This window comes from Rhodanobacter ginsenosidimutans (genome assembly GCF_042655685.1).
In the GTDB taxonomy this organism is placed as follows: domain Bacteria; phylum Pseudomonadota; class Gammaproteobacteria; order Xanthomonadales; family Rhodanobacteraceae; genus Rhodanobacter; species Rhodanobacter ginsenosidimutans.
On sequence record NZ_JBHSMM010000003.1, the window covers coordinates 57,436 to 232,020 of the forward strand.

Consider the following 174,585-nt stretch of genomic DNA (forward strand, 5'->3'; position numbering starts at 1 on the left):
CCAGGATCGGCATCGCGTAGGGCGAGCCGTTGCGGTCGCGCGTTTCCCAGCCGTCGAACGCGTAGTAGGTGCGCTCGTCCAGCAGGCCGCCGGCCTGCTTGATGTTGATCACGTTGGCTACCGGCAGGTAGTAGCGACCCAGGTTGCCGAACAGCTTGGTGGTGCCGTCGCCGTGCATGTCCCACGAAAAGCCCAGCCGCGGCGCGATCATGTTTTCCATCTTGATGTAGCTGTCGCCATCGCCGGTCTTGTTGTCGAAGCCGTCGCGGCGCAGGCCCAGGTTCAACAGCACGTTGGGCGTGACCTGCCAGTTGTCCTCGATGTAGTAGGCGGAGTTTGTGGTTTCGAACGTGCCGGAGATTTCGTAGCGCCGGGCGCGCACGTAGCCGGCGTAGCCGGCCGGCACCACGCCGCCGCTGGGGTTGGGGATCGAGGAGCCGGGCGCGGCCTGGTAGACGTTGTAGTAGAGCGCGCCGGGGCCCGGGTAATAGCGATCGTAATCGGAGGTGTTCTTTTCGCTGTCGTAGCCGAAGCGCAGCAGGTGTTCGCCCAACGTCCATTCGAAGTCGGCGCGCGCCTGCTTGCGCACGTCGTTGCGCTTGCTCACCGCGGTGTTGGTGGTGCAGCCCAGGCCGATGCCCGGCAACGGGATGTCACCGTCGGTGGCGACCGGGTTGCACTCCAGATCGCTGAGGCCGCGGTTGAACGATTCGCGGTTGTTGCGGCCGTACATCAGCTTCATCGACAAGTCGTTGGTGAGGTAGCTGGTCCAGGTGAGGGCCCAGTTCTTGCCGCCGGTGTCGGTATAGATCTCGTTGGTCTTGCTGCCGATCGTGTCAGTGGCGTAGTCGTAGTCGTAGACATCACCGACGTTCTTGTCCTTGTCGGAGAACGCCATGGCGCTCAGCAGGTTGCTGTCGTTGACGTGCCAGTCGATGGTGGCGCCCCAGAAGCCGGTGTCCGAGCCGTTGCTGGTGAGCACGGTACCGTCGTCGTTGGTGTTGCGCGGGGTGGCGCCGCGCGCCTCGTACATCGCGAAGAAGAACAGCTTGTCCTTGACGATCGGGCCGGACACGTAGCCGTTGAGCTTGACCAGCGAGTCGCGGTCCTTGCCGGCGGTGATGTAGCGGGTGCCGTCGGCGCGGTAGTGGTCGTCGGCGCGCGAGTGCCAGTTGCCCGGCTCCAGCGTCATCTCGGTACCGAAGTGGAAGTCGTTGGTACCCGAGCGCGTCACCGCGTTGATCACGCCGCCGGTGGTGCGGCCGAACTCCACCGAGTAGCCGCCGGTCTTGACCTGGAACTCCTGGTAGAACGCGAACGGCGCCGAGGAGAAGCCGTTGCGGTTGTAGAAGTCGGTGACATTGAGGCCGTTGACGTAGAACGAGTTCTCCGCCACCGACGAGCCGCCGAACGAGATGCCGCCGAAACCGGCCACGCCCCGATTCACGCCCGGCGCCAGGATCGCCACCGAGGTGATGTTCTGGTCCACCGGGATGCGGCTCAACTGCTCGCGGGTGACATTGGTGGCCGATTCGGTGGAACTCACGTCCACGCCGGGCAGGATGGTGCCGCTGACGCTGATCGCTTCCAGCGCCGTCGCGTTGTCCGCGGCGCCCACGTTGACGGTGGTGGCATTGCCCAGGCTGACGGTGACATTCACCGGGTGCCCCACCGGTGCGCCGTCCTTGCTGCTCTCCAGCGTATAGGTGCCCACCGGCAGGAACGGGAAGCGGTAGTTGCCCTTGGCGTCGGCGGTGACCGAGCGGGTGAAGCCGGTGGCGGTGTTGTTCACCGTGATCACGGCACCGGCGGCGGTATGGCCCACCACGGAACCGTCGTTGCTGCCGGCAACGGCGGCCGGCACGGCCAGCGACGCCAGGCCAAGGCCCAGCGCCATGCACAGCACGGTCCTGCGTAGCTTGCGGTTGTTGCTGTTCATACCCCTTCTCCCCATCGACGCCGTCGATGCCTCTTTATGAAAGCTGCTGGTTAGTTGCTTTTGCGTCCCTGCGTCGCTGCCTGGATCTGCCAATCGAAGCCGTAATCCCACTGGTCGAAGTAGAGGTTGCCCCCGCGCCACTCCACTTCGCCGCGCTGCGAGTCCACGTTGTCGGACCGGAAATGCTGCTTCGGCGGCACGAACGCGCGGCCGTAGTCGTTGTTGAATGCGATGCGGTAGTTGTCGAGGCCGCCAAGGTAGAACCACGCCAGCGCCTGGTCGTCGCCGGCGCCGGGCTGCAGCCGGCCGGTGGTCACGTCCATCGGCACCCAGCCGTACGGCGCCAGGTACAGATAGCCCCAGTCGTGGATGTTGCTGTAATCGGTGCCGTCGTCCGAAAACACCATCCCGGACTGCCAGCGCGTGGGGATGCCGTTGAGCCGCAGCAGGGTCATCAGCAGCAGGGTCTGCTGGCCGCAATCGGCGTGGCCGGCGTGCAGCGCGTAGTCGCTGATGTTGCTGATGGTGGAGTACTCGCGCGCGCCGGCCCAGGGAATCCTGTCGACCGCCGCGAACAGCTTCTGCGCGATGCGGTACGGGTTCTTCTCGTCCCCAACGACCTTGCGCGAGAACGCGCGCATCGCATCGGTGAACACGATGTGCGGCGGACGCTCGGCCAGGTACGGCGCCAGTTCGGCCTCCGCGTGGGCCGTGCCGTGGACGGGGAAGATGGAGCAGGGCGCTGCATCGTCGTGGCCATCCCTGCACTGCACGGCTTCCGCGCTGGCGGCGGAGAGCGGTGTCACCCTGGCCGGGTCGATGGCGTGGTACTGGGCAAACAGGGTCAGCTCGTAGGTCACCGAGAATTCGGTCTTCTTTCCCGCCACCGCGGGCTGCTCCAGGTACACCGTGCGCTGCAGGGCGGACGCGGGCGCGATGCGATGCTGCGCCGGCACGCTGGCGATGTAGCGAATGTCCTGCTGCTGGCCCGGCACCGCCTGCGGGTAGGGAATCCACGCGCGCACGGTTTCACCGGCGGGCACGGCGTCGGCATCCACGGTAAGCGTTTGCGTCATGCGCACGCGGCGCGGCAGCACGCTGCTGCGGTGTTCGGCCAGCGCGGCGTGGTAGATCGCGCGCTGCGCGTCGTTCAACGATTCCATCGGGCCGTCGGTGATCGGCGTCTGCACCGCGCGCCGCGCCACCGCCTCGGGGCTGAGCCGGAACAGGTTGCCCGGCGAGCGCTTGAAGTACAGCGTGCGGCCGTCGATGACCTGGTGCTCGAACAGCCCGGCCGCGTTCCACTTGGCGAACTCGGCGTCGGTGAGGTCGGGGATCTGCTTGCGCACGCGCGCCTCGACGTCGTCGGCATCGAGGGTGAAGTCGAGCAGGATGCGGCGCATGCGTTCGCGCTGGAACGCCAGCGCGCGCCGCTCCTTGGCGGAAAGCTGCGGCTGGGCCAGCGCGCGGTCGATCGCCGCCTGCGCCTCGTGGAAATGCCCGGCGTCGATCTGCGCGATGATGGGCGCCATTGCGCGGTTGTCATCCTGCGAGCTGGCCAGCAGCGGGCTGGCGAACAGCAGCGCGAGCAGCGCCAGCGCCAGACGCCGCCCACGTGGTTTCACTGCGACAGGTAACCGTGAGTGCATCGCGCCATGCCCGCCTTGAAGACCCCAGATGCGGCTGTGTAACACGCTTGCAAATGCTGGTCAATAATTTATGCTTCGATTGAACTTGAAAAGAATCACCTATTCCTTGGCGGCGCAAACCGGCCCGTTGGCGCGCATCGGCGAACGGCCCACAAGGGGACGCATGTGATCCAAACGGTCTGGCCCTACCTGGCGGTGATGCTGTTGGCCGCCGGGCTGTTTCCGGCGGTCGAGCGGCGTACCGGCTGGAAGCTGTTTTCGGTGTTGCCGCCGATCGTGCTGACCTACCTGCTGGTGACCGCGTTGGCGGTGTCGGGGCTGTGGCAGGTCAACGCGGAAATCCATGCGGCGCAATCGATGCTGGTGTCGCATCTGGTGCCGGCGCTGCTGTTCCTGTTGATGATCAATTGCGACCTGCGCGCGATCTGGGCGCTGGGCCCGCGCGTGCTGGCCGTGTTTGCCTGCACGTCGGTGAGCCTGTTCGTGGCGTTCATCAGCACTTTCCTGATCTACCGTGGCTGGCTGCCGGGCGATACCTGGCAGCCGCTGGCGGCGCTCAGCGGCAGCTGGGTGGGCGGCACCGCCAACATGATCGCGGTGAAGCAGTCGATCGGCATGTCGGACGCGCTGCTGGCGATGTCGCTGCTGACCGATGCGCTGTGCTACTCGATGTGGGTGGTGGTGCTGTTTTCGGTGGCACGGCTGGCGCCGGCGTTCAACCGCTGGACTGGCGCGAAATCCAGTGGCGATCTGGAGGTGGCGGCGGCGAAACCGACCGGGCCCACCACGCCGGAAAGCGTGCTGCTGTGGCTGGGCATGGCCTTGCTGGCGGCCGCGCTGGCCGGCTGGCTGGCCACGAAACTGCCCACTTCCAGCATGCTCAGCGCCACCACCTGGACCATCCTGCTGGCCACCGGCGCGGGCCTGGTGGTGGCGCATACGCCATTGGCGCGCTATCCCGGCGCCGGCACGATTTCCGGTGCGCTGTTGATCAGCGTGGTGGCGGTGCTGGCCTCGCAAAGCAACTTCCATGGCATCGCCGCCGCGCCGCTGTACCTGCTGTGCGGTGTCACCGTCATCGCCATCCACGCGGTGCTGCTGGTGGGTTTCGCCAAATTGTTCCGCTTCGACCTGTTCCTGTGCGGCATCGCGTCGCTGGCGCATATCGGCGGCGTGGCGGCCACCCCGATCCTGGCCGCCAGCTATGCCAAATCGCTGGTGCCGGTGGGGATTCTGCTGGCGCTGCTGGGCTATATCCTCGGTACCGGCTTCGGCATCGTGGTGGCGCATCTGATGTCGATGATGACGCTCGGTTGAACTTCTACAGGCCCCGGATGATGCGACTACCTCTGCTTGCCTTCTCCCTGCTGACGTTCGCCTTCGCCGCCGCGCCCGCGCCGGCACGTCAGGCGTCGTCCACCTTGAGCGTGCCGCCCTCGGGCGTGCTGGGCGTGGGCGAGGCGCAATTGACGCCCGCGTTCTGGATCGGTCTGCAGGCGCAGCCGGACCGGGTGATCCTGGATAGCGCGGCGATCGCGGCGCAGAACGCGAAGCTGCTGCAGCGCGATCCGTCGATGCACGACCTGAGCGCCCTGCCGACCACGCTGGATCGCGCGCAGGTGATGGGCTGGATCAAACCGCTGTCCACGCTGCCCACGCATCCGCTGTACGACGTCAACGGCAAACCGGTATCCGCTGCCACGCTGCAGGCGATAGCCGCCAACGCGGCGCTGGAGGCGATCCCCGCGCAACAGGAAACCCGCTACGGTCTGGTGGTGCGCCGCGCCGCGCTGCGCGGCTTTCCCACCACGCTGCGGGTGTTCAGTTCCGACGACGACACCGACATCGACCGCTTCCAGGAGACTGCGGAATTCCCCGGCACCCCGGTGGTGATCGCGCACACCAGCGCCGACGGCAAGTGGCTGTTCGTGGTCAGCCCGCGCTACGCGGCGTGGACCGGGAAAGAGAACGTGGCCGAAGGCAGCGCGGCGCAAGTGTTCGGTTATGCCGACAAGAAACCGTATCGCGTGGTGACGGGCGCCAGCGTGCACACCGTATTCACCCGCGAGCAGCCGGCGCTGTCGCAACTGCAACTGGACATGGGCACGCGCGTGCCGCTGCTGACCGACCTGCCGCCGGACCAGCCGGTGAACGGGCAGACGCCGTACACCTCGCACGTGCTGCAACTGCCGCTGCGCGACGCCGACGGCAAACTGCAATTCGCGCCCGCGCTGCTGCAGAAAAACACCGACACCGCCGCCGACTACCTGCCGCTGACCCGCGCCAACCTGATCCGCCAGGCGTTCAAGTTCCTGGGTGAACGCTACGGCTGGGGCCATGCCTACGACGGCCGCGACTGCAGCGGTTTCGTGTCGGACGTCTATCGCAGCATGGGCGTGCAGATGCCGCGCAACACCAGCAAGCAGGCGATCAGCCCAGCGCTGGCGCATCGCGTGTTCACGGACAAGGATAGCCGCCAGGATCGCATCGCGGCGGCGTACGCGCTGCAGACGGGCGACCTCGTCTACATCCCCGGCCACGTGATGATGGTGCTGGGTCAGTTCAACGGCCAGCCGTACGTGATCCACGACGTGGGCGGCATGAGTTACCGCAAGGCCGACGGCAGCCGGGCGCGGGTCAAGCTCAACGCGGTCTCGGTGACGCCGCTGCTGCCACTGCTGTTCAACGACAAGCAGACGTTTGTCGATCGCATGACCAGCATCGTGCGCACCCGCCCCTAGCCGCATCACGAAGAAAAGTTCGAAGACACGGATTCCATGAAGGCTTACGAATGAAGATCACCGACATCAAGTTCGGCATGTTGCGGGTGCCGCTGAAAACGCCGTTCAAGACCGCGTTGCGCACCGTCAACATGGTCGAGGACATCGTGGTGATGGTGCACACCGACAGCGGCAACGTCGGTTACGGCGAGGCGCCGGCCACGGCCGTGATCACCGGCGACACGCACGGCTCGATCATCGACGCGATCCGCCACTACATCTCGCCGCGGCTGATCGGCCAGGACATCGCCGACCTCAACCACCTCACCCAGCTGATCCAGGGCGCGATGGAGAAGAACACCAGCGCCAAGGCGGCGGTGGAAATCGCCATCTACGACCTGTGGGGCCAGCTCTACGGCGCGCCGCTGTACAAGTTGCTGGGCGGCGGCGACCCGGTGATCACCACCGACATCACCATCAGTGTCGACTACATCGACAAGATGGTGGCCGACTCCGTGGAGGCGGTGGAGCGCGGCTTCGAGTCGCTGAAAATCAAGGTGGGCAAGGACATCGGCGTGGACATCGACCGGGTCAAGGCGATCTACGCGGCGGTGGAAGGGCGCGCGTTGCTGCGGCTGGATGCGAACCAGGGATGGACGGCCAAACAGGCGGTGTACGCGCTGCAGACGCTGGAGGATGCGGGCATCAAGCTGGAGCTGATCGAGCAGCCGGTGAAGGCGCGCGACCTGGCTGGCATGCGCTACGTCACCGAGCGCGTGCACACGCCGGTGATGGCCGACGAAAGCGTGTTCGGCCCGATGGAGGTGATCGAGCTGATCCGCCTGCGCGCGGCCGACATCATCAACATCAAGCTGATGAAAACCGGCGGCATCTCCAACGCGGTGAAGATCGCCGACATCGCCGCGATGTACGGCGTGGAATGCATGATCGGCTGCATGCTGGAAAGCAGTATCAGTGTGGCCGCCGCCGTGCACGTGGCGGTGGCCAAGTCCAGCGTGATCACCAAGATCGACCTGGACGGGCCGTCGCTGTCCCAGTTCAACCCGGTCGACGGTGGGGTAATCTTCAACGAATCGGAGATCTCGGTGACAGACGCGCCCGGCCTGGGCATTCGCGAGATCAGGGGATTGGAGGAGATCGAAGCCTGATGTCGCCGCTGGTCAAAATCCGCTCCGAGCGCGACCGGATGTCGGCGGTGGAGCGGCGTATCGCCGACTTCATCCTGGAAAACGCGCAACTGCTGCGCGACTACTCCTCGCAGCAACTGGCCAATGCCCTGGGCATCAGCCAGTCCAGCGTGGTGAAGTTCACCCAGAAGCTGGGCTACAAGGGCTATCCCGACCTGAAGTATTCCGTGGGCGAGGCCAATGCCCGCGCCGACAATGGCGATGCGCCCGAACATGCCGCGTCGGCCGATGGCGAATCGGCCGGCGTCTTTGCCGGCAACCTGTGGCGGCGCAAGTCGGAGGCGGAGGAGGCCACCCGCCTGATCAATCCGGCCCAGACCATCGAAGCCGTCGCCGCCGCCATCGGCCAGGCCGGCCAGAACGGCAAGGTGTTCATCATCGGCCTGGGCGAGGACGACATCTACGCCCGCGGCTTTGCGCTGAAACTGTCGCTGCTGGGCATCCTCACCGTGCACAACTTCGACACCGCGCGGATGACCGCCAACGTTTCCGCCGCCAGCGCGGGCGACGTGCTGCTGGTGTTTTCCGAGCACGGCAACCATCAGGCCTTGTGCAAGATCGCCCGCTATTTCCGCGAACGCCGTGGCCAGGTGATCACCGTGACGCGGCACACCGCCAACCCGCTGCGCACGCTGGCCGACATCGCGCTGGTGGTGTCGGCGCATGACGAGCTGCCGTATATCCAGCCGCTGCTGTACCAGTCGGCGCTGCAGCATCTGCTCGATGGCCTGTTCGTCCTGCTGTGCGAAGGCCATGACGACCGCCATGCCCAGTTGCTGGCCAACCTCGACCGCATCCAGCTGATGCTGGAGCCTTGATTTGGCCGTCCACGCCTCCCTGCCGGCCGTTCTTGCGTTCGCCCTCATCGGCGCGGGTCATGCCGGCACGTCGAGCGTTCCCTGGCACGACGCTCGCCAGATGATCGTGGTGACCACCGCCGACTGGAACGCCGACCACGGCATCCTGCGTACGTTCGAACGAAAGCACGGCCGTTGGCAGATGGCGAAAAGCGCCACGCCGGTGACGATCGGCAAGAACGGCGCGGGCTGGGGCCTGGGGTTGAACGCGCCGCAAAGTGGCGGGCCGGTGAAGCGCGAGGGCGACAACCGCAGTCCGGCCGGTGTGTTCCGCATCGGCGAGGCCTTCGGCTACGCGGCCCATGCCGACACGGCCATGCCGTATCGCGCGCTGAGCGCCAGCGACTGGTGCGTCGATGTCAGCACCTCGCCGCAATACAACCGCATCGTCGACGCCAAGGTGGTGGGCGCCGCGGCGGTGAAAGGCGCCAGCGAGCCGATGCGGCGCGACCTGCATTTCGATGGCGACCAGCGTTATCGCCAGGGCTTCGTGATCGAACACAACCCCGACGCGAAACCACAGGCGGGCAGCTGCATTTTTGCCCACCTGTGGAAATCACCCACCGCGGCCACCGCCGGTTGCACCGCGATGACGCCCGCGGCGATGCAGTCGCTGCTGGCCTGGCTGAAGCCGCAGGATCATCCGGTGTTCGTGTTGTTGCCGCAGGCCGAGTACCAGCGTCTGCGTTCCAGCTGGCAATTGCCGGCGCTTGCCGCCGGGGAGGCGCGGTGAATGCCACCGCCCGCGTCCTGATCGGCCTCGCCGCCGGCGCGGTGATCGGCCTGGTGTTCGCCGGCTGGCATCCGGCCGTGGCCATCCAGGTGGCCAGCGTGGTGCAGCCGATCGGCAAGCTGTGGTTGAACGCATTGCAGATGACGGTGGTGCCGCTGGTGCTGGCGCTGGTGGTGCTGGGCGTGAACACGGCCAGCGACGCGGCCGCTTCGGGCCGCATCGCGCGGCGCGCCATCGTGGTGTTCATCGTGGTGCTGACTGGCGGCGCGCTGTTTGCCGCGTTCGCCGCGCCTTTCGTGTTTTCGCTGTTTGCGCACGACCCGGCGCTGACCGCCGCGCTGGGCCACGCGGCCTTGCCCACGGCGGCGCAGGCCGCGCCGGTCGACTGGGTGGATGCGCTCACCGCCATGGTGCCGCACAACGCGATCATGGCCGCGGCGCAAAGTGCGATGTTGCCGCTGGTGGTGTTTGCGCTGTTCCTGGGTTTTGCCTTGACCCACGTGTCGGTGGAGCGCCGCGCGTTGCTGCTGGATTTCTTCCAGGCGATTGCCGACGCGATGATCGTGATCGTGCGCTGGGTGTTGTGGGCGGCGCCGCTTGGCGTGTTCGCGCTGATCCTGTCGGTGTGCGCGCGTTCGGGCCTGGGCATGCTCAGCGCGCTGGGCGTGTACGTGCTGGTCGAGTGCCTGCTGTACCTGTCGGTCACCGTGATGATGCTGCCGCTGGCGGTGGGTTTCGGTGGCGAGCGCTGGCGCCGCTTCGCGCTGGCGCTGGTGCCGCCGCAGGTGGTGGCGATCAGCACGCAGTCGTCGCTGGCCTCGCTGCCGGCGATGCTGGAAAGCGCCGATCGCCGGTTGGGCTATCCCAAGGCCGTGGCCGGCCTGGTGCTGCCGATGGCGGTTACCCTGTTTCGCCTCACCAGCCCGGTGCAGTACATGACCTCGGCTGCGTTCATCGCCTGGGCCTACGGCGTGGACCTGTCCACCGCGCAACTCATCGCCGGTGCGCTGCTGGCGGTGGTGGTGAGCCTGGGTTCGGTGGGCCTGCCCGGCCAGGTCACCTTCATCGCCACCAACCTGCCCGTGGCGCAGGCAATGGGCCTGCCACTGAGCCCGCTGGGCCTGATGCTGGCAGTGGACACCATCCCTGATGCGCTGGCCACGCTGGGCAATGTCACCGGCGACCTGACCGCCACCAGCGTGGTGGCGCGGCAGTCGCGCAACGACACGGCGCCGGCGCCCGATCTGCTGTAAGGCGCTGGATCGCGATCGCATCGTCAACTGTTGCGTGGAGTACGCACCCGACGGCGCGAAGGCGGGAGTTCACCCCTTCGAAACGCGGGCCGGGCGCATCATCCTTATGACGTCAACTTCAGTTTTGGGCCGCCACCTAATCAACAGATCGCCGCCATCCGTGGGCTCAGCGCCGTCGGCCGCCCATGATGCTTCCTCACGTTTCGCGCCAGGAGTGCCAACGCCATGACCGACCACCCCGTCCCCTCCGACGAAACGCTGCAGGACCATCTCCGCGCGCTGCTGCCACGATTGGAGGCGCTGTACACCGACATCCACGCGCATCCCGAACTCTCCATGCAGGAAACCCGCACCGCGGGCCTGGCCGCCGAGCACCTGCGCGCGGCCGGCTATGAAGTCAGCACCGGCGTCGGCAAGACCGGCGTGGTCGGCCTGTTGCGCAATGGCGACGGGCCGGTGGTGATGCTGCGCGCGGACATGGATGCGCTGCCGGTGCAGGAAGCCACCGACGCACCGTACGCCAGCAAGGTCACGGCGGTCGATCACGAAGGCAACACCGTGCCGGTGATGCATGCCTGCGGCCACGATATGCACGTCGCCTGGCTGGTCGGCGCCACCACCTTGATGGCGCAGCATCGCGACAGTTGGCAGGGCACGCTGATGGCGGTGTTCCAGCCGGCGGAGGAAACCGCGCAAGGGGCGCAGGCGATGATCGACGACGGCCTGTTCCAGCGTTTCCCGAAACCCGACGTGGTGCTGGGCCAGCATGTGATGGTGGGCCCGGCGGGTGCCATCGGCGGGCGCAAGGGCGTGATCACCTCGGCCGCCGACAGCCTGCAGATCCGCCTGTTCGGGCGCGGTGCGCACGGGTCGATGCCGCAGGCCAGCATCGATCCGGTGGTGATGGCGGCATCGACGGTGCTGCGGCTACAGACCATCGTGGCGCGCGAGCTGGCGCCGACCGAGGCGGCCGTGCTCACGATCGGCTCGCTGCAGGCCGGCACCAAGGAAAACGTGATCCCCGACGAGGCCGTCATCAAGCTCAACGTGCGCACCTTCGACGAAGGCGTGCGCAAGCGCGTACTGGCCGCGATCACCCGCATCGTCAACGCCGAGGCGGCGGCCTCGGGCGCGCCGAAGCCGCCGGAAATCACGCCGCTGGACAATTACTCGTTGGTGACCAACGACGACGACGCCACCACCAGGGTGGTCGGTGCGTTCCGCAAGCACTTCCCTGCCGGGCGCATCCGCGAGACCGGGCCCACCTCGGCCAGCGAGGATTTCGGCTCGTTCGGCGCCGCGTGGAAGGTGCCCTCGGTGTTCTGGTTCGTCGGCGGCACCGACCCGGACGTCTACGCGAAGGCGAAGGTCGAGAACCGGCTCAACGAAATTCCGACCAACCACAACCCGCGCTTCCTGCCGGTACTCCACCCGACCCTGGAGGTCGGCGTGGAAACGCTGATGGTGGCCGCGCGGGCGTGGTTGTCGACAGCACGCTGAGCATGGAACACGCGACGCTCGCCACCCAGGCCGTGCTGCCCATCCTGCTGCAGGTGCTGGATTTGGGCGGCACCTTCGTCTTCGCCATCAGCGGCGCGATGGTCGCGGTCAGGCATCGGCTCGACATCTTCGGCGTGCTGGTGCTGGCATTCGCGGCGGGCAACGCGGGAGGCATCACGCGCGACCTGATGATCGGCGCGGTGCCACCGGCGGCGATTGCCGACCTGAAGTATGCCGGCGTGTCCGCGCTGGCCGGGTTGATCACCTTCTTCTGGTACCCGATGACCAACCGCCTGCGCAATGACGTGTTGTGGCTGGATGCGGTCGGGCTGGCGTTCTTCGCCGTAGCCGGCGCGCAGAAGGCGCTGGCCCACGGCATCGACCCCGTGATGGCGGCGCTGCTGGGCATGGTGACCGGCATCGGCGGCGGCATGCTGCGCGACGTGCTGGTGTCCGGCATTCCCACGGTGCTGCGCGCCGACCTGTACGCGCTGGCGGCGCTGGCCGGTGCCGGCGTGGTGGTGAGCGCGCACCTGCTGCACCTCTCGCCGATGCTGGCCGCCGTGGCCGGCGGCGGCGTCTGCTTCGCGCTGCGTTTCATGGCGATCCGGCATGGCTGGCACCTGCCGACCTCACGGCCGGCGCCTGCATCGGGTGCGCCGCACCACCGGCACCACGATCAGGATCGCTGAAGGCGAAGCCCGAACTGGCTTGTGCCGATGCGCTGAAACATGAAATGAAACCGCGCTCCCCGCGGCGCGCCATGAGGCATGAGCAAGCCGGCGGTGAGGGCCGGGGGAGTCCCGTGACTACGTTCAAGGCCGGATGCATGCGAAAATGGCCGTCTTGCACGGACTTTGCGATCAGCAGGCGCGCTGGTCCTGGCGGGATCGGCGGCTGCGGCGAGACCGTGGTAAAGATAGACAGGCAATCACTGGGACGCGCTCGAAATGCTTCTGATGATCGACAACTACGACAGCTTTACCTACAACCTCGTGCAGTACCTGGGCGAGCTGGGGCAGGAGGTGAAGGTGGTGCGCAATGATGCGCTGGACGTGGCCGGCATCCGTGCGTTGCGGCCCGAGCACATCATGATCTCGCCGGGGCCGGGCACGCCGGACGACGCCGGGGTGACGCTGGATCTGCTGCGCGGCCTGGCCGGCGAGATTCCGGTGTTCGGCGTGTGCCTGGGGCATCAGGCGATCGGGCAGGCGTTCGGCGGCAAGGTGATTCGCGCCAAACAGATCATGCACGGCAAGATTTCGCCGGTGCGCCATCGCGGGCAGGGCGTGTTCGCGGGTCTTCCCGATCCGTTCGAGGCCACGCGTTACCACTCGCTGGTGGTGGAGCAGTCGTCGCTGCCCGATTGCCTGGACGTTACCGCGTGGACAGAAAATGCGGATGGCTCGATCGACGAGATCATGGGCCTGCGCCACAAGGCGCTGCCGATCGAAGGCGTGCAGTTCCATCCCGAGTCGATCCTGACCCAGCACGGCCACGACCTGCTGCGCAATTTCCTCGGCCTGCCGCTGAAGCTGGCGGCATGAGCATGCCGGCCGAGGACATGGCGATCACGCCACGCGAAGCGCTGCAACGCACGATCGAACACCGCGAGATTTTCCACGACGAGATGATCTCGCTGATGCGCCAGATCATGCGCGGCGAGGTGAGCGCGCTGATGACGGCGGCGATCGTCACCGGCCTGCGGGTGAAGAAGGAAACCATCGGCGAGATCACCGGCGCGGCGCGGGTGATGCGCGAGCTGTCGCTGAAAGTGCCGCTGGCGGGTACCGACGATCGCCACCTGCTGGACATCGTGGGCACCGGCGGCGACGGCGCGTCCAGCTTCAACATCTCCACCGCCTCGATGTTCGTGGCGGCGGCGGCCGGCGCGCGGGTGGCCAAGCACGGTGGGCGCAGCGTGTCGTCGAAATCCGGCAGCGCCGACGTGCTGGAGGCGCTGGGTGCGGTGATCGACCTGAATCCCGCGCAGGTTGCCCAGTGCATGGCCGAGACCGACATCGGCTTCATGTTCGCGCCCAACCATCATCCGGCCATGAAGGTCGTGGCACCGGTGCGCAAGGAAATGGGCGTGCGCACGCTGTTCAACATCCTGGGCCCGCTGACCAATCCCGCCGGCGCACCGAACATCCTGATGGGCGTGTTCCACCCCGATCTGGTCGGTATCCAGATCCGCGTGCTGCAGGCGCTGGGCGCGCAGCAGGCGCTGGTGGTGTGGGGCCGCGACGGCATGGACGAGATCTCGCTGGGCGCCTGCACGCTGGTGGGCGAACTGCGCGATGGCGTGGTGCGCGAGTATGAGGTGGAGCCGGAGGATTTCGGCCTGGCCATGGCCTCCAGCCGCAACCTCAAGGTGGAGGACGCGCAGGAATCGAAGGCGATGCTGCTGCAGGCGCTCGCCGGCGAGCCGGGCGTACCGCATGACATTGTCTGCCTCAATGCTGGTGCGGCGCTGTACGCCGCCGGCGTGGCCGACAGTATTGGCGCCGGCATCGAACAGGCCCGGGCCACGATTGCCAGCGGCGCCGCCCGTGCGAAAATGGACGCGTTCATCGCCACGACGCGCCGCCTTGCCGGTTTGTCCTAGCGCCTTACCCGAATAGCGAGCACGCCATGACCGACATCCTCAACCGGATTCTCGCCCGCAAGCAGGAAGAGATAGCCGAGCGCAGCGCCCAGCTGTCGGTGGCGGAGCTGACCGCGCGCATCGCGGATCTGCCTGCCACGCGCGGCTTTGCCGCGGCGATGGAGGCGAAGATCGATGCGGGCCTGCCGGCGGTGATCGCCGAGGTGAAAAAGGCCAGCCCCAGCAAGGGCGTGATCCGCGCCAATTTCGATCCGGCCGCCATCGCACGCAGCTACGAGGCCGCCGGGGCCGCCTGCCTGTCCGTGCTGACCGACAAGGATTTCTTCCAGGGTAGCGAGGCGTTCCTGCAGCAGGCGCGGGCCAACTGCTCGCTGCCGCTGCTGCGCAAGGATTTCATCATCGACCCCTACCAGGTGCATGAGGCCCGCGCGATCGGCGCCGACTGCATCCTGCTGATCGTTTCCGCGCTGGACGACGACGTGCTGCTGGAGCTTTCCCTGCTGGCGTCCGAGCTGGATCTGGACGTGTTGTGCGAAGTGCACGACGAGGACGAGCTGGAGCGCGCGCTGGCCTTGCCGGTGCCGCTGATCGGCGTCAACAACCGCAACCTGCGTACGTTCGAGACCTCGCTGGAAACCACGCTGTCATTGCAGGCGCTGATGGAATACGACCGCATCATGGTGGCCGAGTCCGGCATCCACACGCCGGATGACGTGGCGCGTTTGCGCGAGGGTGGCGTGCAGGCGTTCCTGGTCGGCGAAGCGTTCATGCGGGCGGAAAACCCCGGCAGCGAATTGCAGCGGCTGTTCGCCACCGCCTGATCGCCATGTCCCCCGATGAAACCCAACCCCCGGCGGCATCGCCGGATACTGCCGCTGCGCGCGTGGTGCTGTTCGATTTCGACGGCGTGCTGATGCATGGCGATGCGTTCGCGCTGTTCGCGCGCGAACGCTATGCGCGCTCGCTGGGCTGCAAGCTGATGGCCTTGCTGTGCTCGCCGGTGCTGATCCTGCTGCTGCCGTTTTCCCGCAACTGGCCGTTGCGCCTGCTGGCGCGGATTGCCCTGCTGGGCATGAGCGAGCGCACCTACCAGCGCAAGGCGGAAGCGTTCGCCGGCGTGCTGGTACGTCGCCCGCGCCAGTTCTGCCGCGACGGCGTGCGCGCGTTGCGGCAGCACCAGGCGGCCGGCGATCGGGTCATCGTGGTCACCGGCTGCGAGCACCATCTGGTCAGCAGCATGCTGAGCGAACTGGGACTGACCGACATCGAGATCGTGGCCTCGCAGCTGCGTCCCAGCGCGATCGGCATGCGCCTGCTGCGCCACAACGTGGGCGCACGCAAGGTGAAGTCGCTGGCGGAATACGGCGTCAGCGCGTGGCAGCTGGCATACAGCGATTCGCTGCAGGATGCGCCGATGCTGAAGCCGGCGGACGAAGCCGTGCTGGTCAACGGCACGCCGCGGCTGTGCAAGAAAGTGGAGAGGGCGCTGGGCCGCGCCGTGACCCGGGTGGCCTGGTACTAAGTCCGAAGCTGTGGGAGCGACTTCAGTCGCGATGCTCTTGTTTCGGGGTCCGTGTCGAATCGCGCTTACTTGAGCGTAAAAGTTCCACTACCGTCATTCCTGCGAAGGCAGGAATCCAGTGACTTCATGCAGCCAAAGGCGCTGGATCCGGCTTTCGCGGGGATGACGGGCTTGAGTAAGCGATTCGGGCCAGTGACAGAGCATCGCGACTGAAGTCGCTCCCACAGGAAGCCGCTCCTGCCGCTCAGCGCGTGCCGCGCACCACGATGGTCTTGCCGGACACGTCGATCATCCGCTGCTCTTCCAATTGCTTCAGTACGCGCCCCACCATCTCGCGCGAGCAACCCACGATGCGGCTCACTTCCTGGCGCGAGATGCGGATCTGGGTGCCGTCGGGGTGGGTCATGGCATCGGGCTCCTGGCACAGGTCCAGCAGCGTGCGCGAGATGCGGTTGTTGACGTCCATGAATGCCATGCGGCTGACCTGGCGCGAGGTGCGCAGCAGCCGGTGGGTGAGTTGCGAGCCGATCGCGCAGAGGATCTTGGGGCATTCCTCGCGCAGCGGGCCTTCCATCAACTGGAACAGCCGCTCGTAGCTGACCTCGGCCATCTCGCAGGGCGTGCGCGTGCGCACCACCGATTCGCGCGCCGCCTGTGCCACGAACAGCCCCATCTCGCCGATGAACTGGCCGCGGTTGATGTAGGCCAGGATCAGTTCACGACCTTGCTCATCCTCGGTGCAGACGGCCAGCGATCCCTCGACGACGTAGTACAGCGTATTGGCCGGATCGCCGGGACGGATGATCGCCGTCTTGCCCGGGTAGCGGCGGCGATGGCACAGCGCCAGGAAGCGCTCCATCGAGGCCGGATCGGGTGCGAAACCTAGTGGCGCCTGCGAGCTTTCGAAAGCTTGCTGAAGTTGATATTTGAGCTGGGCCAATTCAGTTTTCCCCTACTGGTAAATTCACGCATCTGTCGCGGTGCCGTTTCCGTCCCCTGCCGCCAGCTGAACATTATGGCAAACAAGAACGTCTTGCGGAGGTTCTGTTTTACTGCCGTTTGCCCCATACTTCGCGGTCTTTCGGCGGCGCTGAGCCTGTGCCTGCCGATTGCGAGGGTCGCGTCAGGTTTCAGCCTGCGCTTCAATACGATTCAGCGGGGACCCTTGTCGCTAACCCGCCTCTACAGCTGACCGAGCCTTTCGGTCATGGAGAGCCGCCCGTGGTCAAACCACTTCCCCGTCTGCGCCTGCAGGGTTTCAACAACCTGACCAAGGCGTTGAGCTTCAACATCTACGACATCTGCTACGCGGTGTCGGAGGAGCAGCGCGGCCGCTACATCGAGTATATCGATGAGCAGTACGATGCCGACCGCCTGACCCAGATCCTCACCGACGTGGCCGAGATCATCGGCGCCAACATCCTCAATATCGCACGCCAGGATTACGATCCGCAGGGCGCTTCGGTGACGATGCTGATTTCCGAAGAGCCGGTGGTGGAGAAGCTGGGCCGCGACTCGATCGCGGGCGCCGTCGTGGCGCACATGGACAAGAGCCACATCACTGTCCACACCTATCCGGAAACGCACCCGCACAACGGCATCGCCACCTTCCGCGCCGATATCGACGTGGCCACCTGCGGCGTGATTTCGCCGCTGAAGGCGCTGAACTACCTGATCGACAGCTTCGAGTCGGACATCGTGGTGTGCGACTACCGCGTGCGCGGCTTCACCCGCGACGTGAAGGGCAAGAAGCACTTCATCGACCACAAGATCAACTCGGTGCAGGACTACCTGGCCAAGCACATCCGCCAGAAATACGAGATGTTCGACGTCAACGTGTACCAGGAAAACATGTTCCACACGAAGATGCACATCAAGGACTTCGACCTGGACACCTACCTGTTCGAGTCGCACGCCGACGACCTGTCGTTCAAGGAGCGCCAGCGGATCGAGTCGCTGGTCAGCCGCGAGATCGAGGAACTGTTCCACGGCCGCAACCTGATGTGACGAAAAAACCCGCCGAAAGGCGGGTTTTTTCTGCGACGTGGCGCGCTCGGCGCCAGGCCGGCTCAGTGCGAATCGCGCGGCACCTCGCTGCCGCTGCCGCCGACCAGGATGTCCAGGTCGGCACCGAGGTTGGCCTGCTGCACGTGGTCCACGTAGAGCTTGTACCAGCCGCGTTTCGGCACCTCGGGTGCTTTCCACAGCGCGCGCCGCCGTGCCAGTTCCTCGTCGGTCACATCCAGGTGGATGCGCCGCGCGGCCACGTCGAGCTCGATCATGTCGCCGTTCTGCACCAGCGCCAGCGGACCGCCGGCGGCGGCCTCGGGCGAGGTGTGCAGCACCACGGTGCCGTAGGCGGTGCCGCTCATGCGGCCGTCGGAAATGCGCACCATGTCGGTGATGCCACGCTTGAGCAGCTTGGGCGGCAGCGGCATGTTGCCCACTTCGGCCATGCCGGGGTAGCCGCGCGGGCCGCAGTTCTTCAGCACCATCACGCAGTGCTCGTCGATGTCCAGTGCGTCATCGTCGATGCGTGCATTCAGGTCCTCGATGTTCTCGAACACCACGGCGCGGCCGCGATGCTGCAGCAGGTGCGTGGACGCCGCCGAGGGTTTGATCACCGCGCCATCCGGCGCCAGGTTGCCGCGCAGCACGGCGATGCCGGCATCGGGCTTGAATGGTTCGCTGGCGGTCGTGATGACGTCGCGATTCCAGCACGGCGCCGACGCCACGTTTTCGCCCAATGTCTTGCCGTTTACGGTCAGCGCATCCAGGTGCAGGTGAGGAGCCATTTCGCGCAGTACGGCAGGCAGGCCGCCGGCGTAGTAGTAGTCCTCCATCAGGTGTTCGCCGGAGGGCTGCAGGTTGACCAGGCACGGGAGCTTCGAGCCGAGGTCATCCCAGTCCTTTAGATTGAGTTCCACGCCGATGCGTCCGGCCATGGCCAGCAGGTGGATGACCGCATTGGTCGATCCACCGATGGCCGCGTTGGCGACAATGGCATTCTCGAAGGCGTTGCGCGTCATGATCTTCGACATGCGCATGTCCTCGTGCACCATCTGCACGATGCGCCGCCCGCTGAGTTGCGCCAGCCGGTAGCGGCGCGAATCCACGGCGGGAATGGCGGCATTCTCGGGCAGCGACATGCCCAGCGCCTCGACCATGTTGGCCATGGTGGAGGCGGTGCCCATGGTCATGCAGGTGCCGCCCTTGGAGCGGTGCATGCAGGACTCGGCCTCGACGAAATCCTCCTGCTCCATTTCGCCGGCGCGGACCATTTCCGACATTTTCCACACGCCGGTACCCGAGCCGATCTTCTGTCCGCGCCAGCGGCCGGTGAGCATGGGGCCGCCGGACACGCCGATGGTCGGCAGGTCGCAGCTGGCCGCGCCCATCATCAGCGACGGCGTGGTCTTGTCGCAGCCCATCAACAGCACCACGCCATCGATCGGATTGGCGCGGATGGATTCCTCGACATCCATGCTGGCCAGGTTGCGGAACAGCATCGCGGTGGGGCGCATCTGGGTCTCGCCCAGCGACATCACCGGGAATTCGAGTGGGAAGCCGCCCGCCTCGTAGACACCGCGCTTGACGTACTCGGCCAGCTCGCGGAAATGCCCGTTGCACGGCGTCAGTTCCGACCAGGTGTTGCAGATGCCGATCACCGGCCGGCCATCGAAAAGATCGCTGGGATAGCCCTGGTTTTTCAGCCAGCTTCGGTAGAGGAAGCCGCTTTTGCCTTCGTGGCCGAACCAGGATTGGCTGCGTCTTTTCGTGTCTTTGGGAGAAGTCATGGGTTAGCGATGTCCTTTGCTGGGGGATCCGTGGATCCGCTGGCGCGCCTGTGAAAACTGGCTTTACAGGCGGCAGACTACAGGGCATATTGATACAAATAAAATAATATTTATAGCGTTATTGATACGCATAAACGTATCGAAAGAACGGTGGAGATCGTTACCCATGCAGGCATCATCCGCTCGGCAGCAGGGCAGTGGCGCGGCCCTTGGCGACACGCTTTATCCGGACCTGCGCTCGCGGCGGGTGTTCATCACCGGCGGTGGCAGCGGTATCGGTGAAGCGCTGGTGGAAGCGTTCGTGCGCCAGGGTGCGCAGGTGGCGTTCGTCGACATCAATGCCGCGGTGAGCGAGGCCCTGGTCGAGCGGTTGCGCGCGCAGGGTCTCGGCCCCGCGCCGTGGTGGCGCCGTTGCGATGTCACCGATGTGCCGTCGCTGCAGCAGGCGATCGCCGACGCGGCGCAGGCGCTGGGCACGTTCGATGTGCTGGTGAACAACGTGGGCAGCGACGATCGCCACGCGCTTGAGGATGTCACGCCCGACTATTGGGACCAGCGCATCGGCGTCAACCAGCGCGCGGCGTTTTTTGCGATCCAGTCGGTGGTGCCGGGCATGCGTGAGCAGGGTCGCGGCTCCATCATCAACCTGGGTTCGACCGGCTGGCAGACCAAGAACGCGGGCTACCCCTGCTATGCCACCGCCAAGTCGTCGATGAACGGCATGATGCGCGGCATGGCCAAGGCGCTGGGCGAGCATCGCATCCGCATCAACGTGCTCAGCCCCGGCTGGGTGATGACGGAGCGCCAGATCACGCAGTGGCTGGATGCCGAGAGCGAGAAGGAGCTGATGAAAAACCAGTGCCTTCCCGACAAGGTGATGCCCGAGGACATCGCGGCGATGGCGCTGTTTCTCGCCTCGGACGCGTCGCGCGCCTGCACCGCGCAGGAGTTCGTGGTCGACGCCGGCTGGACCTGACGGGCCACCTCCGTCAGTCGAGCCGCGGCAACCCGTAGACGTCGCTGGCGGCCTGCTTCAGCGCCGTCAGCATGCATCGGGCCGCCGGTGACAGCAGCCAGTCCTTGCGCGTGATGATGCCGAAGTCGTCCATCTTGCAGGCCAGCTCCACCGGCACCTGCGCTATGACGCCGTGCGCCACGTAGTACTCGGCCGCATCGGTGGGGATCACGCTGATGTAATCCGTGCGCCGCAACATGTTGAGCACGAACACCAGTGCCGTCGATTCGATCAGCCGCTCGGGCAGGGCCAGCCCGGTATTGTGGAACAGCAGCTCGAACCGGTGCCGCAGCACGCTGCCCGGAGGCGGCACGATCCAGCCGTATCGCGCCATGTCGGCCAGGGAGGGTTTTTTCAGGGCCAGGATCGGGTGGTCGGGGCTGACGATGGCGCAGATCTGTTCCTCGGCCAGCGCCTGGTAATGCAGCTGGCTCTTGTCGTGCCGGGCAAAGAGCCGGGCCACGAGGATGTCCAGCTTGCGTTGCGCCAGGCGCTCCATCAGCACGTCGCTGCTCTCCACCAGCATCGAGACGCGCAGCAGGGGGCGCTCCTGCAAGGCGCGCTTGATGGCTTCGGGAATCAGCGTGACCGCCGGCCCCTGGATGGCGCCCACGCGCACGGTGCCGGCGTAGCCTTCCTTCAGCGATTCGATCTCGTCGCCGGCTTCGCCGAGGCTGGCCAGCGCGATGCGCGCATGGCGGATCATCACCTCGCCGTACAAGGTGGCGCGCATGCCGCGCGGCATGCGTTCGAACAGCGGCACCTCCATCAGGTCTTCGAGGTCCTTGAGCAGTTTCGAAGCCGCCGGTTGCGACACGTCCAGCGACTCCGCCGCGCGGTGGATATTGCCCTGCTCATCGATGGCGACCAGCAGCAGCAACTGCCGCGTCTTCAGTCGCGCGCGCAGAAACCACGGTTTTTCCTGGGACACAACGGGTACTCCTGCGCGAAAAACAACATACGCGTTTAGGTATCACTTGACCTAAAAGCCATATTTGTTGTGTATACATGGCCCCGGCAGAATGGGCAATGATCCGGGACAGCCAGGCTTGGCTTGCTCCCGCTGCCCGACCTTGGCCGGGCGCATTCCCCAGCTGTCAGGATGTTTGTATGCGATTGATCCAGTTCGTCGACGATGCCCGGACGCCCCGGGTGGGCGAGGTCGATGCCAGTGGCGCCACCGTGAAGGCATTGGCCGGTGCGCAGAACCTGTACGCCCTGGCGCAGGAGGCGCTGGCTTCGGGCCAGTCACTGGCCGCGCTGATCGGCGCGCGGCCGCGCGACGAGTCGTTCGACTACCCCACCTTGCTCGCCAATGGCCGCGTGCTGCCGCCGCTGCAGCACCCGGACCCGGCGCATTGCCTGGTGACCGGCACCGGTCTGACCCATACCGGCAGCGCCGCCACCCGCGACGCGATGCATCAGCAGGAAGCCAAGCCGAAGGTCGAAGAGGAAACGCTGACCGATTCGATGCGCATCTTCCGCTGGGGCCTGGAAGGCGGCCGCCCGACCGACGGTCGCCCCGGCGTGCAGCCGGAGTGGTTCTACAAGGGCAATGGCCACATCGTGGTGGGCACGGGCGCGGCGCTGTCGTCGCCCGGCTTCGCGCTGGATGGGGGCGAGGAGCCGGAGTTGGTCGGCATCTACCTCATCGACGACGCGGGTACGCCGCGACGCCTGGGCTTCGCGCTGGGCAACGAATTTTCCGACCACGTGACCGAGCGTCAGAATTATCTCTATCTGGCCCACTCGAAATTGCGCCAGTGCGCCGTGGGGCCTGAATTGTGGACCGGCGAACTGCCGGACGACCTGCGCGGGCAGAGCCGCATCCGCCGCCAGGGCAAGGTGATCTGGGAAAAGCCCTTCGTCACCGGCGAGTCGAACATGTGCCACACGCTCGACAACCTTGAATACCATCACTTCAAGTACGCCGCCCACCGCCGCCCGGGCGACGTCCATCTGCACTTCATGGGCACGGCGACGCTGAGCTTCGCCGACGGCATCCGGGTGGAGCCGGGCGACGAGTTCGAGATCGACCTGCCGGCGATGGGCGCGCCACTGCGCAATACGTTGCAGGTCGTCGAGGACGACTTTTCGATCGGTGGCGTGCAGCCACTGTAGGCTGTGACGACAGCCACGATGAAGACATGCCGGCGCCTCATGGCCGGCAAGGGATCGAGAGACGGCGCAAGGGACACGGACGGTACGCGGCGGAGTTCTACACGGCGGTGAAGGCGGCCTGCATGGCGGCCTGATACCGCAGATCGGAGTTGCGTGTGCATCCCGCGGGGAGCGGGGCGGCACCTGTATCGACAGCACCACATAACCGGTTTCGAAGGGGAAGAGCATGTATCAGTCCGACAGTGAGGCAACCGCCGTGACGCCTCTCGATGTACCCAAGGGGCAGCACAGGAAGCCCCTGCCCATCATCTACATCGTGGGGCCCATCGCCGCCCTTGCCGGCTTGCTGTTCGGCATGGACATCGGCGTGATCTCGGGCGCGTTGCCGCTGATCGCCGAAGCGTTCCACGCCTCCGACCTGGTCCAGGAAATGATCGTCGCCGCGATGATGGCCGGCGCGGCGGTGGGCGCGATCGGCGGCGGCTGGCTGTCGCACCGTTTCGGTCGCCGGGTGACCTTGCTGATCAGCGGCGTGATCTTCGTGGTGGGCGCGGTCGGTTGCGCCGTGGCGATGTCGTCGACCACGCTGATCGTCATGCGCGGCCTGCTGGGTATCGCGGTGGGCATCTCGTCCTACATCGCGCCGATCTACCTGTCGGAGATGTCGCCTGAACGCAATCGCGGCGCGCTGATCGCCGGTTACCAGTTGTCGATCATGATCGGCATCCTGCTCGCCTACCTGATCGGTGCGGGGCTCAGCTATTCCGGCAACTGGCGCCTGATGCTGGGGTCGATGGCACCGTTTGCGGCCATCCTTGTGATCACGATGTTCTTCCTGCCGACCAGCCCGCGCTGGTTGATGTCCAAGAAGCGGGATGACGAGGCGCGCGCCGTCTTGCTGAAACTGAGGGAAAACGACCTCAGCGTCGCCGAGGCGGAAATGGCGGCCATCAGCGTGAGCCTGCAGGTGGAGGGCAACGGCTTCAAGTTGTTCCGCACGAATCCGAATTTCCGCCGCTCCACCTTCCTGGGCATGCTGCTGCAGTTCATGCAGCAATTCACCGGCGCCAACGTGATCCTGTATTACGCGCCGAAGATCCTGGGCCTGGCCGGTATCGCCACCGGGGCCAATCGCATGTGGGGCACGGTCGCCATCGGCGCGCTGATGGTGCTGGCCACCTTCATCGCCATCAACCAGGTCGATCGCCTGGGCCGCAAGCCGCTGCTGTACATCGGCTACTCCGTCATGGGGCTGTGCATGCTGGGCATGGCGGCACTGTTCCATGTGGGGCTGGGGTCCGGATATTCCGCCGGTATCGCCATCGCGCTGCTGGTCGCGTTCGTGATCGCCTACGCGATGTCCGCCGCGCCGGTGGTGTGGATCCTGTGCTCGGAGATCCAGCCGCTGAACGGTCGCGACTTCGGCGTGTCCTGCTCGACGGTGACCAACTGGGTGAGCAACTTCGTCGTCGGCGCCACCTTCCTGTCGCTGCTGACGGCGCTGGGTACCGGGCCCACGTTCGCCCTCTATGCGGTGCTCAACTTCCTGTTCATCGGCCTGGTCTGGCGACTGTTGCCGGAGACCAAGGGCGTGACCCTGGAGAACATCGAACGCAAGCTGATGTCCGGTGTACGCCTGCGCGATATCGGCATCTGACGGCGTGCGCCTCGCGGCCGGCTGGTTCGCGAGGCGCGCACGATGCCGTTCCATTCCACTGCGAGGAGCCTGTCCGTGAAGAATCCCCATCGCCACCTGATGTTGAGCCTCGCCTGTGCGCTGTTGCTGCCGAGCGCCGCGCTGGCCACGACCGCCACGCGTTCCAGTTTTGGCTCGATGCCCGACGGCAGCAAGGTCGAGGCGGTCAAATTGCAGAACGGGCACGGCACCAGCGTCACGGTGATCGCGTACGGCGCGCGGGTGCAGTCGCTCATCACGCCCGACCGCAACGGGAAGCTGGCGGATGTGGCGCTGGGCTACAACACGATGGACGGCTATCTGTCCAAACGCCAGTTCTTCGGCGCCACCGTCGGCCGCTTCGCCAACCGCATCGACAAGGGCCAGTTCACGCTTGACGGCGTGCACCACCAGCTCACCCTCAACGACGGCCCCAACTCCCTGCATGGGGGAATCGGCGGTCTCGACACGCGGTTGTGGAAAGTCACGTCCGTGAAGCAGGGCCCCACGGCCAGCGTCACGCTGAGCGACGTCAGCCCCGACGGCGACCAGGGTTATCCCGGCCGCCTGTCGCTCACGGTCACGTACTCGCTGGATGAAGACAATCAGCTGACTATCGATCACCGCGCCACCACGGACAAGACGACCATCGTCAACCTGTCCAACCACACCTACTGGAACCTCAACGGCGAGGGCTCGGGCACGGCGATGGATCAACGGCTGATGATCCCGGCCGACGAAATCACGCCGGTGGACGACACCCTGATCCCGACCGGCGCTTTCCTTGCGGTGGCCGGTACGCCCTACGATTTCCGCCAGGCCAAGGCGATCGGCAAGGACGTCCGCGATGGCCATTCACACCAGTTGATGACCGGCAAGGGTTACGACATGAACTGGGTGATCAGCCACGCGAAGAGCGCCAAGCCGCGACTGGTGGCGCAGGTGGAATCGCCCGACAGCGGTCGCGTGCTGCGTCTGTATTCGGATCAGCCTGGCCTGCAGTTCTATTCCGGCAATTTCCTCGACGGCACCACGGTGGGCAAATCCGGGCACGCGTATCGCCAGGGCGACGCGTTCGTGCTGGAGCCGCAGCTGTTCCCGGACACGCCCAACCATCCGGAGTTCGGCTCGGCCGTGTTGAAGCCGGGGCAGGTGTATGAAAACCGCATGGTTTATCGCTTCTCGACCGACAAGGGCGGCAAGTGATCCGCACTGTCCGCACGTTGTGATCAAAAACCCCGCGAAAGCGGGGTTTTTTTTGTGTCAGCCGTTCGCCTTGATGAAATCGATGAAGGCGCGCAGCGGTGCCGGCACCAGCCGTCGTCCGGGGTAATAAAGAAAGGGGCCGGGGAAGGACAGCCACCACGGCTCCAGCACCGCTTCCAGCGCGCCGCTGTCCAGCTGCGGGCGGATCCAGTCCTCGAACATCGCCACGATGCCGCAGCCGGCGACCGCCGCGTCGACGGCCAGGTCGGAGGCGCCGCCCATGCGCACCACCAGCGGCCCGGTCGGTTCCACCAGCACGGTTTCGCCGTCCCTCTCGAACTCCCAGGCGGGCATGTTGCCGCTGGCGAAGCGGCCACGCAGGCAGGCGTGGGCGAGCAGGTCGCGCGGATGCTGCGGGCGGCCGTGAAGGTCCAGGTAGGCCGGCGACGCGGCCGTGGCGAAGCGCTGCACGCGGGGCCCGATCGGCACCGCGATCATGTCCTGCTCCAGCCGTTCGTCGTAGCGGATGCCCGCATCGCAGCCGGCGGCCAGCACGTCGACGAAGCTTTCGTCGGTGAGCACTTCCAGACGGATCTCGGGATAGGCCGCCAGGAACGGCGGCACGATGGCGGGCAACACCAGCCGCGAGGCGCTCATCGGTACGTTGAGCCGCAAGGTGCCTGCGGGGCGTTCGCGAAAACGGTTGACCACGTCCAGCGCGCCCTCCACCTCGGCCAGGGCCGGGCGCAGCCGTTCCAGCAAGCCCTTGCCGGCTTCGGTTGGCGCCACGCTGCGTGTGGTGCGATGGAGCAGGCGTACGCCCAGCTGCGTTTCGAGCCGGCGCACCGCCTCGCTGAGCATGGACGCGCTGCCGCCGCTGAGGCGCGCGCCTTCACGGAAACCGCCGGCGGTCGCCACGGTCACGAATGCGTTCAGGTCGGCCAGGTTGGGTTTCATCGTTTTCTCCACTGGATCTCCATTGTGCGGAAAACGGTACAAGTCGTGCGGATTGTTACCGCTTATCGCGCTATCCGGCAGGTTTTACGCTTGGATTCCCCCGACAGGAGATTGACCATGTCCCACATCACGAAGTCCGGCACCTTCCAGCTCGGCGACCGTCGCGTCCATCGGCTGGGTTACGGCGCGATGCAGTTGGCCGGCCCCGGTGTGTTCGGCCCGCCACGGGACCGCAACGCCGCGCTGGCGGTGCTGCGTGCCGCGGTCGAAAGCGGTGTCGACCATATCGACACCAGCGATTTCTACGGCCCGCACGTCACCAACCGGCTGATCCGCGACGCCCTGCATCCGTATCGGGACGATCTGGTCATCGTTACCAAGATCGGCGCGCGGCGCGATGACAAGGGCGGCTGGTTGCCCGCGTTCTCACGCGAGGAGCTGACGGCTGCCGTGCACGACAACCTGCGCAACCTGGGCCTGGAGGCGCTCGACGTGGTCAACCTGCGCATCATGTTCGACACGCATGGGCCGGCCGAAGGCTCGATCGCGGAGCCGCTCTCGGTGCTCGCCGACCTGCAACGGCAGGGCCTGGTACGCCATGTCGGCCTGAGCAACGTCACCCCCACGCAGGTGGCGGAGGGCCGCCGCATCTGCAAGATCGTCTGCGTGCAGAACCAGTACAACCTCGCGCATCGTGACGACGATGGTTTGATCGATGAGTTGGCCCGCGACGACATCGCCTATGTGCCATTTTTCCCGTTGGGCGGTTTCAGTCCGCTGCAATCGTCGACCCTGTCCGACGTGGCCGCGCGCCTCGGTGCCACACCGATGCAGGTGGCGCTGGCCTGGTTGCTGCAGCGCTCGCCCAACATCTTGCTGATCCCCGGTACGTCGTCGGTCGATCATTTGCACGAGAACCTGGCGGCGGCCGATCTGGTGTTGTCGGACGAGGTGCGGCGTGAACTGGACCGCGTGGCGAGCGCTGGCTGACGCGGGTATACGGACAGGCGGCGGATGCCTTCACGCCTGTCGCCCTAGGCTTTGGCCATGCGCGCGTGGCTGCTCCTGCTGCTTCTCGGTTCCCTCGTCGCCCTGGTCTGGGTTCGCGGCTGGCGTCCGCCGGATCGCTACAACCCCTGGGCGCCGCTGGATCTGCGCGCTGAACCGGACCGCTTCCTGCGTTACAAGATGCGCCGCCTCGCGGCCGATCCAACGCGTTGCCTGGCCGCGTTGCGCCAGGCGGACGTGCGGTTCGCGCCGGTGCCTGATCGCACGGGTCCAGGCGGTTGCGGCTGGCATGACGCGGTGCGCTTGCGCGGTACCGGCGTGGCCACGCTGTCCAGCCCGGCGGTGATGTCGTGCCCGTTGGCCGCCACGCTGGTGCTGTTCGACCGCGATGCGTTGCAGCCGGCGGGGCACGCGTCGTTTCATCAGCCGGTGGTGCGCATCGACCACGTGGGCAGCTATGCCTGCCGCAATGTCTATCACCGCAACGATGCGCCGCTGAGCCGGCATGCCCGCGCGCAGGCCATCGATATCACCGGGTTTCGGCTGGCCGATGGCCGGCGTGTCGAGATCGGCAAAGGTTGGGACGATGTCGGGCCCATGGGCCGGTTTCTGCACCGGGTGCATGATCGCGGCTGCGCGGTCGCCGGCATGCTGCTGGGGCCGGATTACAACGCCGCCCACCGCACGCATTTCCACATCGAGGCCTCGGGCTGGGGCTATTGCCCCGGAGGCAGCTTCGGTCAGATGCGGTAAGCCACGGTTTTCATCACCATCGAGCTGGCGTGCATCAGTTGCGGCAGCGGAAATGGGAGGGCGATGCCGCCGCGTTGCTGCGCGGCATCGGCATGACGGATTTCGTCGGCCTGCATCCGGGTCAGCACGGCGCGCGAACGTTCGTCTGCCGCGGGCAGTTTTTCCAGGTGCTCGGCCAGGTGCGCTTCCACCTGATGCTCGGTTTCCACCACGAAGCCCAGGCTGACCGGATCGCCCACCAGGGCCGCCGCCGCGCCGATCGCGTAGCTGCCCGCATACCACAGCGGATTGAGCAGGCTGGGGCGGCTGTCCAGTTGCTGCAGCCGCTGCGCGCACCAGGCCAGGTGATCGGTTTCCTCCGCCGCCGCGTGCAGCAGGTGGGCGCGGTTGGCAGCGTCGCGGGCCAGCGCGGCCTGGCCGAAATACAGCGCCTGCGCGCAGACCTCGCCCGTGTGATTGACGCGCATCAGCCCCGCGGCGTGGCGGCGCTCGGCATCATCGAGATCGGCTTCGGCGATGCCATTGGCCGGTGACGGGCGCTTGGCCATGGGCATGCCGGCAATCGCTTCCAGCGCGCGCTCGCAACGGTCAAGCAGGCGATCGAAGGGGCTCAGGGTGCGCACGTTCATGGGATGGATTATCCGGGGTATCGGTAGCGGGGTGGTCGGTGTCGAGCTGCTGCGCCAACAGGGCCAGCGGATGTTGCGTCGGCCACTGGCCGTCGGCTCCGACGGCCAGATGCAGGCGGCAACCGATATTGGATGACAGCAAGCCCTGCGGCTCCAGCAAGGCGACTTGCCGCAGCGTGCCGTCGCGCAATTCGGCGGCCCGGGCGGGGAATTCCAGCATGTGGCTACCGGCCGCGCCGCAGCAATACGGCGGGCGCGGCAGCGGCTGCACGTCGAGCTGCGGAACCTGTCGCAGCAGGGTCAGCATCGCCGACTCGCTGCGCGCCACATTGACCTGCGTACAGGGCAGATGCAGCGCGATCCGCCGTGCCAGCGGGCGAAACCGCAGCGTGTCGGCGCGCGCAGCCAGCAGCTCGAACGGATCGGCCACGGGCACGCCGGGCAAGGCGCGACGCAAGCTGCCGAGGCAGCCGGGTGTCACCGAAACCAGCCCGCTGGCGCCGCTGGATTGCCATGCCTCGCGCACGCGCTGCGCCGCTCTTTCCGCGGCTTGCGCCTCACCGCCATGCAGATCCATCGCGCCACAGCAGAACGCCGGCAGCACGCGCACCTGAAAGCCGGCAGCACGCAACAGGACTACGGCGGCGGCCTGCGCCTCGGCGTCCTCGACACTGGCCACGCAACCGGGGAACAACGCCAGCATTGGCGTTTCCGCACGGATTTCGCCGGTTTCCGCAGCCATCGGCGCGGTGACCGCGCCGGTCGGCAAGACGATCAAGGCGGCGCGCGTGGTCGAATCGCGCGGCAGGCATCGCACCAGCCAGCCTTTCCAGCGATCCATCGCCAGTACGTGGCCGAGGCGGCGCAGCGCGTGCATCCAGGCAGGGCGCTGGAGCAGTTTCAGCAGCCATCGTGGTCGTCGTGCGGAAGGGCCCAGCAGGGCGCGGGTCTCGATCAGCAACTCGTCGTATTGCACGTGGGCCGGACAGACCTTTTCGCAATCGAGGCAGCCCAGGCAATGATCCAGGTGCAGGCGCAACGCCGCGGTGGGCTCGACCTCGCCACGCGCCAGCGCGGCGGCGATGGCGATGCGGCCGCGCGGGGATTCGGCCTCGTTGCGGTCCATCTGGTAGGTGGGGCAAACCGGCAGGCAAAGGCCGCACTGCACGCATTGGTCGGCCAGCTCGACGATGCGCCCGGCCGAAGCGAGAGTGGGGGACTTTTCAAGCGGCATGCCCGTCATGCTATCATTGCCAGCTCACAGCCCGCCGGTCGGTGGGCTTGCGCCACGAGTGATGGCTCCGCTATCATCTCGCGCCTTTGATCCACCGATGACGCGTACCGCCTACAACGGCGGCATACCAGGTATTTGAAATGAAAACGTTTAGCGCCAATGCAGACAACGTCAAGCGCGACTGGTTCGTGGTTGATGCCGCGGGCAAGACGCTCGGTCGCCTGTCGACTGAAATCGCTCGTCGTCTGCGCGGCAAGCACAAGCCGGAATACACCCCGCATTGCGACACCGGCGATTATATCGTGGTGATCAACGCGCAGCAGGTGCACGTTACCGGTGCCAAGCTGGACGACAAGAAGTACCACCGCTTCACCGGTTACGTCGGCAACCTGAAGACCACCAGCCTGAAAGACCTGCTGGCGACCTACCCGGAGCGCGTGATCGAGATCGCCGTCAAGGGCATGCTGCCGAAGAACCCGCTGGGCCGCGAGATGTACCGCAAGCTCAAGGTCTATGGCGGCGCCGAGCATCCGCATACCGCACAGCAGCCGCAGGCGCTGGAAATTTAAGGAACCGATATGGCAATCCAGCAGAATTACGGCACCGGCCGCCGCAAGACCTCCGCCGCCCGCGTGTTCCTGCGCAAGGGCAAGGGCGACATCGTCGTCAACGGCAAGGCGCTTGAGCAGTTCTTCGGTCGCGAAACCTCGTGCATGATCGTGCGCCAGCCGCTCGAACTGACCGAGAACACCGGCAAGTTCGACATCACGGTCACCGTTGCTGGTGGCGGCATCACCGGCCAGGCCGGCGCGATCCGCCTGGGCATCGCCCGCGCCCTGATCGAGTACGATGAAACGCTGAAGTCGCCGCTGCGCAAAGCCGGTTTCGTGACCCGCGATGCCCGCGAAGTGGAACGCAAGAAGGTCGGCCTGCACAAAGCCCGCCGCGCCACCCAGTTCTCGAAGCGCTAAGCCGAAAGGCCCACGCTTCACGGTCCGGTGCCACCAGTCAGAGCCCACCGAACCGCGTGTTATTGGGAGATCGTCTAACGGTAGGACAACAGCCTCTGACGCTGTCTATCTAGGTTCGAATCCTAGTCTCCCAGCCAAAACAAAAAGCCCCGCCCATGGCGGGGCTTTTTGTTTTGACTGGGACACAGGAGGCAAACCACGTTCGACAATTTTGTCTGGAACTTGTTGGACAGCCGCAGGCTGGCCCCGCGAAGCGGGGTTTGGCCCATGGATGGGCCAAACAATCCTAGTCTCCCAGCCAAACCGGGACTCCGTTCGTGGCGGTCTTTTTGCTTTGACTGGGACACAGAGACGAACCACCTCCTTCGGCACGTCTCGTACCTCGCCCTTCAGCCCATCGGCTGCGCCGATGTTCGCTTCGGCATCCTGCCTTCGCTGTAGACAATTTTGTCTGAACTTGTTGGACAGCCGCAGGCCGCGCAGCGCGGCCTGGCCCATGGATGGGCCAAACAATCCCAGGCCTCGCCACGCAAACCAGCGTCCCGTTCCATGGCGGCTTTTGATCCAGCGGGAAACGAACCGCGTAACTCGACATTTCCCGCACTGCGCCCCTCATGGACTCGCAATCCGCGTCCACATCCAAGCCATTTTTCCCCACGAAACCCAGCCCAAGACCCCACTCCACCTTTGCTCCCCTTCCGTAACAAAGTAACATTCACTCCTTTGCCTCGCCGAAAACCATGACCAACCCAGATACAAGCAAGCCACCGGGTCAAGCCGATGTACGTACTGTTGGCAGCACCGACGCACTGCCGGTGGCGCCGGCGCTGGGTTTGTCGCTGGATGCGGCGCAGATGCCGCGCAAGTCCACCCTGGTCACGCACCGCATCCTGTTGATCAGCGTGCTCGCCATTGCACTCGGTGCCCTGGCGGCCTGGGCGGCGCAGCTGCTGATGTTCATGATCAACGTGATCACCGATGTGGCGTTTTACGGACGCGTGTCCGACGTGATCGGCCCCACGGCGCGCGAGGGCTCGTTTGTGCTGTCGCCGGCAGGCAACCAGTTGGGCGCCTGGGTGATCCTGATTCCGGCGATCGGCGGCTTGCTGGCGGGCATCATGGCGCGCTGGGGTTCGCGCGCGATCCAGGGCCATGGCATTCCCGAGGCGATGGAGCAGATCCTCACCAATGAGTCGAACATTCCCGCGCGGATGACCTGGTTGAAGCCGGTGTCGTCGGCGTTCGCGATCGGCACGGGTGGCCCGTTCGGCGCGGAGGGCCCGATCATTTCCACCGGCGGCGCGCTGGGTTCGCTGCTGGGTCAGCTGCTGCATGTGACCGCCAACGAGCGCAAGGTGCTACTGGCCGCGGGTGCGGCCGCAGGTATGGCGGCGGTGTTCGGCGCGCCGGTGGCGTCGCTGGTGCTCGCGGTCGAACTGCTGTTGTTCGAGCTGCGTCCGCGTTCGCTGATCCCGGTTGCGCTGGCCACGGTCACCGCGGTCGGCATCCGCTACGCCACCTACGGTGCCGCTCCGGTGTTCCCGATGCCGAACGTGGCCGAGCCAGGCGGCATGGCGCTGATCAGCTTCGTGCTGATCGGTGCCGTGGTGGGTTTTGCCTCCGTATGGGTTACCAAAGCCGTCTACGGAGTCGAGGATCTGTTCGCCAAGTTGCCCATCCACTGGATGTGGTGGCCGGCGATCGGCGCGCTGATCGCCGGTTTCATCGGCTGGATCGAGCCGCGCACGCTCGGCGTGGGTTACGACAACATCGATGCGCTGGTGCAGGGGCATTTCGGCCTCACCGTGCTGCTCAGCTTCGGCGCGTTGAAATTCATCTCGTGGGTGATCGCGCTGGGCAGTGGCACGTCGGGCGGCACGCTGGCGCCGTTGTTCATGATCGGCGGCTCGCTCGGCGCCGTGGTCGGCATCGGCATCAATCACTGGTTGCCGGGGATCCACGTGAACATGGGCATCGCCGCGCTGGTGGGCATGGCGGCGATCTTCGCCGGCTCGTCGCGGGCGCTGCTGACCGCCGTGGTGTTCGCGTTCGAAACCACGCGCCAGCCCGCGGCGCTGCTGCCGCTGCTGGGCGGCTGCACGGCGGCGTACCTGATTTCGGCGGTGATGATGCGCAACACCATCATGACCGAGAAGATCGCCCGTCGCGGCGTGCGCGTGCCGTCGGAATACGCGGCCGATTACCTGGACCAGGTGACGGTCGGCACGGCCTGCGCCCGCGACGTGTTCTCCCTGCGCGCAGACCAGACCCTGGCCGAAGTGCGGCGCTGGCTGAGCGAGGGTGCGCCCGAGGCGCAGCACCAGGGTTTCCCGGTGGTGGATGCCAGCGGCAAGGTGTGTGGCGTGCTCACGCGCCGGTCGCTGCTCGACCCGCAATGGCACTACACGTTGACCGTGGGCGAGCTGGTCACGCGCCCGCCGGTGATGGTGAAAGAGAGCCATTCCCTGCGCGAAGCCGCCGACCACATGGTGGCCGAGCAGGTGGGTCGTCTGATCGTGGTGAGCCAGACGGCACCGCATCGGTTGGTGGGCATCCTCACCCGCGGCGACATCCTGTCCGCGCACGCGCGGCGGCTGCGCGAGGCGCGCCTGAAGGATCGCCACATCAAGCTCGGCAAACATCGCCACCCGGCGTCGCCGGCCTGAGCGCGGCCACCGGCGTGCCAACGCGCGCCGGTGGTGACGGGTTGGCGTCGCCTCAGATTTCCCGGTCGCCCACCAGCACCACGTCCGCCGGACGTCGGGCGAACAGCCCCACGGTAACCACGCCGGCCAGCTGGTTGAGCTTGCCCTCCAGCTCGACCGGGTCGGTGATGCGCCAGCCGTGCACGTCGATGATCCAGTTGCCGTTGTCCGTGACCACGCCGTCGCGCCACACCGGCTGGCCGTCCAGCTTCACGATCTCGCGGCCGACCAGGCTGCGTGCCATCGGGATCACCTCGATCGGCAGCGGGAACCGGCCGAGCAGGTCCACCTGCTTGCTGGAATCGATGATGCAGACGAACTTCTGCGCCGCCGCCGCGACGATCTTCTCGCGCGTCAACGCGGCCCCGCCACCCTTGATCAACCGCTTGTGCGGGTCGCATTCGTCGGCACCGTCGACGTACAGCGACAACGGCCCGGCGGCGTTGAGGTCGAGCACGGGGATGCCCAGCTTCTTCAGGTGCGCCGTGGATTGTTCCGAGCTGGAGACGGCGCCCTGGATGCGGTCGCGCAGATCGGCCAGCGCCTCGATGAAAAACGCCACGGTGGAACCGGTACCCACGCCCACGATGGCGCCATCCTCCACGTAGCGAATGGCGGCCTCACCGGCCTGGCGCTTCTCGTTGGCGTTGCTCATGGGCATGTCGTCTCGGCGAAAACCCCATTATGACGACGGGCCGGCGGCGCGGCGAGCCTCGCCGCACCCGCGGGCCTTTCATTCCATCGCGAGGATGTATTTCCAGTCGGCGGCATCGACCGGCATCACCGACAACCGGTTGCCCTTGCGCACCAGCGCCATCCCGGCCAGTGCGGGATCGCCTTTCAGTTCGTCCAGACTGATCGTGCGCTTCAACTTCTTCACGAACTTCACCTCGACCAGCATCCAGCGCGGTTTGTCGCGGGTGCTGGCGGGGTCGAAATAGTGGCTTTTCGGGTCGAACTGGCTGGGGTCGGGGTAGGCGTCGGTGGCTACCTCGGCGATGCCCACGATGCCGGGTACGGCGCAGTTGGAGTGGTAGAAGAACACGCGGTCGCCCGGGCGCATGCCGTCGCGCATGAAGTTGCGCGCCTGGTAGTTGCGCACGCCGTCCCAGGCTTCCTGTTTCTTGCGTTTCAGATCGTCGATGGAGAACGCATCGGGCTCGGATTTCATCAACCAGTAATTCATGCGCTCACCTTGCTGTCGGGTTCGCCATTGCAGTCGATCAATTCGCGCTCGGTGGCGATGAAATCCAGCGCCACGTCCCATGGCTCGGCGTCGATCGCGTCCAGCTCCTGGAACGCGTAGCCGATGCCGACCAGCAACGGCTCGGTGGGCCGGACCTGATCCTTGAGGAAGGCAAAGCTGCGATCGTAGTAACCACCGCCATAGCCGAGCCGGTGGCCGCGGCGGTCGAAGCCCAGCAGCGGTACCAGCACCAGGTCGAGCTGGAACGGCGCGAACCAGGTCGCCGGCGCCACCGGTTCGGGGATGCCGTGGCGGTTCGGTTGCACCGCGTCGCCCGCCTGCCACGGTGCGAACCGCAGCTGCCGGTCGGTGCCGATCACCGGCAGCAGGAATTGCTGCTCGCGCGCGGCCAGCGGCGGGATCACCACGTTCAGCGGCAGCTCGCCATTGCTGGCCCAGTAGCCGGCCACGCGGGCGTCGGTGAAGTATTCGGGCAGCTGTTCGAGCGTGCGCCGCAGGCCCTGCGCGGCGGTGATGCGCTCCAGCGGCGTGAGTGCGCGGCGGCGCTCGGCCAGTTGCTGGCGAAGTTCGCGGCGTTGGGCGGGGGCGTCCACGGGGCGCGTGTCTCCGATCGAAATGCGCCCCGTTCGTCGGTTGACGAACGGGGCGCGAAAGGGTGGCGTCAACCGCAATGCCGCTGCCCACCAAACGACCTTGATCCACGAGGATCAGGTGGGAGGGCTACATGGTCTCGAGGCTTTCCGCACGTGGCGGACATGCACAACAACCGATGTGAAGCCGACCCGGGGCCGTATTTAGGAACAAGGCAAATGTAAGAGTGTGCTGGCGCACATCACAGAAAACGCCGGGGTTGATTCTAGAAGGCTGGTCGCCGGAAAGCGAGTGCGGCGCACGGCCGCGGTTCAGCGCTTGACCAGGTTTTCCTCGAACGCCGCATCCAGCTTGTGCCGCAGCGTGGCCAGGCCTTCGCTGAGGCGCTGTTCCTGCGTCTCATGCTGTTTGCGCAGGGCCATCAGCTCGTGGGTGACGCTGATGGCGGCCAGCACGGCCAGGCGCTCGAAGCTCGGCGCGCGCGCGTTGGCGCGCAGTTCGCGCATCTTGCGGTCCAGGAAAACCGCCGCGTCCAGCAGCCCCTCGCGCTCCTCTGGCGAGCAGGCGATCAGGAACTCACGATCGATCAGACGCAGTGCGACCGGATCACTGACAGGGGTGTTCATCAACCGTTGCTCTCGAGGGATTTCAGTCGCTGGATCATCGCCTCGACCCGGCTGCGGGCCAGTTCGTTGCGTGCCATCAGGCCCGCGCGCTCGCCGGTCAGCTGTTCCTGGCTGTGGCGCAGGCTGCGGTTTTCCTCGGTCAGGCGCCGCACGGTTTCCAGCAGGCGATCGAGCTGCTCGGCCAGGGCGGCTATCTCATGCTGAACGGCATCAGGCGTATTCATGCGTGAAACTATAGCAGTACGCCCAGCGAAGTCAGCGGGGTCGCCGACACGAATGAAGCGGTCGCGGTGGGCTGCACTAAACTGGCCGCCAAATCTTCAGAGGAGTACGCCATGACAGACACCGAACTGGTCAGTCATGACCAACTGGACGCGGTGATCATGCGCCTGCAACTGGGCACCGATGCCAGCGAATTGCACGGCTCGTTGTGCGGCTACCTGGCCGGCGGCGGCTCGCTGCGCGGTACCTCGGTGCTGGCCGCGCTGCACCTGGATGCCGAGGTGGAGACGCCCGAAGCGACCGACGTGGCGGTGCTGCGGCAACTGGCGCGGCAGAGCGAAACCGAGCTGGCCGATCCCGAGCTGGGCTTCGAGCCGCTGCTGCCCGAAGACGACCGCCCGCTGGTCGAGCGCGCCGAGGCGCTGGTGGAATGGTGCCGTGGCTTCCTGGGCGGCTTCGGCCTGGCCGGCGCGCCGGCCCACGCCAAGCTGTCGGACGAGGCGCAGGAGATCCTGCGCGATCTGGGCACGATTGCCGGTTCCGCGTTCGACTTCCAGAACGAGGAGGAAGACGAGGATGCGCTGATCGAAGTGCAGGAATTCGTGCGTGTGGGCGCCTTGCTGCTGCACACCGAATGCACCGCCGGCAGCGATCCGGCCAGCGGCACGCTGCATTGAACCTTGCGCCCACGACGGGTATCGCCGCGAGCGGGAGCGACGCGTCGCTGGCGCTGAGCCCTGCCGAATTCGCCGGCCGCCGCCGCCAGCTGATGGACATGGCAGGCGACGATGCGGTGCTGCTGCTGGCGGCCGCGCCCGAGCGCATGCGCAACGCCGACGCCGCCTGGCCGTACCGGCAGGATTCCGATTTCCATTATCTGAGCGGCTGGCCCGAACCCGCCGCGGTGCTGGCCTTGCTGCCGGGTCGCCAGCATGGCGAAGCGGTGATGTTCTGCCGTGAACGCGATCCCGAGCACGAGCGCTGGCACGGCGAGTCGGTGGGCACCGAACGCGCCGTCGCCGATTACGGCATGGACGACGCGTTTCCGATCGAGGACATCGACGACATCCTGCCCGGCATGATCGAAGGCCGCGCCCGCGTGTACTGCCACTTCGGCCGCGAGCCGGAATTCGACGCCCAATTGATGGGCTGGATGCGCCGGCTGCGCCAGTTGCGCGGCGGCGGTGTGGTGCCCAAGGAATTCGCGGCATTGGGTCATCTGCTGCACGACCTGCGCCTGTACAAATCGCGCGGCGAACTGAAATTGATGCGCGCCGCCGCCGCCATCGCGGTCGAGGCGCACCGCGCGGCCTGGCAGGTGGCGCGCGGCGGCGCGCACGAATACGAGGTGGAGGCCGAGCTGCTGCGGACGATTCGCCGCCACGGCGCGGTCGCCTCGTTCGCTCCCACCGTGGCCGCCGGCGTCAACGCCTGCGTGATGCACTACCGCGCCAATCGCGCGCCGCTGCGCGATGGCGATTTGTTGCTGATCGATGCGGGCGCCGAAATGGACGGCTATGCGTCCGATATCAGCCGCACGTTTCCGTTGAATGGCCGCTACAGCACCGCGCAACGCGCGCTCTACGACGTGGTGCTGGCGGCGCAGCAGGCGGCCATCGCCACCGTGCGGCCAGGTCAGCCGTTCAATGCGGCGCATGCGGCGGCGGTGCAGGTGTTGACCGAAGGCCTGTGCCGGCTGGGCCTGCTGAAAGGCGACGCCGACGCGGCGGTGGCCAGCGGCAGCTACCGGCGCTTTTTCCCGGCAAAAACCGGCCATTGGCTGGGGCTGGACGTGCACGACGTGGGCGATTACCGCGTGGGCGGCGACTCGCGCCTGCTGGAGCCGGGCATGGTGCTGACGGTGGAGCCGGGCCTGTACGTGGCGCCGGACGATCTCTCGGTGGCGGAGCGCTGGCGCGGCATCGGCATCCGCATCGAGGACGACGTGGCGGTAACGCGCGAGGGCAACGAGGTGCTCAGCGCCGCGCTGCCGCGCGAGGCGGATGAGATCGAAGCCTTGTTGGCGATGCGTTGATATGAAGCCCCTCTCCCTTCGGGAGAGGGGTTGGGGAGAGGGTTCGGCCGGAGTGGGGAATCCGTCTTCGGCCGTACCCTCATCCGGCCCAGCGGACCACCTTCTCCCGAAGGGAGAAGGGAGCGACCCTGCCGACCAACGGCGTGGCGAATCGTCGCGATGGTGAGGCTTTCACATGGCGAAGCCTATAGTCCGCGGATTCGTCCCGCGGGAGATGACTGTGCCGACCGCCGAATTCCTGTCGCGAATCCAGTTCGGTTTCGTGATGTCGTTCCACATCCTGTTTCCCGCATTCACCATCGGCCTGGCGAGCTGGCTGGTGTTTCTGGAGGCGCTCTGGCTGCGCAAGCGCAGCGCGATGTTGCGCGACCTGTATTTCTTCTGGATGAAGGTGTTCGCCGGCTCGTTCGGGCTGGGCGTGGTCTCCGGCATCGTGATGAGTTTCCAGTTCGGTACCAACTGGGCCGGTCTGTCGACGGTGGCCGGCAACGTGCTGGGGCCGCTGCTCAACTACGAGGTGATGACCGCGTTTTTCCTCGAGGCCACCTTCCTCGGGGTGATGCTGTTCGGCTGGAACCGGGTCAGCCACCGCACCCATTTCATCGCCACCTGCATGGTGGCGCTGGGCACGCTGATCTCCAGCTTCTGGATCCTTGCGGCGAACAGCTGGATGCAGACACCGCAGGGCTACACGATGGTCGATGGGGTGATCCAGGCCACCGACTGGTGGGCGGCGATCTTTAATCCCTCCTTCCCGACGCGGCTGGTGCACATGGTGCTGGCCTGCTTCCTGAGTACCGGCCTGGTGGTTGGCGGCGTGTCGGCCTGGTACCTGCTGCGCGGGGTGTGGCAGGACAAGGCGCAGCTGATGCTGCGTTGTGCGCTGGCCTTCGTGGCGATCGTGATCCCGCTGCAGATCCTTGTCGGTGACATGTCGGGGCTGGTGGTGCGCGAGTATCAGCCGGCTAAACTGGCGGCGATCGAGGCGCGTTGGACTACCGAAAAAAGCGTGCCGCTGACCTTGTTTGCGTGGCCGGACGAAAAGGCCGAGCGCAACGATTACGCCGTCTACGTGCCGCATCTTGGCAGCCTGATCCTCACCCACAGCTGGAACGGTGAGGTGCAGGGGCTGAAGGACTTCGCGCCGCAAGACCGGCCACCGGTGGCGGCACCCTTTTTCAGCTTTCGCATCATGGTGGGCCTCGGCCTGCTGATGCTGGCGCTGGCGGTGGTCGGCCTGCTGCTGTGGTGGCGACGACGGTTGTTCGACAGCCGCTGGTACCTGCGTTGCTGGATGGCGATGATGCCGGCCGGTTTCATCGCCCTGCTTACCGGCTGGTACACCGCGGAGATCGGGCGCCAGCCATGGGTGGTCTACGGCGTGCTGCGCACCGTCGACGCGGCCAGCCCAGTGCACGCGTCCAGCGTGCTGACTTCGCTGATCGTCTACTTCGTGACCTACATGATCCTGTTCGGCTTCGGCAGCTGGTACCTGTTCAAGGTACTGCGCACCGGGCCGGACACTGCGCCGCCGCGGTTCGGCTTCGAGGCCACCGCGTCGCGGCCGCTGGCCGTGGTCGACGACCGCAGGGAGGATTGAGCATGGAACTTTCCACGACATTGCCGGTGGTCTGGTTCCTCATCATCGGCTTCGCGATCATGATGTACGTGCTGCTGGACGGCTTCGTGCTCGGCATCGGCATCCTTGCGCCGTTTGCCGACGACGAGGCGCAGCAGGAGCTGATGATGAACACCGCCGCGCCGATCTGGGACGGCAACGAAACCTGGCTGGTGATGGGCGGCGCCGGGTTGATGGCCGCGTTTCCGCGCGCCTATGCGGTCATCCTGTCCAGCCTGTACCTGCCGGTGCTGGCCATGCTGATCGCGCTGATCTTCCGCGGCGTGGCGTTCGAATTCCGCTTCCGCGCGCACCGTTCGCGGCGCATCTGGGGCGTGGGGTTCCACCTGGGTTCGGTGGTCGCCGCGTTCGCGCAGGGCCTGATGCTGGGCGCCATCGTCGAGGGCATGCCGCTGGAAGGCGGCAAGTACCTGCACGGCGCGTTTGCCTGGTTCAGCCCGTTCTCGGTGCTCACGGGCATGGCGTTGGTGTTCGGCTACGGCCTGCTCGGCGCGACCTGGCTGGTATTGAAGACCGAGGGTCGCCCGCAACGCATCGCGCGCGATCTGACCCGGCCGCTGATGCTGGCGGTGATCGCGTTCATGGTCATGGTCAGCGCGTGGCTGCCGTTCCTGGATTCACGGCTGATGGATCGCTGGTTCGCCTGGCCCAACTTCCTTTACCTGTCGCCGCTGCCGATCCTCACCGTGGTGGTGGCCGCATGGCTGTGGCGTGCCGTGCTGGCCAATCGCGAGGTGGCGCCGTTCGTGCTGGCGCTATGTTTCTTCGCGCTGGGTTTCCTGGGCCTGGTGGTCGGCATGTGGCCGAACATCGTGCCACCCACGATGAGCATCTGGGACGCCGCCTCGCCGCCGTCCAGCCAGGGCTTCGTGCTGGTTGGCGCGGCGATCATGATCCCGGTGGTGCTGTTCTACACCGCGTACTCGTACCGCGTGTTTCGCGGCAAGGTGCGCGCGGGGGAGGGGTATCACTAGGACGGGGATTCGGGTTCGGGATTTGGGATTTGCAAAAGCCGAAGCCGCTCCCGGCGGGCGGTCGGGCGCGGGCACCGAAGTGCCCACGCCCTTGCCGTATGCCTCAGAACCGCCAGGTCAGGCTCATCCGCGCCGACTGGTCGGTGGCGTGGTTGCCGAATTGCCCGCTGTAGGTGGCGTCTACGGACACATTGCTTGCCAGCATGAAGTTGACGCCGCCGGAGAGTGCCGCCGCGTTGCGCGCCACCGGCACGCCGGTGATGTCGAAGCTGCTGCCGCCGTCGGCGAAATGCATCGTGCTGGTTGGCCGCACATCACCCCATGCGTGCTGCCAGCCGAGGCTGATATGGGCATGCGTGCCGTCGTCGGGCGCGCCCAGCGCAAACATCCCGCGTAGCCCCAGCGTGCCGACCGTCAGCGTATCGCGTTGACTGTGGGTGCTCAGGGCGGCACGACCATTCTCGTGGATGGCGGGCGTATCCAGTCGCGCCCAAGCCACGTTCACGAACGGTGCGAGGGTGCTGCTGCCCAGCGCGAACGCGTGGCTGCCATCGACATGGACTTGGGTGGTGTGGGCGTCGTAGCGGCTGCTCGCGGTATCGGCGAAATCGCCGAAGGCCATGAAGCGGCTCGTGTCCACCCGTTGCCAGCTGTAGATCGCGCCGCCCTTCAATTGCACCACGCCGAGGTCGGTGCTGCCGTACACACCGATGTGCCGGTTTCGCACATGCGCGGACGAACCCTGGCTGGCGATTCGTGCGGTGGCCTGGCCCGATCCGAGCACCGCACCGGCCACCGACGATGCACCCACGGCGAGGTCGGCACCCACCAACAGGCCGCTACCGGTCGTGTCCAATCTCGATGCTTGGCCATCGTTGTCGTGATGACCACCGTGGCCCCAGGCGCTGACCCAGGCCGCGACGCCGCCGGCGCTGGCTTCGTTGCCCGGGCCCAGCAGATGCTGATTGACGGCATCGCGTACATACCGATCGTTGTCGGCAATGGCGGTCCGCGTACTGGCGTGGATTTCGCCGGAAAGTTGCCCGAACGCCATGCGTGCCGTGGGTGCATCCAGCTTGACCAGCGCGTCGTAGAGCGGGTTGCCTATGCCCAGGCTTTCGGCCGCGTCGGCGGTGGCTTTCTGGTTGCCCGTTTGCGCGGCTTGACTGAAGCTGACGTCGTTGCGCTCCAATACCAGCTCCAGGCTGGTGGCGTTGTAGCTGAACAGTGGGGCCAGGAAGGCCAGGTTGCTGCCGATGCTGTCGAACTGGCCGTCAATGCCATCGCCCGCGCTGAAAATGGTGTAGCTCGTCTTGGGGGTCCAATCGCCATCCGGTGCCAGCACCATGACAGTGCCACCCAGAATGCTGATCTTGCCCGCCACGGCCAGCTGGTCGCTTTGGCCATCCGGCGTGATTTCCACCTGGTAGATGGAGCCGCTGCGGAAAGTGGCGTCACCGGCTACGTGCAGCGTGCCAATGCTGTGGCCCGGTGCCAACGTGCCGTAGAGATCCAGCCTACCGACCGTACCGAAGCCGCCCAGCGTGGCGCCGCTGGCGACGTTGACCATGCCGCCCAGGCTCGCGCCGTCGTAGCCATCGTCGCCGACAATCAAGGTGCCGGCCTGGACGTGGGTTGCGCCGCTGAATGAATTGATGGCGTTGAGAATCAACTCCCCGTCACCGGCCTTGGTCAGCGTGCCATTGCCGGAGAGGGTGCCGGCAAACGTGCCGTTGCCGTGCTGGTTGAACACCAGTGCGGCGTTGTCGGCGATGTTACCGTGCAAGCTGATGGTGTCGCCTTGCAGGGTGCCGGCCGTGATCGTGGTGCCACCGGCATAGCTGTTGGTACCGGAGAGGGTGACTACACCGCTGCCGATCTTGGTCAGCGAGCCACTGCCGGAAATCGCTCCGGCAAAAGTGCCGGCCGTGTTCTGGTTGAACACCAGTGCGGCGTTGTCGACGATGTTGCCTTGCAAGCTGGTGGTATCGCCTTGCAGGGTACCGGCCGTGATCGTGGTGCCGCCGGTATAGGTGTTGTCGCCGGTAAGCGTCAGCGTGCCGCTGCCGTTCTGCGCCAGCGAACCCGTGCCGGTGATGGCCCCGGCAAAGCTCAGGTCATCACTTCGGTCGAAGGCGAGGGTACTGTTGTCGAGGACATCGCCGGTGATCGAACCGGTCGCGCCGCCATTGCCGATCTGCAAGGTGCCGGCGCCGATCGTAGTGCCGCCGGTGTAGGTGTTGGCGCCGGCAAGCACCAGGGTGCCGAGGTCGGCCTTGGTCAAACCGTCGTTGCCGGCTAGCACGTTGTTGATCGTGGCGGTATAGGCTGCACCCGCTGCGCTGCCATCACCCACGCGGATGATCGGTGCCGCGCCGGCATCGCCAACCAAAGTCAGCGCGTCGCCGGTCAACGTGTAGCCGTCGCTGGCAAACTGCATGCCCAGTGCGCTGACCGGGTCGGCGCCGCTGTTGCCGTCTACCGTCACGGTCCCGGCGGTGCCACCAAAAATGGCGAAGCCCGGCTGGGGGGTCATTGGAGCGGTGGTGTTGCCATTGGCATCCGTCCAGTTCGCTGCCGTGGTTGACCAGGTGCCGTCGCCACCACCCATTTGTGTGGCGTCAGCCAGACCGTTGCCGTTCCACAGGTTCAGTGTCAGGCCGGTCGCGTTGAACAGGTTGATCTGCTTGTTTCCGGTGAGGTTCCGGATCTGCAGTATCGCGCCTGTCGGCGTGCTGCCAAGGCTGATGCCGCCGTTGGTTTCGGTCAGGCTGCCGCCATAGCTGAACAGGCGGTACAGACCGGGGCCGAAGTCGCTGGCATCGCTGACATTGAGCGTGGCGCCATCGAGTTTGAGGTTGCCGCCCACTGTCACGCTGTCGCCGCTGCCAAACGATGCAAGGGTCGCGCCGGGCGTACCCAACTCGAAGTCCAGCACGCTGCCTTGCGCGGCGGTGAGATCGCCGTCGATGGTCAACGTGCCGATGCTGTTGCCCGGTGCCAGGTGGGCACCGGCATCAAGCGCGACGCCGCCGCCGATGCGGCCATGGCCACCCAGCGTGGCACCACTGTCCACCGTGACACTGCCGCCCAGTGCGGCGCTGTTGCCGGCGACGCTGCCAATGACCAGCGTGCCATCCTGCACTGTGCTGGCGCCGGTGAATGCGCTGCTGTTGCCATCCAGCACCAAGGTGGTGCCGCTGTCGATACGTAGCGCCCCGTTACCGGACATCGCGCCGGCAAAGGTGCCCGCCGTGCTCTGCTTGAACACCAGGGCCGCGTTGTTGACGATGTCACCTTGCAGGCTGGCGGTATCGCCTTGCAGGGTACCGGCCGTGATCGTGGTGCCGCCGGTATAGGTGTTGGCGCCGGTAAGCGTCAGCGTGCCATCGCCGCTCTTGGACAACGTGCCGCTGCCCGACAGTGCTTGCGATACGGTGAAGTTGTTGCTGGCATCAGCGATGTCGAACCCGCCGCCGGCACTGCCCAGGGTGATCGCTCGCGGCGTGGTGGTGAACGCCGTGCCGGTTACCTCCAGCGTGCCGCCGTTCAGCAACAACCCGCCACTGGTATCGCCGAGGTTGCCGTCGCTCGATACCGATAACGCGCCGGCGCTGATCGTCCACGGCGTAACCACCGCCGTGGTGCCGGTCAGAGTCCAGGTGCTGGTGCCGGTCTTGGTGAATTCGGTGAAGCCGTAGTACCTGACCGTACCGCTCCACGACGTGGGTGACGTGGTGACAAGGTTTGAAGCGGCAAAGGTGGCATTCGTGTTGCCGCCCAATACCAATATGTCGCTGTTGGCGCTGCCGATCACGTTGCCGACGAAGCTGTAGCCTTTCAGCAGCGTCAACTGGTTGCCGCCGCCGCTGAAGTTAACCGCGTCGGCCCGGCTGCCGTTAGCGTTCTTCCCGCCCCGGATCGTGCCGGCGTTGGTCATCTTGGTGTTGCCGGTGGACGTTACGCCATTGCCACCCTTGCTGCCGACGCCGTTGCCGTCGCCGCCGGTGATGGTGCTGCCGCTGTTGTTGGTCAAGCTGAGCTCGGAGCTGCTGACGCCGTTACCGCCGTTGCCGCCGACACCGCCAGTACCACCTCGGATGCCGCCTTTGCCGCCGCTGATGGTGCCGCCGCTGTTGTTGGTCAAGATGAGCTTGGGGCCACTGATGCCGTCGCCGCCGCTGCCGCCGCTGCTGTTGCTTCTGTGGCCGCTGCCGCCTGCGCCGCCGCTGATGATGTTGCGGTTGGTTACGACGAGAGCGTCGCCGCTGATGCCATTACCGCCGTGGCCACCGACGTCACCGGCGCCACCGAAGCCGCCGCTTTCGCCGCCTGCGCCGCCGGTGATGCTGCCGCTGTTGCTGGTCAGGCTGAGATTGTCGCCGCTGATGCCGGCGCCGCCGGTGCCGCCTCTGCCGCTGCCGCTGCCGCTGCTGGAGCTTTCGCCGCCGACGCCGCCGGTGATGGCGCCGGCGTTGGTCATGCGCAGATTGTTGCCACTGGCGCCGTTGCCGCCCATGCCACTGCTGTTGCCGACGCCGCCAGCGCCGCCGGTGATGCTGCCGCCGCTGTTGTTGGTCAGGCCGAGATTGTCGCCGCTGACGCCGCCACCGCCGTTGCCGCCGTTGCTGTAGCCGTCGCCGCCAGCGCCGCCGTTGATGACGCTGTTGTTGGTCACGCTGGTTCCGGAGCCGCCGACGCCGTAACCACCGTTGCCGCCGGTGGTGCTGGCGCTGTAGCCACCATCGCCAGCGGTGATGGCGCCGCTATTGCTTACGGTGGAGTCGGAGCCGCTGACGCCATTACCGCCGTTGCCGCCGGTGCTGTTTGAGCTGTAGCCACCATCGCCAGCGGTGATGACGCCGCTATTGCTTACGGTGACGCTGGCGCCGTTGACTCCCGCGCCACCGCTGCCGCCATAGCCGCTGCCGCTTTCGCCGCCGTTGCCGCCTTGGGCTGTGCCGCTGAGCATGACGGTCAGGGTGGTGCCGCTGCTGGCGGCCACTGAATTACCGCCAACCGTGCCGTTGGTAGCCCCCGCGCCGTCGATTCCGGTCGCCCCGGTGACGGAGCTGGTGGTGGTGCCGTCGCCGATCTGCAAGGTGCCGGCGAGCAGTTGCCATGCCGGGCCAGCGCCTGCGCCGGTCAGGGTCCAGGTGCTGGTGCCGGTTTTCTTGTAGGCGGTGAAGCCGTAGTACTGCGGGGTGCCGGTGTAGGAGGTCGGCGCGGTGCTCACGATGTGGGACACGTCGAAAGCCGTGGCGGGGTCGGTGTCGCCGCCCAGCGCCAGGGTGTCGCCACCATTCGCCGCGCCGCTGTTGCTGACCACGTTGCCGGTGAAGCTGTAGCCATTTTCCAGGGTCAGCGTGTTGTCGCCGCCGGACAGGCGCACGGCATCCGCACGCGTCGCGTTGTCGCCAGACAGGCCACCGGCAATGACGCCCGCTGTCGTGATGGTGCTGCCGCCCGTGGAGACCACGCCGATACCACCGGCGCCAGCAATGCCCGCGTTGCCGGGGTTGCCGTTGGCTCCCGTCGTGCCCCATTGGCCACCGGGGGCCCCGGGGTAGTCGGAGAGGCCGCCCATACCACCCGTGGCGATACCACCGCTGCCTCCGTGGCCGCCGGTGATCGTTCCGAGGTTGGTGAGCTGGAAGTCACTTCCATCCACGCCGTTGCCACCGCTGCCGCCGTTGCCGGCGCTGCCGCCGTTGCCGCCGACGCCGCCATTGCCGCTGTCGCCGGTATTGTTCGCACCCTGGCCGCCTCTGCCGCCTGTTCCGCCGAAGGCGTTGCCGCCAGCGCCGCCGGTGCCGCCGACAAGCGTTCCGCTGTTGTCTATCGTGAACCCCGATCCGTTGATGACGTTGCCGCCGTTGCCACCTGCCCCTGCGCTTCCGCCATCCCCGCCCGAGCCACCATTGCCGCCGTCCCCATTGCCGCCTTGCACTGGCCAGCCACCGCTGCCACCGGCACCGCCATTTGCGTTGCCGCCGTTGCCGCCGTCGCCGCCGGCGAGTGCGCTGTCGATGGCAACGGTCGTGGAGCCGGTGGTCGCGGCATCACCCGTTGTCCCGGCGGTCGCTGTGGAAGCGTTTCCACCATAGCCACCGTCGCCGCCTGTTTGCCCCAGAGTTGCCGCATCTGTGCCCAGCACGCCAGTTGCTCCGGATGCGCCGGTTCCGGTGTTTCCTGCCGTTCCTTGCGTGCAGTTGTCGTACGAGGTGCCGTTGACGGTGCAACTGGCCGCCCACGCTGGCGAGGCGAGCGTGCCGAGCGCCAGTGCGGCCAGGCAGGCCAGCGCCAGCGGATGCTTGCGCAGGGGCGAGGTGCTGGCGTTCACCGCGTTGCCGGTGCCTGGGGTACATGCCAGTTCGGATGCCACCTGCAAGACGCGCAACGCGCGGTTCCAGACCAGACGGTAGATACGGTTCATGGTGTTTTCCTCGGCACGCCGGTTAGGACGATTGACGCGATGGGGTTATCGGCAAACGGCCCGAATGAAGGCCGGCGTGGGCTTCAGACAATGCGCACGCCGCGCGGATTGAGCTTGGGGTCGCGCCAGAAGGCGTCGTTCTCGAAGCGGCGGAACAGGTCCGGCGGCAAGATGGTGTTGCGTTCGATCGCGGCCACCCGGGGCCGCACGGTATGCAATCCCGGCGTGCCGGCACGCTGGTCGAACTCCGTCGCGTCGTAGTCGACGTGGTCGGTGTCGTGCGCGAAGGCCGGCTCGCCGAGAAATTCGTAGATGGCCTTGAGAGCCCTGGCCGGATCGGTGGTGAGGGTTTCGTATTGCACCAGCAGCAGCCGGTCGGCGTGCTCGCTGTAGAACGCGCCCTTCAGCGCGTCGTAGGCATAGCCCAGCAGACCGTCGGTGCCGGCCACGCCGTTGGCGCGGGTGTAGACGGTGCCGCCGGGGGAGTAGTTGAAGATGGACGATGGGCTGAACGCGTTGCGCTGGATGACCCGCTCGATGCTGTCGATGATCCACGGCACGTGGCGCACGCAAGCGATCACTTTCGCGTCGGGAAACAGTTGCGCCATCGCTCCTATCCGCGCACACCAGGCGCGGCTGGTGTCGACGATCACCTCGGCGCCGCAGTCGGCGTAATAGTTGTCGAACAAGCCCCGCACGACGCGTTGGCGCTGAGCGTCATCGATGAACAGGGAGAACTCGTTGCGCCCGCTCATCTCGGCCAGCAACGCGCCGACCATGCCGGCCAGCGGCCCGCTCATGCCGGCGTGGAAGCGCGGATTTTGCCGCAGCAATGCCGCCAGCAAGGTCGAGCCGGAACGCGGCAACCCGGAAATAAAGTGAATACGCGCCAAGAGCCTGCCCCCTGTTCCCGCCGGCACTTGACGTTGACGGTGGATAACGAAACCTCGTGATCGTCATCACGGTAGCCGGACGGCTCGCGTTTGTGTAGCCCAGGGAACGACGCGGCCATAACCTGCCACGGCAGCTTCCGTTGGCAATGCCGAAGCGGCGGCCATCGTCACGTATGCCGCTGGTTGGCGTTCTTCGCGGACTCCGGGTACAGGCGGCGGGGCGTCCTGCCGCAGACGCAACCGGTCGAGCCAGCGGCGTTGGCAGACCGATGATGTGCGCGATGGTGCCCTGCGCGCCGGAATCGATCAGTTCGACCAGCAGGTGGTGCCGGCGTTATTGCACCGGGCCGCTGTTCTCGACGATCAGGGCCGGGCTCAGGCCAATGCCCATGTTGTTTCCCGGCGAAAACACGCTTTGTGCCGATCTTTCGGCCAATGGTTGGGATCGGCTACCGCTCGGCAGGTGTACGGAGCGGTTGTGACGACGGCGCTGGGTCGGGTCAGCTGGCTTGCGCAAACGCATCGCGGGTCAGGTTCTCCGGCGCGTCGTCCGTGCACACCACGTCGTCCTCGATGCGGATGCCGCCGTAGGGTTTGAAGGCTTCTACCTTGTTCCAGTCAATGTCCTTCGACACCGGTTTATCGCGCAGTTCGGCCAGCAGCATGTCGATGAAATACAGGCCAGGTTCGATGGTCACCACCATGCCCGGCTCCAGCGTGCGGGTCATGCGCAGGTAAGGATGGCCGGCGGGGCGGGCGATGGTGCCGCCGCGTTCGCCCTGCTGGAAACCGGCCACGTCGTGCACTTGCAGGCCGATCGAATGGCCCAGGCCGTGGGGGAAAAACGCGCTGCTGACGCCGGACTCCACCGCGCTTTCCGCGTTCATGCGGATGACGCCGTGCTCGCGCAGCACGCCGGCCAGCACGTGGTGGGCGTGGATGTGGAGGTCGGGGTAGCTCTGGCCGGCGCGCACCATCGACACGAAGCCCTGCTGGGCCGCGTCGACGCTGTCGATCAGGGCCTGGAATTCGCCGGCGTCCGCGGCGGCGTAGGTGCGCGTGATGTCGCTGGCATAACCCGCGGCGCTGGCGCCGGCATCGATCAGCAGCGAGCGGCTGGACGGCGGCGGTGTGCGGTCGAACCTGCTGTAGTGCAAAACGGCGCCGTGCTCGTTGAGGCCCACGATGCTGGCGTACGGCAGCTCCGCGTCGATCTGGCGGGCGGCGTCGAGATACGCCATGTGGACGTCGAACTCGCTGGCGCCCGCGCGGAAGGCATCGCCAGCGGCGCGATGGGCGCGGGTGCCGATGCGACTGGCTTCGCGCATCAGCGCCAGTTCGTACGGCGTCTTGAAGCTGCGATGCCAGTGCAGATAATCGAACACGGTGGCGGGGTTGTTTACCTCCACGCCCTCGACCGGGCCGGGCGCGATCACCGCGCGGTTGCCGGCGGGCAGGGCAGCCAGCGCCTCGGCCGCGTTGCGCACGATCACGATCTCGAAATGCTCGACCCAGTAGCCCTGCGGCGCCTGTGGCACCACGTGCCAGTAATCGCGCGGCTGCAGGAACACCAGCTTCGGCTTGCTGCCGGGCGAGTGGATGATCCAGCTGCCCGGCGCGTCGGTCAGCGGCAGCCAGTGCTTGAAATGCGGATTGACGGCGAACGGGAAATCCTGGTCATCCAGGAATTTTTCCGTAGGCATGCCGGCGGCGATCAGCAGATGGTCGAAACCGCCCAGCGCCAGTGCCTTGTCGGCGCGTTCGCGCAAGGTGGCCAGGTGTTGGGGGTACAGGGCGGCGAGCTGATCGTGCATGGTTTTTCCCTTCGTCGAGGCGGCCGCAGCGGGGCGGCGCGAAGGGTTTCATCACGGCGTCGCGCGGGTACGGCCGCGATAAGCGGTGGCCCGATGATGCGACGGCGGCGGGTGGCCGGCCAGTGAAGAAGGTCAGGCTTGCGCCAGCCAGCGGTCCAGGTGGCCGGCGTCGGCATCGCTGATTGCCACGATGCGATAGCCGGCCCAGATCTGCCCCGGGCTGGCGGCGGCGGCCTGCCATTGTTCCTGGATACCCACTTCGATCGGCTGCGATGGTTGCAGGCCGGGCTGCGCCGGCAGGGTCAGGCTGACCTGGTACAGGGCCTCGTTGCGCGGTGCCTTGGAGCTGATGAGCATCATGCCGCCCACCGACAGGTTGCCCAGGTGGCCCAGCGGTTGGCCGCTGATCACGTCGGTCACCACGGCGGTGAAGTTGATCGGCTTGCGCTCGCTGCGGCGCTGGTTGGCGGGGTTGTCGGGTGAATTCATGGGCGACGGTATCCCTGCGCCACGGCGCTCGGGGTGGTGGATTGGCGCAAGGCGCCGGTCAGGCCGTGCCAGGCACGGTCGAGCAGGCTTTCGCGCGGCGTGGGCATTTCGCGCGCGCGGCCGCGGGCAATGTCATGGGCCAGTTGCGCCAGGGTCATTTCCTCGCCGCGCTGGCCGCGCCGGGTCACCATCAGGCAGCGGCCGGACATGGGCGAGTACCAGCTGAGTTTGCGTCGGGTGATCTGGCCGGTGGCGGCGTCCTCGAACTCGAACCAGCTGCCGAACGGCATCCGGCGCAGTCGCAGCTGGATCTCGCGCTCGTGCGCGTCGACGGGTGGCTGGACCTGCGTGGCGGGTTCGGGCTGATCAGATTGCTCGCCCAGCCGCTGGTGATGCTTCAGGCGCATGGCGAGGTCGGTGGCGCTGGGCAGGTCCACCGCGGGGGCGGCGCTGTCGATGCCCAGCAGGCGCTGGGCGACCTGTTCGGCCTCCTCCGCATGCATGCCGATCTGCTGCAGGCCGGTTTCCACGTCCTGGCGCAGCTGTTGCCGGTCGGTCGTCGGCACCCGGCCCAGCAACTGGTCGGTGACCTGCAGCTGCGCCGCGAAGGCCTCGCTGTCCTCGCCATGGCGAAGCAGGGTCAGCGCCAGCACGTCGGACCAGGCGCGATCCAGCAGCGCACGCAGCAGGCCACGCGGCGGTGACTGTGCGAAGCGTTCGGCCATCAGTTCGGTGGCGCGCTGGCGGGCCTGGTCGAGCCGCTCGCGACCTTGCGCGGCTTCCAGATGACGATGTTCGGCTGCCTGCGCCTTGCGGCTGAGCACTTCGACATGGCGCTTGATGTCGGCCAGCAGGCTGGCATACAAGTCCGCGCTGGGCGGCTCCTGCCGGGCACGTGAGACCAGCTGTTCCAGCTTGGCCGCCAGCGGCCGGTTGCTTTCCTCGTCGCCGCCGTCGAACCAGTCGTTGGCGGTGGTGGTGACGGTATCCAGCAACTGCCGCGCGGGGTGTTCGGGCCGTTCGAAGAAATCGTGGTCGGTCATCGCCACCCGCAGCAGCGGCAACTGCAGGCCGCCGAGCAGTGCCTTGGCATTGCCGTTGCGCTGCAATTGCTCGCCGAGCTGCTCGAACAGCATCGCCACCAGCTCCACCGTGTCGCCCTGCTCGCTGCTCAGCTCGGTGCGCGGCGCGTCGGCAGGCTTGCCGCTGTTGAGATGGACCAGAAGCTCGTCGCGCAGCCGCTGCGCGCTGCGCAACTCGCGGCTGGCGTGATCGGTGACGGCGACCAGGTGCGCCTGCAACGCGGCGAGTGCGGTTTGAAGTTCTTCCGGGCTGGCGGCGCGACCGGCGGGTTGGCCGCTACCAGTGCCGTCGGTGCTGCGCTGCTGCGACAGCAGGTCGCGCAGCGATTCGAGCACCGCGATCGGCTCGTGCGCCGCCGGGGCATTTCGCGTGGCAGCTGCTGGCGCAGCGTCGGGCGTGGGTACGGCATGCGGCCGGCTGGCGACGTGGCGCGGCAGCTGCGTGCCGCGCAAGCGCGGCAGGATGCCGTCGTCCAGCAGCCGCGCGTTCACCGCGGCCAGCAGCGGCCCCAGCGTGCGCAGCACCGACTGGTCGAAACAATGCAGCAAGGTCTGCTGCTGCGTCAGCGGCAGGGCGAGCGAGCCGCTGACGTGGTGGAACGCGTGGATAAGCGCGCGCGGGCCGTTCGGCAGCGCTTCGCCTTCCAGCGGCGGGGCGGCGACCAGCACGCCGAGACGGTAACCAAGCTCATGCAGCACGGTGCCGTGGCGTGCCTCGGCGCGGGCCGACAACTGCTCCAGCGTCATGCTCAGCTCGTGTTCGACCGGGTCCAGCAATTCGAGCTGGCCCCAGGTGCCCAGATGATTTGTTGGCGCCGGCGTGTGGTGGCCGATGCGGTCGAACGAGACCACCAGTCGGTTGGCGAAACGCTGGCCCAGGGCCGCGCGATCCTGCTGCACCCGCTGGCGGGTGGCGAAATATTCCTGTTGCTCGCTGGCCTGGTGCGCTTTCTCGGCGCGCATGAAGACGTGCTGGTCGAACGCGGCCAGGCTTCGTTGCAGGGGCTGGTGCAGCTCGGCCACGCAGCGGGCGCAGATATCTTCCAGCAAACGCTGGGCCCGGGCCGGCCAGCGGCCGCGACTGGTATCTGGCGCTGGGTCGGACACAAGTGAACCGCGTCGAAGCTGCTCCGCGTCCATGGCAGATCCCGTCGTTTTCCGGAACGACGAGTTTATGCCGGTTGTCGTGGGCGTGTCATGCTGTTTCAGCGGCAGCGTGGCGCGTGCGACGGGCGCCGTGGCAGCAGCCATCACGGTTGCTGCGGGGCGTCGGTCATGGCGCGCCAGGCGGGTGGTAGCGACGGTGGTTTCCGGGCGGCGCAGGGCCGTGCCTCGCCGGTGACCAGTTTTTGCGCCAGTTGCGGCAAGGTGATGTTTTCCCACGGCTGGCCACGCCGGTTGAGCAGCAGGCAACGCCCGCCATGCGGGGCGTACCAGGCGAGCTTGCGCGCGCGGATGGGCGCGCTTTGGGTGGCGGCGAATTCGAACCAGTCCCCCGCGGGTTTCTGCCGCAACTGCTGCAGCGCCTCGCGCACGCGCGGATCGGTTTCGTCGTCGCCGCGATTGCCTGTCGCGTCCGCTGCCGGCGCGTCACCGAGGCGATGTTTCAACCGCATCGCCAGGCTGGTGGTGCTGGGGCCGCGCGAGGCCGGGTCGACGTCGCTGGCGAACAGCCACTGGGCCAGTTCCGCGCTTTCTTCCACTGGCATGCCGATCTGCTGCAGGCCGGTTTCCAGCCCGTGACACAGGGCGTGCTGGTTGCTGACGGGGCGTTTGCCGCAGAGCTGGTCGGTGATGAGCAGCCGGCTGGAAAACGCCTCGCTCTGTTCGCCGTGGCGCAACAGGGTCAGCGCCAGCACGTCGGTCCAGGCACGGTCGATCAGCCCGCGCAGACCGCCTTCCGGGCGGCTGGGGTCCTTGCGTTCGGCCATCAGCTGCGCCGCGCGCTGGCGCGCCTGCTCCAGCCGGTCGTGCCCTTGCATCGCCTCCACATGACGCCGCTCGGCCAGCTGCGATTTGCGCTGCAGTTGCGCCAGGTAGGCATCGAGCTGGCCCTGCAACGCGGTGTAGAGCGCGGAGGTGGGCGGCTCCCAGATGGCGCGATCCACCAGTTGGTGCAGTGAGCTGATGACACCGCGATCGGCCTCGCTGTCGCTGTCCTCGATCCAGTCGCGCGCCGCGTCGGCAAACGTGCCCACTAGCGACTGCGCCGGATGCCCCGCCTCGAAGAAACCCGGGTCGGCGAGCGCCAGGCGCAGCAGCGGCAGTTGCAGATCGCCGAGCAGGGCGCGGGCCTTTCCGGCCGGGCGCATGGCGCCGGCCAGCGACTGCAACAGCCGCGCCACCAGCTCCAGGATGTCGTCCTGCTCGTCGCCAAGGCGCACGTTGGCGGCATCGGCAAACGATGGCGCCTTGCTGGCACCGGCCACGTTGAGGCAACCAAGCAGCGCACGGCGCAGTTGCGTCGCGCTGGCGGGCGCGCCGCTGGCATGGCCGGGGATCAGGCTGGGGCGCTGTTGCAGCGCGGTCAGCGCGGCGCGCAATTCCTCTTCCGTGGCTACCAGGCCGGCATCGTTGCGAGTCGGGCTGGCGCGCCGGCGACGGATCAACGGTTCGCGCAGCAGGTCCAGTGCGCTGGCCGCCGTGGTTTTGCCCGGTGGCGTGGCGGGTGCTGGCGGTATCGCGGCTTCCAGCGACAAGGGCGGTTGCTTGCGCACCGGTGTGCGCGCCATGGGAAACGCGCGCAGGCGCGGCAGGAGGCCTTCGGCGAGCAGGTGGCGATTGATGATTTCATACAGCCCGGCCAGCCCTGGCACCAGGGTGCTTTCCAGGCTTTGCAACAGCAGCACGTCGTGCTCGCTGGGCAGGTTGAGCGCGGCGCTGGCGTCGCGGAACGCGGCCGCCATGGCTTGCGGCCCCAGCGGCAGCCGTTCGCCTTCCAGCGGTGGTGCCGCCACCAGCACGGCCAGGCGATAGCTCAGCTCCACCAGCAGCGGGCCGTTGCGTGCCTCGTTGCGCGCCACCAGCTGATCCAGCGCGGCGGTCAGTTCGTGCTCGACCGCATCGAGCAGGCTCAGCGTGAGTCCCGGCTTCTTCGCGGTGGGTGGCGTGGCGGTGCCGATCTGCGCAAACGCACGGTCGATGCTGGCCACGAAACGCTCTTCGAAAACCTGCCGTCCCTGCAGCAGGGTTTGCCGCGTGGCCAGGTAGCGCTGTTGATCCACGTGGCTGCGCGTGCGGTCGGACTTGTCGTGCAGGCGGCGGTCGAAATCGCCCAGGCACGCGCGCAGCGGCTCGTGCAGCCAGGTGGCGCAGAGGCCGCGCACTTCATCCACCAGTCGTTGTGTGCGCGCCGGCCAACCAGGCTTCTCAGGGGACGGCGCGTCTTCGGTGAGCTCGATCTTCAAAGTGATCCCGGACAACGCGAGAGGCCGAGTCTATGCCCGATGCGGTGACGTAACCATGAGCGTTTTGTCACTGCCACTCAAGCCAGGAAGCTGGCGATCACGTCGTTGAGAAAGCGCTGGCCCAGTGCGGTGGTGCGCAATTGCTGCGGGTCGGGGTGCAGCCAGCCGCGCTGTTGCGCGTCGTTCAGCGAGGTGGCGATCGTGGTCAATGACAAGCCGGTGCGCTCGCCGAAATCCTGCAGCGGCACGCCATCGATCAGTCGCAACGCGTTCAACATGTATTCGAACGGCAGCTCGCCGGCCGTGACGATCTGGTCGCCGCCGATCCGCGCGGCCGTGCCCGCGGCGTCCATGTAGGCGCGCGGGTTGCGCGATTTCCAACGCCGTCGTACCTGCCCGCTGGCGGCGTCGCTGAGCTTGCCGTGGGCGCCGGCGCCGATGCCCAGGTAGTCGCCGAAGCGCCAGTAGTTGAGGTTGTGCGCGCAGCGACGACCCGGCTGGGCGTAGGCGGAGATTTCGTATTGGCCGTAACCCGCGGCGGCCAGGCGCGCCTCGCAGGCCTCCTGCATGGCCCAGGCGTGGTCGTCATCGGGCAGCGGCGGCGGGTTGGCGGCGAACACGGTGTTCGGCTCCAGCGTCAGCTGGTAGTGCGAGATATGCGTGGGCTGCAGCGCCACGGCGCGATCCACGTCGACCAGCGCGCCCTCCAGCGTCTGCTGGGGCAGGGCATACATCAGGTCGAGATTGATGTTGGCGTAGCCGGCGTCCTGCGCCGATTTCACCGCACGCTCGGCTTCCGCGGCCGAATGGATGCGGCCCAGCCGGCGCAGCTTGTCGTCGTCGAAGCTCTGCACGCCGAACGAGATGCGGTTGACGCCAGCCTTCAGGTAGCCGTCGAAACGGCCGTGCTCGACCGTGCCGGGGTTGGTCTCCAGCGTGATCTCGGCATCCGCCGCCAGCGGCAGCCGTTCGCGGACGCCGTCGAGCAGGCGTTCGATCAGTTCGGGCGAAAACAGGCTGGGCGTGCCGCCGCCGAAAAAGATGCTGACCACCGGCCGCCCGGCCAGCGCCGCGCCGAAATCCACGCGGTCGGCGTCCAGATCGGCCAGCAGGTGATCGATGTACTCGGCGTACGGCGGCGGCGTGTTGCGCAGGCCGTGCGAGTTGAAGTCGCAATACGGGCACTTCTTCACGCACCACGGCATGTGGATGTACAGCGACAGCGGTGGCGCCAGCAGGCTCATGTCAGCTCAGCCAGCCGCGCCTGCAGTTTGGCCATGGCCTGGCCGCGGTGGCTGAGGCGGTTTTTCAGGGCGGGGTCGAGTTCCGCAGCGCTTTGGGTCTGGCCATCGGGCAGGAACAGCGGGTCGTAGCCGAAGCCTCCCGGCCCGCGCGGCGTATCCAGCACGCGACCGTGCCAGCGGCCCTCGACGATCAGCGGCGTGGGGTCGGCGGCGTGGCGCAGCAACACCAGTGCGCACATGAAGAAGGCGCGGCGTTGATCGGGCGGCATGCTGTCCAGCGTCCGCAGCAGCTTCGCGTTGTTGGCGGCGCTGTCGCCGTGGCCGCCGGCGTAGCGGGCCGAGTACAGGCCGGGCGCACCCTTGAGGGCTTCCACGCACAGGCCCGAGTCGTCGGCCAGCGCGGGCAGGCCGCTGACCTGTGCCGCGTGGCGCGCCTTGAGCAAGGCGTTTTCCACGAAGGTGAGGCCGGTTTCCTCGACATCGTCGATGCCCAGGCTGGCCTGGGTGACCACCTCGCAACCGCTGTCGGCGAACAGCGCGTTGAACTCGCGTAGTTTGCCGGGGTTGCTGCTGGCAAGGACGATGCGGTGCATGGGTGGGTTCCTGGGGTGCCGGGATGGAGTCGTTTTGAGGGTTATGGTGACCGCAGACGGCCCTCTCCCCCAGAGGGGGTTATTGCGTCAGCGCGCGACCGCGTTATCGGATTGCAGCGCGGCACGCTGCGCTGCGACCAGTTCACCGATGCCTTTTTCGGCCAGCGCCAGCATCGCGTCCATTTCGTCGCGGCGGAACGCGTGGCCTTCGGCGGTGCCCTGGATCTCGATGAAACCGCCGCCGTCGTTCATCACCACGTTCATGTCGGTGTCGCAGTTGGAATCCTCGGCGTAGTCCAGATCCAGTACCGGCGTGCCTTTGTAGATGCCGACGGAAACGGCGGCGATCGCGCCCACGATCGGGTTGCGCTTGAGGTTTTCGCGCTTCATCAGCACGGCGACGGCATCGGACAGCGCCACGTAGGCGCCGGTGATGGCGGCGGTGCGGGTGCCGCCATCGGCCTGCAGCACGTCGCAATCGAGCGTGATCACGCGTTCGCCCAGCGCCTGGCGGTTGACACAGGCGCGCAGGCTGCGGCCGATCAGACGCTGGATTTCCATGGTGCGGCCGCCCTGGCCGCCGCGCGCGGCTTCGCGCTGCATGCGGGTGTTGGTGGCGCGCGGCAGCATGCCGTATTCGGCGGTGATCCAGCCCTCGCCCTTGCCGCGCAGCCATGCCGGCGCGCGATCCTCGATGCTGGCGGTGCACAGCACGCGGGTGTCGCCGAAGCTCACCAGCACCGAGCCTTCGGCGTGGCGGGTGTAGTGGCGTTCGATGGTGACCGTGCGCAGCTGGTCGCTGGCGCGGCCGCTGGGGCGGGTGGGGGCATTCATGGGGATTCCTTCGCGTCGCTTGGCCGGATTGGGCAAGGCGGGACCGGAGAGTTTACCATTGCGTCCTTTACCCACGCCCGGAAACACCGAATGATCCGCAGCATGACGGCCTACGCCAGTGCCGAAACCACCGGCCCCGCGGGCACGCTCAGCTGTGAGCTGCGCACGGTCAATCACCGTTACCTGGAATTGAGCCCGCGCCTGCCGGACGACTTGCGCAGCTTCGAGTCGCAACTGCGCGAGCGGGTGGCGGCGAAGCTGTCGCGCGGCAAGCTGGATCTCACCGTGCGCCGCACCGGCAGCGATGCGCGCAGCGAGTCGCTGCAGATCAACAATGCACTGCTGACCCGGCTGTCCGAACTGAACCTGGACATGGCCGCGCTGTTCCCCGGTTTGCAGGTGCAGTTCACCGAGCTGCTGCGCTTCCCCGGTGTGATGCAGCAGGCCGAGAACGATCCCGAGGCGCAGCAGGCGGCGCTGTTCGACGTGCTCGACCGCGCGCTGGATGCGCTCACCGCCACCCGCGAGCGCGAGGGCGCGAAGCTGGGCGAGATCCTCGGCGAAAAGCTCGATGCGATCGAACGGGTGGTGGCCGACGTGCGCGGCTGGATGCCGCAGATTCGCGCCGGGTTGCGCACCCGTCTGGAAACGCGGCTGGCCGACCTGAAGCAACCGATCGAGCCGGGCCGGCTGGAACAGGAGCTGGTGCTGCAGATCACCCGCATCGATGTGGACGAGGAACTGGACCGGCTCAGCACGCATATCGGCGAGACGCGCCGCGTGCTGGGCTTGAAAGAGCCGGTCGGGCGCCGACTGGATTTCCTGATGCAGGAGTTCAACCGCGAGGCGAATACGCTGGGTTCGAAGTCGGTCGATGCGCGCAGCACCAATGCGGCGGTGGAGCTGAAGGTGCTGATCGAGCAGATGCGCGAGCAGGTGCAGAACATTGAATGAGCAAGGCATGCCGGTTTCTGCCATGCAGGCGCGGTTGATGGTTCGCCGCGAGCACCGTGCCCTCTCCCCAACCCTCTCCCCGTGCGGGAGAGGGAGCGAACGTGCTGCGCATCGTTATGAATATTGAAGCGGGCACCCTGTTCGTCGTTGCGGCGCCTTCGGGTGCGGGCAAGTCCAGCCTGGTCAATGCGCTGCTGGAGCGTGAGCCGACGATTTCGTTGTCGATCTCGCACACCACGCGGCCGCCGCGCGTCGGCGAGTTGTACGGTCGGCACTATTACTTTGTCGAGCGAGACGCGTTCGAGAAGCAGGTCGCCGAAGGCATTTTCCTTGAGCACGCCGAAGTGCACGGCAACCTCTACGGCACGTCGGGCACCACGGTGCAGGCGCTGCTGGCACAGGGGCGCGATGTGTTGCTGGAAATCGACTGGCAGGGCGCACAGCAGATCCGTCGCAGCAAACCCGATTGCGTCAGCGTGTTCATCCTGCCGCCGTCGCGGGCGGAACTTGAGCGGCGCCTGCGCGGTCGTGGTTCGGACAGTGCTGCGGTGATCGAGCGGCGGCTGCGCAATTCGCGCGAGGAAATCGGCCATGCACACGAGTTCGATTTCATCCTGATCAACGATGTCTTCAATGACGCCCTGGACGACCTGCAGGCCATCGTGCGTGCGGTGCGCCAGCGCAGTGCGTTGCAGTGGCGCCGCCACGAAAGGCTGATTGCGGAGTTGCTTGCTTCGTAGCCGTTCGCTGCTGGGGGCCGCAGGATCCACGGGCGCCGCTTGCATGGCGTTGTGGATGTGCTTCCATTACCTTGTTTCCTTTTCCGGCCGATGCATCCATGACCCAACCTGTTCGCCCGCCAGCTGACGACGGCACCCTGGTCAGGATCCGCGGGCTGACCACGGTACTCAACGGCAAGACCATCTTCGACGCGCTGGACATGGATATCCCGCGCGGCAAGGTCACCGCGATCATGGGCCCCAGCGGCACCGGCAAGACCACCTTGCTCAAGCACATCACCGGGCAGATGCACGCCGACGCCGGCAGCATCCATGTCGATGGCCGCAACGTGGCGGGCTTGTCGCGCGAAGATCTGTACAAGCTGCGCGAGGGCGTGGGTTACCTGTTCCAGAACTCCGCATTGCTGACCGACTTCGACGTATTCGAGAACGTGGCGTTCCCGCTGCGCCAGCACACGAAATTGCCGGAGGTGCTGATTCGCAATCTGGTGTTGATGAAACTGCAGGCGGTGGGCTTGCGTGGCGCGGCGCGACTGATGCCGAACGAACTTTCCGGCGGCATGGCGCGACGGGTGGCGCTGGCGCGGGCGATCGTGTTCGACCCGCAACTGATCCTGTACGACGAGCCGTTCGTGGGCCTCGATCCGGTGGCGCTGAACCAGGTATTGAAATTGATCCGCACCTTGAACAAGACCCTGGGCATCACCAGCGTGCTGGTGTCACACGAACTGGCCGCGGTGCAGCAGATCGCCGATCACGTGATGCTGCTGTCCAACGGCAAGGTGGTGGCGCAGGGTGACCCGAAGACGATCGCCGACGACGGCTCGCCGTGGACGCGGCAGTTCTTCGGCGGCGAGGCGGACGGGCCGATTCCGTTCCGCTACCCCGCTGGCGACTACGCGACCGAGCTGGGCTTTGCCGGAGCGCCGAAATGAGCGCGCGCGAGCCGGTGCGCAACAACGTGGTGACCCAGTCGCTGGCGCAGATCGGCCTTTGCGGCCTGTTCCTGCTGACCCTGCTGGCGGCGATCCCGCGCAGCTTCCGCTACTTGCGCGAGACCACGCGCCAGCTGTGGTTCGTCGGCGCGATGAGCCTGACCATCATCATGGTCTGCGGCCTGTTCGTGGGCATGGTGTTGATGCTGCAGCTGTACCACGTGCTGTCGATTTTCGGCGGCACTTCGGCCAGCGGCATGGTGGTGGCGCTGTCGGTGTACCGCGAGCTTGGGCCGGTGGTCACCGCGCTGCTGTTCGCCGGCCGCGCCGGTACCGCGATCACCGCCGAGATCGGCCTGATGCGCGCCACCGACCAGATTTCCGCGATGGAGATGATGGCGGTGGACCCGATCGCCTACGTCGCCACGCCGCGCTTCCTGGCCGGGCTGATCGCGATGCCGCTGCTGTGCTGCGTGTTCTGCGCGATGGCGGTGTTCGGCGGCCACCTGGTCGGCGTGACCTGGCTGGGCATCGACAACGGCACGTTCTGGTCGAACATGACCGCGGTGGTCGACGTGCGCACCGACATCGTCAACGGCGTGCTGCTGAAAAGCCTGGCTTTCGGCGCGGTGGTGTCGTTGATCGCGGTGTTCCAGGGCTTCACCACGCCGCCGACCAGCGAGGGCGTGGCGTATGCCACCACGCGCACCGTGGTCGCTTCGTCCATCGCGATCCTGGCGCTGGATTTCGTGCTTACCGCCTTCCTGATGTGACTGCCATGACTTATCGTTTTCCGAGGATTCTGCCGTGAGCCAACCGAGAAGTTCCTATGCCGTCGGCACCGGCCTGTTCATCGTGCTCGGCTTTGCGGCGCTGGCCTACCTGGCCACGCAGACCAGCTCGGTGGCCAACGTCCGCCAGGGCGACAGCTACACGCTGCAGACGCAGTTCACCAACATCGGCCAGCTGAAAGAGCGCGCCCCGGTGAAGATCGCCGGCGTGCGGGTGGGCCAGGTGCAGTCGATCACCCTGAAGCCCGACCACGACGTGGCCGACGTGACGCTTTCGATCGACAAGCACTACGACCACATCCCGCAGGATTCGGTGGCCACCATCTTCACCAGCGGCCTGCTCGGCGACCAGTACGTGGGCATTGAATACGGCAGCGCCAAGCAGATCGTGGCCGACGGCGGCTCGCTGGCACGGACCAAGTCCACCCAGCCGCTGGAAGAGATGCTGGGCAAGTTCTTCGGCGCCGGCGGCGTCGTCGACAACGTGGGCGGCAGCTATACGGTGAAGGCGAACTTCACCAATGTCGGCACGCTGTCCGCCGGTGCGCCGGTGAAGATGGCCGGCGTGGTGATCGGCAGCGTGCAATCGGTGAACGCCGACCCGGTGCAGTTGAACGCCCGCGTGGTGTTGGCGATCGACAAGCGCTACGACGCGATTCCGGACGATTCGGCCGCCGCGGTATTCACCAGCGGTTTGATCGGTACCCAGTATGTTGCGATCCAGCCCGGCGGCTCGCCCGACACGCTCAAGGATGGGGATGAAATGATCCTGACCCAGTCCGCGATGCAACTGGAGGACCTGATCGGGAAGTTCCTCGTGAATGGCTCCAGCGACAAGAAGCCAGCCAGCGAAAAATGATCCCGTCTCCCCGCCTGCCGATCCGGCCGGCCCCCACCAAGGAAACCCCATGTTGCGCAAACTGGCTCTAGCCACTGCCATCACCTTCGGTGTCGTCGTCACCGCGCCGGCCTTTGCCCAGGACGCCCCGGCGGCGGCCGCCACCCAGCAGACCCCGGTGCAGGTCGTGCAGACGATCGCCGATCAGTTGGCCAGCGCCATCGAAGGCCACCGCGACGAGCTGAAGCAGAACCAGGAAAAACTCATCAGCGTCATCGATGAAGTCTTCCTGCCGCACTTCGACCTGGACTACGCATCGATCCTGGTGCTGGGCCGGCACGCGAGGGAAGCGACGCCGCAGCAGCGCGAGCGCTTCGCCAAGGCGTTCTACAACTCGATCACCCATCGCTACGCCGAAGGCCTGCTGAACTACACCCGCGGCCGGGTCAAGGTGCTGCCGTTCAACGGCTCGCTCAACGACAAGCGCACCGTGGTGCGCACGCAGGTGGTGCTGGATGACGGCAAGCTGGTGTCGATCGACTACGCCTTCCGCAAGGGCCGCAGTGGCGACTGGAAAGCGTATGACGTGATCATCGAAGGCATTTCCTACGTCACCAATTACCGAAACCAGGTCGATGCGGAAATCCGCAAGGTCGGCATCAACCAGTTGATCAGCAACCTGGAAAGCCAGGGCGAGAAGGCGCTGGACACGATGGCCAAGGACAACAAGGACGCCTCGTGACCGAGCCGGCTGCGCCAGCGTTTCGAGTCGCCACGACGGAGCCGGGTACGCTGGGCGTGAGCGGTGTGCTGAGCTTCAACACCGCCGCGGCGGCGATGCAGGCCATCAGCGCGGCCTTGGCTGCCGGCAGCTTCGACCGGCTCGACCTGGGCGAGGTGGAGCGCAGTGACAGTGCGGGCCTGGCGTGCGTGCTGGCGGTTGCGGCCTTGCCCGGCAAAACGTTGCGCGTCGTGCGCATGCCGCCGGGCATGCAGGCGCTGGCGACGGTATGCGAGGTGGATCAGTTGATCGCCTGATTGGCGATGCGCAGAGACTGAAACGACAAAGGGGCCGCAAGGCCCCTTTGTCGTTTTGCAGTGGCGCCAGCTACTGCTGCGTGGCCTGCTTCGGGTTCGCTTTTTCCCACTGATGCTGCTGGTCGAGCAATTCCTCGGGATCGAAATTGTCGTCGTCCAGGCCCTGCATCTGCTGGATGACCGCAGCTGGCGGGCTGCCGTCGTAGATCCGGTACAGGCGTTGCTGGCGGTAGGCGTCACGCATGAAAACGTAGGGGTCGTAAGCCGACTTCAGGAAATTTTCCGCGTCGATCGCGCGCGAGCGCAACGTGATCAGGTAGATCGCCTGTGGCAGGTACTGCAGCCCGTTGTAATGGTGGTTGTCGGCGTACAGGCTCAGCGGATCGAAGAAATAGCTGTCCACCGGCATGCGCCACATGTCACGCACCGTCGACGGCCCCAGCAGCGGCAACACCAGGTAATCGCCATCGGGCAAACCCCAGCGCGCCAGCGTCACGCCAAAATCGTTGTCTTCCAGCGGAATGCCGAACTTGCTGGCCGGGTCCAGGAAACCGCCCATGCCCAGGGTCAGGTTGACCAGGAACCGGCCGGTGCTCTGCAGCGCCTGCTTCGGGCGCGCCTGCAACAAGTCGTTGGCCACCGTGATCGGCATGCGGATATTGGTGAAGAAATCGCTCACCGAGCGGCGCACGGGCGGGTTGGTGATCTTGCGGTAGCCCGCGGCGACCGGACGGATCACGGCCTGGTCCACCGCATCGTTGAACTGGTAGGCCTTGCGGTTGTACTTTTCCAGCGGATCGTCGGTACGTGGCTTGGCAATCGTGCAGCCGGCCAGCAACGCCATGGCAATCAGCGTCGCAAACCAGCGCAATCGAGGGGATTGAAGCAGGGAAGGCATGAGGGAGCCTGGGCTCACGGGGTAAGAGAGCGCATAAGTGTACTGCAGAGTCTTGTATTTTGCTCGGTTTTCCGGACGGCGGTGCGCCGGGTCGCGCGCGGCGACAGCGCCCGACAGGATACATGGTGCGCGCATTGCCAGTCACGCCCGTGCTGCCCTACACTGCCCGGTCAGATAAGTCATTTTTTTCTCTAAGGATTTAGCAATGGCACGCATTACCGTGGAAGACTGCCTTGAGGTAGTCGACAACCGATTCGAGCTGGTGTTGATGGCGACCAAGCGCGCCCGTCAGCTGGAAAAGGGCGCCGAACCGGCGGTCAACCCCGGTCACGACAAGCCGACCGTGCTGGCGCTGCGCGAGATCGCCGACCGCCGCATCGACCAGGCCACGATCGACGAAATCGACAAGAGCGAGCGCGAGCGCGCCGAGCGCGAAGCGCTGGAGTGGGCCGCGGCCGAGGTGGACGACGACCTTTCCAAGGGCGGGGAAGACTGATGATCCTCGGTGGCCATCACGCGAACGCAACCTGCCGGACCAGCATCGCTGGTTCGTTGAAGGCTGCGCGCCGCATGGCCACCGACATGGCCTCGCGCCCGTGCGAGGCTGGCGCCTGATCCGGCGCCACAGGCAATGACCGCGCTGGGCGATCGCGACAATGTGGATGTGTCCACGTTGCCGCCTTACGTACTGGCGCTGAAGGAGCGCATTGCCTATCTGCCCGAGGCGCAGGTCGAGCGTGTGCTGCAGGCGTTCCGCATCGGCGCCAAGGCGCACGAGGGCCAATCGCGCAAGAGCGGTGAACCCTACATCACCCATCCAGTGGCCGTAGCCGGCATCCTGGCCGAGCTGGGGCTGGACACCGAAACCATCATCGCGGCGATCCTGCACGACACGCTGGAAGACACCGAGCTAAGCCGCGAGGCGCTGGCCGGCGAATTCGGCGAGGAAGTGGCCGAGCTGGTCGACGGCGTCACCAAGCTCGACAAGATGCGTTTTGGCAGCCGCCAGGAAGCCGATGCGGAAAGCTTCCGCAAAATGCTGCTGGCGATGGCGCGCGACCTGCGCGTGATCCTGATCAAGCTGGCCGACCGCCTGCACAACATGCGCACGCTGGGTGCCAAGGATGCCGCGTCGCGCCGCCGCATCGCCCGCGAAACGCTGGAGATCTATGCCCCGATCGCGCAGCGCCTGGGCATGAACAAGTTCAAGGCCGAACTGCAGGACCTGGGTTTCCGCACGCTCTATCCTGACCGCTACCGTGTGATCCGCGAGCGCATCCGCGCCGCGCTGGGCAACCGCCGCGAAGCGATGGGCAAGATCGAGTCGGCGCTGGCCGCGCGGCTGGCTTCCGATCACCTCACCGTGCGCGTGGTGGGGCGGATCAAGTCGCCGTGGAGCATCTATTCGAAGATGCGCAACGAGCACAAGAGCTTCGCGCAGTTGATGGACGTGTACGGCTTCCGCGTCATCACCGACAGCGTGATGAGCTGCTACATGGCGCTGGGCGTGGTGCACGCGCTGTACAAGCCGGTCGACAGGCGCTTCAAGGATTTCATCGCGATCCCCAAGGCCAACGGCTACCAGTCGCTGCACACCGTGCTGCTGGGGCCGTTCGGTGCGCCGATCGAAGTGCAGTTGCGCACTGCCGAGATGGACTCGTTCGCTGAAAGCGGCGTGGCCGCGCACTGGGCCTACAAGACCGAAAGCAGCCCCGCCAACAGCGCGCAGGCGCGGGCGCGCGAGTGGCTTTCGTCGCTGGCCGACAGCCAGATGAACACCACCTCGTCGTCGGAGTTCATCGAGAACGTCAAGATCGACCTGTTCCCCGACGAGGTCTACCTGTTCACGCCGCGCGGCGACATCCTGTCGCTGCCGCGCAACGCCACCGCGCTGGATTTTGCCTACGCCGTGCACACCGACGTGGGCGACCACGCCGTGGCCGCGCGCGTGGACAAGAAACTGCTGCCGCTGCGCGCGCGGCTGGAATCCGGCCAGCTGGTGGAGATCATCACCGCGCCATCGGCCTTGCCCAACCCGGCCTGGCTGGAGTCGGTGGTCACCGGCAAGGCGCGCACCGCGATCCGCCAGTACCTGAAACACCTGCAGCACGAGGACGCGGTGGATTTCGGCCACCGCATGCTCGACCGTGCGCTCGATGCGCGCGGCAGCAGCCTGGACGACATCACCGCCACCGTGCTCGACCGCTTCCTGGAAACGTCCAAGCTGAAGCGGCTGGAGGAGTTGCTGTCGGATATCGCACTGGGCAACCGCATGCCCGACGTGGTGGCCGGCCAGCTGCTGAAGTTGCGCGGCAAGCGCAAGGGCGAGGCCCTGCCGACGGTACTGCACGCGCACGAGAACATCCGCATCACCGGTGCCGAACGTGGCGTGCTGAGCTTCGCCAATTGCTGCCACCCGCTGCCTGGCGACGACATCATCGGTTACCTCTCTTCTGGCAAGGGCATCGTGGTGCATCGCGAGGAATGCCCCAACGTGGTCGAGTTGCGCAAGTCGCCCGAGCGTTGCGTGGCGATCGAATGGGACCGCGACGTGCAGGGCGATTACCGCGCCGAACTGCGCATCGAGGTGATCAACCGCACCGGCGTGCTGGCCACCATCGCGGCAGCCATCGCGGCAGCCGATTCCAATATCGAGAACGTGGAATACGTCGAGCGCGACGCCGCGGCCGCCACCCTGGTGTTCGCGATCGAGGTGAGGAGCCGCAAGCATCTGGCCGACGTGATCCGTCGCGTACGTCGCACCGGCGTCGTCAGCGGGGCGTACCGCTACCCGCTGTAGGGGCCGGGATTGGGGATTGGGGATTGGGGATTGGGGATTGGGGATTCGCAAAAGCAATTGCCCGCCCGCTGCCGATGTGTGTGGGAGCGACTTCAGTCGCGATGCTTTTGCGCCGGGACTCGAGATTGGGAACGGCGGATTCGCAAAAGCCTCAGCCGCGCCTTTTCGCGCACAGGGTGCGCTCCTACAATGGCCGTTTCACCATCCGAGGCCGCCCATGTCCAGTTCCGTCATCGCCACTACCGAGGCGCCCGCCGCGATCGGCCCGTATTCGCAGGCCGTGCGTGCAGGCAACACCGTGTATTTTTCTGGCCAGATTCCGCTTGATCCGGCCACCGGCGCGCTGGTCGAGGGTGACATCACCGTGCAGACGCGGCGCGTGTTCGACAATCTGGTTGCGGTGGCGAAGGCCGCTGGCGGTTCTCTGTCGCAGATCGTGCGGGTGGGCATCTACGTCACCGACCTGGCGAATTTCGCTGCCGTCAACGCGGTGATGGCCGAGTATTTCCAGCAGCCGTATCCGGCGCGTTCCACCATCGAGGTTTCGGCGTTGCCCAAGGCCGCGCAGGTGGAAGTCGACGCGGTGATGGTGCTGGGCTGATCGCCGGCCAGGGCCTGCGCTGACGCGTGGCACCGGCAGGGCGCCCACGCGCGGCGTGCGGCCTCGGCTAGGCTTGCCAGATGGCTCCCCGTCAACGTCCCGCCCCCGCCGAACCCGGCCTCGCGCCGGTGTCGACCGTGCCCGGAGTCGGCCCCGCGCTGGTGAAGGTGCTGGCGCGGCTGGGGCTGGAGCGGGTGCAGGATCTCTGGTTCCACCTGCCGCTGCGCTATGAAGACAAGACCCGCGTCACCGCGATGGCCGACCTGCGCGCCGGCGAGCGGGCGCAGGTCGAAGGAGTGGTGGAGGCGGTCGAGCGCGGCTTCCGCTATCGACCGCAATTGAAGGTGGCGATCGGCGACGGCAGCGGGCACACCCTGTTGCTGCGGTTTTTCCATTTCAATCGCGCCCAGGCTGAGCAAATGGTGCCGGGCACACGCCTGCTTTGCTATGGCGAGATACGCCACGGCGCCCATGCGCTGGAAATGGTGCATCCGCAATATCGCCGGCTGGACGGCAACGACGCGGTGGCCGTCGACGACGTGCTCAGCCCGATCTATCCCACCACCGAAGGGCTGGGCCAGAAGCGCCTGGCCGGCGTGATCGGCAAGGCGCTGGCGCTGCTGCCGCCGGCATCGCAACTGGAACTGATCCCGCCCGCGTTGTGCGCCGAACATGGCCTCACTTCGCTGCGCGAAGCGCTGCTCTACGTGCATCGACCGCCGCCGGATGCGCCGCTGGCGCAACTCATGCTGGGCCGGCACCCGGCCCAGCAGCGGCTGGCGTTCGAGGAATTGCTGACCCAGCACCTGAGCCTGCGCCGCATGCGCGAGGCGGTGCGCATGCGCCATGCGCCGGCGCTGGTCGTGGACCGCGCGTTGCAACGTCGTTTTCTGGCCACGCTGGCGTTCAAGCTGACGTCGGCGCAGCAACGTGTCAGTGCCGAGGTGGCGCAGGACCTGGCGCAGACCAAGCCCATGCTGCGACTGGTGCAGGGTGACGTCGGCAGCGGCAAGACGGTGGTGGCCGCGCTGGCGGCGCTGGCTGCGGTGGCGTCGGGTCATCAGGTCGCGTTGATGGCACCGACCGAATTGCTGGCCGAACAGCATCTGCACAATTTCCGGCAATGGTTGCAGCCACTGGGCATCGAGGTGGAGTGGCTGGCCGGCAAGGTCACTGGCAAGACGCGGCGGCAGGTGCTGGAGCGCGTGGCGCAGGGCGCCCCGGTGCTGGTCGGCACGCACGCGCTGATGCAGGAGGGCGTGAATTTCTCCCGGCTGGGCCTGGTCATCGTGGATGAGCAGCACCGCTTCGGCGTGCAGCAACGGCTGGCATTGCGCGACAAGGGCATGACCGATACGAACCGTCCCGAGGCTGCGGTGACCGACGGCGCCGAGCAGGTGCCGCACCAGCTCGTGCTCACCGCCACGCCGATACCGCGCACGCTGGCGATGAGCGCCTACGCCGACCTCGACGTTTCATCGATCGACGAACTGCCGCCCGGACGCACGCCGGTACAGACCATCGCGATCTCCAACGCGCGGCGTTTCGACGTGATCGAGCGGGTCCAGGCCGCCTGCGCCGAAGGTCGGCAGGTGTACTGGGTGTGCACCCTGATCGAGGAGTCCGAACAACTGCGCGCGCAGGCGGCGGAAGTGGCGCACGCGGAGCTTTCCGCGGCTATCGGTGAAACCCGCGTCGGGCTGATCCACGGCCGCATGAAGCCGGCGGAAAAACAGCGGGTGATGGATGCGTTCAAGGCCGGCCAGCTCGCCGTGCTGGTCGCCACCACCGTGATCGAAGTGGGCGTGGACGTACCCAACGCCAGCGTCATGGTGATCGAAAACAGCGAGCGCCTGGGCCTGGCGCAGCTGCACCAGTTGCGCGGACGCGTGGGCCGCGGCGCCGTCGCCTCCAACTGCGTGTTGATTTACCAACCGCCGCTGGGGCAGCTGGCGCGCGAGCGCCTGCAGGTGATGCGCGACAGCAACGACGGCTTCCGCATCGCCGAGAAGGATCTGGAGCTGCGTGGCCCCGGCGAAGTGCTGGGCACCCGCCAGACCGGTCAGCTGAGCTTCCGCATCGCCGACCTGGCCCGCGATGCCCACCTGTTGCCCGCCGTCCAGCAAGTGGGTCAGAACATGCTGGCCGATCATCCGCAGCAGGCCAGCCAACTCATCGAACGATGGATCGGCGGTGCGGCGCGTTATGCGCATGCGTGATGGGTAGGGAATGGGGCGGGAAATGGGGAGTTGAGAATGGGAAATTGGAAAGGCGTCGTACCCCATCACCGATCACCCTGAGCGTAGCTGCGCAGCAGCGGAGTCGAAGGGCGACCTGCAGCAAGGCTTCGACTTCGCCGCTTCGCGGCTACGCTCAGCCTGAACGAACCGGGACGGGCGCTGGTTGGCAAATGCAGAGCATCCAGACGACCGTGATGTATCGGAGTCCGCTGCCTGCCACCCAACACGCACCCACTACACTGCACCCCTTACTGCGAGATCCCGATGTCCCGACCGCAACTGCTGATTGATACCGACCCTGGCGTGGACGATGCGCTGGCGATCCTGATGGCGCATGCCGATGCCGATATTGCCGCGCTCAGCATCGCCGCCGGCAATGTCGGCCTGGCGCATACCGTGCGCAATGCCTGCACGCTGGTCGATCTGCTGGGCAGCGCCACGCCGGTGTTTGCCGGTTGCGCCACGCCGCTGGTACGCGCGCCGGCGGAGGACGCCGCGTTCGTGCACGGCCATGACGGTTTCGGTGATATCGGCTTTCCGGTGCCGACGGCGGTCGTGGCCGATGAGCCTGCCGCGCTGGCTCTGCTTCGACTAACCCGCGAGCGACCCGGCGAGCTGACCCTGGTGGCGCTGGCGCCGCTGACCAACCTGGCGTTGGCGCTGCGGCTCGACCCCACGCTGCCGCAGCGGGTCGCGCGGCTGGTGGTGATGGGCGGCGCGGTCACCGGGCACGGCAATACCGGCATGATCCCGGCCGAATTCAATGTCGGTTTCGATCCGGAAGCGGCACACGTCGTGTTCGAGGCGTTTCCGTCGTTCGACCTGGTCGACTGGGAGGCGACCTTGCGCCACGCCTTTGATGAAGAGACATTCGACGCATGGCTGCAGGCCGGCGATCACCGTGCCGATTTCTACGGCCGTATCGCGGGTACCGCACGGGCGTTCAATCGCAAGCACGATCGACGCGGCATCATCGCCGCCGATGCGCTGGCGATGGCGGTGGCGATCGATCCCACGATCGTCACCCGCAGCGAGAAGCGCGCCGTCGCGGTGGAGCTGGATGGCCGGCTCACCCGCGGCGCCACCGTGGTGGATTGGGCGCGCCGGCTCGGCGCGCCGGCCAACGCCAACATCGTGCTGGAGGTCGATCAGGCGCGTTTTGGTGCCATGGTGCGGCGAGCCCTGGGGGCCCCGGAGCGGTAGCGTGCGCGCCGCAACCGGCCTCGGCTTGCGGTGATTGCCATCAGGCGGCTACAATGCCGCTCTTTTCTTCCGCCGCTTTGAGCACGCCATGAAGCCCGATATCCATCCGAACTACACCCCGGTGGTGTTCCAGGATCTGTCGTCCGACTTTGCCTTCCTGACCAAGTCGACCATTTCCAGCAAGGAAACCATCAAGTGGGAGGACGGCAACGAGTATCCGCTCGTCAAAGTGGATATCTCCAGCCACTCGCACCCGTTCTACACCGGCAAGCAGAAGTCGCTGGACGTTGGCGGCCGCGTCGACAAGTTCCGTCGCCGCTACGCGGGCACCGTCAAAGAGTAATGCCGCCGGGGTTGCCGACATGGGCAACTCGTCAGGCCGGGCACGGGGCGAGCATCGACTCGCCCCGTGTTTTTTTGTGCGCGTCGTTCCCCCGTTCGCTTGCGGATGCGCGTGGATCGTTGTGCGATAATGGCGCTTTTCCTGACGCCCCCGCGTCTGCCGCATCGCATGCGTAACCCAGGCGATGCCCACCATTCCCCCGCTGAAAGGCGTCGCTTTGCGGCTCGCCCTCGCGATGAACTTTTGTGAAGGAGGTTTCCGTGTCCACTCCCAAGATCGTCAAACTGCTGGATGAATCGAATCAGCGCAGCAGCGAGCTGCCGCTGATCAGCGGCACCCTGGGGCCGGCTTGCATCGACATCGGCACGCTGTACAAGGACACCGGCCACTTCACCTTCGACCCGGGTTTCGCCAGCACCGCCAGCACCAAGAGCGCGATCACCTATATCGACGGCGACAAGGGCGTGCTGCTGTATCGCGGCTACCCGATCGAACAGTTGGCGGCGAACTCCAGCTTCCTCGAAGTGGCTTACCTGCTGCTCAATGGCGAATTGCCCAACGCGGCCGATTTCGACAAGTTCGAGCACGACGTGTCGCATCACACGATGATGCACGAGTCGCTGAAGAACTTTTTCCAGGGCTTCCACCACGACGCCCATCCGATGGCGATGCTGGCCGCGTCGATAGCGTCGCTGTCGGCGTTCTATCACGACGACCTGAATGTCGATGACCCGGTCGACCGCAAGATGGCGGCGATCCGCCTGATCGCGAAAATGCCCACGATTGCGGCCGCCTGTTACCGCTATTCGATCGGCTGGCCGTTGCGCTATCCGCGCAACAACCTGGAGTACGTCGATCGCTTCCTGCACATGATGTTCGAGGTGCCCAGCGAGCCGTTGCAGATGAGCCCGGTCGCGGCCAAGGCGCTGGACCTGCTGTTCATCCTGCATGCCGATCACGAGCAGAACGCGTCCACCTCGACCGTGCGCCTGGTCGGTTCCACCGGCGCCAATCCGTACGCCTCGATCGCTGCCGGCATCACCGCGTTGTGGGGCCCGGCGCATGGCGGCGCCAACGAGGCGGTGCTCAAGCAGTTGGAGGAAATCGGCACGCCGGACAACGTCGAGTCGGCGATCCTGCGCGCCAAGGACAAGAACGACAGCTTCCGCCTGATGGGCTTCGGCCACCGCGTCTACAAGAACTTCGACCCGCGCGCCAAGATCATTCGCGAGATGTGCCACAAGGTGCTGGCCGAGCTGGGCGTCAAGGACCCGCTGCTGGACGTGGCGCTGAAGCTGGAAGAGGCCGCGCTGAAGGACGATTACTTCGTGGAGCGCAAGCTTTACCCGAACGTGGATTTCTACTCCGGACTGATCTACAAGGCGCTGGGCATCCCCACCGAGATGTTCACCGTGATGTTCGCCATCGCGCGCACCGCCGGCTGGATCGCGCACTGGATCGAACAGCACGAAACCCCGGGATCGCGTATCGGTCGTCCGCGCCAGATCTATACCGGCGCCGACGTGCGCGATTACGTGAGCGTCGACAAGCGCTGAGTAACCGCGCCATCGCATGAGCAAACGCCCCGGCTAGCCGGGGCGTTTGCGTTTGGGGGTGAGAAAGCGTGCGCTTTACCGGCGCTGGCTGGCGTTGGCCAGCATGCGTTCCAGTTGGTCGCTGTCGTCGTCCCCGGACAGCAAGGCTTCCACCGCCGCCAGCGAGGCGCGGCGCATCGGCTTCTCGTCGATGCGGTCCAGCGGCGCCTGGCGCAGCGCGTTGCGCGGCAATACGGTGAGGTCGAACGGCAAGCCGTCGGCGGCGAACAGCAACACCGGGTACTCGGCCTGGTCGGCTCGGGTCACGCGCAACCGCCGGGTCTGGGTTTCGGCCGGGACGCCGTGGTCGTGCAGGAACAGGGCCACCGCGTCGGGATCGTCGCTGAACACGTGCAGGCAAACCGCCGAGTGCTCGTCGGCGGTGCCTTCCAGCACGGCGCCCACCAACCGCGGTTCGAAAACCGCCAGGAACCGCATCGCCTCGACCGCCGCCTCGCGCCGCTGTTGCAAGGACTGCGGCTGGCTGTCCGCGAGAAACAGCCGCTGGCGTTCACGCAGCGCCTCTTCGATTTCCTGGTTGCGCGGCAGCGCCTGGGTTTCCAGGATGCCCAGTCTTTCGGCCGCCTTGGTCTTGGCGCGGTGGAAATCCCGGATGCCGTGCTCGCTCATCAGCCGCGCTGCTTCCTGGGCGACCAGCAGGCGGCTGCGCTGCAGGCGGTCATGCGCATGAATGCGGTGATGCTCGCCTCGGGTCATGCTCAATCTCCGTTGCGTGGTGGACGGCTCCATCCGCTCGTTCGTGCCATTCGTTCGCGCCCGCGTGCGCCGGTGGTGTGCCGTCGCGTTCGCTGGCGAAACTACCCTACCACCGCCGCGTGTCGCGTTGAATCGTCGGTGACGGTGTGCGCCGGGATACATGACCACGGCGCGGCATCGGCTTCGTCCACGGCGCTGTCAGAAGATGTCGTAGGCGCGCTGCTGTTCCTGTTCCTTCTGCTGCTGCGCCTGCGCGCGCAGGCGATCGACATCCTCCACCTTGAAGATTTCGCTGATGCCGTTGGGGTCGTCAGTCGCGGTCGGCAGCCCGTTGTCGCGGTTGATCGTGATCGTCGTGATGCCCGGCGGCATCGGCAGCGCGTTCGATGGCAGGTCCTTGAGCACGCTGCCCATGTAATCCATCCAGATGGGCAGCGCAGCCTTGGCCCCGAACTCGCCCCGGCCCAGCGAATCGTAGTTGTCGAAACCCACCCACACGGCGGTGGAAACGTCGCCGTTGAAGCCCACGAACCAGGCGTCGTGATGATCGTTGGTGGAGCCGGTCTTGCCGGCCAGGTCGTCGCGCTCGAGTGCGCGCGCGGCGGAGCCGGTGCCGCGCAGGATGACGTCCTTCATCAACGAGGTGATGAGGAAATCGTTGCGCGGGTCCAGCACGCGCGGTGCCAGGATCGGCGGGTGGTTGCTGTCGCCGTGCGCATCCGGCGGCAGGATGGCGTCACCTACCGCATCGATGCCGTCCTCGCCGGCGGCGGATGCCGATGCGGCGTGGGCCACATCGTTGGCCGGGGTCGCGGTCATGTTGGCCGGCGGCGGTCCGGCGACGCTGGTATCCAGCAGGCGCTCCTGGCAATCGCGGCACGCGCGCGCCGGGTTGGCCACGTAGATGGCCGTGCCGCTGCGGTCATCGATCTCGCTGATGAAGTACGGCGTCACCAGGTAGCCGCCGTTGGCGAATACCGCGTAGCCGCGCGCCATGCCCATCGGCGATACCGACGCGGTGCCCAGCGCCATCGACAGGTTGGCGGGGATGGCGTCGAGCGCGAAGCCGAAGCGGGTCAGGTATTCGCGCGTGTAGCGCACGCCGATGGCCGCCAGCAGCCGGATCGAGACCAGGTTCTTCGACTGCACCAGTGCCTCGCGCAAGCGCATCGGGCCGGCGAACTTGCCGTCGTCGTTGTTGGGCGTCCACAGGCCGCCGGGACGGGACGGATCGGGCAGGGCCAGCGGGGCGTCGTTGATGATCGACGCCGGCGTGAAGCCATGGTCGAGCGCTGCCGAGTAGAGATACGGCTTGAAGCTGGAGCCTGGCTGGCGCGCGGCCATCACCGCGCGGTTGAACTTGCTGCGCATGAAATTGAAGCCGCCGACCAGCGCCTGGATCGAGCCGTCCTCGGGGCTCACCGACGCCAGTGCGCCTTGCACCGACGGAATCTGCGCCAGTTGCCACGCGCCCTTGTCATCATGTGACAGCCGCACGATGTCGCCGCGCTTGATGACGCTGTCCACCGATGTCGGCGTGGCACCGACCCGGCTGTCGCTCAGATGGGGCCTGGCCCAGCTGACGGCGTCCAGTGACAACTCGACATGTTCGCCGTTGCGCAGGTAGACCGTGGCGCCATGGGCGCCGCTGGCGGTCACCAGGCCCGGTTCCAGGGTGGAGATATCGGTGTAGCCCGCCAATGCCTGCTTGTAATCGGAGGGGCCTGCGTTGGCGGGCAGGTCCTGATGGGCCTCCGCACCGCGCCAGCCGTGGCGATGGTCGTACGCCACCAGGCCGCGGCGCAGCGCGTCCACCGCCGCTTGCTGGCGATCGCTGCGCAGGGTGGTCTTGACCACGTAGCCTTCGGTCAACGCGTCATTGCCCAGGCGGTCAAGCACCTGGCGCCGGACCATTTCGGCGAGGTATGGCGCATCCAGTTCGATCGGCTGCTCGTGCGGCGCGCCGTGGTTCGGCTCGGCCCGCGCCTGCTCGTATTGCTCCTCGGTGATGTAGCCGTGGCGGCGCATTTCACTCAGCACCCAGTTACGTCGCGCCAGCAGGCGCTTGGGGCTGTTGATCGGATTGACCGCCGACGGCAACTGGAAACTCGACGCAATCGCGGCGCATTCGGCCACCGTCAGCTGATCCAGGGTCTTGCCGTAATAGTACGAAGCGGCCGCGGCCACGCCGTACGAGCGGTGGCCGAGAAACATCTTGTTGAGGTACAGATCGAGGATCTGGTCCTTGCTGAGCTCCTGCTCCATCCGCAGCGCGATGAAGATCTCGGTGATCTTGCGCGAATACAGTTTTTCAGGGCTGAGGAAGAAATTGCGGGCGACCTGCTGGGTGATGGTCGACCCGCCCGAGCCCTTGTCGCCGCCCGTCTCGATCACGTGCCAGGCGGCGCGCACGATGCCGTGCCAGTCCACGCCGGGGTGATGGTAGAAATCGGCATCCTCGGCCGAAAGTACGGCGTGCTTCAGCCGGTCCGGCACGTTGCCGATATCCACCGGTATGCGTCGCGTTTCACCGAAGCTGGCAATCAGTTTGCCATCGGCGCTGAGCACGCGCAGCGGCACCTGCATGTGATAGTCCTTGAGCACCTCGACGGAGGGCAACCGCGGCGCGATCAACCAGTACGTCACGCCAACGGCAAGGATGGCCAGCAGAAAACCGGAGAAAGCCAGGACCAGTGCCCAGCGCAACAGACGCTTCAAAATATGCATGGATGCAGTTAGCGAGACTTGAGTCAAAACATGCCAGAGTATAGATGTTGCAGTATTGAAGGCGTTCCGGCGCCGAGCAGGCCGGGGGATACGCAGGATGGCACGGGGGCGCAAAGCTGGAGCGGGGTTGCCGGGGGATCGCTCAACTGTGGCGCCTATCACGAGAATTGCTTGAGAAAGTTCGCGTAGGCCGTTGCCATTACGTAAATTTTTCGATTTAATGCCTTGGCGTACCGACCGGGATTCCGGTCCGGGCGTCAGGGGCAGGGGGGAAACACCGTGGGTCTCTTTACACCCAAGAAGCCGGCATTGATTGGTGTCGACATCAGCTCGACGGCCGTCAAGCTGCTGCAGCTCAGTCAGGCGGGCGGGCGTTTCCGCGTGGAGCACTACGCGGTCGAGCCGTTGCCACCCAATGCGGTGGTCGAGAAGAACATCGTCGAGGTCGAGGCGGTCGGCGACGCCATCCGCCGCGCCATGGCGCGCTCGGGCAGCAAGGTGAAGCACGCGGCAGCGGCGGTAGCGGGGTCGGCGGTCATCACCCGCATCATCCCGATGGCGGCCGAATTGTCCGATGACGACCTGGAAGGGCAGATACAGGTCGAGGCCAACCAGTACATCCCCTACCCGATCGAGGAAGTCAGCCTCGACTTCGAAGTCATCGGTCCGGTTCGCGACAACGCCGACATGAACAACATCCTGCTGGCCGCCTCGCGCACCGAGAACGTCGACATGCGGGTGGCGGCGCTGGATCTGGGCGGGCTTACCGCCAACGTGATCGACGTCGAGGCGTTCGCGATGGAAAACGCGTTCGCCATGGTCGCCGACCAGATGAACGTGGCGCGCGATGCGCTGGTGGCAGTGGTCGATATCGGCGCCACCATGACCACGCTGTCGGTGCTGCGCAACCAGCGCACCATCTATTCGCGCGAGCAGGTCTTCGGCGGCAAGCAGCTGACCGACGAAATCATGCGCCGCTACGGCCTCTCCTACGAAGAGGCCGGCCGCGCCAAGCGCAAGGGCGGCTTGCCCGAGTCGTACGCCAGCGAAGCGCTGGACCCGTTCAAGGAATCATTGGTGCAGCAGGTTAGCCGGCTCATGCAGTTCTTCTTTGCCGGCAGCGAGTACAGCAAGGTCGACCAGGTGATGCTGGCTGGCGGTTGCGCTTCCATCGAGGGGCTGGCGCCGATGCTGCAGGAGCAGTTGGGCGTGCCGTGCGTGGTCGCCAATCCGCTGGCCCGCATGTCGCTGGCGCCGCGGGTGCAATCGCAATCGCAATCGCTGGCCCAGGACGCGCCATCGCTGATGATCGCGGTCGGCCTCGCGCTGAGGAGCTTCGACTGATGGCACACGTCAACCTACTTCCCTGGCGCGTCGAACGTCGCAAGCAGCGCGAGCGCGAGTTCTACATGCAGCTGGGCGCCGCCGCCGTGGCCGCCGTGCTGGTGGTGCTGTTGTGGATGTTCTGGATGGGCCAGCGCATCGACAACCAGAACGAGCGCAACGGCTATCTGCAGACCGAGATCAAGCAGCTGGATGTACGAATCGCCAAGATCAAGGATCTGGAAAAAGTGCGCCAGCGCCTGCTGGCCCGCAAGGAAATCATCGAGCAGCTTCAGGCCGATCGCTCGCAGATGGTGCACCTGTTCGACGAACTGGTGAAAACCATCCCCGCCAGCGTGCGCCTGACCAGCCTCAAACAGGGCGGCCAGTCGATGACGCTCAATGGCGCGGCCCAATCCAATGCCAGCGTCGCCGAGTACATGCGCAACATCGAAGCATCCCCCTGGATGGGGCACGCCGACCTCAGCAAGACCGAAAACAGCCACAACGCCACGCGCATGCCCTACAACTTCGGCCTGACCGTGGCCTTGAACAGGCCAAAGACCGACGAGGTTGTGGCCGGTGACAATGCGCCGGCCGACGCCGCCAGCGCCCCCGCGCCAGCCGACAAGAAAGCGGCGACCGGAGGAACTCACTGATGAAGTTCTTCGACGACATCCGCAATCTCGACCGCAACAATGTTGGCGGCTGGCCATCCTCGGTAAAGATCTTCTTCACCGGCTTGCTGTTCGTGGCCATCGTGTTCATCGGCTGGTACGTGTCCGTCAGCAACCAGCAGGACGAACTGGCCACGCTGGCCACCAAGGAAGTCCAGCTCAAGAAGGACTTCGCTTCCAAGCAGGCCAAGGCGGTCAATCTCGAAGCGTTGCAGACGCAGCTCGACGAGATGCAGGACATGCTGCGGCAGCTGCTGCGCCAGTTGCCCAGCAAGACCGAGATGCCCGAGCTGCTGGTCGACATTTCGCAAACCGCGCTGTCGACCGGCCTGCAGACCGAGTTGTTCCAGCCGGGCAATGAAACCAAGAAGGACTTCTACGCCGAGAAGCCCATCACCTTGCGCATGAGTGGTACCTACCACCAGTTCGGTGCCTTCATCAGCGGTGTGGCTTCGCTGCCGCGGGTGGTCATCCTCACCCTGCACGATGTGTCGCTTACGCCCAAGAGCCCGTCCAAGGCCGGCGGTGCCTCCGATGGCCAGTTGGTGTTGCAGGGGACGGTAAAGACCTATCGTTATCTTGACGATGACGAAAGCGCCGAGGCCAAGTCGACGCACAAGAAGAAGGCCGGGGGGCGGAAATGACCAAGTTTGCTGCCATCAAGCCGGGCCGGGCCGCAGGGGTGTTGCTGATGCTGGCCGCTGCGCTGGTGCTGAGCGGATGCACCCGCGGCATGTCCGACCTGCGCGACTGGGTCGCCCAGGAAAAGGCGCGCAAGGGTCAGCCGATCCAGCCGTTGCCGGTGATCAAGACGTTCGAGACGTTCAAGTACAACGACCAGGATCGGCGCGACCCGTTCAGTCCCAGCGCCACCGAAATGGAAAGCAACGGTGCCACCGCCAGCAGTGGTCCGCGGCCGGATGCCGACCGTGCGAAGGAGCCTCTGGAAGCGTTCGCTCTGGATAGCCTGAAGATGGTCGGCACGATCGGTACCGGGCCAGGCGCCATCGCACTGGTGAAGGACCCGAGCCGGGTGATCCATCAGGTGCACCGCAACGAGTACATGGGCCAGAACTACGGACGCGTGACCGCCATCAGCGAGGACCACATCGAGCTGGTCGAGCTGATTTCGAATGGCAATGGTGGCTGGATGGAACGTCCTGCCAGCATCGCGCTCGGCGAGCAATAGGAATACAGGGGCTGATGCCAATGACCAACGAAATCCAATCCGTCCGGGGCCGTGTAATGCGCCATGCCACTCGCTACCTGCTGACCGGCCTACTGCTAGCCGGCACAACCTGGGCCAGCACGGCCATGGCGGCCAGCAACACGTTGAAAGACATCAGCTACGACACCTTGCCGGGCGGTGCGGTTGAGCTTCACCTCAACTTTGCCAATGGCGCCGTGCCGCAGCCGAAGTTCTTCACCACCGATACGCCACCGCGCATCGCCGTGGATTTTGCCGATACCGACAACGCGGCGCAGCGGCATCTCGCCATCGGCAAGGGCTCCACTTCGGGCGTCACCGCCGTGTCGGCCGGTGGCCGCACGCGGGTGGTGGTCGAGTTGATGCAGGCATCCACCTATCGGTCAAGCGTCAAGGGCAACAGCCTGCTGTTGACGATCAACAACGGTACCGCCGACCAGTCCATCACCACCGCAGCCACCATCGACCCGTCAAAGGCGTTGCCATCGTCGATGAACGGCCCGGCCATCAGCAACATCGATTTCCGCCGCGGCCCCGACGGTGAGGGCAAGGTGCTGATCACCTTCAGCGGCAGCGGCGCCAATGCCGAAATGGTGCACAAGGGCGACAAGGTGCTGGTCGACATCGACCACGCCACCTTGCCCCCCAACCTGGCCCAGCGGCTGGATACGCTGGACTTCGCCACGCCGGTGCAGTCCATCGTCACCCGCGGCGGCAAGGTGGGCGGCGTCCATATGGAGATCTCGGTCAAGGGTGAAGTGGAGACGTCGTCCTACCAGAGCGGCAACCAGTTCGTCGTCCAGGTCGCTCCGCACCGCGCCGAAACCAAGCCCGATGCCTTGACCAAGGCCGGTGCGCCGCCGGTGTACAACGGCAAGCGCGTGACCTTCAATTTCCAGGACATCCCGGTGCGTTCGGCGCTGCAGTTGATCGCCGATATCTCGGGCCTCAACCTGGTCGCGTCCGACAGCGTGGGCGGCAGCGTCACGCTGCGGCTGGTCAACGTTCCCTGGGATCAGGCGCTGGACGTGATCCTGCGGGCCAAGAGCCTGGACAAGCGCCGTGACGGCAACGTGGTGTGGATCGCCCCGCAGCAGGAACTGGCCAAGTACGAGGACGACGTCGCCCAGGCGCGCCTGAAGGCGCAGGACAACGCCGAACTGATCACCACCTACATCCCGATCAGCTATGGCAAGGCGGCCGATATCGCCAAGTTGCTGACCACCGGCAGCATGCAGGGCGGCGGTGGCTCCAGTACCGGTGCAGGCGCTTCCCGCGGTTTTCTGTCACGCCGCGGCAGCGTGTCGTACGACGAACGCACCAACACCTTGCTGCTCAATGACACCCCCGAAAAGATCGAGCAGTTGCACCTGCTGATCGCGAAACTGGATCGTCCGGTGCAGCAGGTGCTGATCGAGTCCCGCATCGTGGTGGCCAACGACGACTTCACCCGCGAACTGGGTGCCAAGTGGGGCGTGTCCGGTGTGCAGTCCAACAGCAACAACCTGATCACCCTCGCTGGCAGGGGGGCCGATGCACAGAAGTACGGCGTCGATGTCCACAACCGCAACGTCAACTACAACAACGCGGTCACCGATTGGCTGGCCAACGGCGGGACCGGTGCCCCGCCGCATCCGGGTGCGGTCACGCTGCCTACCGGCGGCCTGAACGTGAACCTGCCCGCCGGTGGCGCGACCAGCGGCTTCGGTCTGGCCATCCTGGGCGCCAACTACGCCCTCGACCTCGAGCTGTCGGCGGCACAGACGGAAGGCCGCAGCGAAGTCATCTCCAGCCCGCGCGTGATCACCGCCAACCAGCAGGAAGCCGTAATCCGCCAGGGTCAGGAAGTGGGCTACGTGACCTTCCAGAACAGCGGCGGCGCCGGGGCCGGCTCGGGTAGCGGCACCGCCACGGTGCAGTTCAAGGATGCGGTGCTGGAGTTGAAGGTGACGCCGACGATCACCGCCGACAACCGCGTCTACCTGATGATCAACGTGAAGAAGGACGCCATCGCCGGTTACGTGCCGGTGCCGGGTGGCGGCCAGATCCCGACCATCGACACCCGCGAGATCAACACCTCGGTGCTGGTGGACAACGGGCAGACCGTGGTGTTGGGTGGCATCTACGAGATCAACAAGGCCAACTCCACGTCCAAGGTGCCGGGCCTGGGTGACATTCCCGGTCTTGGTGTGCTGTTCCGCAAGACCTCGCGCAACGAGAGCAAGGCCGAGTTGCTGATCTTCGTGACACCGCGCATTCTCAGCGAGACCTTGCAGTAAAGCGGGCTTGCCCACGCAAGAAAAAGGCGGCTTCGGCCGCCTTTTTCTTGCCGGTTGTCCGTGTCGATTAAACTTCCGGCCATCATCGTGGTCAGTTGCACGCCTGCGCCTGCCGGCGTTGCATCCCCGCCGCGTACCGAACCCATCGGCAAAGGCAGCGCCGTTCGCGTCTCTTGAACGGCAACGCGGTTCAATCGTGCAGGTGCGGGGCCATCGGCCCTGCTCCCGCCTGCCGCAGGCATCCAAGCCAGCAAAAACGGAATCGATGATGGATATGCCCGAAACGCCCGCACTGAACCCCTTGCAGCAGTCCTTTGCGCAACTGCGCGACGACCTGCAGCGCTGCATCATCGGTCAGCCGCATCTGATCGACTGCCTGCTGGTCACCTTGCTGGCGGACGGACACCTGCTGGTGGAGGGCGCGCCGGGCTTGGCCAAGACCACCGCGGTGAAGGCGCTGGCGGCGCGGATCGAGGCGGACTTTCACCGGGTGCAATTCACGCCCGACCTGCTGCCGGCCGACCTCACCGGCACCGACGTTTTCCGACCGCAGACGGGCAGCTTCGAGTTCGAACGTGGGCCGCTGTTCCACAACATCGTGCTGGCCGACGAGATCAACCGCGCGCCGGCCAAGGTGCAGTCGGCGCTGCTCGAAGCGATGGCCGAACAGCAGATCACGGTGGGCCGCGCCACCTGGCATCTGCCGGACTTGTTCATGGTGATGGCCACGCAGAACCCGATCGAGCAGGAAGGCACGTTCGCGTTGCCGGAGGCGCAGCTCGATCGCTTCCTGATGCACGTCACCATCGGCTATCCGGATGCCGCCGCCGAGCTTGCCATCCTCAAGCTGGCACGCGAACAGGCCAGCCGCCACGCGCATCCCGTCGCCACCACGCCCGCGCTGCTGAGCCAGGCCGACGTGTTTGCCGCACGCGACGCGGCCATGGCCGTGCACATGAGCCCGGCGCTGGAGGAATACCTCACCCAGCTGGTGCTGGCCACGCGCGATGCCAGCCGTTATGGCGCCGAGCTGAAGCGCTGGATCGCGTGGGGTGCCAGCCCGCGCGCCACCATCGCGCTGGATCGCTGCGCCCGCGCCCGCGCCTGGCTGGCCGGGCGCGACTACGTGTTGCCAGACGATGTGCACGGCATCGCACATGAAGTACTGCGCCACCGGGTGCTGCTGAGCTACGAGGCCGAAGCCGAGGGCATCCGGCCCGACCAGGTGATCGCCCGCCTGCTGGATCTCGTGCCGCTGCCGTGAACGCCGTCGCAGCACCCCGCCCCGATGGCGACGGCCGCAGCAGCGTGTCGCTGGCCGAGTTGATCGCGCTGCGGGCGCGAGTCGGGCGTGCGCGCATGGCGCCCATGTCCAGCCATGCCGCGCGCAGCGGACAGCAGTCCAGCCGTCTATACGGCCGTGGCATGGATTACGCCGAGTCGCGCGTCTACCAGGCCGGCGACGATGTGCGCCGGCTGGACTGGCGGCTGACCGCGCGCAGCGGAAAGCTGCATACCAAACTGTTCCAGGAGGATCGCGAGGGCTGTCTGATGATCCTGCTGGATACCCATGCCAGCATGCGTTTCGGTACTCGCCGGCGGTTCAAATCGGTGCAGGCGGCGCGGCTTGCGGCATGTGCCGCGTGGTATGCGGCACGTGCGGGCGAGCGGGTCGGGATCATGGCGTTCGGCCAGGTCGATGCACTGCTGCGGCCGCGATCCGGTGCGCGCGGCGCGCTGGCAGTCTGCGGCGCGCTGGCCGAATGGGATCTTCAAGGCGAACAGCAGCCAGAGCGCGCCGAGCCACTCTCCGATGCGTTGTTGCGCACCAGTCGGTTGTTGCATGGCGCGAACCGCGTGTTGCTGATCAGCGACGGCTTCAGTTGCGATGCGGACGCACGCCAGCGATGGCTGGCCTTGCGCCAGCACGTCGGCGCCAGCGTACTGGTCGTGGCCGACGCCCTGGAGCAATCGCTGCCACCGTCGGGCCGTTATCCCCTCGAGCATGCGGGCGAACGTTACGACGTGGTATTGCATGGCGAACGCCAGCGCCGCGCCTTCCAGCAGACGCTGGGTGCCGGTAGCGCGCGGCTCGGGCAACTGGCCCAGTCAACCAATACACGCTGGCAAAACGTGGACACGCAGACAGATCCGCTGACGGCCGTGTCCGCCGTGCTGGGTTCGGCAAAGGGGGCGAGATGATGGCCTCGATCGCCACGCCCGCATCCGCCGCCTCAACGCAAGGCCCCGCGCTGCGCGATATCCATCTGCCGCCCGAACCTTCCTGGTGGCCGCCCGCACCGGGATGGTGGGTGCTTGCCGTGTTGGTTCTCGTGAGTATTTCACTGGTGGTGTGGGGCTGGCGCAGGCATCGGCGAACGGTGCGTCGGCGTCAACACATCCTGGGCGAACTGGAGCTGGTGGCGACACAGTACGGGAAGGATGGCAACGCCGCCGCGCTGGCCGGCGGCATCCAGCAATTGTTGCGGCGGGTAGCGCGTCTACACGTACCGGCGGCCGCACAACAACGCGGTGAGGCATGGCGCCAGACGCTGGCGCGGATGCCGCTGGATGCCGGTGCGATGGACACTCTGGTGACGCTGGATCGGCACATCTATCAACCGGGCCCGTTCGATCACACGGCAGCGCTGCATGCTGCGCGGGAATGGTTGCGGCTGGCGTTGCGCGACAAATATTGGAAGCGCCGCAATCGCGCGGTGGCCGATCCGGTGCCGGAGTCGAGCCATGTTTGAGTTCGCCTGGCCGTGGATCGCCGTGCTGCTGCCGTTGCCGTGGCTGCTGCGTCGTTTTGTGCGCGCGGCGGCGCCAGTGCAGGCGCTGCATCTGCCGCAGCCGGGCGTGCAACTGTCGCGTACCGCCGGGCAGGCGACACGCGGGATGATGCCGTGGCTGCTGGCGCTGGCATGGTTGTGCCTGCTGGCGGCGGCGGCTCGGCCGCAGTGGATCGGCCCGCCGCAGGCGCAGCAGCGCAGCGGGCGGGCACTGATGATGGCGGTGGATCTGTCCGGCAGCATGCAGACCGATGACATGGAACTGGCCGGCCACCGGGTCAGCCGCTTCGGCGCGGTCGAGGCGATCGCGGGTGATTTCATCAGCCGCCGCAGTGGTGACGAACTGGGCTTGATCCTGTTCGGCAGCCAGGCGTTCCTGGTGACGCCGCTGACCTACGATCTCGGCGCCGTGCGCGCGCAGTTGCAGGGTGCCGCGGTCGGCCTGGCCGGCACCGAGACGGCGATCGGCGACGCCATCGCGGTGGCAGTGAAACGGTTGGCTGCGCTGCCCGAACCGGCACGCGTGCTGGTACTGCTCACCGACGGCGTCAACAACGCCGGCAGCATCGAGCCGCGCGATGCGGCGCGCGCCGCCAAGGCCGCCGGCGTGCGCATCTACACCATCGGCATCGGCGCCACGCGGATGCGTGTGCCCGGTTTCTTCGGCAGCCAGTTGGTGAATCCGTCGGCCGACCTGGATGCCGACATGCTCACCGCGATTGCGAAGCAGACCGGCGGTCGCTTCTTCCGCGCCACCGACAGCGATGAATTGGCCGACGCGTACCGGGCGATCGATGCGCTGGAACCGATGCCCCAGCACGGCCCCGCACTGCGGCCCCGCCACGAATGGTTCCGCTGGCCGTTGGGCGCGGCGGTGATCCTGCTGTTGCTGGCGATGGCGTCACGGCGAGATGCGCGACCGCTGGAGTCGGCCGCATGAACCAGGTCGTGCAGAATTTTCATTTCCTGCAGCCGTGGTGGCTGGCCGCGTTGCTGTTGTTGCCGTTGTGCTGGTGGCTGGGCGCGCGCCGCGGTTCGGCGCAGCGCGAACTGTCACGGCTGGTCGATGCGGAGTTGTTGCCGCATCTGCTGCAGGGGCGCGCCGGTTCATCGCGCTTGCCGTTATGGCTGTTTGCCGCGGGCTGGACACTGGCGGCGCTGGCCATGGCCGGCCCGACCTGGAGCCAGGTGGAGCAACCGCTGTACGCCAAGCGCGCGGCGCAGGTGGTGGCGATCTCGCTGTCCCAGCGCATGCTGGCACACGATGTTGCCCCCAGCCGCATCGCGCGGGCGCGTTTCAAGGTGCACGATCTGCTGGCGAGCAATCGCGATGGCCTCAACGCGCTGATCGGCTACGCCGGCGAGGCCTTCGTGGTGGCGCCGCTGACCACCGACGTCCACAGCCTGGACGATCTGCTGGACGCGATGGCGCCCGACACCATGCCGGTCGATGGCAATGATGCGGCGCGTGCCATTGAACGCGGCATGGCCCTGATCAAGGGCGCCAAGGTGGCGAACGCCTCGCTGGTGCTCGTCACCGACCAGGCCGATGACGCCGCGCAAACCGCAGCACGCGCCGCGCGCGCGGCCGGCGTGCGCGTGTCGGTGCTGGGCGTGGGCACCACGCAGGGTGGTCCCGTGCCGCTGGCCGATGGTTTCCTGCACGATGGCCAGGGTCATCTGCTGCTGGCCAAACGCGACGACGCCGCGCTGGCTGCGCTGGCCGCCGCCGGCGGTGGCAACTACGTGCCGATGAGTGCCGACGGTACTGATGTGCAGGCCTTGCATGGCTTGTTGCGTACCGCGTCCGGCACCGTGCCGACGACCCAGAAGGGCGACCAGTGGCAGGATCAGGGCGCGTGGTTGTTGTTGCCGTTGCTGTTGATTGCGGCGCTGGCGTTCCGTCGTGGCTGGTTGTTGCTGCTGCCGTTGATCCTGCTGCCCTGCCTGCCCACCACGGCGCAAGCCGGCACCTGGCAGGACTGGTGGCAGCGGCCGGACCAGCAGGCGGCGCAGGCGCTGCAGCAAGGCAAGCCGAAACAGGCGCAGCAACTGGCCCGCGATCCGCAGTGGCGCGGTGCCGCCGCCTACCGCGCAGGCGATTACGCCGCGGCGACCAAAGCGCTGGAAAAGGCACCGGGTAGCGACGCTGCCTACAACCTCGGCAACGCGCTGGCGCGTCAGGGTCAGTACCCGCAGGCCATCGAGGCGTACGACCGCGCATTGAAAATCGATCCGGCCAACGCCGACGCCGAGGCCAACCGCAAGGCGGTGGAAGACTGGCTGCGCCAGCAGCAGAAGAAACCGCCGTCGGACAAATCACAGCCCCAGGCTGGCAAGCAGGGTGACAAGAGCTCGCCCTCCCAGAACCAGAACGGACAGGGTCAGAACGGGCAGGACAAGAACAAGCAGGAGAACCCGGACTCCTCACAAGGTTCGGATGGAAATCCGCCGCCGAAATCGTCGGAAAAGAGTCAGGAAGACCAGGACAAGTCGAAGCCGGAAGCCGCCAAGCCAGCCGAAAAAGACGGCCAAAACGCTGATTCGGATGCGGGCAAGTCGGACCAGCAGGACAAGGCGCAGGATGCAGGCAAGGACGTCGGCAACAACTCGCCGGACAAGCCCGCATCGCCGCCATCGGCTGACCAGAAGGCGCGTGCGGAACAGGCACAGCAGGCGCTGAAACAGCAGATGGACGACGCGCTGGCCGGGTCGAAGAAAGACGATTCGCCACCGACGCACCAGCTGGGCGCGGTCGGCGACCAGGATGCCAGTTCGAAGTTGCCGGCCGATCTGCGCCAGGCGCTGCAACGGGTGCCGGATGATCCGGGCGCCTTGCTGCGGCGGAAATTCGAACTGGAATATCAGCAGCGCCATGGCGGCGCATCGAACGAGGATGCCCAACCGTGAAATTCCGTCACCTGCTGGCCTTGCTGCCGTGGTTGCTGATGCCCGCGTTGAGCCACGCCGCCAGCGTGCAGGCCACGCTCAACCGCAGCACCGTGCAATTGGGCGAAACCGTCACCCTCAACCTGCGCATCAACGATTACAACGGCAACCTGCCCACACCGGATCTCAGCGCGCTGAACCGGGATTTCAGCATCCTGGGCACGTCACAGAATCGCAGCCTCAGCATCATCAATGGCAGCCGCACATCCGAGCTGACCCTGGGCGTGGCGCTGCGGCCACGGCATACCGGTACCCTGCAGATTCCCGCCCTGACACTGGCCGGCATGCAAACTGCGCCACTGCAATTGCAGGTGGACCCCGCTGATCAGAATGCGGCCAGCACCGCGCAGGGCGACGTGTTCATGGAGGCGCAGGTCGAGCCGAACCATGCCTATGTGGGGCAGCAGCTGAGCTACGTGGTGCGGCTGTATTACGCGGTCGACCTCAGTGGCGGTTCGCTCGACACGCCGCAGATCGACGGCGTGCAGGTCAGCCGCATTGGCGATGATCTCAAGTACAGCACCCAGCGTGGTGGCCGCTCCTACAGCGTGCTGGAACGTCGTTTTGCGTTGACACCGCAGCGGGCCGGCCACATCGAGATTCCGCCGCTGGAGTTCCAGGGCGAGATGGTCGACCCACGCGACCCGAACAGCTTTTTCGGGGCCAGCACGCCGGTGAGTGCGAGTGCGCCGGCCGCGTCGGTCGAGGTCAAGGCCGCGCCGGCGGACTGGGGCAAGAGTGCATGGCTGCCGGCGCGCGAGCTGACCTTGACGCTGAGTGGATGGCCCGACAGCAGCGATCAGGTGCGGGTGGGGCAACCGATCAACCTGCGCATGAAGCTGCAGGCCATCGGCATTCCCTTCGAAGCCTTGCCCGCACTTAGCTTGCCCCAGATCGACGGCGCCACGGTGTACCCGGACAAGCCGGTGACCGGCACCGACAACGACGGGCGCTGGCTGAAAGGGCATCGCGAGCAGGCATTCGCCCTGGTGCCCACCCGTGCCGGCACGCTGACCTTGCCCGCCACCACGCTGAAGTGGTGGAACGTGCAGACCAACTCGGAGGCGGTGGCGCGCATCCCCGCGCGCAGCGTGACCGTGCTGCCGGCCGCTGGCGCGGCAAGCGCGGCTGCGGTGCCGCCATCGGCAACCACGACAGATGCCGCAACGGCATCGCCATCGGTACCCGCGACCGCCGCCGGTGCCGCGCCGTGGTGGCGTTGGCTGGCGCTGGCCAGCATTGGCCTGTGGCTGCTGAGTGTGCTGGGCTGGCTGCTGTGGCGCTGGCGCCGGCGCGGTACACCGACAGCTTCGACGACCGCCGCTGCCCCGGATACGACGCGGCAGTTGCGGCTGGCGTTTCTCGCGGCGGCCCGTGGCAGCGACACCGCGGCGCAGGTGCGCAGCCTGCTGGCGTGGGCGCGTGCCGAGCGGCCTTTGTTGCGGAATCTGGGCGACCTTTCCGCCGCGCTGGCCGACGAAGCGCAGCGCCGCGCGATCGATCATCTGCAGCAACGCCACTATGCCGGCATGGCGTCGGGCGAAGATGATCTGGCGGCCGTGTTCAAACGCGGCTTCGTCTGGCGCGCGTCAGGCCCGGCGTCCACCGATCAGGATCTGCCGCCGCTGTATCCGTTCAATCTTCACTGAGCGCCCGGTGCAGGATGGCGGCCATCGCCTCGCTGAAGGCGCACAGCCGCACCTCGATGGCCGGGTCATCGGCCAGTTCCGTGCGCACGCTGGCCACGGCGATGCGGGCGGCGGCCGCGGCGGGGTAGCCGTACACGCCGCAGCTGATCGCCGGAAACGCGATCGTGCGCAATCGATGGCCGCGCAGCAATTGCAGCGTGTGGCGATAGCAGTTCGCGAGCAACGCTGGCTCGCCGTGTTGGCCGCCATGCCAGACCGGCCCCACGGTATGGATCACATGACTGGCCGGCAGGTCGAAACCCGGGGTGATGCGCGCCTCGCCAGTGGGGCAGCGGACGCCGGGTGCCCGTTCCGGCAGCGCGCGGCAGGCGGCCAGTAGTTGCGGCCCGGCAGCACGATGGATGGCGCCGTCCACGCCGCCGCCGCCAAGCAGGTCGGGGTTGGCCGCGTTGACGATGGCGTCGACGCTCAGGCGGGTGATATCGGCGGTGATGACGTGGATGGGCATAAGGCAACGCTGATCAAGTATCGCCGCCTTAAGGCTTGGTTTGGCGGATGGCCCCGACGTATGCTGCAAACGAAGTACGTGTCGGGTGAAGAAGGGTCAGCAAATCATGGCAAAAACAGAAGACGTTTCCTTCGGCTATCTGCTCAGCGATGTGACCTTGCTGTTCCGCAAGCATTTCGACCGGCGCGCGGTGGCGTTCGGGCTGACCCGGGCGCAGTGGCGTGCCACCAAGGTGTTGTACCACCGCGAGGGTTTGCGGCAGACCGAGTTGGCTGAATTCCTGGAGATGGAGCCGATCGCCGTGGGCCGCGTGATCGACCGCCTGCAGGCCGCCGGTTTCGTCGAACGCCGCCCCGATCCGAAGGATCGCCGCGCCTGGCGGCTGTACGTCACCGAGCAGTCGCGCGAGGTCATTGGCGGCATGGAGCTGATCGCCCGCGGCCTGCGCAAGGATGCCACCCAGGGCATCGCACACAGCGAGCTGGAGCAGGCGCTGGCGGTGATCGGCCGCATCAAGGACAACCTGCTGGCGCTGGAACAGGTTGACGACAGCACCACCAGCTGAGGCCGGTCGCGCAGCGACCAGTGCCAACCGTCGTGGCCCGGCAGCGGCGGATCGGCGACATAATGGGGATTCGTGCGAATACCCGGTCAACCGTTGCACGGGGGCCGCGTTGTAGTGCTGTTGTTCGCTTTCCCCACTGTGGCGACCGCTGTCGTCGTGCCATTCCCCCGCCGCTCCCCGCGGTGTGCCGATCGAGAATCCGCCGCACATGTCCTGGAAAAAAGTCGCCCTCATTGCCGCTGTCTTGCTGGTGATCGCGTTGGCGCTGCATTTCGGGAAATCGGTCGACAGCGCCGGAAAGACGGCAGAGCATGCCGCCGCCTCGGTACCGGTGGAAGTGGCCAGCGCGCGGCGCGGCGATATCGAGCTTTCGTTGCAACTGGTGGGTCGGGTGGAAGCATGGTCCACGGTGACCGTGCGGGCGCGGGTGTCGGGCCAGCTGGAGTCGCTGTCGTTCACGCCGGGCACGCACGTGCGCAAGGGCAGCGTGCTGGCGCAGATCGATCCACGATTGCTGCGGGCACAGCTGGACCAGGCGCGCGGCAACGTGGCGCGCGACCGCGCGCAACTGCAGAAGGCGCAGGCCGACCAGAAGCGTTATGCCGACATGCTGGGCAAGGGTTTTGTCTCCCGCGCCGATTACGACCTGTACCAGGCCAACCTGGCCGTGGCCAAGGCCGCGCTGCAGAGCGACCTGGCCGCGCAGGAGCTGGCCCAGACGCAACTTGACTATGCCCGCATCGTGGCCCCGTTCGACGGCGTCACCGGCGCGCCGCTGGTGTATCCGGGCGCGCAGATCAGTGCCGACAGCACCGACATCGTGGTGCTCAACCAGGTCGAGCCGGTGCGCGTGGCGTTCAATATCCCCGAGGACACGCTGAGCGCCGTGCGCGATGCGCTGGCGCGCGGCGATGTGCCGGTGCAGGTGACGGCGTCCGGCGACCATGGCGCGCCGCTGGCCGGCACGCTGCAATTCGTCGACAACGCGGTCGACGCCAGCACCGGCACCATCGTGCTGAAGGCGCGTTTCGACAACGTCGACTACCGCCTCACTCCCGGCCAGTTCGTGCAGGTGAGCTTGCCCACCACGCGGCTGACCAACGTGGTCAGCGTGCCGGTGCACGCGTTGCAGAGTTCAACCAACGGCAGCTTCGTATTCGTGCTGGGCGCCGATGGAAAAGTGCAGCAGCGTCCGGTCACCGCCGGCCCCACCAGCGCGGGGCGCACCGTGATCGACAAGGGTCTGCAAGGCGGCGAAAACGTGGTGACCGAGGGGCAGATGCTGCTGGTTGACGGGGCGAGCGCGCATGTCGCCGCGCGCTGAGGTCGGTATGGCCGTCCATACGGCTGGCGCTGGATTGCCCGGGGCCGCACGATGAACATTCCCCAGCTCTGCATTCGCCGCCCGGTGATGACCACGCTGCTGATGACGGCGCTGCTGGTGTTCGGTCTCGTGGCCTACCCGCAATTGCCGGTGAACGAGCTGCCGAACGTGGATTTTCCCACCATCAGCATCAGTGCCAAGCTACCCGGCGCATCACCGGAGACGATGGCGTCGGCGGTGGCCACGCCGCTGGAAGGCAAGCTCTCCACCATCGCCGGCATCAGCTCGATGAGCTCCACCAGCGCGTTGGGTTCCACCTCGATCACGCTGACCTTCGAACTGGACCGCAATATCGACGCGGCCGCGCAGGATGTGCAGTCGGCGATCTCCTCGGCCTTGCGCCAGTTGCCGAAGGAGATGACCACGCCGCCCACGTTCCGCAAGGTCAACCCGGCCGACGCGGCGATCCTGTACCTGGCAATGAGCTCCTCGACGATGCCGTTGACCCAGGTCGACGAATACGCCGAGACCGAACTGGCGCAACAGCTGTCGATGATCGACGGCGTGGCGCAGGTGAACGTGTACGGCTCGCAGAAATATGCCGTGCGTATCAGCGTGAATCCCGATCGCCTGGCGGCCGCCGGCATCGGCATCGACCAGGTGCAGAACGCGATTGCCGACGCCAACGTCAACCAGTCCACCGGTTCGCTGTACGGCTCGCGCCAGCAATTGCCGATCCGCAGCGACGGCCAGCTGCAGCGCGCGGCGGCGTACAACGACGTGGTGGTGGCGTACCGCAACGGCGCGCCGGTGCATGTGCGCGATATCGGCGTGGCGCGCGACAGCGTGCAGGATGACCAGAAGGCCAGTTCGTACAACGGCACCCGCGCGATCGTGTTGGCGATCCAGCGCCAGCCCGGCGCCAACACCGTGGCCACGGTGGATCGCATCAAAGAGGTGCTGCCCAGCTTCCGCGCGGGCCTGCCGCCGTCGGTGAAACTGGCCACGCTGTACGACCGCTCGCAGTCGATCCGCGCCTCGGTGGACGACGTGCAGTTCACCCTGCTGCTGGCCGGCGTGCTGGTGGTGTTCGTGATCTACCTGTTTTTGGGCAGCCTGTCGGCCACGCTGATTCCCGCGGTGGCGCTGCCGATCTCGGTGCTGGGCACGTTCGGCGTGATGTATGCGCTGGGGTACAGCCTCGACAACCTCTCGCTGTTGGCGCTGACCCTGGCGGTGGGGTTCGTGGTGGATGACGCGATCGTGATGCTGGAAAACATCGTGCGCCACATGGAGGCGGGCGTGCCGCCGTACGAGGCGGCGCTGCAGGGTGCGCAGGAGATCGGCTTCACCATTTTCTCGATGACGCTGTCGCTGATCGCCGTGTTCATCCCGGTGATGTTCATGGGCGGCATCGTGGGGCGGCTGTTCCATGAGTTCGCGGTGGTGATCAGCGTGGCGATCCTGATCTCCGGCATCGTGGCGATCACGCTGACGCCTATGCTGTGCAGCCGCTTCGTCAAAGGCCACGACCACACGCGGAAAAACTGGCTGGTGGGTGGTTTTGACCGTGGCTTCAACGCCGTCCAGCGCGGTTATTCGGACAGCCTGCGCTGGTGCATGGATCGCCCGCGCATCGTGCTGGCCACGTTCGGGCTGAGCCTGCTGGCCACCGCGTTGCTGTTCTACGTGGCACCGAAGGATTTCATTCCCGCCGGCGACAACGGCCAACTGCACGTCAATACCGAGGGCCCGGAGGATATTTCCTTCGAGGGCATGGGCGCGCGCCAGCAGCAACTGGTCGACATCGTGGCGAAGGACCCGAACATCGCCGGCTACATGTCCAGCATCGGCGCCGGCGGCTCGCGCAGCACGGTCAACAACGGCTCGATCCTGCTGATGCTGAAACCGGCCAATGAACGCAAGCTCGATCCGGAGCAGATCATCCAGGAGCTGCGGCCGAAGCTGGCCGAGGTTCCCGGCATCCGCGCGTACATCCAGAACACACCGGCGATCCGCATCGGCGGCCGCCAGTCCAAGTCGCAGTACCAGTACACATTGCAGTCGATCGACATGCCGGCGTTGTACGACTGGAGCGGCAAGGTCACGCGCGCGTTCGCGGCGTTGCCGGGGTTCGAGGACGTCACCAACGACCTCGATCTCAACAGCCCCTCGATCGTGGTGAACGTGGATCGCAGCAAGCTGGCGCCACTGGGGCTCACCATGGCGCAGGTACAGACCGCACTGGGCATCGGCTTTGGCGAGAACCAGATCTCCACCATCTACGGTTCGGCCACGCAGTACTGGGTGATCCTGCAGGTGGACCGCAAGCTGCAGAATGATCCGGCCGTGCTGTCGCGGCTTTACGTCACCTCCCGCAGCGGCGCCCTGGTGCCGCTGAACGCGGTGGCCAGTTTCAAGCGCGAGCCGCAGGCGCTCACCGTGAACCACCAGGGCCAGCTGCCCGCGGTGACGGTGTCGTTCAACCTGGCGCCGGGTTACAGCCTCGGCGATGCGGTGGCCAGCATCGATGGCGCGATGCAGAAGATGGGCCTGCCGGCCACCATCAGCGGCAGCGTGCAGGGCACGGCGCAGGCATTCCAGCAATCCATGCAGGGCATGGGCATGTTGCTGCTGCTGGCGGTGTTCGTGATCTATCTGGTGCTGGGCATCCTGTACGAAAGCTTCATCCACCCGCTGACCATCCTGTCCGGCCTGCCCGCCGCGGCGGTCGGCGCGCTGCTGACCCTGGTGATCTTCCAGGCCTCGCTGGATCTGTTCGCCTTCGTCGGCATCGTGATGTTGATCGGCATCGTCAAGAAGAACGCGATCATGCTGATCGACTTCGCGCTGGAGCGTCAGCGCGAGGAAGGCATGCCACCGGCACAGGCCATCTTCGAAGCCTGCCGCGTGCGTTTCCGCCCGATCATGATGACCAGCATGGCCGCGATGGCCGGCACCTTGCCGATCGCCTTGAGCATCGGCGCCGGCGCCGAAGTACGCCGCTCGCTGGGCCTGGCGGTGGTCGGCGGGCTGATCTTCTCGCAGGTGCTGACGCTGTACCTGACGCCGGTGATCTACCTCTACATGGATCGGCTGCAACGGCGCTTCGCGACGCCGGCAACCAACGCGCCTGCACATTAAGCGCGAAATCCCGCCGCGCTTGGCGCGCAATGGGACGGGGCGTGTTGAGATTATGTGGGTACCTTGCCGACGCCGGCAGGGCCCGATCACGTGGGTGACCGATGACGATGGAGGCGGTCCCGTCCCAATCCCACGACGACTTGTCAATGGCGTTCGCCTGCGCACAGCCCTGCAGCTGGTGGTAGGTCCTCACCTGGATTTCCCCGCTTCGGCCCGCAGACTTCGCCAGGTTCTTTCCCGGGGTTATAGTGCGCAAGGGGACAATCTCTTCGGTTTGCAGCCGCGCCACGACACCATCAGGTGCATCGAGGCCGGGGAGTGGGCGGCCTCAAGTCAACCATCCAAGGCGGATGCTCCCGCGGTGTCTCATGGCTCTCCGTATCGACCTTTTCCATTTCTGCAGCGAGTCTTTCCGAACATGATGAAACGACGTGCCATCACCTTCTCCGCACTGCTCACCCTGCTTGCCGTTGCCTCACTGCCGGCGACTGCTGGCGTGTATACGGATGATTTGTCGAAGTGCCTCGTTTCCAAGACGACGCCGGAACAGAAGGGGGTTCTGGTCAACTGGATGTTCTCGGCGATGTCGTTGAATCCATCCGTGGCCAAATTCGTCACTCTTCCGGATGCGCAGCGCAAGGCGTTCAACGTCGACATGGCCAAATTGTTCGAGTCGCTGGTGACGGTCACCTGCAAGTCGGAGATGCAACTGGCCGTGCGATATGAGGGCAATACCGCCATCGGCGCGGCCTTCACCGTACTTGGACAGGTGGCTGGCAGGGAGCTCTTTTCCAACCCGGAAGTGGCGAAGGGCATGTCCGACCTGGAGAGATACCTGGACAACGACAAGATCAAGGCGGCGTTGAACCCCGCGAAGTAGGGCGCCAAGCCCGGCAGGAACCCTGCTGCAGGATCTGCAACATCGGCAGGTGAGGGTGCCCCGGGGGGAGGCCGCACCAGATCCATTCATGCCCGCGCGGCAGTGCCTTCAGGGCTTCCCGTTTGTCGACGGTGAGGCACGTCGCCTTGTCTCCAGTTGTCGTGTTGCTGGTACGCGGAGCTATTCGTTGGTGCCGTCTTTGGCGAAGGCGCCAGGCGCCGAGCCGAAATCGCCATCCGCCTGCGCGGCCATATAGGAGAACGCGGCATACACGGCCACGTTCTGCGCCAGTTCCTGCGGGTCGACCTTGTCCAGTGTGTCGTTGGCGGTGTGGTGCCAGTCGAAGTACTTCGTGCCGTCCTGGGTCAGCGACAGTGCGGCCATGCCCTTGGCGTGCATCTGCGACAGATCCGATCCGCCGCCGCCGGGGCGCTTGGCGTCGTAGGCCACGCCGAGCGGTGCCAGCACGTTGGCGATCTGCGCGACGGCGGCGCGCGCGTCGGGCTTCACGCTGGCGCTCATGCGCCAGACCGGGCCGGCGCCGAAATCGGAATCCGTGCCCAGCTGGAATTGGCTGACCTCGCCGGCATGTTTTTCGGCGTAGGCGCGGCTGCCCCACAGGCCCATCTCCTCGTTGGCGAATGCGATGACGCGGATGGTGCGGTCGGGGCGCTGCGGCAGGTCGCCGATCAGTTTGCCGGCCGCCATCGCGATGGCCACGCCGGCGCCGTCGTCGATCGCGCCGGTGCCGAGATCCCACGAATCCAGATGGCCACCGATGGCGACCACCTGCTCGGGATGCTTGCGGCCGGTGATCTCGCCGATCACGTTGGCGCCGGTGTATTCGCCGTCGAGGCCGCAGTCCAGATCCAGCTTCACCGTCACCGGCTTGCCGTAGGCCAGCGCGCGCTCCAACTGGTCGGCGTCGGGGTTGGAAAGGGCGGCGGCGGGAATCGCCTTGGACGGGTCGCGGAAGCCGGTGACGCCGGTGTGGGCGATGCGTTCGTGCGCATCGGTACCCGCCGAGCGCAGCAGGTAGCCAGCCGCGCCCTTGGCGGCCGCGATCACCGGGCCGGCGGTACGCACGGCCGACCCCATGCCGTAGCCGTGGCCATCCTTGGCGCGCTGCATGCGATAGCCGACGTAGACGATGCGGCCTTTCACGCTGGCCGGGTCGGCCGCCTTCAAGGCGTCCAGGCTGTCGAACTTCACCACTTGCGCGCTGAGACCGCCCGCGGGCGTGCCCGGCGAATAGCCCAGCGCAGTCACCACCAATGGCTGCGGAAATGGCGCCACGATCGCGGCGTGTTCGCTGCGGCGTACCCACTTCGGATACGTGACCGCTTCGGTATAGACCTTGTCGTAGCCGAGCGCCCTGAATTTTGCCACGGCCCAGTCGCGGGCGCGCTGGTCGGCTTCGCTGCCGGCCAGGCGCGCACCGACCTCGGTGGTCAGCGAGGCGACGATGCGGTAGCCGGTGTCGTCGTGCAGGGCGCGGTCGCGCAACTGTTCGGCCGTCTTTACGGCTGTTGCGGGAATGGCGGTGGCGGCGCTGACGATGCCGCTGGCCAACAGCAGGCTGGCGGCGAGCAAGGTGAAGGGAAGACGGCGCATCGGGGAACTCCGCGGATCAAACCCCGATTATGGCGTGGTGAGCTGGCCACGCTTGGGCCAAAAGTCATTGTAGGGGCGGCTTCAGCCGTGATGCTTTTGCTCCGGGGCTCCAAGGCAAAAGCATCGCGACTGAAGTCGCTCCCACAAGAAGCTGCTCCCACGGGGATGGCTACCTTACTGGCGGTTCTTCAGCAGGTCGCGGATTTCGGTCAGCAAGGCCACGTCGGCCGGCGGTGCAGCGGGGGCTTCTTCCTGCTTGCGGTTGAGCTTGTTGATGCCCTTGATCACCAGGAAGATCGCGAACGCGATGATCAGGAACTGGATCAGCGTATTGATGAACGCGCCGTACTGGATAGCCACCTCCGCCACCTTGTGCGCGGGGTCGGTGGCATCGGCCGGTCGCAGCACCCATTTCAGGTTGCTGAAATCGACGCCGCCGGTCAGCCAGCCAATCGGCGGCATGATGATCTGATCCACCAGCGAGGTGACGATCTTGCCGAATGCCCCGCCGATCACCACACCGACCGCCAGGTCGATGACGTTGCCTCGCATGGCGAACGCCTTGAACTCACTAAGCATGCTCATGCTGCAGATACTCCCTTGTCGAGCCGAATGGCATGGCGACTGTAACCCCTCGTCGCGTGTACGGACAGGGAAAACCCCACGGCTTTGGCCCGGTGGGATCAGACGATCCGGCCGTCCAGTTCGGCCACGTCCACCAGCTCGGCGTGAAAGCGGTCGCCGCGTTGCAACGCGGCCACGCCGGCCGGCGTGCCGGTGAAGATCAGGTCGCCGGCCTTCAGCTCGAACAGCCGGGACAGCGCGGCGATGATCTGCGGTACGCCATGCAGCATGTGCTCCAGCGTGGTCTGCTGGCGCTGCTCGCCGTTGACTTCCAGTCGCAGCACGGTGTTCGTGTTCGGGCTGGCTTCCGCGGCCAGTCGCAAGGCGGACACGGGTGCGGAATGGTCGAATCCCTTGGCCACGTCCCACGGGTGGCCCTTTTTCTTGGCCTGCGCCTGCAGGTCGCGGCGGGTCAGGTCCAGCCCGACGCCGTAGCCGAAGATCAGCGCCGTCGCTTTGCCGGCCTCGATGTCGGTACCGCCGGCAGCCAGTGCCACCACCATCTCGACTTCGTGGTGCAATGATGCCGTGGCCGACGGATACGGCACGTCGGCGCCATCACTGACCACGGCGTCGGCCGGCTTGCAGAAAAACATCGGCTGTTCCAGATCCACCGTACTGCCCATTTCGGCAGCATGATCGGCATAATTGCGGCCGATGCAGAATACGCGGCGTACGGCAAAACGCTGGTCGCTGCCGATGACGGGCAGGCTGGGAATGGCGGGTGGATCGATGATGTAGGTCATCCGCCAAGCGTAGCAAACCGAAGTGCAATGCGACGTTCGGAACCGGGTGACAGCTGTCATCGACGATGGCTGATGCCGCACCCTGACCACGCCGCGGTCGATCGATCAATCTTGCATGCATCGCACACCGGGCAAACCGGTCGGGGAGTAAGGGTGGACAACGCCGAGCTGTTGAAGGAACTGCGCATCGATCGCAACCAGCGCGAGGCGCACGACAGCGGCCCCGGCCGCTGGCCGTGGATCGCCGCCGGCGTGCTGGTGCTGCTCGCCTTGCTTGGCGGCGGCGCTTGGCTGTGGCTGGGCCAGCGGCCGCTGCCGGTGAAAACCGCCACCGCCGTGGCGCCCACCGCCGCGGGTGAGTCCGGCGCGGTGCTGCAGGCCACCGGCTACGTCACCGCGCGGCGCCAGGCCACCGTGTCGGCGCAGATCACCGGCACGCTCACCGCCGTGCTGATCGAAGAGGGCGACCGCGTCACCAAGGGCCAGGTGCTGGCGCGGCTGGACGACAGCGGCTACAAGGCCACGCTCGCCGCGGTGAAGGCGCAGGCCGATGCGGCGCATGCGCTGGTGACGCAGTACCAGTCGCAATTGAAGCAGTCCGAACACGACGCCAGGCGCCAGCAGCAACTGGTGGAGCGTGGGCTGGTGTCGCGGCAAAGTGCCGAGCAGGCGCAAACCCAGGTCGAGAGCCTGCGCGCCCAGCTCGCCGCGCAGCGCCAGCAGGCGCATGCCGCCGATGCCCAGGCAGCAGTGGCCAAGGTGAATTTCGACTACACCGTGGTGCGCGCGCCGTTCAGCGGCGTGGTCACCACCAAGGACGCGCAGGTCGGCGAGATCATCTCGCCGCTGTCCGCCGGCGGCGGCTTCACCCGCACCGGCGTGGGCACCATCGTGGACATGGATTCGCTGGAAATCGACGTCGACGTCAACGAGGCCTACATCGGTCGGGTCAAGCCGGGCATGCCGGCCGAAGCGGTGCTGGACGCGTACCCGGACTGGAAAATCCCCGCCCACGTGGTCGCCATCGTGCCCACCGCCGACCGCGGCAAGGCCACCATCAAGGTGCGTGTGGCGCTGGAGCAGAAGGACGCGCGGGTGGTGCCGGACATGGGCGCGCGGGTGTCGTTCCTGGAAGAAAAGGCGAAGGCGGGCGCCGCCGCGCCGCAAGGCGTGCTGGTGCCGGCCACGGCGATCGTGCAGCGCGACGGCCACAGCGTGGTGTTCGTGCTCGACGGTGAGCAGGTGCATCAGCGCACGGTGACGCCGGCCGAGCGGACCTATGGCGACCTGCGCTTGTTGCCCGCCGCGGTGAGTGCGGGCGAAAGCGTGGTGGTGTCGCCGCCGCCGGCATTGAAGGATGGTTCGGACGTCCAGATAGCGAAACCGTAAATTTCCAGATCCCTGTGGGAGCGGCTTCAGCCGCGATGCTTCCCGGGGATTCAAGAAGCAGAGCATCGCGACTGAAGTCGCTCCCACAAAAGACCGCACATCGTCGGAGAACGCCATGGCCACGCTGATCGAGATCCAGAACCTCGCCAAGAGCTACACCCGCGGCAAGCAGAAGGTCGAAGTGTTGCACCACGTCAACCTGGACATCGCCGAAGGAGATTTCCTGGCGCTGATGGGCCCGTCCGGCTCGGGCAAGACCACCTTGCTCAACCTGATCGGCGGCCTGGACACGCCCAGCGCCGGCAGCATCAGCGTGGGTGGCCAGCGCATCGACCAGCTCGGCGGCGGCGCGCTGGCGAAATGGCGTGCGTCGAATGTCGGTTTCATCTTCCAGTTCTACAACCTGATGCCGATGCTGTCGGCGCAGCGCAATGTGGAACTGCCGCTGCTGCTGACCAAGCTGTCGGCGGCGCAGCGCAAGAAGAACGCATCCATCGCGCTGCAACTGGTGGGCCTGGCCGATCGCGCCAGCCACAAGCCCAGCGAACTGTCGGGCGGCCAGCAGCAACGTGTGGCGATCGCCCGCGCGATCGTCTCCGACCCCGCGCTGCTGGTCTGCGACGAGCCTACCGGCGACCTGGATCGCCAATCCGCCGAGGATGTGCTGGGCCTGCTGCAGCAGCTCAATCGCGATCACGGCAAGACCATCGTGATGGTCACCCACGATCCCAAGGCGGCGGAATACGCCAGCCATACGCTGCATTTGGACAAGGGCACGCTCGTCGAATCGGCCACGGCGTGAGGAGGCGGTCATGAAATACCTGCACCTGATCTGGGCGGCGCTGTTCCGGCGCAAGACCCGCACTGTGCTGACCCTGGTGTCGATCGTCGCCGCATTCCTGCTGTTCGGCATGCTCGACGCGGTACGCACCGCGTTCGACTCCGGCAGCCAGGGCATCGTCGGCGTGGATCGGCTGGTCACCTCGTCGCGCTACTCGATCATCCAGCCCCTGCCCGAATCGCTGGGCACGCGCATCGCCGCGATTCCGGGCGTGCGCGACGTGGGCCACGCGAACTGGTTCGGCGGCATCTACCAGGACCCGAAGAACTTCGTTTTCAGCTATGCGGTGAGCCCGAACTACCTCGACCTGTATCCGGAGATCCACCTGTCGGCCGAGCAGCGCAAAGCCTTCGACGGCAACCGCACCGGTGCGGTGATCGGCGACAAGCTGGCGCAGAAGTACGGCTGGAAGGTAGGCGACAAGATCCCGCTGCAGTCGACCATCTTCCCGCTGAAAAACGGCTCGAAGACCTGGACCTTCGACATCGAGGGCATCTACACGGTAGACAAGGACGCGGCCAACGGCATGGACCAGTTGTTCATGCTGCACTGGAAATATTTCGACGAGGCCAATGCGTTCGGCAACGGCACGGTCGGCTGGTACGTCGACCGGCTCACCGACCCGGCGCTGGGCGACCGGGTGGCGCATGCGATCGACGCGCTGTCGGCCAACTCCGACCATGAAACCAAGACCCAGACCGAGCAGGCCTTCAGTGCCTCGTTCGCCAAGCAGCTGGGCGACATCGGCCTGATCGTGGGCTCGATCATGGGCGCGGTGTTCTTCACCCTGATCCTGCTGACCGCCAACACCATGGCGCAGGCGGTGCGCGAGCGCACGTCGGAGCTGGCGGTGCTGAAGACGATCGGCTTCTCCAGCCGCAGCGTGCTGGCGCTGGTGCTGGCCGAATCGGTGCTGCTGTTGCTGATCGGTGGCGTGATCGGGCTGGGCCTGGCCGCGGTGCTGGCGCCGGCCATCGGCAAGGGCAGCGGCGGCATGATCAACCTGCCGCCGGTGGGTGCCGGCAGCTGGGCGATGGGCGTGGGCTTGATGGTGCTGATCGGGCTGGTGGTGGGCGCGTTGCCGGCGTGGCGGGCAATGCGGTTGAACATCGTCGATGCACTGGCCGGTCGCTGAGGAGAATCGGATATGCGCACATTCAAGTCCTTCCTGCGCGGCCTCGGCCTGGTCGCCATCGTGATCGCGGGCCTGCTGATCTGGTCGCGCCTGCCGTGGACCGCCGTGCTGGCGCTGGTGGCGGTGCTGGCGCTGTGGCTGGTGCTGACCCGGCGCGGTCGGCAAACCCTCTCGATCACCAGCGTGGGCATCAGCACCTTGCGCCAGCGCATCGGCGCCTCGCTGGTGGTGGTGGTCGGCATCGCCGGCGTGGTCGGCGTGCTGGTGGCGATGCTGGCAATGGGCGAGGGTTTCCAGAGCACCTTGCAGCAGACCGGCTCGGACGACACCGCGATCGTGCTGCGCGGCGGCTCCAATGCCGAGCTGAACTCGGTGCTCGACCGCGACAGCGTCAACGTCATCATCCAGGCGCCGGGTGTGGCGCGCAGCGCCGACGGCAAACCGGTGGCATCGGCGGAACAGTCGGTGGTTGCCAACCTGCCCAAGCGCAACGACGCCAGCATCGAGGCGAACGTGCCGATCCGCGGCGTGGGCGATGAGGCGTGGATCCTGCGGCCCAACGTGAAGATCGTGCAGGGACGCCGCTTCAAGCCCGGCCTGCGCGAGCTGGTGGTGGGCCAGGGCGCGATGCGCCAGTTCGCGGGGCTGGACGTGGGCAGCCGGCTGCGCCTGGCTGGGCAGGAATGGTCCATCGTGGGCGAGTTCGCGTCGGGCGATTCGCACGACTCGGAGCTGTGGGGCGACGCGCAGACGGTGGCCTCGGCTTACCGCCGCGGCAGCAGCGCGCAGTCGGTGACCGTGCGGCTGACCTCGCCGCAGGCGTTCGACACGTTCAAGGCCGCGCTGTCCAGCGACCCGCGCCTGAAGGTCGACGTCAGCACCACCCGCGAGTACTTCAGCAAGCAGTCCGAGAGCCTCACCAAGGTGATCCGCATCGTCGGCATCACGGTGGGCGTGATCATGGCGATCGGCGCGATCTTCGGCGCACTCAACACCATGTTCGCGGCGATCGCCTCACGTGCCCGCGAGATCGCCACGCTGCGCGCGATCGGTTTCCGCGGCCTGCCGGTGGTGGTCTCGGTGCTGATGGAAACCATGCTGCTGGCGCTGCTCGGCGGCGTGCTGGGCGGGCTGATCAGCTGGCTGATCTTCAACGGCTATACCGCCTCCACGCTGGGTGCGAACTTCAGCCAGGTGGTGTTTCAGTTCAAGGTGTCGCCGGAACTGCTGTGGCTTGGCATCAAGTGGGCGATGGCGATCGGTTTCGTCGGCGGCCTGTTCCCCGCCGTGCGCGCCGCCAGGCTGCCGGTGACCACGGCGCTGCGCGAGCTGTAGCCATGTAGGAGCGCACCCTGTGCGCGATGCCTTTATTCGGGATTCGGGATTCGCAAAAGCAAAAGCAAAAGCATCGCGCACAGGGTGCGCTCCTACGGGCAGCGCGCTGATTGGCGGCTCTTCCAAATCCCGAATCCCGGCTTTCAAGGCATCACTGGCGGCACATACTCCAGCGTCAGGCCCAGCAGCCACAGCATGCCCAGCACCAGCGGCACGTGCACCACCAGCTGCACGAAGGTGTAGCCGACCACGTCGCGCGCCTTCAATCCGAGCACGCCCAGCAGCGGCAGCATCCAGAACGGGTTGATCAGGTTGGGCAGCGCCTCGGCCGCGTTGTACACCTGCACCGCCCAGCCCAGATGCACGTGCAGGTCGTTTGCCGCCTGCATCACGTACGGCGCCTCGACCAGCCACTTGCCGCCACCGGAAGGCACGAAGAAACCCAGGATTGCCGAGTACGCGCCCATCACCGCGGGGAAGCTTTCCTGGCCGGCGATGTGCACGAACAGGTTCGACAACCGGTGTGCCAGCGTCGCGCCGTCGGCGCCCGGCACGTGGGTGAGCAGGGCGGCGATGCCGCCGTACAGCGGAAACTGGATCAGCACGCCCGCGGTGCTGGGCACGGCACGATGGACCGCGTCGAGGAAGCTGCGCGGACGCCAGTGCAGCAGGATGCCCAGGGTGAGGAACAGGAAGTTGTAGGTGTTGAGGTTGGCGATCGCGGTCACCGCCGGCTTGCTGGCGAATTCGTGGCCAAGCCAGCCCAGCCCCAGCAGGCCGATCGCCAGCGACAGCAGCGGGCTGTATTCCAGCCATTCGCCCGGTCGCGTGCGCGGCGGCAGTGCGGGCGTGGAGCTTTCGCCGATGTCGAAATCCTTCGAGGTGCGCGCATTCGCATCCGACGGCGCGGTGAACCAGCACACCAGCAGCGACACCACGATCAGCACCGCCGTCAGCACGATCGACTGCCACAGGAAAATCGTCTGGCTGAAAGGCAGTACGCCGGTGATCGCCAGCAGGCCCGGTGGCATGCTGGCCGGGTTCGCCTGCAACTGCGCCGCCGACGACGAAAGCCCCATCGCCCAGATCGCGCCCAGGCCCAGGTACGCCGCCGCGCCGGCGGCGCGGTAGTCCATATGCAGATCGGTGCGCCGTGCCAGCGCACGCACCAGCAGGCCGCCGAACACCAGCGAAAAGCCCCAGCTCAGCAGCGACGCCAGCATGCTCACCAGCGCGATGTAGACGATCGCGCCGCGGCCGCTGCGTGGCGCCCGCGCCAGCACGTCGATGAAGCGTGCCACCACTGGCGCGGTGGCCAGCACGTAACCGCCGATCACCACGAACGCCATCTGCATGGTGAACGGGATCAAGCTCCAGAAACCGCTGCCGAACGCGTTGACGGTGGCCGTCGGCGTGGCGCCGAAGGCAAACGCGGCCAGCGCCACCACGACCACGCCCAATGCGGCAAACACCCACGCATCGGGAAACCAGCGTTCCGCCCATGCGGCGCTGCGCAGGGCTGCGCGCGCCATCCAGCCGTCTTGCGATGCGTTCATGCTGCTCTCCCCGCTCCAATGAAATCAGTGCCAACGTCGCCAAAGGCGGCGTTTCGTTTGCCCCTTCCCCTGCAAAGCAGGGGGAGGTTGGGAGGGGGTAGCTTTTGACCTTGGCGGAGATCAAGAGCGCCCCCTCCCCGACCCTCCCCTGCGAGCAGGGGAGGGAGCAAATGCGAGGCTAACGCTTCTGCTTGGCCAGCGTTATCGCCACCACGCCGACCAGGATGATCGCCATGCCGGCCAGGTCATACGGCCCCACGTGTTCGCCGGCCAGCAGCACGCCAAACAGCACCGCCACCGGCGGGTTCACGTAGGCGTAGCTGGTGGCCAAGGCAGGGCGCGCGTGCTTCAGCACGTACAAGTAAGCGCTGAACGCGATGATCGAACCGAACACCGCCAGATACGCCAGGGCCAATGTTGCGTGCAGGGTGGGATGCGCGGGCAGGTGTTCGCCACTGGCATAGCCGACCAGCAGCAGCGCGACGCTGGCGCAGAGCATCTGCGCGGCGGTGTTCATCGGGCCCGGCGGCATGTCGCGACCACGGCTCCAGACCGAGCCGAAGGCCCAGCACGCGGCCGCCACCAGCAACGCCACCGCGCCCACCGGCGAGCCCGACAGGCTGCTGCCCAGGTTGAGCACGATCACACCCGCGAAGCCGATTGCCAGGCCGATGGTTTCGCGCCGGTTGGGCCACTGCCCGTACATGCCGGAAAACAGCGCCGCGAACAACGGCATGCTGGCCACCGAAACGGCGGCGATGCCCGAGCTCACCCGCTCTTCGGCAAAACACACCAGCCCGTTGCCCATCCCCAACAGCAACAAGCCGGTGAACGCCGCGTTGCGCCATTGCGGGAATGTCGGTGCGGCCATGCCGCGCAGCCGCAGGAAACCGTACATGACCACGCCGGCGCACAGGAAACGCACGCCGGCCAGCAGAAACGGCGGGTAGCTTTCCAGCGCGAAGTGGATGCCCAGATAGGTCGACCCCCAGATCACGAACAGCGCGAACAGCGCCAGCGGAATCAGAACGCGGGGATCGGCCAGGGAGCGCGGCGATTCAGCCGCGGCGCAGGTCGAAAGGTCGGACATGGTGGGGTGGGATTATCCGGAGACGGCGCTGGATTATCCGCTTCTCGCCACCGTTTTGCGCGCTTGCGGGCGGGCTCAGTGAGTCACCGGCCGGCGGTGGTGCAGCACCACGAATTCACCTTCCAGCACTTCCGGTTGGCGCTCGCGCGTCGCTGCCCCGGGCGGCGTCAGCTTGCGGCCGTTGGTCCAGTAACGCCACGCCAGCAACACCACACCACCCACCATCAGCACCCCTGCCACCACCAGCCCGAACACCAGCAGCAAGCCGACCAGCGCCATACCCAACAGCAGCGACAGGGCACGGGCCAGCGGGTGGCGGGAGCGACGCATGGAGGGGAGTGAGAAGTGCATGTGTTAAAAATCCGTGTGGTAAAATCAATGACTTGCGGGCGTAACCATGGGGCCCACCGGCCTCCGAGGCAAGTGCCGATGGACACAATCACCACCATTTTGCCGCTGTGCCGGTTGACGGATATTCCCGACGGCGGGGCGACGGCGGTCGACGCCTTGCTGGCCGACGGCGCGCAGAGCCTGATCCTGCTGCGCGATGGCGGGCAGGTGCGCGGCTATCGCAATGTTTGCCCCCATGCCGGCCGTCGCCTCGACTACGCGCCGGGCAAATTCCTGCTCAAGGATGACACCCTGATCTGCGCCGTGCATGGCGCCAGCTTTCAACGACAGGCCGGCGTGTGCGTGGCCGGCCCCTGCCGCGGCGACAGCCTGCGCGCGGTGGCGTTGCGGGTCGAGGGCGACGAGGTGTGGTTGGCCTGAGACGTTCAGGCTGGACGGGGGCGTTGAAAAAATCCCAAGCTCTCAGCGGAAGACCAGGTTGATCGCCACGATGGTCACCGTCAGCACCAGCGCCGTCAACGGCAAGCCCACGCGCAGGAAGTCCTTGCTGCGGTAGCCGCCCGGGCCCGTCACCATCATCAGCGCCGGGTGGCCCGAGCTCAGCAGGAAGGTGTTGGACGAGGACACCGCCACGATCAACGCATACGCCGACGGGTTGCCGCCGGTGGCCACCGCCACGCTGATGGCGATCGGCACCATCATCACGGTGGCGCCCACGTTCGACATCACCTGCGAAAACAGCAGCGTCAACACGCCCAGCACGATCTGCAGGACGTACGGCGAGGCGCCGCCCAGGTAATGCAGCACCTGCTGCGCCAGCCACGCGGCAGTGCCGGTGGAATCCATCGACCAGCCCAGCGGGATCAGGCAGGCGGTGACGAAGATCGTCTTCCAGTTGATCGCCTTGTACGCCTCGTCCATGTTCAGCACGCCCGACAACAGCATCGCGATGGCGCCGGTCATCATCGCCACGGAGAGGTCGAGGTTGGTGAACAGGGCCAGGCACTTGGCCATCACGAAAAAGCCGACCGCCTGCCAAATCTTGCCGGGCCGCTGCTCATCCTTGGGGATGTCGGTGACCACGACCAGGTCCTTGTCCTCGGCCGCCAGCGACAGGTCGCGCCAGTTGCTGTGCAGCACCACGGTGTCACCCGCGCGCAGGGTGACCGCGCGCACGTCGTCGCGAAACACCTGGTCGCCGCGGTTCACCGCCAGCACCGAAATACCGAAGCGCTTGCGCAAGCGCAGGTCGCCGATGGTCTGCTTGATGAAGCGCGACACCGGCGGGATCACCACTTCGGAAATACCCGCACGGGTCGGGTTGAACAACTCACCCAACTGGCGCATGCGCGGCGACAGCCGGCACAACTGGTTGTTGGCGAACTGGCTGAGCTGCTCGCGCGGGCCCAGCACGCCCAGCACCGAGCCCACCCAGATCACGTGATCGGCCGGCGGCGCCATGCGCGCCTCGTTGCCGCTCTTGATCGCCAGGATCAGCGGCGCCTCGTGCAGCTGCTCCGCCTCGCCGATGCTCATGCCCACCAGCGGGCTTTCCGCGGTGACAGTGAGCTCGGCCGTCTCGCCGCCGATGCCGTAGGTCTCGGCAAAATAGCTTTCGGTGCGGCCGGGCGTCACCTTGAGCCGCTCGTCCTCGTGCCCGGGCAGCAACTTGCGGCCGAAGAAATAGAAGTAGCCCACGCCCAGGAACGCCAGCGCCAGGCCGATCGGGGTCACGCTGAACAGGCCGAATTTCGGGATGGTGTGCGCGCCCGGCGGCAGGTTGGCGTTGGCGCTGGCGATCAGGTCGTTCAGCACGATCAGCGGTGAGTTCGCGATCAGCGTGGTGTTGGTGGCGGTGAGGATGCAGAACGCCATCGGCAGCAACAGCCGCGACAACGGCACGCCGGTGCGCGCCGACAACCGGCTGCTGACCGGGATCATGATCGCCGCCAGCGCCTGGCTGGGGATCACCGCGCTGAACAGGCTGGCGACCAGGTTGATCACCACGCCGAGGCGCGACTCCGCGCCGCGCGCCATGCGCATCACGAAATTCGCAGTGAGGTTGAGCACGCCGGCGCGGTCCAGCCCCTCGCCCATGATCATGATCGCGATGATCGCGATCACCGCGTTGCCGGCGAAACCGTTGAACACGCGATCGGCGGGAATCAGCCCGGTCAGCCCGATCACCACCACCACCAGCAGCGCCACCATGTCGGCGCGGACCCACTCCAGCACCAGCATGATCATGGTGAAGCCCACCAGACCCAGCACCAGGATCATGTCGGGGGTGAGCGACAGACCCATCAGCGTGCGTCCCGCGTTGGCGTTGCGCGCAAGTGGCTAGGCGATGGCAGTGGAAGCTTCACGCTGCGACGATTCGTCCCTGGTGGATCGCCTGAGTATAAGCGGCGCGGGATGATTGCTGGTGAATCAAGAGCCAAGAGCGACCCCACCCCAACCCTCCCCTGCTAGCAGGGGAGGGAGCAATGCCACGATGCGAGGGGAAGGGAGTACGGCGCTTTGCTCCTCCCCCTGCTTGCAGGGGGAGGCTGGGAGGGGGTTACGCTTTTCCGTACTCCAACCCAGCGAAGGATCGCCATGCAGCGCCAATGGATACGCGCGCGCCAACTCCGCAATGAAAGCACCGACGCCGAGCGCCGCCTTTGGTACTTCCTGCGCCGCCAGCAATTGGGCGGCCACAAATTCCGCCGGCAGTATCCATTGGCCGGCTACATCGTGGACTTCATCTGCGTACCGACAAGGCTGGTGGTCGAGCTGGATGGTGGTCAGCATCTCGATGCCCTGGCGTACGATCAGCGGCGCACCGAGATCTTGCAGCGCGAGGGCTACCGCGTGCTGCGCTTCTGGAATGACGACGTGCTTTTGCGCACGGACGATGTGGTGGCGGAGATTTTCCGCGTGCTGGAGGAAAAGCCAAAAGCTTGACCCCCTCCCAGCCTCCCCCCGCAAGCAGAGGGAGGAGAAAAGCCCGGCGCTCGATGCTCTGCTCCCTCCCCTGCGTGCAGGGGAGGGCTGGGGAGGGGTAAAGCTCTTGCCTTAGACCTTCCGATACAACAAATCCCACACCCCGTGCCCCAGCTTCAACCCGCGCCGCTCGAAGTGCGTCTCGATGCGCCAGGCGGGCTTTTCGGCAAACTGGCCAGGGCCAATGTCGTTGCGCCAGTCCGGCGCCGACTCCATCACCGCCAGCATGTGCTCGGCATAGGCCTGCCAATCGGTGGCCAGGTGCAGCAGGCCGCCCGGCGCCATGCGCGACGCCAGCAGGGCGACGAACTCGGGCTGGATCAGCCGCCGCTTGTTGTGCCGCGCCTTGTGCCAAGGGTCGGGAAACCAGATGCGCACCTCGGCCAGCGTGCCGGGGGCGATCTCGTGTTCCAGCACCTCCACCGCGTCGTGCTTGTACAGGCGCACGTTGGTGGCGTCGCGCTGGGCCAGCGCGTTCATCAGCCGGCCCACGCCGGGGCCGTGCACTTCCACGCCGATGAAATCGCGCGCGGCGTCATGCTCGCTGGCCCACGCCAGCGCCTCGCCGTTGCCGAAGCCGATTTCCATCACCAGCGGTGCCGCGCGCCCGAAGCTGGCCGAAAAATCGTTCGGCGCACCGCGATAGTCGACGCCAAAGCGCGACCACAGCGTGTCGAACGCGCGCTGTTGCGCGGGCGTCATGCGTCCCTCGCGCAGCACGAAGCTGCGGATGCGGCGCATGTAATGGGCGTTGTCGTGAGGCGTGTCGGTCATGCGGGTCGTCGGGTGCGGCGTGGAGAGGGTTTCAGCCGATGGCGCGACGTGGCGCGCCATCGCGTCGGAAACCCCGGATGAGGGCCGGCCATTGTAGCGACTGCCGCCGTTTGCCGAGCCGGCGATGGCGCCGGCAGTTCCAACCGCGCGAATCCCGGGTTACCATCGCTCGACCAACGCGGGTGTAGCTCAATGGTAGAGCTGTAGCTTCCCAAGCTACTGACGAGGGTTCGATTCCCTTCACCCGCTCCATCCCCGTGGTCCTTCGTCGACGTCTTCGAACCTGCATGATCACCGCGGATCTCTTGGTGCTGGGGTGGCGCGAGCGGGTTTGCCTGCCGCAGCTGGGCATCGGCCTGCTCAAGGCCAAGCTCGATACCGGCGCGCGCAGCAGCGCGTTGCACGTGGATACGCTGGAAACCTTCGATCGCGACGGCACGACGTGGCTGCGTTTCGGCATGCATGTGGGGCGCCGGCAACCGCACGAAGTCCTTTGCGAGGCACCGGCGCTGGACCGGCGCGTGGTGACAGATACCGGCGGGCGGCGCACTGAGCGCTGGTTCATCCGCAGCGCAGTACAACTGGCCGGCCAGCAATTCAGTATCGACATCAACCTCGTGGATCGCCGCCACATGCTGTTTCCCATGCTGCTCGGCCGCAGCGCCCTGGTGGGGCGTTTTGTGGTCGATCCGGCCCGTTCCTATACCCAGCCGCGGCCGGTGGCGGCCGCGGACTTTCCGCGATGAGCCCCTAATGAAGATTGCGATCCTGTCGCGCAATACCCGTCTGTATTCCACCAAACGGCTGGTCGAGGCGGCGCGCGAGCGCGGTCACGTCGTCCGCGTGCTCGACCCGTTGCGCTGCTACGTACGCATCGCGCCGGGGGCGGTGGCGATCCGCTACCAGGGCAAGCCGGTACGGGATATCGATTGCGTGATCCCGCGCATCGGTACCTCCAGCACGTTCTACGGCACCGCGGTGCTGCGCCAGTTGGAGATGATGGGCGTGTACACGCCCAATCCGTCCGACGCGGTGTTGCGCGCGCGCGACAAGCTGCGTTGCCTGCAGATGCTGGCGGCGCAGGGCATCGACATGCCGGTGACGGTGTTCGGCGACAACCCCGACGACACCGCCGACGTGCTGGCGATGCTGGGCGAGCCGCCGCACGTGATCAAGCTCAACGAGGGCAGCCAGGGCACCGGCGTGGTGCTGGCGGAAAAGCGCAGCGCCTCGCAAAGCGTGATCGAGGCCTTCCGCGGCCTGTACGCCAACTTCCTGGTGCAGGAGTTCGTGGCCGAGGCGAACGGCAGCGACCTGCGCTGTTTCGTGGTGGGCAAGAAGGTGGTGGCGGCGATGCAGCGCGTGGCCAGCCCCGGCGAGTTCCGCGCCAACCTGCACCGCGGTGGCAGTGCGGTGGCGGCCACCCTCAGTGCCGACGAGAAGCGCATCGCGGTGCGCGCCGCCTGCACGCTGGGGCTGGGCATCGCGGGGGTCGACCTGTTGCGCTCCAATCGCGGCCCGCTGCTGCTGGAGGTCAACGCCTCGCCGGGGCTGGAAGGCATCGAAGCGGCCACCGGCGTGAATGTTTCCGGCCACATCATCCAGCACTTGGAGCAGCACGCGGGCAAGTGATTTCCCGCTCGGTGACGCGAAAACACGCCGGATTAACCGGGTTGTAACTTTCGAACCTCTATAACGATCCCACTGTTTTTGTCTGGCACCTCAACCGCGAGGCGGTGGCGACAGACGACGGTATCGGGGCAGTAGCTTGGGCCCAGGTGCGGCGACGGCGAGTCGTTTCACTTGGGCCTTTTTCTTGCCTGGAGCCTTGACTTCAGCCGGGAGTGCAAGCGCCCTTCATCCAAGCTTTGTTAAGCTTGCAACCCTCAGTCCGGCCCCTGTCGCCGGCTGCGTAGCGGAGTGACGCATGCGCGTTCTGGTGATTGAAGACAACACGGATATCGCCACCAATATCGGCGATTACCTGGAAGACCGCGGCCACGTGGTGGATTTCGCCGGCGACGGCGTCACCGGGCTGCATCTGGCGGTGGTGCACGACTTCGACGTGATCGTGCTGGACCTCACCCTGCCCGGCATGGACGGGCTGGACGTGGCGCGCAAGCTACGCCACGAGGCGCACAAGCAGACGCCGATCCTGATGCTCACCGCGCGCGATGCGCTGGAGCAGAAGCTGACCGGTTTCGAATCCGGCGCCGACGACTACATGACCAAGCCGTTCGCGCTGCAGGAACTGTCGGCGCGGCTGGAAGTGCTGGCCCGCCGCGGCAAGGGCCCGCAAAGCCGCGTGCTGAAAGTGGCCGACCTCACCTTCAACCTCGACACGCTGACGGTGAACCGCGAGGGCAAGTCGATCCAGCTGAACCCCATCGGCCTGAAGCTTTTGCAGGCGCTGATGGAGGCCAGCCCCTCGGTGGTCACGCGGCAGGATCTGGAGCAGAAAGTGTGGGGCGAGGAGTTGCCGGACAGCGACAGCCTGCGCGTGCATATCCACGGCCTGCGCGCAGCGATCGACAAGCCGTTCGAGAAGCCGCTGATCCACACCCGTCACGGCATTGGCTATCGCATGGTCGAGCCGGATGCGATCCAGGCGTAAGCTTCGCTTTCGATTGATCGTCTCCTTCGCGCTGTTCGGCTTCGGCCTCAGCGCGTTGTTTGCCGTGGCTGCGCTGTACGTGCGGGCCAAGGTCGAGGATCAGTTGGTGGTCTCCTCGTTGCAGCGGGATGCGGACAGCTACGTCCAACAGATGCACGAGTCACCCGGACAGCCCTTCTATTCCAAGTTGATGACGGGTTGGGGCTGGAGCGACCGTACGCTCTACAAAGCGCCCTTGTCGTGGCAGGCCTTGCCCAGCGGCGTGCACGATATTTACGAAACCGATCAGGATGGTGAAACGCGGCATTACAAGCTCGCGGTCAGCCGGAAGTACGGTTTGATCGCATTCGTCAAATACGACGTCAGTCGCGACGACCTTGGCAAGCAGCAACTGCTGATCAGCGTGATCGGCGCCGTATTCCTGTTCGGCCTGCTGTCGCTGGTGCTGGGGCTCTGGCTTTCGCGCAAGGTGCTCAAGCCGGTGACCGAACTGGCCAATCGTTTGCGCGACTTCCGCAAGGTGGGCAAGGCCGAGCCGCTGGCGCCGTATTTTGCCGACGACGAGGTGGGCGAACTGGCGCATGCGCTGGATGAATATTCGGCGCGGCTTACCGCGATGGTGGAGCGCGATCGCGAGTTCAACTCCGACGTCAGCCACGAGCTGCGTACGCCGCTGGCGGTGATAGCCAGCACCACCGAATTGCTGCAGGGTTCGCCCGACCTCACCGAAAAGCTCAGCGAGCGGCTGAAGCGGATCGAGCGCGCCTCGCGCCAGGCCACCGAGCTGATCGAGGCGCTGCTGCTGCTGTCGCGCGCCGAGCGGCGCGGCCCCACCCGCGGTGAAACCACCGAGGTGGGCAAGGTGGCGGCCGACGTCATCGAAAGCCAGCGCCCGCAAGTACGCGGCAAACCGCTGATGATCGAGCTGGTGGTGCAAGACGAGGCAGTCAGCGTCAACGCGCCAGCGTCCGTGCTGTCGGTGGCGCTGACCAACCTGATCGGCAACGCCATCAAGTACACCCTGGAAGGCACCGTGCGGGTCGAAGTGGGTGATGGCCGCATCGAGGTGATCGACACCGGCCCTGGCATCAAGCCCGAAGACGCCGAGCGTCTGTTCCAGCGCGGCGTGCGCGGGGAAGGTGCCGGCGGCAGCGGCGCCGGCCTGGGCCTGGCAATCGTGCGCCGGCTGTGCGAACTCTACGGCTGGGATGTTTCGATGCGCCCGCGCGACGACGGCAACGGCGCGGTGGCCTGCATCAAGTTCAGCTGATCCCGGAAAACACTACAGCTTCATGCCCGGTTCCTCCCCTGCAACGCAGGGGAGGTCAGGAGGGGTTCGCTTCTGATCTTTTGTTGGGATATCCCTTCGTCGCACGAAGGCGAGCGGGGGAAGATCAAGAGCGACCCCTCCCCAGCCCTCCCCTGCGCGCAGGGGAGGGAGCAAAGCGGCTACACCTGCTCCAGCCAGCCCCACTTGTCGTGGGTGCGGCCGTCGAACAGGCCGAAGAACAATTCCTGCAGGCGCAAGGTGATGCGGCCGGCCTTGCCGGCGCCGATCTGTTTGCCGTCGACGGAGCGGATCGGGGTGATCTCGGCCGCGGTGCCGCACATCAGGATCTCGTCGGCGAGATAGAGGTATTCGCGCGGCAGGTCGCGTTCGATCACTTCGATGCCGTCCTCGCGGGCCAGCGTCACCAGCGTGTGGCGGGTGATGCCGGCCAGCAGCGAGGCGCTGGCCGGCGGCGTGTGCAGCACGCCGTCGAACACCAGGAACAGGTTCTCGCCCGCGCCTTCGCTGAGCAAACCGGTGGACGCCAGCGCGATGCCTTCGCCGAAACCGAGCCGGCGCGCCTCGCGCGCGATCAGCTGCCCGGAAAGATAATTGCCGCCGGCCTTGGCGCCGGCTGGGATGGTGTTGGGCGCGAAGCGCTGCCAGCTCGACACGCAGGCATCGATGCCGTTCTCCAGCGCTTCGGCGCCCAGGTATGGGCCCATCGGCCAGGCGGCCACGGCCACGTCGATCGGTGTTTCGGCGGACAGGCCGAAACCACCCAGCCCGCGATAGGCCACCGGGCGCAGGTAGGCGGCGTCGAGGCCGTTCTTGCTGATGACATCGCGGCAGGCCGCCGCCAGTTCGTCGGCGCTGTACGGGATCGTCATGTCATAGACGCGGGCCGACTGGTACAGCCGGTTCAGATGGTCGGTGAGCCGGAAGATCGCCGCGCCGTCGGGCGTCGCGTAACTGCGGATGCCCTCGAAAACCGAGGAGCCGTAATGCAGCGCGTGCGACATCACGTGGGCGGTCGCGTCCTGCCAGCGCTTGATGCTGCCGTTCTGCCAGATCCAGTCGGGGTATTGCTGCTGCGCCATGGTCGTTTCTCCGTGGGGAACAACCATCATAACGCCGCCTGCTCAAGGCCGGCGTAATGGCCCGGCCGCCATCAATCCGCGTTGCGCAGCCACAGGCAACCGGCGCGATGCACCAGGTCGAAATGCCATTGGCGCGCGCCGGTACCCGTGCGGTCGGTGACGTCCAGCACCAGCATCGGCGTGGAAGGCGTGGTCGATACCGCGGTGGGGTAGGGCGTCGCCGCACTGCGCGCCGGCGTCGGGGCACCGGGGAAATCGATGCCCAACAGCGGTTGCCGTACCAGGCCGGCCAGCATCTCGATATCGGCAATGGCGGCGCCCTTGCCGTAGCCGTTCCATAGCATCAGCCCGGCCAGCCGGTTGGCGTCCTGTTGCGCGAACGCCTCGATCACGCCCTGGCGCAAGTCGTCGCGGGTGGCGGCGCACAACATCATGGGTGCGGATGACGGTGCGCCTTCCGGGGTGGGTGATGCGCGCACCGGCGAGGCCTGCATGCTGGCGCAGGGCTGGTCGGTGAATACGGGATTTCCGCTGCTGCCGATGCAGTGGTGGATGGCCGTCTGCGCCCCGGCCGGCAGCGCGATCAGGGGCAGGGCGAACAACAACAGGCGGCATGGCAAGCGCATGCCGCCAGCATAGCGTTGCGATCACGCCAGTTGCTTCAGCACCGCCTCGGTGGCCTTGGCCCGGTTCAGCGTGTAGAAGTGCAGCCCCGGCGCGCCGCCGTCGAGCAGGCGCCGGCACAGCGTCGTCACCACTTCGGTGCCCAGTTTGCGCACGGCGTCGGCGTCGTCGCCGTGGGCGCGCATGCGCTGGGTGATCCAGCGCGGGATTTCCGCGCCGCACATGTCGGAAAACCGCTGCAGCTGGCTGTAGTTGGTGATCGGCATGATGCCCGGCACGATCGGCACGTTCACGCCCAACCGCTGCACGTCGTCGACGAAACGGAAATAGGCATCGGCGTTGAAGAAATACTGGGTGATCGCGCCATCGGCGCCGGCATCGACCTTGGCCTTGAAATGCTGCAGGTCGCGCAAAGCGTTGTCGGCCTGCGGGTGGGTTTCCGGATAGGCCGCCACTTCGATATGGAAATGGTCGCCGCTGTGCTCGCGGATGAAACGCACCAGCTCGGCGGCGTAACGGAAGTCGCCCGGCGTGGCCATGCCCGAGGGCAGGTCGCCGCGCAGCGCCACGATGCGGCGATAGCCGGCGGCGCGGTAGTCGTCCAGCAAGGCGGCCAGCTCGGCCCGGTTGCCGCCCACGCACGACAGGTGCGGCGCGGCGGGCAGGCCGTGCTGTTCATGCAGGTGCCGCGCGGTTTCGGCGGTGTAGCTCAGGGTGGAGCCGCCGGCGCCGAAAGTCACCGACACGTAGTCGGGCTGGTACGCCTTCAGCGCCGCGACGGTGCGGTCCAATTGCGCCCGCTGCTCATCGGTCTTGGGCGGAAAAAACTCGAAACTGACGGCCGGCATCATGGGGCTCCCTGTCGTGGTGCGGGCAAGTATATCTTTGTTTCGCGATGAAGCGATGGATGGTTGGGTGGGATTCGGGATTCGGGATTCGTTTGAAGCGAAACGTGCGCTTGGCGGTGCCCTTCGACTTCGCTGCGCTACGCTCAGGGTGAACGGACTTTTGCGCGTCGACCTTCTCCCCTCACCGTTCACCCTGAGCGTAGGCCCGCAGGGCCGAAGTCGAAGGGCCGCCGCTGGCACAAAAAAACGGGGCGCATCGCTGCGCCCCGTTTACGTTTCCCGAATCCCGAATCCCGAATCCCGGCTACATCAGTACCGGTAATGATCCGGCTTGTACGGGCCTTCCACCGGCACGCCCAGGTACTTGGCCTGTTCGTTGCTGAGCGTGGTCAGCTTCACGCCGATCTTTTCCAGGTGCAGGCGGGCGACTTCCTCGTCCAGCTTCTTGGGCAGGATGTAGACCTTGTTCTCGTAGCTGTCCTTGTGTTCCCACAGGTCGATCTGGGCCAGGGTCTGGTTGGCGAACGAGTTGGACATCACGAAGCTGGGGTGGCCGGTGGCGCAGCCCAGGTTGACCAGGCGGCCTTCGGCCAGCAGGAACAGCGCGTGGCCGTCGGCGAACACGTACTTGTCCACCTGCGGCTTGATGTTGATCTTCTCCACACCGGCCAGCGCGTTCAGCGCATCGACCTGGATCTCGTTGTCGAAGTGGCCGATGTTGCAGACGATGGCCTGATCCTTCATGGCCTTCAGGTGATCGATCGTCAGCACGTCCTTGTTGCCGGTGGTGGTGACGTAGATGTCGCCACGGCCCAGGGTCGATTCGACGGTGTTGACCTCGAAGCCTTCCATCGCCGCCTGCAGCGCGTTGATCGGGTCGATCTCGGTCACCACGACGCGCGAGCCGTACGCACGCAGCGAATGGGCGCAGCCCTTGCCGACGTCGCCGTAGCCGCAGACCACGGCCACCTTGCCGGCCAGCATCACGTCCATCGCGCGCTTCAGGCCATCGGCCAGCGATTCGCGGCAGCCGTACAGGTTGTCGAACTTGCTCTTGGTCACCGAGTCGTTGACGTTGATCGCCGGGATCAGCAGCGACTTCGCCTCGGCCAACTGGTACAGGCGGTGCACGCCGGTGGTGGTCTCCTCGGAGACGCCCTTCCAGTCCTTGACCACGGTGTGCCAGTAACCCGGGCGCTCGCTGTGCACGCGCTTGAGCAGGTTCTTGATGACCTGTTCCTCGTGCGAGGAAGCCTTTTCATCGACCCACTTGGAGCCGTTCTCCAGTTCGTAGCCCTTGTGGATCAGCAGTGTCACGTCGCCGCCGTCGTCGACCACCAGCTGGGGCCCAAGGAAACCACCCTTGCCGTCGGGGAAGGAGAGCGCTTCCAGCGTGCAGTCCCAATACTCTTCCAGCGTCTCGCCCTTCCAGGCGAACACCGGCGTGCCGGTGGCGGCAATCGCGGCGGCCGCGTGGTCCTGGGTCGAGAAGATGTTGCACGAAGCCCAACGCACGTCGGCGCCAATGTCCTTCAGCGTCTCGATCAGCACCGCGGTCTGGATGGTCATGTGCAGCGAGCCGGTCACGCGCACGCCCTTCAGCGGCTGCGCGGTGGCGTGCTTCTTGCGAATCGACATCAGGCCCGGCATCTCGTGCTCGGCGATGTCCAGTTCCTTGCGGCCCCAGTCGGCCAGCGACAGGTCGCGGATCTTGTAGTCCTGGGTGTTTTCTTTGAGTGCGGCGTTCATCGGTATCTCCGGTCAGGGCGAGGCTCTTGTGGGACCGGCCACGGAGCGGCGGTCTGTCGAAGGGCTCGCATGAAACAACCGGGCGCCGTTGTGGAACGTGCCGCGCCGAGCCTGGCCGTTTTCCGTGAGACGCGGAGGCATCCGCATTCGCGCTCACAAACGGTCGCAGCGCCCCTCGGCGGGCAAGCGAAGTCCCCATTGTAACCGGAAGCCCCGCCGGCATGAATCCGTCGGGGTGGGCGTGCCTACTTGGCGCTATCCAGCGCATTGCCCCCGTCGGCGCGCATGAGCAGCCAGCCTTTCACCGCGGCGATGAACAGCGGCACCGAGCCGAACAGGATGAACACCATGTCCCCGGGCATGCGCATCCATTCCAGCGTCTTGGCCACCGTGCCGCCGGTGAACGCCGGTGCACGGGCATGCCAGTAGCCGTTCTCGATCACGTCCCACATCTGCCAGACGCCGCCGGGGAACAGGCTCAGCAGCATCATCAGCACCAGGCCGCCGTTGGTGCCGAAGAAGGCCACCTTGATGTACTTCTCCACCGCCGGCCAGCGCTTGTCGTCGATGGTCTGGCGCAGCACGAACACCATCAGTGCGATCGCCAGCATGCCGAACACGCCCATCAACGCGGCATGGCCATGGTTGGGCGTGAGGATGGTGCCGGTTTCGTAGTAGCTGACGATCGGCAGGTTGATCAGGAAGCCGAACACGCCGGCGCCCACGAAGTTCCAGAAGCCCACCGCCATCAGGAAGTAGAACGTCCACTTGTGCGGGATGTTGATGGCCTTGCCGCATTCGTCGCATTCGCCACGGGTGGTGCGCACGAACGCCCAGGCGTCCAGCGTCAGCAAGGTCAGCGGCACCACTTCCAGCACCGAGAACAGGCCGGCCAACGCCATGTTGATATGCGTCTGCCCGCTGAAGTACCAGTGGTGCCCGGTGCCGACCAGGCCACCCAGGAAATACAGGATCGCGTCCAGGTAGATCACCCGCAGCGCGGTGTTCCGGCGGGCCAGGCCCAGCTGGTAGAAGGTCAGCGCCACCACCGTGGTGGCGAACAGCTCGAAGAAGCCTTCCAGCCACAGGTGGATGATCCAGAAGCGCCAGGTGTCGACCACGGTGAAGTTGTCGTGCGAGCCGATGAACAGCGCCGGCACGTAGAACACCGGCACTGCCAGCGCGGCAATCAGGAACATCACTGCCAGTGGCCGCGCCTGCGCCGTCACCACGCGCGGGCGCACCAGCGTCCACAGCATCGCGAACCATGCGAACAGGCCGATCACCAACAGCACCTGCCACAGCCGCCCCAGTTCCAGGTACTCCCAGCCCTGGTTGCCCAGCCAATACCACCAGTCGCCAAGCAACTGCGATATGCCCGCCCATTCGCCCAGCAGGCTGCCCACGATCACCACCGCGAACGCGCCGAACAGCAGGTGCACCCACATGGCGAACGAGCGCGGTTCATCGCGTCGCAGGGTGCGCCCCAGGAACAGCGCGGCCGCCACGTAGGCGGTGGCGATCCACAGGATCGCGGTCTGCAGATGCCAGGTGCGCAGCAGGTTGCTGGGGAAGATGTTGTCCAGCGGGAAGCCGTAGAAATCGCCCGGCTCCGCGCGCGAGTGGGCGATGGCGCCGCCCACCAGCGTCTGCATCAGGAACAAGGCGGCGACCACCACATAGAACTTCACCAGCGCGCGCTGGCCCGGGCTGGCGGCACCGGGCAGGACCTGCGGGTGCACGTGGTGGCCATGGCTGATCCAGCCCAGGTTCTCGAAGCGCCCGAAAATGAGCAGCACCGTGGCGATGCCCGCCAGCAGGATCACCAGGCTCAGCGCGCTCCACAGCACCGCGCCGCCGGTGGGCACGTTGCCCACGCTGGGGTCATACGGAAAATTGTTGGTGTAGGAGAAGTTCTTGCCCGGCCGGTTGGCCACCGACGCCCACGCTGCCCAGGTCACGAACGCGCTGAACTGGCGGATCTCGGTCGGGTCGGTGATCAGGTTCGGTTTCAGGCCGCCATTCCCGGCGGACAGCTTGAAGTAGTCCGCCCAATGGGGAATCTGCTTGCGGTACGCATCCGCTTCCGCCGCGGTCAGCTGCAAGGTGTCGGTGCCGGCGTCGTAGCGGTTGGTCTTCAGGATCACCGCCGTCTCGGCCTGCAGCGCGGCCCGCGAGCCCGCGTCGAGCTGGTCGGCGGGCTTGCCGAAACGCTGAAGCGCCAGCGCCTCGGAAACGTCGACGCCGATCATGTGCAGCGCCAGCGCCGAGTAGTCCGGCCCCAGATACGCGCCATGACCCCAGATGCTGCCGTTGTCCATCAAGCCGTAGCGCAGCATCACCGCCTGGCCGTCGCTGACATCCGCACCGGTGAACAGCGTGGTGCCCTGCGCGTCGACCACCTTGCCGGGGATCGGCGGCGCGTGGCGATAGGCCAGCGTGGTGATCATGATCAGCAGCGCAAAGCCCCCGACCATCACGATCACCAGGGTGCGCACCCACCACGGAGAGACCGGGCCGTCATCGCCCAGCAGTGGTTCCGACACGGTGTGCGCGGCGGCGTCGATGGGCATATTCATGGTGGGTCCCCTGGCTGCTGCAAGAAGAATACGGCGAGCGGACGAACATGACCGCCCATGCGGCGGCAGGTGCCGCAGATCGGCGGATGACATGGTTCGATCCCGGTACAACGGATAACGCGCCGGGCGTGAACATCATGTGCCCGGCGCCGTCAGGGAGGCAAGCGTGAGGCGAAGCAATCGTGATCGTGGGCTACCCGACGCGTGACGAGCGCGCGATGAAAGGGCGGTAAAGACGTCCAAAACGAAAATTTTCCGCTGCGCTGCACAATTCGCTAAACTGGCCCACTGATTCGGCTGGAGCGTACCCAATGCAAGACAACCGCGAACTCGAGTTTTTGCCGCATGACGGCCCCCTGCGCGAGGACGTCAGCCGCTTGGGTGCGATGGTGGGTTTGATGTTGGCCGAGCAGGAAGGCCCGGCCTTTTTCGAGCGCGTCGAACAGGTGCGCACCGCGGCGATCCGTCGCCGGCGCGAAGGCGCGTCGGTGGACGAGCTGGCCGACTCGCTGGCGGGTCTGGACGCGGCCGATGCCGAGACGCTGGCCCGTGCCTTCGCCACCTACTTCCAGGCGGTGAACACCGCCGAGCGCGTCCATCGCATCCGCCGCCGGCGCGATTACCAGCGCGAGGGCGGCACCCCGCAGCCGGAATCCCTGCTCGACGTGCTGGGCCAGTTGAAGGCCGATGGCGTGCAGGCCGAGGAGTTGCTGGGCTGGATGGAGCGGCTGTGGATCGAGCCGGTGTTCACCGCCCATCCCACCGAGGCGGTGCGCCGTTCGCTGCTGGAAAAAGAGCAGGCGATCGTGCGTTCGCTGGTGGACAACTTCAATCACAACCGCACGCCGCAAGAGCGCATCGAGGACGACGACCGCATCTACATGGCGCTCTCCGCCGGCTGGCAAACCGCCGAGGCCTCGCCGGTGCGGCCCAGCGTGCAGGACGAATACGAGCACGTCGGTTACTACCTGGCCAACCCGCTCTACCGCATCGTGCCGGCGCTGTACGAGTCGCTGGCCCGCTCGCTGCAGGACGTCTATGGCGTGGCGGTGAAGCTGCCGCGGCTGCTGAGCTTCGCCAGCTGGGTGGGCGGCGACATGGACGGCAACCCCAACGTGGGCTCCGACACCATCGCCTCCAGCCTGGCCTCGCAGCGCGCCCAGGTGCTGGAGCGCTATCTCGAAGACATCAACGCGTTGGCCCATCAGCTCAGCCAGACCGAAGGCCGGGTGGGCGTTGCGCGCGGCCTGCGTACCCGGCTCGCTGATTACCGCGAGCGCTTTCCGGCCGCGGCGGCAAAGATCCGGCCGCGCCACCTGGACATGCCGTACCGCTGTTTCCTGGTGCTGATCGGCGCGCGACTGGAAGCCACGCGCGACGACCAGAAAGACGGCTATACGTCCGCGGCCGAACTGACCGATGACCTGCAACTGATCGCCGACAGCCTGTTCGACAACCTGGGCCTGCATGCCGGCGCCTATGCGGTGGAGCGGCTGATCTGCCGCGTGCGCAGCTTCGGCTTTCACCTGGCCCGGCTGGATCTGCGCCAGGATTCGCGGGTGCACGACGACGCGCTCGGCGCCCTGCTGAACGACCCTGACTGGGCCAGCCGGCCGAAGCTGGAGCGTGCCGATCGGCTGCGCCCGTATGCCAGCGGCGCACAGGCGTTCGGTGACTGCGACGACGACTCGGCGAAAAACCTGCAGTCGGTTTTCATCACCCTGCGCGAGAGCCGCCAGCGCTACGGCCTCGATGCCACCGGCCTGTACATCATCAGCATGGCGCGCTCGGCCGCCGACGTGCTGGCCGTGCTGGCGCTGGCGCGGCGCGGCGGACTTGTCTCGCCCGAGAAGCCGCACGACGTGCCGCTGGACATCGCGCCGCTGTTCGAGACGGTGGATGACCTGCAGAACGCACCGGCCTCGCTGCGGGCGCTGCTGGATGACCCTGTATATCGCCAGCACCTGGCGGCGCGCGGCGACCAGCAGTGGGTGATGCTGGGCTACTCCGATAGCGGCAAGGACGCCGGCACGCTGGCCTCGAAATGGGCGCTGCAACGGGCACAGGGCGAGTTGCTGGAAGTGGCGCGCGAAGCCGACATCCAGCTGGCGTTCTTCCACGGCCGCGGTGGTTCGGCCAGCCGCGGTGGCGCACGTATCACGCCGGCGCTGATGTCCTCGCCGCGCGGCGCGGTAGCCGGCGTGCTGCGCGTCACCGAGCAGGGCGAGGTGATCCACCGCAAGTACGGCATCCGCGCGCTGGCGCTGCGTGGGCTGGAGCAGACCGTGGGCGCGGTGCTGCGCGCCTCGCTGCGCCCACGCCAGACCGATCCCCGTGAAGTGCGCTGGTCGGAGGTGATGACGGCTCTGTCGGCAGCCAGCCGCAAGACCTATCGCGAATTCGTCGACCGCGAGCATTTCGTGGAATATTTCCGCACCGCCACGCCGGTCGACGTGATCGAGAAGATGACCCTGGGCTCGCGCCCGGCCAGCCGCCGCAGCATGCGCGGCGTGCAGGATCTGCGCGCCATCCCGTGGGTGTTCGCCTGGACCCAGTGCCGCTCGATCCTGCCCGGCTGGTACGGCCTGGGCAGCGCGCTGGAGCAGGGCGTCGAGCAGTTCGGCGAGGACACCCTGGCGGAAATGGCGCGGCACTGGCCGTTTTTCAGCAACATGCTCGACGACGTCGAAATGGTGTTGGCCAAATGCGACCTCGGCATTGCCGAGGCGTTTTCCACCTTGTCCGGGCCGCTGCACGACGACTTCTTCAGCCTGATCCGCGACGAGTTCGAACGCACCCGGCGCTGGCTGTTGCGCCTGAAGAGCACCGGCACGCTGTTGAACGACTCGCCGCGGCTGGCCGTCTCGATCCGCCTGCGCAACCCGTACATCGATCCGATGAGCCTGCTGCAGGTCGACCTGCTGCGCCGCTGGCGTGCGGGCAACGGCACCGACGATGCCTTGCTGCAGGCGCTGGTCGCCTGCGTCAACGGCGTGTCACAGGGTTTGCAGAACACGGGCTGATTGCCGGGACGGCGGCGCGCACATGCGGCGCGCCGCCGCTGCACCGGGTCAGCCCGGCTCGCCGCGGTATTTCTCGTGCAGCGCCACCGGCGCGGTCTGGTTGGCGGCGCGTCGGCGGATCCACAGGTTGATCAGCTCCACGAATACCGAGAAGGCCATCGCGGCATAGATGTAGCCCTTGGGAATGTGCTGGCCGAAGCCGTCGGCCATCAGCACCAGGCCGATCATGATCAGGAAGCTCAGCGCCAGCACCTTGACGGTGGGGTGGCGCTCCACGAACTCGCCCAGCGGCCGCGCGAACGCCAGCATGAAACCGATCGAGGCCAGGATGGCGGTGACCATCACCCAGCGCTGATCGACCATGCCCACGGCGGTGATGATGGAGTCCAGCGAGAACACCACGTCCAGCAGCATGATCTGCACGATCACCCCGCCGAACGTCGCGGCCGCCGTACCCGCCGTCACCTGCTCGGTGGGGCCTTCCAGTTTCTGGTGGATTTCGTGGGTGGCCTTGGCGATCAGGAACAGGCCGCCGCCGATCAGGATCAGGTCGCGCCACGAGAAGGCGTGGCCGAACAGCGAGAACAGCGGCGCGGTCAGCCCCACGATCCAGGCGATCGCCAGCAGCAGTCCAAGCCGCGTGATCGCCGCCAGCATGATGCCGAGGCGGCGCGCCTTGTCGCGCTGCTCGATCGGCAATTTGCCGGCCAGGATCGAGATGAAAATGATGTTGTCGATGCCAAGGACCAGCTCCAGGGCGGTCAGCGTGGCGAGGGCGATCCAGATTTCGGGATTGGCCAGTGCTTCCATGGGAATCTCTCGGGTGGATGAAGGCGGCGAAGGTTTTCGCCATTGAGGTGAAGCATGCCGCCGGCAGCGAATGGCGGCGGTGAAGACGTTGACAGCGGTTCGACCGCCGCCGGCAAATGCGGCGCGGTGCTACGGGGAAGGACGTTTCATGGGCGTACAGCTGCTCCGGCAAGGCTCATGGGCCACGGCCGCGGGGCATCTGTGATGGACGCACCTTCGCCGTGGATCGGCGAAGGTCTTGCTCGCAAACCATTTGCCGGCTTGCTGCTGCACCGGGGCAAAAGCCCGTAATGACGGCGACAGCGACTGGGAGCTACTCCCCTTCGCGGACGATGCTAGCACGTGCGCCGCCGTTTACCGCGACATGCTTTCGTGCAGCGCCGCGATGCGCTGCGCCCGCGGCAGGCGCTTCCAGGCGATCTCCAGCCGTAACGCCTCGCCGTGGCTGGCGACCCAGACCCAACCCAGCATCTGCCTCGGCGGGTTGGAGCGGGTAAAACGCGCGCCCTTGCCGGCGAGGTGCTTTGCGTAGCGTTGTTCGGGGTCACGGGCGATGCCGGTGTAGACGCGGCCGTCGGCGCATTCCAGCAGGTAGACAGCCCAGGCAGTGGTGCCGGGGGCGTCGTTCACCGGTTCAATCCCACCCGATCAGGCCCATTCGACCAGGCCCTCGGCATCGCAGACCTGCTTCCATGACGGGCGTGCCTTGAGACGCGTGGCCAGGGCGGCCAGTTGCGGCCATTGCGTCGCCGGCTTCGGCATGTTGCGCGACCAGCGCATCAGCATCAGCGCATACAGGTCGACCAAGCCGAAGGTGTCGCCGAGCATGTACGGGCCGTGTGCGGCGAGGTGGGCATCGATCTTCGTCCAGCATTTTTCGATGCCGGCGCGCGCCGCCTTCCCGATCGTGTCGGCGCCTTCGGGCAGGTGGTCGCCGGGATAGAACCACTGGCGGAACAGCGGTTGCAGGTTGTTGGCGAGGTACAGCATCCATTGCAGGTAATCCGCGCGCCCGGCGCTGCCAGCCGCCGGGGCCAGCGCGGCTTCGGGGTGGCGTTCGGTCAGCAGCATCGCCAGCGCCGCCGCTTCGCTGTGCGGCACGCCGTCGATCACCAGCGTCGGCACCACGCCATTCGGGTTGATCGCCAGATACGCCGCACTGCGCTGCTCGCCCCTGTCGAGGTCAATGCGCTTGAGCTCGTGCGGCGCGCCGATTTCCAGCAGCGCCAGGTGCACCAGCAGGTTGGCCGAGCCGGGGGCGTAGTAGAGCGTGTACATGGGGCGTGTCCGTGGGTGGGGTCAGTGGATGATACGGCCAAGAGCAGCCCCCATCCGCCCTGTCGGGCACCTTCCCCCGTTGCACGGGGGAAGGAAGCGACCGGACTCCTCGAATCAGCAAGCTCCCTTCCCCCGCTCGCGGGGGAAGGTGCCCGACAGGGCGGATGAGGGCCGCTTTTGCGCCGTCCCCGCGAATCAGCCATCCAGCTCCGCCCACCGCGCATACGCCGCATCAAGCTCAGCCTGTACCGCCACCAGCTCCTCGTTCGCCTTGACGATCGCCGCACTGTCCTGCTGGAAAAACGCCGGCTCGTTCATCGCGGCGCTGCGCGTGGCGATGTCGCGTTCCAATTGCTCGATGCGCTTGGGCAGCTGATCCAGCTCATGCTGCTCCTTGAAGCTGCGCTTGCGCTTCGCTGCAACCGGCGCGGCCGGCGCGGGAGTTGCGGCGGTCGGCTTTGGCGCGTGGCCGGCCGTGCGCGGGCCGGGCTTCTGCCGCAGCCAGTCGCTGTAGCCGCCCACGTATTCGCCGATTTGCCCATCGCCCTCCAGCACCAGGGTGCTGGAGACCACGTTGTCGAGGAAGGCGCGGTCATGCGAGACCAGCAGCAGGGTGCCCTGGTAGTCGGTCAGCAATTCTTCCAGCAGCTCGAGTGTTTCCACGTCGAGGTCGTTGGTCGGTTCATCCATCACCAGCAGGTTGGACGGTTGTGCGAACAGCTTGGCCAGCAGCAGGCGGTTGCGCTCACCGCCGGAGAGGCGGGTGATCGGCGCGCGGGCGCGTTCGGGCGAGAACAGGAAATCCTGCAGGTAGCCGATGATGTGCTTGCGCTGGCCGTTGAGCTCGATGTATTCGCGGCCTTCGGCCACGTTGTCCAGCGCGTTGAGCTTGTCGTTGAGCTGCAGGCGGTGCTGGTCGAAATAGGCGATCTCGATGGACGTGCCCAGCTCCGCCGTTCCCCGCTGCGGAATGAGCTCGCCCAGCATGATCTTCAGCAGCGTGCTCTTGCCGGCGCCGTTGGGGCCGATGATGCCGATGCGGTCGCCACGCAGGATGGTGGTGCTGAGGTCGTCGATCAGCACGCGGCCGTCGTAGGCCTGGTGCACGTGCTTGAGGTCGATCACCTTCTTGCCGGACGACTGCGCGTTGGCCGCCGTCATCTTCACGTTGCCGCTGAGGTTGCGCCGTTCGGCGCGCTCGTTGCGCAATGCTTTCAGCGCGCGCACGCGGCCTTCGTTGCGGGTGCGCCGGGCCTTGATGCCCTGGCGAATCCACACTTCCTCCTGCGCCAGCTTCTTGTCGAACAGCGCGTTCGCCTGTGCTTCGGCGTGCAGGCGTTCCTCGCGGCGGCGCAGGTAGTTGTCGTAGTCGCCAGGCCAGTCGGTCAGCGCGCCGCGGTCGATTTCAACGATGCGGGTGGCCAGCGCGCGCAGGAAGCTGCGGTCATGGGTGACGAAGATGATGCTGCCGGCGAACTGCTTGAGGAAGGTTTCCAGCCAGCCGATGGCTTCGATATCCAGATGGTTGGTCGGCTCGTCCAGCAGCAGCACGTCGGGCTTGCGCACCAGCGCCTGGGCCAGCAGCACGCGGCGCTTCATGCCGCCGGACAGCGCGGCGAAATCGGTTTCGCCGGGCAGTTCCAGCTGGGTGATCACGTCGCTGACGCGGCGGTCCAGGTCCCAGCCGTGCTGCGCCTCGATCTGGTGCTGCACATCGCCCAGCGCGTCGAAGTCGCCGGTGTCGAGCAGGTGGTGGTAGCGCGCCAGCAGCCGGCCCAGGTCGCCCAGGCCCTCGGCGACCACGTCGAACACGCTGCCCTCGGTGCCGTGCGGCACCTCCTGCGCCATCCGGGCCACCACGATGCCGTTCTGGATGCGCACCTCGCCGTCGTCGGCCTGCAGCTCGCCAGCGATCAGTTTCATCAGGGTGGATTTGCCTTCGCCGTTGCGACCGACGATGCAGACACGCTCGTTCGCCTCGATCGACAGATCGACATGTTCAAGCAGGAGGGGGCCGCCGATGCTGAAGTCGACGCGTTGCAATTGGATAAGAGACATCCGCCCATTGTAGCGGTTACGGCTCTGAACGCCGTCGCGCGAAGGTTCGCGATGGTGAAAGGAATTGGCGGTATTCCCTGAAGGGCGCATCGGGCCGGCGCCCCCGGGAGCGGCCGCGGACACGGGTCGAAAAGGCGGGCCATACGGCCCCGGCTTCAGGCGTCTATACTGATTGGCCAACACGGGGGTGGGGGATGACCAGGCAACTGACGGATCGCTATCGCGAGGCGAAGCTTATCGCCATGGCGGCGATCGAGCTTGGCATGGATGCGCGCGAGGAAATGATCGCGTCGGCGGTGGCCGGCGACGAGGAGCTCGGCCGCGAAGTGCGCTGGATGATCGGCGCGATCGAGAGCAGCCACACCGCGCCGATGCCCGGCGACCAGATGCAGACGGCCGACCTCAGCGGCCACGATGCGCAGGCCTCGGCGCCCCGGCATTACCGCTTGCTGCGCCGCCTGGGTGAAGGCGGCATGGGCACGGTCTACCTGGCCGAGCGCACCGATGGTGATTTCGTGCAGCAGGTGGCGCTGAAATTCCTGCAGGCGTCGGCGGAAGGCTCGCCGGTGCTGCTGGAGCGCTTCACCCGCGAGCGGCAGGTGCTGGCGCGGCTGGAGCATCCGGGCATTGCGCATCTGCTCGATGGCGGCGTGCTGACCGACGGCAAACCGTTCCTGGCGATGGAGTACGTCGAGGGCGAGCGCATCGATGCCTGGTGCGAACACCATGGGGCCGACCTGCGCGAGCGCGTGTTGCTGTTCCTTAAGGTGTGCGCGGCGGTGGAGTACGCCCATCGCAACCTCATCATCCATCGCGACATCAAGCCGGCGAATATCCTGGTAACGGAATATGGCGAGCCGAAGCTGCTGGATTTCGGCATTGCGCGAATCATCGACGAACACGTTGACGTTGCCGCCACCGCCACCGGCGCCCAGGCGCTGACCCTGGCCTATGCCAGCCCGGAACAGATCGAACGCCAGCCGCTGACCACCGCCGCGGACGTCTATTCGCTGGGCGTGGTGCTTTACCAGCTGGTGTCCGGGCGGCGGCCGTTCCAGCATCTGGTGACGCCGCACCTGTTGACCAACGCCATCATCGGCGGCGTCGTGGTGGCGCCAAGCCGCGTCGCGAAGGCGGCGGCAAGAGAGATCGGCGGCGAGAAAACCCCCGGGTTTTCGGTGCCTGCCGATATCGATGCGATCGTGCTGAAATCGCTGCGTCGGCACGCGGCCGAACGCTACGCCACCGTCGGCGAACTGGTGGCGGACCTGCGGCGTTTCCTGGCGCGCCACCCGGTGCACGCGCGGCGCGGCGTGCGGCTGTATCGCGTACGCCGCTTCGTGCAGCGCAACCGCTGGCCGCTGGCGGCCGCGTCGGTGCTGCTGGTCGCGGTGCTGTCCGGCCTGGGTTCATCGCTGTATGCGCTAGGCCAGGCGCGCACCCAGCAACAGCTGGCCGAACACCGGCAGCAGCAACTGGAGCGCATCGTGCACTTTCAGCAGTCGATGTTCGACAGCGTGGATATCGACGCGATGGGTCATGCGATCAAGCGTGATCAGGAGCGGCAGTTGACCGCCATGCTCTCGACCGGCAAGGACGGGCCGGTGCCGGACAAGGGCGCGGTCGAGGAATTGCAGCGCGCCTTCGCCGGCATCTCGGCCACCGACACCGCCCGCAACGTGCTCGATACCTACGTGGTGACGCACGCGCTGGACAGCCTGGACGCGGCGTTTGCCGATGCACCGACCCTCGCCGCCGACATGCGTCAATCCCTGGCCCGCGTGCTGGTGAACATCGGCAGTTACCCGCATGCCGTCACCGAGTTGCGCAAGGTGCTGTCGACCCGCGATCAGGGCGCCCCCGCCGATGACCAGGCGCGGCTTTCGACGCAGATCGACCTGGCGCAGGCCCTGTATCGCAAGGGTGACCTGGATGCCGCGGCGGAACTGTTTGGGCAATCGGGCAGGGAATCGTCCTCGCTGCCGGTGGCCGCGCCGTTGCGCGTTGCCGCTGAAGCCGGGCGCGGTCGGGTGCTGGCGGCGCAAGGCCACCTGCAGCAGGCGCTGGTGCTGCAGCAGAAGCTGTATGAGCAACTGCAGCCGCTGTTGCCGGCCACCGACACCGGCGTGATGGAACTGCGGCAGGACCTGGTGACCACCCTGATCGGCCTGGGCATGCGCGACGAAGCGCGCAAGCAGGCCGAGGCGCTGGTGGCGCTGGACCGCGGCAAGCTGGGCGCGGAGCACCCCGAAACACTCAAGGCCATGGTGGTGCTGGCCAAGCTGCTGCATTACCGCCACGAGTACGAGAAGTCACTGGCGCTGGCACGCGAAGTGGCGAACATCCGCGAACGCAAGCTGGGCGCGGATCACCCCGAGACGTTGCGCGCGCAGAACATGGTGGCCACCGACGAGGTTTACCTGGCGCAAGACCCGGTCGCGTTCAAGCAGGCGCATGTGCTGCTGGACCGGGTGGTGGCCACGCGCGAGCGGCTGCTTGGCCCGGACCATCCGGACACGATGGTGTCGCTCACGGTGATGGTGCGGCTGGTGGCCAAGCAGGGGCATTTTGCCGACGACCCGGCGGTCGCACAGGGGTATTACGCGAAAGCCATTGCGCTGGAGCGCAGGATCCTGGCGTCGCATGAACGCATGCTGGGGCCGAACCACCCTCACACCCTGATGGCCCACGGCAGCCTGGCCAGCCTGTTGAACGCCGCCGGTCAGCACCGGAAGGCGCTGACCGAGGCTGAGCTCACGCTGGCGGGGCAGCGCCGTGCGCTGGGTGACGATCATCCGATCATCTTCGGCACGCTGACCCTGATCGGCGATATCAACAGCGACGCGGGCGACTGGAAGGCGGCGCGCATGGCCTACCGGCAGGCGTTGACCGGGCGCGAGAAACTGCTCGGGCCGCGCGATGCGCATACGATCGAGAGCGCGTCGCGCCTGCATTACGCGCTTTCCGAACTGGGCGCACAACATGCCGCCGAAAGTGTCCGCCAGGAGTATCTGGACCCCGTCATCGCCATGAACCCGGCCAACCTCAACGCCAGCATGCGCAGCGTGCGCGACGAGGCCATCCGCATGCTCACGCCCTGAGGCTTTCGGTTCCTCCCCCTGTTTGTAAGGGGGAGGCTGGCGGAAAGATCAAAAGCTGACCCCTCCCCGGCCATTCCGTGCGAGCGGGGGAGGCGATGGGCAGCTTCCGCCGTCGTGAAACGCGAAAGGCCCCGCATGTGCGGGGCCTTTTGTCGAAGCGGCAAATCTGCGGGGCGCTTACTTCAGCTTCGCGTCCTTGCGCAGCGCCTCGGCGCGGTCGGTCTTTTCCCACGAGAACGAGGTGAACTTGTTGCCGTTGGCGTCGGTCAGCTCCTGCGGCGTGCGGCCGAAGTGGCCGTAGCTGGCGGTCTGCTGATACATCGGGTGGATCAGGTCGAGCATCTGCAGGATGCCGAACGGGCGCAGGTCGAAATGCTTGCGGATCAGCTTCTCGATCTTGTCGTCGCTGATCTTGCCGGTGCCGAAGGTGGTGACCGAGATCGAGGTGGGATGCGCCACGCCGATCGCGTAGCTCACCTGCACCTCGCAACGGTCGGCGATGCCGGCGGCCACGATGTTCTTGGCCACGTAGCGCGCGGCGTAGGCGGCCGAGCGGTCGACCTTGGACGGATCCTTGCCCGAGAACGCGCCGCCACCGTGACGGGCCCAGCCGCCGTAGGTGTCGACGATGATCTTGCGGCCGGTCAGGCCGCAGTCGCCCACCGGTCCGCCGATGACGAACTTGCCGGTCGGGTTGATGTGGAACTTGGTGCCCTTGTGCAGCCACTTCTCCGGCAGCACCGGCTTCAGGATCAGCTCGCGCACGCCTTCGATCAGGTCTTTCTGCTTCACGCCCGGATCGTGCTGGGTGGACAGCACCACCGCGTCGATCGCCACCGCCACGCCGTTCTCGTAGCGCAGCGTGACCTGGCTCTTGGCGTCCGGGCGCAGCCACGGCAGCGGCGAGTTCTTCTTCTTGCGCACCTTGGCCTGTTGCTCGACCAGGCGGTGCGAGAAGTGGATGGCGGCGGGCATGAAGGTTTTGGTTTCGTTGGTGGCGTAGCCGAACATCAGGCCCTGGTCGCCGGCGCCCTGGTCTTCCGGATTCTTGCGGTCCACGCCCTGGTTGATGTCGGGCGACTGCTTGCCGATCAGGTTCAGCACGCCGCAGGTGGCGCCGTCGAAACCGACGTCGGACGAGTCGTAGCCGATGTCCAGGATCACCTTGCGGGTCAGCGCCTCCAGGTCGATCCAGGCGTTGGTGGTGACTTCGCCGGCGACGATCGCCACGCCGGTCTTGACCATGGTTTCGCAGGCGACGCGGGCACGCGGGTCCTGCGCGATGATGGCGTCGAGCACGGCATCGGAGATCTGGTCGGCGACCTTGTCCGGATGGCCTTCGGAGACCGATTCGGAGGTGAACAGGTAGTTGGACATCGCGGCTATATCCCTTTGTACGGATAGAAAGATAAAGAAAGGCGCGATGATACAACGCCATCCCCGGTTTTGCAGCCTCGCGCAAGCACGTCGTGGGCGGAATTCCAGCCGCGTTCAGCCGCCCGCCGCGTCGCCAGCCAGCGGCGCGGTGCGGCAAGTCGGCCCACCGCGGGCCGGACCCTCACAACCCGACGGCGGCGGCCTGCGGCGGCGCCGGTGCGACATCGTGGGCAACGCCGCCGATCGGCGCGAGGACTTTCGGCAGCAGGCTGTCGAGCGTGCCGTTCATGCGCAGCTGGTCGATGCTGGACATGGCCTGGTCCAGCTTGCGCTGCTCGGTGCCCTCCGTCGGCGGCGGTGCGCCGGGCGCCTCGGTGAGCGCCGCCAGTTCCGGGCCTACCAATTGGGTCAGTGCGAAGTACGCGTCGTCGTGGATGCCCACCTGTTCCAGCAGCACGCCGGGCAGCAGCCAGGAGGCGGTGTCCAGGTGCACCGGCTTGATCGGATGCTTCGGTTCGACCAGCAGCCAGGTGCCGGCCTGGCTCAGCATGTCCTTGCCGTCGACGAAGCCGGCGATTTGGTAGCTGTTGCTGAGCGCCGGCAGGTGGTCGCCGTAGAACAGCACCAGGCTCGGGCGTCGGCGCGCGGCCAGCTGTTTCACCAGCCGGCCCAGCTCGGCGTCGGCGTGGCCGATGTGATAGAGGTAGGTCTGCAGCTCCAGCTTGTCGCGCCCTTCGATGCCTTCCGGCACGGCGATGGCGTCGCGCTCGGCGGTGTGGGCGGGCTCGATGTCGTAGGGTCCGTGCGCTTCGATGCTGATGGCGAAGATGAACTGCGGCGGGCCGCTGTCTTTCAGCTGGCGCAGGATTTCGTCGGTCATGGCGGCGTCGGCCATGTACTTGCCATCCAGCGGCGCATCGGCGGGGAACGACGCCTGCGACACGAAACGGTCGAAGCCCAGCGCCTTGAACGCCGCGCTGCGGTTCCAGAACGCGGGGTCGTTGCCGTGCAGCGCGATGGTGTCGTAGCCATGCTGGTTCAGCACGCGAACCAGGCTGGGCACGGTGGCGTGGCTCAGCTGCAGATAGGGAAACTGCAGGTTGTCGAAATAGCGCAACGACAGACCGGTCAGCATCTCGAACTCGGTGCGGATGGTGCCACCGCCGAAGGTCGGCACATGCAGCTGGCCGCTGGTCCCCCGACCCGCCAGCCGGCGCAGGTTCGGGGTGAAGTGGCTGTGCTCGTAGCCCTTCATGATGGTCGGGTCGAAGAACGATTCGCTCTGCACCACCACGATGTCGGGCAGCTCCGCGCTGCCCGCCGAGGGCAGCAGCAGGCGCTGGCGCAGCGGGTGGTCGTAATCGGCGATCAGTTGCCTGGCCAGGGCGAGGTCGGGCTTCTTCTTGCCGTGGCCGTAATGCAGGTCGAACATGATCAGCCCGCTGATCAACCCCGAGTGGTTGGCGGTGGACATCGCCGACCACGGCTCCAGCCACAGCACGCGTCCGTTGTAGAGCCGCTCCCAGGTGGTGACGCCCAGCAGCAGGCTCAGCAGCGCTGCCGCCAGCACACTGCCGGCGACAAGGCGCTTGCCGCCCGTGCGTTGCGGCAGCAGCGGCGGCTCGTAGCGCCACATCGCGACCACCAGCGCCAGCCCGGCCAGCAAGCCCAGGTACGGCCACGGGCTGTGCGGCAGGTAGCCGGACAGCAGGTGCATGCCGCCCTTGCGCAACTGGCCCACCATCTGGAAATCGGCCGGCAGCAGCGGCGTGCCCAGGTTCGCCACCTTCAGCGTGTTGACCCCGTAGACCACGCCTTCGAACAGCAGCACCAGGCCGAACGACAGCAGCAGCCGGCGGGTGAGCAGCAACAGCACGCCCGCCAGCAGCAGGCCGGGGAGGGCATTGGCGAACGGGAAGCGGGCCTGGTCCAGCAGGCGCTTCGGCACCACGCCGACGCCGCCGTCGATCAGCCCGGTCAGCAGCACGAAACCGAACACCACGGCCAGCAGCGCAAGCGTGCGCCAAACCGGGGCATGCCAGCGGTGCGGGAGGCGGGTGGGTTTCAACGACATGGCAGTCCTGTTGCTGTCATCGCGGGGCAGCGAATGTAATCAAGCCAACATGAACCGCACGTTGGTCGGATCGCGCAGTTTCGGGCCTGCACGGGCGCGCTTCAATGGATGGGCCACGTTCGCCCGGAACGGTGTCGGCTGCACGCCGCACTGCGGCACAATGCGGGCATGCCTGTCCAACCTTCCCCCGCGCTGCGCGCGCTGATCGACGACCGCTACGGCGACCTGGCGGCTCGCTGCCGCGCCGCCGGCATCCCGCTGCACGACGACGCCGGGGTGGCCGAGCGCATCCGGAACACCTTGCTGGCCAGCGATTTCGCCTTCGACGTGTGGTGCCACCAGCCGGAACTGCTGGCGCCGGGCCTGCAACGGCTGCGTGCGGGCGGTGATGCGTCCACGCGTGTCGGGGCATTGAAGTTGTCCGACGACGAAGCGGCCTGCATGGAAACGCTGCGGCGCTTTCGTCACGCCGAGGCCTTGCGGCTGGTGTTCCGCGACGTCAACGACCTGGACGAACTTCCCGAAACCCTGTCGGCCACCAGCGTGCTGTACGAGGCTTTGCTGAGTGCCGCGCTGGGCTGGTCGGAACGGTGGATGGCCGCACGCTACGGCCAGGCGCGCGACAGTGATGGCGCCGTGCAGCGGCTGGTGGTGGTGGGCTTCGGAAAGCTCGGTGGCAGCGAGCTGAATTTCTCGTCCGACATCGACCTGGTGCTGGCCTACCCCCACGGCGGTGAAAGCGACGGCGCGCGCACGCTCGACAACAGCGAGTACTTCGTGCGGCTGGGACGCCAACTGGTGCGGCTGCTGCACGAGCCCACGATGGACGGCATCTGCGCCCGCGTCGACTTGCGCCTGCGCCCGTTCGGCAACGCGGGGCGGCTGGCGCTGTCGTTCGCGGCGATGGAGCAGTACTACCAGAATGAAGGCCGCGACTGGGAGCGCTACGCATGGATCAAGGCCCGGCCGGTGGCAGGCGATCGCCAGGCCGGCAAGCAGCTGCAGGAGCTGCTGCGGCCGTTCATCTACCGCAAGTATCTCGACTACACCGCCTTTGCCGGCCTGCGCGAAATGAAGGCGCTGATCGATGCCGAGGTGGCGCGCAAGGACCTGGCCGACAACCTGAAACTCGGCCCCGGCGGTATCCGCGAGATCGAATTCATCGTGCAGCTGACCCAGCTGATCCGCGGCGGTCGCGAACCCTCGATGCGCGTGCGCGGCCTGCTGCCGGCGCTGACTGCCTGCGAGGCGCGCGGTCATATTGGCGCGGCGCGGGCACGCATGCTGCGCGAGGCTTACGTGTTCCTGCGGCGGCTGGAAAACCGCGTGCAGATGCTGCGCGACGCGCAGACCCACGACATCCCCGACGACGCGCTGAGCCGCGAGCGCATTGCGCTGGGGCTGGGCCATCCGGATTGGGAAACACTGAATGCCACGCTGGCGCACCACCGCGCCCATGTCAGCGAGGAATTTGCCGCCGTATTGATGCCGCAGGGCGGGCGCGCCGCGAAGGTGCCCGCGGCCGACAACGTGCTGTGGCAGCACGCCTGCGACGAGTCGCTGGAAGCGGGCACGCTGGAAGCCTCCGGTTTCGTGCCCGGCGTCGAGCTGGCCGACGCGCTGTTGAAACTGCCGCAGGCCTCGCCGGTGCGGGCGATGTCGGCGCGCTCGCGCGAACGGCTGGATCGGTTGATGCCGCAGCTGTTCGGCGTGGCGCGCGAGAGCGCCGCGCCGGTGGCCTGCATGCTGCGGTTGTGTCGCCTGGTGCAGGCGGTGGCGCGTCGCTCCGCCTATCTGGCCCTGCTGGAGGAACAGCCGCTGGCGCGCAAGCGGCTGGCCCGGCTGTTCGGCGACAGCGCGTTCCTGGCCGAGCGGGTCATCATGCAGCCGCTGTTGCTGGATGACGTGCTTGACCCGCGCATCGATCAATTGCCGCTGAAGCGCGCCGACATCAGCGCCGAGATCACCCGCGTGCTGGGCACGCTGGACGAGCGCGAGGCCGAGGCGGAGCTGGAGCGCATCAACGAGTTCAAGGCCAGCACCGCGTTCCGATTGGGGCTGGCATTCAACGATGGTCGCGCCGACGCGGTGGCCACCGCGCGCCGACTGGCCGCGCTGGCCGAATCGGTGGTCGCCACGGTGACCTCGCTGGCCGAACGCGAACTGGCCGTGCAGCACGGCCGGCTGCCGGGCGAGGGTTCCGGTTTTGCCGTGCTGGGCTACGGCAGCCTGGGCGGCGAGGAGCTGGGTTTCGCCTCGGATCTGGACCTGGTCTTCGTCTATGACGGCCGCCGCGCGCAGGCGATGAGCGACGGCACGCGCCCGCTGGAAGGCGCGCGCTGGTACCAGCGGCTGGCACAGCGGGTGATGAACTGGCTGACCGTGCTGACCCGCGGCGGGCGCATGTACGAAGTGGACACGCGCCTGCGGCCGGACGGCTCCAAGGGTTTGCTGGTCAGCAGCCTGGACGGCTTTGTGGCCTACCAGCGCGGCCGCGCCTGGACGTGGGAGCACCAGGCGTTGCTGCGGGCGCGGCCGGTGGCCGGCGACCGCGCGCTCACCGCGCAACTGGCCGGGGTACGCCGCGAGATCCTGGCCGTGCCGCGCGATCCGGCCGCCGTGCTGGCCGAGGTCAGCAGCATGCGCCAGCGCTGGCGCGCCGAACGCGACCGCTCCGACGCCACCCAATTCGACTTGAAGCAGGGCCACGGCGGCTTGCTGGATATCGAGTTCGCGCTGCAGGGCTTGGTGCTGGCGCACGCCCAGCGGCCGGGCCTGCTTGAGGTCACCGCCAACGCGTCGGTGATCGGCGCCTGCCACGACGCCGGCCTGTTGAATGCCAACCAGGCCGCCGTGCTCGGCGCCGCCCACGCCGAACTGCTGCATCGCGCCCTGCGCTGCACGATGGACCTGCGTTCGCGGATCGCGCCGCGCGACGAGGCGCTGGCGACGCTTTGCGCCAGCGTGCGCGAGGTCACCGCGGCGCTGGGTTTCACCTTCGACGAATGACTGCGGCTGTGCGTGGGATCGGCACGGATCGCGAAGTCCGATGGATCACGGGAGGCAGGCATGCTTGATACGTGGGAAATACTGCAGCGGCTGGTGCTGGCGGCGGTGCTCGGTGCGGTCATCGGCGCCGACCGCGAGCGGCGTGAGTGGGCCGCCGGCCTGCGTACGCACATGCTGGTGTGCGTGGGCGCGGCGCTGGCGATCATCGTGTCGGCCTACGGTTTCAGCGACGCACTGAAAAACCCGCGCGTGATGCTGGACCCTTCGCGCGTGGCGGCGCAGGTGGTCAGCGGCATCGGCTTCCTCGGCGCCGGCACCATCTTGTTTATGCAGCGCGAGCAGGTGGTGCGTGGCCTGACCACCGCCGCCGGGCTGTGGGCGGTGGCGTCGATCGGCCTGGCGGCGGGTGCCGGCCTGTATGCGGCGGCAGCGATGACCACGGCGTTGATCTGGGTGATCCTGGTACTGCTCAAGCCGTTGCAGCGGCGCTTGTTCGCGCGTCACAACCTGCGCCCGCGGGTGCTGCTCAGCCTGGCTGGCGATGGTGCGGTGGCCGGCGTGGAAGCCGTGGTGGCGGCGCAACAGCTGCCGCTGTTCAAGCTGATCCTGAATTGCCGCAGGGATGCCGACGACCAGCTCATCCTGATCTTCGAGCGCGGCGTCGACAGCACCCGGATGACCGCCTTGACCGACGCGCTGCGAGGGGTGGTTGGCGTCACCGCGATCCAGCTGGGCAGCGCCATTCGCGACGCCAGCCGCCCGAAGTAGGGCTCCGAGCCTGTGAGGAAAACCACTTCCTGTGGCTTTCCTCTATCGCGCTTCCGGCACAGGCCCGGAAGCGCTCACGCGGATCAATCACCTGCGTGATCGATCCGCGCCCGTCCATCGGGCAACCGCTCCTGCGTTGCCTCAACTCGGGCATCCATGCCCTCACGTGGCCGGGCTTCGAGGTTGAAAAAATCACAACCTCTCAGTCGCCCTGGCGTTGCGCCATGCGCGCCAGCAGTTGCCCGGCGAGTGCCGTCGTTTCGCGTAGTGGCGGTTGCGGCGATGCGGTGGTGTCGTCGATGTCGTGCAGCAGGTTCGCCGCGCGCAAGGCCTGATGGAAGCGGGCGATCCTGGCCGGCAAGGGCGCCGTGGTGAAGGTGTGCACCGGACAGCCCACGGCGCAGGCCTCGGACAGCATGTTCACCGAATCGGGCGTCACCACCAGCCGGTCGGCCCAGCCGAGCACGCCGGGGAACGGGTTGCGGCCGTCATCGGGGCCAGCCCAGACGATGCCGGGGACGTCGCGCAGCGCCTGGCGGAAAAGCTCGATGAGTTCCGTGGGCGTGCGGCGCGAGGCCAGCACCAGCAGGCTGCCGCCCTCGCTTCGGTGGCGGGCCAGCAGGTGGCCCAGCAAGCGGTCGGCGTAGTCATCGTCCAGATCGATGCCGCGACGCGGCCCGCCCAGCAGCACGCCCACCCGCGGCTGCGGCAGCTCGCCCAGCAAGGGGCAGGCGTCGCGGCCGTCGGCCAGCCAGCGCTCGTCCACCGTATTGAGCGAACCCAGCGGGCGCAGCACATTGGCGCCGTCGAGGTCGTCATGGCGTGGCGCGATCACCGCATCCCAATGGCGCGGGTCGATGCGCGGGTCCAGGATCTGCACCGTGTAGCAGCGCCCGCCGGAAAGCGGCCGCAACATCCGCGTGAGCAGCGCCGCGGAGCGACCGCAGCCGATCGCCAGCTCGGGCCACGGCGGCGCGAACAGCGGGCGCTGTGACGCCGGCAAGGCCCGCGTGTTTCCCATCGTGAAGCGCGGCGACAGCCACGACCACGGCGCCCGCAGTTGCAGTCGCAGGTGGCGCACCGGCCGCTGCATGTGCTCGGCCAGCGCAAGCGCCTGACGCTGGTTGCCGGCGGCGTTGTCCGTGATCACCCAGCACTCGCCTGGCGTCAGCATGGCGGCGCTTTGCGGGTAATTGTTTCGCTGGCGTACACAGTGCGTTCCCCTCGGCCGTGGTTCGATCGCGCCAGGCCACCATTACACTCTCTAATTCGCGATCGCGCCGCCCGTTGGCGTGCGCATGCCTTGGAGGATACCCATGAGTGATTCGCTTTCGGAGATGGCGCTGGATCAATTGTTTCGCGAGGCGCGCACGTTCAACGCCTGGTTGCCGCAGGACGTGACCGACGAGCAGTTGCATCAGCTCTACGCGCTGGCCAAGTTCGGGCCCACCAGCGCCAACGCCTCGCCGATGCGGGTGATCTTCGTGAAATCCGAGGAAGCCAAGGCCAGACTGGCGCCGCACCTGTCTGACGGCAATCGCGCCAAGACGATGGAGGCGCCGGTCACCGCCATCATCGGTACCGATCACGAATTCTATGAGCGCCTGCCGCAACTCTTCCCGCACGCCGACGCGCGCAGCTGGTTCGTCGGCAACCAGCCGCTGATCGACACCACCGCCTTTCGCAATGCCAGCCTGCAGGGCGCCTACGTGCTGATGGCGGCACGGGCGTTGGGGCTGGATTGCGGCCCGATGTCGGGATTTGACCAGGCCGGCGTGGATGCGGCATTTTTTGCCGGCACCGCGGTCAAATCCAACTTCCTGATCGCCATTGGCCATGGCGATCGCAGCCGCAATTTCTTCCCGCGCAGCCCGCGGCTGTCGTTCGACGAAGCCTGCCGGATCGCCTGATCCTTTCCCTTGCACCTGTTACCCACCTGGAGATTCACCATGCGCGCATTTCGTTATCTCGTTGTGGCCAGCCTGCTCGGCGCCGCCGTCTCGGTGCAGGCTGCCCCGGTGACCTACAAGCTCGACCCCGACCACACGATGGTGCTGTTCAGCTGGAACCACTTCGGCTACTCCAACCCAACCGCTGACCTGGGCCTGGGCGAGGGCACGCTGGTGTACGACGAGCAGCACCCGGCGCAGTCGAGCGTGCAGGTGACCTTGCCGCTGGACCGCCTCGACACGCACGTGGCGGCGCTGGACGAGCACCTGAAGAAGCCGGACTTCCTCGACGCCGGGAAGTACCCGACGGTGACCTTCAAGAGCACGGCGGTGCAGCCGCTGGGCGGCAACAAGTTCAAGGTCACCGGCAACCTCACCGTGCATGGCGTGACCCGGCCGGTCGTGCTGGATGCCACCTTGAACAAGATCGGCCCGCATCCGATGAGCAAGGCGCAGTCGATCGGCTTCGACGCCACCACCAGCCTGAAGCGCTCCGATTTCGGCGTGGGCGCCTATGTGCCCAACGTCAGTGACGAGATCACCATCCGCATCACCACCGAAGGCTCGGTGCCGAAGGCGAAGTAAGCCGGTCGAGATCGGCCAAGGCAGGGCGGCTTCGGCCGCCCTTGTCGTTTGGCCTGCCAAAAACACAGCGTACCGGTCAGCCAGCGGCCAGCCGCGCCTGCTACCATTTGCGGCTTGATGGTCTGTCTGGAGTTTCGTCCATGTCGCGCCCCCTTCCCGCGGCCGTCCCGCTGATACCGGCAAATGCCGAAAATCGTTACGAAGTGACGCGCGCGGACCTGCCGTTGTCCTGCCCGATGCCCGGCATGGCGTTGTGGAATTCGCATCCCAAGGTGTACCTGCCGATCGTCGATGACGGCGGCGAGTCAACCTGCGCCTACTGCGCGGCCCATTACGTGTTGCGCGACTGACCACGGGCGCGGCGTGATGCGACCGGCGGCATGGTTTCTGCTTGTCCCCTGCGATCAATGCCCCGAAACGTGAGCCCATGTCCAGCACCATCGCGCCCGACAAGCTGCTGACCGTTGTCCAGCTGATTCCCGCCATGCACGCGGGTGGTGCGGAGCGGTCGGCGTTGGAGATCAGTCGTGCCCTGGTACAGGCCGGGCACCGCTCGGTGGTGATTTCTGCCGGTGGCCGGCTGGTGGCGCAGTTGCAGGCCGAGGGCGGCGAGCACATCACCCTGGATATCGGCCGCAAATCGCTGCTCACCCTGTTGCGGCTGGGCAAATTGCGGCGCGTGCTGCGGCAGCTTCGCCCCGACATCGTGCACGCGCGCTCGCGCCTGCCCGCGTGGCTGGGCTGGTGGGCGATGAAGGGGCTGTCGCCGCGACCGCATTTCATCACCACCGTGCATGGGCTCAACTCGCCCTCGCGCTACAGCGCCATCCTGCTGCGCGGCGAACGCGTGGTGGCGGTATCGCAGACGCTGCGCGATTACGTGCTCAGCCACTACCGCTGGCTGGAACCGGGCCGGGTGCGGGTGATCCCGCGCGGTATCGACCCGGAGGCGTTCCCCTACGGCCATCGTGCCGACGATGGCTGGAAGACCTCGTTCTTCTCCGAATACCCGTCGTTGATGGGCGCACCGCTGCTGACGCTGCCCGCGCGCGGCACGCGCCTGAAGGGCCATCACGACGCGATCGAACTGGTCGCCGACCTGAAGGGCCGCGGCATCGATACCCGCTTGCTGCTGCTGGGCGTGATCGAGCCGGGCCGCGAAGCCTATGTGGCGGAGTTGAACGAGCTGATCCGCGCGCGCGGCGTCGGCGCCCAGGTGGTGCTGACCCCGCAGCGTGACGATGTGCGCGACATCTACGCGGTGTCCACCCTGATCCTGCAGTTGTCGAACCAGCCTGAATCGTTCGGCCGCACCGTGGTCGAGGCCTTGTCGCTGTGCCGGCCGGTGCTCGGCTATGCGCACGGCGGCGTAGGCGAACTGCTGGCCGAGCTGTACCCCGCCGGCCGCGTGCCGCCGGGCGACCGCGAACGCCTGGCCGAACGCGCCGCCGAACTGCTGCGGGTGGCCCCACCGATTCCCTTGCTGCACAGCTACCGCCTGGCGGACATGCAGCAGAACACGCTGGCGCTGTATCGCGAGGTGGCCGGCTAAGCGGTCTGCGCTTTTGTGGGAGCGGCTTCAGCCGCGATGCTTTTCCCCCGAAGCACCTCGAAGCCAGGAGCATCGCGGCTGAAGCCGCTCCCACAGGGGGCGCGCACGCCACCACCGCGACGCGCTCGCCTACAATGCGCTTTTCCTCCCGCACAGGCTGGCGCATGACCTCCCTTGGAACCACGCTGGGTGCCGCGCTGCGCTCGCCCCTGCTGCCGTTCTGGCTGGTGATCGCGCTGCTGCCGTTTGGCCGCAGCGCGGAACTGGGGACCTTCCTGTGCCTGCTCGGCGTGGTGCTGCTGTTCGCGCGCCAGCGTGATGCGTTGCGCGAGCACGCGGGTGCCCGGATGTCGCTGTGGCTGCTGGGGGCGTTCATCATTGCGGCGCTGTTGTCGGCTTTCGATTCGTATGCGCCGGGAAAAAGCTGGGGCACGGTGGCGGGCCAACTGCGCTATGTGCCGCTGGTCTTGTACGCCTGTTTCGCGATACGGCGGGACAGCAAGCTGCAGGCGCTGTTTGTCGCCGTGGCGCTGGTGCTGGCGTTGTGGGTGCTGGATGCCTGGGTGCAGGCACTTACCGGCTGGAGCCTGGGCGGCCATGCCGAGGCCGAGCGGGTGTCAGGCATCTTCGGCGCGGACAATCTCAAGCTGGGCCCGACCCTGGCGGTGCTGTCGCCGTTCGCGCTGTGGGCGGCGCGGCGGCGCTGGGGCTTGCGCGGGCTGCTGCTCGCCTTCGCGCTGGTGCTCGGCCCGGTGCTGCTGGCTGGTTCGCGCGCCGCGTGGTTGAGCTATGCGCTGGTGGCGCTGGGCTTCGCCTGGCATGAGGCGCGCTCGCTGCGGCGGTTTGCGCTGTTCTGCGTATTGGGCGCGGCATTGTTGGCGCTGGCCGGTGGCGTGGCGTGGAAAACCTCACCGCGATTCCAGGTGCGGATGGATCGCACCTTGCTGGCTCTGCACGGCACCGACAGCTCGCTCGATGCCGCGCTCAGCGGCCGGCTGGATATCTGGGAGACCAGCGCGCGCATGATCGCCGACCATCCGCTCAATGGCGTGGGCGTGCGCGCGTTTCGCTACGCCTACCCGCATTACGCGCCGCCCGATGACCACTTCCTGGTAGCCGAACCCTGCGGCACCGGCCTGGGCGCCTGCCATGCGCATCAGGTCGTGCTGGAGGTTCTCACCGAAACCGGCGCGCTGGGTTTGCTGCTGTGGCTGGCGGCGGTGGCGCTGGCGTGGCGTGCGTGGCGCAGCGTGGGTGCGGCGGCGCGTTCGCGCGCTTTCCCCGTCACGCTGGCGCTGGGCGTGATGCTGTTTCCGCTGAACACCAGTCTGGCCTTCTATTCGGCTTGGTGGGGCCTGCTGTTTGCCTGGTTGCTGGGGCTTTGGTGTGCGGCGCTGTACGTGGTGGCGGATGTCGACGGGGCGAGCCGCCGATGACGGCCGCGCGCGAACCGCTGTCGGTGGTGGTGACCAGCTTCAACAGCGCCGCCACGCTGGATGCCTGCCTGCGCGGCGTGCGCTGGGCGGACGAGATCGTGGTGCTGGATTCCGGTTCCACCGACGCCACGGCGGCGATCGCCGCGCATTACGGCGCGCGTGTCCACGTGCAGCCGTTTGCCGGCTACAGCGCGCAGAAGCAGGCGGCGATCGATCTGGCCAGCCACCGCTGGGTGTTGCTGCTCGATTCGGACGAGTCGCTGGCCGAAACCGCCGCCGTGCCCCTGCAGCAGGCGCTGCACGCGCCGACGCACGTGGCGTACCAGTTGTGGCGGCGGGAGTGGCAGTTCTGGCGCTGGCAGTCGGGCCGGGCGCGGCTCAACCACTACGTGCGGCTGTTCGATCGGCAGCACGCGCGCATGAGCGGCCACGCGGTGCACGAGGAAGTGTGCGTCGACGGCTCCGTCGGCGTGCTCGATGTCACCATCGATCACCATGGCGAGCGCGATATTGCCGGGCGCGTGGCCAAGGCGGATCGCTATTCAAGCCTGCAACTGGGCGACCTCGCCCGGCGGCGGGTGCGCTGGTTGCGCCTGCGCATGGTGGCGTACCCCACGGTGGCCTTTCTGCGCTTCTACCTTTTGCGCGGACACTGGCGCTCGGGCTGGGCCGGCTTCATTGCCGCACGCATCCACGCGTTCTACGCGTTCCTGAAATACGCCAAGCTGTACGAGTCGCGACGCCAGCGGCGCGATCAGTAGATCGGCGGCTGGCCCGGCGGGCGGGTCTTGAAGCGCTTGTGCGCCCACAGGTATTGCGTCGGCGCCTCGCGCACCATCTGTTCGATGCAGCCGTTGATGCGGGCGGTGTCGTGGTGCACGTCGGTGCCGGGGAAATCCTGCAGCGGCGCACCCAGCCGCAATACATAACCCTCGCTGCCCGGCAGGCGGCGGTGGAAAAAGGGAATCACCAGTGCGCCGGACATCCGCGCCAGATGATGGGTGGCGGTGATGGTGGCCGCCGGCACGCCGAAGAACGGCACGAACACGCTGTCCTTGCTGCGCATGTCCTGGTCGGGCGCATACCACAGCGTGCCGCCGTTGCGCAGGTATTTCACCGTGCCGCGGAGGTCCTCCTTCTCGAACATCGCGTCGGCATAATCCAGCCGCGCGCGCAGCACGTTCCACTCGAACACGTCCGAATCCATGCGCCGGTACATGCCGGCAATGCGGATACGCTGCGATACCAGCCGCGCGCACAGTTCCAGATGCGAGAAGTGGCCGCCCACCAGCAGCACGCCCTTGCCCTGGGCGCGTGCCGCCGCGAGATGCTCCAGTCCTTCAACCTCAAGCGGGATTCGCGCGATCTGGCGGTCGCTGCCCATCCAGCCCAGCGCGAACTCCACCAGCATCAGGCCCACGTCGCGCAGGTTGGCGTCGATCAACGCCGCCTGCTCGGTGGCACTCAGCTCGGGGAAGCACAACCCGATGTTGACCTGCACGATGTGCCGCCGCGGCGAAGGCAGCCATTGCACCAACGCACCCAGGCGCCGGCCCAGCCACAGCAACGCGGGATACGGCAGCCGCGCGATCAGCCGGATCACACCCACGCCCAGCCATGCCGGCCAGTGACGCGGCGACAACAGGGAGCGGGTAAAGGGAGGTCGGGAAGCACCAGGCATTGGCGCTAGTGTAATTGGCCGGGAATGGGGAAAGGGGAATCGGGATTCGGGATGACCAGCCGTTCGGCTGTTGAGAGCCGGGATTCGGGGGGAGGCATCGCACACTTCCACCGATCGCCCTGAGCGTAGCCGCGCAGCGGCGGAGTCGAAGGGCGGGCGCGATGAAGCTTCGACTTCGTCGCGATCGGGTCGCTCCTTCCCCGCTCTCGTATACTGCGGCGCTACCACGGAGCTACGCGTGCGTTATCTCTACACCTTCGCGATGTACCTGGCGATGCCGTTGATCGTGCTGCGCCTGTTGCTGCGCGGGGTGCGCTCGCCGCCCTACCATCGACGCTGGTCGGAGCGGTTCGGCTTTTTCGATGCGCCGGGTTTCAACGGCAGCCTGTGGGTGCACGCCGTATCGGTGGGCGAGGTCAATGCGGCCGAGCCCCTGATCAAGGCGCTGCGCAAGGACTATCCCAACGCGCCCCTGGTCATCAGCACCGTCACCCCGACGGGCATGGCGCGCGTGCACCAGTTGTTTGGCGACGCGGTGTTTCACGTCTATCTGCCGTACGACCTGCCGTTCGCGGTGAACCGCTTCCTGCAACGGATCCGCCCGCAGTTGGCGTTGATCGTGGAAACCGAGATCTGGCCGAACCTGTATCACGCCTGCCACAAGCGCGGGGTGCCGATGATGATCGTCAACGCGCGCCTGTCCGATCGCTCGCTACGCGGCTACCGATTCCTGCGCGGCACCGTGCGCTCGGCGTTGCGCTGCGTGCAGGTGATCGCGGCGCAGTCGGTGGCCGATGCGGCGCGTTACCGCCTGCTGGGCGCCGAGCCGCAGCAAATCGTGGTCAGCGGCAACATGAAGTTCGACATGCGCATACCGCCCGATGCCGCCGCTGCCGGCGCCAGCATGCGCCGGCAATGGGGCGGCGAACGCCCGGTCTGGATGGCTGCGAGCACGCACGAGGGTGAGGAGCTGGCGGTACTGGAAGCACATCTGCAGGTGCTCAAGCAGTTTCCCGACGCGCTGCTGCTGATTGCGCCACGCCATCCGGAACGGTTCAAGCTGGTGGAGCACGCCGTGCACACGCTGGGTTTTCCGATGGCCACGCACAGTGCCGATGGGCTGCCGGCGGCGTCGCACCAGGTGTTCCTGATCGACGCGATGGGCTTGCTGATGCCGTTCTACGCGGCGGCCGACCTGGCTTTCGTGGGTGGCAGCCTGGTGCCCATCGGCGGCCACAACGTGCTGGAGCCGGCCGCGCTGGCCCGGCCGGTGCTGGTCGGGCCGCACACGTTCAATTTTGCCGAGATCACGCTCACCCTGATTCGCGAGGGTGGTGCCGAATGCGTGGGCAGCAGCGACCAGCTTGGCGGCGACGTGCTGCGGCTCTTGCTCGACGACGAGAAGCGCGCCCGGATGGGGCGCGTCGCGCACAAGGTATTCGATCGCGAGCGCGGCGCCGTGCGGCGCGTCATGCAGATGGTGGACGCCTTGCTGCAGGAATGAGCGGCGGTGGTTGATACACGAAAAAGGCCGGGCATGCCCGGCCTTTTTCATGCGCTTGCCGCGGCCTACTGCAGCAACGTGTTGATCGCTTCCATGTCCTTGATGTCCGCCGTGCCCGAGGACTGCTTCAGCATCAGCTTGTTCAGCACGAACTGGTGGCGCGCCTGCGAGTACTCGCTTTCGGCCTGGGTGAGGTTCTGGATCTGGATCAGCACGTTGGTCATCGTCTGCGTGCCCACGTCGAAACCTGCGCGGGTCGCTTCCAGCGCCTTCTTGCCCGAATCCACCGCCGCCCGGGTCGACTCGACCTGCGAGATGCCGGCGATCACCGAGCGGTAGTTGTTGAGCGTGGTGCGCACCACCTGGCGGCGCTGCGACTCGAGCGCGTCCTGGGCCGAGTCGCGCTGGTAGATGGACTGCCGCACCCGTGACTGGGTGGCGCCGCCGGAGAAGATCGGCACGTTCAGGGTCAGCCCGATGGTGGTGGCGCCGCGGTTGTCCTGGCGACCACTGCCGATGTTCTGGTACCAACTGGTGTTCTTGCCGTAGCTGACGTTGGCGGTGATGGTGGGCAGGTGGCCGGCACGCGCCGCGCTGATGTTGTGCTCGGTGGTTTCCACGTTGCTGCGCTGGGCCAGCAGGTCGGGGTTGGTTTCCAGTGCCTGCTTGACCCAGGTATCCGGGTCGTTCGGGGTGGGTGGCTGCATCGGCAGGTCTTCACGCAGCTTCTTCAGCTCGCCGGTGGGCTTGCCGGTGATCTCGGTCAGCGCTTCGCGGGCATCGTTGAGCGCGTTTTCCGTGGCGATCGTGTTGGCCTTGGCCGCCTCGTAATACGACTTGGCCTGGTACACGTCGGTGATCGCCGAAAGGCCGACCTTGAAGCGCTGGTTGGATTGCTCGTACTGCTGGCGGTAGGCGTCTTCGTTGGCCTTGGCGTAGGCCAGCTGATCCTCGCCGGTGAGCACGCCGAAATAGGCCTGGGTGACGCGCACGTACAGCTGCTGCAGCGCGGACTGGTACAGCTCGTCCTGCGCCTGGGCGGCGGAGTGCGCGGCCTTGAGGTTGGCGTATTCGCTGAAGTCCAGCACCGTCTGGCTGAGCTGGGCGTTCACGCTGCGCGTACGGGTGTGACCGAACTCGCTGGTGTTGATGGTCTGGGTGGGATCGGTGGGATCGCGCACCAGCTCATGGTTGCCGCCGTTGGTCTGCTGCAGCGACAGCCCTGCGGAAATCTGTGGCAACAACAGTGCGCGCGCCTGGTCGACGTTTTCGCCAATGGACAGTCGCGTGGCGTCCGCCTGCATCAGCACGGGGTCGTTGGCGCGGGCTTCACGATAAGCATCCAGCAGGTCTTCGCCATGACTGGGCAGTGAAACGGCGGCCATCGCCAGGGCCAGTGTGAGCAGCTTCAAACGCATGGGTTGCCTCGTAGGGGAAGTCGGGGGCGGAAATTCAGAGAACGAAAGGTTGAAGTGGCTCGGCGTGCTGCAGGTAGGGCAGGTCGGTCTCGAACAGGGTTTCCTCGCGGAAACGACCTTCGCCTTCGAGCGTCAGCAACACAACTTGTTGCACTGGCGACTTGCCGCGCACGATCACCGCGCGGCCACCGGGCTTGAGCCAGCCCAGCCAGCGCGGCGGGATAGTGGCGACCGCACCAGTGACGACCAGCGCGTCGAACTGCTCATCGGGCTGCCAGTCGACAACGGCCTCGCCCGTGGCCAGGTTGACGTTGGTCACGTTTGCCGCCTGCAGCCGCTGGGTGGCGGCGGCGGTGAAATCGGCATGGATGTCCACGCTGGTGACATGCGCCGAAAGCCCGGCCAGGCAGGCGGCGAGAAAACCCGAGCCGGTGCCGATTTCCAGCACGCGGTCGGTGGGCAGCAATTCCAGCGCCTGCAGTACGCGGCCTTCGACCACGGGTTTCATCATCACTTCGCCATGGCCCAGCGGCAGACACAGGTCGGCAAACGCCAGCCGGCGGTGTTCGGCAGCCACGAAATCCTCGCGCCGCACGCGGCCGATGACGTCCAGCACGCGGCCGTCCAGCACCTCCCACGGGCGGACCTGGTTCTCGACCATGTTCAGTCGTGCCTGCTCGAAGTTCATTGCCATTTCAACTGGTGTCCCGTGAGTCGGAAAAGGTGAAGAAGAATAAGCGTCTGGCCACATTCCGACAATCACAGCGTGACGGCCCCGCCCGCCGCCACGTAGTGCCGGAAGTCATCGCGAATGGTTGACGCACGTCATTGAGCGCCTATGACATACGCGGGAGAATGGCGTCTGGAAAATAATTGTACCGCCGCGTATAATAAAGGGCAGACTCTCATTTGTGAAGGTGCGGGCATGATTAGCGGCGCGCAAATAAAGCCACAGGGACCGGGCCGCCCCAAAGACATGGAAAAACGGGCGGCGATCCTCGCTGCGGCGAAGGCATTGTTCATACGCAATGCGTTTGCCGGTACCAGTATGGATGCCATCGCCGCCGAGGCGAAGGTTTCCAAGCTGACCGTGTACAGCCATTTCGGCGACAAGGACAACCTCTTTCGCGAGGTGATCCGTTCCCGCATCGAGGACCTGCTGCCCGAGGACATCTACCAGTTCGACCCCAATGTGGGCATCGAGCAAACCCTGCACGCCATCGCCCAGGCGCACATGCATATCGATTGCCAGGCCGAGCATGTGGGTACCTTCCGGGCGATCCTCAGCGACTGCCGCCAGGGCAATCCGCGCTACGGCAAGCTGCTGTGGGAAGAGGGCCCGGCGCGCATGCACCGCCTGATGGAAAACCTGCTGCAGCAGGCGGTCGACCACGGCGCGCTGGACATTCCCGTGGTGAAGACGGCCAGCGTGCAGTTCTTCTCGCTGATCAAGGGCGACATGCTGCTGCGCCGGCTGTTCGGTTGCGACGAATGCCCGGAGACCGCTGCCGCCGAAATCGAGGCGATGGCGCGTACCGGCGTCAACACCTTCCTGCGGGCGTACGTTCCGCGCTGAGTGCGCCGCCCCTCGCGCGCCCTGTTTTGAACCGGGCGCGCCGGGCCATTGGTTGGGCGCATCGCGGCATGCGCCCGGCCGCGTTTACACGATCACCACGCAGGCGGGGCGTAAGCTTCCCGGATACGCGTTTCGGCGTAACGAGGAAACCTGCATGGCCGCCAAGAACCAACCCTTCCTTTCCGATATCCAGACCATCCGCAGGCGTGCGCGCGAGCACATGCAGCGGGGCGCGGTCACCGACAGCTACACGCTTGATCGCGATGTCGTGCTGAAGCTGCTGAACGAGGCGCTGGCGACCGAACTCGTCTGCGTGCTGCGCTACAAGGCGCACTTTTACCTGGCGTCGGGCATCAATGCCAAAAGCGTGGCGGCCGAGTTCCTCGAACATGCCAACGAGGAGCAGGGCCATGCCGACCAGATTGCCGAGCGCATCACCCAGCTCGACGGCACGCCCAACTTCGAACCCGATGGCCTGTCCACCCGCAGCCATGCCGAGTTCGTGGTGCCGGACGACCTTGCCGGCATGATCGAGGAGAACCTCGTCGCCGAGCGCATCGCGATCGACAGCTACCGCGAAATCATCAACTACGTGGGCGACCGGGACACCACCACCAAGCGCATGCTCGAAGGCATCCTCGCCGTGGAAGAGGAGCACGCCGAAGACATGAAGACGCTAATGGAGGATTTCGGCAAGAAGGGCGAGCCGGCCAAGCCGTCGCCCGCGAAAGCCGCCGGCAAACGCGGCTGAACTTTCGAGGGGTGGCGCTTGCCACCCCTCATTCGTTCACCAGCCGGCCAGCACCAGCTTCCCGACCGTGGTGCCCGATTCGAGGCGGCGGTGTGCCTCGCGCAGGTTGGTTGCATGGATGGGCGTGAGCGTTTCGGCGCGGGTGCCGCGCAATTCCCCGGCATCGATCAGTGCGGCCACGCGGTCGAGGATGCGCCCCTGCTCGGCCTGGTCGGCAGTTTTGAAACGTGGGCGGGTGAACATCATTTCCCAGTGGATGCCGACCGCCTTGGCCTTGTACGGATCGCCGATCCGCAGCGCGCCTGCAGGCTCCACGATCAGGCCGACATGACCCTGCGGGGCGATGAGCTCGCCCACGGTTTCCCAGTAGCGATCCGTATCGGCAAGATTCAACACCGCGTCGACCTGGCTCATCCCCAGCGCCTTCAACTGCGGCGCCAGCGGTTCGCGGTGGTTGATCACATGCTGCGCGCCCATCGTCTGGCACCACGCCACCGTTTCGTCGCGCGACGCGGTGGCGATCACGGAGAAGCCCGCGCGCCGCGCCAGCTGGATCGCGATCGAACCCACGCCACCGGCCCCTCCGATGATCAGCAAGGTCTTGCCCTCGCCGCCGTGCTCGCTGTCGAACGGCATGCGCTGGAACAGCAGTTCCCACGCGGTGAGTGTGGTCAGCGGCAGCGCCGCCGCGTCCGCCAGCTCGATCGATTTCGGGGCGCGCCCGACCAGCCGTGCGTCCACCGTTTGGTATTGCGCATTGCTGCCGGCACGGGTGATGTCGCCGGCGTAGTAGACGTGGTCGCCGGGGCGGAACCCTTCCACGCTGGCACCCACCGACTCGACCACGCCGGCCGCGTCGTAGCCCAATACCTTCGGTTGCGCCTCCACCTGCGGCTTGGGCGAGCGCACCTTGGTGTCGACCGGATTCACCGACACCGCCTCCACCCGCACCAGCAGGTCGTGTGCGCCCGGTTCGGGCATGGGCAACTCCACGTCGACCAGGGAGGCGGGGTCGTCGATGGGCAGGTAGCGGGTGAGGGCAACGGCTTTCATGTGGTGCTCCAGTGATTCGGGTGGGGATTCGGCGTGCGCCGTGCGGTTCATACCGGCGGCGGATTGCGTTCGGCGAACGGGCCATTCCAATAGGGGTAATAAGGGTAAGGTGGCGTGACGGCGCTGGCCGCGTCGAGCGCGGCGATCTGCCCGGGCGCAAGTTGCCAGCTGGCCGCTTCAAGGTTATGCCGCAGCTGGGTTTCGTTGCGGGCGCCGATCAGCACACTGGACACCGTGGGCCGCTGCAGCAGCCAGTTCAATGCGATCTGCGGCACGCTGCGGCCGGTCTCCGCGGCCACGGCGTCGAGCGCGTCGACGACGCGGTACAACCGCTCCTCTTCCACCGGTGGCGCAAAACCCGCGGTGTCGTGCAGGCGGCTGCCTTCGGGCCAGGGCTGGCCGCGGCGAATCCTGCCGGTGAGGCGTCCCCAACCCAGCGGGCTCCACACCACGGCGCCGACGCCCTGGTCGAGCCCCAAGGGCATCAGTTCCCACTCGTAGTCGCGGCCGATCAGCGAGTAGTAGGCCTGGTTCGCCACGAAGCGCGCATAGCCATGGCGGTCGGCGATTGCCTGCGATTTCATGAGTTGCCAGCCGGAGAAATTCGACGCGCCCAGGTAGCGCACCTTGCCCGCGCGCACCAGATCGTCCAGCGTCGACATCACTTGTTCTACCGGCGTCATCGCGTCGAAATGGTGCAGTTGCAGCAGGTCGATGTAGTCGGTGTCCAGCCGCTTCAGCGCGCGCTCGACGCCGCCGATCAGGTGATGGCGCGAGGCGCCGACATCATTGGCGCCGTCGCCAACGCGCAGGCTGATTTTGGTCGAGATGATGGTCCGATCGCGCCGGCCTTTCAGCGCCGCGCCCAGGATCGATTCCGAAGCGCCGTCGGAATAGACGTCCGCGCTGTCGAACAGGTTGACGCCGGCGTCGAGACAGATGTCGACCAGCCGGGTTGCCTCGGCCACGTCGGTTCGACCCCACGCGCCGAACAGCGGGCCCGTGCCGCCGAATGTGCCGGTGCCGAAACCGAGTGCGGGCACCTTGAAGCCGGAGCTGCCCAGATAGCGGTATTCCATGGTGATGTCCTCGCGAAAGTCAGGGCGCGGCTTCCACGCACGCCGTGGTGGCCATCCGTTGCGATGGCCTTGCATCCAGCCGCACGCTGTACAGCGCCACGGCCAGTCCGAGCAACGGCAGCAACGCGGCGGCCCAGGTCACGGCACCCAGGCCGGGACCGTGGCTGATCACCACGCCACCCAGCCAGGCGCCGATCGCGTTGCCGAGATTGAACGCGGCGATGTTGAAGCTGGACGCCAGCACCTGGCCGCCGGTGGCTTTCTGCAGCACGCGCAACTGCAGCGGCGCCACGGTGGCGAACCCCACGATGCCGAACAACGCACTGAACGCGATCATCGCCGGCTTGCTGTGCAGCGCGAATGTCATCGCGCCCAGCACGATCGCCAACGCGACCAGCGAGCCCAGCAGCGTCATCACCAGATGCTTGTCCGCCAGCCGGCCGCCGAGCAGGTTGCCCACCACCATGCCGCCGCCGAACACCAGCAGGATCGGCGACACCGCACTGTCGGCGAAGCCGGTGACGCGGGTGAGGATGGGCTGGATGTAGGTGAACATCGCAAACACCCCGGCGAAGCCCAGCACGGTGATCAGCAGGCCGAGCAGGACTTGCGGATGCGCGATGCCCTTCAGTTCCTCGACGAAGTTCATCGGCGCCTGCTCGCCGCGGTCGGCGGGCACCAGGGTGGCGATGATGACCGTGGCCAGCACGCCGATCGCGCTGACCGCCCAGAACGTGCTGCGCCAGCCGAAGTGCAGCCCCAGCCACGCGCCGGCCGGCACGCCGAGCAGGGTCGCCACGGTCAAGCCGGTGAACATGATCGAGATGGCCGACGCCTTGCGATCCTCCGCCACCAGCCCGGTCGCCACCACCGCGCCCACGCCGAAGAAGGTGCCGTGGGCCAGCGAGGTAATCACCCGCGCGATCATCAGCACCGCGTAGCCGGGCGCCAGTGCGCTGGCCAGGTTGCCGATGGTGAAGATGATCATCAAGGCGATCAGCGCGGTCTTGTGCGGTAGCCGGCTGGTTGCCGCCGTGAGCAGCGGCGCGCCCACGAACACGCCCAGCGCATAACCGGAGATCAGCAGGCCGGCCGTGGCGATGCTCACATGCAGGTCGGCGGATACCTGCAACAGCAGGCCCATGATCACGAACTCGGTGGTGCCGATGCCGAACGCGCCGGCGGTCAACGCGTACAGCGCCAGCGGCGTGCGTGGCCGGGTGGAAAGGGAGCGCATGGCGGCAGTCCTGAAGAAACGATGCGGCAGCTTAGGCAGTTGCGTTTTATTCCGTAACCATCAAGATGGCTAATCATTTTCAACGAAACATTGATAGCCATGGATCGCATCGGCGACCTCAGCCTGTTTCTGCGAGTGCTCGACCTGGGTTCGATCAGCGCCGCCGCGCGCAGCCTGGATCTTTCGGTGGCGGTGGCCAGCCAGCGCCTGAAGCGGCTGGAGCGCGAGCTGGGCGTGCGCCTTTTGCACCGGACCACGCGCCAGCTGCATGCCACGCCCGAGGGCATACAGCTGGCCGAGCAGGGTCGCGCGCTGGTGGAGGACCTGGAATCGCTCACCGGTGGACTGCGCCAGAGTGCCACCGAGGTCAGCGGCACGCTGCGGGTCACCATGTCCGCTGCGTTCGGCAGCCAATACGTTTCGCCGCTGCTGCCGGAGTTTCTCGGCCTGCATCCGCGGGTGAAGCTGAGCGTGAATCTCGATGACCAGGTCGTGGACCTGGTCGGCTCCGGCTTCGACCTGGGCATCCGCATCGGCGACATGGGCGACTCGGCGCTGGTGGCGCGCCGGCTGGCCAGCAACCGGCGCGTGCTGTGCGCGTCGCCGGCGTATCTGCAAAAGCACGGGTTGCCACGCACGCCGGCGGATCTGGCCACGCACGACTGCCTGCTGCTGGTCGGCAGCCAGGGCAGGCAGGATGTGTGGCACTTCACGGACCGCGAGGGGCGCGACATCGCGCAACGGGTACAGGGCCGTTTCGAGAGCAACCAGGGCGCGCTGTTGCGCGATGCGGTGGTAGCCGGGCTTGGCATCGCGATGCATTCGCTGTGGCATGTGCACGAGCCATTGCGCAGTGGCCAGTTGCAATTGTTGCTGCCGGACTACCCGATCCACACCACCGGCATCTACGCGGTGATGCCGCAGCGCCGATTGGTGCCGCCGCGGGTACGTGCCTTCATCGATTTCCTGGCCGGACGGTTCGGCGACCATCCGCCGTGGGAGTGTTGAGCGGCGTTGTAAGCTTGCTGCATCCCCGCCAGCCACAGGAATCCCGATGCCCACTCCGGACACAACGAATCCGCCGCGCCGCGGCCTGTTGCGCGGTATCGCCGCCGCCATCGCGCTGGTGTTGCTGCTGGTGCTGGCGCTGATGTGGTGGTGGGATGCCGAGCCGCCGCTGTTCGATCCGCCCACCGTCGCGCAGGCCCAGTTGCAGGACCTGAAGCGACCCGCCAGCGTGGGCGCCACCACCACCGCCACCCTGATCGAATCGGTGCGCACGCTGCTGGACAAGCGCGGCGGCTACCTCAGCAACGACAAGCTGCCGCCGGGCGCGTGGATGGACAACGTGCCGAACTGGGAGTTCGGCTCGCTCACCGCCTCGCGTGACCTGGTGCGCGCACTGCGCAACGACTTCAGCCGCTCGCAGGCGCAATCCACCGAAGACAAGGACCTGGCCGAAGCCGATCCGCTGCTCAACAGCCCGAACGACCGCTGGCTGCTGCCCAGTTCCGAGAGCCAGTACAGCAAGGCGATTGGCCATCTGGACGGCTATCTGTCGCGCCTGGGCGACGACGAGGGGGCGTCGGCGCATTTCTACGCCCGCGCCGACAACCTGGCCGATTACCTGCAGCTGGTGTCGTCGCGACTGGGCTCGTTGTCGCAACGGTTGTCGGCCAGCGTGGGCCAGATGCGCATCGGCGATGCCGGCGCCGACCAGCCGGCCTCTGCCAGCACCAGTGCCCTGGCCGCGCCCGCCCGTAGCCAGCTGGTGAAAACGCCCTGGACAAAGATCGACGACAACTTCTACGAGGCGCGCGGCTACACCTGGGCGCTGCTGGAGCAGCTCAAGGCCATGCAGCATGATTTCGGTCCCATCCTGCGCAGCAAGCACGCCGACGTGAGCCTGCAGCAGGTGATCCGCGAGCTGGAGGAAGCCCAGCGCCCACTGCACAGCCCGATGGTGTTGAACGGCTCGCCGTTCGGCTTCTTCGCCAACCATTCGCTGGTGATGGCGAACTACGTGTCGCGCGCGAATGCGGCGATCATCGATTTGCGGGAGTTGCTCAAGCGGGGTTGAGCGGGGGCGAAGAGCGAGGAGCCGCGGCGGTCGGATGAGGCCGGATGAGGCCGTAATTGCCGCACCTCAGCGCCAGAGAGCACCGTAATACCCTCTCCCCTGCGGGGAGAGGGCAGGGGAGAGGGGGCGGGTGCTTGCGGGAGAGCTGATGAGGCAGCTTCCGTGCGCCGTGGAAAGCTGCGTTGGAGCTTCCCCGCAGCGTGTCCCCCTCTCCCAACCCTCTCCCCGCAGGGGAGAGGGGATTACGGCATGTGCCGGCTTTGAGGTGGGCGGGTGTGGGTTCCGGGCGCCGGGAAGAAGCTTCTTGGAGCTTCCCCGCGGCGTGTCCCCTCTCCCAACCTCTCCCCGCGGGGAGAGGAGATTACGGCATTTACCGGCTTTGAGGCGTGCCGTTACGGCAGCGTCCGGTTTGCCGGTTCGCCTCAGGCTTTCGCCTTCTTTTCCGCCTGGTAGCGGGCGATGCCGGCGGTGATTTCGGTTTTGGCTTCTTCGGCGCCGACCCAGCCGGCGACCTTGACCCACTTGCCCTTCTCCAGGTCCTTGTAGTGCTCGAAGAAGTGGCCGATGCGCTCCAGCCAGTGCGGCGAGACGCCTTTCATGTCGTTGATGTGTGCGTAGCCCGGGAACACCTTGGGCGAGGGGATCACCACCAGTTTCTCGTCTTCGCCGGCTTCGTCGGTCATCTTCAGCATGCCGACCGGATGGCAGCGGATCACCGAGCCCACGGTCAGCGGCAGGGGCAGGATCACCAGCGCGTCCAGCGGGTCGCCGTCGCCGCCCAGGGTACCGGGCACATAACCGTAGTTGCACGGGTAGCGCATCGGCGTGGACAGGATGCGGTCGACGAAGATCGCGCCGCTTTCCTTGTCCACCTCGTACTTCACCGGCTCCGCGTCCTTGGGGATTTCGATGATGACGTTGATTTCTTCCGGCACGTTGCGACCGGCGGGGACGAGATGCAAACCCATGGGGTGTCCTAGGCAAGAGAGGGGAAAGTCAGCCGCCTAGGATACGCCAAACCTTGCTGCATCGCAGCGGCCGGGGCTGCCGCGCGGGTCGTGGCGGGCGACGGATCAGCGCCTGGAACCCTGCCCGAAGGGCCGTTCGCGGAGCCAGTGGGTGGCGATCCATTTCTCGCCCTGGAGCACCGGCAAGCCGGCGTGCAGTGAGCTCTGATCGCCGCCCTCGTAGGCGAAATAGACCGCCGACCCGCGTCGCGCCGCCACGGTGAGCCCGATTTCGGGGAACGCCGTGCCGCCGCCGCGTTCGGGCGTGTTGAGGTACATCACCACGCTGGCGATGCGCTGCCCCGCGCGGGCGGTGAGTTTGTCGTACCCGGGCAGGGCCGGGTCGAACCAGTCGTAATGCGGCTCGTACTCCTGCCCGGGACCGTAATGCAGGATCTGCAGGCCCTCGCCGTGGCTGGCCGGTACGCCAAGCAGCTGCGCCAGGCGCTGCTCGATGGTGGCGACCAGCGGCGTCTCGCCCGCGCGAAAGAACATGCCCTCGCTGGTGCGGCGGTGATCGACCTGCTGTTTGCCCTCGCTGTCCACGGTCAGCGCGCGCTGCAGGCGCGGCCGTGCCAGTTCGATCAGGTCGGCGCATTCCCGTTCCGACAGCAGGCCGTCGAGCACACGCAAGGCCGGCGCGTCGACGCTCACCGGAATGCCGATGGTGCGCCCGTCGATGACGACTTCCGGTGCCTCCGGGTGCCTCGTGCGCAAACCGCCCGGTTTGCCGGTGCTGGCGTGCAGGGCGGCCAGCGGCAGTTTCATCACCTCGGCCACGATGCTGCGGCTCTGCCGTGGGTCGTAGCCGTTTTCCTTCATCAGGCGCAGGACGTCATCGACGCCATGGCCGGCCCGGGTGGTTGCGAGAATCCATTTGCGCAGTTCAGGACTGATGGTGACGCGAGGGTACATGTGGGGGCAGTCGGGCTGATCGAGGAAGCGCAAAGCTTACCTGCCGAACCGCCGGCAGGTTGCGATACCCCGGCGCTGGCTTTCCGCTACTTCAACTGATCCCACAGGAAGTCGTACGCCATCGCGTGCATGTGCGCGGATTGCCGGTTGTCGGCACCGGCGCCGTGGCCGCCTTCGAGGTTCTCGTAGAACCACACGTTCGGATGACCTTGCGCCTGCATGCGCGCGGCCATCTTGCGCGCCTGCACCGGGCCCACGCGGTCGTCGCTGGTGGCCGTGTAGAACAGCACCGGCGGGTAATCCACGCCTTTTTTCACGTTCTGGTACGGCGAGAAGGTCTTGATGAAGTTCCAATCGGCGCTGTCGGGGTTGCCGTACTCGGCCATCCACGAGGCGCCGGCGGAAAGGTGGATGTAGCGCTTCATGTCCAGCAGCGGCACCTCGCAGGCGATGGCGCCGAACAGTTGCGGATACATGGTGAGCATGTTGCCCATTAACAGGCCGCCGTTGCTGCCGCCCTCGGCGCCGAGATGGTCGGGCGAGGTGACGCCGCGCTTGATCAGGTCTTTGGCCACCGCCGCGAAGTCCTCGTAGGCACGCGGGCGGTTGGCTTTCAAGGCGGCCTGGTGCCACTGCGGGCCGTATTCGCCGCCGCCGCGGATGTTGGCGATCACGTAGACGCCGCCGCGCTCCAGCCAGGCACGGCCGATGCTGCCGCTGTAGTGCGGCTGCAGCGAGACTTCGAAACCGCCGTAGCCGTACAGCAGCGTGCGGTTGCTGCCGTCGAGCTTGATGTTTTTCGGGGCGATCTCGAAATACGGCACGCGAGTGCCATCCTTCGAGCTCACGAAATGCTGGCTCACGGTAAAGGCCGAGGCGTCGAAGAACGCCGGGTCCTGCTTGATCGTGGTGGCCGGCTCGCTGCCCAGCACGCCGCGTTGCAGCGCGGTGGGCGCCAGGAAACCGGTGACGTCGAGCCAGTATTCGTCGCTGTGGTCGGGGTCGGTACTGACCACGCTGATCGTGCTCATGCCCGGCGCGCCGGGCAGGCTTTCACGCTTCCAGTCGCCCGCCTGCGGTGTCAGCACCTCGAGCCGGCTCTTCACGTCGTCCAGGATGTCCAGGATCAGGTGGTGCTGGGTCCAGTCGTACGAGGCGAGCGAGGTGTGCGCATCGGGCTTGAACAGAACCGTGAAGTGCGGCTTGCCAGCCATGAACGCATCGAAATTCGCCGCCAGCAGTGCACCGGACGGGTAGGTGGTGCCGCCCACCGTCCATGGCGAGCGCGTCTGCACCAGCAGCCATTCGCGATGCGCATCGGCGCTGGCGTCGGTGGGTACGTCCACGCGTACCAGCTTGCCGTCGATGCGCTGGTACAGCTCGCTGTGGAAGAAGTCCTTCGCCACGGAGACGAAATCGCGCTCGAAGCCCGGCGTGCGGTCGTGGTAGGCGCCGACGGCCAGGTCCTTGGATTTGCCCTCGTACACGATGGTGGCCGATGACAGCGGCGTGCCGCGTTTCCACTCCTTGACGATGCGCGGATAGCTCGACTCGGTCATCGTGCCGGGGCCGAAATCCGTGCCGACGTAAAGCGTGTCGTCGTCGATCCAGCCGGTTTCGGTCTTCGCCACCGGCAGGTCGAAGCCGCCTTTCACGAACGATTTGCTGGGGATGTCGAATTCGCGCACGGCCACCGCGTCACCGCCATCGGGCGACAGCGAGATCAGGCAGCGGTTGAAATCCGGCTTCAGGCATTGCGTGCCCTTGAACACCCAGCGCTTGTCTTCGGCCTTGTTCAGCGCGTCCACGTCCAGCAGCACTTCCCAGTCGGGGTTCGCCTTGCGGTATTCGGCCAGCGTGGTGCGGCGCCATACGCCGCGCGGATGCGCCTTGTCGCGCCAGAAGTTGTAGAGGTAATCGCCGCGGCGGTTGACGTCGGGGATGCGCGCGTCGGAGTCGAGCACTTCTAGGATGCCGTCGCGGGTTTTCTCGAAACCTGCGCCAGCGGCGAACCGCGCCGCCGTCTTCGCATTCTCCTTTTCCACCCAGGCCAGCGGGCGGGCGCCGTGGATGTCTTCCAGCCACAGGAAGGGATCGTCGGTGGCTGCCGTAGTGGCGGGTTGGGCGGTGGTCTTGTCGCGGGCATGGGCGTCGTTCATGCCCGTCAGTGTGACGCCCAGCGCCAGCATCAGCCAGACCGATCGATTCATTGTCATGGGAGGTCCTGCGATAAGTGATCTGTCGCCAGTGTGCCATTGCGTAACGGTGGGCACGCGTGACTAAAGTCAGTGCGGAGGGTGGGGCATGGGGCAGAAAAGGCGAACCCCGCGTGGGCGGGGTTCGTTTGGAGATTCGGCGTGGTGTCGGCCAGGAGCGCGAGGTAGGTGAGTTGGTCTGCGCTTGAGCTCCCTCTCCCCAACCCCTCTCCCGCAAGCGGGAGAGGGGCGATGGTGCCGGGCAGGCGTTGCTTTGTTTTACAGCAAGGGAATCAGCAGCAGTGCCACGATGTTGATGATTTTGATCAAGGGGTTTACCGCGGGGCCCGCGGTGTCCTTGTACGGGTCGCCCACGGTGTCGCCGGTGACGGCGGCCTTGTGTGCTTCCGAGCCCTTGCCGCCGTGGTTGCCGTCCTCGATGTACTTTTTGGCGTTGTCCCAGGCACCGCCGCCGGTAGTCATCGAAATGGCCACGAACAGGCCGGTGACGATGGTGCCGATCAGCACGCCGCCCAGCGCTTGCGCGCCGGCTTCGGGGCCGCCAAGCCATTTGAAGCCGAAGATCACCAGCACCGGCACCAGCACCGGCAGCAGCGACGGCAGGATCATTTCGCGGATGGCCGAACGGGTCAGCATGTCCACCGCGCGCGAATATTCCGGCTTGGCGGTGCCGGCCATGATGCCCGGGATATCACGGAACTGACGGCGCACTTCCACCACCACCGCACCGGCCGCGCGGCCGACGGCTTCCATCGCCATCGCGCCGAACAGGTACGGGATCAGGCCGCCGATCAGCAGGCCGATGATCACGTAATGGTTCGACAGGTCGAAACTCACGATGGCGCCATTGAAGTGCTGGCTGAGGTTGTGCGTGTAATCGGCAAACAGCACCAGCGCCGCCAGTGCCGCCGAACCGATCGCGTAGCCTTTGGTCACCGCCTTGGTGGTGTTGCCCACGGCGTCCAGCGGGTCGGTGACGCCGCGCACTTCCGGCGGCAGGTCGGCCATCTCGGCGATGCCGCCGGCGTTGTCGGTGATCGGGCCGTAGGCGTCCAGCGCCACGATCATGCCGGCCATCGACAGCATGGCGGTTGCTGCGATGGCGATACCGTACAGGCCGCCCAGCGCGTAGGCGCCCCAGATCGCGGCGCATACCGCGATCACCGGCCACGCGGTGGATTTCATCGACACGCCCAGACCCGCGATGATGTTGGTGCCGTGGCCGGTGGTGGAGGCGGCCGCGATGTGCTGCACCGGCTTGTACTGCGTGCCGGTGTAGTACTCGGTGATCCACACGATCGCGCCGGTCAGCGCCAGGCCGATCAGCGTGCAACCCCACAGGTTCATCGCGCCGTGGCTGAAATCGGGCATCAGGCGCGTGGTGATGGGGTAGAAGGCCACCGCCGCCAGCACCGCCGACACCACCACGCCCTTGTACAGCGCGCCCATGATCGAGCCGCCCGGTTTCACCTTCACGAACAGCGTGCCGATGATCGAGGCGATGATCGACACCGCGCCCAGCAGCAGCGGATACAGCACCGCGTTGGCGCCAACTTCGCTCACCATCAGGCTACCCAGCAGCATGGTGGCAATGACAGTGACCGCGTAGGTCTCGAACAGGTCGGCGGCCATGCCGGCGCAGTCGCCCACGTTGTCGCCCACGTTGTCGGCGATCACCGCGGGGTTGCGCGGGTCATCCTCGGGAATGCCGGCCTCGACCTTGCCGACCAGGTCCGCGCCCACGTCCGCACCCTTGGTGAAGATGCCGCCACCCAGCCGCGCGAAGATGGAGATCAGCGAGCTGCCGAAGGCAAAGCCCACCAACGCGTGCAGCGCCGGCTCGCCGGTGATGCCCATGCGGTTGAGGATCAGCCAGTAACCGGCCACGCCCAGCAACGCCAACCCCACCACCAGCATGCCGGTGATGGCGCCGCCGCGGAACGCCACGTCCATCGCCTTGCCCAGACCGCCGCGTGCCGCCTCGGCGGTGCGCACATTGGCCTGTACCGAAACGTTCATGCCGATGTAGCCGGCCGCGCCGGACAGCGCGGCGCCCAGCAGAAAGCCGATCGCCGTCGGCCAGCTGAGGAAAAAACCGATCAGCAGAAGCAGCACCACGCCGACCATCGCGATGGTGGTGTACTGGCGGTTGATGTAGGCGCGGGCGCCTTCCTGGATCGCCGCCGCGATTTCCTGCATCCGTTCATTGCCTGGCGATTTCGCCAGGATCCAGCGTGCCGACAACGCGCCGTACAACACCGCCACTACGGCACACCCCAGAACGATCCACCAGCCATACTGCTGCAGCATCGGAGCCTCCCCTTGAGTTGTCAGTGGCCGTCCGGACGGGCGGTCGCATCGAGTATAGGCAGAGGTTGGCGCGCGGAGCGTTGTGCGGCGCAGCGTCTTTCCGGATGGCCGGAAACAACGAGGCCGTGCACGAATGCACGGCCCCGGTTATTGCAACTGCGTGTGATCAGTGCAACGCCACGTCCAGAATGATGCCGGTGGCGATGGCGACCAGCAGGTAGTCGCTGTTGTCGGCCCTCACCCAGTGATAGCCGCGCGGCGGCGGGCGCAGGCGGTAGTGGCGGTAATCGCGCACTACGTAGACCGGCCCACCATAGCGATGGCCGCGCTGCCAGCGATGGCGGTAGTGCGGACGGTCGTAGCCATAGCGGCGGTGATCCTCGTGGATGACCACGCGCGTGCGGTTGTAGCGGCGGTCGTCGTGGCGGCGGACATCATGGCGGTCGTGGCCGCCGCGTCGCCCGTCGTAGCGATGGTCGTTGCGCTCATGATGCTGACCGCGCCGGTCATGGTCACGAGGGCCGTGTTGGGCCAGCGCCAGGTTGCCGGTAGCCAGCAAGGCCACGGCAATAAGCAAACGACTGACAAGTTTCATGGCGTTCTCCCTCGGTAAGCGCTCGACGCACGATGGCTGTCGCAGCGGATGGGTGAATCGTAGAAACGCTTAGCTGAACCCTGCGCGTGCGGAGGTTTGGCTTTTCAGCCGGCACTCAGCAAGCGGTCGATCACCGGTCTCAGGGCTTGAACGCCGGTAGCCGGGTGGTCACTGCCGTGTTTTTCAGCCGCACGTAGTTGGGCAGGCCGTTCTTGCCATAGGGCAACGGCGCCTCGCCGCGGATCAACGGCGACAGATAACGGCGCGCAGCGGCGGTGATGCCGAAGCCGTCGCGGGTGATGAAGCTTTTCGGCATCTTCTTTTCGCGGTTGGCGATCTTGGCCAGCGGTGCCGGTTCGATCTTCCAGCGGTACGGCGCGTCGGCGCTGCGCACGATCACCGGCATCACCGCGTTCATGCCGGCCAATGCGTAGTCGACTGCGGCGCGGCCCACGGCGAAAGCCTGGTCGGCGTCCACCTTCGAGGCCGCATGCCGCGCCGAGCGCTGCAGGTAATCGGGTACCGCCCAGTGATACTTGTAACCCAGCTTCTCCTTCACCAGCGCCGCCAGTACCGGTGCCACGCCACCCAGCTGCGCGTGGCCGAACGCGTCGCGCGTGCCCGCTTCGGCCAGAAACTGCCCGGCCGCGTTGCGCACGCCCTCGGACGCCACCACCGTGCACCAGCCCACGCGTTCCACCGTGGCCTTCACCCGCGCCAGGAACGCCGCCTCGTCGAACGCGTTCTCGGGAAACAGGATGACGTGCGGCGCCGCGTCTGCGTCTTCGCCGGCCAGCCCGGCGGCCGCCGCGATCCAGCCGGCGTGGCGGCCCATCACTTCCAGGATGAACACCTTGGTCGAGGTTTCCGCCATCGAGGCCACGTCCAGGCTGGCTTCCAGGGTGGAGATGGCGGTGTATTTGGCCACCGAACCGAAGCCGGGGCAGCAGTCGGTCACCACCAGATCGTTGTCCACCGTCTTGGGCACGCCGATGCAGCGGATGTCGTAGCCCAAGGTCTTGCCGATCTGCGACAGCTTCAGCGCGGTATCGGCCGAGTCGTTGCCGCCGTTGTAGAGAAACCAGCGGATGTCGTGGGCGCGGAACACCTCGATCAGCCGCTCGTATTCGGCGCGGTTGTCCTCCAGCGATTTCAGCTTGTAGCGGCACGAACCGAACGCGCCCCCCGGCGTATGGCGCAGGGCGGCAATCGCACTGGCGGTTTCCTTTGTGGTGTCGATCAGGTCCTCGCGCAGCGCACCCAGAATGCCGTTGCGCGCGGCGTAGACCTTGACGCCCTTGGCCCGCGCCGCCTCGATGACGCCGGCGGCAGTGGCGTTGATGACGGCGGTGACGCCGCCGGACTGGGCATACAACAGGTTTCCGGTGGTGGCGGAGGAACGACGGGCGGGGCTCATGGCTGTCCTCGGAAAACGGCAAAAGCGGAGTGTCGCCGGGCAACTCCAACGCGGCAATCGGCGCGGGCCGCCAGCGCCCGGCGGCGTAACGCGGCAGCATGCACGGTTTGACGGAAACGGGTGCAGACGTTAATTTGACGGTTGGTTTTCGGGATACGTTCGGGCGGCGGCAGTGTGCAGCGGCCCGTCGAACTTGTGGAGCATTATGCGACTCGTCCTACTTGGTGCGCCCGGCTCGGGCAAAGGTACACAAGCCGCCCGGTTGAAGACGGATCTTGCCGTGCCGCATATCTCGACCGGTGACATGCTGCGCGCGGCCGTGGCCGCCGGCACGCCGATGGGGCTGAAGGCCAAGGCGGTGATGGACGCCGGCCAGCTGGTTTCCGACGACATCCTGCTGGGCATGCTGGAAGACCGCCTGTCCCAGGCCGATGCGAAGTCCGGTTTCATCCTGGATGGTTACCCGCGCAATCTGGCCCAGGCCGATGCGCTGGATCAGCTGCTGGCCAAGATCGGCCAGCCGCTGGATGCGGTGATCAAGCTGGAAGTGCCCAACGAAGCCATCATTCGTCGCTGCGAAATCCGTTTCGCTGCCGAAGGCCGCGCCGACGACAACCCCGATACCGTGCGTCGCCGGCTGGGCATCTTTGCCGAGCAGACCGCGCCGGTCGCCGATTTCTACGCCCGCCGCGGCAAGCTGCAGGTGGTCGATGGCGTGGGTGAGCTGGACGAAGTCACCGCGCGCATCAAGCAGGCACTGCAACGCGACCCGGCAGTAGCCAACGGCTGAGTTTTTCCCTTCCCGCCGGGAAGGGTTTTCAGGAAGCCCGGCATGCGTCTGCATATTCTCGGTATCTGCGGCACCTTCATGGGCGGTGTCGCCGCCTTGGCGCGCGAGCTCGGCCTCACGGTCGAGGGTTCCGACGCCAACGTCTACCCGCCGATGAGCGACCAGCTCGAGGCCCTCGGCATCGAGTTGATGCGCGGGTACGACGCGAAACATCTGCAGTCGGCGCCTGATCTGGTGGTGGTCGGCAACGCGATGAGCCGCGGCAACCCGGCGGTGGAATACATGCTCGACCAGCGGCTGCGCTACGTCTCGGGGCCGCAATGGCTGGGCGAGACGGTGCTGGCCGGGCGCGACGTGCTGGCGGTGGCCGGCACGCATGGCAAGACCACCACCACGAGCCTGCTGGCGCATCTGCTGGAAAGCGCGGGGATGGCGCCCGGTTTCCTGGTGGGCGGGGTGCCGGGGAATTTCGGGGTGTCGGCGAGGTTGGGCGGAAAGCAGCCTTGTGGCGCCCAGAGTCCCCCTTCCGGCGCTGCGCGCCTCCTTCCCCCGCGAGCGGGGGACGTTAGAGTGGAGCCGTCTTCGACGGCGCCATTTGTCATTGAAGCGGACGAGTACGACACCGCGTTCTTCGACAAGCGCAGCAAGTTCGTGCATTACCGGCCGCGCATCGCGATCCTCAACAACCTGGAATACGACCACGCGGACATCTTTCCCGACGTGGGCGCCATCCAGCGCCAGTTCCATCATCTCGTGCGCACGGTGCCCGGCAACGGCCGGCTGATCGTCAACGCCATGGACGAGCGCCTGGCCGAGGTGCTGGCGATGGGCTGCTGGACGCCGGTGGAAACGTTTGGCATCGGCTGCGGCGACTGGCAGGCCAGCCTGATCGAGGCCGACGGCTCGGCGTTTGCCGTGCATCGAAACGGCGAATTGATCGGTGAAATCCACTGGCCCTTGCTGGGCAACCACAGCGTGATGAACGCGCTGGCCGCATTGGCTGCCGCCACGGCGGCGGGCGCCGATCCGCGTGCGTTGCTGCCGGCCTTTGCCGGTTTTCACAGCGTGAAACGGCGGATGGAACTGGTCGGTGAAGTGGGTGGCGTATGCGTCTACGACGATTTCGCCCACCATCCCACCGCCATCGCCACCACGCTGGCGGGGTTGCGCGCCAAGGTGGGTGCGGCGCGCATCCTGGTGGCGTTGGAGCCGCGTTCCAATTCCATGCGCCAGGGCGCGCACGCCGCCGCGCTGGCGCCGTCGCTGGCCGATGCCGACGCGGTGGTTTTCCTGCAGCGCCCCGACCTGCCGTGGAATGCGGCCGAGGTCACCGACGCGCTGAAGGGGCGCGGCGCCACCGCGCCCAGCGTCGACGCGTTGCTCGCCGATCTGCAGGCACTGGCGCGGCCCGGCGACCAGGTGGTGTTCATGTCCAATGGCGGCTTCGACAACGCGCCGCACCGCTTTGTCGAGCGGCTGGCGAAACAGTAACTTCCGTCCGCGTTTCGGCGTGCGCCGTGGCTTGCGTTCACGCGACGGCTTGTGACTAACTCGAACACATGGCCGGCCCCGTCTCTTTCCCCGATGTGCCGTTGTTTCCGCTGCGCACCGTGCTGTTTCCCGGTGGGCAGCTGGCCTTGCGCATTTTCGAGCCGCGCTACCTGGACATGGTGCGCGAATGTGCACGGCAGGACAGCGGTTTCGGCATCTGCCTGATCCTGCAGGGGCGCGAGACAGGCACGCCGGCGATCCCCGCCGCGGTGGGCACGATCGCCCGCATCACCGATTTCCATACCGGCGGCGACGGCTTGCTGACGATCGTGGTCGAGGGTGGTGCGCGTTTCCGCGTCGACCGCACCCGCGCGCGCTCAGACGGCCTGCTGCGTGGCAGCGTGGCGATGTGGCCGCCCGAACCGCCGCAGGAGGTCCCGGTGGAATTCGCGCTGCTGCAGAGCATCGCCGAGCGACTGGTGGAAACGATGACGCCGCAGTCCCGCCACGCGCCGCGTTCGATGTACGACGACGCCGGCTGGGTCGGGTTTCGCCTTGCCGAGCTGCTGCCGCTGGACGTGGAGGAGCAACAGCACATGCTGGAGCTGACCGACCCCTTGCAGCGGCTCGCCGAGCTGCGCGACGTGCTGCCCCGGTTCCAGAAATCCTAGGCCGCGTAGGCCGATTGGGGCAGGCCGTAAGGCCAATGCCCAACTGGCTGAAAGCACACTGATTCTTCACGCCACGACGGCGCATCATTAGCGCTCGGTGTGGTGCGTTCTGAATGGCCGGATGGCGTGCAGGGCACATCACGGATGCGACAGGGACATGGAGCAGCTGCGGAAGGGGGCCGGGTTGCCTGAACCGAGGTTTCTGGTGCACGCCAGGACCTGGGCGGGAGAGGCAAATGGTCAATGGCAGCCGGGGTTGTGTGGTGTGGTTCGGCCACCCCGCCGAACATGAGCGCGACATCCTGATCCGGGCCGGCTGGCAGATTCGCCGGGTCGGCACCGCGGTTGGCGTGGATACGGGGGCACACCAGGGTGACGGTGTGGTCGCGCTGGCCGACATGCGCCACTGCGACGCGCCGGCACTGGCATCGATGGATCGACTGATGGCCGAGCACAGCGGCATCCCCTGGATCGTGTTGCGCGCACCGGAAACCCCCGCGCGGGAGCCGTCGGTGAAACGCGTGCTGGAAAGCGGTCGCGAGATCCTGATGGCGCCGATCGACATGCCGCAGTTGCTGGATGCGTTGCGGCGGGCGGGGGACGCGTCGCGGCAGGACGTCACCGGCGGCGATCACCTGGCGGAGATGGTTGGCCGCAGCCCTGCGATGGCCGCCACGGTGGCCAGCGTGCACAAGTTTGCGCCCGTTGAACTGCCCGTATTGATCACCGGCGAGACGGGCACGGGCAAGGAAGTGGCCGCCGCCGCGCTGCATCGCATGTCAGCCCGGCGGACGGGGCCGTTCGTGCCGATCAACTGCGGCGCGATGGCGCCCAACCTGGTGCAGTCGGAGTTGTTCGGCCATGAGCGCGGCGCGTTCACCGGCGCCAACACGCGGCGCATCGGGCACATCGAGAGCGCCGCCGGCGGCACCGTGTTCCTGGACGAGGTGGGCGATCTCCCGCTGGAAGCGCAAACCAACCTGCTGCGTTTCCTGCAGGAAGGCTCGCTGGAGCGCGTGGGCAGCAGCCAGCCGATCAGTATCGACGTGCGCGTGCTGGCCGCCACCCATGTCGACCTGGAAAAGGCGGTGGCGCAAGGCAGCTTCCGCGAGGATCTGTACTACCGCCTCAATGTTTTGCGCCTGCACATGCCGCCGCTGCGCGAACGTGGTGGCGATGTCGAACTGCTGGCGCAGCATTTTCTGGATCACTTCCGCGAGCAGCACTGCAGCTATGCGCGTGGCTTCAGCAGTGCCGCGCGACGTGCGATGCGCGGCTACTCCTGGCCCGGCAACGTGCGCGAATTGCTGAACCGGGTGCAGCGCGCCGCCGTCGTGGCGGAGGATGCGCTGATCGGTCCGGCGGACCTGGACTTGCGCACCAACGTCGGCATGATCCATCGCAGTCTTGGCCTGGCACGCGTGGCGGCCGAGCGCGACGCCATCGTCACCTGCCTGCGCGAAAGCCAGTTCAACATCAGCGAATGCGCGCGCCGGCTGAGCATCTCCCGGGTCACCGTCTATCGGTTGTGCAAGAAGCACCAGCTGCAACTGGAGGACATGCGCTGATCCGCGGGTCGCGAGCGGGTGTGCGGGGCGCTAGGGGTGACCTTGCGGGCCACCGCTTCAGGTTCCGGCGCCGTACGTGGATAATTGGCGGGAAGCCACCCGCTTGCGGGTGGACTGACACCATCCCCTTCCGATTCCACGAGGCTTCGCCGATGGCGAAGTCTGGAGCCACTCATGCAATCGCCCAGCCCCAACACGGCATCCCTGATCGACCTCGCCCATTACTGGTTGCCGCTGTATCGACCGCGCGCCATGGTGCTCGACTACGGCAGGGGTTCGCGTCTGTGGGATACCGACGGCAACGATTACGTGGATTTCGGCGCCGGTATCGCGGTGAATTCGCTGGGACACCAGGACCCGGACCTGCTGGCCGCGCTGACCGCGCAGGCGCACAAGCTGTGGCACACCAGCAACGTGTTCTATACCGAGCCGCCGTTGCGTTTGGCGGAGGAACTGGTGGCGGCTGCGGATTTCGCCGAACGCGTATATCTGTGCAACTCCGGCACGGAAGCGAACGAGGCTGCGATCAAGCTGGTGCGCAAGTGGGCGGCCGCGCAAGGCAGGCCACCGGAGCGGCGGGTGATCGTTACCTTCCGCGGCTCCTTCCATGGCCGCACGCTGGGCGCTGTCACCGCCACTGCGCAGCCGAAATACCAGCAGGGTTACGAGCCGTTGCCGGAGGGTTTCCGCTACCTCGATTTCAACGACGCGTCGGCGCTGGAAGCGGCGTTCGCCGCCAATGACATCGCCGCGGTGATGGTCGAGCCGGTGCAGGGCGAGGGCGGTGTCATGCCTGCCGCGCCGGGCTTTCTGAAGCGGGTGCGCGAATTGTGCGATGCGCACGACGCCTTGCTGGTGCTGGATGAAATCCAGTGCGGCATGGGTCGCACCGGCACCTTGTTTGCCCATCCGCAGGACGGCGTGACACCCGACATCGTCACCCTGGCCAAGGCGCTGGGTTGCGGCTTCCCGATCGGCGCGATGCTGGCCGGGCCCAAGGTGGCCGAGGTCATGCAATACGGTGCACACGGCACCACCTTCGGCGGCAATCCCATGGCGGCCGCGGTGGCGCGCGTGGCGTTGCGCAAACTGGCGTCACCGGTGCTGCTGGAGAATGTAGAGAAGCAGGGTGCGGCGCTGCGGGCAGGCCTGGCCGCCATCGGCGAGGAAAGCGGCCTGTTCGCTAGCATCCGTGGCCGCGGACTGATGCTGGGTGCAGTCCTGGCTGACGCCTACAAGGGCCGCGCCGGCGACATCCTGGAATGCGCGGCGAAACATGGTGTGCTGCTGCTGCAGGCCGGGCCGGATGTGCTACGGCTGGTGCCGCCGCTGAACATCGGCGGCGCCGACGTGGTCGAAGGGCTGTCGCGCCTGCGCCTGGCCGTGCAGGAGCTGACGTCCGCCTGATGGATGACGCCTGCCCGTTCTGCGCGATCGTCAGTGGCGTGGCGCCGGCCAACGTGATCCTGGATGACGGCAAGGTGCTGGCCTTCATGGATTGGCGCCAGGCGGTACCGGGCCACGTGCTGGTGATACCACACCGGCATGTGCCCGATATCTACACACTGGCCGACGACGAGGCCGCGGCGTTGATGCAGGCGACCGTGCGGGTGGCCCGCGCGTTGCGTGCCGCGTACGATCCGCCGGGCCTGAACCTGTGGCAGTCGAACGGCGAAGCAGGCGGGCAGGAGGTCTTCCATTTCCACCTGCACGTGCACCCGCGCCGGGTCGACGACGGCCTGCTGCGCGTGTATCCCGATGCCGTCCCGCCGCGGAGCGGCGCCGATCAGCTCGCCGCCATCGCGCGCACGCTCAAGGCGCGACTCGAGCATTGATCGACACCTGCACCGGCCGCTCACCGGCCGCGTTGCATCATGGTTTTTTCATCACCCTACGGAGCTGCGATGAAATATCTGCACAGCATGGTTCGCGTACGCGACCTCGACGCCTCCCTGCGCTTCTATTGCGAAGGGCTGGGCCTGCGCGAAGTGCGCCGCATGGAAGTGCCCGCTGGGCGCTACACGCTGGTATTCCTGTCGGCGGCTGAAAGCCCGGACGCGGAAGTGGAGCTGACCTACAACTGGGACGCCGACGAGGATTACGGCTCAGCGCGCAATTTCGGCCATCTGGCGTTTCGCGTCGACGACATCTACGCCACCTGCGAACGCCTGCAGTCGATGGGTTACACCATCGGCCGTCCACCCCGTGACGGCCACATGGCCTTCGTGCGCTCGCCCGACCTCATCTCGATCGAGTTGCTGCAGGACGGGCATCTGGAGCCGCGCGAACCATGGGCGTCGATGCCGAACACGGGCGTCTGGTGACGCCCGTGCGGTGCGCGTCTTCGTCAGCCGCGCGCCTGGCGTAGCGCGCCGCGCGCGGCTTCCAGCGTATCGGCGATGTCCTGGTCGCTGTGCGCGCTGGACATGAAGCCGGCTTCGAACGCCGAAGGCGCCAGATACACGCCGCGCTCCAGCATGCCGTGGAAGAAACGGTTGAACAGGCCGCTGTCCGCCGCCGTCGCCTGCGCGTAGCTCTCGACCTTTTCCGCGCTGAAGAACAAGCCGAACATGCCGCCGACACGATTCGTGCTGAACGGCACGCCTTCGCCATCAGCCACGGATTGGAAGCCGTCGGTAAGTAACCGGGTGCGTGCGGCGAGTTGTTCGTGGAAACCCGGTGCCTGGATCAGCTCCAGCATCGCCAGGCCGGCGGCCATCGCCACCGGGTTGCCGCTCAAGGTGCCCGCCTGGTAGATCGGGCCGCTGGGGGCGATCTGTTCCATCAGGTCGCGCCGGCCACCGTACGCACCCACCGGCATGCCGCCACCGATGATCTTGCCGAACGTGGTGAGATCGGGCGTGACGCCGTAATGCGCCTGCGCGCCGCCCAGCGCCACGCGGAATCCTGTCATCACCTCGTCGAAAATCAGCACTGCGCCGTGGTTCGTGCACAGCTCGCGCAGCGCGGCGAGGTAGCCGTCTTTCGGCGGGATGCAATTCATGTTGCCGGCGACCGGCTCGATGATCAGCGCGGCGACGTCGGCGCCGTGCTCGGCGAACAATACCCGTGCCGCATCGATATCGTTGAACGGCAAGGTCAGCGTGAGATCGGCATTCGCGCGGGGCACGCCGGGCGAGGTGGGCACGCCGAAGGTGAGCGCGCCCGAGCCGGCCTTCACCAGAAAACTGTCGCCGTGGCCGTGATAGCAGCCTTCGAACTTCACGATCTTGCTGCGGCCGGTGGCACCGCGCGCCAGCCGGATCGCCGACATCGTGGCCTCGGTGCCGGAGTTGACCATGCGCACCATGTCGATCGAGGGAATCAACCGGGTGATCGTCTCGGCCATCGTCACTTCGGCGGCGCAGGGCGTGCCGAACGACAGGCCATCCTTTACCGCGCGTTCCACCGCTTCGCGCACGGCCGGGTGGTTGTGGCCCACGATCATCGGGCCCCAGGAACCGACGTAGTCGATGTAGCGCCGTCCCTCGACATCCCACAGATAGGCGCCGTCAGCCCTTGCGGTGAAAAACGGCTCGCCGCCCACCGACTTGAACGCGCGCACCGGCGAATTCACGCCGCCGGGCATCAAACGTTGGGCACGCTGGAACAGCTCTTGGTTGGTGGTCATGTGGAATTCCGGAAAAGTGGGAGAAGGGCGATGCGCAGGGGGCGCTACATGCCGCCGGAGCGGCCATCAGGCCGACCATTCTCCGTTGTGCAGCGATCCATCGCCAGCCGCCGTGCCATCGACGTGACGTTTTGACACGCAACATGGGCGATCCCATGGATGCAATCGCGCGCAGCGCGCTTTCGCATCGTGGGGCGAGTTGCGAGAATGGCGAATCCAGTCACGATCGAAGAATTCCTATCATGAGTGCCAGTTCCAACCAGGCCACGGCCTTGCGTAAATGGATGTGCGTTGTTTGCGGCTATATCTACGACGAAGCGGAAGGCGTGCCGGAAGAGGGAATCGCACCCGGAACGCGTTGGGAAGACGTGCCGGATACCTGGACCTGTCCCGACTGCGGCACCACCAAGGATGACTTCGAGATGATCGAGCTGGACTGAAGTCCGCGTTCTGCCAGCAATCGGCCCGATCCGGACAGCAAAACCGCCGGGCCGCCTGCTCTGATGTTCCTCAAGTACGCGCCGCGTACGACTTTGCCGGGAGCATCCCCATGCAACAGTTCATACCGTTCGAAGATGAATGGGACATGCTGGAAACACTGCGGCCGGAGGATCTGATCCCCTACCGCGTCGGGCTGCTGGACTCACGCCCTTCAGATCAACGCACGGGGCCGATCTCGCCCTCGATCTTCAGTTCATCACCAGGCTGCACCCCGATCCGCCGCGCCGTTCCACCCGAAAGCTCAAGCACGTAACGCGCCGGGCCCTCGCTGGGGTAGACCGGGCAGGGATCCGCCCGGCACGGCGGTACGTTCAACTGCATCGACACCAGCTGTCGCGTGGCATCGAAATAGAGCATGTCCAGCGGGATGAGCGTGTTCTTCATCCAGAACGCCTGCGGCTCCGTACGCGGGAACACGAACAGCATGCCGTGATCGGCCGGAAGCGACTGCCGCATCATCAGTCCCCGTTGCCGCTGCGCGTTGTCGGTGGCCAGCTCCACCGAAAAACGTTGTCCGTGCAACACCACCGTGACGGGCGCGTGCGTGGGAGACGCCGCGCTGGCGCAACCGGCAAGCAGGACAAATACCGCTAAAAACCATGTTTTCATCACTTCGCTCGCGCAGGCAGAGCAGGAAGTCTAGCGGTGCACCCCAGTGCTGCCGAGCGACGATTCAGAAAAAAAGTTCACCGGCCCCTTCACAGATGTACGGCGCGGCGCTATGATTCACGCCCCTTCGACGAGACGCCCTCCGCGAAGGCCTTCCGCAACACAAATCACCTCGAAAGATTTTGTTTCAAGGGTGTTGACGGTAAGGAAAAGCGATGTAGAATGGGCGGCTCACCTAGGGCGAAACGTCCTGGGGCGGTACCGGGAAAACCGGTGCCAAGCGAACGATCTTTGACAGTGTGCGCAGGTGAATTGTGTGGACGTCTTGTGTTGAATGGGTCACGACCTGTCCAAGCAATGCAAGCGTCCCACCAAGAA

148 protein-coding genes, 2 tRNA genes, 1 other RNA gene and 1 riboswitch (1 of these 152 only partly in view) are annotated in these 174,585 nt (G+C 66.5%); of the genes, 90 read left to right on the forward strand and 61 right to left on the reverse strand.

The window, feature by feature from the left end; all coding sequences use genetic code 11:
- Together ACFPK0_RS12895 and ACFPK0_RS12900 are read right to left on the reverse strand one after the other, a co-directional pair.
- Window positions 1–1,939: the 5' portion of a TonB-dependent receptor gene (locus tag ACFPK0_RS12895; RefSeq protein ID WP_377341287.1), read on the reverse strand. The gene continues 1,118 nt to the left of window position 1, outside the view; 1,939 of the gene's 3,057 nt are visible here — the first part of the coding sequence; it begins with the start codon at window positions 1,937–1,939; its stop codon lies beyond the left edge, outside the window.
- Window positions 1,940–1,989: 50 nt separating this feature from the next.
- Window positions 1,990–3,588 carry a transglutaminase-like domain-containing protein gene (locus ACFPK0_RS12900; protein WP_377341289.1) on the reverse strand — a complete coding sequence of 533 codons (1,599 nt, stop codon included), beginning with the start codon at window positions 3,586–3,588 and terminating at the stop codon, window positions 1,990–1,992.
- 165 nt (window positions 3,589–3,753) lie between these two features.
- On the opposite strand from ACFPK0_RS12900, the gene ACFPK0_RS12905 reads away from it, so the two are divergent.
- The 12 genes from ACFPK0_RS12905 (at window position 3,754) to ACFPK0_RS12960 (ending at window position 15,989) form a co-directional block, all read left to right on the forward strand.
- Window positions 3,754–4,905 (forward strand): DUF819 family protein, encoded by a 1,152-nt coding sequence (locus tag ACFPK0_RS12905; protein ID WP_377341290.1) that lies wholly within the window; start codon window positions 3,754–3,756, stop codon window positions 4,903–4,905.
- Between the two features lie 20 nt (window positions 4,906–4,925).
- Complete coding sequence (locus ACFPK0_RS12910) at window positions 4,926–6,329, forward strand: C40 family peptidase (RefSeq protein ID WP_377341292.1); 1,404 nt, start codon at window positions 4,926–4,928, stop codon at window positions 6,327–6,329.
- A gap of 50 nt (window positions 6,330–6,379) precedes the next feature.
- Complete coding sequence (locus tag ACFPK0_RS12915) at window positions 6,380–7,477, forward strand: dipeptide epimerase (RefSeq protein WP_056607761.1); 1,098 nt, start codon at window positions 6,380–6,382, stop codon at window positions 7,475–7,477.
- Window positions 7,477–8,334: a MurR/RpiR family transcriptional regulator gene (locus ACFPK0_RS12920; protein ID WP_377341295.1), complete on the forward strand. Its 858-nt coding sequence runs from the start codon at window positions 7,477–7,479 to the stop codon at window positions 8,332–8,334. Before ACFPK0_RS12915 ends, ACFPK0_RS12920 begins: the two co-directional genes overlap by 1 nt.
- Before the next feature lies 1 nt (window position 8,335).
- Complete coding sequence (locus tag ACFPK0_RS12925) at window positions 8,336–9,106, forward strand: L,D-transpeptidase family protein (protein ID WP_377341297.1); 771 nt, start codon at window positions 8,336–8,338, stop codon at window positions 9,104–9,106.
- Window positions 9,103–10,359, forward strand: a complete 1,257-nt coding sequence (locus tag ACFPK0_RS12930) for a dicarboxylate/amino acid:cation symporter (protein WP_377341299.1) — start codon at window positions 9,103–9,105, stop codon at window positions 10,357–10,359. Before ACFPK0_RS12925 ends, ACFPK0_RS12930 begins: the two co-directional genes overlap by 4 nt.
- 225 nt (window positions 10,360–10,584) lie before the next feature.
- Window positions 10,585–11,859 (forward strand): M20 family metallopeptidase, encoded by a 1,275-nt coding sequence (locus ACFPK0_RS12935; protein ID WP_377341301.1) that lies wholly within the window; start codon window positions 10,585–10,587, stop codon window positions 11,857–11,859.
- A gap of 35 nt (window positions 11,860–11,894) precedes the next feature.
- Window positions 11,895–12,551, forward strand: a complete 657-nt coding sequence (locus ACFPK0_RS12940) for a trimeric intracellular cation channel family protein (RefSeq protein WP_377341486.1) — start codon at window positions 11,895–11,897, stop codon at window positions 12,549–12,551.
- A gap of 258 nt (window positions 12,552–12,809) precedes the next feature.
- Window positions 12,810–13,406 (forward strand): anthranilate synthase component II, encoded by a 597-nt coding sequence (locus ACFPK0_RS12945; RefSeq protein ID WP_007081216.1) that lies wholly within the window; start codon window positions 12,810–12,812, stop codon window positions 13,404–13,406.
- Window positions 13,407–13,423: 17 nt separating this feature from the next.
- Window positions 13,424–14,467 carry an anthranilate phosphoribosyltransferase gene (gene trpD / locus ACFPK0_RS12950; RefSeq protein ID WP_377341488.1) on the forward strand — a complete coding sequence of 348 codons (1,044 nt, stop codon included), beginning with the start codon at window positions 13,424–13,426 and terminating at the stop codon, window positions 14,465–14,467.
- A 26-nt stretch (window positions 14,468–14,493) separates the two neighbouring features.
- Window positions 14,494–15,288 carry an indole-3-glycerol phosphate synthase TrpC gene (trpC, locus tag ACFPK0_RS12955; protein ID WP_056084834.1) on the forward strand — a complete coding sequence of 265 codons (795 nt, stop codon included), beginning with the start codon at window positions 14,494–14,496 and terminating at the stop codon, window positions 15,286–15,288.
- Window positions 15,289–15,293: 5 nt separating this feature from the next.
- Complete coding sequence (locus ACFPK0_RS12960; protein WP_377341304.1) at window positions 15,294–15,989, forward strand: HAD family hydrolase; 696 nt, start codon at window positions 15,294–15,296, stop codon at window positions 15,987–15,989.
- A 244-nt stretch (window positions 15,990–16,233) separates the two neighbouring features.
- Here the strand turns inward: ACFPK0_RS12960 and crp are convergent, their stop codons facing one another.
- Window positions 16,234–16,929, reverse strand: coding sequence for a cAMP-activated global transcriptional regulator CRP (crp, locus tag ACFPK0_RS12965; protein WP_056084840.1), 696 nt, complete (start codon window positions 16,927–16,929; stop codon window positions 16,234–16,236).
- 281 nt (window positions 16,930–17,210) lie between these two features.
- Between crp and speD the strand changes: the two genes are divergently transcribed.
- The gene (speD, locus tag ACFPK0_RS12970) at window positions 17,211–17,996 is read left to right on the forward strand and encodes an adenosylmethionine decarboxylase (RefSeq protein ID WP_056084842.1); all 786 of its coding nucleotides are present in this window, start codon (window positions 17,211–17,213) and stop codon (window positions 17,994–17,996) included.
- 62 nt (window positions 17,997–18,058) lie between these two features.
- Here the strand turns inward: speD and ACFPK0_RS12975 are convergent, their stop codons facing one another.
- Entirely contained in the window at window positions 18,059–19,786 is a 1,728-nt protein-coding gene (locus ACFPK0_RS12975) for an IlvD/Edd family dehydratase (protein ID WP_056084844.1), read from the reverse strand.
- A 166-nt stretch (window positions 19,787–19,952) separates the two neighbouring features.
- Here ACFPK0_RS12975 and ACFPK0_RS12980 point away from each other — a divergent pair, with 166 nt between their 5' ends.
- Window positions 19,953–20,762: an SDR family NAD(P)-dependent oxidoreductase gene (locus ACFPK0_RS12980; protein WP_056607748.1), complete on the forward strand. Its 810-nt coding sequence runs from the start codon at window positions 19,953–19,955 to the stop codon at window positions 20,760–20,762.
- A gap of 13 nt (window positions 20,763–20,775) precedes the next feature.
- Here ACFPK0_RS12980 and ACFPK0_RS12985 read toward each other — a convergent pair whose 3' ends face one another.
- Window positions 20,776–21,732, reverse strand: coding sequence for a LysR family transcriptional regulator (locus ACFPK0_RS12985; RefSeq protein ID WP_056084848.1), 957 nt, complete (start codon window positions 21,730–21,732; stop codon window positions 20,776–20,778).
- Window positions 21,733–21,911: 179 nt separating this feature from the next.
- Between ACFPK0_RS12985 and araD1 the strand changes: the two genes are divergently transcribed.
- The 3 genes from araD1 (at window position 21,912) to ACFPK0_RS13000 (ending at window position 25,803) form a co-directional block, all read left to right on the forward strand.
- Entirely contained in the window at window positions 21,912–22,922 is a 1,011-nt protein-coding gene (araD1, locus tag ACFPK0_RS12990) for an AraD1 family protein (RefSeq protein ID WP_377341308.1), read from the forward strand.
- Between the two features lie 256 nt (window positions 22,923–23,178).
- Complete coding sequence (locus ACFPK0_RS12995) at window positions 23,179–24,579, forward strand: sugar porter family MFS transporter (protein WP_377341310.1); 1,401 nt, start codon at window positions 23,179–23,181, stop codon at window positions 24,577–24,579.
- A 75-nt stretch (window positions 24,580–24,654) separates the two neighbouring features.
- The gene (locus tag ACFPK0_RS13000; RefSeq protein WP_377341312.1) at window positions 24,655–25,803 is read left to right on the forward strand and encodes an aldose epimerase family protein; all 1,149 of its coding nucleotides are present in this window, start codon (window positions 24,655–24,657) and stop codon (window positions 25,801–25,803) included.
- 57 nt (window positions 25,804–25,860) lie between these two features.
- On the opposite strand, the gene ACFPK0_RS13005 is transcribed toward ACFPK0_RS13000, so the two are convergent.
- Window positions 25,861–26,739: a LysR family transcriptional regulator gene (locus ACFPK0_RS13005; protein ID WP_377341490.1), complete on the reverse strand. Its 879-nt coding sequence runs from the start codon at window positions 26,737–26,739 to the stop codon at window positions 25,861–25,863.
- 138 nt (window positions 26,740–26,877) lie between these two features.
- On the opposite strand from ACFPK0_RS13005, the gene ACFPK0_RS13010 reads away from it, so the two are divergent.
- Both ACFPK0_RS13010 and ACFPK0_RS13015 read left to right on the forward strand, forming a co-directional pair.
- Complete coding sequence (locus tag ACFPK0_RS13010; protein WP_377341314.1) at window positions 26,878–27,750, forward strand: aldo/keto reductase family oxidoreductase; 873 nt, start codon at window positions 26,878–26,880, stop codon at window positions 27,748–27,750.
- A 57-nt stretch (window positions 27,751–27,807) separates the two neighbouring features.
- Window positions 27,808–28,521 (forward strand): extensin-like domain-containing protein, encoded by a 714-nt coding sequence (locus ACFPK0_RS13015; RefSeq protein ID WP_377341316.1) that lies wholly within the window; start codon window positions 27,808–27,810, stop codon window positions 28,519–28,521.
- Here ACFPK0_RS13015 and coq7 read toward each other — a convergent pair.
- Together coq7 and ACFPK0_RS13025 are read right to left on the reverse strand one after the other, a co-directional pair.
- Entirely contained in the window at window positions 28,509–29,150 is a 642-nt protein-coding gene (gene coq7, locus ACFPK0_RS13020; RefSeq protein WP_377341318.1) for a 2-polyprenyl-3-methyl-6-methoxy-1,4-benzoquinone monooxygenase, read from the reverse strand. The two genes, ACFPK0_RS13015 and coq7, sit on opposite strands and share 13 nt — an antisense overlap.
- Window positions 29,110–30,384 (reverse strand): (Fe-S)-binding protein, encoded by a 1,275-nt coding sequence (locus tag ACFPK0_RS13025; protein WP_377341320.1) that lies wholly within the window; start codon window positions 30,382–30,384, stop codon window positions 29,110–29,112. The genes coq7 and ACFPK0_RS13025 overlap by 41 nt, the downstream gene beginning before the upstream one ends.
- 140 nt (window positions 30,385–30,524) lie before the next feature.
- Here ACFPK0_RS13025 and rplM point away from each other — a divergent pair, with 140 nt between their 5' ends.
- The 4 genes from rplM to ACFPK0_RS13045 all read left to right on the forward strand — a co-directional run bounded on the left by rplM (window position 30,525) and on the right by ACFPK0_RS13045 (window position 34,021).
- Window positions 30,525–30,953 (forward strand): 50S ribosomal protein L13, encoded by a 429-nt coding sequence (rplM, locus tag ACFPK0_RS13030; RefSeq protein ID WP_056085180.1) that lies wholly within the window; start codon window positions 30,525–30,527, stop codon window positions 30,951–30,953.
- Between the two features lie 9 nt (window positions 30,954–30,962).
- On the forward strand, window positions 30,963–31,355 hold the full coding sequence (gene rpsI / locus ACFPK0_RS13035; protein ID WP_377341323.1) for a 30S ribosomal protein S9: 393 nt from the start codon (window positions 30,963–30,965) through the stop codon (window positions 31,353–31,355).
- A 63-nt stretch (window positions 31,356–31,418) separates the two neighbouring features.
- Window positions 31,419–31,492 (forward strand) — tRNA-Gln (locus ACFPK0_RS13040).
- Window positions 31,493–32,095: 603 nt separating this feature from the next.
- Window positions 32,096–34,021 (forward strand): chloride channel protein, encoded by a 1,926-nt coding sequence (locus ACFPK0_RS13045; protein ID WP_056084870.1) that lies wholly within the window; start codon window positions 32,096–32,098, stop codon window positions 34,019–34,021.
- A 52-nt stretch (window positions 34,022–34,073) separates the two neighbouring features.
- On the opposite strand, the gene rpiA is transcribed toward ACFPK0_RS13045, so the two are convergent.
- From rpiA to ACFPK0_RS13075, 6 genes are all read right to left on the reverse strand, one after another.
- Complete coding sequence (gene rpiA / locus ACFPK0_RS13050; RefSeq protein ID WP_056084873.1) at window positions 34,074–34,715, reverse strand: ribose-5-phosphate isomerase RpiA; 642 nt, start codon at window positions 34,713–34,715, stop codon at window positions 34,074–34,076.
- Window positions 34,716–34,793: 78 nt separating this feature from the next.
- Window positions 34,794–35,246 (reverse strand): EVE domain-containing protein, encoded by a 453-nt coding sequence (locus ACFPK0_RS13055; protein WP_377341326.1) that lies wholly within the window; start codon window positions 35,244–35,246, stop codon window positions 34,794–34,796.
- Entirely contained in the window at window positions 35,243–35,860 is a 618-nt protein-coding gene (locus ACFPK0_RS13060) for a 5-formyltetrahydrofolate cyclo-ligase (RefSeq protein WP_056607734.1), read from the reverse strand. The genes ACFPK0_RS13055 and ACFPK0_RS13060 overlap by 4 nt, the downstream gene beginning before the upstream one ends.
- Before the next feature lie 65 nt (window positions 35,861–35,925).
- A non-coding RNA gene (gene ssrS, locus ACFPK0_RS13065) (6S RNA) lies at window positions 35,926–36,111 on the reverse strand.
- Window positions 36,112–36,169: 58 nt separating this feature from the next.
- Entirely contained in the window at window positions 36,170–36,484 is a 315-nt protein-coding gene (locus ACFPK0_RS13070; RefSeq protein ID WP_056084886.1) for a cell division protein ZapA, read from the reverse strand.
- Window positions 36,484–36,708: a TIGR02449 family protein gene (locus tag ACFPK0_RS13075; protein ID WP_056084889.1), complete on the reverse strand. Its 225-nt coding sequence runs from the start codon at window positions 36,706–36,708 to the stop codon at window positions 36,484–36,486. Before ACFPK0_RS13075 ends, ACFPK0_RS13070 begins: the two co-directional genes overlap by 1 nt.
- Window positions 36,709–36,819: 111 nt before the next feature.
- Here ACFPK0_RS13075 and ACFPK0_RS13080 point away from each other — a divergent pair, with 111 nt between their 5' ends.
- The 4 genes from ACFPK0_RS13080 (at window position 36,820) to cydB (ending at window position 41,354) form a co-directional block, all read left to right on the forward strand.
- Window positions 36,820–37,383: a UPF0149 family protein gene (locus tag ACFPK0_RS13080; protein WP_377341329.1), complete on the forward strand. Its 564-nt coding sequence runs from the start codon at window positions 36,820–36,822 to the stop codon at window positions 37,381–37,383.
- Complete coding sequence (locus tag ACFPK0_RS13085; protein ID WP_377341331.1) at window positions 37,380–38,741, forward strand: aminopeptidase P N-terminal domain-containing protein; 1,362 nt, start codon at window positions 37,380–37,382, stop codon at window positions 38,739–38,741. Before ACFPK0_RS13080 ends, ACFPK0_RS13085 begins: the two co-directional genes overlap by 4 nt.
- A gap of 214 nt (window positions 38,742–38,955) precedes the next feature.
- Window positions 38,956–40,341, forward strand: coding sequence for a cytochrome ubiquinol oxidase subunit I (locus ACFPK0_RS13090; RefSeq protein WP_377341333.1), 1,386 nt, complete (start codon window positions 38,956–38,958; stop codon window positions 40,339–40,341).
- A gap of 2 nt (window positions 40,342–40,343) precedes the next feature.
- Complete coding sequence (cydB, locus tag ACFPK0_RS13095) at window positions 40,344–41,354, forward strand: cytochrome d ubiquinol oxidase subunit II (protein ID WP_377341335.1); 1,011 nt, start codon at window positions 40,344–40,346, stop codon at window positions 41,352–41,354.
- 103 nt (window positions 41,355–41,457) lie between these two features.
- Here the strand turns inward: cydB and ACFPK0_RS13100 are convergent, their stop codons facing one another.
- From ACFPK0_RS13100 to rph, 9 genes are all read right to left on the reverse strand, one after another.
- Window positions 41,458–47,790 (reverse strand): autotransporter-associated beta strand repeat-containing protein, encoded by a 6,333-nt coding sequence (locus tag ACFPK0_RS13100; protein ID WP_377341337.1) that lies wholly within the window; start codon window positions 47,788–47,790, stop codon window positions 41,458–41,460.
- 83 nt (window positions 47,791–47,873) lie between these two features.
- On the reverse strand, window positions 47,874–48,683 hold the full coding sequence (locus ACFPK0_RS13105) for a sulfotransferase family protein (RefSeq protein WP_056084901.1): 810 nt from the start codon (window positions 48,681–48,683) through the stop codon (window positions 47,874–47,876).
- A gap of 500 nt (window positions 48,684–49,183) precedes the next feature.
- Complete coding sequence (gene pepQ, locus ACFPK0_RS13110) at window positions 49,184–50,497, reverse strand: Xaa-Pro dipeptidase (RefSeq protein WP_377341339.1); 1,314 nt, start codon at window positions 50,495–50,497, stop codon at window positions 49,184–49,186.
- A 132-nt stretch (window positions 50,498–50,629) separates the two neighbouring features.
- Window positions 50,630–50,986: a PilZ domain-containing protein gene (locus ACFPK0_RS13115; RefSeq protein WP_056084904.1), complete on the reverse strand. Its 357-nt coding sequence runs from the start codon at window positions 50,984–50,986 to the stop codon at window positions 50,630–50,632.
- The gene (locus ACFPK0_RS13120; RefSeq protein ID WP_377341341.1) at window positions 50,983–53,175 is read right to left on the reverse strand and encodes a DUF1631 family protein; all 2,193 of its coding nucleotides are present in this window, start codon (window positions 53,173–53,175) and stop codon (window positions 50,983–50,985) included. The genes ACFPK0_RS13115 and ACFPK0_RS13120 overlap by 4 nt, the downstream gene beginning before the upstream one ends.
- A 143-nt stretch (window positions 53,176–53,318) precedes the next feature.
- Entirely contained in the window at window positions 53,319–55,490 is a 2,172-nt protein-coding gene (locus ACFPK0_RS13125; RefSeq protein ID WP_377341343.1) for a DUF1631 family protein, read from the reverse strand.
- A gap of 62 nt (window positions 55,491–55,552) precedes the next feature.
- Window positions 55,553–56,719 (reverse strand): radical SAM family heme chaperone HemW, encoded by a 1,167-nt coding sequence (hemW, locus tag ACFPK0_RS13130; RefSeq protein WP_377341345.1) that lies wholly within the window; start codon window positions 56,717–56,719, stop codon window positions 55,553–55,555.
- Window positions 56,716–57,312: an RdgB/HAM1 family non-canonical purine NTP pyrophosphatase gene (rdgB, locus tag ACFPK0_RS13135; RefSeq protein WP_377341347.1), complete on the reverse strand. Its 597-nt coding sequence runs from the start codon at window positions 57,310–57,312 to the stop codon at window positions 56,716–56,718. The genes hemW and rdgB overlap by 4 nt, the downstream gene beginning before the upstream one ends.
- 87 nt (window positions 57,313–57,399) lie before the next feature.
- Window positions 57,400–58,146 (reverse strand): ribonuclease PH, encoded by a 747-nt coding sequence (gene rph, locus ACFPK0_RS13140; protein WP_056607705.1) that lies wholly within the window; start codon window positions 58,144–58,146, stop codon window positions 57,400–57,402.
- A gap of 90 nt (window positions 58,147–58,236) precedes the next feature.
- Between rph and ACFPK0_RS13145 the strand changes: the two genes are divergently transcribed.
- The 7 genes from ACFPK0_RS13145 to ACFPK0_RS13175 all read left to right on the forward strand — a co-directional run bounded on the left by ACFPK0_RS13145 (window position 58,237) and on the right by ACFPK0_RS13175 (window position 63,442).
- Window positions 58,237–59,100: a YicC/YloC family endoribonuclease gene (locus tag ACFPK0_RS13145; protein ID WP_377341350.1), complete on the forward strand. Its 864-nt coding sequence runs from the start codon at window positions 58,237–58,239 to the stop codon at window positions 59,098–59,100.
- A 116-nt stretch (window positions 59,101–59,216) separates the two neighbouring features.
- Complete coding sequence (gene gmk / locus ACFPK0_RS13150) at window positions 59,217–59,840, forward strand: guanylate kinase (protein ID WP_377341492.1); 624 nt, start codon at window positions 59,217–59,219, stop codon at window positions 59,838–59,840.
- A 98-nt stretch (window positions 59,841–59,938) separates the two neighbouring features.
- Window positions 59,939–60,775 (forward strand): ABC transporter ATP-binding protein, encoded by an 837-nt coding sequence (locus ACFPK0_RS13155; protein ID WP_056084926.1) that lies wholly within the window; start codon window positions 59,939–59,941, stop codon window positions 60,773–60,775.
- Window positions 60,772–61,548, forward strand: coding sequence for a lipid asymmetry maintenance ABC transporter permease subunit MlaE (mlaE, locus tag ACFPK0_RS13160; RefSeq protein WP_056084929.1), 777 nt, complete (start codon window positions 60,772–60,774; stop codon window positions 61,546–61,548). Before ACFPK0_RS13155 ends, mlaE begins: the two co-directional genes overlap by 4 nt.
- Window positions 61,549–61,582: 34 nt before the next feature.
- Window positions 61,583–62,425 carry an outer membrane lipid asymmetry maintenance protein MlaD gene (gene mlaD / locus ACFPK0_RS13165; protein WP_377341352.1) on the forward strand — a complete coding sequence of 281 codons (843 nt, stop codon included), beginning with the start codon at window positions 61,583–61,585 and terminating at the stop codon, window positions 62,423–62,425.
- A gap of 49 nt (window positions 62,426–62,474) precedes the next feature.
- Complete coding sequence (locus tag ACFPK0_RS13170; protein WP_056607700.1) at window positions 62,475–63,146, forward strand: MlaC/ttg2D family ABC transporter substrate-binding protein; 672 nt, start codon at window positions 62,475–62,477, stop codon at window positions 63,144–63,146.
- On the forward strand, window positions 63,143–63,442 hold the full coding sequence (locus tag ACFPK0_RS13175) for an STAS domain-containing protein (protein ID WP_377341355.1): 300 nt from the start codon (window positions 63,143–63,145) through the stop codon (window positions 63,440–63,442). The genes ACFPK0_RS13170 and ACFPK0_RS13175 overlap by 4 nt, the downstream gene beginning before the upstream one ends.
- Before the next feature lie 70 nt (window positions 63,443–63,512).
- Here ACFPK0_RS13175 and ACFPK0_RS13180 read toward each other — a convergent pair whose 3' ends face one another.
- Complete coding sequence (locus tag ACFPK0_RS13180; RefSeq protein ID WP_056084940.1) at window positions 63,513–64,340, reverse strand: MlaA family lipoprotein; 828 nt, start codon at window positions 64,338–64,340, stop codon at window positions 63,513–63,515.
- A gap of 205 nt (window positions 64,341–64,545) precedes the next feature.
- Between ACFPK0_RS13180 and rpoZ the strand changes: the two genes are divergently transcribed.
- From rpoZ to ACFPK0_RS13215, 7 genes are all read left to right on the forward strand, one after another.
- Window positions 64,546–64,836: a DNA-directed RNA polymerase subunit omega gene (rpoZ, locus tag ACFPK0_RS13185; protein WP_007081172.1), complete on the forward strand. Its 291-nt coding sequence runs from the start codon at window positions 64,546–64,548 to the stop codon at window positions 64,834–64,836.
- 135 nt (window positions 64,837–64,971) lie between these two features.
- Entirely contained in the window at window positions 64,972–67,140 is a 2,169-nt protein-coding gene (locus ACFPK0_RS13190; protein ID WP_056084943.1) for a RelA/SpoT family protein, read from the forward strand.
- A gap of 217 nt (window positions 67,141–67,357) precedes the next feature.
- Window positions 67,358–67,741: a RidA family protein gene (locus ACFPK0_RS13195; RefSeq protein WP_056084945.1), complete on the forward strand. Its 384-nt coding sequence runs from the start codon at window positions 67,358–67,360 to the stop codon at window positions 67,739–67,741.
- A gap of 80 nt (window positions 67,742–67,821) precedes the next feature.
- Window positions 67,822–69,960 (forward strand): ATP-dependent DNA helicase RecG, encoded by a 2,139-nt coding sequence (gene recG / locus ACFPK0_RS13200; protein WP_377341358.1) that lies wholly within the window; start codon window positions 67,822–67,824, stop codon window positions 69,958–69,960.
- Window positions 69,961–70,245: 285 nt separating this feature from the next.
- The gene (locus tag ACFPK0_RS13205; protein ID WP_377341360.1) at window positions 70,246–71,184 is read left to right on the forward strand and encodes a nucleoside hydrolase; all 939 of its coding nucleotides are present in this window, start codon (window positions 70,246–70,248) and stop codon (window positions 71,182–71,184) included.
- A gap of 88 nt (window positions 71,185–71,272) precedes the next feature.
- The gene (locus ACFPK0_RS13210; RefSeq protein WP_007081159.1) at window positions 71,273–71,527 is read left to right on the forward strand and encodes a type B 50S ribosomal protein L31; all 255 of its coding nucleotides are present in this window, start codon (window positions 71,273–71,275) and stop codon (window positions 71,525–71,527) included.
- Window positions 71,528–71,787: 260 nt separating this feature from the next.
- Window positions 71,788–73,083: a citrate synthase gene (locus ACFPK0_RS13215; RefSeq protein WP_056085183.1), complete on the forward strand. Its 1,296-nt coding sequence runs from the start codon at window positions 71,788–71,790 to the stop codon at window positions 73,081–73,083.
- A gap of 75 nt (window positions 73,084–73,158) precedes the next feature.
- Here ACFPK0_RS13215 and ACFPK0_RS13220 read toward each other — a convergent pair whose 3' ends face one another.
- Both ACFPK0_RS13220 and ACFPK0_RS13225 read right to left on the reverse strand, forming a co-directional pair.
- Window positions 73,159–73,839 (reverse strand): hypothetical protein, encoded by a 681-nt coding sequence (locus tag ACFPK0_RS13220; RefSeq protein ID WP_377341363.1) that lies wholly within the window; start codon window positions 73,837–73,839, stop codon window positions 73,159–73,161.
- Between the two features lie 198 nt (window positions 73,840–74,037).
- Window positions 74,038–76,566: a penicillin-binding protein 1A gene (locus ACFPK0_RS13225; RefSeq protein ID WP_377341365.1), complete on the reverse strand. Its 2,529-nt coding sequence runs from the start codon at window positions 76,564–76,566 to the stop codon at window positions 74,038–74,040.
- A 279-nt stretch (window positions 76,567–76,845) separates the two neighbouring features.
- Between ACFPK0_RS13225 and ACFPK0_RS13230 the strand changes: the two genes are divergently transcribed.
- From ACFPK0_RS13230 to ACFPK0_RS13280, 11 genes are all read left to right on the forward strand, one after another.
- Window positions 76,846–77,910 carry a pilus assembly protein PilM gene (locus tag ACFPK0_RS13230; RefSeq protein WP_056084959.1) on the forward strand — a complete coding sequence of 355 codons (1,065 nt, stop codon included), beginning with the start codon at window positions 76,846–76,848 and terminating at the stop codon, window positions 77,908–77,910.
- Window positions 77,910–78,548 carry a PilN domain-containing protein gene (locus tag ACFPK0_RS13235; protein WP_056084964.1) on the forward strand — a complete coding sequence of 213 codons (639 nt, stop codon included), beginning with the start codon at window positions 77,910–77,912 and terminating at the stop codon, window positions 78,546–78,548. The genes ACFPK0_RS13230 and ACFPK0_RS13235 overlap by 1 nt, the downstream gene beginning before the upstream one ends.
- Window positions 78,548–79,210 (forward strand): type IV pilus inner membrane component PilO, encoded by a 663-nt coding sequence (locus ACFPK0_RS13240; protein WP_056084967.1) that lies wholly within the window; start codon window positions 78,548–78,550, stop codon window positions 79,208–79,210. Before ACFPK0_RS13235 ends, ACFPK0_RS13240 begins: the two co-directional genes overlap by 1 nt.
- Window positions 79,207–79,755 (forward strand): pilus assembly protein PilP, encoded by a 549-nt coding sequence (locus ACFPK0_RS13245; RefSeq protein WP_007081151.1) that lies wholly within the window; start codon window positions 79,207–79,209, stop codon window positions 79,753–79,755. Before ACFPK0_RS13240 ends, ACFPK0_RS13245 begins: the two co-directional genes overlap by 4 nt.
- Before the next feature lie 56 nt (window positions 79,756–79,811).
- Window positions 79,812–82,052 (forward strand): type IV pilus secretin PilQ, encoded by a 2,241-nt coding sequence (pilQ, locus tag ACFPK0_RS13250; protein WP_056084969.1) that lies wholly within the window; start codon window positions 79,812–79,814, stop codon window positions 82,050–82,052.
- A gap of 268 nt (window positions 82,053–82,320) precedes the next feature.
- Window positions 82,321–83,316 carry an AAA family ATPase gene (locus tag ACFPK0_RS13255; protein WP_377341369.1) on the forward strand — a complete coding sequence of 332 codons (996 nt, stop codon included), beginning with the start codon at window positions 82,321–82,323 and terminating at the stop codon, window positions 83,314–83,316.
- Window positions 83,313–84,254, forward strand: a complete 942-nt coding sequence (locus ACFPK0_RS13260; RefSeq protein WP_377341371.1) for a DUF58 domain-containing protein — start codon at window positions 83,313–83,315, stop codon at window positions 84,252–84,254. Before ACFPK0_RS13255 ends, ACFPK0_RS13260 begins: the two co-directional genes overlap by 4 nt.
- Window positions 84,251–84,805: a DUF4381 domain-containing protein gene (locus tag ACFPK0_RS13265; RefSeq protein ID WP_377341373.1), complete on the forward strand. Its 555-nt coding sequence runs from the start codon at window positions 84,251–84,253 to the stop codon at window positions 84,803–84,805. Before ACFPK0_RS13260 ends, ACFPK0_RS13265 begins: the two co-directional genes overlap by 4 nt.
- Window positions 84,798–85,784: a VWA domain-containing protein gene (locus ACFPK0_RS13270; protein WP_056607687.1), complete on the forward strand. Its 987-nt coding sequence runs from the start codon at window positions 84,798–84,800 to the stop codon at window positions 85,782–85,784. Before ACFPK0_RS13265 ends, ACFPK0_RS13270 begins: the two co-directional genes overlap by 8 nt.
- The gene (locus tag ACFPK0_RS13275) at window positions 85,781–87,754 is read left to right on the forward strand and encodes a tetratricopeptide repeat protein (protein ID WP_377341376.1); all 1,974 of its coding nucleotides are present in this window, start codon (window positions 85,781–85,783) and stop codon (window positions 87,752–87,754) included. Before ACFPK0_RS13270 ends, ACFPK0_RS13275 begins: the two co-directional genes overlap by 4 nt.
- On the forward strand, window positions 87,751–89,442 hold the full coding sequence (locus ACFPK0_RS13280) for a BatD family protein (RefSeq protein WP_377341379.1): 1,692 nt from the start codon (window positions 87,751–87,753) through the stop codon (window positions 89,440–89,442). The genes ACFPK0_RS13275 and ACFPK0_RS13280 overlap by 4 nt, the downstream gene beginning before the upstream one ends.
- Here ACFPK0_RS13280 and ACFPK0_RS13285 read toward each other — a convergent pair.
- A complete protein-coding gene (locus ACFPK0_RS13285) occupies window positions 89,429–89,950 on the reverse strand; it encodes an O-acetyl-ADP-ribose deacetylase (RefSeq protein WP_377341381.1) in 522 nt (173 codons plus the stop codon). The two genes, ACFPK0_RS13280 and ACFPK0_RS13285, sit on opposite strands and share 14 nt — an antisense overlap.
- A 106-nt stretch (window positions 89,951–90,056) precedes the next feature.
- Here ACFPK0_RS13285 and ACFPK0_RS13290 point away from each other — a divergent pair, with 106 nt between their 5' ends.
- The 4 genes from ACFPK0_RS13290 to ACFPK0_RS13305 all read left to right on the forward strand — a co-directional run bounded on the left by ACFPK0_RS13290 (window position 90,057) and on the right by ACFPK0_RS13305 (window position 95,863).
- A complete protein-coding gene (locus ACFPK0_RS13290; protein WP_377341383.1) occupies window positions 90,057–90,515 on the forward strand; it encodes a MarR family winged helix-turn-helix transcriptional regulator in 459 nt (152 codons plus the stop codon).
- A gap of 208 nt (window positions 90,516–90,723) precedes the next feature.
- Entirely contained in the window at window positions 90,724–91,839 is a 1,116-nt protein-coding gene (locus ACFPK0_RS13295) for an efflux RND transporter periplasmic adaptor subunit (protein WP_377341386.1), read from the forward strand.
- A gap of 51 nt (window positions 91,840–91,890) precedes the next feature.
- A complete protein-coding gene (locus ACFPK0_RS13300) occupies window positions 91,891–94,983 on the forward strand; it encodes an efflux RND transporter permease subunit (RefSeq protein ID WP_377341388.1) in 3,093 nt (1,030 codons plus the stop codon).
- 421 nt (window positions 94,984–95,404) lie between these two features.
- Window positions 95,405–95,863 carry a hypothetical protein gene (locus ACFPK0_RS13305; RefSeq protein WP_377341390.1) on the forward strand — a complete coding sequence of 153 codons (459 nt, stop codon included), beginning with the start codon at window positions 95,405–95,407 and terminating at the stop codon, window positions 95,861–95,863.
- 180 nt (window positions 95,864–96,043) lie between these two features.
- Here ACFPK0_RS13305 and ACFPK0_RS13310 read toward each other — a convergent pair whose 3' ends face one another.
- From ACFPK0_RS13310 to ACFPK0_RS13320, 3 genes are all read right to left on the reverse strand, one after another.
- A complete protein-coding gene (locus ACFPK0_RS13310) occupies window positions 96,044–97,477 on the reverse strand; it encodes a M20/M25/M40 family metallo-hydrolase (RefSeq protein ID WP_377341392.1) in 1,434 nt (477 codons plus the stop codon).
- A 174-nt stretch (window positions 97,478–97,651) separates the two neighbouring features.
- Entirely contained in the window at window positions 97,652–98,062 is a 411-nt protein-coding gene (gene mscL / locus ACFPK0_RS13315; protein ID WP_056084996.1) for a large-conductance mechanosensitive channel protein MscL, read from the reverse strand.
- A 98-nt stretch (window positions 98,063–98,160) separates the two neighbouring features.
- Entirely contained in the window at window positions 98,161–98,847 is a 687-nt protein-coding gene (locus tag ACFPK0_RS13320; RefSeq protein WP_377341394.1) for a fumarylacetoacetate hydrolase family protein, read from the reverse strand.
- Window positions 98,848–99,000: 153 nt separating this feature from the next.
- Here ACFPK0_RS13320 and ACFPK0_RS13325 point away from each other — a divergent pair, with 153 nt between their 5' ends.
- The 4 genes from ACFPK0_RS13325 (at window position 99,001) to ACFPK0_RS13340 (ending at window position 103,547) form a co-directional block, all read left to right on the forward strand.
- Window positions 99,001–100,236: an efflux RND transporter periplasmic adaptor subunit gene (locus ACFPK0_RS13325; RefSeq protein WP_377341396.1), complete on the forward strand. Its 1,236-nt coding sequence runs from the start codon at window positions 99,001–99,003 to the stop codon at window positions 100,234–100,236.
- A 115-nt stretch (window positions 100,237–100,351) separates the two neighbouring features.
- The gene (locus ACFPK0_RS13330) at window positions 100,352–101,038 is read left to right on the forward strand and encodes an ABC transporter ATP-binding protein (protein WP_056607673.1); all 687 of its coding nucleotides are present in this window, start codon (window positions 100,352–100,354) and stop codon (window positions 101,036–101,038) included.
- A 10-nt stretch (window positions 101,039–101,048) separates the two neighbouring features.
- Complete coding sequence (locus tag ACFPK0_RS13335) at window positions 101,049–102,212, forward strand: ABC transporter permease (RefSeq protein WP_377341399.1); 1,164 nt, start codon at window positions 101,049–101,051, stop codon at window positions 102,210–102,212.
- A gap of 12 nt (window positions 102,213–102,224) precedes the next feature.
- Window positions 102,225–103,547 (forward strand): ABC transporter permease, encoded by a 1,323-nt coding sequence (locus tag ACFPK0_RS13340; protein ID WP_056607670.1) that lies wholly within the window; start codon window positions 102,225–102,227, stop codon window positions 103,545–103,547.
- A gap of 143 nt (window positions 103,548–103,690) precedes the next feature.
- Here the strand turns inward: ACFPK0_RS13340 and ACFPK0_RS13345 are convergent, their stop codons facing one another.
- From ACFPK0_RS13345 to ACFPK0_RS13355, 3 genes are all read right to left on the reverse strand, one after another.
- Entirely contained in the window at window positions 103,691–105,079 is a 1,389-nt protein-coding gene (locus tag ACFPK0_RS13345) for a short-chain fatty acid transporter (protein ID WP_377341494.1), read from the reverse strand.
- Between the two features lie 202 nt (window positions 105,080–105,281).
- The gene (gene yedA / locus ACFPK0_RS13350) at window positions 105,282–106,193 is read right to left on the reverse strand and encodes a drug/metabolite exporter YedA (protein ID WP_056085019.1); all 912 of its coding nucleotides are present in this window, start codon (window positions 106,191–106,193) and stop codon (window positions 105,282–105,284) included.
- A 75-nt stretch (window positions 106,194–106,268) separates the two neighbouring features.
- On the reverse strand, window positions 106,269–106,544 hold the full coding sequence (locus ACFPK0_RS13355) for a hypothetical protein (RefSeq protein ID WP_377341401.1): 276 nt from the start codon (window positions 106,542–106,544) through the stop codon (window positions 106,269–106,271).
- 78 nt (window positions 106,545–106,622) lie between these two features.
- Here ACFPK0_RS13355 and ACFPK0_RS13360 point away from each other — a divergent pair, with 78 nt between their 5' ends.
- A complete protein-coding gene (locus tag ACFPK0_RS13360) occupies window positions 106,623–106,964 on the forward strand; it encodes a Rieske (2Fe-2S) protein (protein WP_377341403.1) in 342 nt (113 codons plus the stop codon).
- Window positions 106,965–107,006: 42 nt separating this feature from the next.
- On the opposite strand, the gene ACFPK0_RS13365 is transcribed toward ACFPK0_RS13360, so the two are convergent.
- Entirely contained in the window at window positions 107,007–108,848 is a 1,842-nt protein-coding gene (locus ACFPK0_RS13365) for an SLC13 family permease (protein WP_377341405.1), read from the reverse strand.
- A gap of 294 nt (window positions 108,849–109,142) precedes the next feature.
- Here ACFPK0_RS13365 and ACFPK0_RS13370 point away from each other — a divergent pair, with 294 nt between their 5' ends.
- Window positions 109,143–109,490 carry an endonuclease domain-containing protein gene (locus tag ACFPK0_RS13370; protein WP_377341407.1) on the forward strand — a complete coding sequence of 116 codons (348 nt, stop codon included), beginning with the start codon at window positions 109,143–109,145 and terminating at the stop codon, window positions 109,488–109,490.
- 111 nt (window positions 109,491–109,601) lie between these two features.
- Here ACFPK0_RS13370 and trmB read toward each other — a convergent pair whose 3' ends face one another.
- Window positions 109,602–110,303: a tRNA (guanosine(46)-N7)-methyltransferase TrmB gene (gene trmB, locus ACFPK0_RS13375; RefSeq protein ID WP_377341409.1), complete on the reverse strand. Its 702-nt coding sequence runs from the start codon at window positions 110,301–110,303 to the stop codon at window positions 109,602–109,604.
- A gap of 178 nt (window positions 110,304–110,481) precedes the next feature.
- On the opposite strand from trmB, the gene ACFPK0_RS13380 reads away from it, so the two are divergent.
- From ACFPK0_RS13380 to ACFPK0_RS13400, 5 genes are all read left to right on the forward strand, one after another.
- Window positions 110,482–110,555: transfer RNA gene (locus tag ACFPK0_RS13380), tRNA-Gly, on the forward strand.
- 35 nt (window positions 110,556–110,590) lie between these two features.
- Window positions 110,591–111,049: an ATP-dependent zinc protease family protein gene (locus ACFPK0_RS13385; RefSeq protein ID WP_056085033.1), complete on the forward strand. Its 459-nt coding sequence runs from the start codon at window positions 110,591–110,593 to the stop codon at window positions 111,047–111,049.
- 7 nt (window positions 111,050–111,056) lie between these two features.
- Window positions 111,057–111,935 (forward strand): 30S ribosomal protein S6--L-glutamate ligase, encoded by an 879-nt coding sequence (gene rimK / locus ACFPK0_RS13390; protein WP_056085036.1) that lies wholly within the window; start codon window positions 111,057–111,059, stop codon window positions 111,933–111,935.
- 295 nt (window positions 111,936–112,230) lie between these two features.
- A complete protein-coding gene (locus tag ACFPK0_RS13395) occupies window positions 112,231–112,917 on the forward strand; it encodes a response regulator transcription factor (RefSeq protein WP_007081123.1) in 687 nt (228 codons plus the stop codon).
- The gene (locus tag ACFPK0_RS13400) at window positions 112,901–114,187 is read left to right on the forward strand and encodes a sensor histidine kinase (protein WP_377341415.1); all 1,287 of its coding nucleotides are present in this window, start codon (window positions 112,901–112,903) and stop codon (window positions 114,185–114,187) included. The genes ACFPK0_RS13395 and ACFPK0_RS13400 overlap by 17 nt, the downstream gene beginning before the upstream one ends.
- 179 nt (window positions 114,188–114,366) lie before the next feature.
- Here the strand turns inward: ACFPK0_RS13400 and ACFPK0_RS13405 are convergent, their stop codons facing one another.
- The 5 genes from ACFPK0_RS13405 to ACFPK0_RS13425 form a co-directional block, all read right to left on the reverse strand.
- Complete coding sequence (locus ACFPK0_RS13405; protein ID WP_056085043.1) at window positions 114,367–115,287, reverse strand: branched-chain amino acid transaminase; 921 nt, start codon at window positions 115,285–115,287, stop codon at window positions 114,367–114,369.
- Between the two features lie 71 nt (window positions 115,288–115,358).
- Window positions 115,359–115,913: a DUF4124 domain-containing protein gene (locus ACFPK0_RS13410; RefSeq protein WP_377341417.1), complete on the reverse strand. Its 555-nt coding sequence runs from the start codon at window positions 115,911–115,913 to the stop codon at window positions 115,359–115,361.
- Between the two features lie 21 nt (window positions 115,914–115,934).
- Complete coding sequence (gene metF / locus ACFPK0_RS13415) at window positions 115,935–116,759, reverse strand: methylenetetrahydrofolate reductase [NAD(P)H] (RefSeq protein ID WP_056608057.1); 825 nt, start codon at window positions 116,757–116,759, stop codon at window positions 115,935–115,937.
- Between the two features lie 309 nt (window positions 116,760–117,068).
- Complete coding sequence (gene ahcY, locus ACFPK0_RS13420; protein WP_056085048.1) at window positions 117,069–118,508, reverse strand: adenosylhomocysteinase; 1,440 nt, start codon at window positions 118,506–118,508, stop codon at window positions 117,069–117,071.
- A gap of 73 nt (window positions 118,509–118,581) precedes the next feature.
- Window positions 118,582–118,691, reverse strand: a riboswitch (S-adenosyl-L-homocysteine riboswitch).
- 62 nt (window positions 118,692–118,753) lie between these two features.
- Window positions 118,754–121,087 carry a nitric-oxide reductase large subunit gene (locus ACFPK0_RS13425; RefSeq protein WP_377341420.1) on the reverse strand — a complete coding sequence of 778 codons (2,334 nt, stop codon included), beginning with the start codon at window positions 121,085–121,087 and terminating at the stop codon, window positions 118,754–118,756.
- 311 nt (window positions 121,088–121,398) lie between these two features.
- On the opposite strand from ACFPK0_RS13425, the gene ppc reads away from it, so the two are divergent.
- A complete protein-coding gene (ppc, locus tag ACFPK0_RS13430) occupies window positions 121,399–124,110 on the forward strand; it encodes a phosphoenolpyruvate carboxylase (RefSeq protein WP_377341422.1) in 2,712 nt (903 codons plus the stop codon).
- A gap of 48 nt (window positions 124,111–124,158) precedes the next feature.
- On the opposite strand, the gene ACFPK0_RS13435 is transcribed toward ppc, so the two are convergent.
- From ACFPK0_RS13435 to ACFPK0_RS13450, 4 genes are all read right to left on the reverse strand, one after another.
- Entirely contained in the window at window positions 124,159–124,920 is a 762-nt protein-coding gene (locus ACFPK0_RS13435; protein WP_377341424.1) for a TerC family protein, read from the reverse strand.
- Between the two features lie 354 nt (window positions 124,921–125,274).
- Window positions 125,275–125,550: a GIY-YIG nuclease family protein gene (locus ACFPK0_RS13440; protein ID WP_377341426.1), complete on the reverse strand. Its 276-nt coding sequence runs from the start codon at window positions 125,548–125,550 to the stop codon at window positions 125,275–125,277.
- An 18-nt stretch (window positions 125,551–125,568) separates the two neighbouring features.
- Complete coding sequence (locus ACFPK0_RS13445) at window positions 125,569–126,198, reverse strand: glutathione S-transferase family protein (RefSeq protein ID WP_377341428.1); 630 nt, start codon at window positions 126,196–126,198, stop codon at window positions 125,569–125,571.
- 195 nt (window positions 126,199–126,393) lie between these two features.
- Window positions 126,394–128,256, reverse strand: a complete 1,863-nt coding sequence (locus tag ACFPK0_RS13450; protein WP_377341430.1) for an ATP-binding cassette domain-containing protein — start codon at window positions 128,254–128,256, stop codon at window positions 126,394–126,396.
- A gap of 194 nt (window positions 128,257–128,450) precedes the next feature.
- Here ACFPK0_RS13450 and ACFPK0_RS13455 point away from each other — a divergent pair, with 194 nt between their 5' ends.
- Entirely contained in the window at window positions 128,451–131,357 is a 2,907-nt protein-coding gene (locus ACFPK0_RS13455) for a serine/threonine-protein kinase (RefSeq protein ID WP_377341432.1), read from the forward strand.
- A gap of 177 nt (window positions 131,358–131,534) precedes the next feature.
- Here ACFPK0_RS13455 and metK read toward each other — a convergent pair whose 3' ends face one another.
- Together metK and ACFPK0_RS13465 are read right to left on the reverse strand one after the other, a co-directional pair.
- Window positions 131,535–132,734: a methionine adenosyltransferase gene (metK, locus tag ACFPK0_RS13460; protein WP_377341434.1), complete on the reverse strand. Its 1,200-nt coding sequence runs from the start codon at window positions 132,732–132,734 to the stop codon at window positions 131,535–131,537.
- A gap of 181 nt (window positions 132,735–132,915) precedes the next feature.
- A complete protein-coding gene (locus tag ACFPK0_RS13465) occupies window positions 132,916–134,808 on the reverse strand; it encodes an LTA synthase family protein (protein WP_377341436.1) in 1,893 nt (630 codons plus the stop codon).
- Window positions 134,809–134,976: 168 nt separating this feature from the next.
- Here ACFPK0_RS13465 and glnE point away from each other — a divergent pair, with 168 nt between their 5' ends.
- Together glnE and ACFPK0_RS13475 are read left to right on the forward strand one after the other, a co-directional pair.
- The gene (gene glnE, locus ACFPK0_RS13470) at window positions 134,977–137,817 is read left to right on the forward strand and encodes a bifunctional [glutamate--ammonia ligase]-adenylyl-L-tyrosine phosphorylase/[glutamate--ammonia-ligase] adenylyltransferase (RefSeq protein WP_377341438.1); all 2,841 of its coding nucleotides are present in this window, start codon (window positions 134,977–134,979) and stop codon (window positions 137,815–137,817) included.
- 60 nt (window positions 137,818–137,877) lie between these two features.
- Window positions 137,878–138,585, forward strand: a complete 708-nt coding sequence (locus ACFPK0_RS13475; RefSeq protein WP_377341440.1) for an MgtC/SapB family protein — start codon at window positions 137,878–137,880, stop codon at window positions 138,583–138,585.
- A 202-nt stretch (window positions 138,586–138,787) separates the two neighbouring features.
- On the opposite strand, the gene ACFPK0_RS13480 is transcribed toward ACFPK0_RS13475, so the two are convergent.
- Window positions 138,788–139,759: a mitochondrial fission ELM1 family protein gene (locus tag ACFPK0_RS13480; RefSeq protein ID WP_377341442.1), complete on the reverse strand. Its 972-nt coding sequence runs from the start codon at window positions 139,757–139,759 to the stop codon at window positions 138,788–138,790.
- 142 nt (window positions 139,760–139,901) lie between these two features.
- Here ACFPK0_RS13480 and ACFPK0_RS13485 point away from each other — a divergent pair, with 142 nt between their 5' ends.
- The 6 genes from ACFPK0_RS13485 to ACFPK0_RS13510 all read left to right on the forward strand — a co-directional run bounded on the left by ACFPK0_RS13485 (window position 139,902) and on the right by ACFPK0_RS13510 (window position 144,868).
- Window positions 139,902–140,495 carry a malonic semialdehyde reductase gene (locus tag ACFPK0_RS13485; RefSeq protein WP_056085073.1) on the forward strand — a complete coding sequence of 198 codons (594 nt, stop codon included), beginning with the start codon at window positions 139,902–139,904 and terminating at the stop codon, window positions 140,493–140,495.
- A 39-nt stretch (window positions 140,496–140,534) separates the two neighbouring features.
- Window positions 140,535–141,119: a YceI family protein gene (locus tag ACFPK0_RS13490; RefSeq protein WP_377341446.1), complete on the forward strand. Its 585-nt coding sequence runs from the start codon at window positions 140,535–140,537 to the stop codon at window positions 141,117–141,119.
- Between the two features lie 140 nt (window positions 141,120–141,259).
- A complete protein-coding gene (locus tag ACFPK0_RS13495; RefSeq protein ID WP_377341448.1) occupies window positions 141,260–141,469 on the forward strand; it encodes a zinc-finger domain-containing protein in 210 nt (69 codons plus the stop codon).
- Window positions 141,470–141,546: 77 nt separating this feature from the next.
- Entirely contained in the window at window positions 141,547–142,671 is a 1,125-nt protein-coding gene (locus ACFPK0_RS13500) for a glycosyltransferase (protein ID WP_056085077.1), read from the forward strand.
- A gap of 164 nt (window positions 142,672–142,835) precedes the next feature.
- On the forward strand, window positions 142,836–144,107 hold the full coding sequence (locus ACFPK0_RS13505) for an O-antigen ligase family protein (RefSeq protein WP_377341451.1): 1,272 nt from the start codon (window positions 142,836–142,838) through the stop codon (window positions 144,105–144,107).
- Window positions 144,104–144,868, forward strand: a complete 765-nt coding sequence (locus tag ACFPK0_RS13510; RefSeq protein WP_056085080.1) for a glycosyltransferase family 2 protein — start codon at window positions 144,104–144,106, stop codon at window positions 144,866–144,868. Before ACFPK0_RS13505 ends, ACFPK0_RS13510 begins: the two co-directional genes overlap by 4 nt.
- Here the strand turns inward: ACFPK0_RS13510 and lpxL are convergent.
- Entirely contained in the window at window positions 144,862–145,788 is a 927-nt protein-coding gene (gene lpxL / locus ACFPK0_RS13515) for an LpxL/LpxP family Kdo(2)-lipid IV(A) lauroyl/palmitoleoyl acyltransferase (protein ID WP_377341453.1), read from the reverse strand. The two genes, ACFPK0_RS13510 and lpxL, sit on opposite strands and share 7 nt — an antisense overlap.
- Before the next feature lie 238 nt (window positions 145,789–146,026).
- Here lpxL and waaA point away from each other — a divergent pair, with 238 nt between their 5' ends.
- A complete protein-coding gene (gene waaA / locus ACFPK0_RS13520) occupies window positions 146,027–147,292 on the forward strand; it encodes a lipid IV(A) 3-deoxy-D-manno-octulosonic acid transferase (protein ID WP_056085083.1) in 1,266 nt (421 codons plus the stop codon).
- 65 nt (window positions 147,293–147,357) lie between these two features.
- Here waaA and ACFPK0_RS13525 read toward each other — a convergent pair whose 3' ends face one another.
- Together ACFPK0_RS13525 and ACFPK0_RS13530 are read right to left on the reverse strand one after the other, a co-directional pair.
- Window positions 147,358–148,710 (reverse strand): TolC family outer membrane protein, encoded by a 1,353-nt coding sequence (locus ACFPK0_RS13525; RefSeq protein WP_056085085.1) that lies wholly within the window; start codon window positions 148,708–148,710, stop codon window positions 147,358–147,360.
- Between the two features lie 34 nt (window positions 148,711–148,744).
- Window positions 148,745–149,404 (reverse strand): protein-L-isoaspartate O-methyltransferase family protein, encoded by a 660-nt coding sequence (locus ACFPK0_RS13530; protein ID WP_377341456.1) that lies wholly within the window; start codon window positions 149,402–149,404, stop codon window positions 148,745–148,747.
- A gap of 231 nt (window positions 149,405–149,635) precedes the next feature.
- On the opposite strand from ACFPK0_RS13530, the gene ACFPK0_RS13535 reads away from it, so the two are divergent.
- Together ACFPK0_RS13535 and ACFPK0_RS13540 are read left to right on the forward strand one after the other, a co-directional pair.
- Window positions 149,636–150,286, forward strand: a complete 651-nt coding sequence (locus tag ACFPK0_RS13535) for a TetR/AcrR family transcriptional regulator (protein ID WP_377341459.1) — start codon at window positions 149,636–149,638, stop codon at window positions 150,284–150,286.
- 154 nt (window positions 150,287–150,440) lie between these two features.
- Window positions 150,441–151,037, forward strand: coding sequence for a ferritin-like domain-containing protein (locus ACFPK0_RS13540; RefSeq protein ID WP_377341461.1), 597 nt, complete (start codon window positions 150,441–150,443; stop codon window positions 151,035–151,037).
- Between the two features lie 36 nt (window positions 151,038–151,073).
- On the opposite strand, the gene ACFPK0_RS13545 is transcribed toward ACFPK0_RS13540, so the two are convergent.
- Genes ACFPK0_RS13545 through ACFPK0_RS13555 form a run of 3 tightly spaced genes read right to left on the reverse strand, consistent with a single transcriptional unit; the run spans window position 151,074 to window position 154,406 of the window.
- Entirely contained in the window at window positions 151,074–152,090 is a 1,017-nt protein-coding gene (locus ACFPK0_RS13545) for a zinc-binding alcohol dehydrogenase family protein (protein WP_377341462.1), read from the reverse strand.
- Between the two features lie 47 nt (window positions 152,091–152,137).
- Window positions 152,138–153,169, reverse strand: coding sequence for an aldo/keto reductase (locus ACFPK0_RS13550; RefSeq protein ID WP_377341464.1), 1,032 nt, complete (start codon window positions 153,167–153,169; stop codon window positions 152,138–152,140).
- 19 nt (window positions 153,170–153,188) lie between these two features.
- The gene (locus tag ACFPK0_RS13555; RefSeq protein ID WP_377341466.1) at window positions 153,189–154,406 is read right to left on the reverse strand and encodes an MFS transporter; all 1,218 of its coding nucleotides are present in this window, start codon (window positions 154,404–154,406) and stop codon (window positions 153,189–153,191) included.
- Between the two features lie 99 nt (window positions 154,407–154,505).
- On the opposite strand from ACFPK0_RS13555, the gene ACFPK0_RS13560 reads away from it, so the two are divergent.
- Together ACFPK0_RS13560 and ACFPK0_RS13565 are read left to right on the forward strand one after the other, a co-directional pair.
- Complete coding sequence (locus ACFPK0_RS13560) at window positions 154,506–155,414, forward strand: LysR family transcriptional regulator (RefSeq protein ID WP_056607615.1); 909 nt, start codon at window positions 154,506–154,508, stop codon at window positions 155,412–155,414.
- Window positions 155,415–155,460: 46 nt separating this feature from the next.
- Window positions 155,461–156,486 (forward strand): DUF2333 family protein, encoded by a 1,026-nt coding sequence (locus ACFPK0_RS13565; RefSeq protein ID WP_377341468.1) that lies wholly within the window; start codon window positions 155,461–155,463, stop codon window positions 156,484–156,486.
- A gap of 422 nt (window positions 156,487–156,908) precedes the next feature.
- Here ACFPK0_RS13565 and ppa read toward each other — a convergent pair whose 3' ends face one another.
- The 6 genes from ppa to ACFPK0_RS13595 all read right to left on the reverse strand — a co-directional run bounded on the left by ppa (window position 156,909) and on the right by ACFPK0_RS13595 (window position 164,946).
- Window positions 156,909–157,454: an inorganic diphosphatase gene (gene ppa, locus ACFPK0_RS13570; RefSeq protein ID WP_056085099.1), complete on the reverse strand. Its 546-nt coding sequence runs from the start codon at window positions 157,452–157,454 to the stop codon at window positions 156,909–156,911.
- Window positions 157,455–157,559: 105 nt separating this feature from the next.
- Window positions 157,560–158,408 (reverse strand): 2OG-Fe(II) oxygenase, encoded by an 849-nt coding sequence (locus ACFPK0_RS13575; RefSeq protein WP_377341470.1) that lies wholly within the window; start codon window positions 158,406–158,408, stop codon window positions 157,560–157,562.
- A gap of 86 nt (window positions 158,409–158,494) precedes the next feature.
- The gene (locus tag ACFPK0_RS13580; protein WP_377341496.1) at window positions 158,495–160,567 is read right to left on the reverse strand and encodes a prolyl oligopeptidase family serine peptidase; all 2,073 of its coding nucleotides are present in this window, start codon (window positions 160,565–160,567) and stop codon (window positions 158,495–158,497) included.
- 315 nt (window positions 160,568–160,882) lie between these two features.
- Window positions 160,883–162,934 carry a sodium-translocating pyrophosphatase gene (locus tag ACFPK0_RS13585; RefSeq protein ID WP_377341472.1) on the reverse strand — a complete coding sequence of 684 codons (2,052 nt, stop codon included), beginning with the start codon at window positions 162,932–162,934 and terminating at the stop codon, window positions 160,883–160,885.
- A gap of 166 nt (window positions 162,935–163,100) precedes the next feature.
- Window positions 163,101–163,529 (reverse strand): RcnB family protein, encoded by a 429-nt coding sequence (locus ACFPK0_RS13590; protein ID WP_056085106.1) that lies wholly within the window; start codon window positions 163,527–163,529, stop codon window positions 163,101–163,103.
- A 139-nt stretch (window positions 163,530–163,668) separates the two neighbouring features.
- Entirely contained in the window at window positions 163,669–164,946 is a 1,278-nt protein-coding gene (locus tag ACFPK0_RS13595; protein ID WP_056085108.1) for a 6-phosphofructokinase, read from the reverse strand.
- Between the two features lie 205 nt (window positions 164,947–165,151).
- Between ACFPK0_RS13595 and ACFPK0_RS13600 the strand changes: the two genes are divergently transcribed.
- The 7 genes from ACFPK0_RS13600 (at window position 165,152) to ACFPK0_RS13630 (ending at window position 171,790) form a co-directional block, all read left to right on the forward strand.
- Complete coding sequence (locus ACFPK0_RS13600; protein WP_056085110.1) at window positions 165,152–165,736, forward strand: adenylate kinase; 585 nt, start codon at window positions 165,152–165,154, stop codon at window positions 165,734–165,736.
- Window positions 165,737–165,778: 42 nt separating this feature from the next.
- Window positions 165,779–167,227, forward strand: coding sequence for a UDP-N-acetylmuramate:L-alanyl-gamma-D-glutamyl-meso-diaminopimelate ligase (gene mpl, locus ACFPK0_RS13605; RefSeq protein WP_377341475.1), 1,449 nt, complete (start codon window positions 165,779–165,781; stop codon window positions 167,225–167,227).
- Between the two features lie 68 nt (window positions 167,228–167,295).
- Window positions 167,296–167,898, forward strand: coding sequence for an LON peptidase substrate-binding domain-containing protein (locus tag ACFPK0_RS13610; RefSeq protein ID WP_377341477.1), 603 nt, complete (start codon window positions 167,296–167,298; stop codon window positions 167,896–167,898).
- Between the two features lie 236 nt (window positions 167,899–168,134).
- The gene (locus ACFPK0_RS13615) at window positions 168,135–169,466 is read left to right on the forward strand and encodes a sigma-54 interaction domain-containing protein (protein ID WP_377341479.1); all 1,332 of its coding nucleotides are present in this window, start codon (window positions 168,135–168,137) and stop codon (window positions 169,464–169,466) included.
- 174 nt (window positions 169,467–169,640) lie between these two features.
- Window positions 169,641–170,873, forward strand: coding sequence for an acetylornithine/succinylornithine family transaminase (locus ACFPK0_RS13620; protein WP_377341481.1), 1,233 nt, complete (start codon window positions 169,641–169,643; stop codon window positions 170,871–170,873).
- A complete protein-coding gene (locus ACFPK0_RS13625) occupies window positions 170,873–171,301 on the forward strand; it encodes an HIT family protein (protein WP_056085119.1) in 429 nt (142 codons plus the stop codon). Before ACFPK0_RS13620 ends, ACFPK0_RS13625 begins: the two co-directional genes overlap by 1 nt.
- Before the next feature lie 69 nt (window positions 171,302–171,370).
- The gene (locus ACFPK0_RS13630; protein ID WP_056085121.1) at window positions 171,371–171,790 is read left to right on the forward strand and encodes a VOC family protein; all 420 of its coding nucleotides are present in this window, start codon (window positions 171,371–171,373) and stop codon (window positions 171,788–171,790) included.
- Between the two features lie 23 nt (window positions 171,791–171,813).
- Here the strand turns inward: ACFPK0_RS13630 and hemL are convergent, their stop codons facing one another.
- Complete coding sequence (hemL, locus tag ACFPK0_RS13635; RefSeq protein ID WP_056085123.1) at window positions 171,814–173,097, reverse strand: glutamate-1-semialdehyde 2,1-aminomutase; 1,284 nt, start codon at window positions 173,095–173,097, stop codon at window positions 171,814–171,816.
- Between the two features lie 242 nt (window positions 173,098–173,339).
- Here hemL and ACFPK0_RS13640 point away from each other — a divergent pair, with 242 nt between their 5' ends.
- Entirely contained in the window at window positions 173,340–173,537 is a 198-nt protein-coding gene (locus ACFPK0_RS13640; RefSeq protein WP_040670504.1) for a rubredoxin, read from the forward strand.
- Window positions 173,538–173,754: 217 nt separating this feature from the next.
- Here ACFPK0_RS13640 and ACFPK0_RS13645 read toward each other — a convergent pair whose 3' ends face one another.
- Entirely contained in the window at window positions 173,755–174,207 is a 453-nt protein-coding gene (locus ACFPK0_RS13645) for a DUF192 domain-containing protein (protein ID WP_056085125.1), read from the reverse strand.
- Between the last annotated feature and the right edge of the window lie 378 nt (window positions 174,208–174,585).

Excerpts from the sequence above, each read along its gene's own strand:
- ACFPK0_RS12945 (WP_007081216.1), top strand. The coding sequence starts at position 12,810 with ATGCTTCTGATGATCGACAACTACGACAGCTTTACCTACAACCTCGTG.
- ACFPK0_RS13195 (WP_056084945.1), top strand. The coding sequence starts at position 67,358 with ATGTCCAGTTCCGTCATCGCCACTACCGAGGCGCCCGCCGCGATCGGC.
- mpl (WP_377341475.1), top strand. The coding sequence starts at position 165,779 with ATGCGTCTGCATATTCTCGGTATCTGCGGCACCTTCATGGGCGGTGTC.
- rimK (WP_056085036.1), top strand. The coding sequence starts at position 111,057 with ATGAAGATTGCGATCCTGTCGCGCAATACCCGTCTGTATTCCACCAAA.
- ACFPK0_RS13210 (WP_007081159.1), top strand. The coding sequence starts at position 71,273 with ATGAAGCCCGATATCCATCCGAACTACACCCCGGTGGTGTTCCAGGAT.
- rph (WP_056607705.1), bottom strand. The coding sequence starts at position 58,146 with ATGAATGCCCCCACCCGCCCCAGCGGCCGCGCCAGCGACCAGCTGCGC.
- ACFPK0_RS13270 (WP_056607687.1), top strand. The coding sequence starts at position 84,798 with ATGTTTGAGTTCGCCTGGCCGTGGATCGCCGTGCTGCTGCCGTTGCCG.
- ACFPK0_RS13115 (WP_056084904.1), bottom strand. The coding sequence starts at position 50,986 with ATGAATTCACCCGACAACCCCGCCAACCAGCGCCGCAGCGAGCGCAAG.
- ACFPK0_RS13465 (WP_377341436.1), bottom strand. The coding sequence starts at position 134,808 with ATGTCGTTGAAACCCACCCGCCTCCCGCACCGCTGGCATGCCCCGGTT.
- ACFPK0_RS13310 (WP_377341392.1), bottom strand. The coding sequence starts at position 97,477 with ATGCGCCGTCTTCCCTTCACCTTGCTCGCCGCCAGCCTGCTGTTGGCC.
- ACFPK0_RS13540 (WP_377341461.1), top strand. The coding sequence starts at position 150,441 with ATGGCCGCCAAGAACCAACCCTTCCTTTCCGATATCCAGACCATCCGC.
- ACFPK0_RS13190 (WP_056084943.1), top strand. The coding sequence starts at position 64,972 with ATGACCGCGCTGGGCGATCGCGACAATGTGGATGTGTCCACGTTGCCG.
- ACFPK0_RS13170 (WP_056607700.1), top strand. The coding sequence starts at position 62,475 with ATGTTGCGCAAACTGGCTCTAGCCACTGCCATCACCTTCGGTGTCGTC.
- ACFPK0_RS13220 (WP_377341363.1), bottom strand. The coding sequence starts at position 73,839 with ATGACCCGAGGCGAGCATCACCGCATTCATGCGCATGACCGCCTGCAG.
- glnE (WP_377341438.1), top strand. The coding sequence starts at position 134,977 with ATGCCTGTCCAACCTTCCCCCGCGCTGCGCGCGCTGATCGACGACCGC.
- ACFPK0_RS13025 (WP_377341320.1), bottom strand. The coding sequence starts at position 30,384 with ATGCCGCTTGAAAAGTCCCCCACTCTCGCTTCGGCCGGGCGCATCGTC.
- ACFPK0_RS12910 (WP_377341292.1), top strand. The coding sequence starts at position 4,926 with ATGCGACTACCTCTGCTTGCCTTCTCCCTGCTGACGTTCGCCTTCGCC.
- ACFPK0_RS13490 (WP_377341446.1), top strand. The coding sequence starts at position 140,535 with ATGCGCGCATTTCGTTATCTCGTTGTGGCCAGCCTGCTCGGCGCCGCC.
- ACFPK0_RS12960 (WP_377341304.1), top strand. The coding sequence starts at position 15,294 with ATGTCCCCCGATGAAACCCAACCCCCGGCGGCATCGCCGGATACTGCC.
- ACFPK0_RS13070 (WP_056084886.1), bottom strand. The coding sequence starts at position 36,484 with ATGAACACCCCTGTCAGTGATCCGGTCGCACTGCGTCTGATCGATCGT.
- ACFPK0_RS13015 (WP_377341316.1), top strand. The coding sequence starts at position 27,808 with ATGCGCGCGTGGCTGCTCCTGCTGCTTCTCGGTTCCCTCGTCGCCCTG.
- ACFPK0_RS13595 (WP_056085108.1), bottom strand. The coding sequence starts at position 164,946 with ATGAGCCCCGCCCGTCGTTCCTCCGCCACCACCGGAAACCTGTTGTAT.
- pepQ (WP_377341339.1), bottom strand. The coding sequence starts at position 50,497 with ATGCACGATCAGCTCGCCGCCCTGTACCCCCAACACCTGGCCACCTTG.
- araD1 (WP_377341308.1), top strand. The coding sequence starts at position 21,912 with ATGCGATTGATCCAGTTCGTCGACGATGCCCGGACGCCCCGGGTGGGC.
- ACFPK0_RS13505 (WP_377341451.1), top strand. The coding sequence starts at position 142,836 with ATGACCTCCCTTGGAACCACGCTGGGTGCCGCGCTGCGCTCGCCCCTG.
- ACFPK0_RS13590 (WP_056085106.1), bottom strand. The coding sequence starts at position 163,529 with ATGAAACTTGTCAGTCGTTTGCTTATTGCCGTGGCCTTGCTGGCTACC.
- ACFPK0_RS13615 (WP_377341479.1), top strand. The coding sequence starts at position 168,135 with ATGGTCAATGGCAGCCGGGGTTGTGTGGTGTGGTTCGGCCACCCCGCC.
- cydB (WP_377341335.1), top strand. The coding sequence starts at position 40,344 with ATGGAACTTTCCACGACATTGCCGGTGGTCTGGTTCCTCATCATCGGC.
- ACFPK0_RS12920 (WP_377341295.1), top strand. The coding sequence starts at position 7,477 with ATGTCGCCGCTGGTCAAAATCCGCTCCGAGCGCGACCGGATGTCGGCG.
- ACFPK0_RS13575 (WP_377341470.1), bottom strand. The coding sequence starts at position 158,408 with ATGTACCCTCGCGTCACCATCAGTCCTGAACTGCGCAAATGGATTCTC.
- ACFPK0_RS12900 (WP_377341289.1), bottom strand. The coding sequence starts at position 3,588 with ATGCACTCACGGTTACCTGTCGCAGTGAAACCACGTGGGCGGCGTCTG.
- ACFPK0_RS13285 (WP_377341381.1), bottom strand. The coding sequence starts at position 89,950 with ATGCCCATCCACGTCATCACCGCCGATATCACCCGCCTGAGCGTCGAC.
- gmk (WP_377341492.1), top strand. The coding sequence starts at position 59,217 with ATGAATATTGAAGCGGGCACCCTGTTCGTCGTTGCGGCGCCTTCGGGT.
- ACFPK0_RS12980 (WP_056607748.1), top strand. The coding sequence starts at position 19,953 with ATGCAGGCATCATCCGCTCGGCAGCAGGGCAGTGGCGCGGCCCTTGGC.
- ACFPK0_RS13385 (WP_056085033.1), top strand. The coding sequence starts at position 110,591 with ATGATCACCGCGGATCTCTTGGTGCTGGGGTGGCGCGAGCGGGTTTGC.
- ACFPK0_RS13365 (WP_377341405.1), bottom strand. The coding sequence starts at position 108,848 with ATGGGTCTGTCGCTCACCCCCGACATGATCCTGGTGCTGGGTCTGGTG.
- ACFPK0_RS13235 (WP_056084964.1), top strand. The coding sequence starts at position 77,910 with ATGGCACACGTCAACCTACTTCCCTGGCGCGTCGAACGTCGCAAGCAG.
- ACFPK0_RS13180 (WP_056084940.1), bottom strand. The coding sequence starts at position 64,340 with ATGCCTTCCCTGCTTCAATCCCCTCGATTGCGCTGGTTTGCGACGCTG.
- rplM (WP_056085180.1), top strand. The coding sequence starts at position 30,525 with ATGAAAACGTTTAGCGCCAATGCAGACAACGTCAAGCGCGACTGGTTC.
- ACFPK0_RS13630 (WP_056085121.1), top strand. The coding sequence starts at position 171,371 with ATGAAATATCTGCACAGCATGGTTCGCGTACGCGACCTCGACGCCTCC.
- trpD (WP_377341488.1), top strand. The coding sequence starts at position 13,424 with ATGGCGATCACGCCACGCGAAGCGCTGCAACGCACGATCGAACACCGC.
- mlaE (WP_056084929.1), top strand. The coding sequence starts at position 60,772 with ATGAGCGCGCGCGAGCCGGTGCGCAACAACGTGGTGACCCAGTCGCTG.
- ppc (WP_377341422.1), top strand. The coding sequence starts at position 121,399 with ATGCAAGACAACCGCGAACTCGAGTTTTTGCCGCATGACGGCCCCCTG.
- ACFPK0_RS13335 (WP_377341399.1), top strand. The coding sequence starts at position 101,049 with ATGAAATACCTGCACCTGATCTGGGCGGCGCTGTTCCGGCGCAAGACC.
- ACFPK0_RS13090 (WP_377341333.1), top strand. The coding sequence starts at position 38,956 with ATGACTGTGCCGACCGCCGAATTCCTGTCGCGAATCCAGTTCGGTTTC.
- ACFPK0_RS13055 (WP_377341326.1), bottom strand. The coding sequence starts at position 35,246 with ATGAATTACTGGTTGATGAAATCCGAGCCCGATGCGTTCTCCATCGAC.
- ACFPK0_RS13640 (WP_040670504.1), top strand. The coding sequence starts at position 173,340 with ATGAGTGCCAGTTCCAACCAGGCCACGGCCTTGCGTAAATGGATGTGC.
- ACFPK0_RS13295 (WP_377341386.1), top strand. The coding sequence starts at position 90,724 with ATGTCCTGGAAAAAAGTCGCCCTCATTGCCGCTGTCTTGCTGGTGATC.
- mscL (WP_056084996.1), bottom strand. The coding sequence starts at position 98,062 with ATGAGCATGCTTAGTGAGTTCAAGGCGTTCGCCATGCGAGGCAACGTC.
- ACFPK0_RS13145 (WP_377341350.1), top strand. The coding sequence starts at position 58,237 with ATGATCCGCAGCATGACGGCCTACGCCAGTGCCGAAACCACCGGCCCC.
- ACFPK0_RS13045 (WP_056084870.1), top strand. The coding sequence starts at position 32,096 with ATGACCAACCCAGATACAAGCAAGCCACCGGGTCAAGCCGATGTACGT.
- ACFPK0_RS13080 (WP_377341329.1), top strand. The coding sequence starts at position 36,820 with ATGACAGACACCGAACTGGTCAGTCATGACCAACTGGACGCGGTGATC.
- ACFPK0_RS13585 (WP_377341472.1), bottom strand. The coding sequence starts at position 162,934 with ATGCTGCAGCAGTATGGCTGGTGGATCGTTCTGGGGTGTGCCGTAGTG.
- ACFPK0_RS13600 (WP_056085110.1), top strand. The coding sequence starts at position 165,152 with ATGCGACTCGTCCTACTTGGTGCGCCCGGCTCGGGCAAAGGTACACAA.
- rpoZ (WP_007081172.1), top strand. The coding sequence starts at position 64,546 with ATGGCACGCATTACCGTGGAAGACTGCCTTGAGGTAGTCGACAACCGA.
- ACFPK0_RS13245 (WP_007081151.1), top strand. The coding sequence starts at position 79,207 with ATGACCAAGTTTGCTGCCATCAAGCCGGGCCGGGCCGCAGGGGTGTTG.
- ACFPK0_RS13645 (WP_056085125.1), bottom strand. The coding sequence starts at position 174,207 with ATGAAAACATGGTTTTTAGCGGTATTTGTCCTGCTTGCCGGTTGCGCC.
- ACFPK0_RS13620 (WP_377341481.1), top strand. The coding sequence starts at position 169,641 with ATGCAATCGCCCAGCCCCAACACGGCATCCCTGATCGACCTCGCCCAT.
- metK (WP_377341434.1), bottom strand. The coding sequence starts at position 132,734 with ATGTCCAACTACCTGTTCACCTCCGAATCGGTCTCCGAAGGCCATCCG.
- ACFPK0_RS12935 (WP_377341301.1), top strand. The coding sequence starts at position 10,585 with ATGACCGACCACCCCGTCCCCTCCGACGAAACGCTGCAGGACCATCTC.
- ACFPK0_RS13405 (WP_056085043.1), bottom strand. The coding sequence starts at position 115,287 with ATGGCGCAGCAGCAATACCCCGACTGGATCTGGCAGAACGGCAGCATC.
- ACFPK0_RS13255 (WP_377341369.1), top strand. The coding sequence starts at position 82,321 with ATGGATATGCCCGAAACGCCCGCACTGAACCCCTTGCAGCAGTCCTTT.
- ACFPK0_RS13535 (WP_377341459.1), top strand. The coding sequence starts at position 149,636 with ATGATTAGCGGCGCGCAAATAAAGCCACAGGGACCGGGCCGCCCCAAA.
- pilQ (WP_056084969.1), top strand. The coding sequence starts at position 79,812 with ATGCGCCATGCCACTCGCTACCTGCTGACCGGCCTACTGCTAGCCGGC.
- ACFPK0_RS13355 (WP_377341401.1), bottom strand. The coding sequence starts at position 106,544 with ATGCACTTCTCACTCCCCTCCATGCGTCGCTCCCGCCACCCGCTGGCC.
- ACFPK0_RS13450 (WP_377341430.1), bottom strand. The coding sequence starts at position 128,256 with ATGTCTCTTATCCAATTGCAACGCGTCGACTTCAGCATCGGCGGCCCC.
- yedA (WP_056085019.1), bottom strand. The coding sequence starts at position 106,193 with ATGTCCGACCTTTCGACCTGCGCCGCGGCTGAATCGCCGCGCTCCCTG.
- rpsI (WP_377341323.1), top strand. The coding sequence starts at position 30,963 with ATGGCAATCCAGCAGAATTACGGCACCGGCCGCCGCAAGACCTCCGCC.
- hemL (WP_056085123.1), bottom strand. The coding sequence starts at position 173,097 with ATGACCACCAACCAAGAGCTGTTCCAGCGTGCCCAACGTTTGATGCCC.
- ACFPK0_RS13445 (WP_377341428.1), bottom strand. The coding sequence starts at position 126,198 with ATGTACACGCTCTACTACGCCCCCGGCTCGGCCAACCTGCTGGTGCAC.
- ACFPK0_RS13100 (WP_377341337.1), bottom strand. The coding sequence starts at position 47,790 with ATGAACCGTATCTACCGTCTGGTCTGGAACCGCGCGTTGCGCGTCTTG.
- ACFPK0_RS13265 (WP_377341373.1), top strand. The coding sequence starts at position 84,251 with ATGATGGCCTCGATCGCCACGCCCGCATCCGCCGCCTCAACGCAAGGC.
- ACFPK0_RS13010 (WP_377341314.1), top strand. The coding sequence starts at position 26,878 with ATGTCCCACATCACGAAGTCCGGCACCTTCCAGCTCGGCGACCGTCGC.
- ACFPK0_RS13550 (WP_377341464.1), bottom strand. The coding sequence starts at position 153,169 with ATGGAATACCGCTATCTGGGCAGCTCCGGCTTCAAGGTGCCCGCACTC.
- ACFPK0_RS13475 (WP_377341440.1), top strand. The coding sequence starts at position 137,878 with ATGCTTGATACGTGGGAAATACTGCAGCGGCTGGTGCTGGCGGCGGTG.
- ACFPK0_RS13305 (WP_377341390.1), top strand. The coding sequence starts at position 95,405 with ATGAAACGACGTGCCATCACCTTCTCCGCACTGCTCACCCTGCTTGCC.
- lpxL (WP_377341453.1), bottom strand. The coding sequence starts at position 145,788 with ATGCCTGGTGCTTCCCGACCTCCCTTTACCCGCTCCCTGTTGTCGCCG.
- ACFPK0_RS13155 (WP_056084926.1), top strand. The coding sequence starts at position 59,939 with ATGACCCAACCTGTTCGCCCGCCAGCTGACGACGGCACCCTGGTCAGG.
- ACFPK0_RS13240 (WP_056084967.1), top strand. The coding sequence starts at position 78,548 with ATGAAGTTCTTCGACGACATCCGCAATCTCGACCGCAACAATGTTGGC.
- ACFPK0_RS13425 (WP_377341420.1), bottom strand. The coding sequence starts at position 121,087 with ATGAATATGCCCATCGACGCCGCCGCGCACACCGTGTCGGAACCACTG.
- ACFPK0_RS13530 (WP_377341456.1), bottom strand. The coding sequence starts at position 149,404 with ATGGCAATGAACTTCGAGCAGGCACGACTGAACATGGTCGAGAACCAG.
- ACFPK0_RS13205 (WP_377341360.1), top strand. The coding sequence starts at position 70,246 with ATGTCCCGACCGCAACTGCTGATTGATACCGACCCTGGCGTGGACGAT.
- ACFPK0_RS13495 (WP_377341448.1), top strand. The coding sequence starts at position 141,260 with ATGTCGCGCCCCCTTCCCGCGGCCGTCCCGCTGATACCGGCAAATGCC.
- ACFPK0_RS13525 (WP_056085085.1), bottom strand. The coding sequence starts at position 148,710 with ATGCGTTTGAAGCTGCTCACACTGGCCCTGGCGATGGCCGCCGTTTCA.
- ACFPK0_RS13510 (WP_056085080.1), top strand. The coding sequence starts at position 144,104 with ATGACGGCCGCGCGCGAACCGCTGTCGGTGGTGGTGACCAGCTTCAAC.
- ACFPK0_RS13275 (WP_377341376.1), top strand. The coding sequence starts at position 85,781 with ATGAACCAGGTCGTGCAGAATTTTCATTTCCTGCAGCCGTGGTGGCTG.
- ACFPK0_RS13435 (WP_377341424.1), bottom strand. The coding sequence starts at position 124,920 with ATGGAAGCACTGGCCAATCCCGAAATCTGGATCGCCCTCGCCACGCTG.
- ACFPK0_RS13290 (WP_377341383.1), top strand. The coding sequence starts at position 90,057 with ATGGCAAAAACAGAAGACGTTTCCTTCGGCTATCTGCTCAGCGATGTG.
- ACFPK0_RS13485 (WP_056085073.1), top strand. The coding sequence starts at position 139,902 with ATGAGTGATTCGCTTTCGGAGATGGCGCTGGATCAATTGTTTCGCGAG.
- recG (WP_377341358.1), top strand. The coding sequence starts at position 67,822 with ATGGCTCCCCGTCAACGTCCCGCCCCCGCCGAACCCGGCCTCGCGCCG.
- ACFPK0_RS13545 (WP_377341462.1), bottom strand. The coding sequence starts at position 152,090 with ATGAAAGCCGTTGCCCTCACCCGCTACCTGCCCATCGACGACCCCGCC.
- ACFPK0_RS13345 (WP_377341494.1), bottom strand. The coding sequence starts at position 105,079 with ATGGCGCGCGCAGCCCTGCGCAGCGCCGCATGGGCGGAACGCTGGTTT.
- ACFPK0_RS12915 (WP_056607761.1), top strand. The coding sequence starts at position 6,380 with ATGAAGATCACCGACATCAAGTTCGGCATGTTGCGGGTGCCGCTGAAA.
- trmB (WP_377341409.1), bottom strand. The coding sequence starts at position 110,303 with ATGACCGACACGCCTCACGACAACGCCCATTACATGCGCCGCATCCGC.
- ACFPK0_RS13320 (WP_377341394.1), bottom strand. The coding sequence starts at position 98,847 with ATGACCTACATCATCGATCCACCCGCCATTCCCAGCCTGCCCGTCATC.
- ACFPK0_RS13565 (WP_377341468.1), top strand. The coding sequence starts at position 155,461 with ATGCCCACTCCGGACACAACGAATCCGCCGCGCCGCGGCCTGTTGCGC.
- ACFPK0_RS13580 (WP_377341496.1), bottom strand. The coding sequence starts at position 160,567 with ATGAACGACGCCCATGCCCGCGACAAGACCACCGCCCAACCCGCCACT.
- trpC (WP_056084834.1), top strand. The coding sequence starts at position 14,494 with ATGACCGACATCCTCAACCGGATTCTCGCCCGCAAGCAGGAAGAGATA.
- ahcY (WP_056085048.1), bottom strand. The coding sequence starts at position 118,508 with ATGAACGCCGCACTCAAAGAAAACACCCAGGACTACAAGATCCGCGAC.
- metF (WP_056608057.1), bottom strand. The coding sequence starts at position 116,759 with ATGCCGGCCGTCAGTTTCGAGTTTTTTCCGCCCAAGACCGATGAGCAG.
- ACFPK0_RS13400 (WP_377341415.1), top strand. The coding sequence starts at position 112,901 with ATGCGATCCAGGCGTAAGCTTCGCTTTCGATTGATCGTCTCCTTCGCG.
- rdgB (WP_377341347.1), bottom strand. The coding sequence starts at position 57,312 with ATGCACCGCATCGTCCTTGCCAGCAGCAACCCCGGCAAACTACGCGAG.
- ACFPK0_RS13330 (WP_056607673.1), top strand. The coding sequence starts at position 100,352 with ATGGCCACGCTGATCGAGATCCAGAACCTCGCCAAGAGCTACACCCGC.
- ACFPK0_RS13625 (WP_056085119.1), top strand. The coding sequence starts at position 170,873 with ATGGATGACGCCTGCCCGTTCTGCGCGATCGTCAGTGGCGTGGCGCCG.
- ACFPK0_RS13560 (WP_056607615.1), top strand. The coding sequence starts at position 154,506 with ATGGATCGCATCGGCGACCTCAGCCTGTTTCTGCGAGTGCTCGACCTG.
- rpiA (WP_056084873.1), bottom strand. The coding sequence starts at position 34,715 with ATGAGCAACGCCAACGAGAAGCGCCAGGCCGGTGAGGCCGCCATTCGC.
- ACFPK0_RS13360 (WP_377341403.1), top strand. The coding sequence starts at position 106,623 with ATGGACACAATCACCACCATTTTGCCGCTGTGCCGGTTGACGGATATT.
- ppa (WP_056085099.1), bottom strand. The coding sequence starts at position 157,454 with ATGGGTTTGCATCTCGTCCCCGCCGGTCGCAACGTGCCGGAAGAAATC.
- ACFPK0_RS13500 (WP_056085077.1), top strand. The coding sequence starts at position 141,547 with ATGTCCAGCACCATCGCGCCCGACAAGCTGCTGACCGTTGTCCAGCTG.
- ACFPK0_RS13340 (WP_056607670.1), top strand. The coding sequence starts at position 102,225 with ATGCGCACATTCAAGTCCTTCCTGCGCGGCCTCGGCCTGGTCGCCATC.
- ACFPK0_RS13455 (WP_377341432.1), top strand. The coding sequence starts at position 128,451 with ATGACCAGGCAACTGACGGATCGCTATCGCGAGGCGAAGCTTATCGCC.
- ACFPK0_RS13300 (WP_377341388.1), top strand. The coding sequence starts at position 91,891 with ATGAACATTCCCCAGCTCTGCATTCGCCGCCCGGTGATGACCACGCTG.
- hemW (WP_377341345.1), bottom strand. The coding sequence starts at position 56,719 with ATGAGCCTGCTGGCGCCACCGCTGTCGCTGTACATCCACATGCCGTGG.
- ACFPK0_RS13395 (WP_007081123.1), top strand. The coding sequence starts at position 112,231 with ATGCGCGTTCTGGTGATTGAAGACAACACGGATATCGCCACCAATATC.
- ACFPK0_RS13075 (WP_056084889.1), bottom strand. The coding sequence starts at position 36,708 with ATGAATACGCCTGATGCCGTTCAGCATGAGATAGCCGCCCTGGCCGAG.
- ACFPK0_RS13480 (WP_377341442.1), bottom strand. The coding sequence starts at position 139,759 with ATGCTGACGCCAGGCGAGTGCTGGGTGATCACGGACAACGCCGCCGGC.
- ACFPK0_RS13410 (WP_377341417.1), bottom strand. The coding sequence starts at position 115,913 with ATGCGCTTGCCATGCCGCCTGTTGTTGTTCGCCCTGCCCCTGATCGCG.
- ACFPK0_RS13370 (WP_377341407.1), top strand. The coding sequence starts at position 109,143 with ATGCAGCGCCAATGGATACGCGCGCGCCAACTCCGCAATGAAAGCACC.
- coq7 (WP_377341318.1), bottom strand. The coding sequence starts at position 29,150 with ATGAACGTGCGCACCCTGAGCCCCTTCGATCGCCTGCTTGACCGTTGC.
- ACFPK0_RS13555 (WP_377341466.1), bottom strand. The coding sequence starts at position 154,406 with ATGCGCTCCCTTTCCACCCGGCCACGCACGCCGCTGGCGCTGTACGCG.
- ACFPK0_RS13610 (WP_377341477.1), top strand. The coding sequence starts at position 167,296 with ATGGCCGGCCCCGTCTCTTTCCCCGATGTGCCGTTGTTTCCGCTGCGC.
- ACFPK0_RS13225 (WP_377341365.1), bottom strand. The coding sequence starts at position 76,566 with ATGCATATTTTGAAGCGTCTGTTGCGCTGGGCACTGGTCCTGGCTTTC.
- ACFPK0_RS12975 (WP_056084844.1), bottom strand. The coding sequence starts at position 19,786 with ATGACTTCTCCCAAAGACACGAAAAGACGCAGCCAATCCTGGTTCGGC.